Here is a 224,371-nt window from a genome sequence, read left to right as displayed (position 1 = left end):
TTTCAGGACCAGATCGCCGCTTGCATGCCCGAAGCGGTCGTTCACCGCCTTGAAGTGGTCAATATCCATGATGATCACCGCAAGGGCCTGGGCCTTGTTGGGGCCAAGCATGTGGTTGAGACTATCCATGGCGTAACGGCGGTTGCCGAGACCGGTCAACTCGTCGCTCAGTGCCGATTTCAGCGCCTTGTCGCGTTCCTGGCGAAGATCGCGCAATTCTATGCCGAGTTCGGAAACATCGGTGATCACGCACAGCATCCAGCCGCCGGGCAGCGTCGTTTCCGTGGTCAGCATCCAGCGACCGTCATTCAGGCTGGTCTCGATGGTGCGGAATGGCAATTTGCCGCGCCTCGTCTTGGCGGAGCGCAGCCAAAGTTCGAAATCGGAGGTTTCGATGGCGGTGCCGGTGGCGCTACGATAGCCGACGCGCATCAGCTCCACCCATGTCGGGAAGTCCTCGGGCCCGATGCCGAGCGCCATGCGAAACGCACTGTTGGCGAAGCGCAACTGGTCGCCGCCGTCGAAAAGGGCATAACCCTGCTGCGAAGCCTCCATCAGATCCATGAGATGGTGATTAAAGCTTTCAACGTCGCCGCGAACAAGCGCGGTCCTCTCTGGCGGCACTTCTTCAGGCAAGGAACGAGCCGGCTTGCGGGACATTGTGGCTCCGTTTACAAACGCACAAATACAAAAATAAACCTGCTCTTTAATATTATATCCCAGCCTTATACTCTGTTTGTGCAAAAAAATATTTAATGTACGCGACAAGGGCGCATCCTGACTGCGACGATTACTTCATCAAAATGTCACAATAAACGTGGATGCGGCGCTTGCCATTCCGCCGGGCTTATGCAATCAACCGCCCTCCTCTGACATCGGGATGCTGCGGGCATCCCTCATTTTCACGCCGGGCCACCTCAAGGGCCGGGCGGGCATTTCCATCGGCGACAAGGAATATGGCGATGACGCAAAAGCGGGCTCTCGGCCTCGATTTCGGCACGACCAACACGGTCATGGCTCTTTCCGACGGCAGCGGCGACAGCCGTTCCATGCGCTTCACCAGCAGCGCGGGCACGGATGACAGCATGCGCACCGCACTCTCCTTCATGAAGGATTCAGGGCTGGGTGCTGCCGCCCTGCATGTGGAGGCGGGCCACGCCGCCATCCGGCAATTCATCGACAATGCGGGCGATTGTCGCTTCCTGCAGTCCATCAAGACATTCGCGGCCTCGCCGCTCTTCCAGGGCACGCTGATCTTCGCCAAGCGCCAGAGCTTCGAGGACCTGATGGACGTGTTCCTGCGCAAGCTGAAGACCTATGCGGGCGCGGAATGGCCGGGCGACGTCTCCACCGTCATCGCCGGTCGGCCGGTGCGTTTCGCCGGCAGCAATCCGGACGAGTCTCTCGCGCTTGCCCGTTACAACGAGGCGCTGGGCCGGGCCGGTTTTCCAGAGATCCACTATGTCTACGAGCCGGTGGCGGCCGCCTATTATTTCGCCCAGAGCCTGAAAAAGGACGCCAACGTGCTGGTGGCGGATTTCGGCGGCGGCACCACGGACTATTCGCTGATCCGTTTCGAGACCCATGCCGGCAAGCTTTCCGCCACCCCCATCGGCCATTCGGGCGTCGGCGTGGCGGGCGACCATTTCGACTTCCGGATGATTGACAATCTGGTCTCGCCTGAGATCGGCAAGGGCAGCAAGTTCAAGAGCTTCGACAAGGTGCTGGATGTGCCCTCGGGTTATTACGTGAATTTCGGCCGCTGGAACCAGCTGTCGATCTTCAAGACCTCGAAGGAATTCACCGATCTGAAATCGCTGGTGCGTTCGGCGATCGAGCCGGACAAGCTCGAACTTTTCATCGATCTGGTGGAGCATGACGAGGGTTATCCGCTCTATCAGTCGATTTCCGCCACCAAGATGGCGCTCTCCTCGGCCGAGGAGGCGGAGTTCAACTTCGCACCGCTCGGCAAGGCCGGCCGTAAGATGGTCAAGCGCAGCGACTTCAACACCTGGATCGCCGACGACCTTGCCAAGATCGAGGGCGCGCTGGACGAGGTTCTGGAAAAGACGCAAGTCGCACCCGAAGCAATCGACAAGGTGTTCCTGACCGGCGGCACCTCCTTCGTGCCGGCGGTGCGGGAGCTTTTCACCCGTCGTTTCGACGCGGACCGGATCGAAACCGGCGGCGAGCTGCTCTCGATTGCCCATGGTCTTGCGATGATCGGCGAAAGCGGTGACATTCAGCGCTGGACAGCGTGATTTACGGGTTCCCCGGATGGGGAACATGGGATAATTTCCAGCCATGATCGCCGCTCACGACCTTTCCCCGGCCGAACTCGCCGCCCTCCTGCATTTCCATGCGGATGCGGGTGTGGATTGGCTGGTTGAGGACAGTCCGCTCGACCGTTTCGCCGAATTTGCCGCTGCCCGCCCTGCCCGTCCGGCAGCGCGACAGGAAAATTCCGCCCCCACGCGCCAGATGGAGGGTGGACCAGAGCGTCGCACCGATGCTCCCCAGCGGCAGGCGGCGGATCGTGCCGCCCCGACCAGAGCTGCGCCGCCCGCTCCCGCCGTTCAGCAAAATGTCGCCGTGCCGGACGAACAGGCCGTGGCAGCCGCGCGTTTTGCAGCGGAAAGCGCGCGGTCGCTTCCTGAACTCAAGACCGCTCTTGAGGGGTTCAGCGGCTGCAACCTCAAGAACAGCGCCCGCAACACGGTGTTCACGCAGGGCGATCCCGCTTCCGCCATCATGGTCATCGGCCCCATGCCGGATGCGGATGACGACCGGGAGGGCCTGCCCTTTGCCGGCAAGAGCGGGCTTTTGCTCGACCGCATGCTAGCGGCGATCGGCCTTGAACGCTCAGGCATCATGCTCGGCAATGTCGTGCCCTGGCGTCCGCCCGGCAACCGCCCGCCGACGCAGGCCGAAATGGATATTTGCCGCCCCTTCATCGAGCGCCAGATCGCGCTTGCGGAGCCGAAACACCTGTTGCTTCTTGGCAACTTGACCGCCCGTTTCTTTTTCGGCGGCACGGGAACGATCCATACGCTGCGCGGACAGTGGCGTGATGTCGCAGCCGGACACCTGGTTTTACCGGCCCTGGCGAGCCTGCATCCGCAGGAACTTTTGAACGCTCCGGCCTCCAAGTCATTGGCATGGCAGGATTTATTAGCGTTTCAAGCAAAAGTCTCCGAAGGCTGATTGCCTTCTTCTTGCTCAGTGTAAACGAATTATGAAAAAAGCCATGCACAATGTGCATAACAGCGGCGCATTTGGCCGCCTTGCCGAATCCATGCTGCGCTGCGATATAGGCGGCGTGTCTTGGGAGGAATTCGGTTTAAGGAACCAAGGCAATGACCACTCGCTTCCGTCCGGTGCATTCCGGCTTTGAAACACTCCGTCTGGCAGGCCTCGGCCCTCGTTCCAGTCAGGGTTACCATCGTTTCGGCGCTGCCGCTAACGAGCAGATGACCGCACGCGCTGCCATGCAGCAGGTTCGTGTCACACGTCCCGCAGCTGTCTTCGCGGATTTCCGCGAGCGCTGAGAGCATTCAGGCAGGCGTAAAATCCTGTCCATGTAGATGATTGCGCGCTGGCGTCTTTCTTCGGGAAGGCGCCTTTTGCTTTTTCAGGGGTTTTGCGGCACCTGACGACGGCCGCCGGCGGCGTCATATGATGCGACGCAAGGGTTGGCGCCGGTGCGTCAGTGACGAAGCCTGCTTTTACAGGGCGCGATCCTTTCCTCGTCTCTGTGCTTGTCACAGAGATCCAGCCAGCCCAAGTCCTTGGGCTGAAAAGACTCTCTCGCCGCGCAGACGCGCGTCAGCTGGATTCCTGTGACGAGCACAGGAATGAGGTTGAGATTTGCCCGGCGTGGGAAACATCTGCGTCGTATAGGACGCAACGACAGATGCCGCAGGATCTGCGTCATCCGCCGCATCCGGCGCATCACCCCTGCGGGGTCGAAGCCTTGCGCGCCGCCCGTCTCGCCAGCCCCAGCTGGTGCTCCCGGAAGATGATGAAGATGCCCGCCATGATAACGATTGCCGTGCCGATCAACATGGTGACGGTGGGCACGTCTCCGAACAGGATATAGGAGACGACGATGCCGAACACGATGGAGCTGTATTCGAAGGGTGCGATGGTGGAGACCTCCGCGTGGCGATAGCTTTCCGTCAGGAAGATCTGCGCAACACCGCCACAGATGCCGCTGGTAATCAGGAGGACGGACTGTCTTGTGTCCAGGTCGCTCCAGCCGAAAGGCACGCTGATCAATGACAGCAATGTGGCGGTGAGCGAGAAATAAAGCACGATTGTCGGCGTCTTTTCCGTTTCCACCAATTGCCGCACCTGGATCATGGCAAGACCACCCAGTGCTGCACCGCAAAGCACGGCAATCGCGCCCAGCCCCTCGCCCGCGGCAAAGCCGCCTTCCCTCAGAAGCGTCATCTTCGGCCACAGGATCACCAGCACGCCCATCATGCCGACGAAAACCGCGCTCCAGCGATAGACACGCACCTTCTCATGCAGGACGAATGCCGCAAAAACCACCGCGAGCAGCGGCGACGCGTAGCCGATGGCGATGAATTCCGGCAGCGGCAGCAGCGTGAGGCCATAAAAACCGCAGGCCATGGAGAGGATGCCGAGAAAACCACGCTTGAAATGGCCGAAAAGATTGTTGGTCTGCAGCGCGCTTGTCAGCGCATGCAGCCAGGCCAGATAAACAACGATGGGGATAATGGCGAAAGCGGAGCGGAAGAAGGTGATCTGGCCCGCCGGCACATCGGGGCCGGAGGCCTTGATACAGGTCTGCATCACCAGAAAAAAGCCGACCGAAATCAGCTTCATGCTTATCCCGCGAAAGGGATTTGTCGGCTCGGCGTTCATTGGCAGTTACTCATATCGGCTGCGCAAACACGCCATCGGGAAATTTTCATGCGGGGAAGGACGACGCAGGGGAGTTGGATTTATGCAAGGCTAGAGCATTACTCCGGCCCTTTACATCAAAAAATGTTATTCACCCATGAATTCGGTTGATCTGGTGGAGGCAAGGGATCGCTTTCACGTTTTTGCGGCCTCTCATTCAGGTCCTGAGCCGGAATGACGGAGGGAGAAGTGTCGGGGTATTGCAAAGTATAGCCGGCAAAAACAGACGCCCGCTAAAATTTGAAGAAAATAAAATACAATTTCAGCAATCGTTCAACATTTGCTGGCATGGTCCGCAGGTCCGGCAGCGGGAGGATCGTCTGCGGGGCTGGAAAAGCCTTCCATGGCGGGACAGAACGTCCCCCGACTCGCACATGAACGTGACGAATACTGCACCTATTTTACATCCGGGCCTGATGACGACATGATGCCCGGAGGACAACGACAAAGTTATTCAGGAACAGTCATGCGAACAGACACGGGCCAGATCGTTCACCTGGCAGATTACCGCCCCACCGATTTCGTTCTGGAGCGGGTGGATCTCACCTTCGAACTCGACCCCAAGAATACCAAGGTCGAAGCCCGTCTGATCTTTCATCGCCGAGAGGGCGTAGACGTGGCAGCGCCGCTCGTTCTCGATGGCGACGAGTTGACGCTTTCGGGCTTGCTGCTCGATCAGGTGGATGTTCCTGCCAGCCAATATGACGCGACGCCTGACAGCCTGACGATCCGCGATCTGCCGGCGGCGTCTCCCTTCGAGATATGTGTCACCAACTACATCAATCCGCAGGTCAATACGCAGCTGATGGGGCTTTACCGCACCAATGGCGTCTATTGCACCCAATGCGAGGCGGAAGGTTTCCGCCGCATCACCTATTTCCCGGACCGGCCTGATGTTCTCGCACCCTACACGGTGACGATCATTGCCGCGAAGGAAGGCAATCCGCTGCTGCTGTCGAACGGCAATTTCCTCGGCGGCGGCAATTACGATGAAGGCCGCCACTTTGCGGCATGGTTCGATCCGCATCCGAAACCCAGCTATCTCTTCGCGCTCGTCGCCGGAGATCTCGGCGTGGTGGAAGACACGTTCACCACCGTCTCCGGCCGTGAAGTGGCGCTCAAGATCTATGTCGAGCACGGCAAGGAGCCGCGCGCGGCCTATGCCATGGATGCGTTGAAGCGTTCGATGACATGGGACGAGGAACGCTTCGGCCGTGAATACGACCTTGATATCTTCATGATCGTCGCCGTGTCCGATTTCAACATGGGCGCGATGGAGAACAAGGGTCTCAACGTCTTCAACGACAAATTCGTGCTGGCCGACCCGGAAACCGCCTCCGACGCGGATTACGCCAATATCGAGCGCATCATCGCCCATGAATATTTCCACAACTGGACCGGCAACCGCATCACCTGCCGCGACTGGTTCCAGCTCTGCCTGAAGGAAGGCCTGACAGTCTATCGCGACCAGGAATTTTCCGCCGACATGCGTTCGCGCCCGGTCAAGCGCATCGCCGATGTGCGTCACCTGAAATCGGAGCAGTTCCCGGAGGATTCCGGCCCGCTGGCACACCCGCCGCGCCCCGATACTTACCGTGAAATCAACAACTTCTATACCACGACCGTCTACGAGAAGGGCGCCGAAGTCACCCGCATGATCGCCACGATCCTTGGAGAAGGCGACTTCAAAAAGGGCATGGACCTCTATTTCGAGCGCCATGACGGTGATGCCGCGACAGTGGAAGACTTCGTCAAGAGTTTTGCCGATGCCAGCGGTCGCGACCTCTCGCAGTTTTCGCTGTGGTACACAGAGGCGGGAACGCCGCTCGTCTCCGTTTCGTGCCGCTACGATGCCGCCGCCGCCACCTTCAGCCTGACGCTGGAACAGACGACAGCGCCTACCCCCGGCCAGCCGGTGAAACAGCCGCGTCACATTCCGCTGTCGCTGGCGCTGATCCTCGACAACGGCCAGATCGCCGAGCCGCAGGCCGTCGAGGGTGGTGAATACCGCAACGGCGTGCTGCATCTGACCGAACGTAACCAGACATTCTCCTTCTCCGGCATTTCCTCGCGGCCGGTACTGTCGATCAACCGCAGCTTCTCCGCGCCGGTCAATCTGCATTTCGAACAGAGTGCTGCCGATCTGGTGCAGATCGCCCGGCACGAGACGGATATGTTCGCCCGTTTCCAGGCGCTCACCGATCTCGCTTTGCCGGCGCTGATTGCGGCCACCAGGGCCGTGCAGAATGGTGGCGAGGTGCGCACGGATGCCGAACTCATCTCCACCCTCATCGAAATCGTCGGCGATCCGGCGCTCGAGCCCGCGTTCCGGGCGCAGGCGCTGGCGCTGCCGAGCGAGACGGACATTGCGCGTGAACTGGGCGGTGACAACGATCCCGAAGCCATCCACAAGGCGCGCAACGCCACGATAAAGGCGATTGCAACGGCCGGGCTTGAAACCTTCAGGCAGCTTGGCGAAGGCACCGTCAACGGCGAGGCCTACAGCCCGGATGCGGAAAGTGCGGGACGCCGTTCGCTTCGCAACGGCGCGCTCACCTATCTCGCCTTTGCCGAGGAGACACCGGCCCGCGCGGCGAAGGCCTATGCCGACGCCACCAACATGACCGATCTTGCCCACGCATTGAGTGTGCTGACCCAGCGTTTCCCTGACAGCACCGAGACGAAAGCGGCGCTTGCCGCCTTCGAAACGCGCTTTGCCGATAATGCGCTCGTTCTCGACAAGTGGTTCTCGCTGCAGGCCGCGATTCCCGGCGACGGGGCGCTGGAGCGCATCAAGGCGCTGATGAAATCGAAACATTTCATCGCCACCAATCCGAACCGGGTCCGGTCGCTGGTGGGTACGCTCGCCTTCTCCAACCCCACCGGTTTCCACCGTGCCGACGGGGCCGCCTACCGGTTCCTCGCGGAGCAGATCGTCGCCATCGACAAGCGCAATCCACAGCTTGCCGCCCGCATCCTCACCTCCATGCGCTCATGGCGGTCACTGGAGGCAAGCCGTGCCGAACATGCCCGGGCCGCCCTTTCGACGATCGCCGACGCAAAGGGGCTTTCGACGGATGTGAGCGACATTGTCGGGCGTATCCTGAAGGGCTGATTTCCCTCATTTTTCCGGCAGTTAGCAACGGACTGCCGGAGTGCTCTACAACCCTCATTCCTGTGCTTGTCACAGGAATCTAGCCAGCCCAAGTCCTTGGGCTGAAAGGACTCTTTTCGCCAAACAGACGCGTGCCGGCTGGATTCCTGTGACAAGCACAGGAATGAGGAAATTTGGGTGTAACGACATCAGAAGTCCTTGCATCCTGCACTGTCCCGAAAAAATACGGAGTCGGTTCAAGGGGTTAAAATTCTTTTAACTTTTGCCTCTGGACAGGGCGAATCGCATTTGATTCATTAGAGATATTCGAGCGGCGGCGCTTCGAATCACTGGGGACATCTAAAAGGCGGGACAATGACGAACGTGCGGCGGGCGACTGCGGGCGATGAGCGGCCGTATGCCAAATTTTCTGATCTTGCGGCCTGGAGCGAAAAGCTCTCCAGCGACCTGATGGGTTTGATGAATAGCTCCGACCGCCCGGTCTTGCAGGTCGAGACCCTGCTGAAGCGCCTGATCCCCATTCTCATCCTCGCCTTCCTCGTCGTCGTCGCTGCGTCACGCATGCTGGGCATCGCTGCCGAATACGGCCGCATGGAAGAGGCCGCCCGCCACTCCACGGCGCTGACGGCGCTGACTGCCAAGGCGGCTCTTCTCAATAACGGTTCGGTCTTCGCCTCGCAGGAGCGCGCCCAGGCAGAAGCTGCTCTCGTTGCGGCGCTACCGTCGGGCAGCCTTGCCGATGGCACCATGGTGCTTCTCTCCGGCAGCAATGGCCGCATTTTCGCCGGTGCCGGCAAGGAAGCGATGCTTTATATCGGCACGTCGCTGCCGGCTTTGCTTCCGGAAATTGCCATCGTGCAGCGCTTTCCAGGCGCGCCGGGCACCATCGAGACCAATATAGATGGCCAGCAGCATTATGCGACGATGATCCCCTTCGGCGACGATGGCGCGATGGTGATCGCGGCCCGCTCGCTGCAGCCGATCCGCTCGTTCTGGCGCAGCGAAATCGCCATGAACGTGACGCTGTTCGCCGGCATCTCCTCGATCCTGCTGGTCGTGCTTTATGCCTATTACATGCAGGTGAAGCGCGCCCGTGACGCCGACGATATCTTTGCCGAATCCAACCTGCGGGTCGAGACGGCGCTCTCACGCGGCCGCTGCGGGTTGTGGGATTTCGATCTTTCCACGCGGCGCATGTTCTGGTCCGGTTCGCTTTACGAAATTCTTGGGTTGCCGCCGAAGGCCGCACCGCTTTCCTTTTCCGATGCCGCCCGCATGATGCATTCCGAAGACGGCAATCTCTATGAGCTTGCCCGCGCCGTCGGCTGCGGTAACCTGCGCCAGATCGATCAGATCTTCCGCATGCGCCATGCCAAGGGCCATTATGTCTGGCTGCGTGCCCGCGCCCAGGTCATCCGCACCAATAACGGCCCGCGCGTCATCGGCATCGCCATGGATGTCACCGAGCAGCATCGTCTTGCACAGCGTTATGCCGAGGCCGACCAGCGCCTTGCAGACGCCATCGAATCCACCTCGGAAGCCTTCGTGCTGTGGGACAAGAACGACCGTCTGGTGATGTGCAACACCCATTATCAGAAGGCATACGGCCTGCCGGACAGCGTGCTGGTGGCGGGCACGGAAAAAAGCACTGTGCATGCGGCCGCTGCCCGCCCGGTGGTGGAGCGGCGCGTTGCCGACCCCGATCAATCAGGCCTTTCGCGCATGACGGAAGTGCAGCTTGCCGACGATCGCTGGCTGCAGATCAACGAGCGGCGCACCCGCGACGGCGGCCTCGTCTCCGTCGGCACCGACATCACGCTGCTCAAGCGCCATCAGGAGCGCCTGCGCGATTCCGAACGCCGGCTGATGGCGACCATCGGCGATCTCTCCGCCTCGCAGCACAAGCTGGAGCGGCAGAAGACCGAGCTTTCCGCCGCCAATGCCAATTATCTCGCGGAAAAAGAGCGTGCCCAGGCCGCCAACCGCGCGAAATCCGAATTCCTCGCCAATATGAGCCATGAGCTGCGCACGCCGCTCAACGCCATTCTCGGCTTTTCCGAAATCCTGCAGAACGAGATGTTCGGGCCAGTCGGTTCGCCGAAATATTCCGAATATGCCCGCGATATCCACGATAGCGGCAAGCACCTCTTGAACGTCATCAACGACATTCTCGACATGTCGAAGATCGAAGCCGGCCATATGCGCATCAATCGCGAGACGATAGACCTTGCGCCGCTCATCGAAGAAACCCTGCGCCTCACCGCCATTCAGGCGGAACAGAAGAACATTTCCGTGCAGCAGAAGGTCTGCGCCGGGCTGACGATGCAGGGCGACCGCCGCGCCATGAAGCAGATCATGCTCAACCTCCTGTCCAATGCCGTGAAATTCACCGGCGACGGTGGCCGGATCGCATTGCGCACCCATGTGCACGAGGCCGCCATGATCCTCACCATCGCCGATACCGGCATCGGCATTCCCGCCCGGGCGCTCGACAAGATCGGCCAGCCTTTCGAGCAGGTGCAGAGCCAATATGCCAAAAGCCAAGGCGGCTCAGGCCTCGGTCTCGCCATCTCCCGCTCACTCGTCAGGCTGCATGGCGGCACGATGAAAATTCGCTCCTGCGAAGGCAGGGGAACTGTGGTGACGATCATCATTCCGCATGCGGCGGGGCATTGCGGGACGGTGCATTGAGTGGACGTCGGGCCGTGCTCGCTGGCTTGCAATAAGTAAAGGTCGAGTGCGCAGTACCCCCCTCTGCCCTGCCGGGCATCTCCCCCTCAAGGGGGGAGATCGATATGCGGCAGCCTTTAGCCCATCTCTGACTTTGCGAATGAGCGAATGTTAGCTCCTTGCCGATCTCCCCCCTTGAGGGGGAGATGCCCGGCAGGGCAGAGGGGGGTGAAGCCCACCCACCCCCATCAATCATCAATCACCATTCTTCACTGTCACCACAAACGCCTTCCGCACCGCCTTCGCCAGCCGTTTCACCTCGCCCTCCAAAGTCGAGATATCAGGGCAATCCCCAGCCCGGCAAACCAGATCAATAAGACCGGCCGGCGCTTCCTTCGGATTGAAGGCGCCGTCGATGCAGAGCCGCACGATCTGCGATATCTCGGTATAAAGCCCCATTGCCGCCATGCAGTCGTCGAAGGATTGCGGTTCCATCACCGGCGCGGCGAGCGCCTGCAGCGCTTCGGCCGTGTTGCGGCCGGGTTCGTGCGCGGCGAGGCCCTTTACCGGGCCGACCAGCGCCAGATATTGGGCGATGAATTCCAGATCGACCAGCCCGCCATTGATGAGTTTGAAGTCCCAGATGTTTTCCGGCGGCTTTTCCTGCTCGATGAGAGTTCTCATTTCCAGCACGTCCGCGGAGACCTTTGCCACATCGCGCTTGCGGGACAGTATCGAGGCAATGATGCGGCGCGCATCTTCCATCAGCGAGGCATCGCCGCAGACGAGGCGGGCGCGGGAAAGCGCCATATGTTCCCAGGTCCAGGCTTCCTCGCGCTGGTATTTTTCGAAGGCGGAAATGCGCGTCGCCACCGGGCCCTTGTTGCCGGAGGGGCGAAGCCGCATGTCCACCTCGTAAAGCACGCCCTCCGCTGTTGGCGCGGAAAGCGCCGCAATCAGCCTTTGCGTGACGCGGGTGAAATAACGCACCACATCGAGCGGCTTTGCGCCGGTGGATTCATGAGCGGCATCGTCGTAGTCATAAAGCAGGATAAGATCGACATCCGAGCCCGCCGTCAGCTCGAAGGAGCCGAGCTTGCCCATGCCCATGACAGCCACCCGCCCGCCGGGATAGAGCCCATGCGCCGCTTCCATTTCCGAAAGAACCGCATTCAGTGCCGCCTCTATCACCAGATCGGCAAGATGGGTGAAGGCGCGGGCGGCCACTTCGCCACGGATCGCGCCGGTCAGCAGCCGGACGCCGATCAGGAACCGCTGTTCGGCGGCAAAGATGCGCAGCCGGTCGAGAATATCCTCGTAGTGGCGGGCATTGGAGAGGAAATTGCCCATGCGGTGGGCGAGATAATCGCGCGTCGGCACGTCGCTCATCAATGCCGGGTCCAGCATGCCGTCGAAGACATGCGGGCGGGCGGCGATGATTTCGGCAAGGCGCGGGGCCGAAGACATGATCATCACCAGAAGCGACAGCAGCGCCTGATTGTTGCCGAGCAACGAGAAGAGCTGGATGCCGGCCGGCAGGCCGGAGAGGAAATTATCGAAACGCAGCAGCGCCTCGTCCGCCCGCTTGCTTTCGCCGAAGGCCCTCAGCAGATCCGGCGTCAGCTCCGTCAGCCGTTCGCGCGCCTCGACCGATTGCGTCGCCCGGTAACGGCCATTGTGCCAGGTGCGGATGACGCGGGAAATATCCTCCGGTCGTCCGAAACCGAGCGCTGACAGCGTCTTTAACGTATCGGGGTCATCTTTCTGGCCGGTGAAGACCAGATTGCCGGCCTCACCGGAGAGCTTCGTTTCCTGTTCGAACAGGGCCGAATAACGGCGCTCCACCAGCCGCAGCACCTCTTCCAGCTTTTCCGAAAAGGCCTTGGTGTCCTCGAAACCAAGCATGAAGGCGATGCGCTTCAATTCGGCTTCGGTGTCCGGCAGCACATGGGTCTGTTCGTCGCGCACCATCTGGATGCGGTGCTCCACCTCGCGCAGGAACCAATAGGCGTCCGTCAGGCTGTCACGCGTTTCGGCATCGATCCATTTCGCCTCGGTCAGCGCTGCAAGCGCCTCCTGCGTTGCGCGCACCCGAAGCGCCGGCATACGCCCGCCGGCAATCAGCTGCTGGGTCTGCGCGAAGAACTCGATCTCGCGAATGCCACCGCGCCCGAGCTTGACGTTGTGGCCCTTCACCGCAATGGCGCCATGGCCTTTATGGGCGTGGATCTGCCGCTTGATGGAGTGAATATCCGCAATTGCCGCATAGTCGAGATATTTGCGGAAGATGAAGGGTGTCAGCTCACGCAGGAAGTTTTCGCCCGCCTTGATGTCGCCCGCCACCGGCCGCGCCTTGATATAGGCGGCGCGTTCCCAGTTCTGGCCCCTGCCCTCGTAATAAAGCAGCGCCGCTTCCACGGGAATGGCGAGCGGCGTCGAGCCGGGGTCGGGCCGGAGCCGCAAATCGGTGCGGAAAACGTAACCATCGGCCGTGCGCTCCTGCATGATGCGTACGAGGCGGCGCATCATGCGCCCGAAGTTCTCCGTCGCATCATAGGGGTCGTCCATGATGCCCGCTGAAGGCTCGAAAAACACCACCGCGTCGATATCGGAGGAATAGTTCAGTTCGCGCGCGCCGAGCTTGCCCATGCCGAGCACGATCAGGCCGGACCCTTCGCTTGGTGCGGCGGCGTTCTTCAGTTTGAGCTTGCCGCTCTCATGGGCTGAGAGCAGCAGGTGATCGATGGCGGCGGAGAGCGATGCATCCGCCATGTCGCTCAGCCAGCGCGTCGTATCGCGGGCGGTGAAGATGCGGGCCAGATCGGCAAGCGCTGCGACGAAGGAAAGCCGACGCTTGGCGATCCTCAGCCGCGACATCACTTCGTTTTCGACGGGCACGCCGCCCTCTTCCCCGGGTTTCCAGCAATCGCGCGCTTCACGGACAAGATCGGCGAGCAACGGCTCCAGCGGCTTTGAAATCGCAAGCGTCAGCAGCCCCTCATCCGCCGCCGCCATGTCGCGCAGATAGGGCGAGAGCGTGAAAGCCGCGGCGATGAAATCCTTCAGCGGGCTTTCGGCGGCGAGCAGCGCCGCCACCGCCGGTTCGGCCTTGGCGATATCCTTGAGCGTCGAGAGAACGGATTTCAGTTCCGTCTGCGTATAGGGGCGGATAACGCCCGGCAGAACCTCGCTCAGCCGCCTTTCAGCGGTTTCCCGTTTCGTCACTGTCTCTCTCCCTCTCCCGGGCGTCCTGCGCTTCGACGCTGCCTGACTTTCGGGAAGGATCACTCCCCGCAAAATCGTCCTGCCGCCGCGATTGTCGAAGCTTTCGGGCGCATACACCTCGCGTTGTAACAAATGCGGGGCGCTTTGCGATCAGGAAAACCGTTTTTACCGATCTTTTCCAGGTCCCGGCATGCGGAAGCGCCATTTCAGTCGTGGCCGGCAATCTCGCGTAATGTCTCCGCAATTGTGCCCGCGTAGCGTCCTCCTCAACGAAACCCGACTCCCAGGTTTTGCAAGGCTTGATGCTGCAACGGATATGATCATGAAACAGATTTTTACAGTGAAATGGCAAAAGAACCTGCGTGCAATGGCCTTGTGCCTGGGCACGCTGCCCCTGGCGCAGGCCGTCTGCACGCCCGTCTTCGCCGCCGATATCGGCAAATCGGACAGGTTTGCCGAACCGCAGGGCAATTTCGACAATGCCCGCTACAGCAGTTCCAGCGAGTGGAAGATCACGCTCGGCGTGGGTGCTGCCTATGCTCCCAAATATGAGGGCTCGGACAAGCTGGAAGCGGGTGCGGTTCCGCTGGTTTCCGTTGAGTATGGCGATACGCTGAGCATCGATTTCAGCGGCGTCACCGTCAACCTGCTGAACAGCAACGGCTTCAGACTGGGCGTCAAGGGCGGCTGGGAAGCCGGGCGCAAGGAAAAGGACGACAAGAAAAATCTTCGCGGAATGGGCGACATCAAGGCGGGCGGCGTGGTCGGCGGCGTTATCGCCTATGGCTTCGACCCCTTCGAGGTCTATGCCAAGGTGGACAAGACCATCAGCGGCAGCGAAGGGTTGACCGCAACCGTCGGCGCCAGCGTTTCGCACAAAGTCGACCAATTCATCCTCGGAGCGGACGTTTCCGCCACCTGGGCGGACGACAAGCACATGAAGTCCTATTTCGGCGTCACCTCGGCCCAATCCGCCCGTTCCGGCCTGCGCCGCTATGACGCCAAGGCAGGCTTCAAGCGCATCGATGCCAGCGCCTCCCTCACTTACCTTATGACCGAGAACTGGTCGATCACCGGCACCGGCGGTGTTGGCTTCCTGTTGGGCGACGCCAAGGACAGCCCATTGTCGAAAAAGGATATTCAGCCATTCGCGATGGTGGGTGTGGCCTACACGTTCTGAGCCGGGGCACCCCGCCCAGAGAGAGGGTGCGCGGCCACTGCCAAGCCGGCCGCGCATCTTTCCCGGCACGAAAATTACCGCACGCCTTAGGCGGATGCCCCTCACCGGGTTAAAGGAACCTGTCCCTGTATTCCGGCGGCGCGACCCAGCATTGCTCGCGTTTTCCGAACCAACGGTAGCGATTACGCGCGGCAAAACGATAAACGGGATCGCGCAAAAATGCGGGAATGATGCGCAGGACGGCGAGCAGCCGCCACGGCATGCCCAGCGCCTCGTAAATGCTCAAAACCGCGTCGCTGTCCTGCCGCACCCTTTCGCCTTCCACGACAAGCAGGCTGACCGGATCTTTCGGGTCCATGCCATGACGCCGGTAGATTTCCGCACCGACGTCTCCCTGCATGGATGCCAGCCGGAAATATCCGGCCGCATCATGCCGCAGCACGAATTGCGCATTCACGGAACACAGCACGCATTCGGCATCGAACAGAATGATCGGGTGGTGTCGGTCACCGGTCGAGGGAGATATGTTTGCCATCCGCCGCAGTTCCTTTTGTCGGCCACGATGCGATCTCGCCTGCGATACCCTCGCCAGACGGCACAGTCTACGGCTTGGGAAGGGGAAACACCATCGAAACGGTCAATCCCGGGCAGGCCGCATTCGAGGCGTCCGTGTCTGAAAGCACGAGCGATCCGCCATGCAGTTCCATCACGGCCTCCACCAGAGACAGGCCAAGCCCCGTGCCGGGTTTGGAGCGGCTTTCGTCCAGCCGCACGAAGCGTTTCAGCACCTCGCCGCGTTTGTCGGCGGGGATGCCGGGGCCATGGTCGGCAACGGAAAGCACGATGGCTTCCGGTTCCGTCACAAGGCGGACGACGAGTTTCTTGTCACCTTCGCCCTCACAGGCATATTTCATGGCATTGTCGATGAGGTTTGACAGCGCCTGTCCAATCAGCTCGCGATTGCCCTTCACGGACAGGCCAGGCTCGATCTCAGCCGCAAGCACAAGCCCGGCATCCTCGGCCACCGGCTCGTAAAGCTCGGCGCTGTCGGCGGCGATTGCCGACATGTCCACATCGGTCATTTCGGCGGCTATCGAGCCAGCCTCGACGCGGGAAATCATCAACAGCGCGTTGAAGGTACGAATGAGCTGGTCGGATTCGGCAATGATGCCCTCAAGTGCGGCACGCCGTCTGGTTTCGTCATCGTCGTCAAGTGCTGCGGCCGCCTTGTTGCGCAGCCGTGTCAGTGGTGTCTTGAGGTCGTGGGCGATATTGTCGGAGACCTGCCGCAAACCCTCGTTCAGCTTTTCGATGCGGCCGAGCATGGCGTTGAGCGAGCCGGAAAGCCGGTCGAATTCGTCGCCGGAACGGCCCTGCGGAAGGCGCTGCGAAAGGTCGCCGGCCATGATCTTCTTGGTCGCCGCCGACATGCGGTCGATACGTTTCAGCGCATTGCGGCCGATGCCGAACCAGATGAGCAGCGCGCCGCCGCCCATGATGGCCAGCGCCACCATCAGCGCGTTGCGCACCAGCGCCCTAAACTTGGTCGGTTCGCCAAGGTCGCGGCCGATCAGGATGCGCAGGCCGTTATCCAGCATGAAGACATTGGCGGTGGCGAGATGCTGCACGCTGTCGCCGCTTTCGGAATAACGTTCATAACGGAACGGGAAGCCCGTCCAGCCCTCCTTGTCGAAGACGCCGGGCTGCACGGAGGCGACGTTGCCGGCAAGGATTTCGCCGTTCGGCCCGGCAATCACGTAGAGGCTCGCTCCCGGCTGACGGGCGCGGCGCTCCATCATCCGCAGAAGTGGGTTGATGCCGCCGCGATTATAGATGCGCTGCACATCCGAGACTTCCTGCAGCACCGCGTCGCGCGTCTGCTGGTTCAGCAGCCGTTCGGAAAGGGCGGTGACATAAAAGACGAGGAAGGCGGCGCAGAGCGCAAACAGCAGGATATAGAGCGCCGAAAGGCGCACCGCTGTCGACCGGAACACTATTCTGAGGCGGGCCATTTTCGCCAATCAGCCCTCGTCCTTCATCATGTAACCGGCGCCGCGAATGGTCTTCAGCAGCGGCTTCTCGAAGTCCTTCTCGATCTTGGAACGCAGGCGGGAGACATGCACGTCGATGACGTTGGTCTGCGGGTCGAAATGATAGTCCCAGACATTTTCGAGAAGCATGGTGCGGGTCACCACCTGGCCGGCATTCTTCATCAGATATTCCAGCAGGCGGAATTCACGCGGCTGCAGCAGGATTTCCTTGCCGCCCCGGCGGACATCATGCGACAGCCGGTCAAGCTCAAGATCGCCGACGCGGTAGACCATGTCCTGCTCGGGCTTGCCCTTGCGGCGGCCAAGCACCTCGATGCGGGCGAGCAGTTCGGAAAAGGCATAGGGCTTCGGCAGATAATCGTCACCGCCGGCGCGCAGGCCGGTGACGCGGTCATCCACCTGCCCCAGCGCGGAAAGGATCAGAACCGGCGTCTCGATGCCGCGGCGACGCAGCTCGCTGATGACGGAAAGCCCGTCGCGGCGCGGCAACATGCGGTCGATCACCATCACGTCGTAAGCATTCTCGCAGCCCATGAACAGGCCGCTCTCACCGTCGCTGGCGTGATCGGCGACAATCCCGGCTTCGCGGAACGCCTTGGTCATATAGGCCGCAGCCTCGAGGTCGTCTTCAATGACAAGAATCTTCATGTGCGGGACAATAGCGCCCTCGCCCTTTTCCGCACAACCGGAAAGAGATGCGACAGACATTTCCTGAACCTTGTTTTCCATGAGATTTCCTCCGAAGACATGGCCTTGAGCACTATCGCGCTTCAAGGCGGAACAATCGCCTATGGATCAGGCGGGTGCCGCTTGTTTCTTCTCCCCGCCGGGGAAAAGTCCGCGGCAGCGGGATGAGGGGGCGACGTTAGCGATAGATCGAGAGGTTGCCCCCTCATCTGCCCCTTCGGGGCATCTTCTCCCCGGCGGGGAGAAGAAACGGGCCGCAACGCCCTGCCATACTCAACCGCCCCATCTCAAGAGCGGGATACGATGCCGGCCTCTCGAGGAAACCGGCATCGTCATTCGAATTATCAACCCTGGTCGATATCCAGAGCGATGAAACGGCTGCCGTCGTCCGTCTGGATTTGGAACAGTGCCTTGGAGCGCCCGTCCTTCTTGGCCTGTTCGAGGATCTTCTCGATATCGGCGGCGGAGGCAACCTGCTGGTTGTTGACGGAGGTGATCTTCTCACCTGTCTTCAGGCCACGGGCAGCGGCGTCGCTGTCGGGATCGACATCGGTGATGGCAAGGCCGTTGCCGTCATCGGCGGGCGAAACCGTCAGGCCGAGGCTGGACAGGACCTTCTCGCTGGAAGACTGGCTGCCCTTGTCGTCGTTCTGGGTCGGCGTCGCCTTGGAAGCGTCGTCGCTTGCGAGATCGCCAAGCGTCACCGTGACCGACTGCGACTTGCCGCCGCGCCAGAGCGAGATTTCAACCTTGGCATTGGGGGCCATGCCACCGATGCGGCGCGACAGGTCGCGGGCATCCTTGACCGGATCGCCATTGACCGCGGTGATGATGTCACCCTGCTTGATGCCGGCCTTGTCGCCCGGCGAGCCGGACTGCGGCGAAACGACGAGCGCGCCGCTTGCTTCAGCGAGACCGAGCGATTCGGCGATATCCTTGCTGACAGGCTGGATCTGCACGCCGAGCCAGCCGCGTTCAACCTTGCCGTCCTTCTGCAGGTCGGCAATCACGTCCTTGGCGACGGATGCCGGAATAGCGAAGGCGATGCCGACATTGCCGCCGGAGGGCGAGAAGATGGCGGTGTTGATGCCGACCACTTCGCCGTTGAGATTGAAAGCGGGACCACCGGAGTTGCCACGGTTCACGGCGGCGTCGATCTGCAGGTAATCGTCATAGGGGCCGGAGCCGATATCGCGGCCACGGGCGGAAATGATGCCCGAGGTGACCGTGCCGCCGAGGCCGAAGGGGTTGCCGACGGCAACGACCCAGTCACCGACGCGGATCTTGCTGTCATCGGCAAACTGCACATAGGTGAACTTGCGGTTCACATCGACCTTCAGGAGCGCCAGATCGGTGCGCGGGTCGCGACCGACGAGCTTGGCTTCGAGTTCGGTGCCGTCGTTCATGACGATCGTATAGGCGGAACCGTCATCGACCACATGGTTGTTGGTGACGATATAACCGTCTTCGGAGATGAAGAAGCCGGAGCCCTGAGCAACCGGGCGCAGTGGACCCTTGCCGTCACGGTGGCGGTTCGGGCCACGGTCGGAGCGATCCTGGTTCTGGCCGCCGCCGAACTCCTTGAAGAAACGCTTCAGCGGATGGTCGTCGGGCAGCTGGTCGAGACCACGGCCGCCGAAATTGAAGGAGAAGTTGCTGGCATCATCGGAAGCGGGCTGCACATTCGACTGTACGCGAACGGAGACGACCGCGGGCGAAACGGCATCAACCACATTGGCGAAGCTCGGAACCTGCGGCGCAGTCACCTCGACCGGAGCGGCAAGGGAATGGACGATCGGTGCTGCAATGCCGGTTGAGAGCATCAGCGCGGCAAGGCCGCCAACGGTCGTGGCCTTCAGAGCCGTCTTCAGCGAGGCCGTCTTCAGTGAGGAACGTCCGTTTTGCGATTGAGACATAGTGTACCTTCTTTCTTCATTCAGACTGGGGCCCGTTTGACCGGGATGGAAGCGGTGGATGATGAAGATATAGGAGGCAACACCTTACGGCGAAGTGTCTGACGAATGAAAAATCCGTAATGTTGAAAAAGAACCGGGGACCGACATGGAAATCGGTTATTTTTCAATGAGATTGCGAATTCGCTCTTCTTCGTCCGCGCTCAGTTTTTCCGGCCGTTCCTGCGTTGCCCGGCGGCGCGAAAAGATGAAGACGGCAAAAACCCCGGCAAGGGTGAGGCCGATGGGCGCGCCCCACAACAGCACGGTACGAAGGCTGAGGCGCGGTTTCAGGAGCACGAACTCGCCATAGCGCGACACGACGTAATCGATGACCGCCTTGTCGCTGTCGCCCTCAACCAGCCGTTCGCGCACCAGAACGCGCAGATCGCGCGCCAGTTCGGCATTGCTGTCGTCGATCGACTGATTCTGGCAGACCATGCAGCGCAGCTGCGAGGTCAGGTTTCTGGCGCGCTGTTCCAGCACGGGGTCTTTCAGCACCTCGTCCGGATTGAAGGCGAAGGCTGGAGAGACAAACAAGAATACGAGAAGGAGCGTAAGTCCCGCCACAACCTCCCTCATTCCTGTGCTTGTCACAGGAATCCAGCCAGCCCAAGTCCTTGGGCTGGAGGGACTCTTTCGCCGCGCGGACGCGCGTCGGCTGGATTCCTGTGACAAGCACAGGAATGAGGGTAGCAAGGCCCCACTCATTCCGCCGCCTCCGGCATAGAGGCCCGCACCGGCTTTGCCTTGCGGTTCGGCGCACCCACCCGCAACCGCCTGTCGGAGAGCGAGATGAAACCGCCCGCCATCATGAATAGCGTGCCGCCCCAGATGCACAGGATGAAGGGTTTCCACCAGATGCGCACCACCATGCCGCCATCGTCCATGGGGTCACCCAGCGAGACGTAGAGCTGGCTGAGGCCGAAGGTCAGGATGCCGGCTTCCGTCGTCGGCATGCGGCGTGCGGTATAGAGCCGTTTGGACGACCAGACATCGGCCACCTCCACACCGGCCTTGCGGATGGTGAAATGGCCGCGATCCTCGGTGAAGTTCGGGCCGACGGCATGGCGGATCCCATCGAAGGTGAGGCTGTAGCCGCCCGCCTCCGCCACCATGCCCTGTTTCATTTCCAGCACCGTCTCGGTCTCGAAGGTGGTGACGATGACGATGCCGAGCACGGTGATGCCAAGCCCCATATGCGCCAGCGCGGTGCCGAAGGCCGAGCGCGGCAGGCCCTTCAGGCGACGGAACGCGATACCGAAGGCCAGTTTGCCGAAATTGGCGCGATACCAGAGATCGGCCAACGCGCCGAGGATCAGCCAGAAACCGGCTGCGATGCCGAGCGCCGCCAGCACCGGACCGCCATTTTCCACGTACCAGAGCGTCAGCCCGGCAAGGGCAGCAATCGCCGCCGCCACATAAAGCCGCTGGAAGGCGCCCAGAAGATCGCCGCGTTTCCAGGCCAGCATCGGGCCAAAGGGCGTGACGATCAGGATCGGGATCATCAGCAGGCCGAAGGTGAGATTGAAGAACGGCGCGCCGACCGAAATCTTCTCTCCCGTCAGGGTCTCGAGAATGAGCGGGTAAAGCGTGCCGATCAGAACGGTCGCGGTCGAGACGGTCAGGATCAGATTGTTGAGGACGAGCGCACCCTCGCGCGAGATCGGCGCGAACAGGCCGCCGGCTTTCAGCGAAGGCGCACGCCATGCAAAGAGCGCAAAGGCTCCGCCGATGAAGATCGTGAGAATGCCGAGAATGAAGATGCCGCGGCTCGGATCGGTGGCGAAGGCATGGACCGAAGTCAAAACGCCGGAGCGGACGAGGAAGGTGCCGAGCAGCGACAGGGAAAAGGTCATGATCGCCAGAAGCACGGTCCAGATTTTCAGCGCCTCGCGCTTTTCCATGACGAGCGCCGAATGCAGGAGCGCGGTTCCCGCGAGCCATGGCATGAAGGAAGCATTTTCGACCGGATCCCAGAACCACCAGCCGCCCCAGCCGAGTTCGTAATAGGCCCAATAGGAACCCATGGAGATGCCGGCGGTCAAGAAGGTCCAGGCGGCAAGCGTCCATGGCCTGACCCAGCGCGCCCAGGCCGCATCGATGCGGCCTTCCAGAAGGGCTGCGACAGCGAAGGAGAAGCAGACGGAAAAGCCGACATAACCGAGATAAAGCAGCGGCGGATGGATCGCGAGACCGAAATCCTGAAGGATCGGGTTCAGGTCCTGCCCTTCTGCCGGCACCGGCTCAAGACGCAGGAACGGATTGGACGTCAGGAGGATGAACAGCAGGAAGGCGACGGAGATCCAGGCCTGTACGGAAAGCACATTGGCTTTCAGCGTTTCCGGAAGATTGCGACCGAAGACGGCAACAAGCGCGCTGAAAAACACCAGAATGAGCAACCATAGCAGCATCGAGCCTTCGTGGTTACCCCACACGCCCGTCAGCTTGTAGAGCGTCGGCATCAGCGAATGGGAATTTTCCCAGACGTTGCGAACGGAAAAATCCGAGACGGCATAGGCCCTGGTCAGTGCCGCGAAGGACAAGGCCACCAGCAGGAACATCACGATGGAGCCGAGCGAGGCGACATCCATCAGCGCACGGTCGTTGCGCCGCGCGCCGATCACCGGCAGCGTCGAGACGATCAGCCCCACGGCGAGCGCCAGAACCAGAACATAGTGGCCGATCTCGTTGATCATTTCGTCGCTCCGGTCTTGTCGGCCGAAGCCCCCTCAGTCGCAGTGCCCGAAGGCTGTCCGCCCTCTTCCGTGTGCTGCCAGAGGCCCTTGTCCTTCAGCCGGTCGGCCACTTCCTTCGGCATGTAGTTCTCGTCATGCTTGGCCAGCACGCTGTCGGCCACGAAACCGTGGGTGGCGGCATCAAAAACGCCTTCCGTCACCACGCCCTGCCCTTCGCGGAAGAGATCGGGCAGGATGCCGGTATAGCTGACCGGCACGTTCGCTTCTCCGTCGGTCACCGTGAAGCTCACCGTGCGGCCCTCGCCACGCTTGACGGAACCTTCCGCCACCAGCCCACCAAGGCGAATGCGGGTGCCGGGATCGACCGGCGTCTTCTCCAGATCGGCCGGCATGTAGAAATAGGCAATGGACTGGCCGAAGGCGAACATGACGAGCAGTACGGCTGCAACGATGAAGCTCATGCCGCCGCCGATGATCGCCAGTCGTTTCTGTTTGCGGGTCATTGCGTCACTCCCTGCGGCATCGCATTCTGCGGCGCGTTCCCCCGAAGCGGCCCGGCGGAAACGCCCAGTTCCTTCGCCAGCGCCAGAAGCTGCCTACCCTGCTCACCCTCCGGCGGGAAAGCCTTCAGTCCCGCCCGCAGGGCCTCTCCGGCCTTGGCTTCGTTCTTCAGCACGGAATAGGCGCGCACCAGCCGCATCCAGCCCTCAAAATCAGCCGGGTTTTCCTTCAGCTTGGCGTCAAGGCTCGCCACCATGCCCTCGATCATCGCCTGCCGGTCGGCAGGCGTCATGTCGTTTGCCGCTGCCACGTCACCTGCGGTCGGGCCAGGTGCGGCAGGGGCCGCCGCGCCACCGGTCCGGGCAAGGTGTTCGCGCACCAGCGGCAGCCATGGCGCGCCGGCCGGCGCATCGGCGGCCAGTGCGGCAAAGGCTGCGCGCGCCTCTTCCGCCTTGCCGGCCTGCTCCAGCGCAAGCGCCAGGTAAAAGCGGGCGCGCGGATTGCCGGACTTCAGCCGTTCGGCCGCAGCAAAAGCGTCGCGTGCGGCCTCGATGACGATGCCGTCATTGCCAGCCACCAGCGTTTCGCCAAGGCCCGTCAGCCGTTCCGGGCTCGATCCGAGAATACGAATAGCGTTGCGATAGGCAAGCTCGGCATCCCCGAGCCGCATCGTCTTGAAATAGATCGGCGCGAGAACATCCCAGCCGGCGCCGTCATTCGGGTTCTCCGCCAGATGCCTTTCGGCCCGGGCGATCAGCAGGTTCATGTCGTTGCCGGGTTTTTCAAGACGTGCCTCCAGCGGCATGTCCGGCGCATCCGGACTGCCGTTCCAGATGTAAAGACAGAGCCCGAGTGCCGGCAGCAGAACGGTGATGAGGGTCGCGGCGAGATTGTGCCTCAGCGGTCGGCTGCTGCTCTCAGCATTTTGTCCGGCATCGGCAGCGGCAAGCAGCCGGCGGCCGATTTCGGCGCGGGCATATTCGGCCTCCGTCTCGCCGATCAGGCCTGCGGCGCGTTCACGGTCCAGTTCGGCAAGCTGGTCGCGATAGACGGCAACTTCGCCGTCGCGGCGCGTCTCAGCCACCTCGGTCTTCCGCATCAGCGGGTACATCAGGACGATGGCGACAGCCGCCGTCAGTATCGCAACGACAATCCAGAACATAAGGCTCAATTACTCGAATGCGCGGCACATGGAAACATGAAGCGCGGCAATGACGTGAATTTGAGACATCACGCCGCACCGCCGGCACATTCTGGCTGTGCGGCCATGCCTCTTCCTGTCATTGCGCGGGGTTCGCCACCTTGATTTACGTCAAAGTGATTTAGGTCAGGGGAGACCAGCTTCCATCGGCATTACGGCAGGCCGCGCCGCGCACCCTGGTTTCGCGCCCGTCAACCGTCAGGCTGTGGGAATATTGCCGGCAATTCTGGTTGCCGACCTGATAGGGCGCATTGGCGACCACCTGGCCCTTGGCGTCATCGCCGGTCCAGGATACCGGCGTGCCGACCGGGGCCGTTTCCAGCGCCTTGTATTCGGCTTCCAGCGCCTTGGTCTGGTCGCCCCTGTCGAGTTGCACGCCGCTTCGCCCGACAATGCCACCCTCAAGATTGGCAAGGAAAGGCGTCGAAGGCTGCGACGATCGGCCGAACAGGCCGCCGCCCGACGGGCGGGTGCCCGTGGTGGTGCAGGCGCTCAGCATCGAAACGCACAGGATAGAGAGAAGTGCCGGGCGCGACACCAGCGAACGCATCGTCACGGAGCGACAGCCATCATACACGTCAACCAAACCCTGTCCTCTTCCTACCGCATCGCACCTAATATGCTACCATTGAATTTCTTGCTTTTTTTCTTGCCTCACGCAAGCTCTTTCGAGAGGCCCGGCAAAATCAGATCGGCTTTCAGCCCACCGATGCCGCTGCGCGACAGCGAAAAGCGACCATGGTACTCTGACACCACCTCAGAAACGATGGAAAGTCCCAGTCCGGTGCCCGGCCGGCTTTCGTCAAGCCGTCTGCCGCGCTTCATCGCTTCGCTGATCTGTTCCGGCTCAAGCCCCGGCCCGTCATCCTCCACCGTCAGTTCCACCCAGGAACGACGGGCGATTTCCGCATCGGAGGACGGGTGGGTGCCGGTCGCAAGCGTGACGACCACGCGCGTCTGGGCAAAACGGGCGGCATTTTCGAGAAGATTGCCGACGACCTCTTCCAGATCCTGCTGCTCCATGCCGAGGACGGCGCCGGGCTGCTCGAAATTCAGCACGAACTGCTTGTCGGGGTTCAGGCGGCGCATCACGCGCACCAACCGTTCCAGCGCCGGTTCCGCTTCCACGCGGGCAAGGATCGAGCCGCGCTGGGCGGCGATGCGGGCGCGGGAGAGATAGGATTGCACCTGCGCCTGCATGGCATCCGCCTGCGCGCGCACCAGATCGCCATGCTGCGGTTCCAGCGTGCGGGCCTCGTTCAGAAGGACGGCGATCGGCGTTTTCAGCGAATGCGCGAGATTGCCGACCTGCATACGCGCGCGCTCCACAAGCCGGCGGTTGCTGTCGATCAGCGCGTTCACCTCATTGGCGAGCGGCTGAATTTCGCGCGGGAATTCGCCTTCGAGGCTTTCCGCCTCACCACCCCTGATCTTGCCGAGCGCGAGGCGAGCCTGATCGAGCGGTCGCAGACTATAGAGAATGGCCAAACCGTTGACCACGAGACTGCCGACACCGAAGACGGCAAGCGCCAGATAAAGGCTGTTGGAGAAATCGCGCACATCGTCTTCCACGACATTCAGATTGCCGGAGACGCGAAACCGCGCCGCGCGGCCCTCGCCATCCAGCACGACTTCCGTTTCGGCGACACGCACCTTGTTGCCCGCCTCATCGGTGACGGCGTAAAAGCGCTCATATCTGTTATCGAAGGGAGCGTCGAGAATGCTCGGCACCGGCAAGGAGGACACGCCGAGCGAGGAGGACACCAGCGGTGCGGTCTGGAAATTGCCGAGCGGCTCCACCACCCAGTACCAGCCGGTATCGGGCTGCGAAAACCTGAGATCGCCCAGCTGCGGGCTGCCGGCAAGCGTATTCTCGTTGGAAATCGTCACGGAATTGATGACGTTGTAAAGCTGGGCGCGCAGCAGATCGGTGAAGCTGCGCTCCACGCCCTGCCGGTAGAGCGTCGAAATCACGACGGCGATTACCACCAGCGCCAGCGCCGACCAGGCGGAGGCGAGCAGCAGAACGCGGGCGGTAAGAGAGTTACTTCGCATCTGCCGGCGCTTGCATCCGGTAACCGAGACCACGGATCGTCTCGATCAGATCAACCCCGAGCTTCTTGCGCAGACGTCCGACAAACACCTCGATCGTGTTGGAATCCCGGTCGAAATCCTGGTCGTACATATGCTCGACCAGTTCCGTGCGCGAGACGACCTCGCCCATGTGATGCATGAGATAGGACAGGAGCCGGAACTCGTGCGAGGTGAGCTTCAGCGTCGTGCCGTTGACGGTCGCCTTGGAGGATTTCGTATCGAGCCTGACCGGACCGCAGACGAGTTCGGAAGACGCATGGCCGGCGGCGCGGCGGATGAGCGCGCGCACGCGGGCGAGAACCTCTTCGACATGGAAGGGCTTGGTCACGTAATCGTCGGCACCGGCATCGATGCCCGCCACCTTGTCGCTCCAGCGGTCGCGGGCGGTCAGGATGAGGACCGGCATGGCCTTGCCCGCCGCGCGCCATTTCTCGACGACGGTGATACCGTCCATCTGCGGCAGGCCGATATCGAGAACGATCGCGTCATAGGGCTCGGTATCGCCGAGATAATGCCCTTCCTCGCCGTCGAATGCCTGATCGACAACATAACCGGCCTCTTTCAGAGCATCGGTCAGCTGACGATTGAGATTGGCATCGTCCTCAACCACGAGAATACGCATTGTCCGCCCTTTCCTTCGTCCCGGCCCGCGCGCGTCGCCGGTCATGCTAATTATCTCGGATTGTTTTCCGATATTTCGGCGATGCGGGCAAGGCTACATCGGCACGCGCATCGTCACCTTGCGCGGGCGCTCGCCATTGCCCTGGACGAGAACGGTCACGACACAGGACTGACCATCGCCGGAGGGATAGACAGAAAGAAGCTGGCCACCGGTTTCGCGCACGACACGTGCTACGGCTGCGCCGCAATCGCTGGCAGCCAGGATGTAATGGCCCTGCAAATCAGCCTCGGGCGCCGTGAAACCGGAGAGCCCGGCTGCAAGCGTCGCGATGATGAGAGGTGATGCCATTGAACAAACTTCCACAGAAAACCGGGTGCGTCTCGAACCCTATTGTGACCGAATATGTAGCGCAAAGCGTCTGAATGGCAAATGAATGCCGCCCCCGACGCCACGACGCACGGCGGGAACGGCATGGGCACGGGCGCTGTCAGTGGATGGCGCGGGTTGCTGAAAGGCGGCCGTAAAGCGCGATCAGGCCGCCAATTCCGCCCGCAACCGTCACCAGCCCTTCCGCGAGCTCACCCTGCAGGCCGGCAGGCAGGTTAAGGCCGGCGATGCTGAAAAGCGGTGCGAAAACCGCAATCAGCGCGCCCCAGATCGTGCGCGATTGATACCATGGCTTGGTACTCTCCATAATCTCGTCCTTTGCGTTGTTTTTCAGGTGGTTGTCAGAGCGGGAGAAGGGCTTGCGCCGCCACTCCCGAGGGCACCGCGCGGCCAAGCTGGCGGACACGCACGGAAATGTGATCCCGCAAGGTCGGGAAATCTGTGAGTTCGGCTGCCGCAGAGTATAGCCAGAAGGGTTCGGAGACCTCCGCTGCGCGTCTAACGGCCCCGCTATCGAGTACTTCCACGCGGTAGCGCTCGAACGGTTCGTCCAGCGGTATGTCGGTGGCATCCCAGGCATCGGCCTCCATTCTGCCCCGGCGGATCCAGCGCAGCAGAATGCCATCCCTGCGCCGCTCGCCGAAAAGATGCACCGGCGCAAGCGGCGTTTCAGCCCGCAGACCACCCTCGAAGGCAAAAGGCCCGGCAGGCGCGCCCGCCCTCCCCGCTGCCTCGGCAATCCAGTTCAGCCGCTTGCCGCGTTCGCTTGCGGCAAGGCCGAGCGGCTGCACGGCCGCATCCAGCACCACGACCGGGCTTCCCGCGGGCGTACCCGCTGCCAGCGTATCGTCCGTGCCGCCAAGCCCACGCAGCAAAGTTGAAAGCCGCCAGCGCGAAGGTGCGATTTCCTCCGCCCGTGCAAAAGCGGCGATCTCCCACACGCCGTTTGCAGCCTTGAGCGCGATCCGGTTCTCACCGTTCAGCACCGAAAGTTCCGGAGCCGAGGAAAGCTCGCCGAAGGGCAGATCGATCAGGATGGTGTTTTTGCGGTCGAAACGGCCGATGGGACCGGGCATCAGCGGCATCGCCAGCGCCCCGATCATCGCGGGCCGATCCAGCACCGCGCGCTGCCGGTAACCTTCCGTGCCGGGCGATGCGGAAACGATGATTGGACGCCAGGGTCTTGCAAGGACGGCGATCCGCGCCGAATCCTCCGGCGCGATGCCGTCATGGCGCGGCAGATCGAGAAACAGCACTTCCGGGGCGAAACCTTCCGCACCGCTCGCGCCGTTTGTTCGCCGCTCATCCGCAGCGCCCGCGAAAACAGAGAGGGCGGCGGAAAACGCGCGTGCCTCGACCTGCCGCACAGCGCCATCCTCGATCCGGCTGACCAGAAACCGCCCCGCCAAAGCTTCCGGAAAAGCGTCCTGCGGCAGGCGGATACAATCGCCGGGTTCGAGAACGACATCTCCTGGCGGCAGCGCAAAACGCAAAGTGCGCCGGGCCTGCCGATTGTCGCGCAACACGGCATCAACCGCTGCTTCCGCCGTTTCCGCCGGCAGGGCCGCGTTGAGGTCCAGCCGCACGACGCGGCTACCGGCATTGTCAACGCGGCGCGAACGTACGCTTGCCTGCTCGTAATCGAGCGCTGGATTGAACGAGGTCAGCACGGCTTCAGCGGCAAAATCGCTGTCATGGCCGCGATTTTCAGACCATAGCGGCTCGTCGTCCAGATCGGCAAGCACGGGAACGTCGTGGACAGGCAGGACCGCCGTATTGCGGGAGCGGAAACGCAGGGTTCCGCCATCTTCCGCCACATCCACCTGAAACGCCGCCATCAGCGGCTCCAGGAGGTTGCGGGCGGAGGTGACATCGCCCTGCACATAGCCGGTCAGATCGCCGCTGACGGCCGAGACATCGAAGCCGGAAAAGCCATGGTCCGTCAAAATCGCAGCCATGGCATCGGCAAGTGTGGCCGTGCCCAGCCGGCCGTTCAGCCAGTGGCCGGTGCGCCAGTTGACGCCATCGCTCCAGGCCGCGCCATTCTGCGGAAAGGCGGGAAAGGGCCGCGCATCCCAGGTCCACAGGTAGACCCGGTTCTGGTCCACCATCGCCACATCGCCCTCGCCCGTCCAATGGTCGAGATGCGCCTCCAGAAACCGCCGCTGCTGGCTGTCGGCGCGGCGTCTGCGGGAAAAATAGGGAAAGGCGTTTTCCGCCGATTTCGGATCGGGAAACACATTCGGGCGCGTCGCACTCTTGTCCACCGCCGGGCAGCCGAGTTCGGTGAACCAGACCGGCTTCGAGCCGGGCACCCATGCGGTCGGCGTCAATTTCTCCGCACCCCGCACCCGGTCAAAATGGGCATTCTGCCACCAGCTCCTGATGTCCTTGTAGCGGAACACCCATGGCTTTCCCTTCAACCCATCGGTGATGGGCGTGCGCCGCCGCGCCGCGCGGTCCGCGTCACCGGCGTAAAACCAGTCGAAGCCCTCGCCCGCCGTTATCGCACGGCGGAAGGCGGCGGCATCGTCCGGGCCGGTCATGCCATCAGGATTGCCGTTTGCAGCATCCTCGTCGCGCCAGTCGGAGAGCGGCATGTAATTGTCAATGCCGATGGCATCGATATCCGGGCTTGCCCAGAGCGGATCGAGGTTGAAGAACACGTCACCCGAACCATCGGCGGGCTGATAACCGAAATATTCGCTCCAGTCGGCACCATAGGTCAGTTTCGTGACTGGCCCGACGAGGGCGCGCACATCCGCCGCCAGCCCCACCAGTTCCTCCACGAAAGGAAAGGCGTCGTTGCGGTCGCGCAGGCTTGTCAGCCCGCGAAGCTCCGAGCCGATCAGGAAGACATCTACCCCGCCTGCCTGCGCCACCAGCGCCGCATAATGCAGCACCATGCGGCGATACCCTTCAGTACGGTTGCAGAAGGCGGAAATCTCCGCACGCACGCCGTCGCCACGGTCGGGAGAACCGGCTCTGCCGGGTGCGGGAAAACAGGTGATGCGTCCGCGCCAGCCATAAGCGTCCTGCTCGCCTTTGCCATAGGGGTCCGGCAGGCCGTTGCCAGCGGGTACATCCATCATCACGAAGGGATAAAGGCAGACCTTCAGACCACGCGCCTTGAGGTCGGCTATCGCCTGCACAACACTTTGATCATCCGGCGTGCCGCCATAGGCGGGACCACCCCCGTGGTGGCTGACGAGATGCACTTGCCCGCGTGAAACACCGGCGACGGACCATGGCGCACTTTCCCTGTCGCGACCTGTCACTTCCACGCCCGGCAGAATGCGGCATTCACCCGCCCGCATGTCGGTGCCGAACCAGCTTACCACCAGCGCCACGCTTTGCAGATTGGGGCACAGCGCCTGCAATTCGTCGATCGCGGCCTGCCAGTCGGTCAAGGCGGTCGGGCCGTTGCGGTTCATGATGCGGCTCTCGCCCATGCCGGTACGTTCCGAAACCTGCGCCGTCGCGTAACCGTGTTCCGTGGCACCGGGAATGACGGTGATGGCGCGGATGGCTTCTTCCAGTCGTCCGACCGGCCGCACCACTTCGAACTGCATGAGCGGAATGCGGTTGCCATAGCTGTCAAGCGGCAGGCGTTCGAACACCACATAGGCCAGCCCGCGAAAGGCGGGTGCATTGCCAGCACCCTGTTTTGCCTCGATCAGCGGATCGGGCAATTGCGTCTCGCTGCCGGGATAAAAGCGCATCTCGATGGCGCTCAGGTCCAGCTCCCGCCCATCGGCCCAGACGCGTCGCACCATGGCCGCCTCGCCCTCGCACAGCCCGACGGCAAGATTGGCGAAATAACGATAGGTCTCGACCTTCGGGCCGCGATTGCCCTTGCCGCCGCGACGCTCCACCGCGATGCTTTCCTCGAAACGCGTCGCCCAGATCAGCGTGCCGCCGATCCTCGCCGTGCCGTAAAGCCGGTTGATCGCGGCACCTTCGTCCGCACCCGGAATACGTGCCGTCGAAAGCCGGGCGCCGGACACCGTCCGCCCGTTCGAAAGCAGCGCGCGGTCGACGGCATTGCCCGCCAGCGCGCCGGCCGCGCGGCCGATGATGGCACCCACAGGGCCGAAAACGCCACCGAGTGCTGCACCCGCCGCCTGAAAGAGAATAGTCGCCATGCTCGCCTCGGAAAAATATCAGGGATCGGGAAAACGGAAGACGCCGGCAATGCGCCGCTTCCAGCCGGGCACCAGCGCAGACCGCAGCACCGATGCCTGTTCATAGGCATGGATGAAATGCTGAGGCCCTGCGAAAATGCCGAGATGTTTGGCCGCGGCATCGGCTCGCCATCGAAACAGCAGCAGATCGCCGGGCCTCGCCTCTCCCATATCCGGCACCGCTGAAAAGTAACGTTCCGCCGCCGCCATCAGCCGGTCCTCTCCGCCGCGTTCGGCCCAATCCGGCGCATAGGGCGGCGGCAGTTCCGGTTCCTCGCCGTAAAGCGCACGCCAGATGCCCCTGACGAGACCCAGGCAATCGCAGCCGACGCCCTGCAACGATGCTTGATGCCGATAGGGCGTACCGATCCATCCTTCAGCCAGCGCCAGCACTCTTTCTCCGGTGCTTTTCATGGAAACAGCGCCTTGCCGTCATGGCTCTGGCCGCCGCTGGCGTAGGAATAGGCGAAATCCGCCCCCGGCAGATGTGGAAAGCCGCGAAAATTCAAAGAATTGGCGAATTTCGCCTTGCAGGTCGGAAAACTCTTGTCGCAGCCGGCGATGACTGAAAAAGCGTCACCCGGCAACGGCGACTGTTCCGGAGCCAGCCAGAAGGACAGACGCGTGCCGCCATCGCGCTTCTCATGCCCGTCGAGATCGAAACTCTTACCGGTGAGCCCACCGGTCAGAAACCGCAACTTTCCCCGGCTGAAGAAGCCTTCGGCAAAAGCATCAAGCCCGGTGGCTGAAAGGTTGCCCGCCGCATCCACTCCCGTCACGCTGCCGCTGCCGGTGAACCGCGCCAGATCGGCACCGCAGCGCCGGTCGCCAAGGGCGGCATCACAGCGCCGGCCATAGACCCTGCCCTGCGGCTGCGAAAGACGGTGCGCGATGCTGCGCAGTTCAGCGCGAAACGCACCGCCCGCCCGCGTCACCTCGCCGATCTCGCGCATGTTCAGCAACACATGCTGTTCCGGCGCCTGCCAGTTGACGAGGAAAAGCTCCACCTTCGCACCATCGAAACGCCCGGCTGCCAGCTCGCTTTCGGAAATGACCTCGCTCGAAAAGCCCCCCGTCACCTCGCCCGCACTCGCGCCCAGCCCCGTTTCGCTGTCGCTGTCGCTGGCCCCGAAACCGCTTGTGGCGAGGTAGGTCACACCGGCGAAGGAAAGGGCCTCGTCATGGTCGGTAAAACCGATCGCCGCGCCGTCCTTCAACGTCACCTTCCAGCAATGGCAGGTGGTTGTGGCGTCGCCACGCAAATGCTCGGCAAGGGCGGGAGGAACAATCTTCATGGCAGGATTTCCATCAGCGGAATGGAGGGAATGCGGCCCGCCTCGAAGGCGGTCAGGTTCACGTCGATGCGGTCGATCGCAAACCGCACCGGCACGTCGAATTCGAAACCGGCGCGGATCGCCGAACCGGCTGTCGGCGCCCGACCGGCGCGAAACGTCACCATGCCGGTCGCATGATCGACAGAAAAATCCGCCGGCAGTGCTTTCACCCCATCAACGGAGAGGATGACCGAAGCCTCGACCGGTTTCTGCACCCGCCGGCTGAAGGATCCACCCGCATCGGCATAGGTCTTCACCAGCTGAAAGTCCGCCGTCACCCCGTCGCCGGTGCCAATCCTCTGATCGGTCGCGGCGGGCGCCGCGCCCGGCGGGCAGGATTTGAAATCCACCGGATCGCGAAACCGGAAGCCGTAAAGCTCCCCGCGCCGCGCCTCGAAAAAGGAAAGCACCTCGTAAAGATCGGCAACGGAGCGGATGCCCGATCCCGCATCATAGGCGCGCCTGGCATTCTTCCAGCGCTGGTTGCGGTTCTCCCGCCCGTTGGAAAGGTTGACGATATCGGTTCGCCTCACCGGCCCGCCGCTCACGCCGAGCGCCAGCCGCAGCGGAAACCGCACTTCATGAAATGCCGCCATGTCGTTGTTCCTGGATTCTTTTTGATGATCTGGGAAAGATGGAAGGATGACGCTCGACACAAAGGTCGGGCAGGTGCGTCATTCGCTCTCCCTCATCCCTGTGCCTGTCACAGGGGATCCAGCCAGCCCACGTCTTTGGGCTGAGAAGAGTCTTTTCGCCGCGCAGACGCGCGTCGGCTGGATTCCTGTGACAGGCACAGGAATGAGGGTGGAGGGGAGATGCAGCATGTCACAATCCCCGCTGGCCCCGCCCGACGCTGCGGGCGAGCATCGCGGCGATCTGGCCTTCGCTTTTCCTGAAGCTCGCCGCATCCGTCGCCGTCACGTTGAAAACGATCTGCGCGCCACCGCCACCGGCCGGTGCGGCGACACCGAGAGCCCCATCCGAACCGCGCTTCAGCGGCAGGATCGCCTCCGCGCCCGCCTCCCCCATCAGGCCAAGCCCTGCCCCCATCGGAAAGAAGGCCGGGCTGGAAACCACGCCGCCATCGGCAAAAGGCGTGATGCTTCGTCCCGGCACGCCGCCGTCGGCAAAGGCGAAGAGCGAGCCGCCACCGTTCAAAAGCCCGCCGACAGCATTGCCGATCATGTTCTCCAGCGGCTTCAGACCGGCGGAAAGCGCCATGCCGGACAGCCGTTCCCCGAGCCCGCGCAACACATCATCCAGCCCTTTGCCGCCCGTCACCGCCGCCTGCATTGCGGAGGTCAGCGCCGTCCCGAACCGCTCGGAGCGCCGCTCGAGATCACCCATCACATCCACCAGCGCTTCCGCCTGCTCACGGTTTTCCGCAATCGATCCTTCGCCTGCCATCGCGCTTGCCTTTCTGATTCAACTGAGGAATGCATGATGCTGAAACGGCTTCGAAAAACGGGCCACTTCATCGCACACTCTTTCAAAACCTAACTTCTTGGGTTATAGTCCTCATGGTCACGGTTCTACGTCAGCACGGGATGCGCTTCGTCATCTACACGGCCGATCACGAGCCGCCGCATGCCCATGTTTATGGCGAGGGTGAAGCGCGCATTGATCTCGTAAACCTCACCGTCATCACGCAGGGCGGCATGTCTGACAGGGATGTCCGGCGCGCTGTCGATATCATCGAGGAAAAGAGGACGCTCTTTCTTGAAACCTGGAGGCACTATCATGGTTGAGGTCAGCGACGCCGAACTGGCCGCCGCCCGCGAGCGCTGGCAACAGGAACGCGCAGAACGCCCCGTTCCGGTTTCGGTGCGTTTCGAAGCGGCATCGGCCCGTGTCATCGTCGATTTCACCAATGGCGCCTGTTTCATGTTTCCGGCGCGGGCGCTGGAAGGACTGCAAAGTGCCACGGCAGAACAGCTTGCCGAGGTCGAGCTTCTCGGCGAGACAGGACTGCACTGGGAAAGCCTCGATATCGACTACGCGATTAGCGGGTTGATGAACGGCATCTTCGGCAGCCGGTCTTTCATGGAGGCGCAGCGTAAAGGCGGGCAATCCCGTTCGGTGGCCAAGGCTGCCGCCAGCCGTGTCAATGGCGCAAAAGGCGGGCGCCCGCGAAAGGTGCCCTGACCTGCTTACCCATCCGGAAACCGCCGCATCATCGTCTCCATCGCCAGACGGTCGATGGTGCGGGAAATGGCGCGCGCACCGCCCGTCATTGCAAAAAACTCCCTTGGCGTCAGGCGCCAGAAGGTTTCGGAGGAAAGCCGCAGCAGGCATAAGCCGGTGTGTATCACCGCCTCCCAGGGAAACGGGCGTGGTGCGCCATCGTCCGCCTCACCTGCCGCGGCGCTCAAGGGTCCGGCGGGGTCTCTCCTCTTCGGCCGGCGAAGGTTGCGGTCAGAAGATCGGCGACGATGGCGGCGTGGCCGGCGATGCCGCCCTCCACGGTGGCTGAGGCCACATCCTCATCGGAAAACAGGTTGCCCGCACCGCGCAGCCCCGCGCCGATGACACGGATCATGTCGGCGGCCTTCATGCGCCCGCCTGCAAAACGTTCGGCAAGAGCGGTGAGATCATCAGCCTGAAAGGCGGTTTCGAGTTCGGCGAGGGCGCCGAGCGTCAGGCAGAGGATGCGCCTTTCGCCGTCGATCAGCGCCTCGATCTCGCCGCGATGGCGGTTCGCGCGCCCGTAACGCAGTCCTTGCGGCATCACAGCGCTCCGAAGTTCAGGAGACCGGCCGATTCCAGCGCAGTCTCGAATTGCACCTCGCCATCGTGGCGGCCGGAATATTCGAGCGCGACGATCTGGAACGGTCCGGTGATGGTGCCGAAATCGGGAATGACGATCTGCCACCCCGGAATGCTGCCGGCAAAAAACGCGCCACGCACCAGCGCATCGCTCGCCAGGTCCTTGAAAATGCCCGACGCTGTCAGCGACGCCCGCTGCACGCCGGCGCCGGCCAGAAGCTCGCGCCAGCGCCCGGCACTTTCCCCGTCGGTTATATCCACGGCCTGCGCGTTGAAGGCCAGCCGCTTGGTCCTCAGCCCCGCCACGGTCACGTAGGAACCGGCATTGTTGATCTTCAGCAGCAGGTCCTTGCCCTTCTGCGCCACCATGGTGTTCTCCCTCTCGTGTCGATGAATGCCGTTTCGATGGATGTCGTCTCGATTGATGTTGCCGGGCCGCAAAGGGCCTGCTACCAAAACTATTCCCGCATCTCGCACCCGCGATTTTCATCATGTCCGACGCTGCCCCCTTCACGTCCCGCGCGCGCCTTATCGGCGTGCTTGCGGTTGGGCAGATCGTCAGCTGGGGCAGCGGTTTCGATATGCTTGCCGTGCTCGGGCCACGGATCGGGCAGGAACTGGCCATCGCAAACGAGGTCGTTTTTGCAGGCCTCACCGTCATGATGACAATCAGCGCGCTGTGCGGCCCGTATCTTGGAAGAACGCTCGTGCGCCATGGCGCAGCGCCCGTCCTTGTGGCGGGTTCGTTGCTGTTCACCGCCGGTTTCGTCGTGCTCGCCTTCGCGGGCGGCGTCGTAAGTTACGCCATCGGCTGGGCGGTGATCGGTTTTGCGGCAGCCTGCGGCCTGACGACAGCGGCGCACGCCGCGGTGGTGGAACGGGTCGGTGCGGAAAGCGGCCAGTTGCTGACGCTTCTGATGCTGTTTACCGGGCTTTCTGCGGCGGTTTTCCTACCGCTCACCGCGCTTGTGGCTGAGCACTTCGGCTGGCGCGGCACTCTCATCGCTTACGCCTGTCTGCAACTCTTCGTTCTTCTGCCTCTTTATGTCTTCGTCCTTCCGGGACGCCCGGCCCGTAAAACCGCAAAGTCAGGGGAAGCGACCGCGATTGCGCCATCGCCTGTCGACACAAAACGCGCCTTTTTGCTGCTGGCCGCAATGACGACGATCAGCGCCTTCACGACCTTCGGCCTGTCACCGCTGCTGCCCCTTTTGCTGGTGCAGGCGGGCGCATCGCAATCGCTTGCCGTGCAGCTGGCAGCGGCGCGCAGCGTGCTTGCGATTACGGCGCGCGGGCTCGATTTCCTGCTTGGAAAACACGGCAACCCTTTTGTAACGGCCATGATCGGTTTCTGTCTGCTGCTGCTATCGCTTTTGCTGCTGCTCGCTTTTGCGCCCGCCATGCCCGCTTTCATCGCCTTCATCGTGTTTTTCGGTTTTGGCGCGGGCGTGCTCACCGTCAGCCGGGCCGTGTTGCCGCTGGCGGTGTTTTCACCCGAGCAATATGGCCTCCAGGCAGCGCGCATCTCGCTGCCGCAGAACCTTGCCATTGCCGTGGCTCCCGTCATCTTCACGCTGGCGCTGGATCGTGGCGGGGTATCGGCCATGCTGATTATCGCCTCGGTACTGATCGGCATTTCATTTCTGCTGCTGATCGTCCTGTGGAGAGCCGTGCGCAAGCAGGGTTCGTGAAACAGAATTACTCCGTCACCGCCCTGAAACGCATTTCCGCAAGGAAATTCCGCGTCTTCGGCTCCCGCCGCGAGCGGCTGGAGAGGAATTGCAGAGCGACGAGCGAGACACCGCTTAGCGGAAGGGTCGCATCATCGAGCACGATTTTCACCCGCGCTGCGATCTCAGCCGCGCGCTTGCGGCCATTGGCATCGCTCCAGATTTCCAGAGTGAGAAAATGCTCTTCGGACTTTTCCGTCGCGGTCGAATAATCGCGGCTTTCAAGGTCGGCGATGACGACCAACGGCAAGAGCCCGCGCGGTAAAAGCCGGTCGACAATGCCGCCGGGAATGAGCGCCATCAGCGCCGCGTCGCTGCCAAGCCTTGCGAAAATCGCCTGCAGAAGCGGGTTTGCGGCGCTCACGGGTTTTCCTCCTCGCAGCGGCAGACGATGAAGCGGCCGGTCTCGTCCGGGTCCATCACCGTGCGGATCGCCAGAATGCGCCGGCCCTTGCGAAAGCGCATGCCAGCGGCAATGTCGCTGCGATGGGCCAGCCAGACGCGGTGGGTGATCGTCACGCCCTCGGCCGAGGCGCGTTCATGGGATGCATCCGATACGGGTTCGATTGCGGCCCAGAGCGAACGCAGGACATTCCAGCTTTCCGCAGCACCGCCCTGCCCGTCCGACGTTTGCGCGCGCACTTCCAGCTCCAGCCGTGCCGTCAGCTTGCCGGGGTCGAGAAAAACGATGTTCATGGCTTAAAGACCCACACGGCAGAAAGGCGACACCAGCCGCTCGTAACCGGCAGGAACGCCCGCCGGCTGGTTTTCCAGGGCGACGGCGCCACGAAAGGCGAACATCTGGGCCACATGCGTCAGCATGGCGCGTTTCAGCGTGTCGGGCACATCCGTTCCTGCCTCGCCGTAGCCGGCAATGAAGTCGATCTCGATGCCATTCATCGCCCGTCCGGGAGCCGGCGGATCGCGCAGCCACAGCCTTGCAGGCCGCGCCTCGCCATCGAGCAATCTGTCGGCGGCGGTGATGTCGGTCGAGCGCCCTTGACCATCAAAAACCAGAATCGTTTCGATGGCTTGCACCGGTCCCTTGCCAATCGGAATCACGTCGCCTGGCGGCCATCCGTCGAGATAAAGCCGCCATGTCTGACGCAGCAGGCAAAGGCCGGTCACGCGCTCCAGATGCTCGCGGGCGGTGCGGATCAGTGCGGCGAGAAGTGCATCTTCGTCGCCTGCGTCGAGACGCAGATGCGCCTTGACCTCGGCAAGCGTCAGCGGCTCCGCCTGCGGCGGATGAATGAGGGCATAGGTCATGGGGTCTCCGGAAAGGAATGCAGGTAATCACATATTGCGCGAGCGGGTGCGGCTTGTTTTTTCTCCCCGAGGGGGAGAAGGTCGCGGCAGTAGGATGAGGGGGTGACGTTAGCGATAGACCGAGAGCTTGCTCCCTCATCCGACCCTTCGGGCCACCTTCTCCCCGGCGGGGAGAAGAACAAGGCCGCAAGGTCTGCGGTCAATTCGCCACGAACTTCCCAGGCTTGATCACCTCAAAATTGTGCACACCGCCGCCCACGCGCTTGATGATGGTGCGAGCGGTCGCCGCTTGTTTCTTCTCCCCGCCGGGGAGAAGTCCGCGGCAGCGGGATGAGGGGGTGAGGGTCGAGATATGCGGAGAGCTTGCCCCCTCATCTGACCCTTCGGGCCATCTTCTCCCCGGCGGGGAGAAGAAAAGGGGAGCAAAGTTTGCGGTCAGTTGACCCCGAACTTCACCAGCTTGATCGCCTCGAAGTTCTGCACGCCGCCGCCAACACGTTTGGTGGTGTAGAACAGCACGTAGGGTTTTGCCGAATAGGGATCGCGCAGGATGCGTACGCCCGTGCGGTCGACGACGAGATAGCCGGCGCGGAAATCCCCGAAGGCGATGGCGAAGCTGTTTGCCGCGACGTTCGGCATGTCTTCGGCTTCCATCACCGGAAAGCCCATCAGCGAGGCGGGCTGGCCGGCGGCGGCGGGCGGATGCCAGAGATAGGCGCCGGTCGTGTCCTTGAAACGGCGCAGCGCCCCTTGCGTCTTGCGGTTCATCAGGAAGTTGCCGTTCTGGCGATGGCCGGCCTTCAGCCCATAGACGGCATCCAGCAGCACATCCATCGGCCCGGCAGATGCAAAGCCCGCCGACACGCCGGTCGCGACATAACCGATATTGCCCCAGCTCCAGCTGTCATTGGCGACGGTCGTATAGGCGAGGAAACCCTTCGGCTTGTTGACGCCATCCCCGGCGATGAAGGCGGCGGCCTCCTGTTCGGCGAAGGCGATGTCCACTTCCGAAGCGATCCAGGCTTCGATATCGACCGCCGCATCGTCCAGCAGGCCCTGGGTCGCGGCCGGCATGGCGTAGAGTTCCATGGTCGGGAAGGAAAGTTCGGAAAGCTTCGGCGTCGTGGTTTCGGGGCGAGCCGCCGTTTCGGAGACCCAGCCGGTGGCAAGCCCGCCGGGCGAAAACGGTTTTTTCAGCACGGCGGTGGAAACCTGCCGCACGGTCGCCAGCGCCCGGATCGGCGAAATCGCCGTCATGCGGCGGCCGATCTCGCCATCCGTCTCGCTCGGCAGCAGAAAACCGCCATCGGCACCTGTCGATCCGGCAAAGGCCTTGGCCTCCAGATCGCGCAGCGCCCCCTCCTCACCCCGGCGGATATAGGCCTCGAAGGCGGCCTTGTGTTCATCCGCGTCATGGGAGAGCGCTTCCTTGCGGCCGAGAGCGGGCCGCGCCTTCTTCAGTGCCAGATCGTCCATGATCCTGCGGTTGTCGTCCAGCGCCTTGTCGATGCGGTCGAGCTTGTCGCGGGTCACGACGTCAGCGCCCATCTTGCGCTCGATATCGGAAAGCCGCTGGTCGTTGGTGTCGCGGAAGGCTTCGAAGGCCTCCATGAATTCGTCGAAGGCGGCCGTCATCGTGTCGGGCACGGCCTTCACCTGCGGCGCGACCGTCGTTGCGGCCGGTTTGGTAGTCTGGTCAGTCATGTCGCCATCCTTGTGTCGGAGGTGGTTTGTCGGAAGTTTTTGTCGGAAGTCAGCGTTTGAAGGCAGTGTCGAAAAGCGAGCGCGCGGCGCGGCGCATGGTGCGCACCAGTTCAGTCTCGCGGTCGCGGAAGAAGCGGGCATGCTTGACGTCAGAGACCCGTGCAGACGGCAGCATCGGAAAGGTCACGACCGAGATTTCCCAGAGATCAGCCTCCAGAATGCGCCTGACGCCCGTGCGTGCCGCCTTGCCGGATCGCGCCTCCTTGCTGGAACGTACGGTGCGAAAACCGATCGACAACCCGTCCAGCGCGCCCGTCTTCATCAGCGAATGCACCTCGCGGGAGCGGGCGACCCCGGGGGCGAGAACACCCTCGACGTAGAGCCCGCGCTCGTCCTCGCGAATGGTGCGCCATGCGCCGATCGGCTCGGCCGGATCGTGCTGGTAGAGCATGCGGATGCCGGCTGCGCCACGTTCCTCGATGGAGCGATGGAAAGCGCCGCGTTCGATCACGTCGCGGCCGAGATCGACCTCGCCGAAGACGCTGGCGTAACCGGAAAACGTGCCGTCACTTGTAATGCCGCGCAGTTCCAGATTGGCGAATTTGCGCGTGGCGGGACGCGGCCCGCGATAGGCGTGCATGGGTAACTCCTGCGATGGAGAAAGGGAGGCGTGTGGAGGCTAGGCGCGGGGACGGGCGTTGTAACGGTCGGCCACGCGCACCAGGAGGCCAAGCCCCCACCAGGCCACCATGCTGGCGGCGGCCGAGCCCGCCACCATGATCTCGCGGCCCGAAAGCGCGCCGGCAATGTCAAGCTGCTGCACGATCCACAGCCCCACGGGGCCGCCGAAAATCATGCCGCAGGAGACCCCGGTGATGAAACGGCTCGCGGCTTCGCGTTTGCTTTTCGGCAGCAGATAGACGAGCGATACACCCGCGCCCGCCACGGCGCCGGTGATGCGGGCGGCCCAGATTCCGGCCTCATTGGCGAATTCAGACATGGGTAATCATTCCGGTTTAGGATGTTGCAATCGGGCAGACGCACCGCGTCGCCCGCAGGCGTTCTTTGCGCGTCTGCGACGGGTGATTTCACGAATCTTCAGAATCGCTTGGGCGGAAGTTCTCAGAAAGAGAGTCCGCGTCTTCAGAAAATGCTTGAGCAGGAAACCCGGGGGCGATCCCGCTGCGGCGCGATCAATAACCGACAGCTTCGCGCTTTTCCTCGTCGGAGAGAAACGACGCAGCGCCGATGCGCGTCCACAGCGCGTCCCGCTCGCCGGCAAGCCCGGCGATCCTGTCGAGATCCGGTTCCAGCCGCAGCCCGGCGCCGAAAATCGGCGACAGCCAGCCGCAGAGCCTTGCCGCCGTGCGGTAAACGAGCGGCAGCACGGTGAGACGATAAAAGGCGCGGTTGGCCTCCTGGTAGTTGGCATAGGTGTTGTCGCCGGGAATGCCGATCAGCATCGGCGGCACGCCGAGAGCGAGCGCTATATCCCGCGCCGCACCGTTGCGCGCCTCCAGAAAATCCATGTCGCGCGGCGAAAGCCCCATGGCCTTCCAGTCGAGCCCGCCTTCCAGAAGAAGCGGCCGGCCGGCATTCATCGCACCCTGATAACCTTCCTCCAGTTCGCGCTTCAGCCGTTCATATTGCTCGGTGGAAAGATTGCCGCCCTCCTTCGGCTGGTAGACCAGCGCGCCGGAAGGCCGGGCGGAATTGTCGAGCAGGCGTTTGTTCCAATGGCTTGCGGCATTGTGCAGATCAAGTGCTGCGCCCGCCGAAGCAAGTGGCGCAAAACCCGCCCGGTCGTCGAGCGGATGGAACAGCTTCAGGTGCAGCAGGCCCAGCCCGTCCCGTTCGGCTGAGATGCGCCTGATGGCGCGGCCCTCGGCACGGTAGTCGTAACCCACCGGCCAGCCGTCTGACCCCTCGATGATGCTGACCCGGTCGGGCCTGAGAAGATGCAGTTCACGCAGGCGTTCGCCGATCAGCAGCGGCTCGATATAGGCGTTTCCGGAAAGCATCAGGTGGCCATAAAGCGCCTCGAAGAAATCCGGCCCGGCCATGTGGGCGCTCGGCTTGGCCAGAAGCGCCAGCACCGGATGATCGGTTATCTCCTCATCGCCATCGTAAAGCAGCCAGCTGACCGACGCGGACGCTTCCGCCACCATGCGGGCGGCGCGGTGCGCCACCGGGTTTTTCATGAAGCCTTCGCGGGCAAGTGCGGCATAGGAACGGCCCGACCAGAAGGCCTGTCCGCCCTGTGCCGCCACCGCCATGAAACCGCCCGTCGCCGTCTTGCGTTCAGGCACGGCTCTGCCATCCGCCGGGCGTCGCCACGGCAGGGAAAACGGAAATCGCATGGAATTGTCCTTGTTGTGCCGCTGTGCGGCGTCCATATGCCGTCACCCCGGACTAGATCCGGGGTCCAGCCAGCCCAAGTCCTTGGGCTGAAAAGGCTCTTCTCGCCGCGCAGACGCGCGTCGGCTGGTTTCCTGTGACAGGCACAGGAATGAGGGTGGAGGGCTTGGATCTTGACGAGACTTAACGGATCGGCGCTTTCACCGCGGTATCGCTGTTGAAATCGGCAGCAACACGGGTCTCGCGCAGCGGCTTTACCGTACGGGTGGAAAGATCATAAGCGGGATCGGCCTTGTAGGCCGCCAGCGCCGCCTCGTTTTCAAACTCGCCATAGACGATGAAGTCGACCGAGTTGCCCCACTGGTCCTTCTTCACGTTCTCGCCGATTTCCAGCTTCAGCGAATGCGGTATGGCGGTGAGCCCGGAAAGCCCCCTGCGCACGGCGTCGCGGTTTTCCTCGGGAACGGTGAAAAAAACGATATGGCGGATCACGGTGTCACCTGTCATGCAAAATTCGAATTCGGCCTTTGGGGCGCCGAGTAACGGGTTATCATCTGGCCCGCCCCGGTTCAATCCGCGCTGCGACAAGGGCGCCATGAAATGCCCGCCCGTAATTCCCGACAAGCCGCGCCCGGTCGCTGCCATTGATGACGGCGCGCGCGCCCTCCCAATCCTCGCGTTCTGCGCTGAAGAAATCGGAGAGACTGCGGCCGGTAAAACTGCCGGATGCCATGCCGCAGATCAGGATCGTCGTCGCCACATCCGGCTCCATGGCCCGCTCGGGGCGGGCCAGAAGATCCACACCGGTCAGGCGCGACATCGCCTCGTAATTGCGGCGATGTGTCAACTGCACGAAACCACGCCCAAGCCAGCTTTTGCCCTCAGCGTCCGGCCGCCAATAGGGTTTGCGCACCATGGGCAGCCTGCCCGCCGCAAAAGCCCGGTCGAGCCTTGCGATCGCCTCCGTATCGCCTGCCGCCAATGTCTCGCGCACCGGCTGCATGGTCGCTGCCGTCTCGTGGAAGGTGGTGGCCAGCATATAGGCCAGCCAGCGCGTGTCGCCGTCCGGCATGGCCTTCTCGAAACCGGCAAGTATGGTTTTCGTGCCGGCAAGCTGCGCGGCGCGCAGGCGGCCACCGAAGATCGAAATCCGCACCGACGCGAAGAATCGCGCCTCGTCATAGGCCATAGCCGGCTCCTGAAAACAGAGGGCGATGTAACGCCCGGTTTTTCCACATGACGGCCGTCAGGACTAAATCGATTTGAAAAAAACCTAATCGATTTTAATCCGCAGGCCGGGGTTTTGGGGTAAAAAATTCCTTGAGTTCGGGAACCCTGGAGCGCTAACTCCATTCACCGCGCACTTCCGCAGCGTTGACCATTCAAGGAGGAATGCCACCATGACAGCGACAATCCCCCAGACCGTTTATGACCGTCTCGAAAACGAGTGGCGCCAGATGCGCGAAACCGGCACCCAGCCGAAGCCGGCGCAATCTCCGAAGAAATAAATAAAGATCGGGTTTGACGACAGCGTCTCTCCAATCTCTACGTCATCCTCGGGCTTGACCCGAGGATCCACGGCTTCAATGCCGAATGGATCCTCGCCTCAAGAGCGAGGATGACGGTGGATGTGTTTCGACACGGCCTTTAGAGCGTCCGCCTTGTTTCACATCCCCCGCACCCTCGGCTCATTCACCACCATCGTCGTCAATGCCGTTATCGCCCACACCAGCGCATCCAGCCGGTCCGGAGAACGACCTGACGACAAGCCGCCGGGTCCGAAATCCGTCATCTGGTCGGTGAGCTTTTCAAACCGTGCGGCGTGGCGCACCCTGCCCTGTTCGTAAAGTGCGGCCACCGGCTCGGCGCGGGTGAATTTGCCCCGGCTTGCCCGCACCAGCGTCAGCGGCAGGTTGGCGTCGATGCTCTGCAGCATCGCCCGCACCATCTCGCCGCCCTGGTTGACCTCGGCCACAACCCGGTCGGCCTCGTGGTGACGGGCGGCAGCGACCACGGCGCGCGCCCAGCCGGCCGGCGTTTCGCCTTCCACCGAACAATCCGCAAGCACCATCAGTCTGCCGGACATGCCGAGCCCCGCAACGACAATGCCGCAGCAGGAATTCTCCCCGACCCCGGCGGGCGGATCGACCGCCACCACGATCCGTGCCAGCGGCTCATGCGCCGCCTCCACAATCGCTTCCAGGTCGGAACGTTTCCACAGCGCGCCCTCGCGCTCGTCGATCAGCTCGCCGCCGATTTCCTGACGTCCCAGCCGGGTGCCGCCGTAGCGGTCATGCATGGCTTTCAGGAAACCGGGCGAGAGGTTTTGTGCATTCATAGCCGTCGGCATCCGCGCCACCCGGCTTGAGGGGTCGGCGAGAAGCGCTTTCAGGAGCGGAATGGGCCGTGGCGTCGTCGTTACCAGTTGCCGTGGGGCCTCCCCCAGACGCAGGCCGAATTGCAGCATGTCCCAGGTCTCCTGCGGATATTTCCATTTTCCGAGTTCATCGGCCCAGGCCATGTGAAATTGCGGTCCGCGCAGGCTTTCGGGGTCTTCAGACGAAAACACCTGCGCCATCGCGCCGTTCGGCCAGACGAGGCGGCGGCGCGACACTTCGAAAGCAGGACGGCGGCGGCGGGCAATGCGGCAGATGCCGGAAATGCCGTCGATCATCACCTCACGGGCATCCCCCAGCGTTTCCGCCACCAGCGCGATGCGCAGATCCGAATGTTGCGCGGCGGACGCAATCCTGTGCACCCATTCCGCGCCGGCGCGGGTCTTGCCGGAGCCACGCCCGCCGATCAGAAGCCACGTCCGCCAGTCGCCCTCAGGCGGCTGCTGCGGCAGGTTGCCGATGAAGCGCCAGTCGCGCAGAAGGGTATGGACCCGTTCCTGCAGACGGGGGTCGGGCGAGAAGTTCGTCATCTGGTCCCGCCTCCTCGGCCTTCGGCTTCATGTTCATTGGGCAGCCTTCAACAGTCCCGACGTCACCCCCGCCTCAAGGGCAGGCATGACGGAGTTGCGGGGCTCGTCCGTAACCGCACTTTCCGCCTCCATCCGCGCGCGGCATTTCTGCTCGGCCAGTTCGTCGATACGTTGGAGGAAATGCGCCACCGCAGCTTCGTAATCTTCGGTATCGGTGTCATCCTCTCCGGAAAGCGCGGCGCGCTCTTCCGCCAGAAGCCTTTGCAGGACATCGATCCTCTCCAGCGTGCGGACGACCACCGAAAGCTGGTCCGTCGCGGCCTTCACATCGGCGCGCGCCTGTTTACCCGAAGCGTCTTCCGCCGTCGCCAGCAATGCCGCCTCGCTCGCCTGACGCAGGTTGCGATACATGTGAAACTGATCGCGCATCTCCACCGTCAGCTCGTTCAGCATCTGCCGCAGCTCGCCGTTACGCGCCGCATCCTCGGCGGCCAGCTTGTCGGACCGCGACTTTGTCTCGGGCGCGGTGTCCATCACGCACTCGTTTCCATAGGTTGGCCTCTCCGGCCACGCGCTGTAAAGCGTTGGATCGCAATTGTGAGTCATGGGATTGGCCTACGAGAAAACTGAGACGAACAGGGTCGCGGGCATAGGGGCAAAACGGCTCAACCAAGCGGCCCTCATTCCTGTTCTTGTCACAGGAATCCAGTCGATGCGCGTCTGCGCGTCGGAACGAGTCTTTCCACCCCAAGGACTTGGGCTGGCTGGATTCCTGTGACAAGCACAGGAATGAGGTCGGCGGGCAAGGGCAGTCGCAAAAACTCAGCGCCCTGGTCTTTTCGAACCAACCGCCGCTCAGCCGCAAATCTCCGACTGTATCCAAACACTATCAAACCACCGTCACGCTGTAAAGGATTATTTTCCTATGTTCATGATTTTTATCCTTGTCGCAGGGTTTGCACCCTCGCCCGCCGCATATTACACTCGGCGGCAAGCGGTGAGCAGAAGGGGCAGGTCAAGTTGGTGAAACAATGGGTTGAGCGGTTGTTTACGGGTCTTTCGGCAACCGGCATCGTCTTCGGCACTATTCTGTTCTGCGCTTCGCTCACACCGTCTCTTCTGCCGCGCACCTGGCTGATGCAGGGTGTGCTGTGCGGATTTTCCTTTGCCATCGGTTATCTGATCGGTGTGGCGATACACGCGGTCTGGGCCTATCTCGAACTGCCCGAACCCTCGCGCCATAATGCGCGTGGCATTCGTTTCCTCATCGCGCTTGCCAGCGCCATCACGGCCATCGCGTTTTTATGGCAGGCGAAAGACTGGCAGAATTCCATCCGCATCCTGATGGAACTTGATCCGCTGCCCAGCGCCCACCCGACCAAGACCGGCGGCGTTGCGGTGCTGGTCGCCGCGCTCCTCATCGGCGCGGGCCGGCTTTTCCAGCTCATCCGGCGGTTCTTTTCCGCGCGCAGCCGTCATTTCCTGCCGCGCCGGCTTGCCAATGTGCTTGGCATCGCCGCCGCCATCGTGCTGTCCTGGATGCTGCTGAACGGTCTGATCTTCGACATCGGCCTCAGATTTGCCGATTCATCGCTGAAACAGGTGGATGCGCTGATCGAGCCGGATGTGCCGCGCCCGTCCGACGCACTCAAGACCGGCAGCAGCGCTTCCCTGATGAGCTGGGAATCGCTTGGCCGTAGAGGCCGTGAATTCGTGGCCGGCGGGCCGGAGGCACAGGAGATTTCCGCCTTCACCCACCGCCCCGCCATGGAGCCGCTGCGGGTCTATGCCGGGCTCAACTCGGCCTCGACGCCCGAGGAAAGAGCGGCCCTTGCGCTGGAAGAACTGAAGCGGGTCGGCGGTTTCGAGCGCAAGGTGCTGCTGGTCGTCATTCCCACGGGCACCGGCTGGATTGACCCGGAAGCGCTCGACACCATCGAATATCTGCACGGCGGCAATGTCTCGAGCGTCGCCGTGCAATATTCCTATCTTTCGAGCTGGATCGCACTTCTGACCGAACCGGATTACGGTGTGGAAACGGCGCGCGCGCTGTTTCAGGCTGTTTATGGCTACTGGACGACCCTGCCGAAGGAGACGCGGCCGAAGCTCTATCTGCATGGCCTCAGCCTCGGCTCGCTCAATTCGCAGAAATCCTCCGACCTTTACGACGTGCTCGCCTATCCGTTCCAGGGCGCGCTGTGGAGCGGCCCGCCCTTTTCCAGCCCCACATGGCGCATGGCGACCAATGGGCGGGTGAAGGGCACGCCGGAATGGCTGCCGCGTTTCCGCGATTCCTCCGTCATCCGCTTCGCCAACCAATATACCACCGCCCATATGCCCGGCGTAGCGTGGGGGCCGATGCGCATCGTCTATCTGCAATATGCGAGCGACCCGATCACCTTCTTCGAGGCCGCTTCGCTCTACCGGCGGCCGGAGTGGATGAGCCATCACGGGCCTGACGTTTCCACATCCTTCCGCTGGTTCCCGGTGGTCACCCTGCTGCAACTCGGGCTCGATGTTGCCGCCGCCACCACGGCGCCGATCGGTTACGGCCATGTCTATGCGCCGGAACACTATATCGATGCCTGGACGGAGGTGACCGAGCCTGAAGGCTGGAGCGCCGAGGATATCCAGCGGCTGAAGATGTTCTTCAAGGCCCGCCGCGGCTCCACCGATCCGGCGTAAGCGCGGCGGGCGTGTCGTTTCCGGGCGTCAGCCCTTCAGCACATCCGCGTGGTCAGCTACATAGGCCTCCAGCGAGCGCGGTGCGTGGCCGGTCAATGTCTCGACATCGCCTGTTATCGCCGAGGTCCAGCCTTCGCGCACGGGATGGAAGATCGAGGCGAGGAAGGAGGCATAGTCCTTGGGAACGCCAGCACCGGTGAGGATGCCGATGAAAACCTCATCCGAAACGGGGCCATAGGAGACCGGCTTGCCGATCGCCTGCGAGATGATCGCGGCCGCCTCGCCGTAACCGATCGCCCGCGGGCCGGTCAGGTTGAACGCCTTGCCGTCGAAAGCATTCGACGTCAGGGCGGTGGCGGCGCTGTCGGCGATGTCGCGTACATCGATGAAGCTCGACTTGCCCTCGCCCGCCGGAACGGCGATCTCGCCGTGTTCGATGCCGGCCTTCCAGTAGGTGTGGAAATTATCCGCAAACCAGTTGGGGCGCAGAATGACGTAAGGCACGCCGGACGCGATGATCTTCAGCTCGATCTGGCGATAGGGAATGGAATCATCGGCATCGACGCCGAAGACGCTGAGGAACACGATCTTCACCTCGCGGCGTGCGGCTTCCTCGACCACCGGCGTCAGTGCGTCGATGGCATCCAGACGCCCGCCCGCCAGGATCAGAAACAGCCGGTCCACGCCGTCGAAGGCATCAGCGTAAGTCGAGGCATCGGTATAATCAAACCTCACACCTTCCGCGCCGTCCGCCGCCTTGCCGCTACGCGAGGCCGCCTTCACGCTTTCGCCCTTGGCCAGAAGCGCCTTGACCAGCGGCGTGCCGATGGTGCCTGTCGAACCGATTACAAGTATCTTGCCTGTCATCTCAAATATCCTTAGTATCTAGTGGAAACCATGTTTCGAGAACACACATACTGCGTGTTGGAAATCATGAAAAGAGAGCACTTTTCGGTTATCTGGTATCCTCAGGGAAACCTGCCGGCCTTGAGACAAGGGGAATGACATCGATGGAACGCGTTTATGACGTTTACGAGGACCGCTGCCCCACACGCATGGTTCTGGACAGGATCGCCGACAAATGGGCGCTCTTGATCCTCGACAAGCTGCGGCTGGACCCCGTGCGCTTCAACCTGCTGCGGCGCGAGATCAAGGGCATTTCGCAAAAGGTCCTGTCGCAGACGCTGAAGAAGCTGGAGCGCGACGGGCTGATTTCCCGGCAGGTCTTTCCGACCGTGCCGGTGACGGTCGAATATTCGCTGACGCCGCTCGGGCGGACGCTGACCGACACGGTGGCGGCGCTTGCCCATTGGGCGGAGGGTAATATCGACGCGGTGATGGCGGCACAGAGGGCTTATGACGAGCGGGCGGTGGTTTAGATGGTCTTCACCCTCGCGTAGCGGCAGAGGCATGGGAGCGACAAGCTCCTTTGCTGCTTCTTTTTGTAGACCATCGCTTCCGTCATGCCGGCCTTGAGCCGGTATCCAGCCAGCCCAAGTCCTTGGGTTGAAAAGACTCTATCCGCCACGCGGACGCGCTGCGGCTGGATGCCGGATCAAGTCCGGCATGACGGAAGTGGGTTTCGCATACCTTCCACTCCCAAGCGGTTCTACCGCGAAATCCGCGTCGAAAGAATGATCGACGATAACGTCCGCTCCACGCCATCCAGCGCGCCGATCCGGTCGATCAGCCGGTCAAGGTCGAGGATGGAAGGCGCTGCCAGAATGGCGATCAGGTCGAAAGTGCCGCTGACCGAATGCAGCGTCGTCACCTCCTTGATGGCGGAAAGCGCCGCCGTCACCCCCGGCAGCGCCTTCGGCCCGATGGTGATCAGCACATGGGCGCGCACCAGCCCCGACAGATAGCTTTCCGCAAGCCTCAGGCCATAACCGGCGATCACGCCGTCGGCTTCCAGCCGCTCGATGCGGGCCTGCACCGTGGTGCGCGAAAGGCCGAGTTTGCGCGCCAGTTCCGCCACCGGCATGCGGGCATTTTCGGAAAGCAGGGCCAGCAGCGCCCGGTCCTTTTCGGCAATCGTCATAGTGACCAATCCTGTCGTCTAACTGCGCAATATTAACCCGCTATCTGCACATAGTGAAGCTGCGAATCGTCAATAAAAGCTGGCATTCTGTCTTTGAAGCGCATCCGGTGCGCGCACATATGCGAATTTACTGCGGGGAACAAAAACATGAAAAACATTGTCGTCATCGGCGCGGGCAATATCGGTTCGGCCATCGCCTGGATGCTGGCTGCTACCGGCGATTATCGCATCACGGTTGCCGATCGCTCGGCCGACCAGCTGGCGAATGTGCCGGCGCATGAGCGCGTCGACACGGAAATCGTCGACATCACCGATCGTCCCGCTCTGGAAGCACTGCTGAAGGGCAAGTTCGCCGTGCTTTCCGCCGCCCCCTTCCACCTGACGGCGGGCATTGCGGAGGCGGCCGTCGCCGTCGGCACGCATTATCTTGATCTCACCGAAGACGTCGAATCCACCCGCAAGGTCAAGGCGCTGGCGGAAACGGCGCAGACCGCACTCATTCCGCAATGCGGCCTTGCCCCCGGCTTCATCTCCATCGTGGCCGCCGATCTCGCGGCCCGGTTCGACAAGCTGGACAGCGTGCGCATGCGCGTCGGCGCGCTGCCGCAATATCCGTCCAACGCGCTCAACTACAATCTCACCTGGAGCACGGACGGGCTGATCAACGAATATATCGAGCCCTGCGAAGCAATCGTCGAAGGCCGCCTTACCGCCGTTCCTGCCCTTGAGGAACGCGAGGAATTCTCGCTCGACGGCGTGACCTATGAGGCCTTCAACACGTCAGGCGGCCTCGGCACGCTTTGCGCCACGCTGGAAGGCAAGGTGCGGACGATGAATTACCGCACCATCCGTTATCCCGGCCATGTGGCGATCATGAAGGCGCTTCTGAACGATCTCAACCTGCGCAACCGCCGCGATGTGCTGAAGGACCTGTTCGAAAACGCCCTGCCCGGTACCATGCAGGATGTGGTCATCGTCTTCGTCACCGTCTGCGGCACCCGCAACGGCCGTTTCCTGCAGGAAACCTATGCCAACAAGGTCTATGCGGGTCCGGTTTCCGGCCGGATGATGAGCGCCATCCAGATCACCACCGCCGCCGGCATCTGCACGGTTCTCGACCTTCTCGCGGAAGGCTCTTTGCCGCAGAAGGGCTTCGTCCGGCAGGAAGAAGTGGCGTTGCCGAAATTCCTCGAAAACCGGTTCGGCCGGTATTACGGCACGCATGAGCCGCTCGCCCGGGTTGGGTAAAGAAAACGGCTGCAGTTTCTCCCGTCATGCCGGACTTGATCCGGCATCCAGCCAGCCCAAGTCTTTGGGTTGAAATGACTCTCTCCGCCGCGCAGACGCGCGTCGACTGGATGCCGGATCAAGTCCGGCATGACGGAGAAGGCCACGACCTTATCCCAACTACGTCCCGCAAAACGTCCGAAATACCCTCTCATGGCTCATCGGTGGCTGCATGTAGACGAAATTGTCCGGCCGTTCCTCGAAGGGCGTTGCAATTGCGGCCAGCATGGCGTGGAAGGGTTCAAAATCATCGTCCTCCACCGCCGCTGCGATCAGTTCCTCGATGCGGTGGTTGCGCGGAATGATGGCCGGATTGGTCGAGAGCATCGCCTGTGACCTTGCAGCGGCGGAAACACCTTCCCGCGCTGCCCTCTCCCGCCAGCGCCCCAGCCATTCATCCGCCCCGGCAATATCGATGAACATGCCGCGAAACGGCTCGGCATCGCCGACGACCGCATGGGAAAGACGCCGGAAGGTCAGCGTATAATCCGCCTCCGACGCCTGCATCAGCGCCAGCAACGCCTGCACCAGATCGATGTCGCCCTCTTCCTCCACCGTCAGGCCCAGTTTCTCCCGCATGCCGGCAAGCCAGCGCTTGGGAAAGGCAGCGGCGAAATCAGCCAATACTGCATTGGCGAGTTCGGCGGCTTTCTCGACCTCCGGGTCGAGCAGCGGCAGGAGGCATTCCGCCAGCCTTGCGATGTTCCATTGCGCGATGCCGGGCTGGTTGTTGAAGGCGTAGCGCCCCTGCGCATCGATGGAGGAGAATACCTTGTTCGGATGATATTCATCAAGGAAGGCGCAGGGCCCGAAATCGATGGTCTCGCCGGAGACCGCCATATTGTCGGTATTCATCACGCCATGGATAAAGCCCACCATCATCCAGCGGGCGATGAGTTCACACTGCCGCTGCGCAATCCCCTGCAAAAGGGCGAGGTAAGGATTGCCGGCATTTTTCGCTTCGGGATAATGGCGCTCGATCACATAGTCCGCGAGGTTCCTGATCGCCTCGTCATCCTCGCGCGCCGCGAAGAACTGGAAGGTGCCGACGCGGATGTGGCTGGCCGCAACGCGGGTGAAAACGCCGCCCGGCAGACCGACCTCGCGCTGCACCCTTTCACCGCTGAGGACGGCGGCCAGCGCCCTTGTTGCGGGAATGCCAAGCGCGAACATCGCCTCCGACACGATATATTCACGCAGCACCGGGCCGAGCGCCGCGCGCCCGTCTCCCCTTCGCGAAAACGGTGTCGGGCCGGAGCCTTTGAGCTGGATATCGCGGCGTTTGCCGTTTTTGTCGATCACCTCGCCGAGGAGAATGGCGCGGCCGTCGCCGAGCTGCGGCACGAAACCGCCGAACTGGTGGCCCGCATAGGCCATGGCGAGCGGCTCGGCTCCTTGCGGCACCACATTGCCGGAAAAGATCGCCGCCAGCCTTTCATCATCGAGGCCTGATACGTCGAGAAGAAGCTCGTCGGCAAGCGCACGGTTGAAAGCGATGAGACGCGGCGCCTTCACCGGCGTTGGCAGCACGGCGGCGCTGAAACGCTCCGGCAGGCGGGCATAGGAATTGTCGAATCTGATCACGGGTAAACTCCCTGCTTTTGCCTGATATGGCCATTTTCACGCCCGTTTTCGAGTGCGAAATTTGCAATTGTCAAAAGCTGCGCCGGACTTCGGAAAAATCAGTTTGAACTGTACGTATATTTGAACATACAAACAGCCAATAGATGAGTGACAGTTCAAGCAGGATATCCTGGTGCCAGACTTCCCCCATGACGACAGCGAGATGGGCAAGGCCATCCGCCACTTCGACTGGTCCTCGACAAGCGTGGGCCCGATCAGCACATGGCCGGTATCACTCAAAACCACCGTGCAGATGATCCTCAAGCAAGGGCATGCAATCTGTCTGTTCTGGGGGCCTGACCTCAACATCATCTACAACGACGCCTACCGCCCGTTTCTTGGGCTGAAGGAAGAGGGTGCGCTCGGCAAGCCGTTTCACATCATCTGGTCCGATGTCTGGAACGATGTGAAACCCTTCGTTGATCAGGCACTCTCCGGCACGGGCACGTTCGCCGAGGACATGCATCTCGTCATGGACCGCAACGGTTATCCCGAAGACACCTACTGGACCTTTTCCTACAGCCCGCTTTACGACGATCAGGGCAAGATCGCGGGGCTGATAGACATAGCCGTCGACACGACTGGGGCGGTGCAGAGCCGCAGCCGGGAGGAGCTTCTGCGGCGCGAACTCGTCCACCGGGTCAAGAACACGATGGCGATCACGACTGCCGTCGTCAGCGCCACCCTGCGCCATTCGCAATCGCTTGACGAGGCGCGCGACACCATCAAGAAGCGCATCGCGGCGCTCGGCAATGCCCAGAACCTCATGCACGCCTCCGGCCAGGGCACCAGCATAGCCGAGCTTATCTACAGCAGCGTGCATCCGCATCTGGACGACAGGACCCGCGTCACAATATCCGGGCCGGACTTGGAAATCGCGCCGCAACAGGCGCTTGGCCTATCGCTCGCCGTCTATGAACTGGCGACCAACGCTTTGAAATACGGCGCTCTTTCCAATGAAAACGGAAAGGTCGACATTGTCTGGACGCTGGATGAGGATGATCGTTTCGCGTTGCGCTGGCGGGAGGCCGGCGGGCCCGCGGTCAGGACGCCGACGCGCAAGGGTTTCGGTTCGCGGCTTACCAACCAGATCGTCGCGGCCTATTTCTCAGGCGAAGGCCGCACCTTCTACTATCCCGACGGGCTGGTATTCGAACTGGAAGGCAAATACGAAACAACAACGCCGGACTGAAGCCGGCAGTTGAACTTTCTTTCGTCCCATTCGTTGCGTTTCCTGAACCAGAAACGCCGCAACGAAAGGAACGGGAATGACCGTCGTTGAAGCCGTAGCCGCCGAGCCGGAAAGCGCCATCCGCACCCTTCACACCGACCTGCCGGTCAATGCCACCTTCCATGTCTGGCTGAAGGCGAAGAAACCGGCCGAACCCGGTGCCGTCTCCTTCTCCAATGCGAACGGAAAATTCGCTGAGGTTTCAAGCCTCAACACGGAAGAGTTCGGTTTTCGAATCTACCAGGTCTTCGGCGGCGGCCATGTGGAGTTGAGTTACGACACGGTCACGACAGCCGTTTCCGTCATCTACTGGTTCACCGCTTCGGACGTGCTCGAAACCGGCATCACCGTCGTTCACACCAAGCCTGACAATGCGGCACCCGAATTGCCTGACAGCTATCACTTCCGCCCGCCCTTCGGCTGGATGAACGATCCCAACGGTTTCGGACGGTTCGAAGGCAGGCCGCATCTGTTCTATCAGCATTATTCACACGGGCTGCGCTGGAACACCATGCATTGGGGCCATGCCGTCTCGTCGGATTATCTTCGCTGGCGGCACCTGCCGATCTTTCTTTTCCCCTCCGAGGATCTGACGACCCGACCCGACAAGCGCGGCGGCGCCTATTCTGGCTCCACCATTCCGCTGGTGGAAGGCACGGGCATCCGCGTGTTCTTCACCGAGCAGGTGCAGGACCGCATTCCCGAACAGCAGATACAGCTCACTGCCACATCTTCCGATCTCATCATGGCCGGACAGGCCGAGGTCATCCTCGGCCACCGACCGGACGGACAGGGGCTAACACCGGATTTCCGCGATCCCTACGTCTTTCGCGGTCCCGATGGGCTTTGGAAAATGGTGCTCGGCAGCCAGAGCGACGGTGGCGGCGTCATTCTTCTTTATGAAACACTCGATCCGACTGCGGCCTCCGGCTGGACCTATGTGGGCAAGCTGTGGGTGGAAACGCGCTACAAGACCACGGCCATCGAATGCCCCTGCCTGCTGCCGCTCGATGGACCCGCCAATGCCCGCTCCACCCGCTGGGTGCTGGTCTATGGGCTGATGCATTCGGAAGACCCGGAGACCGGCCGCAAGAACCTGACCATGGCCGATGTCGGCTGGTTCGATGGCAAGGTCTTCACCAGGGAATTCGGCCAGGAGCTGGATTTCGGCACCGACAATTACGCCTTTCAGGCGTTTCTTGACGGCGACAGCATCATCGGTATCGGCTGGCTTGCCAATTGGGCGGATGCCAACCCGGAAATCGATTTCCCCACCTCAATGACCCTGCCGCGCCGCATTCACTATTCAAACGGCGAGCTTCTGACCCCGCCGATCGGTGCTGCGGAAAGCCTGCGCAGCCATATTCTCGACCGCACGCGTCTGGCGGCCGGCGAGCGCGTTACCTTCATCAACGGGGCGGTGGAAATGCTGATCGAGCTTGCCTCGCCCGGCGCGCCTTTCGAGCTGACCCTCGATCATCCGGCGGTGACGCTTGGTCTCGTCTCCGATGAAACCGGCCTGTGGATCCGCCATGAGGACGGGCGTGACGGCCCCTCCCCGCATTATATCGCCAAGGGCGCGAGGGCATCGCGCATCCGCATCTTTCTGGATTACGGCTCCATCGAGGTCTTTGCCAATCGGGGCCGCTATGTCGGCACGAAACGGATCGAGGGTTTCGAGCCCGTGCGCTCCGCCGTGCTCAGGGCAGCACCCGGCACCGTGGTGCACGCCACCACCTGGGCGCTGCGACCCTGAGGAACCTTTTGGCGGATCTGGCTGTTGATCATTGAGAAAACCGCCTGAAGGAGAAACGGCATGACCAAAATCAGCGATTCAAGCGATCCCATTCTGTTTCCGACCGAAGCCCACGAAAACAAGGGTGAGAAGAAACGCGCCGGCAAGGGCATCATCATCATTATCGGCGCAATCGCGATCATGTCCTTCGTCGTCTATCTGGCGGCGATCACCATCGCCGCCACCCAGTCGTAAACACGCACGCCACATGGCGGAGATTTAACGCTCTGCGCTCCGCAGCCCGCGCGTGGTGAGGATCGCAAGCAGCGACACGAGAACACCCAACCCATAAAGATAGACCATCGGCATCGTCACATCTGCGCGTTCGATCTGCGTGACAAGATCGGTTGCCGCGGCGACGGTGCCGCTTGCACCGGCTCCGGCCGCCGCACCCAGTGTCGCGACCGTGGGCAGCAGCGCGCCCGTCATCTTGCGCTCCTCTTCAGGTGCGGCCTCCATGGCCGCCTGGCTGATGCCCGCCCAGGACATGCCGAAAGCCGAACCGATCAGGATTTGCCCGATGAGCATTTCCATCCAGTTCCCCGTCGAAAGCCCCAGCCCCAGCAGAGCGCAGCCCGGCACCATCTGGTAAGGCCCGTAATGCAGGCAAATCTCCCGCAGGCGGCCGGAACGAAGGCTGCCGATGAGCATGGCGACGAAGCTCCAGGCAAGCGGCATCGTCACGACGATGAAACCTGCAAAGGTCGGCTCGTATTGCCAGAGATTGATGGCGACGTAAGCCAGATAGACGCTGCCCAGCGCATGGGCATAGGACATCAGGAACAACACCCAGAAACCGCTGCCAAGCACCGTTTTCAGCCGGAAGGAATCCTTCGGGAAAAGGCCGGTCGAAGGGCGGATGCCCGCCTTCAGCGAGGCCCATAACAGCGCTGCGCCGGCAAGCAGGGCAATGACGCGCAGGCTCGCATCCTCGAAGGCGGAAGGCGCGGAAAAGGCCAGCGCGCCGACAAGGCAAAGAGCCAGGGGAACCAGCGGCTTGCGCGTCGCTGCGACCGGCCTCTCAGCGGATACGGCAGAGTTGGTATAGGCCAGCAACAGCGCAATCAGCGGGGCGGACAAAAGAAAGGTCGCGCGCCAGGAGAGGTGCTCGGTGGCAAAACCGCCGGTCAAAGGCCCGATGAAAGATGCGACCGCCCATATGGCCGCCTCGATGGCGAAGACCTTCGGCAGCAGGGCGGAACGGAAACCGGCAGGTATGAGGCTGTAGCACACCGCCACGATCAGGCCATCGGCAAGCCCCTGCAAGGCCCGGCCGATGACGACCCAGAGGAAGCTGTCGGCGAGCGCCGACATGACGGAGCCGATGGAAAAGATCAGGCAGCACAGGAGGAGAACGGCGCGCGCACCAAATCGCTCGCGAAACAGGACGGCGGTGACGCCACCCGCCACGGAACCGACGAAATAGAGGCTGTAGGCCCAGCTATAAAATGCAGCGCCGCCAATCTCGCGCACGGCCACCGGAAGGGCAGTTACCACCGCGAACTGATTGAAGGCATGCAGGCCGATACCGGAGGAAATGACGGTCAGAAGCGAGAGGTTCGCCCCGCTCAACAATTCCATCCAGCCATTTTTCTCCGTCATTTCCACACTCGTCAAAGCCGTATCCTTTCCATTTTTGCGATACGGCGGGCAAACTAGAACCTCAAGCACTATTGAGGTCAAGACGCCTTTTTCACGCGATGCCGTTTGAGCGAATCGACCGGTCTCAGGAACCCTCTGCGCCCCCGGCCGTTTGCGCAATGACCCGATAGAAAGGATATCGTCATGGACCGCAAGAAAGCTGTACCCCTCAAAGAAGACGCCATGAATGAGGACCTGCTCGATCTCGACATCGACACCCTTCCGGCAAAGGGAGAAATTCCACAATCCATCGAACAGGAAATCGAGGAAGAAGAAGCCGAGAGCGAGGATGACCCCTATCAGGAAAGCGACGAGGCCCTTCCCGACGACGCGGAAGAACGGGTGATCAACCGCAATCCCTCACGGGAAGGCGGGGCGTTCGACGAGGTCTGAAAACGACTATGGGCGGGGCGCAAGGCGCTTCAACATGTGGCGCAGATTGTCCTGCCCGCCAAAAAACACCGCGAGAATACGCACGGTCTTTTCGCCCTCATCAACATCGAAATAAAATACCGCCTGATTTTTTGTGACCCGGCGCAGGCCCGGCAATATTTCGGATGACAACGTCCCCTGAAAAGGCGCCTTGTGCAGAGCCTCCATATCCACCTCAATAGACGCAATACGCCTCGCAGCCCGTGCGAAAGCCGCAGGCAGAGCATCGCCAAGGTCCAGATAGGACTGGACGAGATGGTCCAGAATGAGACCAAGGTCCTGATCCGTTTGCGTCGAACGCAGGACCTTAAAGGCCATAACCGGCCTTTTTGGCTGCGATCATGGCCGTCGTCCTGTCCTTGCCGTCTTCGACAGAGACGAAGTCTCCCTTCCCGCGCTCAACCAGTAAAACTCGAAGCGCGGCGAGTTCGGCCTCCTTCAGTTCCGTTTCCTGTCGGAGCAGCTCCAGTCCGCGCTGCACCACGGCGCTGAGGCTCGCGTAACGCCCCTCCTCAACCAGCCTGCGGGCAAAGATATCCTGCTGATCGGAAATGGATACGGATGCCTTGACCGACATTGCGGCGCTCCCTTTATCGTGGAAGATGGTGCTACTCAGTAGCACATCTTCCATCTTCGTTCCAGCCGCATTGCAGCTCAGTGGGTTCTGGCGGCCTTGCCGGCGCTCTTTTCAGCGCCCGCGAGATCGTCAAGGATGGGGCAATCGGGCCGGTGGTCGCCGCCGCAGCAATGGGCAAGGTGGGACAGCGTCTTCACCATGCCCTTCATCTCGGCGATCTTCTGCTCGAGATCGGCGATGTGGACGAGCGCGATTTCCTTGACCGCCGAACTCTCGCGGGTCTTGTCCTGCCAGAGTTTCAGCAGCGTCTCGGTTTCTTCGAGCGAGAAACCGAGCGTGCGCGCCCGCTTGATGAAGCGCAGATTGTGCACGTCCTGCTCACCATAGACCCGGTAATTATTGCCGGTGCGGGCGGCGGGGGTGATGAGGCCGATCTGCTCGTAATAACGGATCATCTTGGCGGAAACGCCCGATGCTTCCGATGCCTGGCCGATATTCATAACGTCACCTCCCGATGGGCGACCTTCGCCCGTTTCAACCGCAGCGCATTGGCAAGAACGAAGACGCTGGACAGCGCCATGGCGCCCGCGCCGATCATCGGCGACAGCGTGATGCCGAAGGCGGGATAAAGCACACCCGCCGCGACCGGTATCAGCGCCGCATTATAACCAAAGGCCCAGAACAGGTTTTCCTTGATGTTGCGAATGGTCGCCCGGCTCATCTCGATGGCGTTGACTGCGCCCAGAAGATCGCCGCCGACCAGCACCACATCGGCGCTTTCGATGGCGACATCCGTGCCGGTGCCGACGGCGATGCCGATATCCGCCTCGGCCAGCGCCGGCGCGTCATTGATGCCGTCACCCACGAAGGCCAGCACCTTGCCGCCTGCGCGCATCTCGTGGATGGCCTTCACCTTGCCCTCGGGCAACACTTCGGCCACAACGCGGGAAATGCCGACCTGCCGGGCGATTGCATTCGCCGTGCGTTCATTGTCGCCCGTCACCATCGCCACTTCGATACCCATGGCCTGCAAGGCCCTGATGGCAGTCACACTCAAGGGTTTCAGCGGATCGGCGACGGCAATCGCGGCGGCCAGCCTGCCGTCGATGGCGGCATAAAGCGGCGTCTTGCCCTCGTCACCCAGCCTTGCGGCGGCTTCGGCAAAGATATCCACGGAATGGCCGAGTTTCGCCATGTAGCGATCCGCGCCGACTTCGACCCTGCGGCCATTGACGGTGGCGGCGATGCCATAACCCGTCACGCTTTCGAAGTTTTCGACGGTCGCAGGTTCGAGTCCTGCAGGGGTCGCAACCTTCTTTTCTTCCGCAGCCCGGACGATGGCTTCGGCAATCGGATGTTCCGAGCGGCCCTCGACGGCGGCGACCAGCGTCAGCACCTCGTTATCGGCGAAGCCTTCCGCAACCACCAGATCGGTCAGTTCCGGGCGACCCTTGGTGACAGTGCCGGTCTTGTCGACCACGACGATCTGCGCCGAACGCAATTCCTGCAGCGCCTGTCCCTTGCGGAACAGCACGCCAAGTTCCGCCGCCCGGCCGGTGCCGACCATGATGGATGTCGGCGTGGCGAGACCCATGGCGCAGGGGCACGCAATGATGAGCACCGCCACGGCATTGACCAGCGCAAAAGTATAGGCAGGCTCGGGGCCGAAAATCGCCCAGACGATGAAGGTCAGAACCGCAATGGCGATGACGACAGGCACGAACAGCGCGGTGACGCGGTCCACCAGCAGCTGGATCGGCAGCTTGGACCCTTGCGCCTCCTCCACCATGCGGATGATCTGCGACAGCATGGTGTCGGCACCCACCTTGGTTGCCCTGAACTTGAAGGCGCCTGTCTTGTTGATGGTGCCACCGACAACCGTTGCGCCAATGGTCTTTTCCACCGGCACCGGCTCGCCTGAAATCATCGATTCATCGACATAGGAGGAGCCTTCGACAACCTCGCCATCCACCGCCAGCCTTTCGCCGGGACGGATGACGACAATATCGCCGGCCATCAGGTCCTCAGGGGAAATATCGATGGTAGCGCCGTCGCGCTCCACCCGGGCGGTCTTTGCCTGCAGGCTCATCAGTTTACGGATGGCGTCCCCGGTGCGGCCGCTGGCGCGGGCTTCGAGAAGACGCCCGGTCAGGATCAGCGTCACGATGACGGTGGCCGCTTCATAATAGACGAACCGGGCCTCTTCCGGCAGCAGATCCGGCGCGAAGGTCACCACCACCGAATAGAGGTAGGCCGCCGTGACGCCCAGCGCCACCAGCGAATTCATTTCCGGTGCGCCGCGCAGCAAAGCGGGAAAACCGGTCTTGAGGAAGCGCAGGCCCGGTCCGAAGATCACTGCCGTCGCCAGCACGAAGTACACATAATAGAGGTTCTGCGTCTCGACGATGCTCATCAGCCAGTGATGCATCGGCTCATAGAGATGGCCGCCCATTTCCAGCACGAAAAGCGGCGCGGTCAGGATTGCGGCAATCGTCAGGTCGCGCTTCAGCGCCCCCTCTTCGCCCGCATGCTGCATATGGTCGTGGCCACCGGTTGCGCCGGCTGCCTCATGAGCCTGACCCTGATGATGTCCATGGTGCCCGTGATGGGCCGAATGATCGTGCGCCCTCGGCGTTTTCAGCGTAAAACCGGCAAGCCTTGCCGTTTCAACAAGCGAATCGCGTTCGCGCCGGCCGCCGATCATGTCCACGGCAACTTTGGCCGAGGCAACATCGACCTTGACGGCAACGATGGTGGCGACCGCGTCCAGAACGGCGTTGAGCCGTTCCGCATTCGCCTCGCCGTGCAAACCTTCCACCAGAAATTCCTGCCGTTCCGGGGCGATGTCGTAACCGACCTTCTTGATGGCGGCGCCAAGCACCCTGGCCGAAAATCCGTCCGCAGGTTCGATGGTGAGTTTCTTCGTGGCGAAGTTGACGGAACTGGATAGGACACCGGGCACCTTGGCAGCTGCCGTTTCTACGCGGCGAACGCAGGAGGCGCATGTCATGCCTTCCACTGGAATGGAAACCGGGTCTTGTGAATGGGCTTGTCTGACTGTCTCGTTCATGGGAAATCCCCTTTCGAGACCTTATGTAGAGATTCCCATGATGGGAAGGTCAAGGTATGAGCAAGCTTTTTGTTGAACACACAATCGTGAGCACAGCCGCAGACCATAAAACCAGTAATATCAAGGGGGTCACGCGGCTTGCGGGCTGAGATGGGCGGGCTGCGAAACCGACGGTCAGGCCACGGCGCGTCTGGCGAGGTAAACCGTCGCTCCGCCGCAATCCGGATCCTCGACGATATGATCGAGAAGCCGGAACCCGTGCGCTGCAAGCAGGCTTTCATATTCTTCCCGGGAAAGGCTTGCGTGATAAAGCGGCTTTCCCTGAAAGGTCCCGATCGCTTCGCCCTGCCCCGGTCCGGCCGTGAACATCAAAGCCGCACCGTCATTGGCGTGCTGCCGGAAAATTGCGAACATGCGGCGCTGATCCTCCGCGTTCAGATGGAAAAAACTGTGCCAGGCAATCAAACCGTCAAAGCGGCGGCCAAGCGCGAGTTTTCGCATATCGGCAACCACCCAGAGCTTTTCCGGAAATCTGGCGCGACAAAGTTCGATCAGCGGCAATGACGCATCGATGCCCGTCACGTCATAACCGTTGCCGATGAAATAGCCGGCAATCGGCTCGCCGGAACCGCAACCAATATCGAGAATGGAAGCGCCCTGCGGCAAGAGCGACGCGAACCTGTCCAGCCATGGTTTCTCGGCAAGCGAACAACCGCGCAGACTGTCGAAATCGGCGCCGTGGTCATTATAGAGCCTGATGACATCATTGGAGAGATCCGACATGCGCGTATCCTTTTCGGACAAAGGTCAAGCCGGGGTCAACCCGACAGCGCAATCACCTGTGCACCGCCAGCCGCGGAATATCGCGCAGGAAGGCGTCGCGCACGGCGGGGCCTAGCGGCTCGTTCGACGGTTTGTCGGAAACGCGCAACCTGGCGAAGACGATGTGCTGGCCTTCGCGTTCCGCCCAGCCGACAAACCAGCCGAAGGGGCGATTGCGATCGGGGTTGCCTTTTTCGTCGCGCATATAGCCGGTGCCGGTCTTGCCGTGCACCGCCCAGCTTTCCGGCGCGTCGAAAACCGGTACGATCGCCCTTGTCTTCGCCTGCGCGTCACGGGAGAAAGGCAGATTGCCGGCCAGCAGACGGCGGATGAAGCCCACCTGTTCAACCGGCGAGATCGTCAGCGACGATCCGAGCCAGGAATGGGTCAGCCCGTTATTCTTGCCCGGCTCGCCGGAAACATCGGTATTGCCGTAACCGAGACGCTTCACATAGGCGGCGAATTTTTCCGGACCGAGGCGGCGGGTGATTTCCCGGGAATACCACAGCACCGAATCCTGCTCCCATATGGTGGGATCGACCGTTTTACGGTCCGAAGCGCGGGCTTCCGTGCCGGGTTTCCAGTCCCAGGCGGGGCTTTTCTCATCCTGAAGAATACCGGCATCATAACCGATCAGCGCGAGCGGCACTTTAAAGGTGGAGGCCGGCGCCACGCGCTGGTCGCAGGCGCCCTGCTGATTGATGACCGCGCCGGTTTCGATGGAGGTGACGAGCGTGCACTCGAATGCCTGCGGTTGTTGCTGGGCGAAAGCGGAAAGCGGCAGGAGGCCCGGAAGGGCAAGGCACGAAAGAACGATGGCGGGCAGCCGGTAGCGCATGCGTTTTGATGTCCCTCGTCCACATTTTGCGGATCATTTGCCTGAATGGTAAGAGCGGTTTAGGTGACTGATGGGGCAGGAATAGGACCAAAACGAGAATTGGCGCTTTCCGTCAAGTCCGCTCCTTTTCGCCTGCCCTCTCACCCACTGTCAGCGGCCAGTCGACCACATAATCCTCGAAGTCGTCAACATCCACATCCGCCTCGCTCACCGTGCGGCCGCGCGCGGAAATGCCGGCCTGATGCACCGTCTCGGTGTCGCCTGAGACGAGATAGTGCCACCAGTACAGATCCTTGCCGTCGCGCACCAGCGCATAGGCGCAGGTGGGCGGCAGCCAGCCAATCTCATACACCTTCTTCAGATCGAGCTGGATGCAATCCGGCACCGTGGCGCGGCGGTTTTCGTAGTCGGAGCACCGACAGCTTTCGCCGTCGAGAAGCACGCAGCGGACCGAGGTGAACACCACTTCGCCGGTGTCCCAGTCCTCCAGCTTGTTCAGACAGCACAGGCCGCAGCCGTCGCACAGGCTTTCCCATTCCTCACCCGTCATCTCGGTGAGCGATTTGGTTTTCCAGAACGGCGCGTCATTCATCGTTAACATTTCCGTTTCATTTTGATCACTTGGACGGGAGTGTTTAACCGGTCCCTAATCCTTTATATCGTATCGCCAAGGGCTGGTTTGTACGATATTTTAGCATATTGGCAGGCGGCTGAGGGTCATTGGCCCGCAAGAGGCCACCGCGTCAAGCAATTCCGACACAACCATGCCACGGTTTTGCGTCGGGAATGGGTTGGAGCAGACATATCGATGGGCCGCGTTGCGCTGAACAGGAAAATATCGCCAGGTGCAGGAAGAAAAAGACGATAAAAAAGGCCGTAAAAAACGGCATATCCTGCTGAGGATCGATAGCTTCATCGACTCCGGCCTGTGGACGGCTGCGGCAAGGCTGGTCGATTTCTGGGAAGACGTTACCATAGCCTCACGCAAATTGCATGTGCGCGGCTGGAAGAAACTTCTCGTCAACCTGACGGGTGACGCGCTGACCTTCGGAACGGCGGGCTCCGTCGTGGTTCTGGCGCTGGCCATGCCCGCCTTCGAGGAAACCAAGAAGGACTGGCGTTATCGCGGCGATTTCGCCGTCACCTTCCTGGATCGCTACGGCAACACCATCGGTCATCGCGGCATCATCCATGAGGATTCCGTGCCGATCGACCAGATGCCTGACCATTTCATCAAGGCGGTTCTGGCGACCGAAGACCGGCGTTTCTTCGACCATTTCGGCATTGATTTCATCGGCCTTGCCCGCGCCATGAGCGAGAACGCCCGCGCCGGCGGCGTCGTGCAGGGTGGTTCGACGCTGACGCAGCAGCTTGCCAAGAACCTGTTCCTCACCAATGAGCGCTCGCTGGAGCGCAAGATCAAGGAAGCCTTCCTCGCGCTCTGGCTTGAGAGCAACATGTCGAAGAAGGAAATCCTCAGCCTTTATCTCGACCGCGCCTATATGGGCGGCGGCACCTTCGGGGCGGCGGCGGCGGCGCAGTTTTATTTCGGCAAGAACCTGACCGATGTGACGCTTGCCGAATCCGCCATTCTGGCCGGCCTGTTCAAGGCGCCAGCCAAATATGCGCCACACGTCAACCTGCCCGCCGCGCGTGCGCGCGCCAACACCGTCCTGTCAAATCTGGTGCAGAGCGGACTGATGACCGAGGGCCAGGTGATCGGCGCAAGGCGCAACCCGGCCACCGTCATCGACCGCGCCGACGTGAAAGCGCCGGATTATTTCCTCGACTGGGCTTTCGACGAGGTGCAGCGGCTGGCCGCCGAAGGCAAGTTCAAGGACCACACCGTGGTCGTGCGCACCACCATCGACACCGGCCTGCAACAGGCCGCCGAGCAGGCGATGGAAATGGAGCTGCGTGAGTATGGCGAGGGCTACCGCGTCAAGCAGGGCGCGATGGTGATGATCGAAAATGGCGGCGGCGTGCGCGCCATGGTCGGCGGGCGCGATTACGGCGAAAGCCAGTTCAACCGCGCAACCGCAGCACTTCGCCAGCCGGGCTCCTCGTTCAAGGTCTATACCTACTCGGCCGCCATGGAAAAGGGCATGAAACCCGATACCGTGATTTCCGATGCGCCGGTGACCTGGCGCGGCTGGTCGCCACAGAATTACGGCCGTTCCTATGCCGGCAGGGTGACGCTGCAGGTGGCGCTTGCCAAATCCTACAATACGGTGCCGGTGCGGCTGGCCAAGGATGTGCTCGGCACGCAGGTGATCGTCGACACGGCAAAGGCGATGGGGGTCACCACGCCGCTGCGCAGCGACAAGACCATCCCGCTCGGCACATCGGAAGTGACGGTGCTCGATCAGGCGACTGCCTATGCCGTGTTCCCGGCCGATGGCATGCAGTCGCGCCGCCACGGCATCGAGCAGGTGCTGGATTACGAGGGTAACGTTCTCTACGACTTCAGCCATAACGAGCCGCCCGCCAAACGGGTGCTTTCCGAAGACGCCAATGCGAAGATGAACCAGATGCTGGTGACCATTCCCGTCATGGGCACGGCCCGGCGCGGCGCACTGGAAAACGGCATCGTTTCCGGCGGCAAGACCGGCACCTCTCAGGCTTACCGCGATGCCTGGTACATTGGTTTCACCGGTAATTACACGACTGCGGTCTGGTTCGGGAACGACGATTTCACGCCGATGAACAACATGACCGGCGGCGCGTTGCCGGCGATGACCTACAAGCGGCTGATGGATTATGCCCATCAGGGCATGGAGCTGCGCCCCATTCCCGGCATCCAGAACCCGCTGCCGACGGGCGCCCGTCCGCAGCCTTCGGCACAGGTCGCCGGCGCATCCGCCAACACGCCCACCATGCCGGCGCTCACCCGCCCGCGCTCGCTCTCGGCCGAAGCCACCCGCGTCATCCGCTCCATCGCCAAGAAGATGAAAGAAGCATCACCCTTGACCGTGACGACGCAGAAAGTAGCCGAAGCCGCCATTCGCGACGGCAGGGATGAGGCGGAAAGGCGCTGAGGGCGTGGCCGCCTCGGCTCATCCGCGCTAAAGGCGTTCCTCCCTCACGACCGCAGACTGCACGCTGATTTGAAAAATCAGCATTCGGTGCTTGACCTCAATTATGGTTGAGGTTGCACAGTCCTGTTGCAAGAGAGCGAATGCCCGGAAGGGGCAGGCGCCAGGCAATTGAGGACAGGAAATGGTGAAAGTAAAAGCATTGTTCGAGACGCATTTGACCGTTTCGAATCTGGAACGATCGGTTGATTTTTATCGCAATGTCGTCGGCCTGGAGTTGGCGCAAAGGTTCCCGGAAAGGAATGTAGCGTTCTTCTGGACCGGCGAACGTGGGCATTCGATGCTCGGCCTGTGGTCCATCCATTCCGCACCCATTAACATGAAACTCCACATCGCCTTCAGCGTCGAGTTTGATCAGCTTCTCGCCGCACCGGACTATCTACGCCGAAACGGCGTAGTACCTCTCGGCTTTGACGGTGAAAAGGAGATAGACGAGCCCGTCGTCTTTCCATGGATGCCGGCAGCCAGCGTCTATTTCAGGGATCCCGATGGCCACTCGCTGGAATATATCGCGTTTCTTGGCGGCGAAGCAAAACCGCAGATTCCGCGCGTGTTAAGTTGGAGTGAATGGCAGACTATTTGATGCGCCTCAAGAAAGGAGCGCCGCCCTCGCCGTTTCCACCACATGCGAGGTCAGCGCGCCGAGACGATCGGCGGCAAGCCGGTTGACCTGCCAGTAGAGCGGGATATCGAGCGGCGTGCCGGGCATGAGTTCCACAAGCCGGCCAGCCGTAAGGTGTTCCCCCACCAGCTGCACCGGGTTGAGGCCCCAGCCCATGCCGGCAAGGCTTGCTTTCACGAAACCATCGGTCGAGGGCAGCCAGTGGGTGGGATAGGAGACATCCTCGCCCAGCGCCTTTTTGATCCAGCTGGCCTGCAGCCTGTCCTTCTGGTTGAAGGTCAGCCCCGGGGCGTGCGAAAGTGTGGCGGGCGAGACGCCATCGGCAAAATGGCGCGCCATGAAGTCCGGGCTGGCGGTGGCGTGATATCTGAGCACACCAAGCGGCGTCACGCGGCAACCCTGTACGGGCTTGTCATGGGCGGTGACGGCGGCAAGCACCCTGCCCCCGCGCAGCCATTCCACCGTATGGTCCTGATCGTCCACCGCGATGTTGACGAGGTAATCGGAATGACCGGTGAATTTCGAAACGGCGTCCAGAAACCATGTGCCGAGGCTGTCGGCATTGGTGGCGATGTTGAGCGTGACGCGCTCCGGCACCTCCCCCGCTTCCGCGAGCGCCGGAAGCTGCCGGAACAATTCGCTTTCCAGCATGCCGACATGGTCCATGTGCCGGCAGAGCCACTCACCCTTTTCAGTCGCCACACAAGGGTTGCCGCGCACGATCAGCACGACGCCCAACCGCTCCTCCAGCTGTTTGATGCGCTGGGAGACGGCCGACGGCGTAACGCACAGCACCTGCGCCGCCTTTTCGAAACTGCCGGTCTGCGCGACGAGCGCCACGGCCCGCATGGAGGGATAGTCGAGCATCAGAGGCGTCCCTGTAGGGGTTGATACGGGTGTGGTGGGTGCAGCAAAGCATCCGGGCAGCAGCACTCTCCTCTTCCCTCATTCCTGTGCTTGTCACAGGAATCCAGTCGACGCGGCTCTCGCGCGGCGGGAGAGCCCTTTCAGCCCAAGGACTTGGGCTGGCTGGATTCCTGTGACAAGCACAGGAATGAGGTTGGAGGGGAGGCAATGACGCGGAAAATCTCCTCCTTGCATAGTTCGGCGGATCATTAGTTTTTCTTACTTGAACTGAATTTGTTTAATTTGATTAAACCACGCAAGCGAAATATCCAGGCACTCTGTCTGGAAGCGGCGGCATCGGCCATCCGCACAGGCAGAGACAAAAAGGCAGCAGCCAGCATGGACATACAAATCTTCTTCACCGGCCTGACGATGGGTCTCAGCCTCATCGTCGCCATTGGCGCGCAGAACGCTTTTGTTCTGAAGCAGGGGCTGGCGCGCTCGCATGTCTTTGCCGTCTGCGCCACCTGCGCCATTTCCGATGCGCTGCTGATCACCGTCGGTGTCTTCGGCTTTCAGCGGATAAGCGCTGTCATGCCGGCGCTCGATCCCATCATGCGTTATGCGGGTGCCGCCTTTCTCATCTGGTATGGCGCCAAAAGCCTGCTTTCGGCGCTGCGCTCATCGGAGGCGCTTTCCGTCGCGGAAAGGCAGGAGGCCAGCCTGTGGCAGACGCTTGCCATTTGTCTCGCGCTGACCTTTCTCAACCCGCATGTCTATCTCGACACCGTCGTGCTGCTCGGCACCATCTCCACGCAGTTTCCCGGCTTTGAGAAGACATTTGCCGCGGGTGCGGCCACCGGCTCGCTGCTATTCTTCTTTTCGCTCGGTTACGGCGCGCGCTGGCTGCGGCCGATTTTCGAAAGACCCTCCGCCTGGCGCATCCTCGAAGGCATCATCGCCTTCACCATGTGGGCGATTGCCTTCAAGCTGGTCATGGGGGCCTGAAAGCGGCAATCCCGGTTCCGAGCATTTTCACAAAGACTAAACTTGGCGTACCATTTTCCAAACAGGGAATCAGTGATAGTCCTCGACCTGTTCAAAAACGGGAAAACAGCGTGTTTCGAGTTCCATTCCTTGTCGGCATCGCCCTATTGATCGCCTTTGGCGGCGGTATTGCCGCGACGCTCGCAGCACTTGAGGCGACATCCGGCTTCGGCTCGATCCGCATCGGCTCATGGGACGCCTTCCCCGAAGCGCAGACGATCGAGGCCGATCCTTACGCCAAGTCGCATCGCGCGGATGCCGGCAAGCTGCTCTATGGGACGGCCGAAGGACTGGCCTTTACCGCCTCCGTCGACAGCGATGGCCAGCGTCTGACCGGCGAATGCCGTTACCGGCTGGCAGGGGCCGTGCCGCCCTCGCGTTTCTGGACGCTTTATACCGCCGACCAGCAGGGCAATGTGCTGGCGGAAGATGCGGGACGGCCTTTCGCGCTCAATTCCCGCACGCTTCTGCGCAGCGCCGATGGCGGCATCGACGTTACCATTGCGCCCGACGCCCAGACCTACAACTGGCTGGCGGTGCCGCAGGGTCAGACCTTCAAGCTGGTGATGACACTGCTCGATACGCCGGTTGCCGGCAGCTCCGGCCTGATCGACATCGCCATGCCGCAAATCCGCAAGCTGGGGTGTGGCAATGCTTAGGGTCCTTCTCGCCATCGTCACCGGCCTTGTCGCCGCCGCCGTGCTGCATGTCATCATTCTTCTGGCGATACCGCATTTCAGCAATCGCGACGCCTATACCCGGGCGGTGGCGGAAGGAAAGCCGCATCTGTTTCATCTTCTCGAAGAGACGACGGAGAAAAAGACGCTTGACAGCGGCGATCCCTTCATGCGGGTCGCGGTCTGCACCTTCAACATCGAGGAAAACCCGATCCGGCTGACTGCACTCGGCGCCGTGCCCTTCTGGTCCGTCGCGGTTTACGACAAGGCGTCGAACGAGGTCTTCAGCATGAACGACCGCACCTCCGCTGCCGGGGTGATGGATATTCTGGTGGCGGATTCGGTGCAGATCGCGGCGATCCGCAAGGCGCAGCCGCCAGCGCTCTCACAGGCCATTCTGGCGGAATCGGATCAGTCGGAAGGGTATGTGGTGTTGCGGACAATGGTGCCGCAGCCAAGTTTCGGGGAAGAAGCGGAACGGTTCTTGAACGAGGCGAAATGCCAGCCGACGCCGTGGAAATAACGCCGATTTATCACGCGTAATCAGGACTTTGCAGCGGTTTCCGGGGCGGGCTTGCGCTTGCGCGCCGCCTTGTCGGAGGGCTCGGCATCGCGTTTTTCATAACGCACGCCGGTAAACAGCACGACCTTTGCCGGGCCGATCACCTTGCCGACCAGGCCGGCCGGGCGCAGGCTTCGTCGTGCGTCGCCGATTGGAATAATGTCTGCCATGCTCGTCTCCTCTTCGGGAGTCAATGTTGCCCATGGGAACCGCGCAAGCCTCGTCTTGCGTCGGGAATTTCATCACCATCACATTGCGCATAATCCAGCCCACAGACTGGTTTTCGCATGCCCCTTAAAACCGAAAGCGTCTTAACGAAGGACCATGCGGACATTCAGGCATCTCGATGCCATTCAGGCTCTTATTCCAGGTTTCAGAATAACATGGAATCCTAATACTGCCCATGAAATTACAAACAGACAGAGGTTAATGATCCGTTAACCTTAATCTCCAGACGGCAACTTATCCGCCCAAACCCTGCATCCGTTGAAAACAAAGGCGATGCGGCAAAGTTCCATGCCATTTTTTCCGTCATTAAGGTTTTAAAATTTCCTTGTTGATAGAGGCAGATTATCTCTTGCCACCCCCCATAGTTAACAGGACGTCAACGCATTTGCTCTAATTTGACGCGATATTGTGTTTGCGTTTGTTGGGTAGTGCGTTGACCGACCGGTTTCGAGAACTTGAGAGGCCAAGAGCCGTGAGGAAGAAAGATGTGGTGCTTATGGCCACGGTGACGAATTTCGAGAATGTTTCCCATCCGTCAAAAACGGACCTTCGGCAGTTCGCCGAACTTTTCATGCCGCTTTTTATTGCCTCCACCGAAGAAGCCAAGCGGGAGGCGATTGCAGCGCTGTCCCAGCATCCGAGCGTGCCGTCGGCGGTCGCCTTCTTCATCGCCTGCCAGCCGATTTCCCTTGCCGCCCCTTTCCTCATTTCGTCGAAGTGCCTCGATGACGAAACCCTGATCACCATTGCCCGCACGCAGGGTGCCGCCCATGCGCGCGCCATCGTGCGCCGGGACGATCTTTCCCCCACCGTCATCGACGCGCTTGTCGGTCTGCGCCACGCCGAGGATTTGAAGCGGCCGGACGAGGAGACGAGTGCCGTCGCGCCGTCGCCGGTGGTCAGCGCCGAAGAGCCGAAGGTGGAAGAAGAAGCGGCAGGCATTGCGGCCGCATCCGCACTCGAAGAGGAAATGCGCCAGCGGATCAAGCAGATGGCGCATCATCTCAACCGTCCGGAAAGCGACGTTCTTGGCCTGCGCCGTCTGAGCAACGTGCAGGAGGCCCTGCTGGTGCGGTTTGCCCGTGAGCGCAATGCCCGGCAGTTCGCGGTGGCGCTGGCGGATTCGCTGTCGTCCAGCTACTGGCTGTCGGAGCGCATCATGCTCGATATATCAGGCGCGCAGCTCGCCACCACGCTCATCGGGCTCGGCATGGAATTTTCCGAGGCCGCTTTCATCCTGCAATGCTTCTATCCGCATCTCGCCGCCGCCGAAGGCGATATGAGCCGCGCCGAAGCCCTGCTCGACCGTCTCGATACAGTGGAATGCGAAGAGCGCGTGGAAAGCTGGCGGCGCGCCGACAGCTACACCCACGGCCGCGAGCGGCCGAGCCGCAGCGCACCGGCTACTCAAAGAACCGGAACGCTGGGTTAAGCCCGCCTAGACCTGATCGACCAGCGTCAGGAGAGCGCCGATCTCATCGGTTTCGATTTCGACGATCCACAGATCGCTGTCGAACCGGCGCTCCCTCTCCAAAAGGGCGGCGGCCTCCTCCCCCTCAACACCTGCAAGCCGCGTTTCAAAACGGCGCTCAGTGCGGATTTCCTCATCATCGGCGAAACTTTGCGGGGCCGGTCCATAGAGGTTTTCACGGCCATCACGGAAGCGCTGGCGGATGAAGATCGCGCCCGCATCTTCCGCCCCCTTTTTTTCGACAGCGGCAAATCCGCCGGCGGCAAAAACCCGGCGGATGAGGGCTGAGACGAAGATTTCGGATTTGAGGCGCATGGATGTGCTTTCGATGAAAACGGTGGGACGTGCTCTCAATGATTTTCAGAGGTTTTGCGTTGGTAGCGGGCCGAAGGTGCGCGGGGCTTACCCCCCTCTGCCCTGCCGGGCATCTCCCCCTCAAGGGGGGAGATCGATCCGCGGCAAGGTCTCGCCCATCTCGAAGCTTGAGAATGAAGCGACAAAAGCGCCCCTTGCCGATCTCCCCCCTTGAGGGGGAGATGCCCGGCAGGGCAGAGGCGGGTAAGCCCCACGCACCTCCGGCCCGCTGTAACCGGACAACCTCCTGAAGCTTAACCCTCTAAATCGCCCCGATCGACTTCAGCTTCTTCAACACGGCCTCGCTCGGCTCGCCGGTTTCCGGTAGGCGATAGTGTTTTTCAAAGGCGCGAATGGCGTTGCGGGTCTGCTGGCCGGCCACACCGTCCACCTTCACGTCGGCATAGGCGATATTGATCAGGCCCTGCTGGATCTTGGCGATCAGTGCGCTGTTTACGGGTTTGGCGCCGGCAGCCGCGCTGTTGAGGGAGGCTGGTTCGGCCTTTACCTGCGGCTTTTCCGCCTTACGGATGGCGGCGGCGACCGGGTCGATTTCCACTCCGCCGCCAGTGTTGGTGTCGGACGGCCGGTCCTTTGGAATCGCTGCAACCGTGGCGCCGTCGATCCTGAGGGCTGCCAGCACGCGTGTCGTCGGCTCGCCGGTCTGTTCCATGCCGAGCGTTTCCTCGAAAAACATGATGGCGGCGGCGGTCTTCGGCCCCATGCGACCATCCGCGTCGCCTTCGTAAAGTCCGCGTTTTTTCAGTTCGCCCTGAATATCGGCAATGATCTGCTGCGGCTTCTGGCTTTCGGCTGGCGGCAGCGCCGCAGTCTCGGCGGCCGGTTGCTGCGTCGCTTCCGTCTCAGCCGGCCGCTCTATGCGAAAGGTGGTGACGTTGCCGTGGGTGCCGAGCGGCTCTGCCGGGCGATAACCGGCAATACCATTCGGGTTTTCCGCATCCCGCGTCCGCAGGAAAGGCGACGGATGCACGCCCGGCTGATACCAGAGCGCATTGGCGGCGACAAAACCGAAGACGACGGCGAAGGCGCCTGAGCCGCCGACCAGCTTCGGATGGCGCAGGATTTCGCGCCCGATGGCCGAAACCACCAAGGAAACAATCCCGGCGCCGATCTGGGCCGTTGTTTTCTTAGGCGATTTTCGCTTTCGCGGGGCCATCGTCACCATCCTTCTTCATAATCGCGGCCATTTCGCCGAGTTGCCTGATGCGCGGCGGAAATTCCACCATGCTTTCGGTTTCAGCGTTTTCGCCCCCTGCCATGCCGGAACCGTCGGCAGGCAACATGATCGTTACGACTGTTCCCTCGCCCGGCTTGCTGGCGATGACGAAAGTGCCGCCATGCAGTGCCACCAGACCCTTGACCAGGGACAGTCCCAGACCCGTGCCCTCATAGCGGCGGGTATATTCGTTCTGAACCTGCATGAAGGGCTGGCCCAGAAGGTCAATCTTGTCGGACGCGATGCCGATGCCGGTATCGCTGACGGTCAGCTTCAGCATCTTGCCTTCACGCGCGGCGTCGATCGACACAACACCACCCGCATCGGTGAATTTTATGGCGTTGCCGGCCAGATTGATGAGAACCTGGCGGATGGCGCGCTGGTCGGCTGCGATTTCGCCGATGCCGCGCTGGATGCGGCTGGTCAAAGTCAGGCCTTTTTCCTTCGCCTGCAGGCCGAGCATGGCCTCGCAGGACGATATGGTCTCGGCAATCGGGAAGCTTTCCATCATCAGCTCGTAACGGCCGGCTTCCAGCTTGCTCATATCCAGCATGGTGTTGACCACCGACAGGAGATGCGCGCCGGACTGGCGGATCAAGCCCACATATTCCCGCTGGCGGTCGTTTTCCAGCCTGCCGAAATATTCGCCAGCCAGAATGTCGGAAAAGCCGAGGACGGCATTGAGCGGCGTGCGCAGCTCGTGGCTGACGGCGGCGAGGAAGCGCGACTTGGCGTCATTGGCCGATTCCGCCTCCGCCGCCTTGCGGGCGACATCGCGGCGCAGAAGCTCCATCTCGGTGACATCGGAAAGCTGGGCGACCACGCGACGCAGGCGGCCGGCAACGCTGCGGATCGCCGTCATTTCGATGCGCACATGCATGAACTGTGTCTGGCGCGCCTTGGCACCGGTTTCGAACCTGAGTTCCGCGCTTGCCTTGTCCTCGCCCTGGCGCAGAAGATCGAAGGCCTGCATCAGTTCGAGACGGTCCGAGACATAGACATATTCGGCAAAGACATGGCCCTTGCAGGCCTGAAGATCGACCGGAAACGTGTCGAGGTCGCGGCCGGAGACACGTTCGACGAGGCCGTTTTCATTGATGGTGAGCACAAGGCCCGGCATTTGCGATGCCGCAACAAGATCGTCGCCAGCGAGAGGGGCGGAAAAGGACGCCGCGCCACGCACGGGGCGGGAAAAGGCGATCGACAGGGCGGCGGCGGACAGAAACAGCGCCAGCACCAGCGCAGCCCCGATGGGCAGCGCAATGGCGGGGCTGAAGACAAGGCTGAAGAGGGCGGGCACAACAACAAGGCCGACAGCACCGAAGGCAATCAGCCGGCGCAGGCGCGCAACGGTTCCGGCGCGCCTTTCGGCGTCCTCTTCCATACGCGCAAGCCATCTGCCCGCGGCATGGTCGACCAGTGCGACCGCTTTTTCTCTCATATTACGCAATACCAATACCGAATCCCATAGGCGGATCTAACGGCTCCGACAATAGAAGGCGGCGGCTTAAGGAATGGATAAAAAGAATGACGCCAAACGCCTGCGAAATGCGTCGCAGTCCCATTACGGGGCATTTCATCCAGCCTTTGCCAATCATGGTTAATGACGGGTAAGCGACGGATTTCGCTTCATTTTTGCCATCGCGTTAACCTTTGTGGCAACGCGGGCCCCAGCTTTCGCCCGGAACAGGCGGCCTCTGTCGCAATTATGCTTAACATGGACTGTTAAAATGCGAAGGAATTGCAGGCCGAAGTCCCGATACGAGGAGAATAGATACAATTTGAATTAAATTGCGCCGCTTTTTGCAATCGGCTGTTCGCCGGTCACCTGTAGCTTCTGCACAAGCCCGAAAAACGGGACAAAGGCCGATGACCCAAAACGGGCGGGGCTTCAAAACAAAGATCATCTGGCAGGGTAGTCTGACAATGTGGTTTCTGATCAAAGGAACATTCTGGTTTTCGCTGGTTCTCGTGGCGCTGTCCTATTTTGGCAGCAGCAACGATCCCGCCAAGGAACCTTCGGCATTCGATATTCCCAGCGCCGTTTCGGCAGCCGGTGAGGCCTATCGTTATGTCAGCGCCATCTGCATCGAAAAACCCGATGTCTGCGTCAAGGGCGCAGAAACCTTCCACGCGCTCGGTGAACGGGCAAAGGAAGGCGCCAAGGTCGCTTATGAATTGCTCGACGCACAGCTTGCCGGCGGTGAAAAGACCGCCCCCGCAGCCGAACTTGTGAGCGAGAGCGAAAAACTGGCCGCAGTGCCCGCCATCAGCGTCGAATTCCCCGGGAATGCCGACACGCTGAAGACCGGCACCATCATTCCCCTGCCGCAGAAGCGCCCCGCACCCTGATATTTTGCGCCGCCGCTGAACGCCGCGTCGCCCCTTCTTTGCAGGCGGATATGTCCGTCTGCGTGACTGCCTGTCAAACTTGCCCACGGAAACCTGTTTTCCGTGGGCTTTTTCGTGGCCGCACGGTTCAAAACCGCCCGCACTTCGCCTATATCGTAGCAAAGACATGCAATAACGGACGATACGGCGCGCAAATGGCCTCTCTTGATACGATCCTTGACGATTTCGCCTTCCTCGACGACTGGGAGGATCGCTATCGTTATGTCATCGAACTCGGCAAGGCGCTGCCCGATCTGCCGGAAGACAAGCGCACTGCCGAAAACAAGGTGCAGGGCTGCGCAAGCCAGGTCTGGCTCGTCAGCCATAGCGATGGCGCGGAAGACCCTCTGATGACCTTCGAAGGCGATTCCGACGCGCATATCGTGCGCGGCCTCGTCGCCATCGTTCTTGCCGTCTATTCCGGCAGGAAGGCTTCCGAAATCGCAGGCCTCGACGCCATCGAGGTGTTCGACAAGATCGGGCTGGTGGAGCATCTTTCCTCGCAGCGGGCAAATGGCCTGCGCTCCATGGTCAAGCGCATCCGCGAGGAAGCCCGGCTTCTGGCCGCCTGATCCCCCTCACCTCGCCGCCATCGTTCTTGCCATTTGTGGGCGATAATCGCCGTCGCCCCAATGGTGGCTTGTCCTTTTGCAGCCCTGCGCCTGCGGCGCATAGTGCCGGGCAAGCGAGAGCAGCGCAGCGCGCAGCAGCAGTTTTGCCGAGCGTGCCGGCCATTGCCGCTCCCGCTCCACCGTCTCCAGCCCCTTTTCGAAACAGCAGACATCGATGGCGACGCCTGAGAGTTCAGGCCCCATCGCGTCCGCCGCACGGGAAAACCGCGCCCGTGCAGCCATAGCCGCCTCGGTGAGATCGAGCGCGCCACCTGCCTCCCCTTTGGTGCGGGTGGCAATTCTCGGCTCCCATGTCGCCGTTACCCTGGGATTGAGGTGGGCGCGGTGAAAATCGGCGGCGAGACGCTCGCCCGCCTGCAGGGCATCGATGGTAAAAAACGCCGTGCCGTCCCGCTCCTTCAGGCGTGAAAGGCTGGTCAGAGGCGAGGTGTTGAGGTTGCGTCGGGCCGGCTGCCTGCCCTCGCCGACATCCACCACCACATTTTGCACCTCCCGGTGCTGTTCCTGAAAAATCTCGTCGCGGTCTTTCACTATGGCGCGCTTCAGATAGGCGGCGAGCGGCGCTGCAGCGGAAAGCGTGTTTTCCAGCCGCATGATCAGCCCCGAAGAGATGGCGGACTGCACCGTCACGACCGGGAACCGCGATGCATCGCGCCCTGCCCCGCTTTTTCCTGCGCCGGGCCGCCGCAAGACCATATCGCCACCATCGTCCGAAATGTCGGCGGCGCCCGCCGCGACAAAACGCAGTAGTCGCAGGAGGACAGGATCGGGACGAGCATCGGAGGTGCCTTTCGCCTCACTCATCGCGGACACCCCTCATCACGTTGCAAATGCTGCCGGCAAGCCGCTCTAGCGTTGCGACAAATTCATCGAAGGCCGGTTCGTCGCGGCGGTCCTCCACCACCTGGCAGGCATGGCCAACCGTCGTTCGGTCCCTGCCGAAACAGGGGCCGATATCCGACATGGGAATGCCGAGCTGCACGTGGCACACATACATGGCGATCTGGCGGATATGGCATTCGCTGCGCCGCCGGTCGCGACGCGCCGCCAGCCGGTCGCCGGTCAATTTCACCATTTCGCCCGTCAGCTGACGAACCAGCCGGCAGATGCGCGAAATCTCATCGCGCTCGGCAGCAGGCGACCAGCTGCGAAGACGACGATCGGCGACCTCTAGGCAGGGCCGCGCGGGGGGAGGCAAAGACGATATATCCGACGGCATATGCAACTCCTTTACGAATAGGAATTAATTCATACACCTGAGGATGGATGCGGGGAAGTGCAAATTTGATGGCGAAAAATATGAGATTGATTTCGCTTTATTTTTGAGGTCTAGCCCTTCACGATCAAGGATTTTTTTCCTCCACCCATATTGCTGGCGGCAATAAAAAAGCCGGTCGAAAGACCGGCTGGACATTTCCGTGAAGGGCGAGAGAACTTCCCGCAAGTCATGGCCTTTGAGACAAGGCATGGTTTTCAGCGCTGAATATGGAACGGGCTAGTTCCGCTGGCGTCTTCTCCCCGACGGAGAGAAAGGCGTGGCAGTGGGATGAGGGTGGCGAGAGTGCGATCTATCGCTGACGTTGCCCCCTCATCCGACCCTTCAAGCCATCTTCTCCCCGGCGGGGAGAAGAATAGGCAAATCCGACTAGCGGCTGGCCTTGCGGCGCTGGCCGAGACCCATTTCCTTGGCGAGCCGCGAACGGGCTTCGGCATAGGCGGGAGCAACCATCGGATAGTCGACCGGCAGGTCCCACTTCTCACGGTATTCTTCCGGCGTCATGCTGTGATGCGTCGTCAGGTGACGCTTCAGCGACTTGAACGAGCCGCCGCATTCCAAACAGACGATATGATCGTCCTGAACCGACTTGCGAACGGAGACGGCAGGCTTCTGCTTTTCGACATTAACGGCCACGGAAGCCGGTGCCGATGTTCCGCTGAGTGCCGTGTGAACATCCGAAATAAGGCCGGGAAGGTCTGTTACCGGAACGACGTGGTTGCTAACATAGGCAGCCACAATATCCGCCGTCAGTTCGACCAGCAGATCCTGGGCGTTACCGTATGCAGTTTCCGTCATTTAAGTATCTCCTGTTTATTGACCCCCTGACGCGGGCGAACGCCGCATCAGGCGATGTGAAGTTACCCGGTGCCCCACCTTCGCCCTGTTGAAACCAACGTGAAATCTACCCCTAGATTTCAAGCGAAAACCGGAAACGAATTGATCCGAGATTCAACTTACGGCCCGCGACATGGGCAGCAATGGCCTGATGGACCATAGATTAGACATTAATAAAATGTCTATGCCGACTATGAAGAGGCTAGATGCAAATTGCGATTAGCAACTTTACACTTAATTTGGATAACAGCAAAACAGCAAAAGTCAAATTCCTATTGTGAATTTTTCAGTTCAAAACAGTCTAATCCCAATACAAAAAATCACGGGTAATAAAATACTATGCCAAGTAGTAATGGAAAATGCATACCCCCTATTATTAGGGGGAAATTCAACTTCAAATTTTCTTCAAGTCATCAACTACCGATTTAACATCCAGTGGATAACCTGCCTTGTGCGCGGCCATTGCAAGAAGATGTGCGGAGACCGGCGCAGTCAGAATAAAGAAGAAGAAACCGGCGAGCGCCCGCGCCAGCGTCGATAATTCCACCGCGTGAATACCGACGGCGAGAAGAAGCAGGCCGGACCCGACTGTGCCCGCCTTGGAAGCCGCATGCATGCGGGTATAGACATCCGGCAGGCGATTAATCCCTATCGCCGCGATCAGCGAGAACGCCGCCCCCGAGACAGTCAGCGCCGCAACAAGAATAGCCACGATCCAGCCCATCATCGTCCACCCTTTCTTTTTCCGCCACTCGGCCCCGGTTTTGCTGGCTTTTCAGTGGTTTCCGGCGTCCGCTCGCCATCCAGCACCGTCTGTCGTTCACGTTTGCCATCCGGGCCGCGCGACAGCACGAAACGGGCAAAGGCGACCGTCGCCAGGAAGCCCACGAGACCGAGCGCAATGGCGATATCGACATAAAGATTGACGCCGGTACGGATGGCGATGACTGCGATGAAGCCGATCGCAATACCGACCAGCATATCGAGTGCCACGATCCGATCCGGCAAGGTCGGACCTGCCACAACCCGATATACTGTCAGCAAAAAGGCGACCGACAGTACAACCGAGGCAAGTATAGTTGCAAATGAAACTATTAGTTCCGGCGTCATCCCTGAAACGCCTCCATGATCTTTTTTTCAAAGCCATTTCTGATGTCGTTCTTCGTGGCTTCGATATCGCTGCAATCGATTGCGTGGACGTAAAGCGTTTTTCGGTCCGCCGAAACATCGACCGACAGCGTGCCGGGGGTCAAAGTGATGAGGTTGGCGAGCAGCGTGATCTGGAAATCCGTCGTCACCGTCAGCGGATAGGCGAATATGCCGGGCTTCACGTCGAGTCTCGGCCGCGTCACCAGCACCGCCACCTTCCAGGCGGACAGCGCCAGCTCCTTGAAGAACAGCAGCACGAGCGACAGCACCCGGGTGAGTCGCAGCCAGTGATTATCGCCGCCCGGAAGCTGGTGGCGGATGAGGCCGAGCGCCAGCGCCGAAACGATGAGGCCGAAGACGATATTCGCCAGTGAGATGCTGCCGCTTACCGCAAGCCACACGGCGACGAAGAGCAGCTGGATAATATAGAGGCTCATGGTTTGCCCCCCTCGGAAAAGACCGACTGGATATAGGCCTGCGGATCAGCCAGCCCGGCGGCCGCCTGCTGGCTGAGATTGAGCAGGCTTTCGGGAAACAGGCCGAAGCCCACCACCAGCGCTGTCAGGCCCACCAGCGGCACGAGAGAGGGTGCCGCGAGTGGTGATGCGGGCGGCGTGGGAGTTTGGCCGGCCGTCGCCACTGCCGGACGCCAGAAGCACAGAAGGAAGAGCCGACCAAAGGCGATGGTGGCGATGAAGCCGGAGGCAAGGATGGCGGCTGCAAGCCACCAGGCGCCGATATCGATCGCCGATTTGACGAGGACCGCCTTCGGCCAGAAGCCGGAAAAGGGCGGCAGGCCGGAGCCGGCGAAAAACAGCGCGAGCGCGAGCGCCGAGAACCAAGGCGCCTGCCGGTAAAGGCCACTGAGCGCGCGCATGCTGAAGCTGCCGCCGAGGCGGGCGGCATGGCCGGCGGCTAGATAAAGCGCCGTCATCAGCACCATGGAATGCAGCGCGTAGAATATCGCACCTGATACGCCGGAGGGCGTGCCGATGGCGATGCCCGCCATCATGTAACCGATGCCCGATATGACGACATAACCGAGCATCCGGCGAATATCGTTCTGGGCCAGCGCGCCCATGGCGCCCAGCACCATGGTCAGCGCCGCGGAGATGGCGATGACGATGCTGAGTTCCTCACGCTCGACCGGAAACAGCATGACCATGACGCGCAGCAGCGAATAGATGCCGACCTTGGTGAGCAGGCCGCCGAACAGGGCGGAAACGACGATTCGCGGTGTGTGATAGGAAGCGGGCAGCCAGAAATTCACCGGAAATGCCGCCGCCTTCATGGCGAAGGCGAGCGCAAAGAGGCTGGCAAGCGTCATCAGCGGTGCAGTACCACGCAGCTCAGTCGCCTTCTGCGCGATATCGGCCATGTTGAGCGTGCCGAAGATGGCGTAGAGATAACCGACCGTGATCAAAAACAGCGTTGTGCCGATGAGGTTCAGAATGGCGTATTTCAGCGCGCCGTCGATCTGCTCGCGTGTCGAGCCGAGCACGATCAGCCCGAAGGACGAAATCAGCAGCACCTCGAACCAAACATAGAGGTTGAAGAGGTCGCCGGTCAGGAACGCGCCGGTAACACCGGCCATCAGAAGCATCAGGAAGGGATAAAAACCGTATCGCCTGCCGCTATTGTCGATATCGGCGCTGGCGTGGATGGCGCCAGCGAGCGCGACAATCGCAGCCGCGAGCGATAGCAGGGCACCGGTGAGGTCGGCAGTGAAGGCAATGCCGAAGGGCGGCAGCCAGCGGCCCATGACCATGGTGAACGGCCCTTGCGTCACGACCTTCCACAGCAATGCGGCATCGAGAAGCACCAGCAGGGAAAGCGCCGTGATGGCAATGGCCGCATGCCGGCGGATCGCGTGGCGCATCATCATGAGAATGGCGCCTGCGCCGATACAGAGCGCGACGGGCAGGATGATCAGCCAGTCGGACAAGGGCACCGGAGCGACGACGAGCGCTGCGGAAAGATCGGAAACTGCGGAGGTGGTGGATGAAGCCATGTGTGTCTACGCCTCGCCCGCTCAATAACCGAGCGGCGGCAAAGGCTCGCCTGCCGGTTCTGCGGTGCGCATTTCGTCCGTGTCATCGGTCTGCAATTCCTGGAACGCACGCCAGGTCAGCACCAGAAGGAAACAGAAGAAGGAAAAGGAAATGACGATCGCCGTCAGGATCAGCGCCTGCGGCAGCGGATTGGCGGCACCTGCCGGCAGCGTATCCATGCCAGCCGGAATGATCGGCGGCACTTCGCGCGTCAGCCTTCCCGCTGTGAACAGCAGCAGATTGACCGCATTGCCGAGAATGGCGATGCCCAGCAGCATGCGGATGCTGTGGCGCGACAGCATGAGATAGATCGCAACCGAAAAGAAGATGCCGACGAGAATGGAGAAAACCGCTTCCATCAGTCGCTTTCCCTTTCTTCCAGTGCCAAGGCAATGGAGGTGATGGCGCCGACCACGACGAGGTAGACGCCGATATCGAAGGACATGACGGTGGAGAGCGGCACTTCGATGCCGAACAGGCTTGGATAGATCCAGAGCCCGGTCATGAACGGCACGCCCGCGGCAATCGAGGCGAGGCCGGAGAGCATCGCCATGAGAAGCCCGGCGCCGGCGATGGACAGCGGATGAAACACGATGGCGCGGCGGACCGCCGCCACGCCATAGGCGATGCCGTAGATCGCCAGCGCCGAAACCGCGATCAACCCGCCGATGAAACCGCCGCCCGGCTCGTTATGGCCACGCAGCAGCACAAAGATGGAAAACAGCACCATGAGGCTGGTGACGACAGGGGCGACGGTGCGCAGAATGAGCGTGTTCATGCCCGCGCTCCCTTCTTTTTCGCGGTCTTGGCCGGCCCCTTGACGGCGGCGGCCGGGCGGATGCGGATGAGCGCGAGGATGGCGAGACCCGTGATCATCACCACCGCGATTTCGCCGAGCGTATCCGTGCCACGGAAATCGACGATGATGACGTTCACCACATTGGCGCCGTGGGCGATGACCTTGGAATAGGTATTGTAGAAGTCCGTCAGGCGATTGTCGAACGAGGCTTCCGTCGCCCGCATCAGGAACAGGGCAAAGCCGGTGCCGCAGGCAATGGCGATGGTGCTGTCCAGCAGCTTCTGGCCAAGGCCGCGATGGTCCGACGGTGACAGGCGAAGCCGCGTCATCACCAGCGTCAGAATGACCACCGACAGCGTCTCGACCATGAACTGCGTGAATGAAAGATCGGGCGCGCCGAACAGCAGGAAGATGACGGCCACGGCAAAGCCCTGAATGCCGAGCGCGATGATGGCGGTGAGCCGGCTGGAAGCCGTGAGCACCGCAAGGAGACCCGCCACCGCAATGACGATGAAGGTCAGCTCATGGATCTGCATATCGTGCGGCCATGCCGGCATGGCGGGAAGTTCGCCATAAAGGAACAGCGGCACAAGCAGCACCGCGGCGATGACGGCGAATGTGGCGGTGACGTAGAATTCCAACCTGCCCGGCTGGATGATCCGGGTGATGTGGAATGACACTTTCACCAGCATTTCGATGAAGACGTCAAAGCCTCTGTCCGGCCCTGCCCCCAGCGCCTTGAAGGTGCGGTCGATCAGTCCACGGACAGCGGAAAGCTGCGTGTAGAGGACGATGCCGAGCGCGATCGTCAGCAACGACAGGCCGAGCGGCACGCCGATATGGGGAATGAGCGATATTTCAATCGGGCGTGCCTCGCCCGCGACCGCGCTTGCCATCGGCGTCGAAATGTAGAAATGCGCGATACCGGAAAAGAGCGCGATGGTCAGCCCCTTCACCGCCAGCAACGCCGGGCCGAGCCACAGCAGCAGCGGTCCCTCATGCGCGTGTTTCGGGGTTTTCACCGGCTTGCCGAGGAAGGGTTTCAGCGCCACCGCGAAGGCGATGGCGAACATCAGCGCATTGCCGAGAATGGCGACGCCGGTGAACAGCACGGCGCGCGGATTGCCGTGCGCCAGCGCATAATAAATCTCTTCCTTGGCAAGAAAGCCGAAGAAGGGCGGCAGGCCCGCCATGGAGATGGCCGCCGCGAGCGCCGCCCAGAAGGTGATCGGCATGGCTTTTCGCAGGCCGCCGAGCTTCGTCACGTCGCGGGTGCCGGCCTCGTGGTCGATGATGCCGGCAACCATGAACAGCGCGCCCTTGAAAAGCGAATGCGCCACCAGATAAAGCACCGCCGCCTCGATGGCATGGTCCGAACCGAAGCCGGTCAGCATGACCAGCAGGCCGAGCGACGACACCGTGGTATAAGCGAGCATCAGCTTCAGATCGGTCTGGCGCACGGCAAGCAGCGCGCCGGTGAGCATGGTCAGCCCGCCGAAGAACGGCAGCAATATCTGCCAGGCGGCGGTATCGCCGAGCACGGGATTGAAGCGCATCAGAAGATAGACGCCGGCCTTCACCATTGTTGCCGAATGCAGATAGGCCGAAACCGGGGTCGGCGCTTCCATGGCGTTGGGCAGCCAGAAATGGAAGGGAAACTGCGCCGATTTGGTAAAGGCGCCGCCGAGCACCAGAAGCAGCGCGGCGAGATAAAACGGGCTGTCGCGCAATATGTCGCCGCCACGCACCAGCATGGACAATTGCGTCATGCCGCTCATGTCCCAGATGAAGATCAGCCCGGCGAGCAGCAGCAAACCGCCCCCACCCGTGACCACCAGCGCCTGCAAGGCGGCACGGCGGGCGGCGGGACGCGTATGGTCAAAGCCGATCAGCAGGAAGGAGGTTATCGAGGTCAGTTCCCAATAAACGAACAGCATAAGCAGGCTGTCGGAAACGACGACGCCCAGCATCGCCCCCATGAACAGAAGCAGGAATGACAGGAAACGCCCCTGCTGCGGGTGCCCCTTCATGTACCCGCCCGCGTAAAGCACGATCAGCAGGCCGATGCCCGTGATGAGAAGCGCGAAGGTCAGCGACAGGCCATCGATGAACCAGGAGAAGCTGAGGTTGAAACTCGGAACCCAGGCATAACCACCCGTTACCACGCCGCCCGCCGCCACCTGCGGCAGCATCAGCGCGAAATGGGCAAATGCCAGCCCGGGCGCAATCGCCAGGATCCATGCGGCGTTGTGACCGAACCTCTTCACCAGCGCCGGTGCGGCAAGTGCTGCCAGAAACGGCAAAAACAGCGACAGGAATGTCAGCGCCGTGACATCTGATGTCATTCACATCTCCCGGGGTTCCCCCACCCCTTTGAACGCCAACTCGGTGACGTTCCTTTTCAAACTCTACAAATCGATTTTTCCAGTTAAGGCATAGGAACCGCCATCTCAACCCAAATCGACTCTTCACATGGCTCATAACGTACTCGTTATGACGGCTGCCCTCTTTCAATCGGCAACGGTGATGACTATTTCTGGCAGGAACAGAAAGGATCATTCCATGAGCGATCTGACATCCCCCAAAGTGAACAAGAGCGATGCCGACTGGCGCGAGCAGCTGACGCCGGAGCAATATCACATCCTGCGTGAACACGGCACGGAGCGCGCCTTTACCGGCCCCTACTGGGACACGTTCCAGAAGGGTCTTTACCGCTGCGCCGCCTGCGACGAGCCGCTGTTCCTCTCCGACACGAAATTCGATGCGGGCTGCGGATGGCCGAGCTACTTCGAGCCGGTAAAGCCGGGCGCCGTGACGGAACATCGTGACGCGAGCTACGGCATGGTCCGCACGGAAATCCGCTGCGCCAATTGCGGCGGCCATCTCGGCCACGTCTTCCCGGACGGCCCGAAGCCCACCGGCCTGCGCTACTGCATCAACGGCCATTCGATGGTGTTCGAACCTATCTGATCAGAGACGGGTAACGGCCGGCTGCCTGCCGGCCTTTGTTGCGAAGAAAATGACCGTCTCGACAGCCGGACCGGAGAGTGAGATTATCGCGATCTCACTCCTTCCGGATCACCATCATGGCGCTCGAAACCATCCTCATATTCATTCCCGCCTGCTTTGCCCTGAACATGGCGTTCGGGCCCAACAATCTCCTGTCGATGACTGTCGGTGCGCGATACGGCATGGCGACGGCGGTGATGGCGGCAAGCGGCAGGCTTGTTGCTTTCGCGGGCATGATTGCGATTGCTGCGCTGGGCCTCGGCGCACTTTTGATGGCGTCCGAAATGATGTTTTCGCTGATCAAATGGATCGGCGTTCTCTACCTGCTGTGGATCGGCTTCAAGCTCATCCGCTCAAGGGCGGACGTCACCGCTCCCGATGTATCCTCGGGCAACGGAAATGTTCTCAAGACCTATCTGCGGCAGGAGTTTTTCGTCGCCTCCGGCAATCCGAAGGCCATCCTGATCTTCACGGCGTTTTTCCCGCAATTCATCCAGCAGGACGCCTATTGGCAGAGTTTCGCCACGCTCGGCGCAATTTTCCTGCTGCTCGAGGTGGTGGCTATCACCGTTTACGCCTTCATTGGTTCTCGGTTGTCCGGTCTCATGCGCAATGCGCGCGCCCTGAAGCGGGTGAACCGAATCAGCGGCTCCATGATGATGGCCTTCGGCGTCATGCTCGCCTTTGCCCGGCGTCCGGCCTGAGAGAAATCCCGGCCAGGCTGCTAATTCAGCTTCAGCTCCATGCAGGTCAGGTCCAGCCAGCGGCCGAATTTGGTGCCAACTTCCGAAAACCGGCCCGCAACCGTAAAACCGAGGTTCTCGTGCAGGCGGATGGAGGCGTGATTTTCCGATTCGATTGCGGCGATCAGTACATGCACGTCATTGCCGGATGCATGGTCGATCAGCGCCTGCATCAGCTTTTTGCCGATGCCGTGGCCACGTGCGTCCTTCTGGACATAGACGGAATGTTCGCGGGTGTGGCGATAACCGTCGAAGGCGCGCCAGTCGCCATAGGAAGCGTATCCGGCGACCTGGCCATCAAGAATCGCGACGATGACCGGAAAGCCGCGTGACTTGCGGGCGGAAAACCACTCCTTGCGGTTATCCAGATCGACCAGCACCTCGTTCCAGATCGCCGTCGTGTTCAGGACCGCGTCATTGTAAATCTCCATGATGCCGGAAAGATCATCCACGGTCGCATCGCGCAGTTCCACGCTCATTATCGTTCGCCCTCGTTCTTGCCTGCACCGCGCCCTGCCGGACACGATCTTCACGCGAGCATTAGGCGATGACGCGGATGGCTGTCCAGTGCTCGCGATATCAGGACGTTACTCGTCAGGACGTCAGGGGAGCGAGGCTGAAGGAGGTGACGACCGCAAAATAGTGGACCACGGCGGCGGCGACGACGAAACCGTGCCAGATGGCGTTCTGGAACCGCAGCTTTTCCCAGACGTGGAAGACCACGCCAAGCGAATAGATGACGCCGCCGGCAACGATCAGCCAGAGCGTGACAGGCGCCAGATGGGACGAAAGCGGCTGCACCACCATGATGCCGCTCCAGCCCATGGCGAGATAAAGGCCGATGGCAACGCGGTCGTATCGGCCGGGAAACAGGCATTTGAGCAATATGCCGCAGATGGCGGCAAGCCAGATCAGCCCCAGCATCGTGGCAATCAGCGGATCGTGAATACCGCGCATGAGGAAGGGCGTATAGGTGGCTGCAATCAGGATGAAGATCGCCGAATGGTCCAGCCGGCGCAGGAACCATTTTACGTTGGAATGCGGCCAGATATTATAGGTGAAAGACACGGAAAGACAGGCGACGAGGCCGAGACCATAAATCCAGGCGGCCGCAATGGCGCTGAGGCTGCCCCAGACGGTCGCGTAAAAAATCAGCGCCGTGGCGCCCACCAGCGCAAAAACGATACCCACGCCGTGGACGATGCCATCGGCGACAATCTCGTGAAAATCATACTGGCGACCAAACCGCCACACGTTACTCATAGTCCATTCCCGTTTGCCTGCTTGTCGCCAAGCATGACGGCAATATTAGACAGGAACAAGACAGCAGCCGGTTAACGGCGATCAAATTTCGTTCGAGGCTGTTTCGAAAGGAGAGGTTGAGTAGCGGTCCTCGCCGGCGCCCTCATTCCTGTGCTTGTCACAGGAATCCAGTCGATGCGCGTCTGCGCGACGGAAAGAGTTCTTTCAGCCCAAAGACTTGGGTTGGCTAGATTCCTGTGACAAGCACAGGAATGAGGGTAGATAAGGAACGCCCCTCACAGCGCCGCAGCGCATTCCTGGCAGAACGGCGTATAGGGAACGGCGTTCAGGCGGTCTTCCGAAATTTTCTTGCCGCATTTGACGCAGGTGCCGAAAGTGCCGTTCGCGATGCGGTCGAGGGCGGCGTCGATGGCGCGCAGCTCGTCCTGACCCACCTGCCCCAGCTCGTCCAGCACCTCGTCATTGCTGCGCTCGATGGCGCGGTCGTCGTCATCAGGGTTGCGCGGCTCCTCGAAATCAGCCTCTATTTTATGCAAGCGGCGATAAAGCTCACGCTGACGGTCGCGCAGGATCTTCTCGTAACTTTGGGCATTCATGGTCTTCTCCTCCAGCCGGTGCGGGCGAAAATCGCCCGCAACCCCAAGATTTCAACTCACTTTAGCGGTCGATCAGCACCGAGCACTTGGCGTGGCGCACCACGCGGTCGGCGGTGGCGCCGATGAAATAATTGGTAAAGTCCGGCGTATGCGACGCGATGATGATGAGATCCGCCTTGTGCTCTTCGGCAGCGGCGATGATCTCACGCGCGGGCGCGCCGCTGCGGATTTCCTGGCTGCCGTTGAAACCGACCCTCGTCTTCAAGTCAGCAAGTTTCGCCTTGGCATCCTTGATCGCGTTTTCGATGAGGTCGACCGGCAGGTCGATCGCCATGTAGCCGGGCAGTTCCTCAACCACATTGATGAGGACGATCTCGCCATCGGCATCCAGCAGCGCCTTGGCCTTGGCGAGGATTTTTTCACCCTTGTCGGTGGCGCTGAGGTCTACCGGTACGATGATCTTTTTGTACATGGCTGTCTCCTTTGGCGTAATCTGCCGTTTCTCGTGGCTCAAGCTCATATTCCCCGCCGGCACATCCTTCGCGTTGATCGAAGTCAAAGCCGGGAGACATGCTTGGGCGGTCATTGTCAACGAATTGTGGACGGTCAATCGCCGGATGGCGATCTTTGCTGAACGATGAAATCCGCCCATATTCGCTTTCGACAAACGCCGCAAAGCGGCGTCGGACGATGCCGGCGGCCGCCGATCCGCCCTCGGCGCGTCAGATTCAATATGGAGATTATGATGAGTGAAATCAAACAATTCGCCCTGACGCGCCCGGCTTATGTCGGTCAGGCTCATCTCGTCGTTCACGATCTGCCGCGCGTTTCGGATTTTTACCGGAAGATCATCGGTCTTTCGGTCATCGAAAAAAGCCCGAGCGGCGAGGTTCTCGGCGTCAATGGCCAGCCGCTGCTGACGCTTTCCACCTCAACTGCCGCGGAGCGCGCGCCGCGCAATGCCGCAGGCCTGTTCCACACCGCCTTCCTGATGCCAAGCAGGCAGGATCTGGCGCACTGGCTGGCGCATGCCGCCCATAACAATATCCAGCTTCAGGGCGCGTCCGACCATCTGGTCAGCGAAGCGATCTATCTTGCCGACCCGGAAGGCAACGGCATCGAGGTGTATCGCGACCGTTCGCCGGAGGAATGGACCTATCAGCAGGACGGCACGGTGGAGATGGCAACGCTCGGCCTCAATCTGCAGGCGCTTTACGACAGCGCGCCGAAGACGGCATTCGAAGGCGCAGCAGAGGGAACCGCGATCGGTCATATCCATCTGCAGGTCGGCAATATTCCGCAGGCGGATGAATTTTATCAGGACGTGCTGGGGCTGAAGATCATGGCGCGGTATCCGGGTGCGAGCTTCTTCGGCTCCGGGGCCTATCACCACCACGTGGCGGCCAATATCTGGAACAGCCGCGGCGCCACGGCCCGCAACGACAACATGACCGGCCTTTCCGGCTACTCGCTGAAATTCAACGAGCGTGATGCCCTTGACCGCGCTGCGGCTGCTCTCGACCGGCTGGAAATCGCCACGGAACGGCAGGGCGATGGTATTGTCCTGAAGGATCCGTGGGGCATCGGGCTGAAGCTTTCCGCGTAAAGGAAGACGGGGCGGCGAAATTTTCACAGCCCCGGAACCGCCTCATTTTTCGGACGTTTGTCATCTTATTGGGGGACAGTTCGATGAATGAGAATGCCAGACCGGAAAAAACCGGCAGTTTGGGCAATATCGGGGGGCGCTCGGCAGCAGGCCCCGGCAATGCTTCGGCCACGAGAGCCGACCCGCTTGAGGGACTTGCGTCCGGATCGCACCGTGATGATGCGCGCAGCCAGCAACCGCTTGGCCGCGAAGCCCTTGATGTCGTCGTCGCATGGTCGGTGATCGGCATTTTTCTCATTGTGATGATGGCGGTCATTCACGAATTGTCGCTGATCCTCATCCCGGTGGTCATGGCCATCGTGGTGGGAATGATCCTCGGCATCGCCGCTGAAAAACTTGGCTCCTACGGCATTCCCGGCTTCGGCGTCGCGCTCATTCTCTCCTCGCTTGTGGCTGCGGTGATGTTCTTCGTGGTCAATTCGCTGATCGACCCGCTGTCGCAGCTCGCCTCCGAAGGGCCGGCGCTGGTAGAACGAAGTATCGACCGCTTCCTGCCCTACCTTCAAAGTCTGAGATGGCTGAATATCTCGGCGGCGACCTTCAGCATGGGGTCGATGTCGATGGAATCGCTGATTTCGCGCAGCGGCGAGATCATTTCCGTGCTCGGCTCCAACATCACCCCCGCCGTCATCCAGGGCATGATCTTCCTCGCCGCGCTGCTGATGTTCCTTTACAGTCGCCTGCGGCTGCGCAAGGCGATCATCATGGCCTTTCCGGCCCGCCACCAGCGGCTGCGGACCATCCGCATCATCGCCTCGGTGGAAGAGGTGCTCGGCACCTATTTCGCGACGGCGGCGCTGATCTATGCCGGGCTCGGGGTGACGATGGTGGTCATCGCCTATCTGGGTGGGCTGGCCATGCCGCTGCTCTGGGGGCTGTTCGCCTTCCTTTCCAGCTTCGTGCCGTTTCTCGGCATTACCGCCATGACGATTGCGCTGACGGTGGCCGGCATCATCACCCACGACAATATCGTTCTGGCGCTTCTGCCCGCGGCGATCTTCTTCACCATTCACCTGTTGATGGAAAACCTCGCCTTTCCGGCGGTGGTGGGCCGCAACATGGAGATAAACCCCTTCCTCGTCTTCGTGATGATCATCTTCTGGACGTGGATGTGGGGAGCGGCCGGCGCCATGCTGGCGCTGCCGCTGTCGCTGATCGCCATGACGGTGACGCGGGAACTCTTCCCCTCACGCCGGGTGGTGCCCAAACTGCCGGATTGACCGGCGGCTTTCCGGCGGGAAGTGCGAAGCGCCCCGGGTTTGAGCTCTCAGGAGGTTGTCGATTGACGGGGGCGCGTGGGGTTTACCCCCCTCTGCCCTGCCGGGCATCTCCCCCTCAAGGGGGGAGATCGGCAGGAGGCGCTACCGCCATTTCATTCTCAACGTTGAGATGGGCGAAACCTCGCCGCAGATCGATCTCCCCCCTTGAGGGGGAGATGCCCGGCAGGGCAGAGGGGGGTAAACCCCACGCGCCCCGCTCCACTATCAATGAACAACCTCCTGAAAACCAGCAGCCAGGCCGCTCAGGAAGCGAGCGGCATTCCCTGCGCCTGCCTCTCCGCCAGCACGCCCGCCATGCGGCGCTCGTGCTCAATCAGCCATTTCTTCCGCCACAGCCCGCCACCATAGCCGGTCAGGCTGCCATCCGCGCCCAGCACACGGTGGCACGGCACGACGATGGCGATCTGGTTGGCGCCATTGGCACGCGCGACCGCACGCACGGCGGATGACCTGTCCATGGCGGTTGCGAGCGAAGAATAGCTGACGATCTCGCCCGCCGGGATTTCCCGCAGGCTGCGCCAGACGTCGCGCTCGAAGGGCGTGCCGTGGCCGGCAAGCCTAGTTTCGAAGGCGGCTGAATGCCCGGCGAAATAGGCCTTTAGTTCCGCTTCGATCTGGCCGGTCACGGCCGTCCGGCCGAGCACCATATCCGCGCCGGTGCGCGTCTTCAGCCGCTTCAGCTCGGTGGGAAGCGCCGGCCGGTCGGCGAATTCTAGGAGATGCAAAGCGTGATCGTCGGCCACGGCGAGCATCGGGCCGATCGGCGTGTCGATCCAGTCGCCCTTCAGGAAGCCCTTGCCCTTCATGGCGGCCGGAGAGGTGCCGAAGAGCTGGTTGATGGCCGAGCGGAAACCGCTGCCCGATTCATAGCCCGCATCGATCTGCGCACCGATCACGGCTTCGCCCGAGGCAAGGCTCGTTGCCGCATCCCCAACCCGGCGCAGCCTGGCGATTTCCAGAAAGCTCATGCCGAAACGGCGCTTGAAGGTGCGGCGCACGGTAGACGGGTCGTGGCCCATCGCCACCACGTCCTCCTCGCGCCAGCGGCGGGCGGGCTCGTTTTCCAGCGCGGTCAGCAGCTCAGTCACGGTCTCGTCGGCGGTGCCATAGGCGAGCATCGGTTTGCAGCGCTTGCAGGGACGGAAGCCCGCTTCCAGGCATTCGGCAATGGTCTCGCGGAACCGGCAATTTTCAATCTTCGGCTTTCGCGCCGTGCAGGTGAAACGGCAGAAAATCTTCGTCGAGGTCACACAGACATAGGCCACGCCTTCATAGGCGGGGTCCTTGTTTACAAGGGCGGAATAGAGGGTTTCGGTGTCGGGGCGTTTGAACAGCATCATGGGAGGATGCTAGCGCAATTTTTTGGCCCGCGCCGCCGAAAAACGGGCATGGATGTAGGGGATGTTGTCGGCTCGTGTCCGCGCCGTTTCGCGGCCAAGCCGGTGCGGCATATTTCTTCTCCCCGCCGGGGAGAAGGTGGCGCGCAGCGCCGGATGAGGGGGCGACGGTGAAGAGATGCGGGGAGCTTGCCCCCTCATCTGCCCTTCGGGCATCTTCTCCCCGGCGGGGAGAAGAAACGGGCGGCGACCTTGCGGATCAATTCCCCGGCGGTGCGAAGGACGGATCGTCCAGCCTTGTGAAAATCACGCCGCGCGCCTTCAGCGCCAGAAGGCCCTTCACCACGCCCTCGCCCGCTTCATGGGTGGGCTGGTTGATGTGGGAGATAATGACATCGCCATCCCGGGCGGAAGCGATGTGTTTCGCCGTCGCGGCCGCACCCAGCAGCGAGCCTCCATCGCCATTGACGGAATAACCGGCGACCCGCATGCCGAGCCGGTTGATGGTGGTCATGGAGGACCTGGTATATTTGGCCGTGGCACCTCGGAACCATTGCGGCTGGAGGCCGGTGGCGGCGACGATGGCCTGCCGGCCGCCCTCCACTTCCTGCTCGACCGCCGCTTCCGAACCGGCGGCGGCGATGCCGTAAATGGAAACCGGCTTATCCACCGCCGGCACATGGTTTTCGCCATGGTTTTCGATCTCGAACAGGTCCGGATGCGCCATGAGCGTGGCCAGCGCCTCGCCATTATGTTTCAGCCAGCGGGCGGTAACGAAGATCGTCGCCGGAATGCGCTCCTTCACCAGCCTATCGAGAATGCGGTGGTCGGTCTTGCCCATGCAGGCATCGAGCGTCATCGCCACCCGCACCTTGCCGTCATGCTGCGGCGACATTTTCAGCGTCGGTTCGACAAGGCCGGTCCCCGCTAAGGCGGCGGACGCGGCTGAAGCGAACAGGGCAGCAAGGAGGAAGCGACGTATCATTTTCATTTTCCGCAGTGAATGCAGTATCATTCCGTGGCAATCCGCCCGCAAAGCGCCCGAATTATGGCGCGGTTTCCAGCGCGGACAGGGCTTCAAGCGCCTCTTCCACCCGCTGGCGTTCGGCGCTGGTGAGCGGCAGGATCGGCCGGGGCGGTTCGCCAACCGCCAATGACAGGATGCTGGCGGCGGCATAGACCACGCGGATACTGCCGAATTCTTTAAACAGCGCCCAGAGCGGCTGGAAGGCCGCGTCGATCCGGCGTGTCTCCTCTGCGTCGCCGGCTTGCGCCGCCCGCATCAGCCGCAGTGCCGGAACGGGCAGCAGACCCGCGATGACGCTGTACCAGGTGTCGCCGCCGGCAAGCGTCGCCTCGGCGCATCCCCAGTCGCCGCTGTAACCGATGGAGAAACCATCCGTCAGCTTCGGCCGCAGGCGCGCAAGCTCGCCCGCATAATCCGAATCGGCCGGCAGCGGCATCTTGATGGCGCGAATATTGGGGATATAGGCGAGCCGCACCAGAAGGTCGTCGCTGAAGGAAAACCGCGTCGTCGTCGGGTTGTTGTAGATGGCGAGCGGCAGGCCCGTTGCGCCGGCCACGGCGGCGAAGTGATGATAGGCCTCTTCCTGCGTCAGCGGCGTGTAGGAAACGGGCGCCAGCAGCAGGGCATCCGCACCGGCAGCTTCGGCGTCCTTTGCCAGTGCCACGGCGTCATCGGTGCGCAGGGCGCCGACACCGGCCATCAATATGCGCCTGCCCTTCAAAACCGCAGCGGCAGCCTCGATGGCCCGGCGTCTCTCCGCGCGCGACAGATACATATAGATGCCGGTGCTGCCGAGAATGCCGACGGAATCCACCCCGGCCGCATCAAGCCGCTCGATGAGAGCGGAAAAGGCCTGCGTATCGACCTGCCCGGCCTCATCGGCCGGCGTCATCGGAAAAGCTGAAAGTCCCTTGAATCGTGTCGCCATGCCCGTCTCCCTCACTTCGATCGAGGAACAGGGTTACAGAGCCACCGGCGGGGCGGCAAGAAAGGCGGGGGCTAAACCTTGCATGGACGCCGAAGATTTCGGCGGTCAGTCATAAAGATACAACTTCTTCCACTGCTCCTCCGGAATCCTGTCGCCGACGCGGTAGTCGAAGGACTGAATGCTGAGGCTGTCGCTCTTCAGCTGGCATTTGTATTTGAGCTTGTACCATTCGCCGGCGCTTCTGAAGACCGCGCCCGGCGCCTTGATGGAATTCTTGCCCACCTCCGGATCACCGAAGGTGTAAGCGATGACCTTGTCCGGCCGCATGCCCTTCTGCTCGGTCGCTATTCTTTCCATCGCCTCGATATCGCAGCGCTGTTCCAGGCGCTCCTCCGGCGCCAGCGCGTTCAACTGCCGCATCACGCTGGCATCGATTGCAAAAGCGGGCGTGAAGGCCTGCAAGCCAAGGAAAAAGGCAGAAAGGGCAGCGGGAAGAAGCTTTCGCATGGGATCCTGTCAGTTTTTTCGTTTGTTCTTGTCTTTTTTCGTTTTCCTGGCGAGGGACGGCGGACCGATGGCCGGCGCGCATCATCGCCGATTTGCCAGATATTGCCAAAATGTGATCGAAAGCTGACGAAATTGTGCCCAAGCCACATTGCGGCTGTGGAGATTTGAAACTTGATCGGCCGGAAGGGGCACTCTACATCTTGGTACCGCCCACGGATTTTACAGGAAAGCGAGTTTCCCTTGCCGATTTTCAAGAACCTGCCCGTTGCTCCAACCGCCGAAAAAAGGCCCGTTCAGGACACGCATCACGGCATTACCCGCACCGACGATTATGCATGGTTCCGGGCCGATAACTGGCAGGCCATGTTCAAGGACCCTACCCTTCTCGACCCTGCCATTCGCGCCCATCTGGAGGCGGAGAACGCCTATATGGAAGCGGCGATGGGCGACACCAAGGCGCTTCAGGAAAAACTTTTCGAGGAAATGAAGGGCCGCATCAAGCAGGATGATTCCTCCGTGCCGGTCAATGACGGGCCCTATGCTTACGGGACATTGTTCGTGACCGGCGGCGAGCAGCCGCATTATTTCCGCACTCCACGCGATGGCGGCGAGAAACATGTGCTGCTTGATGGTGACAAGGAAGCGGAAGGCAAGGATTATTTCCGTCTTGCCGGCCTCGACCAGTCTTCCGATCACAGTCACGGCATCTGGGGTTATGACGACAAGGGGTCGGAATATTTCACGCTGCGCATCCGCAACCTCGAAAGCGGCGAGGACCTTGCCGATATCGTCGAAAATACCGGCGGCGGCGGCGCATGGGCGCCCGATGGCAAGAGCTTCTTCTACACGCTGCAGGACGAGAACCACCGCCCCTCCAAGGTCTTCCACCATATCATCGGCGAGCCGCAATCGGCCGACCGGCTGGTTTATGAGGAAAAGGACCCCGGCTTCTTCATGGGCGTCGGCGCGTCGGTTCTCGACGATTTCATCTTCATCGACATTCACGACCATGAGACCAGCGAATATCGCATTCTCTCCACGAAGGACCTGACGGCCGAGCCGATGGTGGTGGCCGAGCGCGAAGAGGGTATCGAATATTCGATGTGCGAAGGCGGCGATGTCTTCTACATCCTCACCAATGACGGCGATGCCAAGGATTTCCGCATCATGGAAGCGCCGGTGACAGCGCCTGGCAAGGAAAACTGGAAAGAAGTCGTGCCGCATGAGCCGGGCCGCCTCATCCTCTCGGTCGATGCCTATGCCCGCCACCTGATCTGGCTGGAGCGCCGCGACGGCCTGCCGCGCATCGTCATCCGTGACCGCAGGTCCGGTGAGGAACATTCCATCGCCTTTGCCGAGGAGGCCTATTCGCTCGGCCTGCACGGTGCTGCCGAATACGATACCGATGTCATCCGCTTTTCCTATTCTTCGATGACGACGCCGAGCCAGCTGTTCGACTACGATATGGTGACGCGTGAGCGCACGCTCCTGAAAACCCAGGAAGTGCCCTCGGGCCACAATCCGGACGACTACATCACCCGCCGCATCATGGCGCCTGCCCATGATGGCGAACTGGTGCCGGTCTCGCTGCTCTATCGCAAGGGCGTGGCGCTGGACGGTTCCGCGCCCTGCCTGCTTTACGGTTATGGCGCTTACGGCATCTCCATTCCCGCCTCCTTCTCCACCACCACGTTGTCTTTGGCCGACCGTGGCTTCATCTATGCCATCGCCCACATCCGCGGCGGCAAGGACAAGGGTTTCGAATGGTACGAAACCGGCAAGATGGAAGACAAACAGAATACTTTCAAAGACTTCATCGCCGCTGCCGATCATCTGGTGGAGGAAGGGTTCACCTCCTATGGGGGCATCATCGCAGAAGGCGGCTCGGCGGGCGGCATGCTGATGGGGGCCGTTGCCAACATGGCACCGGAAAAATTCGCCGGCATCATCGCCGCCGTTCCCTTCGTGGATGTGCTGACCACCATGCTTGATGACACTTTGCCGCTCACCCCGCCGGAATGGCCGGAATGGGGCAATCCGCTGGAATCGGCAGAGGAATATCAGTGGATCGCCGCCTACAGCCCCTATGACAATGTCGGGAACAAGCCCTACCCGCCGATCCTTGCGCTTTCCGGCCTCACCGATCCGCGCGTGACCTATTGGGAACCGACCAAATGGGTGGCGAAGCTGCGTGAAAAAACGACGGGGGAAGCCCCGATCCTGCTCAAGACCAACATGGCGGCGGGCCATGGCGGCAAGTCGGGCCGTTTCCAGCGGCTGGAGGAAATTGCCTTCGAATATGCCTTCGCGCTGAAGGTGGCGGGCAAGGACGCCGTATGACACGCTGATTGCAAAAACGGGCGGCGATTCAATCGTCGCCCGCTCTCATTTGAGACGAAAATACCCATTAAAAACCTCTTTATGAATATTTTTTCCACAAAAACTGGACTTCATCTTTTCTACAAATGCCACTTTCGGCGTCGATGAATTTTTATTTCCCGTTACTGCAACTCTAACTATATTGTTGCGAAACCCAAATAAGTGTCATGTATTACGCGACACGAGAAAATGTTCTGAAAATCGAACGCATGGCTGCGATGCGCCATTTCGCGTTGCAATATCACTTTTTGGCCGTATTATGCCGGTCGTTGACATATTCATGCGCCTTTTCGCCGCTCTTCCTGCGGCAATCCTGCAGCACGTCTTGCGGATATTCTTAGTGCCGTAATTTTTCGGCTTTTTCACGCGCCATGTCAGTTCGCCCTTGGCAATTCGGGCTTTGCAGTGCTCCCGCTTTGCCAATTGAAAACACTGCATCAGACTTGGGGGTCTTACACCATGAAGAAACTCCTGGCCTCGACCATTCTCGTAACGGGCTTTATCATCGCTGCCGGTGCAGCAAATTCCGCCAACGCCGCTGAAGACTGCGGCAGCATCACCATCGCCGAAATGAACTGGGCTTCCGCCGGTGTTGCGGCTTACGTCGACAAGTTCATCATGGAAAACGGCTATGACTGCACGGTCAACGTCGTCAGCGGCGATACCATGCCGACGTTTGCTTCCATGAACGAAAAGGGCCAGCCGGATATGGCGCCCGAATTGTGGGTCAATGCCGTGCGTGAGCCGCTCAGCGCCGCCGTCAAGGAAGGCCGCATGATCGAGGCGTCGAAAATCCTCAGCGATGGCGGCGTCGAAGGCTGGTGGATCCCGAAATTCATCGCGGATGAACACCCCGACATCAAGACCGTCGAGGATGCCCTGAAACATCCCGAACTCTTCCCAGCCCCGGAAGATGCCAGCAAGGGCGCCGTGCACAATTGCCCGTCCGGCTGGAACTGCCAGGTGACGACCACCAATCTCTACAAGGCGCGCGAAGGCGACAAAAAGGGCTTCACGCTGGTCGACACGGGTTCGGCCGCCGGCCTTGACGGCTCGATCGCCAACGCGTTCGAAAAGAAGCAGGGCTGGCTCGGCTATTACTGGTCACCCACCGCCATTCTCGGCAAATACGAGATGGTGAAGCTGGATGACGGCGTCGAGCTGGACCGCGCCCATTACGACGAGTGCACGGCCAAGGTCGATTGCGCCGATCCCAAGGTGAACGCCTATCCGGTGGCCGACGTCTTCACCGTCATCACCAAGGATTTCGCCGACAAGGCGGGCGTGACGATGGACTACATCAAGGCCCGCAACTGGGACAACAAGACCGTTGCCGAGATCCTTGCCTGGATGGATGAAAACCAGGGCACCAACGAGGACGGCGCGGAATATTTCCTCGAGAACCATGAGGATATCTGGACGAAGTGGGTTCCGGCCGAGGTGGCGGAGAAGATCAAGGCTTCGATGTAACCCATCCGCAGGAGGGAAAAGTCTGGGTTTGCATCTGTGGCTTACCCCCCTCTGCCCTGCCGGGCATCTCCCCCTCAAGGGGGGAGATCAAATCGCGGCGGGGCATCGCCCATCACGGACGGTGCGGATTGTGGAGGCAGTGCGTCCTGCCAATCTCCCCCCTTGAGGGGGAGATGTCCGGCAGGACAGAGGGGGGTGGCCGCACACTCCAGCGGTTCCACCGTCCCTCCCATCCCATCTCCTAAACCCCAAAGGGAAAACAACAATAATGGCCCTCTGCAATTACCTGCCGGAGATGCTCTGCAAGTTTCCGGCCATCGACAACAGCACGATGCGTGTGGCACGCAAGACCATCGATGACGGTTTTCGCGACATTGTGCGCAATTATGGCGATGCGATCGACGTCGTCGTGCATCCGCTACAGCTTTTTCTCAATTCCTCGGAGCGGCTGTTCATCCAGACCCCGTGGATCATCACCATGCTGGTCATTCTGGCCATCGTTCATCTGGCCGGGCGCAGCTTCAAGATCACCGGTGGCACTGCCATCTCCCTGCTTATGATCGGCGCCGTCGGCCTCTGGCGCGACGCCATGACGACGCTCTCCATCGTCGCCATCGCCACGCTGATCGCCATCGTCATCGGCCTGCCGCTCGGCATCCTGATGGGACGTTCGGAACGCCTGCAACGCCTCATCAATCCCGTGCTCGACGTGATGCAGACCCTGCCAAGCTTCGTTTATCTCATCCCCGTGGTGGTGATCTTCGGCATCGGCAAGGTTCCGGGCCTGATCGCAGTGGTGATCTACGCCATTCCGCCCGTCATCCGCCTCACCAGCCTCGGCATTCGCCTGGTGGACCGGGAAGTGCTGGAAGCCGCCGATGCCTTCGGCTCCTCCAACGGTCAGAAGCTGTTCAACGTGCAGCTGCCGCTGGCGTTGCCCACCATCATGACCGGCATCAACCAGACCATCATGATGGCGCTCGCCATGGTCGTCGTCGCCTCCATGGTCGGTGTCGGCGGGCTGGGCAAGAACGTGCTGCAGGCCATCAACAACCAGTTTTTCACGGTGGGCTTCCTGAACGGTTTCGCTCTGGTCGCCATCGCCATCATGTTCGACCGGGCGAGCCAGGCTTTCGGCAAGCGTCTGCAGAAATACCGCGAGGTCTCCCATGGCTAAAAGCATCGAAATCAAGAATCTTTACAAGATCTTCGGCAAGCATCCCGAGAAATACCTCGAAGCGGTGCGATCAGGCATGGACAAGGTCGAGCTGAACGACAAACACAACCATGTGCTCGGTCTCAACAACATCAACATCACCATGCCGGGCGGCAAGATCACTGTCGTGATGGGCCTTTCCGGTTCCGGCAAGTCGACGCTGATCCGCCACATCAACCGGCTGATCGACCCGACGGCGGGTGAGGTTCTCTATGACGGCGAGGATATCTGCGGCATGAGCGCTTCGGCGCTGAGGCAATTCCGCCGCCACAAAACGGCGATGGTGTTCCAGAAATTCGGCCTTCTGCCGCATCGCACCGTGCTGGAAAACAGCGTCTACGGTCTCGATATCCAGGGCGTGCCGCGCAAGGAGAGCGAAGAAAAGGGCCGTTACTGGCTGGAGCGTGTCGGCCTTGCCGGATACGAGGATTATTATCCGAACCAGCTTTCCGGTGGCATGCAGCAGCGCGTCGGCCTTGCCCGGGCGCTTGCCAATGACGCCGACATTCTGCTGATGGACGAGGCCTATTCGGCGCTCGATCCGCTGATCCGCGTCGACATGCAGACCATGCTGCTCGATCTTCAGCAGGAGCTGAAAAAGACCGTGGTGTTCATTACCCACGATCTGGACGAGGCTTTGCGGCTCGGCGACCATATCGCCATTTTGAAGGACGGCGAAGTGGTGCAGCAGGGCGACGGCCAGAGCATCATCCTCTCGCCGGCCGATGGCTACGTCACCGACTTCGTGCGCGACGTCAATCGCGGCCGCGTGCTGCAGGCCACCACGGTCATGGAGCCGCTCGAGAGCCGCCCGGAGGGCATGTCCGTGCCTGAGAACGCGACGCTGGAAACCATCGCCCGCGACATGTCGGAGGCGAACGAAACCACCGCCCATGTGGTGGACGAGGACGGCAAGCCGGTCGGCAGCATCGGCCTCGACACGCTGGTGGCGGCCATGGTCACGCCTGCGCCTCAGGAGGCGGAGGTTACGGTGGAAGTGGCGGAGGAGCCGGAGAAGCCCCGGGAAACGGTTGTTCCGGTGGAAAAAGAAACGGCGTAATCCGGCACCGGACGGATTGGCCGCGTCCGCGAGATTTCCTCTTTCCGTCATACCGGCCTTGAGCCGGTATCCAGCCAGCCCAAGTCCTTGGGCTGAAAGGACTCTCTCGCCGCGCAGACGCGCGTCGGCTGGATTCCGGCTCAAGGCCGGAATGACGGGAGTGAGGTGTTCACCGGCGCCAGAAATTTAAACCGGACTGCAATGCCGCGAGGGACAAAGCTGGCAATCTCCTCCTGCCCCGTCTTCATTAGGCAAAAACGAAGCACTCCTTTGCCGGCTGTCAAGTCGGGAATGACGCTGCAACGCAGCAAACGCAAGCTTCAGGCAAGCCGCCGCCGTTAACCATTTGTTAACTTTTGAACGCGGAATCACCGACATGCAGATCGAAAGCAATATTGGCGGGTACAATTATCAGGGACGTATCCGCGACATCGAAAAAGCCGGCAGCGCACAGAGCGCGCCAGAAGAGCAGGCTGTAAAACGCGGCCCCGGAAACCCGACTGTTTCCAGCACCATTCTTTCCCAGTCGCTCGCCAATGTGCTGTGGGCCGTCGGCAATGGCAGCGCGCCGGCTGCGGCATCCGCCGAGGTCGAGGTGGAAGCAAAGGCCGAATGGGTGCGCAGCGCCTATTCGGAATATACGGAATAGGCTTTCAGAACAAAGCCTCAACCGCACCCTCCGTCATCCTTAACCGCACCCTCCGTCATCCTCGGGCTTGACGCGAGGATCCACGTTGTCGGCGGAGCATGGATCCTCGGGTCAAGCCCGAGGATGACGGATGCGGGTTGGCGGTCGCTCGCCAGCCACCAGAGAAAACGTGATTCTCATCAGGCCCTTGCCGGGCTGACCTCCACCGTTACATGCGAAAGTTCATGTATGGCCGCAAGCTTCTGCTTGTAGAAAGCCGGCGCCTTCGGCGCCTGCGAGCGGATGGCGACGATGGCGGCGTGATGGCCCGGGCCGACCTGCCAGACGTGCAGGTCGGTAATGCGATCCTCTTCCGTTTCCACGCTTTGACGGATTTCCTGCGGCAGGTCATCGGCCTGCGGCAGTGCGTCTAGCAGCGTCGTCGCCGTGGAGCGAACCAGACCCCATGACCAGCGGGCGATGACCAGGCCGCCGACGATGCCCATCGCCGGATCAAGGAAAGACCAGCCGTTCCATTTGCCGAGCAGCAGCGCGACGATGGCCAGAACCGAGGTCAGCGCATCCGCCAGCACATGCAGATAGGCAGCGCGCAGATTATTGTCCCTGCCACCCTTTGCGCCGTGTTCACCATGATGCGCGTGAGAACCGTGACCGTGATGGGCATGTGAGCCCTGCGCGTGACCATGGCCGTGGGCGTGATCATGGTGGTGATCATCCTTCAGCAGCACGGCGCTGACGAGATTGACGGCAAGGCCGATGACGGCGACGAGGATCGCCTGGTTGAAGTCGATTTCGACCGGATTGACGAGACGCATCGCACTTTCGACAGCGATGAGCAATGCCACCACCGCCAGCACGATGGCGCTGGCAAAGCCCGCGAGATCGCCGAACTTGCCGGTGCCGAAGGTGAAGCGCGGATTGCGCGCCTCGCGGCGGGCATAGAGATAGGCCAGCGCCGAGATGAGCATCGCGCCCGCATGGGTGGACATGTGCCAGCCATCCGCCGTCAGCGCCATGGAGCCGAACCAGTGGCCGGCGACGATCTCTGCCACCATCATCACCGTGGTCAGCGCAATCACCATCCACACGCGCTTTTCGTTACGCTCATGGTTCTGGCCAAGGAAAACATGGTCGTGGCCGGCCGCTGTGGAAAATTCGGATGTCGTCGTCATGTCGCTAATCCTGCTCGATCCTGGAATATTTCGTTTCACGCTCGCATCCCCCAAAACACGGAGACTTTCAGGAGATATGTCAGCGGATGTAGGTCTTCAGCACCTGGGCCAGCTCTTCCGCCGCCCGCGCCCGCTCGTCTTCGTTTTCGGCATGCACCACGTGCTCGTGCAGATGCTCCTGCATCACCTCGCCCGTCAGGCCGGACAGCGCGCCGCGCACCGAGGCCAGCAATTGCAGCACCTCGCCGCAGGGCTTGGAATCGTCCAATGCGCGCTCCACCGCCTCCATCTGCCCTTTCAGGCGGCGGATGCGGGCAAGCAACTTCTCCTTGTTGCGGATCGTGTGGGACATCGGTACCTCATATACTATAGGGGGGTATACTATATCGCGATGTTTTTCCGTTCAAGGCCTGCGTGACGCAATCCTCGCGAATGTTTCGGCCCCTAAAAATGCTCCATCAGAACTTGGGGACTCAGTCATGACGACTATCGCAGCAACCACTAGCAGCTATTACGCAACGCCGGTCCGGACCCTTGAACCGGCAAAGAACAGGGAAGCCCACTCCACCACCGACGCTCTGCTGGAGCTGACCCGCGCAGCGCACCGCGCCATATCGAGCGCCGAAAGCGTCGCTGCGGCAGTCTCACCGGCCGCCAGCGCTTCCGCCAGCCTCGCCGCTGCATTGTGGAGCCTTGATAGCGGTGCTTCCGCTGCCACCACGCCCGCGCTTGAGATGACCTCCGCTGCGCAGCCTGAAGCAGCCGTAAGCCTCGAGACCGAAGTCTTGAAGGCGCTGGCTCAGGCGCTCGGCGTGGACGCGGCCGCCTGACACCCATTGAATGGCGGGCTGAAAAGCCATATCTCTAGAGACTAGAGCATCGGATCATGAGTGGCGAGGCCGCCTCGCCCTCTTACGGCCGTGTCAGGGATATGGAGAAAGCCATGCTGTCCATCGGTGAACTGTCGAAGCGTACCGGCGTTAAGGTGCCGACGATCCGCTATTATGAGCAGATGGGCCTCATCCGCGAGGCGGGACGCTCGGAGGGTAACCAGCGCCGTTACGAAAAAACCGATCTCGAAAGGCTGGCCTTCATCCGCCACGCCCGCGATATCGGGCTCAATATCGACGCCATTCGTGAGTTGATCGCGCTCAGCCAGCACCGGCAAATGCCTTGCGAGGGGGCGGACCGTATCGCTGCCGAACACCTTGCCCATGTGCGTGAAAAAATCGCCAGCCTGAAGAAGCTGGAGCATGAGCTGGAGCGCATCGTCTCGCATTGCCATGGCCATTCGATCGAGGATTGCTACGTTATCCGCGCGCTTTCCGACCACGGCATGTGCGAAGGCGAGCACTGAGACGCCGGCAAGACTGAGGCGATGACATTCAGCTGTCATCCCGGCGATATATGCGCCTGCCATCGCTTCAAAAGAGATGCCGGATGCCAGAAACCTTTCCCGAAATTGCCCCCTTCGATACTATTTTCATCGATGTTTCCGAAGGCCACAGGCTGCATGTGACGATTGCGGGCAATCCGGCCGGGCAGGCCGCCATCCTCCTTCACGGCGGCCCGGGCTCCGGACTATCGGCAACGGCGCGACGTTTTTTCGATCCCGAGCTATACCGCATCATCCAGTTCGACCAGCGTGGATGCGGGCAAAGCACGCCGAATGCCGCGGTCAGCCTCGAGCACAACACCACGCACCATCTGATCGGCGACATGGAGACCATTCGTACCGCGCTTGGTGTGGATGACTGGCTGGTTTTCGGCACATCTTGGGGTTCCACCCTTGGCCTGGCCTATGCCCAGCGCCATCCCCGCCACGTGCGCGCCATGGTGCTGGCGGGCGTCACGACGACGCGGCAGAAGGAAATCGACTGGCTGTATCAGGGACTGGGAATGTTTTTGCCCGGGCAATGGCAGCGTTTCATCGCAACGATCCCGGACCACATCTCGAAGTTCGACCCGGTTGCCGCCTATTACCAGCTCTTGAACGATGCCGACCCCGCCATCCGCGCAAGGGCAGCCTATGAATGGCATCTGTGGGAGGCTGGTTCGATTACCGCAGAGAGCACCTCGGCCTTTCCCGAAAAATGGCGGGATGAGTGCTACAGGCTCACACGGGCGCGTCTTTGCGCGCATTATTTCCACCATGCGGCCTGGCTGGACGACGGGGTGCTTCTTCGCAACGCCGGCAGGCTGGCGGGTATTCCCGGCCTGCTCATCCAGGGCATGCGCGATCTTCAGGGGCCGCCGGTCACCGCCTACGAGCTTGCCGCCGCATGGCCGGGAAGCGAGCTGATCATGGTCGACGGCGCCGGACACTCCACGGCAGACGCGGGGATGGAGGAAGCCATTGTTTCAGCAATCGCGCGATTTGCGAATTGACCCGCTTGACAGATTTTAGATTCGGGCGCATTTGATTGGCATGATCAACGAACGCGCACCCATCTCCTGCTCGTACTTTTGGGCCTACCTTTAAGGGCGGCTCGACAGATCATATTGTCAACAAGCCGCCGTCAGGCGGCTTTGTTGTTTTTCAAGCGTCCTGACGGCACCGATAAAACCGAAGGACCAGCGAAATGACCGAAGATAGCTCCCTTACACTGGAAAGACCGCCCGTCGTCATTATTCGTGGCGCGCGCAAGACGGATTTGCCCGAACTCAACGAGATGATCACCCTGCTTGCCGCCTACCATGGCGATGCGGCAGCGATCACGCCGGCGAAGCTGGAACGCGACCTGTTCGGCCCGCTTCCCTGGGTGCATGGGCTGGTGGCGGAAGCCGATGGTGAATTGATCGGCTACGCCCTGCTTCTGCCGCTCTACAGGGCGCAGGAAGGTCGGCGCGGGCTTGAGCTGCATCATCTCTACGTGCGTGACGGCCATCGTGGCCATGGCACCGGCCAGCACCTGGTTTCCCGCGCGCGCGACATCGCCAAGCGGCTCGGCTGCGACTATCTTTCCGTCAGCGCCACGACCGGCAATGTGGCGGCGCATCGTTTCTACGAAAACATGGATTTCGCGCCCCGGCCGGTCACCGGCATGCGCTACATGCAGTCGATTGCCTGATTGCACCGAACGGAGACGGCCATGACACGGATTGCGATTGCGCTCGCGCAGGATTTTGCGGACTGGGAACCGGCGCTGCTTGCTGCTGCGGCGCGCAGCTATCTCGGCGTCGAGATCGTTTACGCCACGCCGGATGGTGGGCCGGTGACGTCGATGGGTGGGCTGAAGGTTACGCCCGACACAACCTATGACGCGCTCGACCCTGACAATATCGATGCGCTCGTCATTCCCGGCGGTCTCAGCTGGGAAAAGGGAACGGCTGCCGATCTTGGCGGGTTGGTGCAGCGGTTTCGCAAGAAGGACCGGCTGGTTGCCGGCATCTGCGCGGCGGCAAGCGCGCTCGGCGGCACGGGCGTCCTTGATGACGTCGCCCATACCGGCAATTCGCTGACCTCACATAAGGCCTATCCGGCCTATCGCGGCGAGAGCCTTTATCGCGACCAGCCGAAAGCGGTCAGCGATGGCGGCATCATCACGGCAGCCGGCAGTGCGCCGGTGAGTTTCGCGGTGGAAATTCTGAAACACCTCGGCCTCTTTGGTCCGGAAGCCGAGGCGGAACTTGGAATTTTTGCGGCGGAGCACCGGTGAGGCGCATTCTGGTATCGACAGTTTTTGCGGGCCCTCCTAGCCTCATTACTGTGCTTGTCACGGGAATCCAGCCAGCCCAAGTCCTTGGGCTGAAAAGACTCATCCCGCTGCGCGAGAGCCGCATCGACTGGATTCCTGTGACAAGCACAGGAATGAGGGTGGTGGGGAGGTTAAGTCGTGAGACTATCGCGCATTACCCGCGATCAAGCACCCGGCAGACACGGGGCGCGACATCCCCGCCCTCGCCCGCAATAGCCCGGCGGATATCGCGACTGTTCAAATGCAGGCTACGACCGGCGGGCAAGGCCGAGCGTTTTATCTTGGCGAGTGCCGCAGCCGTAAAAGCAGCTTCGTGCTCGTGGAAGAAAGCGAGCGCCGCCCCCCTTTCGGGGCTGGCGCCAAGAACTGCCTTGAAGGCAAGGCGGTGCACGGCGCAGAAAGCGCCGTGACCGGGAACGGCAAAACGCAGCGCATCGAGTTCGTCACTCCATCCCGCTGCGTCCTGCATGGTCTCAAGCCGACTGGAAGCGCTTCAGGAAAAACGCGCTCAATGTTCCAAGCAGAGCCCAGAAAACAAAGCTGGTAATGGTCGCGGCAACAATGAACTGGCGCTCCAGCGGCAGCGGCGCCAGCGCATGTTCGCCTTCCGGCGGAAGCGGCGCGCCCACAACATGCGGGGCAACGATCAGCACCAGCGCCAGAACGATTGCCCAGGGTTCGCGCCGGAACGCGATCAGCGCGATGCCGCCCGCGGTTGCGGCAACGGTTGCGAGCCACCAGATCTGCCGCGCCTCAAGTGCTGCAGCCGGGCTTCCCGGCAGTTCCGGCGGCAGGCCGATCATCGGTGCGAGCATGACGGCGGCGAAACCGGCAACGCCCCACAGAAGACCTTCGCGCCAGCCGGCATTGGTGCCACGCAGAGAGATGAGGCCGGTCAGCACCAGTGCGTAACCGATGGCGGTCAGAACATTGGCGGCCACCGTATAGGCGGTGCGCTCGAAGCCATCGGCCGGAGCCCAGGCCTCCTCATCATGTTCATGGGCGGGAACGGCGGCCGCGGAACCGGCAGCGGGCGCATCATGGCTGTGGGCTGCTTCGCCACCGGCGCTTTCATAGGTTTCCGCCTGAAGGATCAGCGGCGTGGTGCCGACAGCCTGCATGGCCGAGACGGCGAAACCGCCGACGATGCCGACGAGAACTGCGGTAAAAACGATATTGCGAAAGAACGACATGCTTTACCCCTCAATGGCAGGGGAAAGCATTGGCATGACGTGTGTCATGCGCGGCATTGTGAACGGCTTCGACATGCGAAAAGCCGACAAAACCGACGACGAACAGGCCAAGCACGATCGCCGTCAGCGATTGCGCGAAGCTGCCCGTTTTTGCTGAAACGGCGGCATTTGCCGTATTCTGGTTGATGGACATGGTGACCCCTCTTACGGCGCGACCCCGCGCCTTTAGACGCGGCGGAACGGCAAGAAGCCGCGCAGCCGCATGCGATACACTTCACCACGGGGATAACGAGACTGACACAGGGAGCCACCTTGCCTGGCCGCCCTGAAATTCCGCTCTTCCGGACACCCCGCCGGCATGGACATTTCCGTAATGGCAGGTCTCCTGGCTTACGGGTCAAAACCTGAAACGCCTTCCCGACATCACCCTCGCCTTGATCGGGAACCTCGGTTCCCCGCGAGATGGCTTACCAGTGGCATTTCGTTTCAGGCTCTCCGCTCACAGTTGCGGGGGCAGCCACGAATGAGGATGTCTCCCTATCGTGTTCCCTTTTCACCTTCCGGAACGCCCGGAAGGAACCATCACAGGATTGTTATCCGACGGGTGGGTGCGGGAGTCAATGGCGGGCCTGCTTTCCAACCGCACGCCGTCGCCTCCACCTTCGTCACCCCGGACTAGATCCGGGGTCCAGCACGATCAAGTCCTTGATCGCAATAGATCCGTCTCACGGCGCAGACGCGCCGTGGCTGGATGCCGGATCAAGTCCGGCATGACGGCCGAGGGTTACCGCGACGGTATCGCCTTAAGATAGGCGGCAATCGCATCGCGATCATCGGCCGTCAGACGCGCCATGTTCTGCTGCACCTTGACCATGGAACCGCCGACGCTGTCGAATTCCGGGGTGAAGCCGGTTTCCAGATAGCTGGCAATATCGGCCGCCGCCCAGGCTCCCATGCTTTGCGAACCGGGGGTGATGTCGGGGATGCGGCCTTCGCCCTCCGGATTGGGACCGCCGGCCAGCCATTTATCCTTGAGGAACCCGCCAAGCGCGTTGCGCGGCGTATGGCATTCGCCGCAATGGCCGGGCCCTTCCACCAGATATTGGCCACGCAGCAATTCGGCGTTGGCATTGGCAAGCTCGACGCGGGGCCGCGTCGATGTGTCGAAATAGAGGAATTTCCAGCCGCCCAGCGCCATGCGCAGGTTGAAGGGGAAAGGCAGATCGTGATCCGGCGCGTCGTTCTGGCTGGCGGGCAGGACTTTCAGATAACCGTAGAGGTCGTTGATGTCCTTCTGCGTCATGCGTGCATAGGAGGCATAGGGGAAGGAGGGGTAAAGATGTTCGCCGTTCTTGCCGACGCCGCGCGTCATGGCATCGCCGAATTCCGCCAGCGTCCAGCTGCCGATGCCATGCTGCGGATCGGAGGAAATATTGGGCACATGGAAGGTGCCGAAGGGGCTTTTCAGCGCCTGCCCGCCCGAAAGCGTCAAAAGCGCATCACCCGTCGCATCGGGTGCCGCATGGCAGCTTGCGCAGCCGCCGGCCCAGAACAGCGTTTCGCCATTGGCCAGATCCGGCTCGCCGAGGCTCACCCAATGGCTGGGCGCCTGCCGCTGAGGCGCGGTGACCCAGGCGAAAATTCCGTAACCCGCAATGGCCGCAACCGCGATCCCGCCCGCAAGCTTCGTCCAAATGGAGGACATGACCCCTCTCCCCTTTTGCCCGACCGAGCATATTTGGCCGCCCGAAGGCGGTCGAGATTATCGATAGCCCTCCCGCTTGCTGGACGTCTTCCCCGGGCCTGAACCGAGGGTCCACAATTCGACGGCTTATGGATCCTCGCCTCAGGGGCGAGGATGACGCGGGAGCGGTTCACGGCTTAGCCGCGACCGGGAAAAGACCGCTCGAAAGCAGTCTTCCGACACATTATTTCTTCAGACGATAGGTCTGGTGGCAGGTGCCGCAGTCTGCACCGAGCGTCTTCATGGCGGTGGTGACGCCCGCTTCATCGGTGGGGAGATTGGCGAGAACCGTGTCCGCATCCGCACCGAGCTTCGCCGCCTTGGCCTTGAAGTCATCGAAATTTTCCCAGATGGCGGGGGCCGCAGCACTGCCGGTCTCGCTGCCGGGCGGGAACTGGTCGGGGAAAGCCTTGGCGTTGGCGCTGATGGCCGTGACGGCTGCCTTGACAACGTCGGCGTCGAAGGGCTTCTGGCCCTTGGAGATAGCGGCGAGCGCACCCATGGAGCCACCGATCTGCTTCATCATGCCTTCACGCTTTTCGACTTCGCCGGCAGCGTAGACCGCTCCGGCGCAAAGACAGCCGAAAAGCATGGCCGCCGCGATGGTTTTCAGTTTCATACACTCTCTCCTTGATTCCGGCGGACGCCGGACGCTAGATGGAACGGCGCGAGGATGCCCTTTCCGGATGGCGAAAAGAAGTCACATTGCGGTGAATTCCCTCGTGAAAACAGAAGTCTAGGACAAGGCCTCCCAAAGCGTCAGCAGGGCCGCGGCAATCAGCATGAAACCGGCGGCGCGGCCGATGAAGATCGTGGCGCCCGGCGAGGAAACGAGCCATGCCCGGCTTTTATCTGCCGTCAGCGCCAGAGCGCCATAGACCGTAAATTGCGTGACCGCCACCATTGCGCCCATCACCAGCCCCTGCATCCAGATCGGACCATAGACGGGTTTGAGAAATTGCGGGTAGATCGCCATCATGAACAGATAGGCTTTCGGATTGGAAAGGCATGTCAGCACCGCCCGCCAGAACGCCTTTCTGACCGAGGCGCTCGCCTGCGCCTCATCACCGTTCACGACGATCGCGCTGCGCATCAGGCCGATGCCGATCCAGATCATATAGGCCGCACCGAAGACCAGCAGCGGCAGGAAAAGCGACGGCATCCAGGCGGCAAGCATGCCGACGCCCAGGGCGCCGTAAAGCGAATGTACGATGCCGCCCGCGCTCATGCCGCTTGCGGCGGAAAGGCCGGTTCTCTTGCCGCCCGTCAGCGCGCTTGCCAGCACGAACAGCATGTCCATGCCCGGCAGGATGATGATGCCGAACAGGACCAGAAAGAAAAGCCAGAGATTTTCAGCATAACTCATGTCAGTATCTCCCAAGACAGTTTGCGACACATTCGGGAAAGCATATGTTTCTCAATGTGTTTTCCTGTTTATAGGAAAAGCCAACTGACAGCGTTGTGTCAGTTGCGTGGTGAAGCAACCGGGAAAAACGGCAATGCGCAAGGCGTCGAGACTGTTCGAGATCATCCAGATCCTGCGGGTGGCGCGCAGGCCGGTGACCGCGCAGACCATTGCCGAGACGCTGGAAGTGACGGCGCGCTCGGTCTATCGCGATATAGCCGCCCTTCAGACCATGCGTGTGCCGATCGAGGGGGAACGCGGTGTCGGTTACATCCTGCGTCCCGGCTTCAACCTGCCGCCGCTGATGTTTTCCATCGAGGAGACCGAGGCAATCGTGCTTGCGCTCGCCATGGTTGCCCGCACGGGGGATGCCGAATTGCGGCAGGCGGCAAAAAAGGTCAGCGACAAGATCGCCGCATCCCTGCCCGAACCGCTGTCGAAGACGCTCTCCGCCAATGCCCTGCATGCCTGGGGCAGCATCGCCCCCTCACCCGCCGGCATCGATCTCTCCATGGTCAGGCGGGCAGTACGCGACGAGGAGCGGCTAGACCTCACCTATCGCGATGAAACCGGCGCAGAGACCCGGCGGCAAATCCGGCCCATTGCCGTGATCTATTATTCGGAAACGGTGAATATCGTCGCCTGGTGCGAATTGCGCCAGGCGATCCGCAACTTCCGCTCGGACCGGGTGATGGCCTGCAAAACCACGGGCAGCTTTTTCAAGATGGAAGGCGAAAGGTTGCGGCAATTGTGGATGAGCGGCTGGCAGAGCAATCAGCTGGGCAGAGATATGGAACGTGCCGGTGACTAAGGCGAGCCCTCATTCCTGTGCTCGTCACAGGAATCCAGTCGACGCGCGTCTGCGCGGCGGGAGGAGTCCTTTCAGCCCAAAAACTTGGGCTGGCTGGATTCCTGTGACAAGCACAGGAATGAGGGCCGAGATTTGCCGATCTCAACCCGCCATTTCTTGACCATGACCGACATTGTTGAGCCGCTCTAAAGACTTCTGCCGCAGATGCTCCAGCACCCGATCCTCCTCGCGCCCGAAACCGCGAATGACGATCCGGTCGGTAAAAACATCGGCGATGGCGAAGGTGTTCTGGTCGGGTGTATCCACCATGCCCTTGAAGTTGACGAAGTGGGTGTTGCCCAGCACGCCGTAATTGCCATCGTGGTTATGGCCGCTGAACCATGCGGTGACCGAAGGGTGCGCGCCTAAAAGATCGAGGATGCGCGGCGCATCCCACATATTGTGGGCGTTTTCCGGATAGACCGGGTAGTGACAGAGAACGACCACTTTTTCGCCTGCCGCGTCCGCCTTCTGCAGAACGGTGCGCAGCCATTCGAACTGCTCGTCGCTGAGCGATGCGTTCCAGTCCTGCGCATTGATGGCTTCAGCATCTTGCAGGCGCTTCAGCCTGTTTTCAGCAAGCGCGCGGCGCGGATCACCGGGCGGCGGGGCAAAGAGGCTGACTTCGTTGCCGTCAAGCACGACGAAGCGTATCTCGCCGATGGCGAAATCATGCCAGGGAGCCTTCATGCCGAGGCGGGCATGGATGGCGGGCAGATGCTCGGGGGAAACGGAAAAATCGTGATTGCCCGGCAGCATGACCGAGGGATGGCGAAGGGTGTCATAAACGCCGAGGATCGCCTCGAAATTTTCAAAGCCGCGGTCGATGATGTCGCCAAGCGTCACCACGAAGGCCAGGTCCTCGCGGTTGAAGGCATCGATCGCCTGCGCCAGTTTTTTCGGGCTCTCTGCATAATACCGGCCCATTTCCGGGCGGGGATCAGCATCGGCATATTGGGGATCAGCAACGATGCCGAAGGAGAAGAGCGGTCTGGTTTTTTCAGTCATGATGCGCCGCGATAAACCCGGCTGATGACAGGCTTGTGACAAGCCGGGGCGACAGTTGGATTGTACGGCCTCAAAAGCAGAACACCCGGCCTGAGGGGCCGGGTGTTCGAAAAGTTCCAGTCAGCAAGCCTTACTTGGCAGCAGCCTCGTAACGCTCCAGGACGTAGTCCCAGTTGATGAGGTTGTCGACGAAGGCTTCGAGGTACTTCGGACGCAGGTTGCGGTAGTCGATGTAGTAGGAGTGTTCCCATACGTCGACGCCGAGGATCGGCTCTGCACCGTGAACCAGCGGGTTTTCGCCGTTCGGGGTCTTGGAGATTTCGAGCTTGCCGTTCTTGACGGAGAGCCACGCCCAGCCGGAGCCGAACTGCGTGGTGCCGGCGGCGATGAAATCAGCCTTGAACTTGTCATAACCGCCGAGATCGGAGGCGATTGCCTGTTCCAGCTTGCCCGGCAGCTTGTTTCCGCCGCCGTCCTTCTTCATCCACTTCCAGAAATGGACGTGGTTGTAGTGCTGGGCAGCGTTGTTGAAGAGACCGGCATTGGTGCCAAAGGACTTCTTCACGACTTCCTCAAGCGACAGGTCGGAAAGACCTGCTTCAGCAGCCAGCTTGTTGCCGTTGTCGACATATGCCTTGTGGTGCTTGTCGTGATGGAACTCGAGCGTCTCGCGCGACATGTAGGGTGCAAGCGCGTCGTAGTCGTAGGGGAGTTCGGGAAGTTCGAAGGCCATGGTTTTTACTCCTTTTTGCAGCGGGTTACCGCTCCTAGAAACCGTGTGAGCGGACCATAGGAGCGAACCTCTGTTTGGGCAACCTGCGAAATATCAAAATGTTCCGACAAAAGAGAAAATTCCTCTCCGTGAAGCCGCCACCACATTTGTTTCACAACCTTGGCGTACCGTTTTCCACCCTATCGGTTCGCTTTTGCCGAGATTGCAGGAAGGAAATTCCATGACGCGCTCCATCACCCGAAACATTCTCGCTGTCGCCGCCTTCTCGTCGCTGGCTCTGCCCGCCTCCGCCTCGTCGGACGATGCGTGGAAGGAATTCGTGGCGGATGTGCAGACGGCATGCCTTGCCGCAAGCGAAGACATGATCGAAGACGCCAAGGCCGTGGTCGATCCGGTCGGCAGCGAGAATTACGGCCTCGCCATCATCACCGGCAAGGCCAAGGGAGCAGACGCGACGATCAGCCATATCTGCGTCTATGACAAGAAGACCAAGGCCGTCGAACTCGGCAGCGAGCTTGCCGGCGATACGCTGAAGGTTGAAATTCCCGGCTCCACCAAGCCTTGATGCCTTAGAAACGGGGCGTGGTGTCGCCCACGCCCAGCGCGCGCTGCATCAGCACGGTGTCCAGCCATTGGCCGTGTTTCCAGCCGATAGACCTGAAGGTGCCGACGTGCTCGAAACCGGCGGCGCGGTGCACGCCGATAGAGGCGGCGTTTGCGCTATCGCCGATAACCGCAATCATCTGCCGGAAGCCGCGTGAGGTCGCCTCCTCAATCAGCGCGTCGAGCAGTTTCCGGCCAATTCCCATGCCCTTTGCGGCGGGATCGACATAGACGGAATCCTCTACCGCAGCGCCATAGGCCGGGCGCGCGCGGTAAGCCCCGGCATAGGCATATCCGGCCACTTTTCCATCCATTTCGGCCACCAGATAGGGGTAATTTCCCTCCACCAGCAGACGGCGGCGCTCGCGCATCGCGTCCATGCCCGGCGGATCGATCTCGAAGCTGGCGCGGCCGTGCAGCACGGCATCCCGGTAAATTTCGGTAATGGCTGAAATATCCGCCTCTTCACAAGGGCGGATCAAAAGGCTGGAAACGGTGGAAAGGGTCATTCTCTTGTCCTGCGGGTCATTCACGGCATCATTGTGCATTGCGATGCAATCAAAATAAAGATTATCTATCTTATACAAACGATAAGGTTTTCTTTGATGATGGACCTCGATCTGCGGCAGGTTCGCAGCTTCATGGATGTGGCCGATCTCGGCAGCTTTTCCGCCGCCGCCGACAAGGCGGGGCTGACGCAGCCGGCCATCAGCCTGCACATCCGGCTGCTCGAAAAGCAGCTGGGCGTGCGGCTGATCGAAAGGGTCGGCAGGCGCGCGCAGCCAACGGCGGCAGGTCGGGATTTCCTGATCCATGCAAGGCGGATCGCCGAGGAAGTGGCCCATGCCATTGACACCGTCGCACCGCATCGCAACGGGGTGACGGGACGCCTGCGCATTGGCACGGGGGCAACGGCCTGCATCTATCTGCTACCGCCGGTGCTGGGCAGGATCCGGCAGACGATGCCGGGTATCGACATCGTCGTGCAGACGGGAAATACCCACGATATCCTGAGGCTTCTGGAGGCCAATACCATCGACGCGGCGGTGGTGGCCCTGCCCGCGAGCGGCCGCAGCCTCGATATCAGCGATATCCATCTCGACGAACTGGTCGCCGTTTTCCCGCGCGGCTCCGTTCCCGCCGCAACGATCCTGAACGCGGAGACCCTTTCGACACAGCCGTTGCTGCTTTACGAGGGCGGCAATACACGCAAGCTCGTGGATCAATGGTTTTCGACTGGCGGTCGCACCGTGCAACCCGCCATGGAGCTAGGCAGCGTCGAGGCCATCAAGAAACTGGCGGGCGCGGGTCTCGGTCTTGCCATCGTGCCGCGCATGGCGATGGAGCACGAAGGCGCAGCGTCGGGGCTGGAGTGGCGCTCGCTCGAACCGCCGCTTGAGCGCAGGATCGCGCTGGCGTTGAGACGTGACAAACACATGACCGCGCCGCTCAGGGCACTTGCGGCTGCCTTGCCAGGCTTGCGGAAACGATGAGGCCCGCGCCGGGTGAGGGCGCGAGCCTCGGCCTGTTGATGGGACACTTCTCTTCCGTCATGCCGGACTAGATCCGGCATCCAGCCACGGCGCGTCTGCGCCGTGAGACGACTCTTTCGCGATCAAGGACTTGATCGCACTGGACCCCGGATCAAGTCCGGGGTGACGGAGTGCGGATACTAGTTCCTTGCCATATCCAACGCTGGATCGCCTTCAGAACTCTGTCCACTCATCGCCCTTCACGGCCAGCGCCGCATTGCCGCGCGAGACGGCAACCGGGCGGGCCCTTGGGGCCGGAGCGGCAGGGGCGCGGGCCGGGCTTGCGGCGCGCTGCATCTGCCTTGCCGTCTCATGCAGGGCGGAGGCTTGCTGGCCGAGCTGGAATTGCGCCAGCAGGGCATGGAGATTGGCGCATTCCTGCGCCAGCCCCGCGCCCGCCGCGTTCATTTCCTCGACCATCGCGGCGTTCTGCTGCGTGGCCTGGTCCATGTGGTTAACGGCGGTATTGACCTCGGCCAGACCGGCGGACTGTTCCTGCGCCGCGGTCGCGATGGCGTCCATATGGGCGTTGACGGAGAGCACCAGCTGCTCGATCTCGGAGAGGCCGACGCCGGTATCGGCAACCAGCTTCACGCCTTCGCTGACGGCAATGGCGGAGGTGTTGATGAGCTGCTTGATCTCCTTTGCCGCATTGGCCGAGCGCTGCGCCAGTTCACGCACTTCCTGCGCCACGACCGCGAAGCCCTTGCCGGCATCGCCTGCCCGCGCCGCCTCGACGCCGGCATTCAGCGCCAGAAGGTTGGTCTGGAAGGCGATTTCATCGATGACGCCGATGATCTGGCCGATCTGGCGCGAGGAATGCTCGATGCGCTCCATGGCGGAGACGGCATCACGCACCACCTTGCCGGAATGATCCGCCTTGGTGCGCGCCTCGCGTACCGTGTCGCGCGCGTCACCCGTCCGCTTCGAGGTGGCCGAGACGTTGGCAGTAATCTGTTCCAGCGCGGCGGCCGTTTCTTCAAGAGAGGCTGCCTGCTGCTCCGTGCGGCGGGAAAGATCGTCGGAAGCGGAGGATACTTCATGCGCGCCGCCATTCACGGTCTGCACGGAGTTGCCCACACTTGCCAGCGCCTCGCGCAGCTGAACGACGGAGCTGTTGAAATCATGCCGCAATGCTTCGAATTGCGGCGCGAAGGGCGTGGCGATCTCGCAGACCATGTCGCCGGAGGCAAGCCGGCGCAGGCCGCCCGCCAGCGAGCCCGTTGCCTGATTGAGACGTTCCTCGGCCTCGGCCTCGGCGCGTTGCTGCAGTTCGAAACGGTCACGCTCGGCCTTTTCGCGATTGGCGTCAGCCTGCATCTCCAGCTCACGGTTGCGAATGGCGGCCTCGCGGAAAATCTCCACCGCACGGGCCATTTCGCCGATTTCGTCGCTGCGTCCGGCGCCGGGCACGTCGATGGAGAGGTTGCCGTTGGCGAGTTCCATCATCGCGTTGGTCAGGCGGCTGATCGGCCGGGTGACGCGGCCAACGATGACGCCGAGGCAGAGAATGCAGACGCCCAGCGTGAAGATGAAGGCCGCAAGATAGACCATGGAGCCGATGAAGGCGTCCTGTTTGGCTTTTTCAGCGTTGGCGTTCAGAATATTCATCGCTTCGGAGGCGATCTTCGCGACGGTATCGAGGTTCGCCATGTGTCGATGGTGAAAGCCGGGGTACGGACGTTGTTCAGATCATCGACAAGTTTGGCGCGCTGGGTGATGAAATCGCCCTTGAAATAGGTCCGGTCGGCAACCGCATAGATATCCTTCAGCGATTGCGGCGTCGATTCATGCGCGACGAGTTCGCCGGTGGCTTTCCAGGCAAAGGCGGCACCGGCGTCGAAATTGTTGAGCTGCTGGGCTTCCTGCGCCGTCAGCGGGCGCTGCTGGGCCACGACCGCATTAATAACCACAGTGGCGCTGCCGCCGAGCGCACGCGCCGACCAGCCATAGGACCTGAGCTGTATGAGACCGGTCAGGCTCTGGTCCAGCGAGCGGACCTCGCCCTCCACCGCGATCGAGCCCGTTTCAAGCGCGGCCAGCAGGTCGGCGCCGAGCGCGAGCACGGTCTTGTCCAGCCCGCTTTCGCGGCGGTCGAGCGGCAGGGTGACGTTAGCATCGACCTTTTTGCGCAGTTCGAGGAACTGCGCGTAGATATCCTTCACGCGTTTAAGCGGCGCTTGAAGCCCGGCCTGATCGAGCACTGCGGACTGCTCGAGAAACGCGCCCATGGCCGCATCCACCTTCTGGCGCGAGGCCTGAACGCTGGCGATGGTGCTCGCTGTCTTTGCCGGATCGACGGTCAGCGCCGAGGCGCTGTTGCCGCGTTCGCTGCGGAAATTCAGCAATGCATTGAAAAGAAGCTTGTCGATCGAGACGAGCTGCGCCACCTCGGAAAACGTGCGGGCGCGATTGACGGACTGCCACATGCCGTTGCCCACGAAACCCGCGAGTGCGATGCCGACAAGCAGGAAAAAGCCCACAAGTATATTACGAATGCTGAAAGACATTGGTGGCCCCCATAGCCCAAATCGATAATGCCGCAAGTTACAGGGTGCTTTTCTAAAATTAGATTAAATTTACCCCTTAATTTTCAAGGGATAGATATCGACAGCTCAAAATAAAAGCCGTAGCGGGTACAAACCTGCCACGGCGTTTGAAATCGACGTTATTAACGGGTCTCAGACGTCGGCGCCGAGACGTGCCCAGTCCATGTAAAGATCGAGCGCCTTGCGCGCGACGGGGCCCGCCTGCAACTCGCGATCATCAAGCTTCACCACCGGCGAAACCTTGGAATAATTGCCCGAGCAGAAGATTTCATCCGCCTCGCGGAAATCCTCGACCGACAGCGTTGCCTCACGCACCTCGAAACCGGCCTGACGCAGGAGGCCGATGACCCGCGAGCGGGTGATGCCGGCAAGGAAGGTGCGGTTCGGAACGGGGGTGAGGACGACGCCGTCCTTGACCATGAAGATGTTGGAAGAGGCCGATTCGGCGACATTGCCGTTCATGTCGCGCATGAGTGCATTGTCGAAACCCCGGGCGCGGGCTTCCAGAATGGCGCGGCCGCTATTGGGATAGAGGCTGCCAGCCTTGGCATCCGTCATCGCAGTTTCGGGCGAAGGACGGCGCAGCGGCGAAACGGTGAGCGTCAAGGGCTTGCCGGCATCCATCGGCGCTTCGAAAAGGCAGAGCGCAAAACGGGTGGAATTGGCGTCCGGAGCAACAACGCTGCCAACCGAACCATGTTCGGCCCAATACATCGGCTTGATGTAGATCGCGATCTTGCCATCGAATTTCTTGACGCCTTCCAGCGCGAGAGCCTCGATCTCCTCCGCCGTCATCGTCGGCTTCATGCCCATATTGGTGGCCGAGCGGTTGACGCGCTGGCAGTGCAGATCGAGATCGGGAGCGACGCCTTCAAACCAGCGTGCGCCGTCGAACACCGTGGAGGCCAGCCACATGGCATGCGAGGTCGGGCCGATAAGCGGCGGATTGCCGGGCAGCCATTGACCGTCAACATAGGTCCAGGTGGTTGATCGGGGTGCGGTATCGACGCTCATGATGGTCTCCTGTCCTAAGCATTTCCGCCTGGCGAAAACGCTCCGTCTTCTTGTTCTGGTGCATTTCCGGATGCAGAGCGCTTCGCGCTTTTGCCCATTGGGGTCTGGAAATCGGCGGGAGTGAATGCTTCTGACCGGGCGAGGTCAAGTTTTAATTGCCGCGACCTTCGATTTTGATGGAAAATAACAACGAGACGCCGTGACAAAGATGTTTTATGAGGCGAAACAAAAGGTTGATGAATAGGTTCATCACAATAATTCATGTGTCGGATGATGGCGGGGCAATTTCGCCCATGCGATGCTGGTGGTCTCACGGCGCCTGCGGCGTCCTTTACGCATCCTCGCTCGCCCGTCCGGATGCGGCATTCAGCAGGAGGAAATCATGGCATGGTCCGCCCAGCAATATCTGAAATTCGAAGACGAGCGGACACGTCCCGCAAGGGATCTGCTGGCGCAGGTGCCGCTGGAGCGGGTGCTGAACGGCTTTGATCTGGGCTGCGGCCCCGGCAATTCCACCGAGCTTCTGACCGATCGTTACGGTGTCAACGTCATTACCGGCATCGACAGCGATGACGACATGCTGGAAAAGGCGGCTGATCGGCTGCCCAACACGCGTTTCGGCAAGGCCGATCTCGGCCAGTGGAAGCCGGCGCAGAAGGCGGACCTGCTTTATGCCAATGCGGTGTTCCAATGGGTGCCGGACCATCTCGCCGTTCTTTCGCAGCTGATGGACCAGCTGGAAAGCGGCGGGGTTCTCGCCGTGCAGATGCCGGACAATCTGCAGGAGCCGACGCATCGCGCCATGGAGGAAACGGGCGCGAGCGGCCCCTGGAAGGACACGTTCACGGACGGCAAGCTGCGCCGTAAACCCCTGCCCGCACCGGCCGCCTATTTCGATGCGCTGGCGCCGAAATCCGCGCGGGTGGATGTGTGGCACACCATCTACAACCACCCGATGAAGGATGCGGAAAGCATCGTGGAATGGGTGAAAGGCACGGGCCTGCGCCCCTATCTTGCCGCCGCCGGCGAGGAAAACCGCGAGGCTTTCCTCGCCGACTATACAAGCCGCATCGCAGCTGCCTATCCACCGATGGCGGATGGCCGGCTGCTTCTACGCTTTCCCCGGCTTTTCGTCGTGGCGGTGAAGAAGTAGCGCGCGGTACGGGATGCGGCGTTTTTCGCATGCCGACGCACCCCTCCACCCTCATTCCTGTGCCTGTCACAGGAATCCAGCCAGCCCAAGCCCTTGGGCTGAAAGGCCCCCTCTCGCCGCGCAGACGCGCGGCGGCTGGCAACTGTATTGTCAGGTTTTAGCAAAGACGGTTTTATCCCTGAGGATTGCGTTTGCGGCGACGAGGATTTTGCGGGCGATGGCAATGATCATGACCTTGAACGGTTTGCCCTTGGTCTGCATGGTTTGCGCCGTGCGGGCGAAGGCGGTCTTCAGCCTGTAAGCCACCAACGCCGCCATGTAGAGGGCATCGCGCACGCGCTTTCGTCCGCCGCGAATATGGCGCTGGCCGCGTTTGATGCCGCTGTCGGCATTGAAGGGAGCAAGTCCCGCCAATGCGGCCATGGCTTTGGAAGAGCTGCCGCCCAGTTCGGGCATATGCGCCATCAGCGTGAATGCGGTGACTGGCCCGACGCCCGGAATGGAACGGAGCCTGGTGCTTTGTTCGTTCAGTTCCGCGTTTTCCCGGACATGGGCGTGACAGGCTTTTTCGATCGCCTCGATCTCGCCGTCCAGCCAGATGAGATGGCGCTCCAGACTATCGTGCTCCATGGGCTCTGCGCTGGAAAGGCGAAGCCGCTCCTGCTGGCGCATGGCAACGAGCTGATCGCGCCTTGTATGGAAGCTGGCAAGCGCCTGCCGGGCCGGATCGGGTGGTGTGCTGGTTGCGGGGCCAAGCGTTTCGCCCATGTGTGCCAGCAGGCGGGCATCGATGGCGTCGGTCTTGGCCAGGCGGCCGGTGGCTCTTGCGAAGTCGCGCGCCCGGGCGGGGTTGACCCGGCAATACGGACGCTGTTGCCGATCGAGAGCCGCGCACAGCTGCCTGTCATAACGCCCGGTCGCCTCCAGAATGACCGTCGCCTCCTGCCCCTCCAGGCCTTGCAGCCATGCATGAATGGCGGCAGCGGTGTTGTCGATGCGGATATGCCGGGATGTCCGGCCGTCGAAAAGATCAAGATGCGCCTTGGCGACGTCGCATCCAATGAAAACAGGGTGTATCATGGCAAGCCTCATCCTGTGCTTCGAGGTCCGCGCTCACGGCCTCAATCAACTGTTCAGGTTGGGATATCAAAGGCGGACGGAGGACCAGAGCCAGCAAGCGGTCTCAAACGACCAGGATCCCGACGGCCTTCCGTCCGCTACCATTCTAGCACAGACGCAATACACAGGATCCCTGTGACAAGCACAGGGATGAGGAGAGAGCAGAGGCCAACTTAGATTTGGCCAAGACCTCAACGCCTCATCTCTAACCCGCGAAAGCATAGACCCTCAGACGATGACCGTCGGGGTCGGCGGCGGTGAATGTGTGGCCAAACTCCATCGTGCCGGGCGGCTGGAGAATGGCGATGCCCTTCGCTTTCCAACTGGCGAAGGTTTCGTCCACCTGCGCATCGGTTTCAACGCGGAAGGCAAGCTCGCCGCCGCCGCCCGTGACGGATGCCTTCGGCTCCACCGTGTGCCGCGACCAGAGGCCAAGCTTCATACCGTTCTGGAGGACGAACAGAGAAAATGTCGGAGACGCTTCGACCGGCTCGGCACCCAGCAGGTCCTTGTAAAACTCCGTGCTGGCCGGCGGGTTGTCGACGTAGAGAATGGTGAAATCAGGGTGGGTCGTCATGGCTGTTCTCCTTGGTTGCGGATGAACAGGTTCTAGACCCGCCTGCTGTCAGTTCCTGTCAGCATGGTATTGCCGACGCCGTTGTTTTTCCCGCTCGCGCCATTCCTTCAGCAGGGTCTGGCGGCGGCGTGGGTAACGCTTGTCCGTCACGTGGAAACTCTCGATGCGGTCCGCCCGGAAACTGCGGAAATCCTGCCGCGTCTCGCACCATGCCAGCACCACCCGCACAAGATCGAAAAAAGCAAGCGCGAAGGGCCAGACCACCCGTTCCGTCGCCTCTCCCTTTTCATCGCGATAGGTCAGTACGACCTTCATTTCCTTGCGGATCGTATCGCGAATGCCGGCGAGATCGACGCGGATGGCGGCCAGGGCCTGTCCGGGGCCGACGAGCAGCGTGGAATTGTCGAGTTCCTCGCGCAGGGTGTCGGGCAAGACGGCACCGATCTTCACGAGCGCATCACGGGCGGCCTGCGCCAACCCCGCATCGGCGCGGCCCGCCACCCAGCGCGACCCGAGCACCAGCGCCTCGATCTCCTGCTGCGAGAACATCAGCGGCGGCAACAGGAAACCGGGGCGCAGCACGTAACCCACGCCCGCCTCGCCCTCGATGTCCGCACCCTGCGCCTGAAGCGTTGCTATATCACGGTAAAGTGTGCGCAGGCTGACGCCGGTCTGCGCGGCCAGCGCCGTGCCGCTGACCGGCATGCGGTGGGAGCGCAGGATCTGCAACAGATCAAGAAGCCGTTGTGAGCGCGACACGCGACCTTCCTCCACATTCCAATCTGCCGTTGGCGATCTTTCGTGCCCGACAGGTAGCGCCGCCTGCCGCCGGGCGCAATCGCGTAAAAAAGGGTGGACAATAGAGGCATGCCATTATGTAGATATGCCCCGGGTTTTTGCTCCCATCGCCACCCAGCTCACAGGCATTTTCGAGTCTCCGCCATGATCGTTCGTCCAAAACCGAACCTGCTGCAACTTTTCATCATCGTGCGCGGCTCCATCATCGTCCGCATCTTTCCGCAGGTGCTTGCCGTTTTCCTGTTGTCGACGCTGGTCGTCTGGGCACACAAGGACCGGCCCGATCTGGTGCAGGCGCTGAACGGCGCGCCGTTTTCGCTGCTGGGTATCGCGCTTTCGGTCTTCCTCGGCTTTCGCGCCAATGCCTGTTACGACCGCTGGTGGGAAGCCCGCAAGCAATGGGGCATGCTGATGACCGTGGCGCGCACGCTGGCGCGGCAGAGCGCCATGCTGGAAAGCCGGCAGGATGTGGCCGATCCCGTCTCGCGCCGCCGGATCATCGATCTCGCCATCGTCTTCTGCCACGAGCTGGTTTCGCATCTGCGCCCGGGCGGGGAGAAATCCAATATTGCCGGTCTCATTCCGGATGATCTGACGGAGCACTATGCCCGCAGCCGAAACAGGCCGGAAATGCTCCTGCGCGGAATTTCCAGCGATCTCGTTGCCGCAAACGCAAAAGGGCAGATCAGCGATATCCAGTTGCAGATGCTGGATGCCACCGTGCAGCAGATGGGAGCGGCACTTGCCTCCTGCGAGCGCATCCGCCACACGCCGGTTCCCTTCGGTTATTCGCTGCTGCTGCACCGCACCGCGCATTTGTTCTGTCTTCTGCTGCCGTTCGGCTTCACCGATCTGCTCGGCTGGGCCACGCCGTTTACCAGCACGCTGATCGCCTATACATTTTTCGGCCTCGATGCCCTGTCCGACGAACTGGAGGAACCCTTCGGCACCGGCTTCAACGCCGTGCCGATCAATTCGCTCGCCACCACCATCGAGATCAATCTGCGCGAGGCGATGGGCGAGACGGACCTTCCGGCCGATCCGCGCCCGGTGGATTACGTATTGATGTGATATCGCCCACCCGGTTGAAACCGATGGCGCGGACACCAGTTAATAAAAGACCGCTTCCCCGTCCGGCAGTCCTTGCCGGTCATGTTTTCAGCAAACAGGAGAGACATCCATGTATCACGTCAACGCCAATGGCGCGAATATTCCCGCCCTCGGTTTCGGCACCTTCCGCATTCCGGAAGACGATGTGCGGCGCATTCTGCCGGAGGCGCTGAAACTCGGTTTCCGCCATGTCGACACCGCGCAGATCTACAAGAACGAAGGTGCGGTCGGCGAGGTCATCGCGCAATCAGGCATTTCCCGGCACGATATTTTCCTGACCACCAAGGTCTGGGTGGACCGCTACCGGCACGATGATTTTCTAGCCTCGGTCGATGAAAGCCTGCAGAAATTGAAGACGGATTATGTCGATCTCCTGCTCCTGCACTGGCCGAAAAGCGATGTGCCGCTGGCGGAACGGATCGGTGCGCTGAACGAGGTGCGCAAAGCCGGAAAGGTCCGCAATATCGGCATTTCCAACTTCAACGTGGCGCTGACCGAAGAGGCGGTTAAACTGTCCGACACGCCGCTTGCCACCAACCAGATCGAATACCATCCCTATCTCGACCAGACGAAGGTGATCTCGGCAGCGCGCAAAAACGGGCTTTCGGTCACCGCCTATTATCTGATGGCCGATGGCCGGGTGCCGAACGATCCGGTGCTGAAGGATATCGGCGCAAGGCACGGCAAGACGGCGGCACAGGTGACCCTGCGCTGGGCCGTGCAGCAGCCGGATGTCGTGGCGCTTTCCAAGACCGCGACGGAAAGCCGCCTGAAGGAGAATTTCGACATTTTCGACTTTGCCCTGACCGAAGAAGAGATGCAGGCGATCCACGCGCTTGCCAAACCGAACGGTCGCATCGTCAGCCCCGGCCACCTCGCACCCGATTGGGACGATTGAACGAGCCCGTTCCGTCTCACCGCTGCGTCAAAGCCAGTTTCGCCCCGAGCGCCACGAAAGCGGCGGCGAAACTGCGTCTCAGCCAGGTGAGCACGGCCGGGCGCGCCACCACTTGGCGCCTGACCGAGGCGGCAAAGCAGCCGTAGAGCGCAAACACCAGAAACGTCATGGCCATGAAGATCAGCCCCAGATCGACCATGCGCCATGTCGGAGACACCTCCTCCGGCGCAATGAATTGCGGCAGGAACGCGAAAAAGAAGATCGACAGTTTCGGGTTCAGGAGATTGATCAGGATCGCCTCGCCGATGACCCGTGCCACCCCGCGGTGTTCCTGGCCATCATCGATTTTCAGCGCGCCATCTTCGCGAAGCGTGTTCCATGCCATGTAAAGCAGGTAAGCGACGCCCAGATATTTGATCACGCCGAAAGCCAGCGCGCTGGCATGCAGAATGGCGGCAAGGCCGGTGATGGCGGCCAGCAGATGCGGCACGATGCCAAGCGTACAGCCAAAGGCCGCAATGATGCTCGCTTTCGCCCCCTGGGAGAGACCGGCGGCGAGCGTGTAAACCACGCCGGTTCCGGGAGAGGCCGCGACGACGAGGGATGTGATGAGGAATTCAAGGGTCATGAAAGCTGCAAGTCCTGTGGGATGGAGGACAGGAGCATGACTGTGCCCGGCGCGGGCGTCTTGGATGAAATTGCAGCTGGATACCGCCTAGGCTCCGCATCCAATGGCTGCGATGCCGGCTCCGCCCACTCCCCCTCATTCCTGTGCTTGTCACAGGAATCCAGTCGACGCGCGTCTGCGCTGCGGGCAGGTATCCTTTCAGCCCAAAGACTTGGGCTGAAAGGATACCTGTGACAAGCACAGGAATGAGGGCGATAGCTTCTACGAAACTGCCGCCCTATAGGCCGCCGGCGTGACCCCGAACTGCCGCACGAAAAATCGGTTCAAATGGCTCTGGTCGGAGAAACCGGCGGAAAAGGCGACATCGGCGGGTGGCGCGCCCTTGGCCAACGCATCCCGTGCCAGATGCAGGCGTCGCTGCAAAAGGTAGCTGTGCGGCGTCAGCCCCGTGGCCTTGCTGAAGGATCGCAGGAAGCGGAACTGGCTCATGCCGGCCTCCTGCGCCAGATCGATTAGGCGCAATGGCCGGGCGGGATCGTCATCGATCCTGCTTTTCGCCCGTCTTATGCTATTGGGTGCCGCCGTCTCGCGTGGTGTTGCCACCGTTTCCATTGTACCCACGAGCAGCATCAGCAGGGTCTCGTCGCTGCGAAGGGTGTCACCCCGGCGATCCGTTGCCGTCACGGCTGAAAAAAGCGCGTGGAACCGATCTGCCAGAGGCCTGATGTCAACGGGATAGGAAAATTCGAAAGAGCCGTGATCTTTTTCGCTGATATCGGCAATGGCGTCCCGCACTATATCGATGTCGAGATAGAGCATCCGCCAGGCGCGGCCGCCCTCTCCCAGCGGAATGCCGTCATGGACCTCACCCGGGTTGACGGTGATGACATGGCCCGCTTTCGCCTCCACCATGCCGCGCCCGGAGAGCGACTTCTGCGTGCCGCGCTCCACAAGGCCAATGCCGAACTGATCGTGCATGTGGCGCGGGAAAGCGCGGTCGCTATCCGCCACGACGGCGGCGATGCCGGGCATGGCGGTTTTCGGCATGAGGAATTGGCTGTTGCCCATAAAAGCGTGGCGCTCCCTTTAAAGAGCGCCACATTATCACAGGCCATGCATCACAGGCCATGTGCCCCTGACAGGAACACTTACGGATGCAGATGGTTGATCATGGCGAAGACCTGATCGAAATTGCCGTTCTGGGCAGCAAATCGCAGCGGCTTGCAGCGCTCCACCACAACTTCCTTGTCATCCGGGCGGTTTGTCAGAATATCCATCACTTCGGAAATGAAGGCCTCGAGCGGCATGGCTCTTTCGTCCTTTGCCTGCCCCTCGCCCATCAGCGTCGTCTGCACATAGGGCGGCACGATTTCGATGACATCCACCGGGGTCTCTTTCAACTGCTCACGCAGCGCGACCGAATAAGCATGGATGGCCGATTTGGTGGCGCTGTAGGTGGGGGTCAGCACCATGGGTACGAAGGCGAGGCCGGAGGATACCGTCAGCACCGTGGCCTCAGGCTGTTTTAGGAAATGCGGCAGGAGCGCCGCCGTCAGCCGGATGGGTGCAAGAAGGTTGGTGGCGATGGTTTCCTCTGCCGTCTCCAGATAATCCGGGGCCGCGCCGATATCCTCCGGCCGCATGATGCCGGCATTGTTGATGACGGCATTGAGGGTGGGATGCGCCTTCACGAGATCATCCGCAAAAGCGCGGATGCCATCGGCATCGGTCGCGTCCATGACCACCGAGGCCATGCCGGGATTGGCCGCCGTCACCTCATCCAGCACGGTCTGGCGGCGGCCGGAAATGACCACCTTGTTGCCGCGCTGGTGAAACGCTTCCGCCAGCGCCCGCCCGATGCCGGAGCCGCCACCGGTGATGAGAATGGTGTTGCCTGTCGTTTTCATCGGAAAATCCTTGTCGTGTTGTCGTGCTTGTTGGATGACAGGAAATTAGCTATTCTACTCTCTATTCGTAAGTAGGCACCCGAAAGAATTATACTTACCCAAAGGAGAGTGTAAGATGAAACGGCACGCCGCCGATCCCGTGATCGAGAACAGGCGCAAGGTCCCGCCGCCGACTGAGACTGATCCGGTCATCGAGGCGCTGGTGCAGGACATCATCGCGAAAGTCGCGGACAAATGGACGATGCTGATCCTTGAGGTGCTCGAAGAGAACGGCACCCTGCGCTTCACGCAGATCGGCAGGCTGGTCGGCACCATCAGCCAGAAGATGCTGACGAAAACGCTGAGGCAGATGGAATGCGACGGGCTGGTGCGCCGCACCGTGCACCCCGTCATTCCCCCGCATGTGGATTATGATCTCACGCCACTCGGCAGAACGCTTGGCAGCGCCTTTTGCGGCGTATGGATCTGGGCGGAAACGCACCATGCGGAAATAGAAGAGGCGCGGCGCCTGTTCAACGAACAGCCGCCGCGCCTCGCTATTGAGTAGACGCCGTATGAGCGAATGCATCCCAACTCCTCATTCCTGTGCCTGTCACAGGGGTGAGGAAAGGTTTTTACCTCACGCGAACTGGCTGAGGCCCGGAACCGAAGCGATCACCTGATCGACAACCTCATCGCCCGCATGCTGGCGGGCAACCGCGATGGTTTCCTTGGCAAGGGTGGAAATCTCGCCCATGCCGAGGCCCTGGCTCATCAGCTGCTGGCCGAGACCCATGATGCCGCCGCCGCCAATCGCGCTCATCAGGCCGCCGAGCAGGCCGCCGCCGTTGCCGGCGCCCTCGCCGTTATACTGCGCCACCAGATCGCTGGCACCCGGAATGGCTTCGATCATGCGGGCGATCGGACCGTCTGCCGCCTCGCGCTGGAGAAAACCCAGAATCATGCCAACGGCCTTTTCGGCCAATGCAGGGTCGATACCCGCCTTTGCGGCGATCTGATCCACGACTTCGTTCATTCTTGCCTCCTGTTGAAAAACGACGCCAACATCGAATAACTGACGTTAACGTCAACGTAAAACAATCCCATGCCGCATTCAAGCGGGCGGCGGGCGGGTGCGGCAACTTTCATGAAGCGGTTTTTCTTCATCGCCATCAAGCAGTTGTTGCGCCTTGAAACTGTCCTTATAAGATCATCACAACCAAACTATGAAAAGGCCGCTTTTACAGGCAGCGGCCAAAGCATGCTTGTAACGCTTTAATTCGCGTCAGCCGCAGGAGAAAATGGTCGATGTTGCAGGACGGACAGCTCTATATCGGGACCAGCCGCAATCCGGACGACAGCCTGAACAAGGGCGAATATCTGGAGCTGAAATTCGGCAACCGTCACGGCCTCATCACCGGCGCGACGGGAACGGGCAAGACCGTGACCTTGCAGGTTCTGGCCGAAAGCTTCTCCAAGGCCGGCGTTCCCGTTTTCTGCGCCGATATCAAGGGCGATCTTTCCGGTATCGCCGCTGAAGGCGAGGCGAAAGACTGGGTGCAGAAACGCGCCGAGCAGATCGGCTTTACGGATTTTTCCTATGGCAAGTCGCCGGTGATCTTCTGGGATCTCTACGGTGAAAAAGGCCATCGCGTGCGCGCCACCATCGCCGAAATGGGGCCGCTGCTGCTCGCCCGGCTGATGGATGCATCGGAAGCGCAGGAAGGCGTGCTCAATATCGCCTTCAAGATCGCCGATCAGGGCGGGCTGCCGCTGCTGGACCTCAAGGATCTGCAATCGCTGCTGAACTACATGGGCGAAAACGCAACGGCGCTTTCCAACCAGTTCGGCCTCATCTCCAAGGCCTCGGTCGGCTCGCTGCAACGCGGGCTGCTTGTCCTCGAACAGCAGGGTGCGGCGAATTTCTTCGGCGAACCCGCACTCAAGATAGCCGACATCATGCGCATCGGCACCGATGGGCGTGGCACGGTTTCGGTTCTCGCCGCCGACAAGCTGATGATGAACCCACGTCTTTACGCCACCTTCCTGCTGTGGATGCTCTCGGAACTCTTCGAGGAACTGCCGGAAGTGGGCGACCCGGAAAAGCCGCGTCTGGTGTTCTTTTTCGACGAGGCGCATCTGTTGTTCAACGATGCGCCAAGGGTGCTGGTGGAGCGCGTGGAACAGGTGGTGCGGTTGATCCGCTCCAAGGGCGTCGGCGTTTATTTCGTCACGCAGAACCCGCTTGATGTGCCGGAAACCGTTCTCGCACAGCTGGGCAACCGCGTGCAGCACGCGCTTCGCGCCTATACGCCGCGCGAACAGAAGGCGGTGAGAACGGCGGCAGATACGTTCCGCCAGAACCCGGCTTTCAACACGGCCGACATCATCACCACGCTCGGCACGGGTGAAGCGCTGATTTCCACGCTGCATGACAAGGGCGCGCCTTCCATCGTGGAGCGTACCCTCGTGCGGCCGCCATCGGGCCGTGTCGGGCCGCTCACCGATGCCGAGCGCAAATCGCTGATGGACGTCAGCCCCGTCGCCGGTCAATACGACAAGGATATCGACCGGGAATCAGCCTTCGAAATCCTCAATGCCCGCGCCCAGAAGGCGGCGGAAGCCGAAGCCGCCAAACGCGCGGAAGAGGAAAACACCGCAAACCAGTCCGACAATGCCTCGGGACGCTGGCGCCTGCCGGGCTTCGGCGATGACGAACCCACGCAGGCCTCCACCACCGGCGCCCGCAATGGCGGGGCACGCAAGACGAGCGGCTACCAGCGCGAGACGGTGATCGAGGCGGCGATGAAAAGCGCGGCCCGCTCGGTTGCAACCTCTGTCGGTCGGGCGATCGTGCGGGGGATTTTGGGGAGCTTGAAGCGGTAAAGCGATACGTTTCAGCCGGTCTACCGCAAAGGTCGCACCTGTTGGGGCAGGCTCCATGCTTACAGCGTTTCCGTAAGCTCCTTCCGTCATACCGGCCTTGAGCCGGTATCCAGCCGACACGCGTCTGCGTGGCGGAGAGAGTCTTTTCAGCCAAATGACTTGGGCTGACTGGATTCCGGCTCAAGGCCGGAATGACGGAAGTGGAGGCGTCTGGCGATCAATCGTCGCTGCGCGCCCATACAGCATTCCCTAACCTCCCCCTTTTACAAAACCCATTGCCTCCCAACGCCGCCGCTGTTAAGCATCGATCAGTTCAACCCGTATCAAGAAAGGAGGCTTCGCATGGATATTTCCTGCTTCTGGCGCAACCGCCAGCTCTGCCACCTTTTTGCCCTGCAGACGCGTTTGCAGGGCTGACCGGAACACCAAACACTCTGGTTTGCCCAAAAGGCCGCGCAGGAAGCAGCTTGTCTGCGGTTGCGCATGTTTTCACGACGGATCACCCCGAGCCGAAACCCCGTGCAGCATTTCGCAGCGCACGGTTCGTCGCCGGTCCGTTTTGCCAGAGACGACTTCATGACCCTTATTACGCTTCGAAATCTCGGAATCATTCTGGGCAAGCCGCTTTTTTCCAATCTCAGCCTCACCGTGAATGCGGGAGACCGCATTGGCATCGTGGCCGCGAATGGTTGCGGCAAATCCACACTGCTCAATTGCCTTGCCGGTGAACTGGACGCCACCAATGGCGATATTACCCGGCTGCGCGGGCTGACGCAGTCCATCGTCCATCAGCACCTGCCTTCGGCGCTTCTGGAACAGACGATGCGGGACGCCGTGCTTTCCGCCCTGCCGGCGGAGGCGATCGACAATGAGAGCTGGCGCGCCGATATTATTTTCGACGCCATGATGGTGCCGGAGCCTTATCGTCAGCGCCTTTTGAAAGAGCTGAGCGGCGGCTGGCAGAGGCTTGCCATGCTGGAGCGGGCCTGGATCACCGAGCCGGATGTCCTTTTGCTCGACGAGCCGACCAACCATCTCGATCTCGAAAAAATCAACGTACTGGAAAACTGGCTGGGGCAGCTGCCGCGCGATACGGCGGTCGTCATCGTCAGCCATGACCGCGCCTTCCTCGACAATGTCACGAGAACCACGCTGTTTCTGCGGCCGGAAAATTCGGCGCTCTTCCGCCTGCCCTATAGCCACGCGCGTGCGGCACTCGCCGAGGAGGATGCGGCCGATGAGCGACGCTTCCAGCGCGACATGAAAACTGTGCAGCAATTGCGCCGGCAGGCGGCGAAGCTCAACAATATCGGCATCAATTCCGGCAGCGATCTTCTGACCATCAAGACCAAGCAGTTGCGCCAGCGCGCCGAAAAGCTGGAGGAGAAAGCGCGGCCGGCGCATAGTGAGCGATCGGCCGGCAAAATCCAGCTTTCCAATCGCGGCACCCACGCCAAAGTCCTGATTACGCTGGAAGATATCCCCGTTTCGACACCGGATGGAACAGTGCTGTTTCGCACCGGCCGGCAATTTATCCGCCAGGGCGACCGCATCGTCATTCTCGGCCGCAACGGCGTCGGCAAGACGCGGCTGATCTCGCTTCTGAAAGAAGCGGTGACCGATGCCGAGCAGATACGCGAAGGCATAAAGGCGACGCCATCGCTGGTGGCCGGATATGTCGATCAGTCGCTTGCGGAAATCGACGACGACAGCACAGCCTTTGCACTCATGACGCGCCTTTTCGACATTGGCGACCAGCGGGTGCGCGGCCTGCTTGCGGGTGTCGGCATCGACATGGAAATGCAGAAACGCCGCATCGCAACGCTTTCCGGCGGGCAGAAGGCCCGGCTTGCCATGCTGGCGCTGCGGCTGACGGAACCGAATTTCTACCTGCTGGACGAGCCCACCAACCATCTGGACATTGAAGGGCAGGAAGCGCTGGAGGCGGAGATTACCGGCCATGAAGCCAGCTGCGTCCTCATCTCGCACGACAGAAGTTTCGTGCGGGCGGTCGGGACCCGTTTCTGGCTGATAGACAAGCGGAAGCTGGTGGAAGTCGACGATCCGGAAGCGTTTTTCGCCTCGGCGTAATGGCCCTCGAATGGGCCACCCCCTCCCGCCGGTTTCGCGGCGGGAGGGGTACTAACCGTCATTTCTTCTGCGAAACCAGCGAGAAGAACGCGCCCTGCGGGTCCTGGCAATTGACGATCCAGCTCTCGCCGGGCACTTCCATCGGGCCGTTGACGACCTTGCCGCCGCCGGTGCTGATGCGGGTGACGGCGTCATCGATACCGTCGACATTGAAGTAATAACCCCAATAACAGACGGGTGCCTGCGGCATGCGTTTCATCATGCCGCCAATGGCTTTGCCGTTATGGGCGAAGATGCGATACGGGCCCATTTCGCCCATGTCGAAATCATGGTCCTTGGTCCAGCCGAAGACGTCGCCGTAAAAGGCGGTCGCTCCATCCACATCGCCCGTCATCAGTTCGTACCAGCCGACATGCCCCTGCTTGCTCTGCATGTCCTCGGGAAAACCGCCGCTCTCCATCGGCAGCGGCGTCATGATGCAGATAACCGCACCATAGGGATCGGCCACCACCGCAAACCGGCCGATTTCCGGGATGTCCTGCGGCTGGCGCATGATGGAGCCGCCCTTTTCCTCAAACTGCCTGGCCGAGGCATCGACGTCGTCCACGGAGACATAACCGGTCCAGTTCGGCGGAATGCCCTGCCCTTTATGTTCCTCGGTCAGCTCCATGATGCCGCCCATGCCTTTGCCGTCGGCTTCCAGCACGAGATAGGGCATTTCCGGCGAACCGAAATCCTTGGTCTGCCAGCCGATGGCATGGCCATAGAAGCGGGCGGCCGCTTCCATGTCAGGCGTCATCAATTCGACCCATATGAATTTTCCGTGTGTATCGGACATTTTGTCTCCTCCGGAGATCTTGGTGCGAATTTTTAGCGATCATCCGCCGCGGAATGCGGCGGCGCTTCGGGTTCGGATGAATTCCGGCGGCGCTTTATGCCTTGCGCCGGAATTCCGACGTCATGAAGGTTTTGAAGGTGCCATCCGGCTGCTTGACGCTGCCGGAAAAGCTGCGGTGGTTGTCGTCATGCAGCACCAGTACATCGTGATAGGTGTCGATGCGGCCGGAACCGTCAAAGGCAGGCCCTTCCGCTTCCAGCGTCAGGGTCTTGCCGTCATCTTCCAGCCAGCCTTTGTAGACCCAGAGATTGGTCATCATCGACCCCACCCAGGTGCCGACGAAATTGCCCTTGGCCGGGTCGAAACCCACCGTAATGACGGCCGTCATCTCCGTTCCGTCAGGCATCTTGCCGGTGCCGTCGCCAATGATCCACAGCCCGCCAATGGAGCGGACGGTCTCGTTGAATTGCTGGTTCGGATCATCAGGATCATATCCCTCATGGCCGGAACTGGAGGTCATGACCCAGTCTCCGACAATCCTCTTCAGGAATTCATGTTCCTTCTGCGGTTTGGCGATTTCCATTTCCATCTTGTGTCCTCCTCGTCTGTCTGTTTTCAGTGGCAGCAGGATGCGGCTTTCGGCTCGTCCTCATATTGATCGTGCCGACGCACCCAATCCATTACCCCGTCTTCGTTACGGCCTTTTGGCACCAGATCGAGCAGCATCAGCGTGCCGAGCGCCTGTTCCATGCCTCGGGCATAGGCGGAATAGGTATGGTAGATTTTGCCGTCCTCGCCCTTGGCGAAAACACTGACACCGTGCAGGTCCTTCAGGTCGCCCATAGGCTCAATTTCACGGTAATTATAGGTGATAGCCCCGCTCTCGATATCCTCATCGCGGAAGGAGGCCTGATAATCATAGTTGAAGTCGCTGCCGTCAGCCGAAACCCACGGAAACTTCCAGCCCATGCGATGTCTGTAGCCTTCAATCTTCTCGAGCGGCGCGCGGGAGACCGCGACGAAGGCCGCATCGCCGTGCTTCAGGTGAACCATCGCACCGTCGACATGGTCGGCGAAAAAGGAACAGCCGGTGCATCCCTCCTCCCAGTCGGGCGCCAGCATGAAGTGATAGACGATGAGCTGGCTGCAGGTGCCAAAGAGTTCCTTCAGCGATTTCGGGCCGGAAGGTGCATCGAAGATATACTCCTTCGTCACCTCTTCCCAGGGCAATGCGCGCCGCGCTTCGTTCAGCCTGTCACGGGCGCGGGTCAGTTCCTTTTCCTTCACCAGCAGGTCGCGGCGGGCCGCAATCCACTCCTCATTCGAAACAACGGGATGAGACATGATCTTTCCTCCTTGGATCCGTCTTTCACCACGGCACCACTCCGCTCCCACGCAGCGCGCCGCCTATTTCTGCATTGAAAGTCAATAAAACCATCAGCGGGGCATCAAGTTCCGCTTGACTAATTAGGTTGATATCAACATATTTATCCCATGTCAAACGCCAGCGTAATTCCTTTTTCAGCAACTCTTTTCGTGCGGGACGCCTGTCTCTGCCTGCATGCGCAGCGTGCGGCACGGGCGCTTGCGCGGCTGTTCGACAACGCGCTGAAGCCTGTCGGCATCAACAATGGCCAGTTTTCGCTGCTGATGTCGCTCAACCGGCCGGAACCGCCGCCGATGGGGCCGGTCGCCAACCTTCTGGCTATGGACCGCACGACGCTGACGGCGGCGCTGAAGCCGCTGGAGCGGCGCGGGCTGGTCAGCATCGAGCAGGACCCCAGGGACAGGCGCGGCAAGCGCCTGCGGCTGACGGCCGATGGCATGGCCGTGCTCGCCGCCGCCTTCCCCATCTGGGAACAGACCCATGCCGAAATCGAAGCCCGCATCGGCAGCGGCGACCCCGACCGGCTGCGCCGCGATCTCATCGACCTCGGCTGACACGAAGGCGGCATATCGCCACTTTTGTCGCCGAAAATGTCATCGGGCCGTCGCGACGAACGGCGAAACTATCGGGAAGACGCAACCAAGGAGGAAAGACAATGCGTGTCATCGTTTTTGTAAAGGCAACCAAAAGCAGCGAAGATGGCGTCATGCCGACGACCGAGCTGATGGAGGAAATGGGAAAATTCAACGAGGAACTGGTCAATGCCGGCATCATGCTTTCCGGCGACGGCCTGCACCCCTCCTCGAAGGGCAAAAGGATCGTTTTTGATGGCGACAGCCGGAGCGTGATCGACGGCCCCTTCCCGCACACCAACGAACTGGTTGCCGGCTTCTGGCTCTGGCAGGTGAAGGACATGGACGAGGCGGTGGAATGGGTGAAACGCTGCCCGAACCCGATGCTGGAAAAGAGCGAGATCGAAATCCGCCCGATGTTCGAAATGGAAGATTTCGGCGATGCGGTGACACCGGAAATCGCTGCGCATGTGGAGGAGTTGCGTGCGCGTGTGGCGAAGCAGTAAGGCCGCCAAGGCTTCCAAATAAAACGAGCGGACGCGGCTTTTCGCCTTCTCCCCGAGGGGGAGAAGGTCGCGGCAGCGGGATGAGGGGGCAAGCTCTCGGCATATCGCTGCCGTTGCCCCCTCATCCGACCCTTCGGGCCACCTTCTCCCCGGCGGGGAGAAGAAACAGGCGGAGACGTCCTGCCTAACAGACGAGAATCAACCCAACAGACCCGCCAGACGCGGATCACCGGCAAAATCCGAAACTGAAAAACCCGTTCTGCGCATCGGAAATTCGCAGAGCGCCTGCACCCCTGTTTTGGACAGGTGAATGCGCCAGCTCATCCGTTCCACCGGCGCTTTTGCGGCGAAGGCCCTGAGCGACAGGATCGCGATGTTGAGGCCGCCTGCGGGATCGCGCACCGAGCGGTAAAGTATGGCCTCGATCTTTGCCAGCCGCGCCTGCTCGGCAAGCGCCTGGCAGGGTTCGTAATTCTGCAGGTCGGTCCAGTGCGCTTCGTCCCGGCTCAGTTTCGGCTTCGTCAGATCAAGCGCCGCATCAGTCGCGACACGGGCGGCAAAGGCGGAATAGTCGGCGGGATTGGCGGGTAACGGCGTGCCGGGGGATTCCGCATAGAACAGCAGCCGGTAGAAGGCCATTTCCGCCAGTGCCGTTTCCACCCTGGCGGCGGCGTAATAAACGCCTTCGGTAAACCCTGCCCGGCGGAAACGCGAGCCGTGCGGATAGGCAGCGCCATAACGGAAGGGGGTGGCGAGAAGATAGTCGAAACCGGCACATTCCGGTGGAAACGGCCTCTTGCTCGCCTCCAGAATATCTTCCAGCAGCGACTGCTCCTCCACCGTGTCCACCAGCTTCATGGTGGAAACCTGATGCTGCGCCTCCACCAGCCGCCAGTATTTTCCCGATGCGGTGCGTTTTTCAGACAGGAGCGCGTCGGGCGTCCAGATAGGAGAGGACATCGATCAATCCGGTAATGGTGGTGAGTCTGTCGGCAGGCACGGCATCAAGCGCCGTATTGTGATTGCGCAGCCAGTTTTTCGCGACCGCCTCATCGCCGCCGGCGATGGCGTCCAGCGAACGAAACACCCGGATCAGCAGCACCGCAAGCTCGAAGGACTTTGCGCCCGGCTCCAGCAGGAAATCGAGCCGTTTCATGCGCGACACCGTGGGCGCGGAAACGCCGAGAATATCCGCCGTGCGGGCGGCGTTCAGGCCCAGCCGCTCGGCAGCGGCGATGACGGCCTTGGTAACGACCCTGCCCTGCGATGCAGGATCACTGGCGGTCTTGGCGTGAATATTCATGGCACAAATCCTTTCCTCAGAAAGAATATAGCATGCTTCTTTCTGAAAACAAGAAGGCCGGGATGAACCCGGCCCACGCGTTGCCGACGGAGGCGCGAAATCTCGCCTCTGTCATCCTCGGGCTTGACCCGAGGATCCATACCCACCGAGACCGATGGATCCTCGGGTCAAGCCCGAGGATGACGTCGCGGGTGCTGCGAGTTTCGCTCCTCATCCGCAGCCGGAATCACCCGGCCCCGGATTTCAAGCCTGACAAATCAGGCTACCGAAACGGGCACTTCCGTGGAGGTGCGCATGGCGTGGCTGTAGGGGCAGACGATATGGGCGGCGGCAACCAGTTCCTCTGCCTTTTCGCGCTCCAGACCGGGAATGTTGACCTTCAGCGACACTTCGATGCCGAAGCCGGTGCCGTCTTCGCGCGGGCCGATGCCGACAGTTGCCGTCACAGTCGTGTCTTCAGGAATCTTTACCTTCTGCTTGCCAGCGACAGCCTTCAAGGCGCCGAGGAAGCAGGCCGAATAACCGGCAGCAAAAAGCTGCTCCGGATTGGTGCCACGGGCGCCATCGCCGCCCAGTTCCTTCGGAACAGTCAGCGTGACGTCGAGAACGCCGTCTTCCGACTTGGCGTTGCCGGCGCGGCCACCGGTGGCGGATGCTTTGGTCGTGTAGAGAATAGGCATGGCATTTACTCCCTTCGGGTTGGTGTTGAAGCTCTTATAGCGAACAATTAAATTGTGCGCAATATAATTTTGCACATTGAATGCGAAATTGTTTTTTGCGATAATTTTCACGAAATTTCGTCGCGCATCCATGCGGCAGGAACCGAAAGCCGGGGCCGATTGTTCCCTTCCCGGTTGATTTTTGGAGCAAAACAATGGGCGTAGAGGGCGATAACACCAAGATGGAAAGCCTGTTGAGGCTGGACCAGCAGATATGCTTTGCCCTTTATGGCGCGGCACATGCCTTCACGCGGGCCTATAAACCGCTGCTAGACCCGATCGGGCTGACCTATCCGCAATATCTGGTCATGATGGCGCTTTGGGAAAAAGAGACCTCCACCGTCAAGGCGCTCGGCGAAATGCTGGGGCTTGATTCGGGCACGCTTTCGCCGCTGCTGAAGAGGCTGGAACATGCAGGGCTGATTACCCGCAAACGCGGCACGGTGGATGAGCGGCAGGTGCTGGTGGCCCTGACGACGAAGGGCGCCGACCTCAAAAAAGAGGGCGTGAAGATCATGGCGGCCATTGGCGGCGCCACCGGTTGCGGGCTGGAGGAGCTGGCGCAGCTGCGGGATCGGGTGAATGCGCTGAAGGATAGCCTGGCGCGACCATAATCCCCAAAAAACAAAGGCGGCACATGGCCGCCTTTTTATGCGATTGAGTATCGGCTTACTGCCAGACCACCACACGCGCCTTCTGCGGCACGCGGTCGTAAAGGTCGATGACATCCTGGTTCATCAGGCGCACGCAACCCGAAGAGACGGCCTTGCCGATGGAGTTCCATTCCGGCGAACCGTGCAGACGGTAAAGCGTGTCCTTGCCGTTCTGGAAGATATAGAGGGCGCGCGCGCCGAGCGGGTTCTTCAGGCCCGGCGGCATGCCGCCATTCTTGGACGAATATTTGACCAGTTCCGGCTGGCGGGCGACCATTTCATCCGGCGGGGTCCATTTCGGCCATTTCTGACGCCACTGGATGACGCCTTCACCCGACCAGGCGAAACCGTCGCGGCCGATGCCGACGCCGTAGCGCATGGCGCTGCCGCCCTGCTCCACGACATAGAGGAAGCGCGAGCGCGTATCCACAACGACGGTGCCGGGGCGCTCGCCGGTCGGGTCGACGACCCGCTGGCGATAATAACGCCGGTCGATTTTCTGATAGGGTACGGCTGGAATGACGTAACCGCCATCCTCGACGGAGCCGTACATGACGGCCAGTTCCGCATCGCTGACGCCCGGCGAGAACATCTGGCGGAAATCGCTGCCGATGGCGCTTGCCTGCTGGCGGATGGCGTCTCCCGTGCCCGACGAGGCGCAGCCTGCCAGAAGCGAAGCGGAGGAAATGCCGAGAAGGGAGAGAAAGGTACGTCTGGAAAGATCTGTGTCGGTGCTCGTCATAAGTCCGGTTTGTCCCACATTGCGAACGGCTATATCGCCGTTGTACGTCGTTTGTTCCACGTCTCAGGCGTATTGCGAAAATAGTTAACCGACCGCTAAAAGCCAGTCACAAGGCGTTTGAGCGACGGCGCGGCACAGCGCTTTCTTTCAGAACGTGGTCAGATAACCACAATCTGCGCGCCCTGCGGCACGCGCTCATAGAGGTCGATCACGTCCTGATTGAGCATGCGCACGCAGCCGGACGAGGTCGCCTTGCCGACGGACTGCCAGTCAGGCGTGCCGTGTACGCGGTAAAGCGTGTCCTTGCCGTCCTTGAAAATATAAAGCGCACGGGCGCCAAGCGGATTGTTGAGACCCGGCGTCATGCCGCCATTGGCGGCGGAAATGGAAGTGAGTTCCGGCTGGCGCTTCACCATTTCGTCGGGCGGTGTCCAGCGCGGCCACTTCGCCTTCCACTGGATTTTGCCGCGGCCCGACCAGGCGTAACCGTCACGTCCAAGGCCGACACCGTAACGGATGGCCTTGCCGCCGGATTGCACCAGGTAAAGAAAATGCTGTTTCGTATCGACGATGATGGTGCCCGGCGCTTCCGCCGTCTGGTAACTCACCTCTTGCCTCAAATAGCGCGGATCGATGCGGCCATAGGGAATGGCCGGCAAGGAACGGTCATCATCGCGGATCGGCCCATACATCACGCGGTGCAGCGGGTTGGAGACCGGCAGGCCATAGGTCGCCATCCGGTCGGGTGCGAGCGGCGCGCCCTGGCTCCCGGCCCGCGGCGCGTTCATACCTTGCACCTGCGGTGCGTTAAGGCCCTGCCCGCGCACCGGCGGGCCATATTCCTGATGGAAGCGGGTTCTGAACAGGTCCGGCGGGCGCGTGGAAAGCTGGCCCGGCTGCGGCGGCAGTTCCGGCTGGCGATTGGAGCTTACGGAATTGAAATTGAAGACGGGCGCCGTTTCCTGCACGAAGACGTCCGGGTTCATCCGGCTCGTATCCGTCACGAAAAGGCAGCCGCTCAACAGGGGCAGAGCCGCAAGGCCCGCCAGAGAGGCCGCCCGGCGGCAGTTTTTCAATAGGAGTGCTGTCATCTGAACCGCTTCATGGAACCAACTGTGGCGGCATGATGCACCGCGCGGCTGGCGCGAGGCTGGTGTGAGCCTTTCAAAAAAAATCGAGAAAATGCATTTTTGCTCTTGAACCTCTAGTTGCTAGAGGTGCCAGATTGGCTGTCGGATAGAATTCAGGAGCGGAAATCATGAATATTTCGACACGCGGCAATCTGAACGGGCAATCGGAGGATCTGACCTTTACGGTCGGTGGCATGGACTGCGGCAGCTGCGCGGCAAAGATCGAGACCGCGCTTTCCCGCCTGCCCGGCGTTGCCGACGTGAAGGTGTCCGTTGCCCGCGAAAGGCTGAACCTGTCGCTGGCCGACAACAAGACCTCGGTCGAAAAAATCGAGGACACGCTCCGCAAGCTCGGTTTCAAACCCGCTCTGCTGCCGCAGGACAAGGCTCCCCGCGAAAAGGCCGCGGCGGAACATCATGAGCACGCCCACGATCATGGGAATGATCACGACCATTCATCGTGCGGCGGTCACCACCCTGCCGAGGCAGCACCCAGCGTCGAGCAGAACAATGCCCTGATCTTTTCGGTTGGCGGCATGGATTGCGGCAGCTGTGCAGCCAAGATCGAAACCGCGCTTTCGCGCCTGCCCGGCGTTGCCGATGTCAAAGTGTCCGTTGCACGCGAAAGGCTGAATCTCTCTCTCGCCGAGAGCAAAACACCGGTCGAAAAAATCGAGGACACGCTGCGCAAGCTCGGTTTCAAGCCCGCCCTGCTGCCGCAGGAAAAGTCCGCGCGCGAAAAAGTCGACGATCACGGGCATGACCACGGGTCCTGCAGCGGCCATGATCACAATCATGATCACTCGGGCCATGATCACTCGGGCCATGATCATTCAGCACACGATCATTCGGACCACGACCACGCCAATTGCGGCGGCCACGACCATGATCACGCCGGTCATTCGCATGACAAGGCGCAGACGGCGACGGCAACCCAGAGCGCTGAAGTCGGCCACGCCCACGGCGCGGATGAAAAAGGCGTCTGGTGGCGCACCGCAAAGGCCCGCAACACCTTCACCGGCACCCTGCTTGTGGCGGTCGCCTATGCGGCGGAACTCAGCTTCCCGTCATGGGGCAGCTACGCCTTCATCATCGCAACGCTGGTCACGCTGTTCCCCATTGCACGCAACGCCTTCAACGCTGCGCGTTTCGGCGCGATCTTCACCATCGAGATGCTGATGACCATCGCCGCCATAGGCGCGATCTTCATCGGCGAGGCGGAAGAGGCGGCCATCGTCGTGCTCCTGTTCTCCGTCGGTGAATTGCTGGAAGGCTTTGCGGCCGCTCGCGCCCGTTCGGGCATCAAGGCCCTCGGTTCGCTGCTGCCGAAAACGGCACTGGTGGAGGAAAACGGCGCGTTGCGTCAGGTCGCCGCCGATCAGGTGCGCATCGGCCAGGTGGTCGTCGCGCGCCCGGGCGACCGTATCGCCGCCGATGGCGTGGTGATGGAAGGTGAATCGAGCGTCGATGAATCGCCGATGACCGGCGAGAGCATTCCGGTCGCCAAGGAAAAGGGCGCGCGCGTCTTTGCCGGTTCGATCAACCATGACGGTTCGCTGCGCATTCGCGTCGACCGCGCACCGGAAGACAACACCATTGCCCGCATCATCACGCTTGTCGAGGAAGCGCAGGATGCGCGCGCGCCCACCGAGCGCTTCATCCAGAACTTCTCACGTTATTACATGCCGCTGATCGTCGCGATCTCCGTGCTCACCATCATCGTGCCGCCGCTTGCCGGCCTTGGTGACTGGGACACCTGGATCTATCGCGGTCTCGCCTTGCTTCTGATCGGCTGCCCCTGCGCGCTCGTCATCTCCGTTCCCGCGGCCATCGCCTCCAGCCTTTCGGCTGCGGCACGCCACGGCATGCTGGTGAAGGGCGGCGCAGTTATCGAGATGCTGGCACGCACCGAAACCGTCGCCTTCGACAAGACGGGCACGTTGACGCTCGGCGAACCTGTGGTGACGGATGTTGTGGCGCTTGACGGCGACGAGAACACGCTGATTGCGCAAGCCGCAACCATCGAGCATGAATCGAGCCATCCGCTGGCGCGGGCCATCGTCAACCATGCCGAAAAGGCCGGCGTGAAGCCTCTGCCCGGCTCCAACATCAAGGCGATTTCCGGTCGCGGCATGCAGGGCACTGTCGGCGGAAAGGACCTGTTCATCGGCGCGCCGCGCTTTGCAACCGAAGTCGGCACCCTCTCGAAGGAACTGGCCGATCGCATTTCCGCACTGGAAAGCGAAGGCAAGACCGTGGCTGTCGTGATGGCTGGCGGAACCGCAAGCGGCCTCTTCGCCATGCGCGACGAACCGCGCAAGGATGCGGCTGAAGGTGTCAAGGCGCTGAAGGACATGGGCATTTCCTCGCTGATGCTGTCGGGTGACAATGCCCGCACGGCGCGTGCCATCGGCAACAAGCTCGGCCTTGAAGCGCGCGGCGAACTCCTGCCGCAGAACAAGGTCGAGGAAATCCGCAAGCTGGCGGCCCAAAAGACCGTGGTGATGGTGGGTGACGGCATCAACGATGCGCCGGCGCTTGCCGCCGCCAGCGTCGGTGTCGCCATCGGCTCGGGCACGGATGTGGCGATGGAAGCGGCGGATGCGGCGCTGATGCGCAACAATGTCGGCGACGCCGCCCGCCTCATCGGCCTTTCGCGCGCCACGATGGCGAATATCCGCCAGAACGTGACGATTGCGCTTGGTCTGAAGGCAGTGTTTCTGGTGACGACCGTTACCGGCCTCTCCGGCCTGTGGCTTGCGGTCTTTGCCGATACCGGCGCGACGGTTCTCGTCACCGCCAATGCCATGCGGCTGCTGGGCTACTTCAAGAAGAGCGCCTGACAAGCTAGCGTTTGGAGTGCGGGGGCGTTTTGCGACGTCCCCTGCTTCCGTCATACCCTTCCAGCCAGATTTCTTTTCAAGCGAATTCGTTGAAGAACCTGATGCTTTCCGCCACTGCGCCCGGGACTACGCCATTGTGGGTTCCGGGCAGCAGTTTTTTATCGACCTTGAAACCCGATGACAAAGCGCGATCGACGAAAAGCTGGTGGTCGGCATCGAATGGCCGCTCTTCGTCACCACGCAGCAGCAGTGCCGGACATTTGAGGCTGGGGCCGAAGCACACCGAGGAGCGCATGATGAATTCGCGCTCGTCGGTTTCGTCAAAACAGATCTCGTCCGAATAGCGGTTGAAATAGCGCCATGAATTGACGCCCGCAGACATGGGCGCGGCCGCGCGAAACTTTCGGCTCATGGCGGCGAGCAGTGTCAACGTGCCGCCATTGGAATGGCCGGCGATGAAGAACCGCTTTTTGTCGATGCCCGGCAGGTTTTCCAGATAGGTCGCCGCCGCCAGCGCATCCGCCGTTTCGTCATAGAAACCGGAATAATTGCCGTTCTGGCCGTTCTCACCCCGGAAAGAAGGCAGAAGCACCACGAAACCGGCCTCCCAATAGGGCTTCATCAGCGCCCAGTGACCGTCACCCGTGGCGTTGCCGCCGTGCAGGAATAGCACGGCCGGCCTTTCCACCTTCGACGGCTGATAGTGGGAGAGCCAGGCAACCAGCTCGATCGAGCCATCCGGCCCGCCACGATAGGTCACCCGTTCGGCACCCGGCGGCGTTCCAAGGGCAGCGGATTTTTCCGGTGCGGGCATCTTGCGCAGCAGATGGGTGTGGAACCGTCGGCGGGCATCCGCATAGTCCTGTCTTTCGAGCGGCAGGATTTCGGGGGCGGAAAAGCCCGCCGCCCTTGCGCCTGGCGGCAAAACCGCTGCGACTGAGGCGCCCATCGCGCCGACAAGCAGGCCGCGCCGCGTCAGGCTCGGGCAGATCACGCCGCTTTCTTCCTGTCCGAAGGGTGAGGAAAGAAAGCGTTTTTCTGCCATATGTGCACCTGAGGGCGGGAATGAGAATATTAGCAGTTCAGCACTGCGGCGACAGACTGTCCAATCACGGATTCGCGAATGACAACAATGTATTCGCAGGCATCGTGGCAATTTATGGACAAAACATCCCCTCATTCCAGTGCCTGTCACAGGAATCCAGTCGGCGCGGCGGAAAGTGCCCTGTCAGCCCAGGGACTTGGGCTGGCAGGATGCCTGTGACGAGCACGGGGACGAGGGAGGTAGCGGAGGCACCCTACCCTTCCACGCCATCGATCATCGCGATCAGTGTCGACAGGCGATCCGCCTCCGCCGGCAGCTTGTCGGCCCTGAGCCGCGCAATGCGCGGAAACCGCATGGCGACGCCGGATTTGTGGCGGGTGGAGCGGTTGATGCCCTCGAAGGCCACCTCCAGCACGAAACCGAAATCCGGCGTGGCGCGCACCGCGCGCACCGGGCCGAAACGTTCGACGGTATTATCGCGCACGAACTTGTCCAGCACTTCAAGTTCCGCATCGGTGAAACCGAAATAGGCCTTTCCGACAGGCACAAGCTGTTCGCCATCCTCGCCTTCCGCCCAGACGCCGAAGGTGAAATCGGAATAATAGCTCGAGCGTTTGCCGTGGCCGCGCTGCGCATACATCATCACGGCGTCGATATTATAGGGATCGCGCTTCCACTTGAACCACGGCCCCTTGGCGCGGCCGGCCTGATAGACGCTGTCGCGGCGCTTTATCATCACCCCCTCGATGACAGGATCGGGCGGGGCGGCACGCAGCGTGTCGAGTTCCGTCCAACTTGAAAAGCCGATGAGTGGCGAGAGGTCGAAACGGTCATGTGGCGCGTTTTCGATGATATCCGAAAGGCGGCCCCGGCGTTGCAGATAAGTCTGCGCGCGAATGTCGCTCTCGCCATCGAACAACAGGTCATAGGCGCGGATGAAGGCCGGATAATCATCCTGCATCTTGGCCGTTACCGTCTTGCGGTTCAGACGCTGCTGCAGGTCTGAAAAGGTGCGGGTGAGATTGTTGGACCGGGCCGTGCCGCCAATCAGCAATTCGCCATCCATCACGCCTTCGAAATCAATCGCCTCCAGCACATCGGGAAAGGCGCCGGAAATATCGTCGCCGGAACGGGAATAGAGTTTTCGCGTGGCGCCGGCGCGGGACAATTGCACGCGAATGCCGTCCCATTTCCATTCGGCGGCGTAGTCGGCCGGGTCCAGCGCATCGAGATCGCCGTCCGCAACCGGTGTCGCCAACATCACCGAATGGAAGATGGCAGGCGTCGCCAGCACCGGCCGCTCTGACTTGCCCTCCAGCCAGGCGAAAAGCGGCGTATAGGGCGGTGTCAGCCCGTGCCAGAGGGTTTCGATTTCGGTTATGTCTTTCCCGGCGAAATCCGCCAGCGCCTGTCGGGCCAGCCGCGCCGAAACGCCGATGCGCAGGCTGCCGGTGGCGAGTTTTAGGAAGGCGAAACGCGAGGATGTATCGAGCCGGTCGAGCAGATCGCGCACGGCGCCGCGCACCTCGGTACGGCCGAGCGAATTCATCAGCGTCACGACGTCGCCGAGACGCGGATCCTGCGCCTCGGAATCATTAGCACCGCCGATATTGCCCCAGACCAGCGATATGGTCTCGGCGAGATCGCCGACATAATCATAGGAATAGCGGAACAGCACCTCGTCCATCCGCTCCAGCACCAGCTCGCGCAGCATGGCGGGTTTGACGCTTTTAAGGTCGAGCGTGCCGGCAATCGCCGCCAGTCCGTACCCCCGGTCGGGATCGGGCGTATCGCGGAAATAATCGGTCAACAGCTTCAGCTTGCCGTTGCGCGACGGGGTGAGGACAAGGCGGTCGAGAAGGGTGGCGAAGGCTTTCATCTCAATCCCCCTCGTCTTCGTAACCGACAAGATGAAGGGGCTTGGCGGCAATGCCCTGCAACTCGCACCAGCGCACCAGCGCCTCTTCGCGCCCGTGGGTGACCCAAACGGCCTGCGGGCCAATTTCCCTGATGGTTTCCAGCAATTCCGGCCAGTCGCAATGGTCCGATATGACCAGCGGCAGTTCCACGCCGCCCTGTTTTGCCCGTTGCCGCACCATCATCCAGCCGGAAGCGAAGGCGATCAGCGGCTCGTTGAAGCGCCGCGCCCAGCGTTCCTGGAAGGCCGATGGCGGGCCGACGACGATGGCGCCCTTGAAGGCTGCGGGATCGCTTTTTTCGAGCGTGGCGGGCCTAAGGTCGCCGAGATCGATGCCTTGCGAAACGTAATAATCGCAAAGCCGCGCCAGCACGCCGTGGATATAAATGGGGTCGGCGTAACCATTATCGCGCAAGAGCCTGATGACGCGCTGCGCCTTGCCGAGCGAATAGGCCCCGACCAGGTGGGTGCGCTCGGGAAACTGCCTGATGGAGGTCAGCAGCTTGCCGATTTCCACCCGCGGCAGCGGATGGTGAAACACCGGCAACCCGAAGGTAGCCTCGGTGATGAACACGTCGCACGGCACCGTTTCGAAGGGCGTACAGGTGGGGTCGATACCGCGCTTGTAATCGCCGGAGGCGACGATGCGCATGCCGTTCATTTCCACCGAGATTTGCGCCGAACCCAGCACATGGCCGGCGGGATGGAAACCGACGGTGACGCCGTTCACCTCCACCGTCTCGCCGAATGCGACCGCCTGTTCGCTGCCGCAGAAATCCTCGCCATAACGGATGCGCATGATATCAAGCGTTTGGCGGGTGGCCAGCACGGACCCGTGGCCGGCGCGGGCATGATCGGAATGGCCGTGGGTTATCAACGCGCGCGCCACCGGGCGCACAGGGTCGATATAAAAATCGCCCGGCGGGCAATAAAGGCCCTTGGGCGTGGAGTTCAGGAGCTGTTCCGGCTTCATATTCATTGAGATAGGGCCGCCCGCGCGAATGTAAAGTGCTGCGAGCATAACGCGGAACGGGCGTTAAATTTCCAGCGTGGGTGTTTTTGTTTTGCCGTCACCCCACTGTCATTTTGGCTTTGAGCCGGGGCTGTATCGAGTTGCGGTGCGAAGTTCGCAGGCGCGATACCAGCGCACGGCCGGTTGGAGGACAGTCATGGGATTTGCGCTTGCTAAATTGTATCCACTCGGATACTTTTTATGATGAACAGTTTCGAGAGATCGGCGGAGTTCGACGAATGGCTGAAGGCTTTAAAGGATCGCACTGGAAAGGTGCGGATTCTTCACCGTCTTACCGCTGCCAAGCATGGAAATTTCGGCGATTGCGAGCCGGTAGGTGGCGGCGTTTCCGAAATGCGCATCCATTACGGTCCGGGGTATCGGGTCTATTTCACCCGCATTGGCAAAAAAGTTTATTTCCTTCTGATCGGCGGGGACAAGTCGTCCCAGAAGCGGGACATAAAGCTTGCGATCGACATGGCGCAAACAATTGGAAAGAAATGACCATGACGGAATTCAGCAAATTTGATGTGTCAGACTACCTCGACAGCGATGAAACCATGATCGAATATCTGGCCGTAGCGATGGAAGATGAAAACCCGGATGTCTTCATTGCCGCCCTTGGCGCAGTCGCCAGGGCTCGCGGAATGTCTCACATTGCGGATGTTTCGGGTCTCGGCCGGGAAAGCCTCTACAAGGCTCTAAAGCCAGGCTCGAAGCTTCGCTACGAAACAGTGCAGAAAGTCATGCATGCGCTGGGCTTCCGTCTGGCCGTCGAAAAATCGTTGAATGCCGCGTAAAGCCCGCATTCAACGATTTTCTTGTCCAGGCAAAAGTCCCGCCCCTACTCCCCCACACTCTCCGCCGGCTTCGCCGCCGGTGTCGCCGAGGGTAGCCGCACCGGCTTCAGCATCAGTGCAGCAGCAAGGCCGATGGCGGCGGTTGCGGCGGCTGCGAAGAACAGCGGGGTAAAGGCATCCGAATAAAGGGCTGCAACCGCTGTCTGGGATGCCGCGGGCAGTTCGGACAGCATCTTCGGCGTCAACTCCTCGATCCTGCCGACACCCGGAATGGTGACGGCAACGCCCTTGAGGCTGGAGGTGACAATTGCGCCATAGACCGAGATGGCGATGGCAGCACCACCCATGCGGGTCAGGGTCACCGCGCCGCTTGCGGCACCGATATCCGCCTTTGGCGCGGAATTCTGTACGCCGATGATGGGCGCCTGCTGGCCAAGACCGACGGCGAAACCTTGCACCAGCATCAGCGCGCCGATCAGCACCAGCGGCGTGCCGGCATGCACCTGCGTAAAGCAGAGCATGGCGAGAAGGTTGATCGTCAGACCTGCCACCGAAAACGGCTTGTAGACGCCGGTGATCGAGATCAGCCGCCCGGCCGATAGCGAGCCCATGACGATGCCGCCGGTGACCGCGATGAAGAACAGCCCGGCATGGGAGGGGGAAAGCCCGGTGGTGGTCTGCAGGAACAGGGCATAATAATTCACCATGCCGATGCCGATGCCGCCGCTGGTCAGTGAAACGATCATCAACAGCGGGAAGGTGCTGTCCTTGAAGAGCCTGAGCGGCACCACGGGTTCCGGCGCGCGGCGCTCCACCTGCACCCAGAGGAAGGCGGCGATGACGGCGAAGGCGATGATGCCGAGGCTTGGACCGGCAATGAGCGAGCCGAACAATTCGCTGCTGTCGGCCCAGAAGACGACGCTGGCAATTGTCGCTGCCAGCAGCACGGCGCCGAGATAATCGATCTTCGGCTGGCGCGCGGGGCGGCGGTAAGGCAGCAGGAAAATCAGGCCGGTGATGACGATCAGCCCGAGCGGCAGGTTGATGAGGAAGATCGACCGCCAGCCGAACAGATCACTCATCGTGCCGCCGAGGATAGGCCCGACGCTGCCGGAGGCCATGATGGTGAGGCTGGAATAACTCTGGTAGCGGGCTCTTTCGCGCGGTTCGAACAGATCCGCATTGACGGAGAAGATCGACACCATGATGCCGCCGCCGCCGAGGCCCTGAAGCACGCGGGCCGCGATCAGGCTATCCATCGACCAGGCCAGCCCGCAGGCGAGCGAACCGAGCGTGAAGATGATGACCGCCGCAATCATCACGTATTTTCGTCCGAACAGATCGCCCAGCTTGCCATAAACAGGCATGACCGCGCTGGTGGCCAGAAGATAGGCCGAGCCGATCCAGCCGAAACGCTCCAGCGCGCCGAATTCGCCGACGATGGTGGGGAGTGCTGTCGATACGATCTGGTTGTCGAGTGTCGCCATGAACATGGCCAGCATCAGAAACAGAAAGACGATGAGCCTGCGCCGGTGATCCGACACAAGCGGCGCCACGGGGGCGGTAGACATATCCATGAAAAATCTCGTTGGCTTCCGGCGGTTTTGCTGCGACAATTTGTGTGCTATTAGCATATATATGTCAATGGCAAGTTTTTGACATCTATGCTAATGCCACTAAATGTGATCGGAAACAGCATCGAAAGGGACGATGAAGCGTGGCGACTGAGGAAGACTGGAACGAGGATCTGCCTGATGACATCAGGCGTATCGGTAATACGATGACGCGCATGCGCATCATGATCGGACGCCGCATCATCGGCCGCATGGCGCTGGCCAAGCTCGCTCCCGGTCTCGAACTCTCCCATATCGACGTCCTCGACATCCTGCGCCGCGCGGACGGCGATGTTACCGTTGGCGCCATTGCCGAGGGCATGCGCATCGACCCCTCGCGCGGCAGCCGCGTGGTGGCGGATATGGTCGGGCGCGGCCTGTTGAAACGCGGCGTCTCGCAGGAGGATGCCCGTCGCAGTATCGTCGAGATCACACCGCTCGGCACCAGCCTGCTGCAGGAAATGCGCAGGACCAAGATGAGCGTTATCAAGGATGTGATGGATGGATGGGCGGACGAGGATGTCGAGACATTCGCACGTCTGTTCGAACGCTTCATCGACCGTTTCGAGTATCGTCTGTCGCCGGATACGGACTTCCTGACGGATCAGAAAAAATCATAGTTGACCCAGCGATCTGCAACTTCACTTTAAAACAGTGAAACCGTAACGTGCCGTCACCGAACTGGTTCAAGGGGTAAATTTCGATGTTGACGATTTACGGTGTCTACCGTTCCCGCGCCACGCGCACGCTCTGGCTTGCGGGGGAACTGGGCATAGAATTCAAGCATGTGCCGGTGATACAGGCCCGCCGCCTTGCCGATCCGCTGGCGACCGACGCACCGCTCAACACGCTGTCTCCCGCCTTTCTCGCCGTCAACCCGATGGGCACCATTCCCTGCATCGAGGATGACGGCATGGTGCTTTACGAATCCATGGCCATCAATCTTTATCTCGCCCGCAAATATGGCGGGCCGCTCGCCCCCATCGATCTGAAGGAAGATGCGGCGATGCTGCAATGGTCCTTTTTCGCCGCGACCGAAGTCGAAGCCAATTCGCTGAAGATTTCTTCGGCCGTGGCCGAAGGGCTCTCGGAAGGCGATGCCGGCAGGGCGGTCATCGATGTCGCCGCGCGCCTCTTGAAGCGCCCTTTCCGGGTGCTGGAACAGCATCTTTCCAATCATGATTATCTGGTGGGTGACCGTTTCACCGTCGCCGATCTCAATGCGGCGGAAATAGTCCGTTATGCGCAGGGTCACCAGCCGCTGTTCGACGCCCATCCGGCGGTAAAAAGCTGGCTGGGCCGCTGCCAGGCCCGCACGGCCTTCAAGACGATGTGGGACAGCCGGGCCGCCGAGGCGGCTTGAGCAGAAGGCGTTCTTCCTCCTCCCGCACCTCCCTCGTTCCGGCCTTGAGCCGACGCGCATCTCTTTCGCCCCTCATTCCTGTACTTGTCACAGGAATCCAGCCGACGTGCGTCTGCGCGGCGGGAAGAGTCTTTCAGCCCAAGGACTTGGGCTGGCTGGATCCCTGTGACAAGCACAGGGATGAGGGCACCAGCCGGGGTCCCTTGGGCGCATTGAGGCTTCACCCCTTCTCACTCGCCAGCGCCTTCTGAACCGCAGGCCGCTCGTTCATGCGGCGGAAGTGATCATGCACCTTCGGGAAGCGGGCAATATCCACGCCGTCGCTTTCCAGCCAGCCGGACATGACGAAGAGATAGGGGTCGGCGACCGAATAGGCCGTGCCCAGAACCCATGGGCCATGCAGCATGCCGTGCTCGATCAGCTCGAAGCAGTCGGTCATGGTTTGCGGCACCTTCGCCTTCATATCCGCCAGAGAACTGTCCTCACTCGCCCAGCGGCTGCCGCGCCGGCCATGCGCATGGGCGACATGCACCGTGGACGAAATGAAGGCGTTGAAGGATTGCATCAGGGCAAACTCGAAGGGATCGTCGAGTGGTGCGAGTTTCTTTTCCGGGGCCATCTGGGCGATGAAGGCGAGAATGGCGGGCGTTTCGGTCAACACCCCGCTTGCCGTGGCGAGCGCCGGCACGCGGCCTTTCGGATTGATTTTCAGGAATGCCTCGGAGCGTTGCTCGCCATCTGCGAAATTGACGCGGTGGGCCGTGTAAGGCAGGCCGGATTCCTCAAGCACGATATGGCTGGCGCGCGAGCAGGAGCCGGGGGAGAAAAACAGTGTGAACATGGATATGCGACCTCCAAAGCAATGAGGGCGCCCACCTCCTCGTGTGCGGACGCCGGCCCCTGCCGGCAGCCACGGGATGGCTGCCACGCGCAAGGGCCAGCCATCATCGTGCCGGCAACCGGTCGCGTCAAAGGTTATTTCTAAAGGCCGACAACGCGGATATCGCCGACATGAATGCCGTTCCAGTTGCGCATCTGCCGGTTCGCCATACCCAGCAAGGCCTGCTGCTCGGCGCTGCCTTCCTCAAAATGGCGGGCGAGCAATGCCGAGATCATCGCTTCGGCCGCGCGTGTCGTGCCGTCCTCGCATTTTACCGCGATCGCGACGCCCTGCTCCGGCAGCGCCGCGACGAAGACGCCTTCGGCGCCGGTCTTGGCGAAAATCTTTCCCGGTGCGATCTGCATCAGCTTCGTGCAGGCGCGGCCGGTGCCCGCCACATAAAACGGTTCCGCCATGCAGGCCTCGACGAGGCGGCGGGAGGCCTTGGCACGTCCCTCGTCCAGCCCCCTGCCCGTTACCATTTTGGCAAAACCATGCGCCAGCCCCTTCAGCGGTACGGCATAGGTGGGGATCGAACAGCCATCCACGCCGCAATTGTCATGGTCGATCGCCGCCCCCGTCAGGCTTTCCATCGTCGCGCGGATTTCCCGCTGCAGGGGGTGATCGTAGCCGACATAGCCCTTGGGATCGGTGCCCGTGTGGCAGCAGGCGCAGATGAAGCCGGAATGCTTGCCGGAACAATTATTGTGAAGCGCCGTCGGCTTTTCCAGCGTGCGGGCCTGATGAATGATGGTTTTCTGATCGGAAGACCAGTGCGCGCCGCATTCCAGCGTATCGACATCCCTCCCTGCCCTGGCAAGCATGGAGGCGGCAAGCTCCGCATGGTCGTCTTCGCCGGAATGGGAGGAGCAGGCAAGCGCCAGTTCACGGCTGCCGAAACCATAGGCGTCCGCAGCACCGCTTTCCACCAGCGGCAGGGCCTGCATGGCCTTGCAGGCGGAACGCGGGAAGATGCCGCGCTCGATATCGCCAGCCGAAAACAGCACGCCGCCATCGCCATCCACCACCACGGCAAGGCCCTGATGGCGGCTTTCGACAAGGTTTCCACGGGTGACTTCGACGGTAACGGAATTGTTCATGTTCGCAGCCTCAAAAAATTCTGATTTCATGCCGTTGATAGCGCGATCGATTTTCCGATGCACGGGGCTATCAGTGAAATTTGCAAAACGTCTGCTGCTGGCGATTGCCGTTATCTATCTGCTTCCCGCACTGGCCTCAGCCGGTTTGTGGGCCATGCGGGAGCATCCGCAGGGCTGGCGTGATGCCCGCTGGTCATCCTCCGGCGCCCTTCCGCAAGCCGACGCCGACGGTGAGGCCGCGGTCTATGTGTTCTCCGCCATGACCGGCGGCTTCAAGGGCTCCGTTGCCAGCCACGCCTGGATCGTGCTGAAAAAGCCGGGCGCGACGGCTTATGACCGCTACGACAAGGTGGGCTGGGGCACGCCGATCCGCCGCAACGGCTATGCGGCGGATGCCTTCTGGTATTCCAACACCCCGCGTCAGGTCGTCGCCATCCATGGCGCAGAGGCGGAAAAGCTGATCCCGAAGATCGAAAAGGCGATTGCCGATTACCCCTATGGCAAACCGGGCGGATACCGCATCTATCCTGGCCCCAACTCCAACACCTTCGTTGCCCATGTGCTGCGCAGCGTGCCGGAACTGGGAGTGGTATTGCCGCCCGACGCGGTTGGCCGTGACTATCTGCCGAACGGCGCTTTTTATCATGTCGCCGATGACTGGAAGGATGCGAGCCTTTCGCTTGGCGGGTTGTTCGGCATTTCCGCAGGCGCGCGCAGCGGCTTCGAGGTCAATTTCCTCGGTCTGGTTGCGGGTGTGGATTTCAGCCGGCCCGGCGTGAAGATACCGGGGCTGGGTTATTTCGGGGTGGCGGATACCCGCATCTGACGCCATCAGGCATCGGAGGTATGACCTGCCCTTCTTGCGCGGATGACCTGCGCGATGAAAACGCGCGACAGGCCGTGATAGAGCGGCTCGCGGGAAAACAGGCGGGACGTCAGATATCCCAGCATCGAAGCGGCCATGATGGGAATGACCCCCTCATGATTACCGGTCATTTCGAGGATGATGACGAAAGCCGTCATCGGCGCCTGCACGACGCCCGCAAAATATCCCGCCATGCCGACAATGGCGCCGAGGCCGATGCTGGTGCCAAGTAAATTGGCCATGGTGCTGCCAAAGCCCGCGCCCACCGACAGTGACGGCGCGAAAATACCGCCGGGAATACCCGACATCATCGCGAGGAAAGTCGCAGCCAGCTTTTCGATAAAGAAGAAGGTTGGCGCAGCCTGACCCTCGATCGCCGCACGCGCCTGTTCGTAGCCCGTTCCGAAGGTCGCGCCACCCGTTGCAATGCCGATAATAGCGGAGGCAAGACCGCAGGCGGCGGCAACCGCAAGCATCCGCTTCAATGGCATGGTCTGCGCAAAGCGGCGGATGCGGGCGGAAAGGCGCAGTGCCCCGGCGCTGAAAAGCGCGCCGAACGCACCGCCGCCAATGCCGCAGATCACCACCAGAAGCCAGTCCTTCACCGTTTCAGCGAGTACCGAACTCGCACCGAAATAGGTATAGCTTCCAACCAGCGCCAGCGAGGCAAGACCCGACAGGATGACGGCGGTGAGGACAAGACCGTTGGCACGGGATTCGTAGGTCTTGCTCATTTCCTCAATGGCGAAGACGATGCCCGCGAGCGGCGTGTTGAAGGCGGCCGCAATGCCCGCCGCCGATCCCGCAAGGATGAGGCCTTTCGCCTGCGCCATGCCGCCCCAGCGCGCGGCCTGCAGCATGATCGAGGCACCCACCTGAACGGTCGGGCCCTCACGGCCGATGGAGGCACCGGACAAAAGACCAGCAACCGTCAGCACCACCTTGCCGAAGGCGAGTTTCAGCGACAGAAGCCGCGAGCGATCCGCATCGTCTCGCAGGTGCCGCGCAGCGATGGCCTGCGGGATGCCGCTGCCGCCTGCATTGGGAAAAACCGTCAATGCCAGCCAGGCGCAAAGCGTGAAGCCGAGCGGCGTTATGACGAGCGGCAACAGGAACGACCATTCGCCGGAAGAGGTGGCGGTGAAGAAAAGATGCTGGGCGCGATCCGCCGCCCATGCGAACCCGACGCTGATGATGCCTACCGTAAGCGCGCCAAACCAGAATACGGCTCTTGGCTTCCACACCCGCCACGATCCCCAGACAACACGGGAACGGCGAAGCATCTTCAGCTTTTTGTAGTCGGCGGGCATGGCGGTCCAGATCAGTCTTTGGTAGGCGGGATGCCCGTTTATCGGCCTCCCGGGCACTGATTGCAAGTTTTGCGTTTGACTTTGCGCGGTTCGTGATCGAAGCTTCGCATCGCAATTGCAACGCAAGGAGACGATCCATGAAAACGGCAACACTTCCTTCGCTGCGGGTGACAGCGGATTTTCGCGAGGCGGCGGAAAGCGTGCTGAAAGACGGCGAGACGCTTTCATCCTTCGTTGAGGATTCCGTGCGCCGGCAGGTGGAGATCCGCAAGTCGCAGGCGGAATTTATTGCGCGTGGGTTGGCGTCGCTTGAGGAATCCAAACGTACGGGGATTTTTTATTCCGCGGAAGAGGTCCACGCCGAACTGCGGGCGATGCTCGCGGCTAAAAAAGCCGAGCGTAGCAAGTGACATTCAAGCTCCGCTACACAATCGCAGCTCGAGCAGACATAACAAGGCTATACAATTTTCTTCTTGAAAAGGATTTTTCGACGGCGGAAAAAGCCGTCGATCGGATCATTGCCACCGTAGAGGGACTGAGCGAGTTTCCCTTCGCCTCACGCAAAACGCCGGGTGAGAATGCGCTCCTACGGGAACTGCTCATTCCGTTCGGATCATCCGGTTACATTGCCCTCATTCAAATCGAAGATGCGGAAACAGTTTCCATCCTTGCCATCCGCCACCAGCGCGAAGACGATTACCATTAATCGTCAGAAAAATTCACTACGGAGAAGTAAATCTCATTATATATTAAATACATTCATTCAATATCCGTTTATAAATTCGATTTATTTTTCGAGTAAACTATAAATGGAATTTCAAATGACACTAAATTACGATACACAAGTGGAACTACTTTTCCCGGCTGTTCTTTTTCAAAATTCAACCACCGCGCCGATTTTAAAGAATGCCGGTATCCACATTGATTCGCGTGGCAACAAGATATTGCTGTTCACGGATCCGCGCACTGTCGCAGCACTGAATGCAGCGGCAGAAAACGCGAAAGCGGCACTACGCAATAGCGGAATCGGTTTCGTTCCATTCGGATCGAATATTCAGGGCAGGGCAGATTTTCTGTTCGAGGCATTGCGTGACTTGTCGGCAAAATATGCCGGTGAAGCTCTTAATCTTGCGATACTAGATATTATGCGCTTTGTGCACGATGGAATGATGGGAAAGCTAAATCCGAATCCCTTTGCACCCCAACTCCCCACTCCATCAGAAAAATTCGATTTGTACGCCGCTCTAATGACGATGGCTTCACCGGAACAGATCAATAAACCCAAGGCCCCTGAACAACTACGCCCTTTCCAGATATTCGGGCGGCGAAAATCGTAATCTCAGCTCAATATCAAACAAAAGGCTCGCCAGTTTTTACCCAAGTGGCTGAAACTGATGAAACCGCCTTTCACCGGTCGCTGACGGCCGCGCGCGGGTTTACCCACGGCTCCTGATTGGAGCGCGGCAAAGGGGCTTTCCCGAGAATATGATCCGCGGCCTTTTCGCCGGTCATGATCGACGGGCCGTTCAGGTTGCCATAGGTCACATGCGGGAAGATCGAGCTGTCGGCGACCCTCAAGCCCTCCACGCCGATCACACGGCATTCGGGATCGACCACCGCCATCGTGTCGCTGCGATCACCCATCCGGCAGGTGCCGCAGGGATGATAGGCGCTTTCCAGATGCTCTCGCAGGAAGGCGTCGATCTGCTCGTCCGTCTCCACCTTTTCGCCCGGCTGGATTTCCGGTCCGCGAAAATCGTCGAAAGCTTTCTGGCTGAAGATTTCTCGCGTCAGGCGCACGCAATGACGGAATTTTTCCCAGTCTTCCGGATGGCTCATATAGTTGAAGCGGATGACCGGGTCGTCATGCGGATCTGCGGAACGCAGGGTGACATTGCCGCGCGATTTCGACAGGTTGTAGCCCACATGCACCTGAAAACCATGGCTTTTCGCGGCGGCTTTGCCGTCATAGGAAATGGCGACGGGCAGGAAATGATACTGGATGTCAGGCTGTTTCAGACCGGGTGCCGAGCGCAGAAAGGCGCAGGCCTCGAACTGGTTGGAGGCCCCTAACCCGCCCTTCGACAGCAGCCATTGCGCACCCGCCACGCCCTGCCAGAACCACGGCAACCAGGAATAAAGCGAGACCGGCTTGGTGGAGACCTGCTGGAAATAAAACTCCATATGGTCCTGAAGGTTTGCGCCCACGCCCGGACGATCCGCCTTCACCTCGATGCCCATTTCCGCCAGATGGGCAGCAGGCCCGATGCCCGAAAGCATCAGCAGTTTCGGGGAATTGAAGGAAGATGCGGAGACGATCACCTCGCGATTGGCCGTGATGGTTTCCACGACACCCTTTCGCTCGATCTCCACCCCCACGGCGCGGCCATTCTCGATGACGACCTTGCGGGCAAAACCACTCACCAGCGTGACATTGCCGCGCTTCAGCGCCGGCCGGAGATAGGCATTGGCGGCGGACCAGCGGCGGCCGTGATGGATGGTCTGCTCCATCAGGCCGAAACCCTCCTGCTTGGAGCCGTTATAGTCGTCGGTGAGTTCAAAGCCTGCCTGTGCGCCGGCCTGAATGAAGGCATGGAACAGCGGATTGTTGACCGGTCCGCGCTGAACGTGCAGCGGCCCATCCGTGCCACGCCAACCCTCTTCGCCGCCATGGCTATGTTCCATGCGCTTGAAGTAAGGCAGCACATCCGCATAGGCCCAGCCCTGCGCGCCAAGCTCCTCCCAGCGATTGAAATCCTCCGCATGGCCGCGCACGTAAACGAGGCCATTGATGGACGACGAGCCGCCGATGACTTTTCCGCGCGGTGCTGTAATCCTGCGGTTGTCGAGGTTCGGTTCTGGTTCGGAAAGATAACCCCAATTGTAGCGCTTCATGCTCATCGGCCAGGCGAGTGCTGCCGGCATCTGGATGAACGGACCGAAGTCCGAACCACCCGCCTCGATGACGATCACCGAATAACGGCCGTCTTCCGACAGGCGATAGGCGATGGCGGAGCCTGCGGAACCGGAACCGACGATGACGTAATCTGCGTGCATGATTTGCTCTCTCCGATGAGCGTTGGTTCCGATTGGTTGTGGCGGGCGGGGCTTCACCCCCCTCTGTCCTGCCGGGCATCTCCCCCTCAAGGGGGGAGATCAGCAAGACGCTGTTTCGTCATTTCATTCTCGAACGTTGAGATTGGCGAGACCGTGCCTCAGGTCGATCTCCCCCCTTGAGGGGGAGATGTCCGGCAGGACAGAGGGGGGTGAGCCCCATGCGCCGCCTCTCAATACGGCGCGTCCACTTTCCCCGTGCTCACATACACCGTCTTCAACTCGCTATAATGCTCCAGCGCGGCGGCCGAATTCTCGCGGCCGAAGCCGGATTGCTTCGACCCGCCAAAGGGGATTTCCACCGGGCAGAGATTGTAGGTGTTGATCCACAGCGTGCCCGCCTCGAGTTGGTCAACCACGCGATGGGCGCGGGCGAGATCGGCGGTGAAGACGCCGCCAGCGAGGCCGAATTCCGTGGCGTTGGCGCGAGCGAGAACCTCGTCCTCATCGTCGAAATCCAGCACGCACATGACCGGGCCGAAGATTTCTTCGCGGGCGATGGTCATGCCGTCCGTCACATCGGCAAAGACGGTCGGCTGCACATAGGCCCCCTCACCCGAGACATTGTTGGGAATGCCGCCGCCGGTGACGAGCGTTGCTCCCTGCGCCTTGCCCTTCTCGATATAGGAAAGGACCTTTTCCTGCTGCGCTTTCGAGACCAGCGGGCCGAGATGGGTGGCGTAATCCAAGGGATCGCCGAGGATCATCGCCTCGGTGCGGCGTTTCAGGTTTTCGAGGAAGCGGTCTTTCGCCTTTTTCTGCACGAAGACACGCGTGCCGTTGGAGCAGACCTGGCCGGAGGAATAAAAGTTGCCGAGCATGGCCCCGCCCACAGCGCTTTCGATATCGGCATCATCGAACACGATCAGCGGCGACTTGCCGCCGAGTTCCATCGTCACGTGTTTGAGATGCCCGGCAGCGGCAGCGGCCACCTTGCGGCCGGTCGGGACCGAGCCGGTAAGCGAAACCTTGGCCACATCCGGGTGATTGACCAGCAGCGGGCCGGTGTCGCGATCGCCCTGAATGACGTTGAACAGGCCCTTCGGCAGACCGGCTTCGATCAGGATTTCGGCAATCTTCAAAGCGCCGAGCGGCGTGTTTTCCGAAGGCTTGAAGACCATGGCGTTGCCTGCGACCAGCGCGGGTGCCGCCTTCCAGCAGGCGATCTGCTGAGGATAGTTCCACGCGCCAATGCCAACGCAGACGCCGAGCGGCACACGCTTGGTATAGGCGAAATCGCCGCCGAGCGGGATATAATCGCCGTTCAGCGCGGAAGGTGCAATGCCGCCGAAAAACTCAAAGGCATCTGCGCCGGAGGTCGGATCGGCGACGATGGTTTCCTGAATGGGCTTGCCGGTATCCAGCGTCTCAAGTGTGGAAAGCGCGTCGTTGCGTTCGCGCATGATATCGGCGGCGCGTTTGAGGATGCGGCCGCGCGCCATGGGGCTCATCGCCGCCCATTCCTTCTGCGCACGTTTGGCCGAGGCGATGGCGCGCTCGACAATGGCCGGCGTTGCCGCATGCAGTCGTGCAATCACCTCGCCGGTTGCCGGAAAGATGCTTTCGATCACCGTGCCGGTATTGTCTTCGACATAGTCCCCGTCGATGAAATGCGAGGCTTTGGGCTGCGCCTTAAGCGGCGTCGCGATGGTCATGTCGAATACTCCTTAGAGAACACGGATGGACGGCTTCGGGCGCTGTCCATCGGGGAAAGATTTGAGCTGCATGTCGAAATAATCCTCGACAAGCGCCGGCGCTGAAGCGAGACCGAGGGGCGCCGAACGCAGGCTGTGCCTGATATAAAGCCCGTCGATAAGGGCCGCCGCCCCTTCCGCAATGCGCGCGGCATCATCGGGCGGGCAAAGCCGGTTGAGGCTTGCCATGAGATTGGACCGCAGACGGCGCGAATAGAGCACGAGCAGGCGGCGCGTTTCCTCGGAACGCTGCGCCTCGACATAAAAGGCAAGCCATGCCGACACTGTCTCGGGCGTGAACTGGTCGCTCTGAAAGGACACGTGGACGATGGCGCTCAGCCTTTCACGCGGGCCATTGGCGCGGGTCAGCGCCGCCACCGCATCACGCCTCAAGTCGCGCAGCAGGCTGCGGATGGTTTCCAGAAGGAGCTGCTGCTTGCTGCCGAAATAGTGATGCGCAAGGGCCGCCGACACACCGGCTTCCCTCGCGATATCCGACATCGTCACATTCAGCGAACCGTGGTGGCCTATGGTGCGCAGTGCCGCATCCACAAGCGCCTTCCGGCGCAAAGGCTCCATTCCGATCTTGGGCATAAGGGTCTCCTTGATGGCGGGCAAAATATTCTTGATTGATCAATCAATCAATAAAAAATGCGCCATTTCATGTCGCTGATGTGCTGCCGGGCGGAAAGACTGAAGCGCAGACGGTTTTGCCGCTGCATGCGCCTCATGATCTGGATCAAATCTTCGGCATTCTCGTTGCGCTATGCTGCAATCGTGATAGCTTTACCCCGACCATTCATGGAGACAGCGAGATGACACACAGTCTCAATGCGCCTGGATTTTCACCCCTCAGAGCAAAGTGGGGTTGGTTTCTAGCCCTTGGCCTCGTTCTTCTGGCCTTTGGGGTCATTGCGCTCGGCAATCTTCTCGTCGCCACCGTTGCCTCCGTATTTTACGTCGGCGTCATGATGCTGATGGGCGGCATTTTGCAGCTTTTCCATGCCTTTCAGGTGAAGGGCTGGGAAAGCGTGCTGTTCTGGACGCTGAGCGGCCTGCTTTATGCCATTGCGGGCGTCATCGCCTTCCAGAACCCTGATCTGACGGCGGCGGTGCTGACATTATTGATGGCGGTTTCGCTGGTTATCGCCGGCATCTTCCGCCTTGTCGTCGGCTTCAGGCTGAAACCGGCAACCGGCTGGGGCTGGGTTGCCGTGGCGGGTGCAGTGACCGCACTGGCGGGTCTGGTGATTGCCGCCGGCTGGCCGGTGAACAGCCTCTGGGTGCTTGGCCTGTTTCTGGCGATTGACCTTATCATGCAGGGCTTTGCGATGATCGCGCTCGCCATGGCGATGCGTACATAAGGGTGTTTGTGACGCGCCTGCCGCCTCATATCGGTTAGACGCGGAACAGGGAAAAACTAAACCCCTATATACTGCAAATTGGGTATGGAACGCGTTTCGTGGTAAGATAGACAATGATACCAATTTCGCTGGAAGCGGCGTCCAGACGAAAACCTCAAAAAACGACCGCCCGCAAAAGATTGCCATCGCCCCGTCCGCACGGCGGACATCTATCGGGTTGCCTATGGCGGTCATTGAAAAAGGGAGTGATATCATGCCAATGGTGACAGTATCGATTTCCCCGGAACAGGCAGCAAGAATGCGCGAGGCCGTTAATTGCGGCGCTTATGCATCCGGCAGCGAGGTCGTCAGGGCCGCGCTGAGACTATGGGCGGCCTCCGCCGAACACGGTGTCGGCTCCACCCCCGCAGAACCTGTCGAGTCGGACCGCGAACGCATGAATGTTGCGGAACTTTACGCTGCTCACACCGGCCACGTCCGCCGGGCATAGGGCCCGGCGCAACGCCCTCTTTAGATATAGAGGGCCCGTTATAAAACGTTCACAAAAGCTTCACAGTCGTGAAAGCTTTTGTTGACCTGTCATCTGCAATTGTTGCCGCAAAAGAGACGCGTCCCGTATGGGCATTCCATGCGCATACCACGATTGGGACGGGCAATAGCGGAGAACAGAAATGCAGGCCGTCACAGTGGAAAACGATGTCATAAGACGGTTTGCCTCCGGGCAGATGTTTCCGATGGCGAAGCTTGTTCTTGAGACCGCGTTTCAGCCCATTGTCGAGGCAACGACAGGCACGATCTTCGGTTATGAATCGCTGATGCGCGGCCATGATCGGCTTGGCTTTTCCAATCCGCTGGCGCTTCTTGACCAGGCGGCAGCAGACGGCGAGTTGAAGGCCTTCGAGCAGATGCTGGCAAGCCGGGCGCTGGCAAAATTTTCCACCCTGCCCGACTTTTCCTCCACCACCCTGTTTCTCAATCTGGATGTGCGGCTGATCCCGCATGGAGACGCCATTCTCGACAAGCTCGTCGGCCATCTGGCGCGGGCGGGCATTCCGGCCTCTTCCATCTGCTTTGAACTTTCCGAACGTTTCGACAATACCAGCGTGCCGGAATTCACGTCGCTGATTGCGCGGATGCGCAAGGAAGGCTTCAAGCTAGCAATCGACGATTTCGGCGCCGGCCACGGCGAGATGAAGCTGCTCTGCGACTTCCCGCTGGATTACCTGAAGATCGACCGGCATTTCATCAGCGGTGTCGACCACCTTCCCCGCAAGCAGCATCTCGTGCGCAACATCGTCAACATCGCCCATGTTCTCGGCGTTCGCGTCATTGCGGAAGGCATCGAAACGGAAGCGGAATTTCTGACCTGCCGCGAATATGGCGTCGATCTCGTGCAGGGCTGGCTGATCGCCAAGCCGACGGTGTTCATCAGCGAGTTGCCTGAGAGCTTTCCCCATCTCAACCGTCTCGGCGTGGCGCGGCGCAGCAGCCAGTCGCTGGACGAAATTCTGATCCGCCGCGAAATAGAGCGTCTTCCCACCGTGTTTGAGCATGACAGCGTCGACAGCGTCTTCGAACTGTTCCGCAGAAACCCGCAGCAGGCTTTTTTCCCGGTCCTCAACGCCAATGGCGAACCGCGCGGCGTCATCAACGAATATCACCTCAAGGAATATATCTACCGGCCTTTCGGACGCGATCTGCTCAAGAACAAGATCTACGAGCGCACCATTTCCCACTTCGTCGACCCCGCGCCGATTGTGGGTCTGGATGCGGATGCCGACCAGTTGATGAACATGTTCGCCAGCATGGGTGGCAGCGCCTGCATCATCCTGACCGAGAACATGCGTTATGCCGGCATCGTCTCGGCAGCGTCACTCATCAAGGTCATCAATGAAAAACAGCTGAAGATGGCGCAGGACCAGAACCCGCTGACCGCGCTGCCCGGCAACCGCGCAATCGGTGGCTTCATCGTCGACAGCTGCAGCGATGGCGACGAGACCCGTTTCTTCTGTTACTGCGACTTCGACAATTTCAAACCTTTCAACGACAAATATGGCTTCAACGCCGGCGACCACGCCATCACCCTGTTCTCGGCCCTGATGCGCCGGTATTTCTTCGCCGGTGACTGCTTTCTCGGCCATATCGGCGGCGATGACTTCTTCATCGGCGTGCGCGACTGGTCGATGGAGGAACTTACGGAAATCCTCGAACGGTTGCTCAGCGATTTTCATGACGACGTCGCCGAACTCTATTCCGACGAAGACCGTGCAGCCGGCTGCATGAAGGGCCAGGACCGCCACGGCAACGAGCGCGACTTCGCCCTGCTGCGCTGCTCGATCGGCGTCCTCACGCTGCCGAAAGGGCTGATCATCGCCAATCCCGAGCGTATCGGCGGCGAGATCGCCTGCATCAAGGCGGCCGCAAAGGAAAATGACGGCGGCCTCGTCATCCGGGTATTCGGCGAGACAAAATGACACTCGTGACAAAGCGACTTCTTCCCTAAGCGGCGCATCTGACCTACATCTTCAGGCGACGTCGACAAGTGAGGAGTTGCCCCTGGCCATGCCCGACACCATGACCCTGCCCGAAAAAATGCGCTTCATCGACCTTCCCTCCCATGGCGGACCGGAGGTGATGCAGCTTTCGCAAGCGCCTTTGCCGAAACCCGCCAAAGGCGAGATACTGGTGAAGGTCGAGGCAGCGGGGGTCAACCGCCCCGATGTCGCGCAGAGGCAGGGAACCTATCCGCCGCCGAAGGATGCGAGCCCGATTCTCGGCCTCGAAATTGCCGGAGAGGTGGTGGCGCTCGGTGAAGGCGTCAGTGAATTCAAGCCGGGTGATAAGGTCTGTGCGCTCGCCAATGGCGGCGGCTACGCCGAATATTGCACCGTGCCGGCCGGACAGGCCCTGCCCTTCCCCAGGGGCTACGACGCCGTCAAGGCTGCCGCATTGCCGGAGACCTTCTTCACCGTCTGGGCCAACCTGTTCCAGATGGCAGGCCTCACCGAAGGGGAAAATGTGCTCATTCACGGCGGCACCAGCGGCATCGGCACAACGGCCATACAGCTTGCCAAAGCCTTCGGCGCGGATGTCTACGCCACCGCAGGCTCAGCGGAGAAATGCGAAGCCTGCGTCAAGCTCGGCGCCAGACGCGCCATCAACTACCGCGAGGAAGACTTCGCCGCCGTCATCAAGGCCGAGACCGATGGCAAGGGCGTCGATGTCGTTCTCGACATGATCGGCGCTGCCTATTTCGAAAAGAACCTTTCCACACTCGCAAAGGATGGCTGCCTGTCCATCATCGCCTTTCTGGGCGGCGCCACCGCCGAGAAGGTCAACCTCACGCCGATCATGGTCAAGCGCCTCACCGTCACCGGCTCCACCATGCGCCCCCGCACCGCCGACGAGAAACGCGCCATCCGTGACGACCTCGTCGAGCAGGTCTGGCCGCTCATCGAAAGCGGCAAGGTTGCACCTGTCATCAACCGGGTTTTCACGCTGGACGAAGTGGCAGAAGCCCACCGGCTGATGGAAAGCAGCAATCATATCGGCAAGATCGTGATGCGGGTGTCCTGACGGCAAGAAGCGAACAGCGTTGTTTTCGTTGACAACATCCATGGGCGTTGTCATGAATAACAATATGAAGGCCGTACTGCTCGAAAAGACCCGCAGAGTGATCAATGAAACGGCCTTCTTCGAGGTTGTCCTGTGGCATCTGCCGGAGCCAGTTCCTGGAAGCGTCCACTCTTTAAAATACCGGCTGGCGCTTGTGATCGAGGGGGAATGCGTTCTGCGTTATGACAATGAGCGCGGGAAAGGTGATCATCGCCATATGGCGGGGCATGAGGACGCAATTGAGTTCACGACGCTTGAAGCCCTCTTCGATGCTTTTCAGGCTGATATGAAAAGGATTTTGACATGACCGCTCTCACCGTACGTCTCAGCTCAATCGACGACATTAAAGACCGGTTTGTCACCGCCGGAAATCTGGCGATGTCCGGAAAGCCGGTGGCGGCAAAACCGTCAGTCGCATTTTCAAGCTATGAGGATTTGCACCGCATTCTCGCACCGCTGCGTCTTGCCATCGTCAGGGCTCTCGCGGGACAGGGGGCGCTTTCGATCCGCGAGGTAGCGCGCCGTGTGGGACGGGATGTGCAGGCCGTTCATCGCGATGTGACGACGCTCCTCCACGCGGGCATCATCGACAGGAATGAGGGCGGCATCGAGTTTCCCTACGACAGCATCCATTTCGAATTCGACGTGAGTGCCGGAGAAGCGGCGTAATCCGCCTGGCAATACCTCGAACGAACCCCTCTTGCATTAAGCGCGAATCGTACTACCTTCTAGTTATGTTCAACGTATCGGAAGGAGGTGATCCAATGTCTAATGAGATTTCGGTCTCTGGTGCAGGCAATGGAAAGGGTGGGTTTTCGACGGGGCAGCCCTCGGCGTAAAAACCTCTTGCCTTCGGAACGTTGAGAAACAGTCCCGGGTCTGTAAACAGGACCAAGCTCATGGAAGGGTCGCCTCTGGCGGCCCTTTTCCGTTTCCGGGCATATCAGCGCATTCACCAGCTTCCCTCATCTCTGTGCTTGTGACAGAGATTCAGCCAGACCAAGTCCTTGGGCTGACTGAATACCGGCACGGCCGGTGTGTGACGAGGACATTGCGGACGCCGCTCCCATCAACGGCATAGCAACCCGCCTCCCGTTATTTGCGGAAAATCTTCCACCGCGTCGGGCGGAAGCGCAGTTCGGCGCCCACTGCGACGGCGGCGTTGAGCGGCACCTCGATTTCAAGGTGATAGGGCTCATGGCCATTATTGGCGATGTCGATTTCCGCAATGCGCGTGCCGGCAAGGCGACGACAGGTGGTGACCTTGCCGTAAAGCGCGTCCTTCTCCGCCGTCAGTGCCACATCTTCTGGACGGAAGAAAAGCTCGCCCTCGCCATCGCCGCTCTCATCGATACCGATGCTTTCCCCCTGAAACAGCACATGGCCTTCACGGATTGTTACCGGCAGGCTTGAGGATTCGCCGATGAAAGAGAAGACGAAGGGGGAATTGGGCGTGTCGTAGACGTCATCCGCCGTGCCGACCTGCTCGATCTTGCCCTGGCTCATGACGACGACACGGTCGGCCAGCTCCAACGCTTCTTCCTGATCGTGCGTGACGAAGACGGTGGTGTGGCCCGTGCGGTCGTGGAATTCGCGCAGCCAGCGGCGCAGCTCCTTGCGCACCTTGGCGTCGAGCGCGCCGAAAGGCTCATCGAGAAGCAGGACCTTTGGCTCGATAGCGACCGCGCGGGCCAGCGCCACGCGCTGGCGCTGGCCGCCGGAAAGCTGCGTGGGATAGCGCTTTTCGAGACCGGAGAGATGCACCATGTCGAGAAGCTCGGATACCCGTCTGCGGATTTCGGCCTTTGGCGGACGCTTGGCGGAGGGACGCACCTTGAGGCCGAAGGCAATGTTCTCCGCCACCGTCATGTGGCGGAACAGCGCGTAATGCTGAAAGACAAAACCGACATTGCGCTCCTGCACCGTGCGGTGCGAGGCATCCTCATCGCCAAAGAAAATGTGGCCTTCGGTCGGCTGCTCCAGGCCGGCGATGAGGCGCAGCAGCGTCGTCTTGCCGGAGCCGGAGGGACCGAGCAGCGCGATCAGCTCCCCGGAACGAATGTCGAGCGACACGTCGTTCAGCGCCGGAAAGCGATCGAACTGCTTGGTGATGCCGGAAACTTTCACTTCCATGAATATGCCTTTCAATGCTTGCCGGCTGCGTTGCCCGCGCCAAAGCGTATTTCGAGAATGGTTTTGAGAACGAGCGTCACGAGTGCCAGACCGGCCAGCAGCGTCGCCACCGCAAAGGCAGCACCGATATTGTACTCATTATAGAGGATCTCGACATGCAGCGGCATGGTGTTGGTCTCACCGCGAATATGGCCAGACACCACCGAGACCGCGCCGAACTCACCCATGGCGCGGGCGTTGCAGAGCAGCACCCCATAGAGCAGGCCCCATTTGATGTTCGGCAGCGTGACATACCAGAAGGTCTGCCAGCCCGAAGCACCAAGCGAAATCGCCGCCTCCTCGTCGCCATTGCCCTGATCCTGCATCAGCGGGATCAATTCTCGCGCCACGAAAGGAAAGGTCACGAAGATGGTGGCAAGCACGATGCCGGGAACGGCGAAGAGGATTTCGATGCCGTACCCCTTCAGCCATGGCCCGAGCACGCTGTGCGAGGAGAACAGGATGACATAAACCAGACCGGATATGACCGGCGAGATCGAGAACGGCAGGTCGATCAGCGTTATCAGAAACGCCTTCCCCTTGAATTCGAACTTCGCGATTGCCCAGGCGGCGGCAACCCCGAAAATGAGGTTGAGCGGCACCGAAATGGCGGCGACAAGCAGCGTCAGGCGGATGGCGGAGAGCGCATCCGGCTCGACGATCGCCTCCCAGAAGGCGTCGGCGCCTTTCCGGAAGGCTTCGAAAAATACCGATACCAGCGGCAGCACCAGGAAGGCCGCAAGAAAAAGGAAGGCGATGGCGATCAGCGCCAGCCGGGCTGGCAGGCTCTCGCTGGCGGGATCGCGGAAGGGCCGGGCAGAGGTGCGGGAAGCGTCAGACATAACCGTACCTCTTGCGGCTCCAGGCCTGAATGAGATTGATGAGGAACAGCATGGCGAAGGAGATGATCAGCATGATGGTGGCAATGCCGGTCGCGGCCGCATAGTTGAACTCCTCCAACCGGATGACAATGAGGAGCGGCGCGATTTCCGAGACGTAAGGAATATTGCCGGCGATGAAGATGACCGAGCCATATTCCCCGACACCGCGTGCGAAGGCGAGCGCGAAACCCGTGAGGATCGCGGGTGTCAGGCTCGGCAGCAGAACGCGGGTGATGGTCTGGAAACGATTGGCGCCAAGCGTCGCCGCCACCTCCTCCACCTGCCGGTCGATCTCTTCCATGACCGGCTGCACGGTGCGGACCACGAATGGCAGGCCGATGAAGATGAGCGCGATGACGATGCCGGTCGGCGTGAACGCGATCTTGATGCCGAAAGGTTCGAACAGCGAGCCGACCCAGCCGCGATTGGCATAAAGCGTGGTGAGCGCGATGCCGGCGACCGCCGTTGGCAGGGCGAAGGGCAAATCCACGATGGCATCAACGAAGCGGCGGCCGGGAAAACGATATCGCGTCAGAACCCAGGCGACGATGACGCCGAAAACCGCATTGACCAGCGCGGCGAGAAATGCCGTGCCAAAACTGACACGCAGCGCATTCAGCGTGCGGCTGTCGGTGGCGATCGCAATGAAATCTGAAAAACCCAGTTTCGCCGTGGACCAGATGAGGCCGCCCAGCGGAATAAGAATGATGAGAAACAGATAGGTTACCGTGTAACCAAGCGTCAGGCCGAAGCCGGGTATTACGCTCGACTGACGCCACTTCCACCTGTTTCCGGATGTATTATTGCTCATCAAGGCTCCGGATAATCTTTAGTTTGACGCATTTCCAGACAGAAAACCGGGGTCCAGTTTTCCTGGAAATGCTCTCTGGGAGCCGGTGTTCCCCGGCCTTGTTATAAAGGATCGACCGGCATGGTGTCCGGTCGATCGAGCTGCTGTTATTCTGTTTCCCTTTCGGGCGGGCAATCTCTTTCAGCCCATCATCCGCTTACTTGGCGGGCTTGTAAATCTGGTCGAAGATGCCGCCATCACCGAAATGTTCAGGCTGCGCCTTGGCCCAACCGCCAAACTGCGGATCGTCGATGGTGACAAGCTTGATATCGGGCAGCTGCTTGAGCAGATCCTTGTTGACCACAGCCGGGTTCGACGGACGATAGAAGTGTTTCGCCGCGATATTCTGGCCTTCGTCGGAATAGAGATATTGCAGATAGGCTTCCGCCACCTTGCGGGTGCCCTTGGCGTCGACATTGGCGTCAACCACGGCGACCGGCGGTTCGGCAAGGATCGAGATCGGCGGAACGACGATATCGAAGGCGTCAGCGCCGAATTCCTGGCCGGCGAGATAGGCCTCGTTTTCCCAGGCCAGCAGCACGTCGCCGATCTGGCGCTGTGCGAAGGTGACCGTGGAGCCGCGGGCGCCAGTATCGAGAACCGGGGCGCGCTTGTAGAGCTCGCCGACATAGGCCTTGATCTTGTCCTTGTCGCCCTTGAACTCTTCATTGGCCCAGGCCCAGGCGGCAAGGTAGTTCCAGCGTGCGCCGCCCGAGGTCTTCGGGTTCGGCGTGACGATCTGGATGTCACCCTTCACCAGATCGCCCCAATTATGGATGCCCTTGGGGTTGCCCTTACGGACCAAGAACACGATGGTGGAGGTGTAAGGCGAGGAATTATGCGGCAGGCGGGAGCGCCAGTCCTTGTTGATCTTGCCGGAATTTTCGACGATGGCGTCGATATCGCTCTGCAGCGCCAGCGTCACCACATCCGCCTCCAGACCGTCGATGACAGAACGCGCCTGCTTGCCGGAGCCGCCATGCGACTGCTGGATGGTCACATCCTCACCCGTGTCAGCCTTCCACTTCTTGGCGAAGGCCTCGTTGAAATCCTTGTAGAGTTCGCGGGTCGGATCGTAGGACACATTGAGAAGCTTGGTCTGTGCAACCGCCGAACCAACGCCCCCCAATGTCAGGGACAGGCCGAGAGCGACAGCGCTCAAACCGGACAGAAACTTGGACATCGGTATTCCCTCCTGATTGCGATGGCTTAACTCTACCGGTTGAGTAGAGTTGGTCAATGAGGCTGAATACGATCGAAAAAGTGTTTCCCGAGAGCGTTTCCCCGGGCAACAAATACAGCGCAGCATAAGCGAAAGGCGCAACAAGCGTCGTGTAAAACTTTGCTGAATGCAAAAGCATTTCACATTTTCGACGATTTTTTACGCTGACGGCGAAAAATATTATGGGGTTTTAGACGATTTTTTCGTCGGGAGGTGCGAGGGGATGGGAGAGACGTATCAGCACAGGGCTGTCCGTTCAGCGGGCTCAAGCTCAGGGTAGACACGGCGCACCCTGTCCCTCCCCTCATTCCTGTGCTTGTCACAGGAATCCAGCCGACGCGCGTCTGCGCGGCGAAAAGACTCTTCTCAGCCCAAGGACTTGGGCTGGCTAGATTCCTGTGACAGGCACAGGAATGAGAGTGGGGAACAGCGGGCGCAGGCCAAATGCCGCCGAGCGGTCAGGCCGTCAAAAGCTCGGGCACATCGACACCGGCCACGGCATCCGCAATCGTGGTATTGAAAAGGATGTTGCGGGTGGCGTCGGCCACACGGGCAAAGACGTGGCGGATTTCACATTGCTTTTCGCCATCGCAATCCTCGCAGCGGCGATAGGCCGTCTGCGAGAGGCAGGGCAAGGGGGCGAGCGGCCCGTCGATGAGGCGCAGCACCTCGCCGAAGGTGATATCCGAGGCCGGACGCGCCAGGAGATAACCGCCCTGCTTGCCGCGTCGGCTTTCGACGATACGTTCCTTCTTCATTTCGAGAAGGATCTGCTCCAGAAACTTTTTCGGAATGGCCTGCTCACGGGCAATGTCGGAAATCTGCACAGGACAGGCGCCGTCGGCCTTGGCCAGCGAAAGGAGCGCCCTCAGCGCATATTTTGCCTTCTGCGAAATCATCGTAAAACCAGTAGACCACAAGCCCGGAAACCCGGCAATTCCGGCTTAGCGCAGAAGTTGTCACAATTCAAATCCAAGCTGCAAAGAAGGTGAACGGGCATCTTTTGCTCATACCACGTGCGCGTGAGGCATTTTTGCTCTCAAGTGCAGCGCACAAAGACTGTCATTTCTGTTCCAGAGGCCGGATTTCAACAATAATCGGCCATGGAAATCCCGGACGTGACAATGACGATCAATTCAGCAAATGCCTCTGCCGATACCGCTTCCCTCGATGCCACGCTTGCCGGGCTCGATTTGGCGGGTCGGCTTTCGTTTATCGCAGGCCTCGGCGGACGCGCGGTTTTCACCACCAGCCTCGGCATCGAGGATCAGGTCATTACGGCAGCCATCGGCACTCACCGCCTGCCGATCGATGTGGTGACACTAGAAACCGGCCGCCTGTTCAAGGAAACCGTCGATCTCATCGATGAAACCGAGGAGCGTTTTGGCATTGAAATCCGCCGCTTCCGGCCCGAGCAGGACGATATCGACGCCTATGCCGGAAAATACGGGCTCAACGGCTTTTACGAGAGTGTCGAAGCTCGTCACGCCTGCTGTCATGTCAGAAAGCTGATCCCGCTTGGCAAGGCGCTGGACGGCGCCGCCTTCTGGATCACCGGCCTTCGTCGCGGCCAGTCGGGCAATCGCGCCACGACGCCTTTCGCCGAATTCGACGCCGAGCGAAATCTCATCAAGATCAATCCCCTGGCTGACTGGGATATAGACCTCATCCGGGCGCATGTCGCCCAGGAAAACATCCCCGTCAATCCGTTGCATGCGCGTGGATATCCCTCCATCGGCTGCGAGCCGTGTACGCGCGCCATCAAGCCCGGCGAGCCTGAGCGCGCCGGACGATGGTGGTGGGAAAACGACGAGAAGCGCGAATGCGGTCTTCACGTCGCCGGTGCGGAGCAGACATCCGCCGTTTCCGCCATCCCGCAACGATAATCATTCAGACCATCTCCCGGAGTTCACAATGTCCAACGCAGTCCACGAGACGGACAGCAAGAATACTGTCGCATCCAAGCCGCCGCTCGATCCCCATCTGAAGGCGCTTGAAAACGAAGCTATTCACATCTTCCGCGAAGTCGCCGCCGAATTCGACAATCCCGTGATGCTTTATTCCATCGGCAAGGATAGTTCCGTGCTGCTGCACCTGGCGCGCAAGGCCTTCTTCCCCGGCCGCATCCCCTTCCCGCTGCTGCACGTCAATACGGGCTGGAAATTCAAGGAAATGATCGAATTCCGCGACAATATCGTCAAGGAATATGATCTCGACCTGATTTCCCATACCAATCCGCGCGGTGCGAGCGAAAACGTCACGCCTTTCTCCCATGGTTCGGCGCTTTACACCGACATCATGAAGACAGAAGCGCTGCGCCAGGCGCTGGATGCCGGCCAGTTCGACGCGGCCTTTGGCGGCGCGCGGCGCGACGAGGAAGCGAGCCGCGCCAAGGAGCGCATCTATTCCTTCCGCACGCCCGACCACAAATGGGACCCGCGCAACCAGCGTCCGGAACTGTGGAACATCTACAACGGCATGGTCCGCAAGGGCGAAAGCGTGCGCGCCTTCCCGCTGTCCAACTGGACCGAAGTCGATATCTGGCGTTACATCGAGGCGGAAAACATTCCGCTGGTGCCGCTCTATTATGCTGCCGAGCGTCCCTACATCGAGCGCGACGGCATGATGATCCTTGCTGAAGACGAGCGTCTGGAACTGCTGCCCGGCGAAGAGATCAAGCATGGCTCGATCCGCTTCCGCACGCTCGGCTGCTTCCCGCTGACCGGCGCGATCCGCTCCGAGGCGGCGACGCTTCAGGACGTGATCGCCGAGCTCGAAATCGCCACCGTTTCCGAACGGCAGGGTCGCGCGATTGACCGCGACCAGTCCGGCTCGATGGAGAAGAAGAAGCGCGAGGGGTATTTCTGATGAGTGCTGCTGCGACCCCCAACGCCTCTTCCGCCACCATTCTGCCCTTTGCCGAGCATTCGAAGGCGGCGCGCGACACGCGCCCCCTGCGCCTCATCACCTGCGGCAGCGTGGATGACGGCAAGTCGACCCTGATCGGCCGTCTCCTGTGGGACACCAAGGCCGTCAAGGAAGACCAGGCCGCAACCCTGCACCGCGACAGCGGCAAACAGAACGATCTCGGCCTGCCCGATTTCGCGCTGCTGCTGGACGGCCTGCAGGCGGAGCGCGAACAGGGCATCACCATCGATGTCGCCTATCGTTATTTCGCCACCGATCGGCGCGCCTTCATCGTTGCCGATACGCCCGGCCATGAGCAATATACCCGCAACATGGCAACCGGCGCTTCCACGGCCGATCTTGCCGTGCTCTTGGTCGATGCGCGCACCGGCATTCTGGAGCAGACACGCCGCCACGCCACCATCGCCGCGCTGATGGGCATCAGGCAATTCGTGCTGGCCGTCAACAAGATCGACCTGACCAATTACGACAAGGCCGGTTTTGAGCTGATCGCCCACGAGTTCCGCGATTTCGCCTCCGATCTCGGTATCAAGCAGATTACCGCCATTCCGATGTCGGCGCTGAAGGGCGAAAATGTCGTGCTGTCAGGCAAGGCCTCCATGCCCTGGTATGAAGGTCCGACGCTCGTCGAAACGCTGGAGCTTGCCACCGTTCGCTCCGCACAGTCCGGCGGCTTCCGCCTGCCGGTGCAGCGCGTATCGCGACCCGGTGAGAGCTTCCGCGGTTATCAGGGCACGGTTGCCGGTGGCTCGGTCAAGCCGGGCGACAGCGTCGTCATCCTGCCATCGGGCATGGTCGCCAATGTCAAGCAGATCGTCACTTTCGATCTGGTGCGTAACGCGGCCGTGGCGGGTGATGCCGTCACGCTCGTTCTCGACCGTCAGGTGGACGTCTCGCGCGGCGACATGATTGTTTCCATCGAGGCGCAGCCGCAGACGGGGCTTGCCTTCGATGCACAGATCGTGGCGTTGCAACCGGGCGGCATCGAAGCGGGCAAGCGCTACTGGCTGAAAAGCGGCAGCCGCCGCCAGCGCGTCAGCGTGCAGCCGGTGAGCCAGCTCAACCTCAAGGAAGGCGAATGGCAGGCGCACGAGACGTCGCTCTCCATGAACGCCATCGGCAAGGTGCGGCTCTCCTTTGACGAGACGGCGATCTTCGATGCCTATGAGCAGAACCGGGCAACCGGCTCCTTCATCCTGATCGACCCTGATACCAACAACACGGTTGCGGGCGGCATGATCACCGGCAAGCGCAGCGTTGGCGCGACCAAGGAACAGGGCGACCGGGTCATCCTGTCCCTGCCCGCGCATCTGGCTGAGAAGCTTCTGGCAGGCGAACTGCTGGCCAAACACCGCGACGAAATCGACATCCGCCGCACGGATGGCGCAACAGCCTCGCGACTGATCAGCAATCTGGACTGAGGACGTTCCGATACCAACAGAAAAGGCGACCGCGATGCGGTCGCCTTTTTTCGTTTGCGGGCCGTTGTGTGAGGCGCCGCTTAAAACACGAACATATAAAGCAGAATGATCACCACAACCGGAACGCCCATAGCCCACAGCGCAATACCCTTTAGCATGTTATCCTCCATTGTCGTTGTGAATGGATAACGGGCGAGGCGCGGTTGCGTTCCCTATGGCTGCGCTGAGAATGGCTTCTTTGCAGTCGATACCGGCAAACGCATCAGATTTCCGAACGCAAGCTGAGCCGGGAAGATGGCGAGCGCGGTGGCACCACTTCGCACTGGCGTTGCAGCCTGCGTGGTGCCCGGATAGTCCAGCCACGACCATCGACAGGGGAAACCCGTGGAGCCGCGTTCAGGCCCGGTTAATGGTCGACAGCTCACTCTCACAGCAATGGACCAGCAATGGAACTGCGTACTCAAGCGCACGTTAGAGTCCGTCATTGGGAGATGAAGATCATGAAAATTCTGACCGCAGCGATCTGCCTGGTTTCGGTGGGCATCCTGAGCGGCTGTGTCGACGATCGAGGATACCGGAGCGGCGGATATTATACGACCGGCGTTTATTACCGCAGCTATGACCGCGACCGCCACTATCGTGACTATGACCGTCGCGACTGGCGCGACCGAAGGGATTGGCGCGACCGTCGGGACTGGCGTGGTGATTACCGCTATCGCTAATGGCGATAGACCGCACTTACGTTGAGGCTATTACTTTTGTCCGAAGCTGTTGTCCGCGTTTTACTCGTTCTCGCACTGGCGGGAATGAGTAGCTGACTGCCCGTGAAGTCGTTAAGCTCTGATTTGCAGGCGCGGGTGCGCGAATGCATTCTAAACGGTCCGGTTTCGGTACAAGACTTCGAGGGATTTTCAGGAACTATCGGGATTGGTTTCAAGCCCTCGGGAACTATTGGGCTTAAGCTGGTCGGAGTGAGAGGATTCGAACCTCCGACCCCCACGTCCCGAACGTGGTGCGCTACCAGACTGCGCTACACTCCGTGACCAGCGGCGCTTCTATAGACCAGCCTCCGGCATTCGACAAGCGGCATATTGCATTTTTTATGACAAGTTCTCCCGACGTGGCGAAGGGTGGCCGACTGGTGTCCGTGGCGCGGGCCGGGATGGCCGAAAACGTTACAAAAAAGCAATTGTGGCAGGAAATTTTCGTCAGGCAGCACGCCTCCCCTGCCCGTCGCCGTCAAATCTGCTAGGGGAACGGAATGACCGGCGGAAAGCCGGACACGGCACAAAGGACATTTCACCATGCTATTTCGCAGCGTAACGCTTGCAGCGTTTGCCATTGCGCTCTCGGCCTGCACCACCTCCACGGGCGGCTCCACCCCTTCCTTCACCCAGAAGAGCCCCGTGGAAACGCGGTGGGTCGGTCAGTCGGCAGGTATTTTCTTCGCAAAATTCGGCCCGCCGCTGAGCGACACGGAGACAGGCAGCTCGACCGTCTATAATTGGCGCGGCGGCTACAAGAAGGCCACCATTCCGGCCAAGTTCGAAGAGGGCAAGGACGGCAAGAAGGGTCGACAGATCTCGCCTGCCCGCACCGCCTCGCTCTCCTGCACGGTGCAGCTCGTCGTTTCCAGCGACTACAAGATCACCTCGGTGCGCACGGTCTCCGACCGTCCCGGCGTCAACGGTCCGAGCTACTGCGTGGAATTCCTCGCCGCAAACTGAGTTTTCAGCCCGAAGACAGAAAACAAGGCCCGCCCGAACCGGCGGGCCTTTCACTTTTTGGGGACTATTGTCATTTTTCTGAAAAAAATTTCGCCTATCGCGGCACGACTCGGTCGTCGCCGTCTGGCAAAGGGTGGATCACCCGGCTTTTCGCGACATCCGGCGTGCAGGCCCTTTTCAACCGTTTGAAAGCCGCGCCTAATCTTCGCAACCCTAAAAAATGACGATCGGCAAAGCCGTGAAATTCGCCGTTGCGACCTTATGTCCCGGCAAAACCCCTGCAAAAACGCTTGAACTGGAGTGAATGAGTCCGGGTTGTGCGGGTCTGCGCTTTGCTATAACGGGGCGTTCGGGAGGAATGTTTTTAACACAAAACAAGAATCAGGTATGGCCGTGACTCCCATCGATCAAGACAAATCCCAGCTCACTGATCTTTCCCAGGAAACCACCCTTTCCCACGCACTTCCCATGAACCGCCGACAGGTTCTGGGCGGTGCGCTCGCCGGGATTGCCGCAGCGGCGCTGCCCTCTTCTCCGCTTCTCGCCAACACGGCCGCCAAGAAGGTCGACGTGCTTCTGATCGGCGGCGGCATCATGAGCGCGACACTCGGCGTGTGGCTGCGTGAACTCGAACCCACCTGGTCGATGCAGATGCTGGAGCGGCTGGATGGCGTGGCGCTTGAAAGCTCGAACGGCTGGAACAATGCCGGCACCGGCCACTCGGCGCTCGCCGAACTCAACTACACGCCGGAAGACGACAACGGCAACATCAAGATCAGCCAGGCCGTCAACATCAATGAATCCTTCCAGATTTCCCGGCAGTTCTGGGCATGGCAGGTGCGCAACGGCGTTTTGAAGAACCCGCGCTCCTTCATCAACCACACGCCGCATATGAGCTTCGTCTGGGGTGATGAAAACGTCGCCTATCTGGAAAAGCGCTATCAGGCGCTCAAAGCCAGCCCGCTGTTCGCCGGCATGGAATATTCCACCGATCCCGAGCAGATCAAGAAGTGGGTGCCGCTGATGATGGAAGGCCGCGATCCTTCCCAGAAGATCGGCGCGACATGGTCGCCGCTCGGCACCGACATGGAATTCGGCGAAATCACCCGGCAATTCGTCTCGCATCTGCAGGGCGACCAGAATTTCGACCTGCAGGTCAATAGCGAGGTTTCCGACATCCAGCGCAATGCCGATGGCAGCTGGCGCGTGACCTACACCAACACCAAGACCGATGCCGAACAGGTGGTGGATGCGAAATTCGTGTTCATCGGCGCCGGCGGCGGCGCGCTGCATCTGTTGCAGATGTCCGGCATTCCGGAAGCGGATGACTATGCTGGCTTCCCCGTGGGCGGCTCGTTCCTTATCAACGAGAACCCCGACGTGACGATGCAGCATCTGGCCAAGGCCTATGGCAAGGCCTCGGTCGGCTCGCCGCCCATGTCGGTACCGCATCTCGATACCCGCGTGCTGGGCGGCAAGCGCGTCATCCTGTTCGGGCCTTTCGCCACCTTCTCCACCAAGTTCCTGAAGGAAGGCTCCTATTTCGACCTCGTCTCCTCCGTCACCACCAGCAATGCCTGGCCGATGGTGCGGGTGGGCATCGATGAATATCCGCTGGTGGAATATCTCGCCGGCCAGCTGATGATGTCGGATGACGACCGTTTTGCCGCGCTGAAGGAATATTTCCCCAATGCCAAGCAGGGCGAATGGCGCCTGTGGCAGGCCGGCCAGCGCGTGCAGATCATCAAGCGCGACGAAGAAAAGGGCGGCGTGCTGCGGCTCGGCACCGAAGTCGTCGCCGCCAAGGACGGCAGCATCGCCGGCCTGCTCGGCGCTTCGCCGGGCGCTTCCACCGCAGCACCGATCATGCTCAGCGTTCTGGAAAAGGTCTTCAAGGACAAGGTGGCGACGCCTGAATGGCAGGCCAAGATTCGCCAGATCGTGCCGAGCTACGGCACCAAGCTCAATGACGACCCGGAAAAGGTGCAGCAGGAATGGGCCTATACCGCCGAACACCTGCAGCTGCCCACCCCGCCGCAGATCGACCTTGAGGCGCTGAAGGGCGCCGCAACGGCGCCTGCGGGTGCGCCGGTGAAGAAGGTTCCGGATATCGCGCTTTAAGGCTTAGCTGCGATTTAGGATTGAACGCCGCGTGTCTCTGGATGCGCGGCGTTTTTGTTGATGCACGCCTTCCTCCGCACTCGACGTCCTCCTCGGGCTTGACCCGAGGATCCATTCACTTCAACGGATCGTGGATTCTCGGGTCAAGCCCGAGGATGACGGAGGACAGGTTTTCGCGCTTAACGGTATCCTGGGTTATAGCGTAGCGTGGTAGGCTGACCATGATCGGATATATCGCCACCGAAATATCTGGCCCCGAAACCTACTTGGTGGTAATAATTCCCACCGGATGATGGAGATAACCATGGCCAACGTTGAAAAGATCAGCGTTTCGATGACGCCCCAGCACGCCGAAATCTTGCGTGATGCCGTGGAAAGCGGTGCTTATGCCAGCGGCAGCGAAGTCATTCGTGAAGCGATGCGAGACTGGTCTGCAAAATGGCTCCAGCGACGGGACGACATCGCCAAGCTGCGCGCGTTGTGGGCTGAGGGCAAAGCCAGTGGCGGTTCAACCGAGGTGGATTTTGACGAGGCGCTCAATGAAGCGCGTGCAGAACTGGCCTCGTTGAAAAATCGTGACCACTAAGCTTGTCTGGACGCCCCGCGCGCGCAGCGATGTGAAGAAAATCTACATCGATATTGGCAAATCACAGCCTCTTGCCGCAGAGCGATATTTCGCTCGGTTCCGCGCCAAAGCGGAGCGCCTGGTTGACCATCCTCATATGGGCGAGCGCCACCCGGAAATTTTTCCGTCCGCCCGTATGCTCGTCGAAGCACCTTATATCATTCTCTACGAAACCGTGCCGGATACCGATGGCGGCGAAATATATTCCGTGGAAATCGTTCGCGTGATCGATGGTCGCCGGGACCTGCGAACGTTGTTCTGACTTTGGAATAGATGGCTGGGGCGCCAGGATTCCCAGCTAAGGAAATTGCCCTTTTTCAAGTCTTTGAGAAGGTTAACAAATCCTGATCACCTAATATGCTTGTACGACACTCTTGTACGACATTCCGGAGCGGCAGTCCGGGCGAATATGGAAGGGTGCGGAAATTATTTCCGCGTAGACTCGATTGTCGCCCTTCGCATTCCTTCTGAGACACACTCAATCTACGTCGCCCGGCTAGCCGTGTAAAATAGCGCATACAGATGATGTGGCAACCACTTCCCTCGCGTGAGGCGTTTGCGAACGTGGGCGATATGATCGGAGGATGACAAGGGTTCCCTTCTTCGATGTCGAGCTCGATTGCAAAACTGGCAGGCGGCGACAATGTTTGCCTGACCATTATTTCCCCCTTGGTGGCGCGCAACAAGGTGCTCCGCTGTGCAGCGAAAGCGTTGCGCCTCCTTTCGCGACACTCCGTACCGCCGGACGAACAATTGGGGATCGCGTTCCCACATCGGCAGCCCGCAATAGTAACAAAGCCACCCTTGGCGGGAAGCGGCCCTGGTTCTTGCATTCGTCAGTGCTATTGCCGTCAACAGGTGTCCCTCACCTCTATTCTAAATCCGAAGCGCTATTGCCGAAAAGATCGTCTTGAGAATCGTCGAACTGGCCGCGAGGATCGCTGCGCGCGTGAGGAAGTAGGTCGTAGCTCGCAAGGTTGGCCATATCCAAAAAATACCGGCTCTTGCGTTTCGGCGCTCCACGAAGCCAACCTGCGAGTTCAGACTGGGACTGCCGCAGCCAAGGGGGGAAGGCTTCAGGGCTATCGTATTCGCCGTTGATCAAGCCAAGCAAAGCACTTAGGTAGATGGAACGTCCAACGCCGGGAAACTCGTAGACCTCGACGCCGCGGTTCCCGCGTAGTCTTTGCTCCAAGAGTTTGTGTCCTAGACCCAAGATCAGGTTATCTTCGGGATAACGCTCATCGGGGAGAAACCAGTTCACAATCTCTCGTCTACGCTCAATGTCAGCTGAGCCATGGAACGCACCGAGCCCCATATTGCAAATGGTGCAACAAGGAACCAGCTTACACTGGCCAAATTGGTTCCGTATCTCTCGTTTGGTGACGAGCCCACCTTTGGCGAAGCGGTGAAGAACATAGACAGGCGGCTGGTGGTCAACTCTGCCGTCGCTTGGCATGCCGCAATAAATGCACTGGTCCCCGGTAACGGGCACATAAACACTTGAAAACCGCTTCTCAGCAACACGCCGACTGTACTTTAGCACGCCCCTGGCCCAATCTCTTCAGGAAATGCAATACACCAACCTGAATAGGTTCCCTTCAGTTCGGGATAAATTACAGCACATCAATCAGAATCGGCGAATATTTGTTTGGAATGATTAACAATCATCTATCAGTATATTCGCAGCATCCAGGCCCCATAAGAGGAATGATGAGCCAAGAATGGGATGCAGCGACCGGCGGCGCTCGTGCAGCTGTCATCGGCATAGACGCTGCGTGGACTTTGACACAACCGAGTGGCGTCGCGCTCGCCGTCCTAATTGGCGATGAATGGCAGCTTCGAGCAGTAGCTCCGTCGTATCAACGCTTTCAGGCTTTGGCTGATGAAAGTCTTGTTTGCGAACCCAAGCCTCTCGGAAGAACACCGGATGTCAGGGCACTTCTCCAAGCTGGGAGGAAATTGGCTGCAGCGCCGATCGACATCGTCGCCATAGACATGCCCCTGTCAAATTCTCCGATTGTCGGCCGGCGCCGGTCGGATGATGCGGTATCACGAGCCTATGGTGGTCGGAAATGTAGCACGCACTCACCGAGTGACATTCGCCCGGGCATCATCAGCGACACATTGCGCGCGCAGGCCGAAGGTGAGGGCTACGCCTTGGCCACAGAGGCAATTTTTCCACGAGCTCTGATTGAGGTTTATCCTCACCCCGCCTTGGTTGAGCTCGCTTGTGCCGTAGAGCGGTTGCCCTACAAGGCGCAGAAGGTTCGGAAATATTGGCCGAGCATCAATGCCCAACAACGGCGAGAAAATCTTCTCTTTCAATGGTACGAAATTGTTAGTCTGCTCGAAGCCAACATCTCCGGTGTTGGGCGAATGTTGCCGCCGATCGAGCCGAAGGCGAGTGCGGTGGAGCTAAAGGCCTTTGAAGACATGCTGGATGCAATCGTCTGCTGTTGGGTTGCCATCTGCGCGCTTCAGGGACGCGCGATCCCATTTGGAGACGACACGTCCGCGATCTGGATACCGACACCACTTGCCTCGACGACAAACGCAACCCCGGCCTTGGGGAAATAATTTCCGCATGCCGCGTCCTATCTGGACACGCTGCTACCTGTGCGCCATCTTTGGTTACATTGCAAATCTATCATCTAACGGAAGGTGGAAAGACGAGCGTGACGGGCCACAATCACTATAGCGATTGCACCTGCGGCTGGTGTGTGAATTTCGGTCGGTCAAGAGCGGCGCTCGCGGACTACACGCAGAGCTTTCGCGAGCGCGATGCGCGCCTTCTTCTGAAGCAGCGGGGAGCTAATTCGGTTTCCGGATGCTACGTAAACCCCAACGCGCGTTGCCCTTGCTGCAATGCACCAGTTTTCTTCTACGCGAACGCCGCGGGGAGCCGCGTCTATTTCGATGATCTCGGCCCCCCTTGGCCAAAACACCCATGCACAGATAACCCCCGCGCATCGGTCTCGTTGGCCACCGGACCAGTAAACCGGCCAACGCGCCGCAACAAAGGGGAAGTAAAGGAATTACTCAGCGCGTCCAGTGCCGCGGGCCTCTCCAAGTTCCGGACGTTCGGCCGGCGGTACGAAGGCGAGTGGACACTTGTTGTCGTTCTAGCGGTCGACCGACGGGGCCACGAAAATAAAGTTGAGGGCGAGTTCCTGGACTCCGAGACGAATGAAACATTCAGGTTCACCTGCCACTCGGAAATGCCGCTGTTCGAGGTCGGCGAGTTTATCAGTGTCAATGGCGATCGAATCTCGTTTGTCGAGCGCGCGACTTTGCTGCCTGTGGTGTTCACCGCTGGCACATGGGTTACTCCTGCGCCGGCACGGTCAGTGGTAGAGCGGCCCGCGACCATACCGCGCCCAGTCTCCCAGCCAGCTAATAGGTCGAACCAACCGCAACTGATCCGGAAGAAACAAAAGCCGAACAGCGCTAACGGTTCGAAGTATGACATGACCAAGGCGGAGATGGTGCATTTCAATAACAAGAAGGTCGAACTTGCTGATTTATTCGGCAAGCTGGAGCCAGTCGTAAGGACGTACGCCAAAGAAGGGACGAGAAAGCCGAGAGATGTGGCCGTTCGCCTCAACGCACAAGGCTACAAGACAGCGTCAGGCTCAAAATGGACGCCCCGTCTCGTCTATTTCTTGTTGGGCCTAATGTTCAATGACAAGCCGGCAGCACCCACAGACAACGAACCGCATGGCAAGACCCGGCAACCTGGGAAACCGAGGCCAGATGCCACTCCAATGGCAGCGTCAGGAGAGATGTCTGTTGATGAAATCGCGAGCCGTCTTTCCCGCATTGGAAGGGTTGTGAGAAGCGAATCTGCCGAGTGAACGCCGAGACCATTACCACAATCAAACACAGCCTTCGGCTGATTCACCTTCGGATGCGAACCCTGTACTGATAGGGCGCGCCTTCTTCGACCAGTACATGATCCCCGGGCCTAGCAGCGTTATGGCGGAAGAACGATCCTATCCAGCCCCTCGCTCGGAAAAACTTCTTCGATCCATCCAGATCGGTGACAACCAACGGACCGCCATCCCACACGATCGATATCTCACGAGAGGCCCTCTCTGATTTGTTCGAACCACCCACGGCCCCCTTTGGAAATCGATCAAAAAATTCACGTAGATAAATGTGATTGTGATCGATGTTGCCTTGGGTAAGAACGCTTTCGCCGATTTGACGCCACACAGGGTCCGGGGGCGTGCCATTTGCTTCCAGGTTCATCACCGGCGCCGGCTCCGGGAGCGGGTCAGCTAGCGCTGCAATCTGATCCCTAATGGCCAAGCTTACGCTTTCGCTTAACGCGACCCAGGTCACGGCACCGTTCGGATGCTTGTAACTCACTGGCGAGGGAAGCCTCACAACATCAGCCAGAAACCAGGGCCTCTTCCATTTGGCAACCGCACCCGAACGGATCATCTCTTCTGGAATACGGTGGTGTTCAAAAGCCTCGATCATTTCCTGCGGGCTCATAGGACCGCCGGCGCCGGCCAATCGTGCGACGCCATAGACGCTCCCCATCCCTTTCCAGATCAAGCCAAACCATCCGCGGTGGCTTGTACCGGTGGAGCGCATCTCCCAATCTTTCTGGCCACTCAAGATCAAACTGATCCAAGGCGCGTCGATGACCAGCCCTTTGCTCACCCAAATGTCATTCATGAAAATCTGCCATTCTGTATCAATGGATGGGGTAGGAACCGTCAGCTTCTCGCGGCGGCAACTCCAGCTCGTCGCGAGCAAACATGGCCGCCATGGTCTTGCCAAGAGGGTCAGCCTCCATGCCTAACCGCTCGGACGCCATGCCCTTCTGAAGGCCAGCAACGTCGTCATCGACGTCCCCCATGGGCCAAAGCGCCGAACTGGCGAGGCGACGCTTGCGCATCATCAAGCTCTGGAGGAGGCAGTCAAAAGACTGCTCCCGATAGCCTTCGTGAATGGCCATGGGCAAATGCACTGTAACAGGCCGCGTCTGGCCAATCCGGTGTACGCGATCGTTGCACTGTTCCTCAACTGCCGGATTCCACCATCGAGATAAGTGGATGACGTGGGTCGCCGCCGTTAGCGTCAGCCCGGTGCCCGCTGCCTTTGGACCGAGAACCAGCAGGTCAAACCCCTGGTCGTCATCCAGATGGCGCTGGAACCGGTTCACAATTGCCTGACGTTGAGGAATGGGAGTGTCACCGTTGATGAGATCGACGCGCGGCAGACCTAGTTCACTGCGAACCAACTCGATGAAGCGATACTGCATCTGCCGGTGCTCGATGAAGACAAGGGCACGTTCGCCATTCGCTTTGATGCGATTCAGGATATCCATGGCAGCCTGTAGCCGCGCAGACGATACGACGAACTCATCATTACTTGCTTTGATTTCCAGCGCCGGGTGGACGGAAACGCTGCGAATGTGATGAAGCATTTTGAGCTGCGCGCCCATGCCGCCTCGCGCAAGCTTCAGTCGGGCATCGTCATATGCCAAGGCCTGAACATCCGGCATCAGGCGGGGGTGAATACGACGGGATTTGGCGGGCAGACCGGTTGCGACCGTTTCCTTCAGGCGGCGGACAGCAAGCGGCGGCGTGCCGCCACGGGGCAGAAAAACCCTGCCGTGCAGCTCGGCCATGTTGTCTTCCTCTGGCTTCGCATAGCGTTGACGGAAATCTTTGAGGCTGTCGAGCGATCCCGGTGCCAGCTGGTCCATGATTGCCCAGAGGTCAACAGTCGCATTCTCGATGGGTGTACCGGTGAGGCCAATTCGAAAATCAGCATTGATCGAACGGGCAGCAACTGCACGGAGGCTGACAGGGTTTTTCAAGGCCTGGATTTCGTCAAAGACAACGGCGGAAAAGGGTATGCGAGCCAGCGAATGCTGATAGTTCGTCAGCGTCGTATAAGTGGTGAGAAGCCAGTAGCGATGCGCCCGCCCCTCTGCCACGGCTTCATGCAGCGCGCCCAAGTCAAGCTTGGCCTCCCCATCGTCCGTGTCCTTTCCCTTCGCTCCCGTCAGCTTGCGTCCACCGATACTCGACCCATAGAGGCGGATCAGATGACCCAGCCCAGGCTCGTGCATGTGTCGGGCGACTTCCTGCTCCCAATTTTCGAGAAGGGATGTTGGCGCAACAACGAGAACAGGCCCCCGGCTCTGGGCTTGAGGACGAGCGATCACTTCCTTGAGCCAGGCCAGGAAAGAGATGGTTTGGAGAGTTTTGCCGAGGCCCTGCTCGTCGGCATTGAGGACGCCCGGCAATCCGGCCCGCCACGCGCCAACCTGCCAGATGAAACTCTCCTTCTGATGCCCTTTCAACGGCGTTCGAATGCCCTCGGGTAGGGTGTCCGGCAACTCGGACATGCGCGGCCTGAGCTTAGCGAGCCATTTGAGATCGTCGTAGTTCACTTCGGTATCGAGAACGAATGGGCCCACCTTTTCTGGTTTTGCCTCATCCTCGCCACCGTCGTCAGCGTCTCCCGACACCATCCGCTCGTCGATGAGCTGCAGCATTTCCGGTCGAGCGGGGACCTCCAAATCCTCGAAATCGACGGTCGGCCTTCCAGCCTCAATTGCTTCCTGGACGCGCTCGCGCAGGGTCTGCAGCTCGGCAGTATCCTGCCTGTCGAGGATATCGATCAGGCGCGCGCTGAAGTCCTCCGGCAGCCAGCTTGTCCCGCTATCCTCGAACTCGCCGAGACCCGGCTTTTCATACTTGACGACGCCAGTAACCCGTTCGGAAAATTCTCGGGTTTCAACAAGTACGGGACCAACCGCTGCCTCTATGGCTTCCTGCTCGGCCTGGGGCGACAAACCATCCAATTGCCCGGAAGAACGGAGCTGCGCCTCCATTGCTTCCGTTACTCGTGGCAAGGGATTACGGATGAAGGCGCGCCGCTCCTCGGGTGCTGCCTTCTGCATTTCAGCCATCACGGCAAGGGCCGGTGACGCTGACTGTTCTACCACCACATAACGACCAGGAGATAATCGATAGGCGGGCAGCGCCCCTCTTCCTCTTACCAATGTCTGAAATCGCTGCAGGTCTAGTCCCTGTACCTCGCTCATGGACTCGGAAACCTCGGCGGCTTCAGAAGCGCTACCATGCACCTCCAAGGTATCACCAGAGAACGGCACCACGTCGAAGTCCGTCTCCCCCTTTGGCGAGAGTGAGAAGCGGTCGACGAGACGCACCTCCAGACCGCTCAGAAAATCTGTCATCGAGATACGCGACGCCTCGTCCGAGGCTCCGCTGACAGCACCAGGATCAAGTGCCTTGCGGAAACGTCCTAGCGCCTCCCAATCGGCGGCGTCGTTTCCATCCGGCCGGTAGGCGTCGGCGATGGCGATGGCGTCCATCATCCACATAGGAATTCGTCGCAAACCGTTTGCGGTTTCCAGAATGGCTCCAGTTCGACGTGGCATTTGCCGTTGGCCATTGCGCGACCATTCGTACCTAAGACGGAAACCTGACGAACCGACAATTCCCTCCGCATCGGTCTTCAGCGTCATCTCTACCAAAGGCGGCAGACCGAGTACTGCGCCCGTTTCACCGGTGACGGACGCAGCGATGCGATGGGACAGGACGATGCGATCAGAATCGATCGAAAGCTGTTCGCCGAGCGTGTCCGCTGCCGCCCGTAGATCGGCAATAGCAAAGGCCAGTGAACGTTCGTCGGGACTCAGGTTCTGAAGATCAGATTTGACACTACGGCGCACCAACCGGTGCAGTAGACCCGCGCGCTCGTTCTTTGCGGACAGAGTGATTGTATCTGGAGAGAAAGAAGCTTCCAAGTTCATTTTTTCACCTAGATGTGTTCCAAGACCCAACTCTGCCAATCGCCGTTGTGCGATTTCGCATTGGAGCCGGGTATGAACCTGATGGCTTCACAGTCATATCGCCACTGGTAGAGCGCAGGCGCACGCTGGTTGGACTCGTCGAAAATGTGGACCTTATAGCTGTGAGAGCCCTCAACGACGATCTTCCTGCCGATCTTCAGTATAAGCAGTGATGTATTCGCGCGACCGTAGCCTGCCGTTTGAACGCCAAATCTCAACGTCCCCTTACCTCCCGCCCCGCGTCGCCTTGCCTCTTTCGCGGCGGAATCGCTGAAAGCAACCCAGGCTGCATCGATACGGCCACGATCATGCAGGCCGAGCCAAAATCTCCTGCGAGGCTCCCACATGTGGCTGTCTTCCACCTCAGAGACGACATCAAGGAAGAACCGGATATTCTCGCCCGTCAGCCAGCGCAGGATAACCGCCATCCTGTCTTCCGGTACTGCTGACCAAACGCCGCCACGCTGGACACGAGGATCACCGTAAATGCCGATGATGTTCTCTGTCAGGTAGCGTAGGTCATCGGGCTTCGGAGAATGCTTGACCCAGTGTCCAAGCAGAGCCGAGATCGCTTCGCCGGCGCCGGTCGTCTTCGCCTCCCTGCCCTCCGGCTTCAGCCACTCGATCAGCCGCTCCATCTCCACACGCTGATCGAGATGCGGCTCGATCTGCTTCACATAGGCCAGGTGGACGGCATTCATCAGACCAGGTGCGTGAGGGCTGCGAATACCAAGCTTCTGCAGGCCGATCCACAGATGGTCCATCAGCACCATCTGTCGCGCGACGGCATCGGCCACTGCATCGGGCGAGAGCATCTCGGGGATGGCATCGAGCATCATACGCCAGCGAGCTCCGAGACGCCTTGTCGCTGCCGACAATGCACCGGCCAATTGCCACGTATGTTCCGCGTTGGCATCAAAGCTGTCCATGTAGATGGAGAACATTCCGCCGAGAAACCCCGCCCGTGTCGAGGCGCGGGTCTCGCCGTAATAAAAATCTCGCATCTCCGCCAAATCAGGTCTAGTGCGACGATCCTCGTCGAACAACGCCCTGCCAGCGCTTGTAATCAGCGAGAGCTTCGTGTCCTCCCAGCTATTATTCTCCAGTTTGTCCCGAACAATGGCCACGAGTTTTTCACGGTCTTTCTCGGGGGGATTGGCGACGACGTCCGGCCAACGGGATAGAATTCGCTCTGTTCTGGATGTAAGTGAGTTCAAAGCCGGCAAGGCGGGCCTGACGAACTGACGGGTCTGGGAGAGGCTCTTGCTGAGGGTCAATTCGCGATACCCCCGGAGCTGTCTTGACTCAACGCCTGACGAATGCGGTCGATTTCCGCCGACTGGCTAGGCGTGTACATGATGATTCGCAGGTCGACGCGGCGGTTCGTATCTCGTCCCTCCTTCGTCGAGTTGTCCTTAACCGGACGCATTTGGCCGTATCCGGCGACGGACAACACGGGTTGATGTCGGAAGTTCAGAAAATCGACTAGCTCACCGGATTTGCCGAGAATTGTAGAAAAAGTGCTGTTTGCGCGATTAGTGGACAGGGCCAGGTTGGCCGTAAAATCCCCGGTTGAGTCGGTATGTCCTTCAATCTGCAAAGCTTCAATAATCGCATTGCCTGGATTACATTCGGCCGTCCACTTCGAACGCGGGCCAATCGTATAGCAGGGCAAAATCTGCGATAGCCTCGTTGCGACAGTTTCCACGATTGCCCTCCGGTCGGGGCGCAACGTGGATGATCCGGTTGCAAATAGGCCGTCGCCCTGAAAGCGCAAAGCGTCGGTTTCTTCACTGATAACCACCTCGAGATCAGGAAAATCAATCTTCAGCTGATCGCGTAGAGTTTCGAGAATTCGTCGTCTCTCGATCGCCGACGTGGCCAGGTAGGCTTCCAGTGGGTCAACTTTCCGAAGCTTTTCAAGCGCCTCTCTTAGCTCTTTGATCTCGGCCTGCAGCTTCGCGATCTCAGCCTGTAACCGCTCGATCTCCACCTGCTTCCTGTTAATCTCCTCCTTGAGGTTAGCGATCGTCTTCTCATGAACAGCGACGATTGCCTGCAGTCGGACTATCTCCTGTTGCGCGACATTCCTTTCTTTAATGACCTCCTCATGTATGGGCCTGGGTACGGTGTCCTTTTCGCTATATTGCTGGGCGAAGTAAGCTAGCAAAAGGATGATGATGAAGAGGAAGCTGACAGTCATGTCCGTCATGGACACAAATGCGCTCTCCTCCTCTTCCTCTTTGTAACGCGTCCGGAAACCGCCGCGCATCAGGCTCTCCGCGACTGCGGAGCGAATTGCTCGGCCTGTTCAACGATTTCACGCATGGTGTCGAGCGCAGGATTTAGCCTTTCCTGCAGATCCCGCACGTGACCGAACATGCCCTGGACGGACTTCTCCACATTTTCCGTGTAGAGATCGAAAGCCTGGCCGAGCTTTCCATCCATTTCATCGAGGCGGTCGCCCTGCCCCTTCAGACGTTCCAGCATCACAGAGACACCGCCCAGCGCGTTCTCGATGGATTTCGCTTCCGCCTGGAGGATTTCCTTCGCAGCGGCAAGAGCAGAGGCTGCGGACTCGGCGGTAGCCTCCGAAGACCTCGATACGGTGCTCGCCGCGTGTTGCGTGCTGTCAGTAAGTTGCCGGATCGAACCTTCCATGCGATCCACGACGGCTTTCACGGGAGTGACAGCAGCCACGAGTGAGCTTGCCGCCCCGTTAAAGGTACCCGCAGCCTTTTCCGAAGCATCGGCACCAGCCTTCACTCCATCGGCCATGCGCCGCATGTCTGACGTGCCGTCATTGAGCTGCTTGACCAGACCTTCGAACCTGTTGCCTATTTCAGCCAGCGGAGCGAGCAAGCCGGCGCCGGCTTTCTCGGAAACCTCTTCCGCGACCCGAGCAATCTCCGCGCTGGTGCGGCTGAACACCTCTGCAACGTCCTTGCCGGCAACGCCGATAGCCGAGCTCACCTGCTGACCTGCAAGTTTCATGCGTTCCTGCGCAGCTTCTGTTCCTGTTCGCGCTGCGGACTCGATCTCCTGCTTGAAGGATTCGGCCGCCTGGCGCATGTCCTCAGCCGCTGCCGACATGGCGCGCGCACCTTCGCCCGTATTATCGCGAATGCCCTCAAGCGTACGGTTCATGACCGCAAGGAGCTTCTCGGCACCTTCGTTAAACGTCCCCCCGGTTACCTCGGCCGTGTTCGTGATAGCCGCACGGAGGTCTTCCACAGCTTGGGCGACACGCTCCGTAACGCCTTCCATCTCCGAGCCTATCCGCCCCGAGCTTTGATCGAGACGGTCAGCAAGCAACCCAAGCCTTTCACCTGCATCCGAGATTTTCTGGCTAGCCTCAGTTAGCGCAATACCGATTGAATCGGTAAGCTTGTCCGAAATTCCGGACACCATATCTCCCACGCCCTCTGCGCCGAGTTTGCCCACTCGCTCTACGATCGGTGCCATTGCACCGGCGATCGAACTCTGGATTGCCGCCGGGAGCTCCTCTCTCAATGGACGGCCAATCTCCGCGACCAACTCCATCCCAATCAATCGGAAATGCTCCCGCTGTTCCCGGGTTGCCTTCAGCTGTTCTGTGGCAAGGGCCTCCAGACTGATATAGGTGAGACGCTGCTCAATGGCGGCACATAGTTCATGGATCGACTGCTCCAGTCGCCCGTAGATGCTTCTAAGAAGGATCGTGAAGACGATTGAGCAGAAAAGCCCCGTCAACGACATAATAAACTTCGCCGAGGCCACAGAAAGCAGCTGTCGCATGACACCGCTATCGATCTCTGCTCCTTGCGCCATCGTAGAGAGAGCGGCGATCAACCCCAGGAACGTCAGAAAAAGGCCAACCGAAACAAAGAGCCCGGGTACGATGCGCCAAAAGCCAACCCCAAAACCCAAGTCCTCTGGATTGAGAAACATGGACGGTCGGACGGCATTGCGAAGCACGACCTTGCCGTCTTCTTCGTGAGGTACAAGCGTCTCCTTGTACTTGTCCCACGCCGCCGCCAGTTGCCGGCGGTACTTGTTTGTGCTGCTTTCCTTGATTGAGGCGGACACAACGTCAATGTCACGGCTGAAGTCAGCCCCCGTAGGACTGTTCTGAATTTCGCGCTTGAGCCATTGAACTGCTTTCCGGCGCTGAAAGACTTCCCGAAAGAAAGCGGCAGTAAAAATCACCAGAAGAACGACAATTCCCAGAGCGACGATACCCGGAGCAGCCGCGTCCTTTACAAGATAATTCGCCGCGTCAAGAATCGAGGCAACGACGAAACTTCCAATTTCCTGAACCACTTAATCCCATCCCCAACCACTACCCATGAGCGGTAACGGATTGGAAACTATTAGAGGCACGGCCGTGCAATCAAGTACACCCAGGCGGTTTGCCCGAAACTCCACAAAATTGAACTGCGATGTGATTTATTTTCCACAACTTGCGAAAGAGCGGCGAATCCCCGTTCGGAAGTGTGTGAGACCGGAGATGCCCATCCGGGACGCTCGCGCAGCAAATCTTTGGCGTCCTGGATTCTGTTGCAATACGGAAATGATTTCCGTGTGCAGTTCTTCGCGAAACACAGCAATGAGCATCACAGGAGTTGCATTGCCCTCGTTGGGCCGATTGTATCGGCGATACCGATTCTGGGACCAATTGCATGACCAAGCTATTTACGCCGATGAACTGCATAGATGATGCCAAGGCGTCATACCTAGCTAGCGAGGGTGTTCGTTTGCTACAAAACCATTCACATATCGACGTCATTCCCGACATTCACGCTGATCTGGATCGCCTAACTAAAACTCTCACTTACCTCGGCTATCGGGAATCAGCTTCATGCTGGGCACATCCTGAGGGCCGAATTGTCGCCTTTCTCGGGGACTTCATTGATGGAGGGGACCAAAACTCCGTGGTGATCTCTCTCGTGCGCGCAATGCAACGGCACGGTCACGCGATAGCGATCATGGGCAATCACGAACTCAACGCGCTACTCTATCATGAGCACGGCGAAAATTCGGAGCGCACTAGCGACGGGTTCATGCGGGCTCACACCCTAAAGAATACCGCACAGCACGAAACGTTTCTGAAAGAATTTCCAATAGGCGCACCTCAGACGCAAGAAGTGCTCGATTGGTTCATGACGCTACCACTGTTTATGGACCTGCCCGGGATCAGACTTGTCCACGCATACTGGGACGATCGTCACATCGACACTATTCGACGCCGAACCGGCGATGCGCGTTTGAAGCGAGATGATTTGCAGGAGTTGGCGTTCGAGACGGATGCCAGTCCATTCGCGGACGCGGTCCTATCCAGTCTAAAGGGGCCAGAGGCCGAGCTGCCGCACGGCCATTCTTTCACGGACATAAAAGGACATACCCGCACCGCGGTCCGGCTGAAATGGTGGCAGGCAGGCGATCGCACGTGGCGAAGCTCTGCGCTGTCCGTGCCTCGTTCAGACGACCTTCCGGATACGCCTGTGATCGAAAGTGGCGGGATCAACTTTTATGGCGCGCAGGAAAAACCTGTGTTCTTCGGGCACTACAAAATGCTCAGTCAGCCTGAACTTGCTGCACACAATGCCCTCTGCCTCGACTACATAGAAAGGCCCTGCGCGTATCGGTGGAATGGAGAGCAGTTGTTAAGTACGGACAATCTTATCCTGGTGCCAAAATAACAAGGACAAAGACGCATCCAACAGACGGTTATCGGGCTACAATGCGGAAATAATTTCCGTGTGCAATTCTTTGCCAAACACAGTAATCCGCATCGTAGGAGTTGCATCACCCTCGCGGAGGCGATTGAATGGCGATGCCGATTCTGGGACAGATTGCATGACCAAGCCATTTTACGCCGAGCCAATTCTTAATTCGCCATACGAAGTTCCCAAGCGCCATCATGCGCTGTCCGAAAGTGGCGAGCCGCTCAATCAACCGCCCATCGAAGGCCGGCGCCGGTCGAAATACGTGGCCCCCGTTCCGAAGAGCCGCAAGATCAAAGCAGATGCAAAAAAGCAGGCTACGCTTGATCTCGACCAGACCAAGGACGGCAGCAGCCACTACAACCCTACGCCGATCATCAACGAAATTCGCGGCCACATCGCGTCATGGCGCTCAATTCCCAATCCCAACGACTGGGGCGTCACGCCCGTTACCCAGCGATTGCTCCAATATTGGCGAAGCGACAACTTCTCCGGCCCCCGCCCCTTCTATTGCCAGGTGGAGGCCGTTGAAACTGCGATCTGGCTTGCCGAGGTGGCGCGCAAGAACAAGCAGTACGCTCACATCTTCCGCCATCTCGAAGAAGCAAACCGAGATGCCAACCCAGAAATCTTTCGTCTTGCGCTGAAATTGGCCACCGGCGCCGGCAAGACAACCGTCATGGCCATGCTCATTGCCTGGCAAGCAATCAATGCCGCTCGGCAGCCGAACTCCAGTTTGTTCTCGAGAGGTTTCCTCATCGTTGCGCCCGGCATCACCATCAAGGACCGACTGCGCGTACTGAAACCTTCTGACGGCAATAGCTACTATCGCTCTCGGGAACTTGTCCCACAGGACATGATGCCCGACCTGAACAAGGCGAAGATCGAAATCGTCAACTATCACGTCTTTCAGCGGCGCAAGGCTCACGAGCTGAACGCAGTAGGTCTCCGCCTGATGAAGGGCTGGAAAGGAGAAGCAATCGAGGAACTCGAGACCGAGGGACAGATGCTTCAGCGGGCCTGCGGCGATCTCCTGCAGATGAAGAACGTCGTCGTCATCAACGACGAGGCGCACCATTGCTATCGCGAACGTCCGGGAAGCCACGAAGAAGATGAACTGAAGGGCGAGGAAAAGGACGAAGCCAAGGAAAACAATGAAGCTGCACGGCTTTGGATTTCCGGCATCGAGGCTTTGAAGCGGAAAGTCGGCGTTCGCGCGGTCTATGATCTCTCGGCGACACCGTTCTTCTTGCGTGGATCGGGATACGAGGAAGGTACACTCTTCCCCTGGGTGGTTTCCGACTTTTCGCTCGTCGATGCTATCGAGTGCGGCATCGTCAAGCTGCCCCGCGTGCCGGTGTCGGACAATGCCGTCAATGCCGTCACCCCCGTGTTCCGCAATCTTTGGGATCACATCGGAAAGAAGATGCCGAAGAAGGGGGCGGGCAAATCCGGCGATCTTGATCCGTTGAGCATACCTGCCGAACTGCAGACCGCGCTCTACTCGCTCTACTCCCACTACGAGAAGGAGTTCGAGGCCTGGCAAAAGGTCGGCATCGGCGTCCCGCCGGTGTTCATCGTCGTCTGCAACAACACTGCCAGTTCGAAGCTCATATTCGAATGGATTTCCGGCTGGGAACGGGAAGTTGAAGGTGAGCGCCAGACAAAGCATTACGGGCATCTGGAACTCTTCCGGAACTACGATGACCGCAACGGCAATCGGCTGCCGCGCATGAACACACTGCTGATCGATTCCCAGCAGCTCGAATCCGGCGAGGCGCTGGATTCCAAATTCCGCGATATGGCCGAGGCGGAAATCGAACAGTTCCGCAGGGAGATCAAGGAGCGCGAGGGTGCCGCGGCGGCGGACAAGCTATCGGATTCCGAACTACTGCGCGAAGTGATGAACACCGTCGGGCAGAAGGGCAAGCTCGGGGAGCAGGTGCGTTGCGTCGTCTCCGTCTCGATGCTGACCGAGGGCTGGGATGCCAACACGGTCACCCACATCCTTGGCGTTCGCGCATTCGGAACGCAGCTCCTCTGCGAGCAGGTGATTGGTCGAGGCCTGCGCCGCCAGTCCTATGAGCTGAACGACAGGGGGCTGTTCAACACGGAATACGCCGACATCCTCGGCATTCCCTTCGACTTCGCCACCGAACCCCAGGAGGTCACACGAACACCACCGAAGCCGACCACACGTGTCCATGCGCTGAAAGAGCGCAACGACCTTTCCATCCGCTTTCCGTGCGTTGCCGGTTATCGCGCCGAGCTCCCCTCCGAGAGCTTTTCCGCCAATTTCTCGGCGGACTCAGTCCTCGACCTGACGCCAGAATTGGTCGGCCCCTGTACGGTCCGTCTCGAAGGGCTGGTCGGCGAAGGCCATGACATTTCTCCGGATGCGCTCGATGACATGCGGCCGAACACCGTCGCGACGCATCTCACCAAGAAGCTCATCGAGATGTATTTCCGTGAGCCGGATCAGGACGTTCCCTATTACCTCTATAATCAGCTCCAGCCCATTACCCGGCGCTGGATTGCCACTTGCCTGAAGCTCACTGGCGGCACCAGGGCGGGCATGCTGACCTATGCCGAGCTGGCGGAGAAAGCATCCGAGCTCATCTACCAAGCCATCGTCCGCAGCGCCGGCGAAGATGGGGAGAGTGTCGCGAAGGCGATGCTCGATCCCTACAATCCGCATGGCTACACCGACCAAGTATCCTTCATCACGACCAAGCAGACGCTTTGGGAGACCCGCCTCAGTCACGTAAATTATGTCGTTTGCGACAGCGATTGGGAGGCGGAGTTTGCCCGAGTCGTGGAAGCGCATCCGGCCACGATCTCCTACGTCAAGAATCAGGCGCTCGGTTTCGAAGTGCCCTATCGCTCCGGCAGCGTGCCGCGCCGCTACCTGCCGGACTTCATCATACAGGTTGATGATGGCCGAGGGCCGGATGATCCGCTGAACCTGATCGTGGAGGTCAAAGGCTTCCGCGGTCTCGACGAGCAAATCAAGGCCGAGACCATGACGAACCTCTGGGTCCCCGGCGTCAACAATCTCAAAGCCTATGGTCGTTGGGCGTTTGCTGAATTCCGAAACGCTTTTGCGATGGAGGAAGACTACGGGAAATTGATCGACAACTTCCTCAATGAGCGATCGGCAACTATGCGCGAAGTTTCTTGAAGCACGAAACGCAAAAATACTAGGGACTAGGGTCGGAAGAGCGCAGGGGAATTATGGCTTACACATCGGCGAAAGTTAAAGACATTGTAAAACGGTCTGTTGGTCATGAGTGGAGCATTCCTGAGTTCCAGCGCGGATTTGTCTGGAAGCCTACCCAAGTAAGGGACTTGGCTGAGTCTCTGTGGCTCAACTATCCAGTCGGAACGTTGCTCATTTGGGACAGCGGCGCGGGAGTAGAAACCCAGGGGGCCGTGGACTCGCAGGGCCCAAAGCAGTGGGTGGTCGACGGGCAGCAGCGTACCACGGCATTGTGTATCCTGAGTGGCCGCAAGCCATACTGGTGGCATTCAGGAAAGCCGTGGGACGATCTGGTTCGCAAGTATGACATCAGGTTTGACGTCCATGCAAAGACGCCACCGTTCTTCGTTGTTGCCAATGCAGCAACCCGAAAAGTCACGACCAAGCGCTACATACCCATCCGAGATATTCTGAACCTCGATGTCGAGAACGAGGCCGATCAAAAGAAACTTCTGGACCTCGCCAAGCAAGTAAAACTGGACGGATTGTGTGATGGCATGGACGTCACCGAGGTCTATACAAGGCTGGATCGGCTGCGAAAAACTCGTGACAAGGAAGTCGTTCTGATCACGGTAGACAACGAACTCGAAGACGTTGTCGAAATATTTGCTCGCCTCAACAGCCGCGGTACCCGAGTCACCGAGGCCGACATCTATCTCGGTGTTGTAGCAGCGCGAACGCCCGGCTGGGTTCGTCAACATTACCTTCCCTATATCGAAAGCCTAGCCGAGTCCGGCTTTGACGTGACTCCCAACCTGGTGTTCCGCACCCTCACCGGCATTGGGCGGAAACGCATCCGATACAAGGATATCGACACGGACTTCTGGAACGAGGCGCACATACTGCCTACGTGGGACCGAACGAAGAAGGCGTGGGCGTTGACAGTCAAGCATCTGCGCGAACGTGGCATCTCGGGCAATGCTCTCCTTCCTTCGGATAACGCTTTGGTCCCGCTGACTGCGTTGCTGGATCGCTATCCCGAAGCCCCTTTCAATCAGGTCTTCTACTGGTTCCTGCAAGCGTCGCGTTTCGGACGTTACTCGACGTCATCTACGAGCTCGATGGAAGAAGACCTGAAGGAGATCGCGGACTCGTCGAACGTCAAGGATGCACTCGAGCGCCTGCTGGCGAGAATTCGCTACCTACCGATGCTGACGTCGGAGGATTTCATGCGCGACTACTCCGACAGCCGATTTGGTCGCCTCCTGCTTTATCTGCTGATCCACAAGTCAGGAGCCGTCGATTGGGACAAACCGTACATGAGAATCGGTTTCGATTCGGACGAGCTTGTGGCTGGTTTTACGCCGCAGTTTCATCACATTTTTCCTCGCGGGTTTGTCGGCAACAGCCATCCTGAATCCCTGGTCAACGCCTTGGCAAACATTGCGTTGATAGGCCCCAAGACGAACATCCGAATTTCCAAGAATAATCCGATGAACTACGTCGCGAAATACAGCATCGACGATGAAAAGCTCGCGCAGCAATACATCGAGCCCTCGCTTGCGACAACCGATATAGGTGAGCTGCCAGCGTGGATAGTTTCCCGGGCTGAGCGCCTGGCAAAGGCAGGAAATGAACTGCTGTCTGCGCTACGTGGCGATCTCGAAATTCCCGAACCTATTGCATCCGAGGCAACGACCGAGCACGCATACGTCGGGGATTAAACCCCGTCGAACTTGGCCTTCGCGCCGATTGAAAGACACATGATAGGAAGCCGCTGATGGCCAAGACCCCGCGCGAAAAAGACGTCTCCACCCTCACACACGACAAGGCGGTGAGGCTGAACAATCCGACGGCCGAGATGGCGTCGCTCTATGAGCAGCAGGTGGAGATACTGGGCGAGAGTTCCCGTGAGATGCGCATTCCGCGCGACCGGCCGCTGGCTGAGGGCGAAGTGCGGGATCGGGACATGGACCGCGATCCGCAGATCATCTGGAACGGCGCGAAGATCAGGATCACTGAGGCGCAGATGAAGAAGCTCGACGAGACCGGCGAGATCGAGATCGGCGACGCCCAGCTCGTCTGGCGCGGCAAGGACCGGCAGGACTGGTCCGATCTCGTGGTCAACGCGCCGCCGCTCTACATCCAGGAAAAGGTGCATCCCAAGGCGATCATCGACGATCTCAAGCGCCGGACGAACAGGGCGCGCGAGGAGAAGTCGGACGCGCCCGATCTGTTCGCCGATTTCAATGGCATTGCCGATCCGGAGGCGCGGGCGGAATTCTACCAGCACACCAAGCATTGGCAGAACCGCATGATCCTCGGCGACTCGCTGCAGGTGATGGCGAGCCTCGCCGAGCGCGAGGAGATGCGCGGCAAAGTGCAGTGCATCTATTTCGACCCGCCCTATGGCATCAAGTTCAATTCGAACTGGCAGGTCTCGACCATGAGCCGGGACGTGAAGGACGGCAAGAAGGAGGACGTTTCCCGTGAGCCGGAACAGGTGAAGGCCTTCCGCGACACCTGGAAGGACGGCATCCACTCCTATCTAACCTATCTGCGCGACCGGCTGATGGTGGCGCGGGAATTGCTGACAGAAAGCGGTTCGATCTTCGTGCAGATAAGTGATGAGAATGTTCACCGGGTAAGAGCGCTGCTGGACGAGGTTTTCGGTGACAAGAATTTCATCTCGGAGATATCAGTTCAAAAAACGGCAGGACAGGGTGCTGCTCATCTAGGAAGAACAAATGATTACATCATCTGGTATGCAAAGGACGTAAAGCTCTCAAAATACCGTCAGCTTTACACAAAGAAGCAGCCGGGAGAGGAAGGCGCGGCCGAATACAAACGGGTTGAGACGGCGTCTGGAGCATTCCGGCCCGCGATTGCGTCTGAGATCGAGGACTACCGCACACTTCCCGATGGCGACCGGCTGTTCGCCACCTACAGCCTTTTTTCAGCCGGGGAATCACCAAACGCCCCCAAGTTCTTCTCATACGTTTCTGAGGCGGGGCCACTGACTATTCCATGTGCTCCACGATATCATTTCAAGTTCACACAAAGCGGTTTGAACCGTATTGCTCGTGCCCGTCGGTTGCTCCCCCAGGTCGGCCAAAGAATTCTCAAACGCTACCTGTTGGATTTCGCATACTCGCCAGTCGTAAACTTGTGGACCGACACCCGCGGCGAGGTAGACATGTCTTATGTTGTGCAAACCTCAGAAAAGGTCGTGCAACGCTGCATACTAATGAGCACGGACCCGGGCGATCTTGTGCTAGACCCCACGTGTGGTTCGGGAACGACAGCAGCAGTCGCTGAGCAATGGGGACGGCGCTGGATCACAATCGATACCTCCCGGGTGGCACTAGCACTCGCCCGCACAAGGCTGATGTGCGCCCAGTATCCGTACTATTTTCTTTCAGACACTCCTGAGGGGCACGCAAAAGAACGGGAAGTTTCGGGTAAGATTCTCCCCGACGCCAGGGCGACTGGCGACATTCGTCAGGGTTTCGTCTATGAGCGGGCTCCGCGCATTACTCTCAAATCCATCGCTGACAACTCACAAATCGACGTGATCTGGGATAAGTGGCAGGACGTACTCGAGCCGCTGCGTCGCCAGCTCAACGAGGCGCTGTCCACCACCTTCGAGGAATGGGAAATTCCCCGCGATCTCGACGCTTGGCTCGACAGCAAGGACGGGGGGGCCAAGGTGCATCTCGTGACCGACGCGGTGCGCAAACTCCATGCCGGCTGGTGGGAGGGGCGCATTGCCCGCCAGAAGGAAATCGACGCCTCGATCGCCCGCGCCGCCGATGTCGAACCGCTCTATGACCGTCCCTATGAGGACAAGACCAAGGTGCGCGTTGCCGGGCCTTTCACCGTCGAGAGCCTGTCACCGCATCGTGTCGTCGCCGCCCGCGAGGATACACTGGGCGCGGAGCTTGGCGCAGCCGGCGCAATCACCTCGCGCGCATCCACCCCCGCCAACATGCCGGAGGCCGATTTCGGGGAGATGGTGCTGGCGCATCTGAGAAGTGCCGGCGTCCATCAGCAGGAGAAGCGTGATACGATCCACTTCAACTCCATCGAGCCCTGGCCGGGTAACTATATCGCCGCCGAGGGCCGCTATGCCGATGGCGGCTCTATCGAGAAACGCGCGGCGATCCTGATCGGCCCGGAATTCGGCACGCTGACCCGCAGCCAGATTACCGCCGCCGCCCGCGAGGCTTCCGACGCCCGCTTCGACGTGCTGATCGCCTGCGCCTTCAATTTCGACGCCCAGGCGACCGACCTCAACCGCCTCGGCCCACTCGCCATCCTGAAGGCACGCATGAACCCCGACCTGCACATGGCCGAGGACCTGAAGAACACCGGCAAGGGCAACCTCTTCGTCGTCTTCGGCGAGCCGGATGTCGAAATCCTCGATGCGCCCGGTGGTGAGATCAAGGTGAAGGTCCACGGCGTCGATGTCTTCGACCCCTCGACCGGCGAAATCCGCTCTGATGACATTAAGGGCATCGCCGCCTGGTTCATCGACACCGAATACGACGAGGAGAGCTTCTTCGTCCGCCACGCCTACTTCCTCGGCGCGAACGATCCCTACAAGTCGCTGAAGACGGCGCTGAGGACAGAGATCGACCCGGAAGCCTGGGAGTCGCTCTACGCCGATACCTCGCGGCCGTTCGCGCGGCCGAGCACGGGGCGGATCGCGGTGAAAGTGATCAACCACTTCGGGGACGAGGTGTTGAAGGTGTTTGGGGTGTGAGGAACAGTGAAGCGAAATGACGCTTAGCTCCGGGGGGATGCAATGCTGGATGTCTATCAGAAACAGTTCTGTGAGTCTTGGGCAGAGGACATAAGGCTGCTCGCCCCAGCCGGAAGCGGGAAGACTCATTCATTGCTGTGGCGATGCAAATCGATTTACGATCGCAAGAAGGGCAGCGCCCGCTTTCTGATCGTGACATTCACGCGTGCGGCCAGGGACGAGTTGCGCAAGCGTCTCGGCGAAAATTCGGAGTTTGCCGGAATTCGCTCCTCTGTTGAAGTCGCCACCCTCAATGCCTGGGGATATCGCCGGGTCCGTCAAAACCATCATAGCGCAAAACTCCACACGTCCGAAGCCGATCGCTCCTTCTGCGTACAGAACGCATTGCAGCCGGTTTGGCAGAACAATAAGCTGATCAAAGGTATGATTGATCATCAGAAGTTCGCCGCTGGCAAGGTCGTGATGAATCTCATGGACCTGCTGAAGTCGCTGGGTTTCAACCATAGAGAAAAAGCCGAAATTCAATGGCAGCACGTCGATCGGCTGAAGGACCAAGGGCTGTTCATAATTCTCGAAACGGCGCTTCGCGATCTGAAGAGCCTGGGGGTGGACATCGATGGGAATGAAGAGAAGACCCTCAAGGAGTTGCTCAAATTCTGGTCCAAGGCCTGCGACCACCTGTTCAGCCAATCACTTTTCACGCTGGAGGACCAGAAGTATGTTGCCTGGCTCGATCTTCTAAAGCAGATCGAGGCGGGCAAAAAACCTCTGGGCGGAGCAAGATATACAAATATTCTCGTTGATGAATTTCAGGACGTAAACCCGCTAGACCTGAATATGATCAAAGCGATTACAGCCATTAATGACGCCAGCCTCGTTATTGTGGGAGATGACGATCAGGCAATATTCGAATGGAGAGGCGCTACATTCAAATATATTGTCAACCCGGAGAAATACCTCTCAAAGAAGTTTGAGACCTTCATTCTGGAGAAAAACTATCGTTGCCCCGCAAACATCGTCGATCACTCACAAAGGCTGATAAAAATAAACAAGAATCGCGTTCCAAAGAACGTACAGGCTGTTCAGACAGCCACGGCTACCATTGAAGTCCGTCCCAAACCCACGTTCCATGAAGCGATTGACGAGGTCGTGAGCACGATCGAAGAGTTTCGCAAAGACCTTTCGTCGGGCAAAAAGCCACCACAAGGGCGTCTTGCCCTAATTTCCAGAAAACGGGCACAGTTAATTCCGTATCAGATACTCTTAGCTTCTCAGAATATTCCCTTTTGTGCAGCTGAGGACCTTCAAGTGTTCCTAAGCAAGGCCTTTGATAGTCTTATCGACGTACTCAGCATTTGCGCCGACGCGCGCGGTCGCCCGCGACCCAGAAAAATTGTTGAGGATGTGCTGACGCTTTGTGACGTCGTAAAACGTTATCCGCTCAGCAAGAACGATAAGGGCCAGCTTGAGGCACATCTGAATAGATCGGCTCCGAGGACATATGACGAAGCACTAGATTTACTTGGCTCCTATGCAGGCGAACTCAAAAAGCAAAAAGACGGTCGTGCAATGGCGCAGTCCTTTGCGTCCGCCATTCGCCCTATACTACGAGGCGAAACCGTTTCCGAAATCTTGGATGCCGTAAGTCAACTCAGCGGCATGGAGAAGGATTACGGAAAGAGCAACGAGGACATTTTCTTTGCCGATCCACCATTCTTTTACCTGAGCCGTTTTGCCTCCCGATACGGAGACGATTTGGAGCGATTCATCGAGGACCTGGAAGAGGCCAAGCGGCAGACTGCCCAGGTGCCGATCGACGATGACGAAGCGCAACAGAATGCTCGATCTGTCGGTGACATGTGGTCCCGACCAATTCACCTCATGACGGCGCTGCGGGCAAAAGGAAAGGAATTCGACACGGTTATCATGCTGGATGTCAACGACGGCATTTGGCCGTCGGTGCATGCCGAGACGGAAAACCAGAAGGAACAGGAAAGACGGCTGTTCTACGTGGCGATGACACGAGCTAAGTCCAAGCTGGTAATGACGCTCAGTGGCCGCATAGACGACAAGGTCATGGCGAGGTCGCCGTTTATCGCTGAAGCGGGGATTGTGTAATGCCCACGATTCTCGCCGACAGCTTTACGACCTCGCTCACTAAGCTCACCAATGACGAACAGAAGCAGGTGAAGCTGACGGCGTTCGATCTGCAGACCGATCCGAACCGGCCAGGCCTGCAGTTCCACAGGATCGATGCGTCCAAGGACCCGAACTTCTGGTCGGTGCGGGTCAATCGCGATCTCCGGATTATCATCCACAAGACCGGCGACAGCGTCATGCTCGCCTACGTCGACCACCACGACGACGCCTACAAGTGGGCAGAACGACGGAGAATCGAGACCCATCCGCGCACAGGTGCACTTCAGATCGTCGAAGTGCGTGAACGGGTTGAAGAGATCGTGATCCAGCCGGCGCCGGCGCGACAGCCAGAGTTGCCGTTCCTCGTTCAGTCAACGCCATCGGCTTCTGCTTTGCCGCTGTTTTCAAAACTGTCAACCGACGACGCATTGTCGATCGGGGTCCCCGAGGACTGGATCAAAGATGTCCTCGGTGCAAGCGAAGACAAATTCTTCACGCTTGCCAATCATCTACCCCAGGAAGCAGCCGAGGCTTTGCTGGAATATGCGGCAACGGGTGTCCTGAGTAAGCCGACTCCGCCGGCTACCTCCGATCCTTATAGCCATCCCGACGCTCAACGGCGGTTTCGTATTCTGGAAGGGCATGAGGAGCTGGCGGCGGCGCTCGACCAGCCATTCGAGAAATGGGCAGTCTTCCTTCATCCATCGCAGAAGGCGTTGGTGGATCGAGACTTCTCCGGACCGGTGCGCGTGGTCGGCTCGGCCGGCACCGGAAAGACGGTGGTCGCCTTGCACCGCGTCGCTCGCATTCTCCGCAACGAGCCTCAGGCGAAGGTGCTCTTGACGACCTTCTCGGAGCCGCTTGCCGCCGCGCTGAAGCGCAAGCTTGGCGTGCTCCTTGCCGACACCCCCTCTCTCGCCGACAGGGTGACCATATCGTCCTTCGAACAAGCGGCTGCTGACCTGTTCGCGCTCATGACGGGTCGAAAGGCCTATCTGATCGGTCGGGAGAAACTGAGGGCACTTATCACCGACGCGGCGAATGCGGGCAGCACAACGAAATACACGCCGCAGTTCCTGAATTCCGAATGGGAGCACGTCATCGACGCCTGGCAAATCGATAGCGCCGAAACTTATGCAACTGTGCCGCGGATGGGGCGTAAGAATCGACTTGGCGCGAAACAGCGCGATGAACTCTGGACAGTGTTTGCGGAGGTACGCAGGCAATTGCGTGCAAAGGCGCTGTTGACCGCTGCCGACCTGTTCACTGTGGTTACCGACCACTTCCGGGACCGCGCAGACAGGCCCTATACGCATGTAGTCGTCGATGAAGCCCAGGACCTCGGCGTCGCCGAACTGCGGTTCTTGAACGCCATAGTGCCCAACCGACCGGACTCGTTTTTCTTCGCCGGGGATATCGGCCAGCGCATCTTCCAGCAGCCGTTTTCCTGGAAGGGGCTGGGTATTGAAGTGCGTGGGCGGTCGTTCACGCTCAAGGTCAACTATCGCACCTCGCATCAGATTAGAAGGATGGCGGACAGGCTGCTTCCCGAAAGTGTCCGCGACGTCGACGGCGAGGAAGATCAACGCAAGGGAACTGTATCTGTCTTCGATGGCGTCGAGCCGGTTATCGTCGTTGCACCTACAATGGATGAGGAGGCTACGGCGGCGGCGCAATTCCTTCGCAACCTCCTGGAACAGGGAATACGAGCCAACGAGATCGGCATCTTCTGTCGATCAAACGATCAGATCGCTCGTGCATCGAAGGTGGCCGAACTGGCAGCCGTCGAGACAGTTTCATCGCTTGTCAGGCGGGGCACGGAAGAGGCAGTGCTCATCGGTACGATGCATCTCGCAAAAGGATTGGAATTCCGTGCAGTCCTGATCGTCGCATGCGATGAGGGGGTCCTGCCGCTGGCGACGCGGATCGATGAGGTCGCCGACGAGTTCGAGCTGGACGAGGTCGTGGCGACAGAGCGACAATTGCTCTACGTCGCCGCAACCCGCGCGCGGGACCATCTCTTCGTCTCGGCGGTCACGCCAGGTTCAGAGTTCCTGGAGGACCTGCTTCACGTTTGATCGGCCTCCTCCCGCGATTCTTATGCAAACGCCGTGATCAGGAGTAATGGGGGGAAGACGTTGGGAAATAGTGGAACGCCGTTTGCGGAATGATACTGCAAGCCTTCAGAGGAAGTGTGAGCTAACACCGCCGCACCCCCGCCATCAACATCATGGTTGAGAGACCATAGGTCGAGGCTTGAGATGCCATTTAGGCCGGAACGGAAAAAGGCCATCCGAGTACCGATCGGCCAGGTCTTCAAAGACATCCTCGCTTTCGCGGACATCGAAGCCCTGGCGTTCCAGCTCGCCAACGATGGCTTCGGACAGCTTGTCCAGAGCAAGTTGCGCATCTTTCCGTCTCTGAGCGGCGGTGATCATTTTCCAGAGCAGCACCCTCGCCAGATCGTCACGAGACGGCCGACGTCGGGCCTTGGCCGCATCCCTCACCCGCTGCTGCCGGGCGACCTGTTCTGCACTGCGTTGTTTCTTCGATTTCCGGGGCATTGCCTGTCTCCTTGTTGTGGAGCCTCAGCCTCGGTGCCGGCCACGCAAGGAACAAGCGGGGCTACCTGTGTTGACATTTCGGACTGGGAGGGCAGGTGCGTCTCCAATCGCCAGCGGGACGGCCTTCAGCCTGCAAATGCGGCTTGTCGGAATCGCCGATAGGGAGTTTGGCAACGAGAAAATTGGATCAGGAATCGCGGAAGGGTAAATTGAGATGATGTGTTACGAGTTGCCCGGAACGTAGACCAAGGCATGGTGCTTTGATCTGATGCGAATCGATTTGCAGAAGACTTGATCCGGCGTGAAGTGCATTGCCGCCACGTTGAGATGCCGCCTTCCGGAGGCGGACAGCATCACAACTCTCGACAACGTACCCTGAGGCCTGTCCAACCAGCTCTGCGGCTGGATTGTGGTGAGGCATCGAGGGTCACTCCGACACACCTCGTCATCGTCCTCTTGCAGCCTACGCCACCTCCGACGGCAGCCGATGGCAGGTCACCCGAACTCGTCCCAACGGTGCCTGTACCGGAGCGGGAATCGAACTTCCGTAGATCGGAATCGATTTCCGCGACTTCGGAATCGGCAATCGGGAACTCGGAATCGGGGTGGCGCCGGCAGGAATCGCGGTTTCAGAGCTCCCCGCCGGGTTTCGTCAGGTAGGTGGACCGGGGGACGCGATGAGCAGACGCGTGATCTCCTCGCCCGTCATGACCCCGACGTCCTTCAACCGCGTTGCGATGGCGACCAGCGCGTCCCGCCTGTTTTCCAGCAGACTGCGGGCCATCGCTTCGGCTTCCATAAGGCGACTGTTGACCCGGTCGGCCAGATGCCGGTCGAGACTGAGGTCATTGATGCTTCCCGCCGCAGACCGATAGAGCAACGGCTGATGATTGGAGAACCCGAGCCGGGTCTCGGCGGCGACCGCATGTTCGGTGGCCCTGGCGAGATCGCTATCATCGTATCCACCTGCCCCGGCCACCGTGTCACCAAAGATCAGCACCTCTGCCGTCCGCCCGGCCAGCATGCAGGCCACGCTGCGCATCAGCCAGTCCTGCGTCTGCGGGAGATGTTGACCTTGACGGCTGACCACCTGCCCCATTCCTCCCATCCCGATGCTTGCGGTAATGACCTCTGCGATCCCCATGTCACAGAAGGCGATGGCATGACCGGCTTCATGAATGGCGGTGCGCCACCGCACATCGTCCGAGAGTTTCAGCTGGCCGGCGAGCAGGGCATGCTCGAGATCGCCCCAAGTCAGGGACCGCTGCTGCCTTCTGGTCTTTCGTCTGATGTCACGAACAAGTCGCTCAATGTCGGCTCCGGTGCTGCCGGACGCCAGCAAGGCGAGCCGTCGAAGATCGGCATGCTGGTTTGATGTGACTGACTGATTTGCTTCACGCTGCGGGTTTCGGTAATTCGCGGACAGGGATTCCATTAAATCCCGGACAGCGATTTCACTAAATCCGGGACAGCATTTCCGCTAATTCCCGGACAGCGATTCCGGTAAATCCCGGACAGTCTTTCGGCATAAAGATCGACTTTCGCACGCGCCGTTTTGCCATTCTGGACCTCGATTTGAACGAGGGGCTGATGAATGGCGAGACGGAAGCAGGTGAGACTTACTGACGTGAAGGACATTCGATCGATATTGCGACTGACGCACGAACAGGGGCTTTCGGTTCGTGCGATATCGGAACGGCTGAAGATCAGCAAAACGACCATTTCGACCTACCTGCTGCGGGCGCGTGAGGCCGGGCTGACGGGCTGGCCGTTACCGCCTGGGCTGGACGATGATGGCATTCTGCAGCGCCGCCTGTTCCATCGTCGCGGCCGTCCGCCCCAGGACATGCACGAACCCGACTGGGGCAAGATCGCCAGTGAATTGAAGCGGAAGGGCGTGACACTGACGCTGTTGTGGCAGGAATATCGCGAACGGCACCCCAACGGTTACGGATACACGTGGTTCTGCGAGCGGTTTGCCGCTTTCGAGCAGCGCGCCAGCGCCACCTTCCGCAATCGCCACACTGCCGGCGCGGCGATGCAGACCGACTACGCCGGCCAAACCGTCCCGGTGATCGATCCGGCGACAGGCGAAATCCGGCTGGCGCAGATCTTCGTCGCGGTTCTGCCAGCCTCCTTGTACACCTTCGCCTATGCAAGCTTCACTCAACGGTTGCCGGACTGGATCGAGGGTCAGCAGCGGGCGCTGGGTTTCTTCGGTGGCGTGACGAAAGCCATCGTCTGCGACAACCTCAAGGCCGGCGTTGCCAAGCCCTTGTGGTTCGAGCCGACCATCAACGCCACTTTTGCGGCATTCGCCGAGCATTACGACACGACGATCCTGCCGACCCGTCCGAAACGGCCGAAGGACAAGGCCAAGGTCGAAGGCAGCGTTCTCATCGTCGAGCGCTGGATCCTGGCGCGGCTGAGAAACGACCGTTTCTTCAGCCTTGTCGATCTCAACGTGCGGATCAGCCAGCTTCTCGACGATCTCAATAGCCGGCCGATGCGCCGGGTTGGCAAATCCCGCCGGCAGCTCTTCGAGGAGATCGAGCAAGACGCGCTTGCGCCCTTGCCGGCAACGCCATTCGAATATTCCGAATGGAAGTCGGCAAAGGTTCATCCCGACTACCATGTCGAGGTCGACAAGGCCTTCTATTCCGTGCCGCACCGCCTGATCGGCCGCCAGGTCGATGTCCGGCTTACAAGCCGGATCGTCGAGATCCTCCATGATCACCAACGTGTCGCCAGCCACCGCCGGACGTCGCAGCGGGGCGGTCATGTCACCGTCAACGAGCATATGCCGAAGACACATCAGCATTATGCCAACACGACGCCTGCGAGCCTCATCAAGCAAGCTGCAAAGATTGGCCGCAACGCTGCAATCCTGATCGAGCGGCTGATGCGCGATAGACCTCATCCTCAGCAGGGATACCGCGCCGCTCAAGGCGTTCTATCGCTCGCGCGCCGGTACGGCCCCGAGCGTCTGGAAGCGGCGTGCGATCGGGCACTGACGATCAATGCGCTCAGCTATTCCTCCGTCAGCACCATCCTCAAATCCGGTCTCGATCAGGCCCCGCCTGGTGCTGAGCCAGTCAAGCCCACCCCGGTGCATGGCAACATCCGCGGCAGCTCCTATTACCAGTGAAGAAAGGAAGATACTCACATGCTCACACATCCAACCCTCGACCAGATGCATGCGCTCGGCCTATCCGGCATGGCGGCAGCATATCGCGACCTGGCCAATCAACCTGAGGGCAGCGATCTCAACCGCGATGAATGGCTCGGCCTGATGCTTGATCGGGAGATGGCCGTGCGCGGCGACAAGCGACTGACCAACCGGCTTGCAATCGCCAAACTGCGTTTCCCCGATGCTTGCATCGAGAACATCGACTTCGCCGCCCCTCGCGGCCTCGACCGCCGACAGCTCCTCTCGCTTGCCCAAGGCGAATGGCTCAAGGCCCATGAGCACTTGATCCTGACCGGACAAACGGGAACGGGCAAAACATGGCTCGCCTGCGCCATCGGACGGCAAGCGGCCCGCCTCGATTATTCCGTTCTCTATGTCCGCATGCCCCGTCTCTTCGAGGATTTGGCGCTAGCGCGCCTCGACGGGCGGTTTCCCCGATTGGTCGACAAGCTCGCGCGTGTTCAATTACTCATCCTTGATGACTGGGGAACCCACGCGCTCAGCGATCAGCAGCGGCTCGATCTCCTGGAAATCTTCGAAGAGCGCTACCGCCGGAAATCCACTCTGATCACCGCCCAGCTTCCCGTCGCGCAGTGGCACGAGATGATCGGCGAACCAACGATCGCTGACGCCATCCTCGATCGTATCGTCCATAACGCCCATCGAATTGCGCTCGAAGGAGACAGCATGAGGAAGCAAAAACCAAGACCGCTCTTGACCGAAGCGTAAAACGCCGAAATCAATAACCAATGACATCAACCAGGCGAACGAAAGTCGATCCCGCGAGACTGTCCGCGATTTAGTGAAACGACTGTCCGGGATTTACCGGAATCGATGTCCCGTTAATCCGAAATCCGCACTTCACGCATCGCGGGAAACTCCTGGATTGGATTCGTTGATGACATCCGCATCGCGTTCGATAAGCACTTGCCGTTGCCGTTCGGCCTTGATCGTTCTGGAGCTGCCCGACGGCGCAGACGCCAACACACCCGCCAGATCGTCACCGAGATGATGAGCGAGGATGCCGGCCAGCACCTCCGTATCCGGTAGGGGGATGGCGACATGCTTTTCCAATCGCCCCGACCGCAGCAGGGCCGGATCGATCTTTCCGGGGAGGTTCGTCGCCGCAACGACGATCACGCCGTCGGTCTTCGAAGCCCCATCGAGAAGCTCAAGCAGCCGGTTGATCAGCGAGCGCCAGTAGTCATCATGCTGCTCCCGTCGACCTGAAGACCGGCTGCCGATATTGTCGATCTCATCCACGAACAGGATCACGGGCGCATTTTCCCGCGCCAGCTCAAAGGCCCTGGACATGCGCTTCAGGACATCACCGAGATAGCCGGGTTCAAGCCAGGACGCCACGGATGTCACAAGCAGTGGAACCTGCAATGTATTGCAGAGCGCGCGGGCATAGGTCGTCTTGCCGGTGCCGGGCGGCCCGGACAGCATCAGCTTGGTGCTCATTTCATTCCAGGCCAACCCACCGTCGCGCCAGAGCTGCAGGTCTGTCTTGAGGTCGAGCGCCCAATCCCGAGCCTCGCCATAACCCGAGAGCGTCTCGACCCGAAGCTGACGCAGCCGGCTGTGTTCCGGATTGGCCGGATCAACGGATGCGCTGCCACTGCTCTCCTTCCCGGACGACTCCGCTGGCTTCTCCGGTTGAACGACATCGATGCCATCCATGGATTTTGGTGGGTCTTCACCGTCGTTGATCAGGAAGCGGCTCTTGACCTTTGGCCGCCCCGACCGATCACTGCCGCGCCCGGAGACGCGGCCGTCGTCGTCGTCATCGCCCGACTTGTCGGCGGATCGCGCCCGTTCGCCGAGGACTTCGAGGATCGACAGGATGTGTTCGAGACCGCGCCCGGGACGAATTGCCAACGCCAGCGCATCGATCGAAAGCCCTTCAAGATCAAGCGCCATCTTCTCCATCTGCCGCAGCGAGTGCTTCGGCGCGATGCCGCAACACGTCTGCAGGAGTTCCGCGATCAGTTCATGATCGAGACCACCGCTCTCAAGAACGAGATCGGCCGTCATCGACGCAAAGGGCGGAAGCGCGGTCTTTGTCTCATCGGCAAGAACCACGGGCGCTGACCGCTCGAGCAGGACATCGACAAGGAATCGGCTCAACGACCGCTCGACCGCCTTCGGCACATCTGTCCCGGCAAGTGTCTTGATCGTCTTGCGGGGCTTTCCGCGGCGGCGATCACCGTATCCGTCCGAGAGCGGGCTGCTGCGATGGACGTCTTCGAGCTTCGTCCAGTACGGCAGGATCAAGCCATCTTCGAGCATGAGACCGAAGCGGCGTTCGAAACGGCCAACCGGCGCTTTGATCAGCACAAAGGCTCCTGGATGCCTGATGACGGCCGACAATGCTGACAGGTCGGGAACGCTTGAACCAACGGCACGGGCAACCAGCAGGGCGACAGCGACGTGGGCGACAACAGGTGGAGCAATATGTTCCCGAAGCAGTGCCAGGAATTCGCGGCACGTCGATGGCGTCTTCTCCTGAGCCGCGCCCGAAGTCGACTTCAGTGGGCCGGCGGCCGCACGGGTTTCATGGTTGCTCTTGGTCTTCCCGACAGAGCGAGCCTTGTCACGCGGCGGCTCTCCGGGAAGGTCCTGCATCAGCACGTCGAGGGTTGTCGTCTTGTATGGCGCTTTCCCGAGAAGCCGCTCGAGTTCGGCACGCGCCTTGACCGGCTCAGCATCGAGTAGGCGCAAGGACTGTTCCGGGACACGCCAGACCGTGCCGGACGTCTCATCGCCTTCGACGATGAAGTCCGCCTCCAGCAAGCCAACGACAGCGGCGCGCTCGTAGAGATCGAGGATGGCCAGTCGGCGGATGCGGGCAAGGAGGTAACGCGTGATGCGATCGGTCAGGGTTTCCATCACGCGCCCTCCCTCGTTCCATGCGCCCCACAAGGTCCGGGCATCCCATCGATGGTGAGCATCTTGCGATTGCCCTCGAGCCAGTCGCGCAACATCAGCGTCGTCGGATCGCCGGCCGCACACAGCGCAAGAAGTTGCTCGCGGAAGATTTTCGGAATGCTGTCCATCGCGATGCCCTTGCGTCGGGCGAAGCCGATCACGACCTGCGCGACGATCGCCGGATCGGGCAAGGCATCAGGCGTTGCCGCGCACTTGGCCATGGCCTGAGGAATTGCTTGTGACCTGGAAGTCGAACTCTGGCTTGTGGTTTCTTGCAACTTCGCCAGTCGCTTCAGCCGGCTGGATGGCTTCGGCGTCGAAGGCACCTGAAGCGCAGGGTTGTTGGGGAAAGGGATCACGTTGGAAGGGTGTCGGCTCATGACAGACGTCTCCTGTCGCCGAACAGCATGGTTCGGCGCGAACGAATGGAACAGAAAGCGGAAAGGAAGGTCGGCGGGCCGGTCAGCCCGTGCCGGCCCGTGGGATGCGGGCGAAGCCGACACGGATTTGGCCACGACCGGCTGGCTGATGGACCTCGGTGATCGAGCCCGCGTCGCAAGTCTCGTGTCCGTTCGCATCTGCAATGTCCGCCGAGGCACCTCGGCGACCCGGCTCCTCAGGCCCGGCAATGGAATTTCGAGCCAGCTTCCAGTTCTCGTCGATCCGACCATGGAAGCGTTCGCGTAACATGCCGATCGCCTTCCCCGCCCCGCCGACCTCGACGAGATGATCGAGATCGCTCAGTGGCCAGACGCCGCCGGCGATGTCGGAGCGCTGGTTTTCCGCATTCAGGATGACGACGCGAACTTCTTCGGCCACCAGCCGATGATGATCGCGGTAGAGGAGATCGGGAACGACGAGCGCCGCCGCCAGCATGCGGCTCTTCAGCTCGTTGATGCGTGAGACTTCGTATGAGCCGAGGCTGCGCTTGACGTCGATGACGTGCGCAAGCTTCGTCTTCCGGTTCACGACGATCAGGTCTGGCGTATACGTTTTGCGTCCGCCGGTATCCGCATCGAGGGTCAGGGATCGAAAGTGCTTCGGATCGTTTTTCTCGACCAGTTCGAGCGCCGTCTTGGTGACCGGAAGCCGCAGATTTTGCGTCAGCACCACAAGGTGCGGGTTCAAGTCGGCAATGATCCCAATGCCACGCTCGAGCAGCCTCCCCTCCTGGATAGGAATGGCGCGCAGGATCGCGGCGGCGTCAGAGACACCGCCGGCAAGCGCCGTGGAAAGGGCGGCGGCGGAGAAGGGCTGCGACGAAAGCTCGTCGATGAGGACTTCGAAGCGGGGTTCGAGGGCGTCGAGATCGACGGCATGCGGATAGGCTGGCGTGCCCGGCGCACCGGAAAGAATGGTCTTCATGGTATTGCTCCTGCTGACGGTGGCGACCGGCTGGCCAACTTCAGGCGCACGGCGTCCGACGCGGAAATGATTTCCGCATGCGGTGGCCGGCTGGCTTCAAACGAAACCGTGTCCGAAGTCAGGGACGATCAGTTAAGCGAGATCAGACGAGCGCCAGCCCAGAGGCGTGGGCGATCGCACAGCAAGTCAACCGGCGCCGCGGCGAAGCGCGGTCGTCAACAGGATCAGGAGACGGAGAAGCTTCCCGTTCGGAAGCGAAGCAGATATGGGTCGACATAGCCCAAGGCCTTTCGAGAGAAGGTTGCGGGTCAGGCCCTCGTTCGATGTTGGCGCATCGGCGGGGGCCGCTAAGTGTCTGCAGATATTCAATTTCTGCTGACCCCGTCGACATAGCCCGGAGAATCGCGTCCGGCAAGCCGGTCAGAACGCATCCGGAACAAAGAGCCCCGGTATGGTTAACGGGACACGCGGCAGCCAGCGGACAAAAAAATAGCCCCGCACGGCGGCGGGGCTCCTGGACGTCATCTTCAAGCTGCCAGCTTCCTGTATTGGCGTTTCAGGGGCTTGGGATCGAAGACGATCTGGCTCCTGATCTCGTCCCGGCGCTCGGGTGCCACGATCTCCAGGGCATTTTCGACGGTTTCCTGTACCTTGGAGGGCATGTCTTCGAATGCGAGCAGCCCGTCGTCAGCCTCCTCGTCGAGCGGAGCGGCGGCATCCGCACGATCCTCCCCGTCAGCGTCGTCGTGCAAGGCTTCACCGTGGACGACGAAGCGCAGCAGGGGAATGACCTCGGCCTGAAGCCAGGGGACGAAGTCTTCCTTGCCCGGCCAGCCGTTGGCTCCACCCATGGCGGACAGAAGCTCCTGCACCTTGCGCCAGGTCGTGCCTTCCGTCAGCTTGGCCGGCCGCCAGTTGACGCTCGCAACCATCGCCGGCTGCAAGGGGGCCGCGATGCTGTTGATCAGATCATGCGCGTGCTTGCAGTCGTCCATGACCAATTCCTGCAACGGACCCTTGAACACTGCACGGTTTTGCGCCAGCGGTTCCATGGCCTTCTCGACCCGTTTCAGGATGCCGGTTGTCAGCTGGAGGAACTTCACCGAGTCCTCCTCGACTTTCAGCTCGGCTATCTTGCGCAGACCGGCCATTCCGCCAACGTCGAGGACCGCTTCATTCTTCGCCTTCTTCGTAGGCACCGCACCGACCATCGCCTTGACCTGGGCGACGGTGAGCTCCTCGCCGGCCTCGATTGCCGAGATGACCCGTTCGACGTTCGGCTGCTCGGCGTAGGCCAGCACGAACAGGACTGTCGGAGCGACCGCCGCGGCCTCGAGGCGCTCCTTGTAGTCCATCAGGTTGGTATGGACCGCGATGTAGTTGCGACCGGTCTTCGGCGTGAACTTGCACACCGCCTTTATCCACGCGCCGAGCGCTTTCTCCGGGAGGATGGACTTTGCGCGCACGAGGTAGCCGCCGACCTCGTAGGCCTGCGCTGTCGTCCGACGTCCGAGCGAGTGAAAGGCATCGCCCAGCCGCTTCAGCTCGTCCTTCTGGGCCCGGCTGAGGGTCTGCCCCGGCTTGGTCTCGGCGATCGCCTGCCTCTTCCTATGGGTGTATTTCGCCATTCGTTTCTTGTCTCCGTTTTCATCCGGTCTTCATCGATGACCGTGAGATAATGGTGACATGGATTTCGGAAAGGTGTTACAACCGCGATTGTCAACACTCTGTATTTTAACGTTTTTTCTCCATATACAAGAGATTTCCGCCAATCGCTGCGCTGGATTCCTCAATGAATTCAACGCGGCGAAATTTTTTAGTTTGTATTTTAATTGCACAATCACTAATTCAATTAATGATTGATTCAAAATCTCTCACGTAGCAGATTTCCTGGCTCGAGCCGGACGGGACGCATGCGTCAGAACCGACTCGGTCAGATGGATGGGACGAGCCTTCAGGTGCGCGGTCGGCAAAGGCAATGTTGACAGAGCATCGGCCATGACACGCAGGCGTGCTGGGTTCGTATAGCGACCCTCGTTCACCCCTTCGTTGCTGTGTCCCAGGATGTCCTTCCTGATTTCCGCTTGAGTACCGGCCTGCTTCATTTCGTCGTTGCACCAGTGCCGGAGGGAGTGCAGCACCTTTCCCTCCTCCTTGGCCCGGGGTAGCGCTGCCGCCCGGATTTTTTGCCAGCTGTCGTCAAACACGTCGCCCATCGGTGTCGTTGCACATGCGGCCTTCAATTCAGGAAACAGCAATTCATGACCAAGGGTGCGAAGCTCTTCAACATATCGGAGAAAGCCCAGTCGGATCAGCTCCGGATGAACCGGTACACGTCGCTTCGATTGCTCGTTCTTGAGCTTGCGCATGGAATTTTTTTCGATGCGGATGCACGGAAGACCCTGGTCGGTTTCAACCTCCGACAGGAGCAGGCCGCACATTTCCTCCCGGCGCGCTCCGATATAGATCGCCAGCAGCGGAACCCAATAGGCGGCATCATGAAAAACCTCCTCTCCGCTCGCGAAGCGCTCGTCGAAACTGGCCGCGCCTTCCCACACAGGAAGCGAAAAAATCGTCCGGATTTCCTCAGTGGAAAAGCGTCCGCGTTCATTTCTGACGTCACCCCTCCTTTTGGCTCGCAGGCCAGAAACGCCTTCGAAATTGCCGAAGGGATACCCGGCGTGCTTGCAGATGTCGACGATGTTGCTGATCTGCGTCATGTAGCGGTTTATCGTCCCGGGCGACAAGCCAACCTCCTCGGGCGGCAGGCCCTTGGCGCGGGCCAAAAGCTCACTGAGCGGGATGATGTGATCTTTTGGTGACCTGCCGTGGTTTTTCGGCAGCTTGAACAGCATGCTGCGGAACTCCGAGATGTTTGTCTGTTGCATGCGCGCCGGCTGATCGTGCCCAACGAAGCGGACAAATAGCCTGGCGACGCTGACCTGTTGCTTGATCATATCCGATCGCCACTCCCCGATGGCAACCTTCTCCTCTGCTGCCTGCCGGACGATCTCGACGAGCCCCCTGTCCGACTCTTGCAGTTCCAGCTCTGCCTCGTCCTCGTCGTCGAGATCGATCTCATCCTCGGTTTCGGCCGGAGAGGCGGCAACCGCTATTGCACTAACCGGCGTAACCACTTTCGCTGGAGGTGCTACCGGTTGCGAAAACGACAGCGCTGTTCGGTTCGCCAATGGCGCTACCGACGTTTGCTGCGACATGGCCGGAGTCGGCGCAGCATGCGATGCAGCCGCCGCTGCCATATCTCCGATAAGCGCCGCATTCAGGAGGGCAATATCGTCAGGGCGGACACCGGACCATCGCCGCTCGGTATTGAGCAACGCCGCCGACATACCGCGCAAGCATAGCTGCTCGGCCTGGAGGATGTGCGCTTCCGCCGGTGCGATGTTGTGTTCCTTGAGGATCGCTTCCAGTTGGCGGCGACCAATCTGGCCGAAGCCGTTGGTGCTGAGGAATGCGATTGTCTCGCAAACGCCCTGGACCATTTCATCATCAAGGCCGGCAGCCCGCATTTCACGCTCTTCGTCGGGACCAACCCTTGCATTGATCCCCTGGGCTGCGAACAGGCGAAACGCCCAACCGGTACGAATTTCCGTTTGCCGCTTGTTTGCGGCGTCCACGCCTGCCCCCGAACCGATGGCCATCATCGCATCCAGATGGAAGCTGTGCTGCTTGGCGGCTTGGATGAGGATTTTCTTTGCGTCTTCCGGCGATATCATATTGTGTCTCAGGCTGGGCAGGAGACGATGGCTGGCAAGCGTCACCTCGGGAGCGACGACCCGCGCCCGTCCCAGTTCCTTGGTGTGCAGGCTGATTTCGAGCCGCACCCAAGCATGAACACCTGTTCCAAGTGGTAAACGACGCCGCCACCAGTAGACGGAACCGCGCTTGTAGACATGTTGAATCGTTGCCATGCTAAACCCTTTCCTAAGAGGGTGAGCAGGACTTGGGTACCCTTCCTGTAAGACAGCTGTGTACGACAGTCGTGTAAGACAATCCTGTACGACAGTGCCCCGAATTCGATTCCCAGCTAACTCGGAAGAGCTGGAAAACCGCGATTCTGGCTTGAAAAGGGAAGCTTGGCTGGGGCGCCAGGATTCGAACCTGGGAATGCCGGTACCAAAAACCGGTGCCTTACCGCTTGGCGACGCCCCAACAGGGCAGCGTGGGCGAAACGCCGCTGCCTGAACCGCGCCTGATTAGCAAAGCCTGCCCGGCCCGGCAATGACCCGGCGACTTATTTTTTCACAAAATCCAAGCTTTTTGGATGCCGTGCCTGACATGGCATGTTAGGGCTTGGCGATGGCGCGGCTGAGGCCGTGGCTCTGGGTGGCATGGCATTTTTCAGGAGGTCTCGATGGCGGACCCGGCATTCGATCTCGATTTCCAGCCGGCCTATGGCGAGGCGGTTCCCGTCGCCCCGCTCATTCAGCGCATCACCGTCAACAATCCCTCCGCCTTCACCTTCCATGGCACCAATTCCTATATTGTCGGCGACCGTTCCGTCGCCGTCATCGATCCCGGCCCGGAGGATGAGGCGCATTTTCAGGCGCTGATGGCGGCGCTTGATGGCCGCGAGGTCACCCATATCTTCGTCAGCCACACCCATCGCGATCACTCGCCGCTTGCCCGGCGGCTGAAGGAGGCGACCGGGGCGCTGACGGTGGCGGAAGGCCCGCACCGGGCCGCCCGTCCGCTGCATGTGGGGGAGACCAATCCCTTTGCCGAAAGCTCCGACACCGCTTTTGCGCCCGATATCGCGCTTGGCGACGGGCAGAGCCTTTCCGGCGACGGCTGGGCACTGACGGCCTTGCACACGCCGGGCCACACCGCCAACCATGCCGCCTTCGCACTCGAAGGCAGCGGCATCGTCTTTTCCGCCGATCACGTCATGGCCTGGGCCACCACCATCGTCGCGCCGCCGGATGGGGCGATGAGCGATTACATGGCCTCGCTGGAACGGCTGCTCACCCGCGACGACCGGCTGTTCCTGCCCGGCCATGGCGGCCCGGTCACCGATCCCGCCGCCTTCATGCGGGGCTTGCGCGCCCATCGGCGCATGCGGGAAAAAGCGGTTTTGAAGCGCATCAAAGATGGAGACCGGCGGATCGCCGACATGGTGAAGGTGATCTACGCCAGCACCGACAAGCGCCTGCATGGGGCAGCGGCGCTTTCCGTGCTCGCCCATATCGAAGACCTGATCGAGAAGGGTGAGGTGCGGACAGAGGGTGCGCCTTCGCTGCTGGGGGAATATTTTCCGGCATAGCCGGTATCATCCTTGCGCGCGACATTTCAAAACTTGTTAAGACCTCATCCCCGTTGCCCCATTGATGGGACGGGTGCGGCTTGTCTCCTTCTCCCCGCCGGGGAGAAGGTCGCGGCAGCGGGATGAGGGGGCGACGTTAGCGATAGACCGAAAGCTTGCCCCCTCATCTGCCCCTTCGGGGCATCTTCTCCCCGGCGGGGAGAAGAATCGAGCGGCAGCGACGCAGCGACACGCACTGCCGCAAACCTCACTTATCGGAAAAGGCTCAATTGTCGTTCAACCCCTGCATTTCCGCATCCAGCGCATCGAGATAGGCTTCGGCAATCGCAGCCCCCATGCCGAGATCGTGCGGGCCGTAGCGGGAAGCGACGCGCACGTCGACGATGGTGGTTTCCGCCTCTTCCTTGAGGCGAATGAGGATATCGAAGCGCAGGCCCCAGATGCGTGTGCGGGTTTCGCCCTGCATCAGCACCACCCCGCTGCCATTAAAGAAGGTGGGTTGCGGCGCTTCTGCCGGGCGCGCCATGGGCACCGGAACGATGGAGGGCAGATCCTCCACCGGCCCCTCCTCGGCGGGCGGCGTCTTGCCCTGTTCCGGAATGACGACCGGAGGAGCCTCCACCGCGCCGATGACGCCCTTGGTATGGGTGATGCGAATGTTCTGAGCGGCAGCCATTTTTTTGGCGGCGGCATAAATGCGGTCTATCGCGCCTTCGTAACGGCGTCCGGCGAGGCTCGCATAGGCTTCGGCCTGCGCATCGCGGTCCTCTTTCGCAGCGGTTGCGGGCCTGACCAGCCATTGCTGGTTGGCAGCCGGCATCACCAGCCATTCCGGCACATCGGCAAGATCGGTGGAGATGTCGTAAATCTTCGGCTGCTGCCAGTAGAGAAAGGCACCATAACCGACGACGCCGAGCGGAAGAGCCGACAGAAGCAGCGCCGCAACTGCCGAAAGGCCGCCCCGCGCACCTTTCGTCCATAACCGTTCGAGGCCGATCAACGCCAGAAGCACGGCGACCAGGGCAATTCCGGCGGCAATCGTCAGCAGCCCGACGAGATCAGGCGTCGTCAATGGCCCGAAGCGGTGAATGCCGGCGGCGATGAGAAAAAGCGAAAGCGCCGCCAGACCAAGATAGCGGGAAAGATAGGCTGCAACCGAAAAAGGCCGGACGAAACGCACAGTCATGGAAGCGGATATCCGTAAGATCGCATTGGCGTAAAAGCGTTGCACCCGAAATCTGGCAAGGGAATCACCTGCATATGATGTCATAGACCGGATTTGCGGTGAAAACAAAGGACGGGTCTGATCCGATGCTAAAGTGCGCAAACCTTTCCAACGTCATGCCGGACCTTATCCGGTATGACGCAACGGCGTGTGCGCATTGGAAGAAGACTCCCACGATCGGAGACGTGATCGCAATGGACCCGGATCCAGTCCGGTGTGGGGGAGCGTGCTGTCACGGCGTTGCCAAGCTAAAGGCTCCGAGCCTCCAACATCGGTTCGAGCGTGTGCGTGACCAGGGCGACGATGGCGAGAATATTTTTCCGCATTGTCTGCCCATAAGAGAATAATGCACCGGTAGTGCAACAAATACGCAAGCTCATCCCTTATTTGATGAGGAAATCGGCGTATTCTCGGCCCCTTCCTTCGAGAATGCGTGTAAAACGTGCATCATTCTCGCTTTCTTGCATAAAAAAGAGACACGCCATGTCACAGGCAACGACGCCCGTCCGCCCCTCCGGGGCCAAACCCTTTTATCGCAATTTCGGCTTTCAGGTTCTGATCGCCATGGTCATCGGCCTGCTGCTCGGGCTCGTTGCGCGCAATATCGGTCCCGATGCCGCCGGCAGCCCGAACTGGCTTTCCGTGACGCTGCAGACCATCGGCAGCATTTTCGTGCAGCTCCTGCGCGCGCTGGTTCCGCCGCTGATCTTCACGGCCATCGTCGCCTCCATCGCCAATCTCAAGAACCTCTCCAATGCGGCAAAGCTGGTATGGCAGACGCTTCTGTGGTTCGCCATCACGGCGCTGATCGCCGTGGTCATCGGCATCGTGCTCGGCCTCGTCATCCAGCCTGGCGTCAACACGGCGATTGCCAATACGGCTGCGGCTGCGCCGTCCTCCACCGGTTCGTGGCTGGACTTCCTCAAGGGCCTCGTTCCTGCCAACGTCTTCGGCCTCGAAGCGTCTACCAAAATCAACAACGGTTCCGGCAGCACCTCGCTAAACTTCAACGTGCTGCAGCTGCTCGTGGTATCGATTGCCTTTGGTGTTGCGGCACTGAAAGCCGGCAAGGCGGCGGAGCCGTTCCTCGCCTTCAACCAGTCGCTGCTCGCCATCGTGCGTAAAATCCTTTGGTGGGTCATCCGGCTCACCCCGATCGGCACGATCGGCCTGCTCGGCCGCGCAGTTGACCAATATGGCTGGACGACGCTGTCGCAGCTCGGCTGGTATGCGGCGGCTGTCTATATCGGTCTGGCGCTGGTGCTCTTTGTGGTTTATCCGGCGCTGCTGATCGCCCATGGCCTGAAACCCTCGCGTTTCTTTGCCGGCGCATGGCCGGCCATCCAGCTCGCTTTCGTGTCGCGTTCCTCCATCGGCACACTTCCCGTTACCGAAACCGTGACGGAAAAGAGCCTCGGCGTTCCGCGCGAATATGCCGCCTTCTCCGTGCCGCTCGGCGCCACCACCAAGATGGACGGCTGCGCCGCCATCTATCCGGCGATTTCGGCGATATTCATCGCGCAGTTCTTCCAGGTGCCGCTCGGCATCCAGGAATATGTGCTGATCGTCTTCGTCTCCGTACTCGGTTCCGCAGCAACCGCCGGCCTGACCGGCGCGGTGGTGATGCTGACGCTGACGCTCTCCACGCTCGGCCTGCCGCTCGAAGGTGTCGGCCTGCTGCTCGCCATCGACCCGATCCTCGACATGGGCCGCACGGCGGTCAACGTCGCCGGTCAGGCGCTGGTACCCACCATCGTCGCCAAGCGCGAGGGTATTCTGAACGAAGCCGTCTACAACAACGCCAAGGATATCGACGCGCTCGATGACCGGGAGGTCGCGACGGCCTAACGCCGACTGCGCACTTCGCTGATGATTTCGATCATTTTAGCGGTGTCACAATCAATACAGCCGCCAGCAATGCGAGGCGGCTGTGTTCATATTTGACGTCTGTGATCGCAAAACGGTCGTAAAATTTGCTTGGTGGCATTGAGAGAGGCGGCCATCGTCGACAATATCGGTAATACAGATTCCAGAAACGGATAAGCGTAGGCAATGCTTCATATGTCCGATAGTTTCAGCAAACACGACCCGGCTCTCACCGTTCGACGCATTCTCAAAGTTAATCATGCTGGCGAGTTTGGCGCTATCCGCATCTACGGAGCACAGATCTGGGTCGCCCGTCGGCTGTTTCCGGATATCGTACTGGCACTTCGCGAAATGCGTGACGACGAAATAGATCATTGCCACCAGTTTCTGGAAGCCATGCCTTCCAGAAACGCCAAACCCTGTCGCGTTATGGCTTTCTGGAGCCTCGGAGGCTTTTTACTCGGCTTTCTCACTGCGCTTGGCGGGCGTAACATGGTCTGGATTTGCACCGAGGCCGTGGAAAGCACTGTTCACCGCCATCTCAAAGATCAGCTGGCTTTTTTGCAGGCGAGAGATCCCGATCTCTATCAACTGATCGCCTCTATTCAAGAACAGGAATTGGCTCATCTGCAGGAGGCCGAGAAAAACCAGACGACACGCGGCTTGGGCCACAGGCTGCTTCTGCCAATTATCGGCTTTCTCACCGACCTGATGATCTGGCTCTCGACGTGGGGAGATTCGAGCTGGATGCGCGCTGAAATGGCCTTCTCCAAGCGGGCGTGACAGCGCGACCGCCAGATTGTTGAAAACCCGAAGCCCGTTCGCCTTCCGCAAGCCCAGATCCAATGCAACTTTCCGCCCCAACGCGGCTTTTCCCCACATGAAAACAGGCGTATCAATCGCGGCAATAAAAGTGCCGTACGGCTGTCATGTTCAAGGGAGAAAAAAATGCGCGTTTCCATCGTCTTCGGTGCGCTTGCCGCCATGCTGGCACTCACCGCCTGCCAGACGCTGACGCCGGAAGAGCGCCGGGCGCGGGACGAGGCGACATGCCGGGGTTATGGTTTCCGCCCCGGTACGGACCAGATGGCCGGATGCCTGCTGGACCTTGATCTAGACCGCCGCGCCGACAACCGCGCCTGGCAGGCGCAGATGAACCGCGACATGTTCTATAGGCCGGTGGTGGTCGAACGTCAGATCATCGTCCGACAGAACCCCTGACGGGAATGAAGGCGACATTGCTCGCCACCCTGCCCTCATCCCTCTTCGCGGCCAGCGTTGCCTGCGCCGCGGCCAGGCGGGCGATGGGCACGCGGAAGGGCGAGCAGGACACGTAGTCGAGATCGGCATCCTCGCAGAAATGGATTGAGGCCGGATCCCCGCCATGTTCACCGCAAATGCCGAGCTTCAGTTCCGGCCGCGTCTGGCGGCCGCGTTCGGCGGCGATGCGGATCAATTCCCCCACGCCGTCGAAATCGAGCGAGATGAACGGGTCGCGCTCGATGATGCCTTTGCGCTGATAGGTATTGATGAAGCGCGCCGCGTCATCGCGGGAAATACCGAAGGTCGTCTGCGTCAGGTCGTTGGTGCCGAAGGAAAAGAACTCCGCGGCTTCCGCGATGACATGGGCGCGCAGGGCCGCACGCGGCAGCTCGATCATCGTGCCGGTCAGATATTCGAGCGTCATGCCGGTCTCTTCCGCCACCTCGGCCGCCACCGTGTCGATGACGGCCTTGACGTAATCGAGCTCGGACCGGAGGCCGACCAGCGGCACCATGATTTCGGGCACGACCGGCGCACCGGTGATACGTGCTGCGGCAACCGCCGCTTCAAAAATGGCGCGTGCCTGCATTTCGGCAATTTCGGGATAGGAAATGGCAAGCCGGCAGCCGCGATGGCCGAGCATGGGGTTGAATTCGTGCAGCGCATCCAGCCGCTGGCGGAACACCGTCTGCGGCATGCCCATGGCGGCGGCCACCTCGACGATCTCACCATCGGTCTTCGGCAGGAATTCGTGCAACGGCGGGTCGAGCAGACGGATCGTTACCGGCAGGCCATGCATGATCTGGAAGAGTTCGGTGAAATCCGAGCGCTGCATCGGCAAAAGCTGGTCGAGCGCGGCCCGCCTGCCCTTTTCGCTTTCGGCGAGAATCATCTCGCGCATCACATGGATGCGGTCGCCCTCGAAGAACATATGTTCGGTGCGGCAGAGGCCGATGCCTTCGGCACCGAAGGCGCGGGCGGCGCGCGCATCGGCCGGTGTATCGGCATTGGTGCGCACTGTCATGCGGCGCAGCCCGTCGGCCCATTCCATCAGCTTGCCGAAATCGCCCGAGAGTTCCGGCTGCGTCATCGGCACTTCGCCCTTCAGCACCCGGCCGGAGGAACCGTCGATGGTGATGACATCGCCGCGTTTCAGCATGCAGCCGACGCCGATCAGAACCTTGTTGCGCATGTCGACCCGCATGGAGCCGGCGCCGGTGACGCAGGGAATGCCCATGCCGCGCGCCACCACGGCGGCGTGGCTGGTCATGCCGCCACGTGTGGTCAGAATGCCTTCGGCGGCATGCATGCCGTGAATATCTTCCGGGCTGGTTTCGATGCGCACCAGAATGACGCGACGCCCTTCGGCTTCGGCGGCGACCGCCTCTTCGGAGGTGAAGACGATCTCGCCCGTCGCAGCCCCCGGTGAGGCCGGCAGGCCGGAGCCGATCACCGGGCGGGAAATGCCGGGATCGATGGTCGGGTGCAGCAGCTGGTCGAGCGAGGACGGCTCGATACGGCAGACGGCTTCCTCCTGCGAGATCAGCCTTTCCTCGACCATATCGACGGCGATCTTCATGGCGGCGCGGGTGGTGCGTTTGCCGGAACGGGTCTGGAGCATCCAGAGCTTGCCGCGCTCGATGGTGAATTCCAGGTCCTGCATGTCGCGATAGTGGTTTTCCAGCCGCCTGCAGATCGCCAGGAATTCACCGAAAGCCTCCGGCATCAGCTTTTCCATGGAGGGCTTGTCGGAACCGGAGACCAGACGCGCAGCCTCGGTGATGGATTGCGGCGTGCGGATGCCCGCCACCACGTCTTCCCCTTGCGCATTGACGAGGAATTCGCCGTATAGCTCCGCCTCTCCCGTCGAAGGATTGCGGGTGAAGGCGACGCCGGTTGCCGAGGACGAGCCGAGATTGCCGAAGACCATGGCCTGGACGTTGACCGCCGTGCCCCAGTCTCCGGGAATATTGTGCAGATGCCGGTAGGTTACGGCGCGATGGTTCGTCCAGCTGGCAA

216 protein-coding genes, 2 tRNA genes, 1 pseudogene and 1 riboswitch (2 of these 220 running past the window's edge) are annotated in these 224,371 nt (G+C 60.5%); of the genes and pseudogenes, 88 read left to right on the top strand and 131 right to left on the bottom strand.

Annotated features, from left to right (window positions below; genetic code table 11):
- Positions 1 to 660: the 5' portion of a sensor domain-containing diguanylate cyclase gene (locus tag JZY08_RS03575; RefSeq protein WP_216331023.1), read on the bottom strand. Its footprint begins 318 nt before the window's first position; the window shows 660 of its 978 coding nt (coding positions 1–660); the start codon lies at positions 658 to 660; its stop codon lies off the left edge, out of view.
- Between the two features lie 302 nt (positions 661 to 962).
- Here JZY08_RS03575 and JZY08_RS03570 point away from each other — a divergent pair, with 302 nt between their 5' ends.
- The 3 genes from JZY08_RS03570 to JZY08_RS03560 all read left to right on the top strand — a co-directional run bounded on the left by JZY08_RS03570 (position 963) and on the right by JZY08_RS03560 (position 3,548).
- Positions 963 to 2,261: an Hsp70 family protein gene (locus tag JZY08_RS03570; protein WP_216331022.1), complete on the top strand. Its 1,299-nt coding sequence runs from the start codon at positions 963 to 965 to the stop codon at positions 2,259 to 2,261.
- A 43-nt stretch (positions 2,262 to 2,304) separates the two neighbouring features.
- Positions 2,305 to 3,204: a uracil-DNA glycosylase family protein gene (locus tag JZY08_RS03565; protein ID WP_216331021.1), complete on the top strand. Its 900-nt coding sequence runs from the start codon at positions 2,305 to 2,307 to the stop codon at positions 3,202 to 3,204.
- 152 nt (positions 3,205 to 3,356) lie between these two features.
- Positions 3,357 to 3,548 (top strand): hypothetical protein, encoded by a 192-nt coding sequence (locus JZY08_RS03560; RefSeq protein WP_003497027.1) that lies wholly within the window; start codon positions 3,357 to 3,359, stop codon positions 3,546 to 3,548.
- A 403-nt stretch (positions 3,549 to 3,951) separates the two neighbouring features.
- Here the strand turns inward: JZY08_RS03560 and JZY08_RS03555 are convergent, their stop codons facing one another.
- A complete protein-coding gene (locus JZY08_RS03555; protein ID WP_137037341.1) occupies positions 3,952 to 4,890 on the bottom strand; it encodes a DMT family transporter in 939 nt (312 codons plus the stop codon).
- Between the two features lie 505 nt (positions 4,891 to 5,395).
- Here JZY08_RS03555 and pepN point away from each other — a divergent pair.
- Together pepN and JZY08_RS03545 are read left to right on the top strand one after the other, a co-directional pair.
- On the top strand, positions 5,396 to 8,044 hold the full coding sequence (pepN, locus tag JZY08_RS03550) for an aminopeptidase N (RefSeq protein ID WP_216331020.1): 2,649 nt from the start codon (positions 5,396 to 5,398) through the stop codon (positions 8,042 to 8,044).
- Positions 8,045 to 8,398: 354 nt separating this feature from the next.
- Positions 8,399 to 10,735: a PAS domain-containing sensor histidine kinase gene (locus JZY08_RS03545; protein WP_216331019.1), complete on the top strand. Its 2,337-nt coding sequence runs from the start codon at positions 8,399 to 8,401 to the stop codon at positions 10,733 to 10,735.
- Positions 10,736 to 10,969: 234 nt separating this feature from the next.
- On the opposite strand, the gene JZY08_RS03540 is transcribed toward JZY08_RS03545, so the two are convergent.
- On the bottom strand, positions 10,970 to 13,939 hold the full coding sequence (locus tag JZY08_RS03540; protein WP_216331018.1) for a bifunctional [glutamine synthetase] adenylyltransferase/[glutamine synthetase]-adenylyl-L-tyrosine phosphorylase: 2,970 nt from the start codon (positions 13,937 to 13,939) through the stop codon (positions 10,970 to 10,972).
- 316 nt (positions 13,940 to 14,255) lie between these two features.
- Here JZY08_RS03540 and JZY08_RS03535 point away from each other — a divergent pair, with 316 nt between their 5' ends.
- Positions 14,256 to 15,119: a MipA/OmpV family protein gene (locus tag JZY08_RS03535; RefSeq protein WP_216331017.1), complete on the top strand. Its 864-nt coding sequence runs from the start codon at positions 14,256 to 14,258 to the stop codon at positions 15,117 to 15,119.
- A gap of 109 nt (positions 15,120 to 15,228) precedes the next feature.
- On the opposite strand, the gene JZY08_RS03530 is transcribed toward JZY08_RS03535, so the two are convergent.
- The 18 genes from JZY08_RS03530 to JZY08_RS03445 all read right to left on the bottom strand — a co-directional run bounded on the left by JZY08_RS03530 (position 15,229) and on the right by JZY08_RS03445 (position 34,238).
- Complete coding sequence (locus tag JZY08_RS03530; RefSeq protein ID WP_216331016.1) at positions 15,229 to 15,654, bottom strand: thiol-disulfide oxidoreductase DCC family protein; 426 nt, start codon at positions 15,652 to 15,654, stop codon at positions 15,229 to 15,231.
- Positions 15,655 to 15,721: 67 nt separating this feature from the next.
- Positions 15,722 to 17,131 carry a HAMP domain-containing sensor histidine kinase gene (locus JZY08_RS03525; protein WP_216331501.1) on the bottom strand — a complete coding sequence of 470 codons (1,410 nt, stop codon included), beginning with the start codon at positions 17,129 to 17,131 and terminating at the stop codon, positions 15,722 to 15,724.
- A gap of 9 nt (positions 17,132 to 17,140) precedes the next feature.
- Entirely contained in the window at positions 17,141 to 17,899 is a 759-nt protein-coding gene (locus tag JZY08_RS03520) for a response regulator transcription factor (RefSeq protein WP_035218197.1), read from the bottom strand.
- Between the two features lie 302 nt (positions 17,900 to 18,201).
- Entirely contained in the window at positions 18,202 to 19,773 is a 1,572-nt protein-coding gene (locus tag JZY08_RS03515; protein WP_216331015.1) for a Do family serine endopeptidase, read from the bottom strand.
- Positions 19,774 to 19,929: 156 nt separating this feature from the next.
- Positions 19,930 to 20,391 carry a cytochrome c-type biogenesis protein gene (locus JZY08_RS03510; protein ID WP_216331014.1) on the bottom strand — a complete coding sequence of 154 codons (462 nt, stop codon included), beginning with the start codon at positions 20,389 to 20,391 and terminating at the stop codon, positions 19,930 to 19,932.
- Positions 20,392 to 20,516: 125 nt separating this feature from the next.
- Positions 20,517 to 22,508 (bottom strand): heme lyase CcmF/NrfE family subunit, encoded by a 1,992-nt coding sequence (locus JZY08_RS03505; protein ID WP_216331013.1) that lies wholly within the window; start codon positions 22,506 to 22,508, stop codon positions 20,517 to 20,519.
- A complete protein-coding gene (gene ccmE / locus JZY08_RS03500) occupies positions 22,505 to 23,011 on the bottom strand; it encodes a cytochrome c maturation protein CcmE (protein ID WP_216331012.1) in 507 nt (168 codons plus the stop codon). Before ccmE ends, JZY08_RS03505 begins: the two co-directional genes overlap by 4 nt.
- Entirely contained in the window at positions 23,008 to 24,171 is a 1,164-nt protein-coding gene (gene ccmI, locus JZY08_RS03495) for a c-type cytochrome biogenesis protein CcmI (protein WP_216331011.1), read from the bottom strand. Before ccmI ends, ccmE begins: the two co-directional genes overlap by 4 nt.
- Positions 24,172 to 24,331: 160 nt before the next feature.
- On the bottom strand, positions 24,332 to 24,760 hold the full coding sequence (locus tag JZY08_RS03490; RefSeq protein ID WP_003497058.1) for a lipA protein: 429 nt from the start codon (positions 24,758 to 24,760) through the stop codon (positions 24,332 to 24,334).
- Between the two features lie 104 nt (positions 24,761 to 24,864).
- Complete coding sequence (locus JZY08_RS03485; RefSeq protein WP_137037329.1) at positions 24,865 to 26,265, bottom strand: HAMP domain-containing sensor histidine kinase; 1,401 nt, start codon at positions 26,263 to 26,265, stop codon at positions 24,865 to 24,867.
- Positions 26,255 to 26,926, bottom strand: coding sequence for a response regulator transcription factor (locus JZY08_RS03480; RefSeq protein WP_003497063.1), 672 nt, complete (start codon positions 26,924 to 26,926; stop codon positions 26,255 to 26,257). The genes JZY08_RS03485 and JZY08_RS03480 overlap by 11 nt, the downstream gene beginning before the upstream one ends.
- 93 nt (positions 26,927 to 27,019) lie before the next feature.
- A complete protein-coding gene (locus tag JZY08_RS03475) occupies positions 27,020 to 27,274 on the bottom strand; it encodes a hypothetical protein (RefSeq protein WP_003497070.1) in 255 nt (84 codons plus the stop codon).
- Positions 27,275 to 27,413: 139 nt separating this feature from the next.
- Positions 27,414 to 27,620: a hypothetical protein gene (locus JZY08_RS03470; protein ID WP_003497071.1), complete on the bottom strand. Its 207-nt coding sequence runs from the start codon at positions 27,618 to 27,620 to the stop codon at positions 27,414 to 27,416.
- A 34-nt stretch (positions 27,621 to 27,654) separates the two neighbouring features.
- Positions 27,655 to 31,458, bottom strand: coding sequence for a glycoside hydrolase/phage tail family protein (locus tag JZY08_RS03465; RefSeq protein ID WP_216331010.1), 3,804 nt, complete (start codon positions 31,456 to 31,458; stop codon positions 27,655 to 27,657).
- Between the two features lie 18 nt (positions 31,459 to 31,476).
- Positions 31,477 to 31,911: an NlpC/P60 family protein gene (locus tag JZY08_RS03460; protein WP_216331009.1), complete on the bottom strand. Its 435-nt coding sequence runs from the start codon at positions 31,909 to 31,911 to the stop codon at positions 31,477 to 31,479.
- Positions 31,908 to 32,792, bottom strand: coding sequence for a DUF2163 domain-containing protein (locus JZY08_RS03455; protein ID WP_216331008.1), 885 nt, complete (start codon positions 32,790 to 32,792; stop codon positions 31,908 to 31,910). Before JZY08_RS03455 ends, JZY08_RS03460 begins: the two co-directional genes overlap by 4 nt.
- A complete protein-coding gene (locus JZY08_RS03450; protein WP_216331007.1) occupies positions 32,789 to 33,427 on the bottom strand; it encodes a TIGR02217 family protein in 639 nt (212 codons plus the stop codon). Before JZY08_RS03450 ends, JZY08_RS03455 begins: the two co-directional genes overlap by 4 nt.
- 229 nt (positions 33,428 to 33,656) lie before the next feature.
- Positions 33,657 to 34,238, bottom strand: coding sequence for a phage tail tape measure protein (locus tag JZY08_RS03445; protein WP_216331006.1), 582 nt, complete (start codon positions 34,236 to 34,238; stop codon positions 33,657 to 33,659).
- A gap of 113 nt (positions 34,239 to 34,351) precedes the next feature.
- Here JZY08_RS03445 and JZY08_RS03440 point away from each other — a divergent pair, with 113 nt between their 5' ends.
- Together JZY08_RS03440 and JZY08_RS03435 are read left to right on the top strand one after the other, a co-directional pair.
- Positions 34,352 to 34,579, top strand: a complete 228-nt coding sequence (locus tag JZY08_RS03440; RefSeq protein ID WP_216331005.1) for a DUF4160 domain-containing protein — start codon at positions 34,352 to 34,354, stop codon at positions 34,577 to 34,579.
- Positions 34,572 to 34,976 (top strand): DUF2442 domain-containing protein, encoded by a 405-nt coding sequence (locus JZY08_RS03435; protein WP_216331004.1) that lies wholly within the window; start codon positions 34,572 to 34,574, stop codon positions 34,974 to 34,976. Before JZY08_RS03440 ends, JZY08_RS03435 begins: the two co-directional genes overlap by 8 nt.
- Before the next feature lie 5 nt (positions 34,977 to 34,981).
- Here JZY08_RS03435 and JZY08_RS03430 read toward each other — a convergent pair whose 3' ends face one another.
- Genes JZY08_RS03430 through JZY08_RS03420 form a run of 3 tightly spaced genes read right to left on the bottom strand, consistent with a single transcriptional unit; the run spans position 34,982 to position 35,966 of the window.
- Positions 34,982 to 35,203: a rcc01693 family protein gene (locus JZY08_RS03430; RefSeq protein ID WP_035242735.1), complete on the bottom strand. Its 222-nt coding sequence runs from the start codon at positions 35,201 to 35,203 to the stop codon at positions 34,982 to 34,984.
- The gene (locus JZY08_RS03425; protein ID WP_216331003.1) at positions 35,200 to 35,559 is read right to left on the bottom strand and encodes a gene transfer agent family protein; all 360 of its coding nucleotides are present in this window, start codon (positions 35,557 to 35,559) and stop codon (positions 35,200 to 35,202) included. Before JZY08_RS03425 ends, JZY08_RS03430 begins: the two co-directional genes overlap by 4 nt.
- On the bottom strand, positions 35,559 to 35,966 hold the full coding sequence (locus tag JZY08_RS03420; RefSeq protein WP_003497085.1) for a phage major tail protein, TP901-1 family: 408 nt from the start codon (positions 35,964 to 35,966) through the stop codon (positions 35,559 to 35,561). Before JZY08_RS03420 ends, JZY08_RS03425 begins: the two co-directional genes overlap by 1 nt.
- 122 nt (positions 35,967 to 36,088) lie before the next feature.
- On the opposite strand from JZY08_RS03420, the gene JZY08_RS03415 reads away from it, so the two are divergent.
- A complete protein-coding gene (locus JZY08_RS03415; RefSeq protein ID WP_216331002.1) occupies positions 36,089 to 37,288 on the top strand; it encodes an MFS transporter in 1,200 nt (399 codons plus the stop codon).
- A gap of 7 nt (positions 37,289 to 37,295) precedes the next feature.
- Here the strand turns inward: JZY08_RS03415 and JZY08_RS03410 are convergent, their stop codons facing one another.
- The 11 genes from JZY08_RS03410 to JZY08_RS03360 all read right to left on the bottom strand — a co-directional run bounded on the left by JZY08_RS03410 (position 37,296) and on the right by JZY08_RS03360 (position 46,190).
- Positions 37,296 to 37,691: a DUF3168 domain-containing protein gene (locus tag JZY08_RS03410; RefSeq protein WP_216331001.1), complete on the bottom strand. Its 396-nt coding sequence runs from the start codon at positions 37,689 to 37,691 to the stop codon at positions 37,296 to 37,298.
- Positions 37,688 to 38,023, bottom strand: a complete 336-nt coding sequence (locus JZY08_RS03405; RefSeq protein ID WP_216331000.1) for a phage head closure protein — start codon at positions 38,021 to 38,023, stop codon at positions 37,688 to 37,690. The genes JZY08_RS03410 and JZY08_RS03405 overlap by 4 nt, the downstream gene beginning before the upstream one ends.
- Positions 38,024 to 38,026: 3 nt before the next feature.
- Entirely contained in the window at positions 38,027 to 38,596 is a 570-nt protein-coding gene (locus tag JZY08_RS03400; RefSeq protein WP_216330999.1) for a head-tail connector protein, read from the bottom strand.
- Between the two features lie 435 nt (positions 38,597 to 39,031).
- A complete protein-coding gene (locus tag JZY08_RS03395; protein WP_216330998.1) occupies positions 39,032 to 40,300 on the bottom strand; it encodes a phage major capsid protein in 1,269 nt (422 codons plus the stop codon).
- Between the two features lie 49 nt (positions 40,301 to 40,349).
- On the bottom strand, positions 40,350 to 40,940 hold the full coding sequence (locus JZY08_RS03390) for an HK97 family phage prohead protease (protein ID WP_003497095.1): 591 nt from the start codon (positions 40,938 to 40,940) through the stop codon (positions 40,350 to 40,352).
- A 39-nt stretch (positions 40,941 to 40,979) separates the two neighbouring features.
- On the bottom strand, positions 40,980 to 41,300 hold the full coding sequence (locus tag JZY08_RS03385; protein WP_003497097.1) for a DUF6107 family protein: 321 nt from the start codon (positions 41,298 to 41,300) through the stop codon (positions 40,980 to 40,982).
- Positions 41,301 to 41,493: 193 nt separating this feature from the next.
- Positions 41,494 to 42,660 (bottom strand): phage portal protein, encoded by a 1,167-nt coding sequence (locus JZY08_RS03380; protein WP_216331500.1) that lies wholly within the window; start codon positions 42,658 to 42,660, stop codon positions 41,494 to 41,496.
- A gap of 181 nt (positions 42,661 to 42,841) precedes the next feature.
- Positions 42,842 to 43,165: a Dabb family protein gene (locus JZY08_RS03375; protein ID WP_253204046.1), complete on the bottom strand. Its 324-nt coding sequence runs from the start codon at positions 43,163 to 43,165 to the stop codon at positions 42,842 to 42,844.
- A gap of 43 nt (positions 43,166 to 43,208) precedes the next feature.
- Positions 43,209 to 43,847, bottom strand: coding sequence for a glycoside hydrolase family 19 protein (locus JZY08_RS03370; protein ID WP_216330997.1), 639 nt, complete (start codon positions 43,845 to 43,847; stop codon positions 43,209 to 43,211).
- 477 nt (positions 43,848 to 44,324) lie between these two features.
- Entirely contained in the window at positions 44,325 to 45,584 is a 1,260-nt protein-coding gene (locus tag JZY08_RS03365; RefSeq protein ID WP_003497102.1) for a DNA-packaging protein, read from the bottom strand.
- Between the two features lie 33 nt (positions 45,585 to 45,617).
- A complete protein-coding gene (locus tag JZY08_RS03360; RefSeq protein WP_253204045.1) occupies positions 45,618 to 46,190 on the bottom strand; it encodes a hypothetical protein in 573 nt (190 codons plus the stop codon).
- Between the two features lie 438 nt (positions 46,191 to 46,628).
- On the opposite strand from JZY08_RS03360, the gene JZY08_RS03355 reads away from it, so the two are divergent.
- Positions 46,629 to 48,269 (top strand): alpha/beta-hydrolase family protein, encoded by a 1,641-nt coding sequence (locus JZY08_RS03355; protein ID WP_216331499.1) that lies wholly within the window; start codon positions 46,629 to 46,631, stop codon positions 48,267 to 48,269.
- Between the two features lie 27 nt (positions 48,270 to 48,296).
- Here the strand turns inward: JZY08_RS03355 and JZY08_RS03350 are convergent, their stop codons facing one another.
- Complete coding sequence (locus tag JZY08_RS03350; RefSeq protein ID WP_216330995.1) at positions 48,297 to 49,136, bottom strand: SDR family oxidoreductase; 840 nt, start codon at positions 49,134 to 49,136, stop codon at positions 48,297 to 48,299.
- A gap of 143 nt (positions 49,137 to 49,279) precedes the next feature.
- Between JZY08_RS03350 and JZY08_RS03345 the strand changes: the two genes are divergently transcribed.
- Positions 49,280 to 49,648, top strand: coding sequence for a helix-turn-helix domain-containing protein (locus tag JZY08_RS03345; protein ID WP_035242843.1), 369 nt, complete (start codon positions 49,280 to 49,282; stop codon positions 49,646 to 49,648).
- Positions 49,649 to 49,878: 230 nt separating this feature from the next.
- Here the strand turns inward: JZY08_RS03345 and JZY08_RS03340 are convergent, their stop codons facing one another.
- Entirely contained in the window at positions 49,879 to 50,310 is a 432-nt protein-coding gene (locus JZY08_RS03340; protein WP_003497116.1) for an Lrp/AsnC family transcriptional regulator, read from the bottom strand.
- Positions 50,311 to 50,457: 147 nt separating this feature from the next.
- Between JZY08_RS03340 and JZY08_RS03335 the strand changes: the two genes are divergently transcribed.
- A complete protein-coding gene (locus JZY08_RS03335; RefSeq protein WP_003497118.1) occupies positions 50,458 to 51,558 on the top strand; it encodes a saccharopine dehydrogenase family protein in 1,101 nt (366 codons plus the stop codon).
- Between the two features lie 159 nt (positions 51,559 to 51,717).
- Here JZY08_RS03335 and JZY08_RS03330 read toward each other — a convergent pair whose 3' ends face one another.
- Positions 51,718 to 53,178, bottom strand: coding sequence for a YdiU family protein (locus JZY08_RS03330; protein ID WP_216331498.1), 1,461 nt, complete (start codon positions 53,176 to 53,178; stop codon positions 51,718 to 51,720).
- 175 nt (positions 53,179 to 53,353) lie between these two features.
- Between JZY08_RS03330 and JZY08_RS03325 the strand changes: the two genes are divergently transcribed.
- From JZY08_RS03325 to JZY08_RS03315, 3 genes are all read left to right on the top strand, one after another.
- Positions 53,354 to 54,412: a sensor histidine kinase gene (locus JZY08_RS03325; RefSeq protein WP_253204044.1), complete on the top strand. Its 1,059-nt coding sequence runs from the start codon at positions 53,354 to 53,356 to the stop codon at positions 54,410 to 54,412.
- A gap of 76 nt (positions 54,413 to 54,488) precedes the next feature.
- Positions 54,489 to 56,207, top strand: a complete 1,719-nt coding sequence (locus JZY08_RS03320) for a glycoside hydrolase family 32 protein (protein WP_216330994.1) — start codon at positions 54,489 to 54,491, stop codon at positions 56,205 to 56,207.
- A 60-nt stretch (positions 56,208 to 56,267) separates the two neighbouring features.
- Entirely contained in the window at positions 56,268 to 56,441 is a 174-nt protein-coding gene (locus JZY08_RS03315; RefSeq protein WP_082183963.1) for a hypothetical protein, read from the top strand.
- A gap of 24 nt (positions 56,442 to 56,465) precedes the next feature.
- Here JZY08_RS03315 and JZY08_RS03310 read toward each other — a convergent pair whose 3' ends face one another.
- Entirely contained in the window at positions 56,466 to 57,848 is a 1,383-nt protein-coding gene (locus tag JZY08_RS03310) for an MFS transporter (protein WP_216330993.1), read from the bottom strand.
- 183 nt (positions 57,849 to 58,031) lie between these two features.
- On the opposite strand from JZY08_RS03310, the gene JZY08_RS03305 reads away from it, so the two are divergent.
- Positions 58,032 to 58,280 carry a hypothetical protein gene (locus JZY08_RS03305; RefSeq protein WP_216330992.1) on the top strand — a complete coding sequence of 83 codons (249 nt, stop codon included), beginning with the start codon at positions 58,032 to 58,034 and terminating at the stop codon, positions 58,278 to 58,280.
- 6 nt (positions 58,281 to 58,286) lie between these two features.
- Here the strand turns inward: JZY08_RS03305 and JZY08_RS03300 are convergent, their stop codons facing one another.
- The 7 genes from JZY08_RS03300 to JZY08_RS03270 form a co-directional block, all read right to left on the bottom strand.
- Positions 58,287 to 58,637, bottom strand: a complete 351-nt coding sequence (locus tag JZY08_RS03300) for a KluB (protein ID WP_082183961.1) — start codon at positions 58,635 to 58,637, stop codon at positions 58,287 to 58,289.
- Entirely contained in the window at positions 58,627 to 58,896 is a 270-nt protein-coding gene (locus tag JZY08_RS03295; protein ID WP_082183960.1) for a type II toxin-antitoxin system ParD family antitoxin, read from the bottom strand. The genes JZY08_RS03300 and JZY08_RS03295 overlap by 11 nt, the downstream gene beginning before the upstream one ends.
- Before the next feature lie 77 nt (positions 58,897 to 58,973).
- Positions 58,974 to 59,396 (bottom strand): Cu(I)-responsive transcriptional regulator, encoded by a 423-nt coding sequence (gene cueR, locus JZY08_RS03290; RefSeq protein ID WP_082183959.1) that lies wholly within the window; start codon positions 59,394 to 59,396, stop codon positions 58,974 to 58,976.
- Positions 59,393 to 61,966, bottom strand: coding sequence for a heavy metal translocating P-type ATPase (locus JZY08_RS03285; RefSeq protein ID WP_216330991.1), 2,574 nt, complete (start codon positions 61,964 to 61,966; stop codon positions 59,393 to 59,395). The genes cueR and JZY08_RS03285 overlap by 4 nt, the downstream gene beginning before the upstream one ends.
- 174 nt (positions 61,967 to 62,140) lie before the next feature.
- Positions 62,141 to 62,749 carry a class I SAM-dependent methyltransferase gene (locus JZY08_RS03280; protein WP_216330990.1) on the bottom strand — a complete coding sequence of 203 codons (609 nt, stop codon included), beginning with the start codon at positions 62,747 to 62,749 and terminating at the stop codon, positions 62,141 to 62,143.
- 52 nt (positions 62,750 to 62,801) lie between these two features.
- Complete coding sequence (gene blaOXA, locus JZY08_RS03275; RefSeq protein WP_003497141.1) at positions 62,802 to 63,626, bottom strand: class D beta-lactamase; 825 nt, start codon at positions 63,624 to 63,626, stop codon at positions 62,802 to 62,804.
- 112 nt (positions 63,627 to 63,738) lie between these two features.
- Positions 63,739 to 64,218 carry a YcgN family cysteine cluster protein gene (locus JZY08_RS03270; RefSeq protein ID WP_216331497.1) on the bottom strand — a complete coding sequence of 160 codons (480 nt, stop codon included), beginning with the start codon at positions 64,216 to 64,218 and terminating at the stop codon, positions 63,739 to 63,741.
- A 253-nt stretch (positions 64,219 to 64,471) separates the two neighbouring features.
- Between JZY08_RS03270 and JZY08_RS03265 the strand changes: the two genes are divergently transcribed.
- Both JZY08_RS03265 and JZY08_RS03260 read left to right on the top strand, forming a co-directional pair.
- Positions 64,472 to 66,664, top strand: coding sequence for a transglycosylase domain-containing protein (locus JZY08_RS03265; RefSeq protein ID WP_216330989.1), 2,193 nt, complete (start codon positions 64,472 to 64,474; stop codon positions 66,662 to 66,664).
- A 181-nt stretch (positions 66,665 to 66,845) separates the two neighbouring features.
- On the top strand, positions 66,846 to 67,304 hold the full coding sequence (locus JZY08_RS03260; RefSeq protein ID WP_082183955.1) for a VOC family protein: 459 nt from the start codon (positions 66,846 to 66,848) through the stop codon (positions 67,302 to 67,304).
- A gap of 6 nt (positions 67,305 to 67,310) precedes the next feature.
- Here JZY08_RS03260 and JZY08_RS03255 read toward each other — a convergent pair whose 3' ends face one another.
- A complete protein-coding gene (locus JZY08_RS03255; protein ID WP_216330988.1) occupies positions 67,311 to 68,210 on the bottom strand; it encodes a LysR family transcriptional regulator ArgP in 900 nt (299 codons plus the stop codon).
- A gap of 378 nt (positions 68,211 to 68,588) precedes the next feature.
- Here JZY08_RS03255 and JZY08_RS03250 point away from each other — a divergent pair, with 378 nt between their 5' ends.
- The 3 genes from JZY08_RS03250 (at position 68,589) to JZY08_RS03240 (ending at position 70,436) form a co-directional block, all read left to right on the top strand.
- Complete coding sequence (locus JZY08_RS03250; RefSeq protein WP_216330987.1) at positions 68,589 to 69,197, top strand: LysE/ArgO family amino acid transporter; 609 nt, start codon at positions 68,589 to 68,591, stop codon at positions 69,195 to 69,197.
- Between the two features lie 110 nt (positions 69,198 to 69,307).
- Entirely contained in the window at positions 69,308 to 69,895 is a 588-nt protein-coding gene (locus JZY08_RS03245) for a DUF1214 domain-containing protein (protein WP_082183952.1), read from the top strand.
- The gene (locus JZY08_RS03240; protein ID WP_216330986.1) at positions 69,888 to 70,436 is read left to right on the top strand and encodes a DUF1254 domain-containing protein; all 549 of its coding nucleotides are present in this window, start codon (positions 69,888 to 69,890) and stop codon (positions 70,434 to 70,436) included. The genes JZY08_RS03245 and JZY08_RS03240 overlap by 8 nt, the downstream gene beginning before the upstream one ends.
- Before the next feature lie 20 nt (positions 70,437 to 70,456).
- On the opposite strand, the gene JZY08_RS03235 is transcribed toward JZY08_RS03240, so the two are convergent.
- Entirely contained in the window at positions 70,457 to 70,645 is a 189-nt protein-coding gene (locus JZY08_RS03235) for a hypothetical protein (protein ID WP_216330985.1), read from the bottom strand.
- 554 nt (positions 70,646 to 71,199) lie between these two features.
- Between JZY08_RS03235 and JZY08_RS03230 the strand changes: the two genes are divergently transcribed.
- Positions 71,200 to 72,135 (top strand): DUF2336 domain-containing protein, encoded by a 936-nt coding sequence (locus tag JZY08_RS03230; RefSeq protein ID WP_253204064.1) that lies wholly within the window; start codon positions 71,200 to 71,202, stop codon positions 72,133 to 72,135.
- A gap of 6 nt (positions 72,136 to 72,141) precedes the next feature.
- Here JZY08_RS03230 and JZY08_RS03225 read toward each other — a convergent pair whose 3' ends face one another.
- The 3 genes from JZY08_RS03225 to JZY08_RS03215 all read right to left on the bottom strand — a co-directional run bounded on the left by JZY08_RS03225 (position 72,142) and on the right by JZY08_RS03215 (position 75,206).
- Positions 72,142 to 72,489, bottom strand: a complete 348-nt coding sequence (locus tag JZY08_RS03225) for a DUF1491 family protein (protein ID WP_216330984.1) — start codon at positions 72,487 to 72,489, stop codon at positions 72,142 to 72,144.
- 301 nt (positions 72,490 to 72,790) lie between these two features.
- Entirely contained in the window at positions 72,791 to 73,705 is a 915-nt protein-coding gene (locus JZY08_RS03220; protein WP_164056214.1) for a peptidoglycan-binding protein, read from the bottom strand.
- Positions 73,677 to 75,206 (bottom strand): HAMP domain-containing sensor histidine kinase, encoded by a 1,530-nt coding sequence (locus JZY08_RS03215; RefSeq protein WP_216330983.1) that lies wholly within the window; start codon positions 75,204 to 75,206, stop codon positions 73,677 to 73,679. Before JZY08_RS03215 ends, JZY08_RS03220 begins: the two co-directional genes overlap by 29 nt.
- 485 nt (positions 75,207 to 75,691) lie before the next feature.
- Here JZY08_RS03215 and JZY08_RS03210 point away from each other — a divergent pair, with 485 nt between their 5' ends.
- Together JZY08_RS03210 and JZY08_RS03205 are read left to right on the top strand one after the other, a co-directional pair.
- Positions 75,692 to 76,117 carry a DUF5330 domain-containing protein gene (locus JZY08_RS03210; RefSeq protein ID WP_003497166.1) on the top strand — a complete coding sequence of 142 codons (426 nt, stop codon included), beginning with the start codon at positions 75,692 to 75,694 and terminating at the stop codon, positions 76,115 to 76,117.
- A 194-nt stretch (positions 76,118 to 76,311) separates the two neighbouring features.
- Positions 76,312 to 76,728, top strand: coding sequence for a SufE family protein (locus JZY08_RS03205; protein ID WP_216330982.1), 417 nt, complete (start codon positions 76,312 to 76,314; stop codon positions 76,726 to 76,728).
- A 6-nt stretch (positions 76,729 to 76,734) separates the two neighbouring features.
- On the opposite strand, the gene JZY08_RS03200 is transcribed toward JZY08_RS03205, so the two are convergent.
- From JZY08_RS03200 to JZY08_RS03155, 10 genes are all read right to left on the bottom strand, one after another.
- On the bottom strand, positions 76,735 to 77,592 hold the full coding sequence (locus JZY08_RS03200; RefSeq protein WP_216330981.1) for a DUF6456 domain-containing protein: 858 nt from the start codon (positions 77,590 to 77,592) through the stop codon (positions 76,735 to 76,737).
- Complete coding sequence (locus tag JZY08_RS03195; protein WP_216330980.1) at positions 77,585 to 78,007, bottom strand: helix-turn-helix domain-containing protein; 423 nt, start codon at positions 78,005 to 78,007, stop codon at positions 77,585 to 77,587. Before JZY08_RS03195 ends, JZY08_RS03200 begins: the two co-directional genes overlap by 8 nt.
- Positions 78,008 to 78,433: 426 nt before the next feature.
- The gene (gene ros / locus JZY08_RS03190; protein ID WP_003497181.1) at positions 78,434 to 78,862 is read right to left on the bottom strand and encodes a MucR family transcriptional regulator Ros; all 429 of its coding nucleotides are present in this window, start codon (positions 78,860 to 78,862) and stop codon (positions 78,434 to 78,436) included.
- 433 nt (positions 78,863 to 79,295) lie between these two features.
- Positions 79,296 to 79,628 carry a monovalent cation/H(+) antiporter subunit G gene (gene mnhG / locus JZY08_RS03185; protein WP_003497184.1) on the bottom strand — a complete coding sequence of 111 codons (333 nt, stop codon included), beginning with the start codon at positions 79,626 to 79,628 and terminating at the stop codon, positions 79,296 to 79,298.
- Positions 79,625 to 80,011, bottom strand: a complete 387-nt coding sequence (locus tag JZY08_RS03180; protein ID WP_216330979.1) for a cation:proton antiporter — start codon at positions 80,009 to 80,011, stop codon at positions 79,625 to 79,627. Before JZY08_RS03180 ends, mnhG begins: the two co-directional genes overlap by 4 nt.
- Positions 80,008 to 80,487 (bottom strand): Na+/H+ antiporter subunit E, encoded by a 480-nt coding sequence (locus JZY08_RS03175; RefSeq protein WP_003497188.1) that lies wholly within the window; start codon positions 80,485 to 80,487, stop codon positions 80,008 to 80,010. The genes JZY08_RS03180 and JZY08_RS03175 overlap by 4 nt, the downstream gene beginning before the upstream one ends.
- Positions 80,484 to 82,061 carry a Na+/H+ antiporter subunit D gene (locus JZY08_RS03170; protein ID WP_216330978.1) on the bottom strand — a complete coding sequence of 526 codons (1,578 nt, stop codon included), beginning with the start codon at positions 82,059 to 82,061 and terminating at the stop codon, positions 80,484 to 80,486. The genes JZY08_RS03175 and JZY08_RS03170 overlap by 4 nt, the downstream gene beginning before the upstream one ends.
- A 21-nt stretch (positions 82,062 to 82,082) precedes the next feature.
- Entirely contained in the window at positions 82,083 to 82,460 is a 378-nt protein-coding gene (locus tag JZY08_RS03165; protein ID WP_003497192.1) for a Na+/H+ antiporter subunit C, read from the bottom strand.
- Positions 82,460 to 82,879 (bottom strand): Na+/H+ antiporter subunit B, encoded by a 420-nt coding sequence (locus JZY08_RS03160; RefSeq protein ID WP_003497194.1) that lies wholly within the window; start codon positions 82,877 to 82,879, stop codon positions 82,460 to 82,462. Before JZY08_RS03160 ends, JZY08_RS03165 begins: the two co-directional genes overlap by 1 nt.
- Positions 82,876 to 85,245 carry a putative monovalent cation/H+ antiporter subunit A gene (locus JZY08_RS03155; RefSeq protein WP_216330977.1) on the bottom strand — a complete coding sequence of 790 codons (2,370 nt, stop codon included), beginning with the start codon at positions 85,243 to 85,245 and terminating at the stop codon, positions 82,876 to 82,878. Before JZY08_RS03155 ends, JZY08_RS03160 begins: the two co-directional genes overlap by 4 nt.
- 217 nt (positions 85,246 to 85,462) lie before the next feature.
- On the opposite strand from JZY08_RS03155, the gene msrB reads away from it, so the two are divergent.
- Complete coding sequence (msrB, locus tag JZY08_RS03150; protein ID WP_082183942.1) at positions 85,463 to 85,870, top strand: peptide-methionine (R)-S-oxide reductase MsrB; 408 nt, start codon at positions 85,463 to 85,465, stop codon at positions 85,868 to 85,870.
- A gap of 116 nt (positions 85,871 to 85,986) precedes the next feature.
- Positions 85,987 to 86,613 (top strand): LysE family translocator, encoded by a 627-nt coding sequence (locus tag JZY08_RS03145; protein WP_216330976.1) that lies wholly within the window; start codon positions 85,987 to 85,989, stop codon positions 86,611 to 86,613.
- Between the two features lie 20 nt (positions 86,614 to 86,633).
- Here the strand turns inward: JZY08_RS03145 and JZY08_RS03140 are convergent, their stop codons facing one another.
- The 4 genes from JZY08_RS03140 to JZY08_RS03125 all read right to left on the bottom strand — a co-directional run bounded on the left by JZY08_RS03140 (position 86,634) and on the right by JZY08_RS03125 (position 88,983).
- Entirely contained in the window at positions 86,634 to 87,131 is a 498-nt protein-coding gene (locus tag JZY08_RS03140; RefSeq protein ID WP_216330975.1) for a GNAT family N-acetyltransferase, read from the bottom strand.
- A gap of 115 nt (positions 87,132 to 87,246) precedes the next feature.
- Positions 87,247 to 87,915 (bottom strand): hemolysin III family protein, encoded by a 669-nt coding sequence (locus tag JZY08_RS03135; RefSeq protein ID WP_035242747.1) that lies wholly within the window; start codon positions 87,913 to 87,915, stop codon positions 87,247 to 87,249.
- Positions 87,916 to 88,190: 275 nt separating this feature from the next.
- Positions 88,191 to 88,511 carry a TraR/DksA C4-type zinc finger protein gene (locus tag JZY08_RS03130; protein WP_216330974.1) on the bottom strand — a complete coding sequence of 107 codons (321 nt, stop codon included), beginning with the start codon at positions 88,509 to 88,511 and terminating at the stop codon, positions 88,191 to 88,193.
- A 61-nt stretch (positions 88,512 to 88,572) separates the two neighbouring features.
- Entirely contained in the window at positions 88,573 to 88,983 is a 411-nt protein-coding gene (locus tag JZY08_RS03125; protein WP_003497216.1) for a universal stress protein, read from the bottom strand.
- Positions 88,984 to 89,256: 273 nt separating this feature from the next.
- Between JZY08_RS03125 and JZY08_RS03120 the strand changes: the two genes are divergently transcribed.
- Both JZY08_RS03120 and JZY08_RS03115 read left to right on the top strand, forming a co-directional pair.
- Positions 89,257 to 90,117, top strand: a complete 861-nt coding sequence (locus JZY08_RS03120; protein ID WP_216330973.1) for a VOC family protein — start codon at positions 89,257 to 89,259, stop codon at positions 90,115 to 90,117.
- 83 nt (positions 90,118 to 90,200) lie between these two features.
- The gene (locus tag JZY08_RS03115) at positions 90,201 to 91,397 is read left to right on the top strand and encodes an AI-2E family transporter (protein WP_216330972.1); all 1,197 of its coding nucleotides are present in this window, start codon (positions 90,201 to 90,203) and stop codon (positions 91,395 to 91,397) included.
- Between the two features lie 302 nt (positions 91,398 to 91,699).
- Here JZY08_RS03115 and JZY08_RS03110 read toward each other — a convergent pair whose 3' ends face one another.
- The 4 genes from JZY08_RS03110 to JZY08_RS03095 all read right to left on the bottom strand — a co-directional run bounded on the left by JZY08_RS03110 (position 91,700) and on the right by JZY08_RS03095 (position 95,256).
- Positions 91,700 to 92,797, bottom strand: coding sequence for a bifunctional transcriptional activator/DNA repair enzyme AdaA (locus JZY08_RS03110; RefSeq protein WP_216330971.1), 1,098 nt, complete (start codon positions 92,795 to 92,797; stop codon positions 91,700 to 91,702).
- A gap of 256 nt (positions 92,798 to 93,053) precedes the next feature.
- Entirely contained in the window at positions 93,054 to 93,779 is a 726-nt protein-coding gene (locus JZY08_RS03105; RefSeq protein ID WP_216330970.1) for a polysaccharide deacetylase family protein, read from the bottom strand.
- A 61-nt stretch (positions 93,780 to 93,840) separates the two neighbouring features.
- Complete coding sequence (locus JZY08_RS03100; protein ID WP_216330969.1) at positions 93,841 to 94,749, bottom strand: dihydrodipicolinate synthase family protein; 909 nt, start codon at positions 94,747 to 94,749, stop codon at positions 93,841 to 93,843.
- 105 nt (positions 94,750 to 94,854) lie between these two features.
- A complete protein-coding gene (locus JZY08_RS03095; protein WP_082183934.1) occupies positions 94,855 to 95,256 on the bottom strand; it encodes a DUF930 domain-containing protein in 402 nt (133 codons plus the stop codon).
- Positions 95,257 to 95,496: 240 nt separating this feature from the next.
- Here JZY08_RS03095 and JZY08_RS03090 point away from each other — a divergent pair, with 240 nt between their 5' ends.
- The 5 genes from JZY08_RS03090 to JZY08_RS03070 all read left to right on the top strand — a co-directional run bounded on the left by JZY08_RS03090 (position 95,497) and on the right by JZY08_RS03070 (position 102,030).
- The gene (locus tag JZY08_RS03090) at positions 95,497 to 97,596 is read left to right on the top strand and encodes a S9 family peptidase (RefSeq protein WP_216330968.1); all 2,100 of its coding nucleotides are present in this window, start codon (positions 95,497 to 95,499) and stop codon (positions 97,594 to 97,596) included.
- Between the two features lie 498 nt (positions 97,597 to 98,094).
- Positions 98,095 to 99,105 (top strand): ABC transporter substrate-binding protein, encoded by a 1,011-nt coding sequence (locus tag JZY08_RS03085; RefSeq protein WP_216330967.1) that lies wholly within the window; start codon positions 98,095 to 98,097, stop codon positions 99,103 to 99,105.
- Between the two features lie 268 nt (positions 99,106 to 99,373).
- Positions 99,374 to 100,282 (top strand): proline/glycine betaine ABC transporter permease, encoded by a 909-nt coding sequence (locus JZY08_RS03080; RefSeq protein ID WP_003494399.1) that lies wholly within the window; start codon positions 99,374 to 99,376, stop codon positions 100,280 to 100,282.
- Complete coding sequence (locus JZY08_RS03075; RefSeq protein WP_216330966.1) at positions 100,275 to 101,381, top strand: glycine betaine/L-proline ABC transporter ATP-binding protein; 1,107 nt, start codon at positions 100,275 to 100,277, stop codon at positions 101,379 to 101,381. Before JZY08_RS03080 ends, JZY08_RS03075 begins: the two co-directional genes overlap by 8 nt.
- A 376-nt stretch (positions 101,382 to 101,757) precedes the next feature.
- Positions 101,758 to 102,030 (top strand): hypothetical protein, encoded by a 273-nt coding sequence (locus JZY08_RS03070; RefSeq protein WP_003494397.1) that lies wholly within the window; start codon positions 101,758 to 101,760, stop codon positions 102,028 to 102,030.
- 179 nt (positions 102,031 to 102,209) lie between these two features.
- Here JZY08_RS03070 and dmeF read toward each other — a convergent pair whose 3' ends face one another.
- Together dmeF and dmeR are read right to left on the bottom strand one after the other, a co-directional pair.
- Positions 102,210 to 103,202, bottom strand: a complete 993-nt coding sequence (dmeF, locus tag JZY08_RS03065) for a CDF family Co(II)/Ni(II) efflux transporter DmeF (protein WP_216330965.1) — start codon at positions 103,200 to 103,202, stop codon at positions 102,210 to 102,212.
- A gap of 79 nt (positions 103,203 to 103,281) precedes the next feature.
- Positions 103,282 to 103,554: a Ni(II)/Co(II)-sensing transcriptional repressor DmeR gene (dmeR, locus tag JZY08_RS03060; protein WP_003494395.1), complete on the bottom strand. Its 273-nt coding sequence runs from the start codon at positions 103,552 to 103,554 to the stop codon at positions 103,282 to 103,284.
- A 127-nt stretch (positions 103,555 to 103,681) separates the two neighbouring features.
- Between dmeR and JZY08_RS03055 the strand changes: the two genes are divergently transcribed.
- The 5 genes from JZY08_RS03055 (at position 103,682) to JZY08_RS03035 (ending at position 106,861) form a co-directional block, all read left to right on the top strand.
- Entirely contained in the window at positions 103,682 to 104,032 is a 351-nt protein-coding gene (locus tag JZY08_RS03055) for a hypothetical protein (protein WP_003494394.1), read from the top strand.
- A gap of 113 nt (positions 104,033 to 104,145) precedes the next feature.
- Entirely contained in the window at positions 104,146 to 104,559 is a 414-nt protein-coding gene (locus tag JZY08_RS03050) for a helix-turn-helix domain-containing protein (protein WP_082183927.1), read from the top strand.
- 83 nt (positions 104,560 to 104,642) lie between these two features.
- A complete protein-coding gene (gene pip / locus JZY08_RS03045) occupies positions 104,643 to 105,590 on the top strand; it encodes a prolyl aminopeptidase (protein ID WP_216330964.1) in 948 nt (315 codons plus the stop codon).
- A 194-nt stretch (positions 105,591 to 105,784) separates the two neighbouring features.
- The gene (locus tag JZY08_RS03040) at positions 105,785 to 106,273 is read left to right on the top strand and encodes a GNAT family N-acetyltransferase (protein ID WP_003494390.1); all 489 of its coding nucleotides are present in this window, start codon (positions 105,785 to 105,787) and stop codon (positions 106,271 to 106,273) included.
- A 21-nt stretch (positions 106,274 to 106,294) separates the two neighbouring features.
- Entirely contained in the window at positions 106,295 to 106,861 is a 567-nt protein-coding gene (locus JZY08_RS03035; RefSeq protein ID WP_216330963.1) for a type 1 glutamine amidotransferase family protein, read from the top strand.
- 193 nt (positions 106,862 to 107,054) lie between these two features.
- Here the strand turns inward: JZY08_RS03035 and JZY08_RS03030 are convergent, their stop codons facing one another.
- From JZY08_RS03030 to JZY08_RS03005, 6 genes are all read right to left on the bottom strand, one after another.
- Positions 107,055 to 107,369: a hypothetical protein gene (locus JZY08_RS03030; RefSeq protein WP_216330962.1), complete on the bottom strand. Its 315-nt coding sequence runs from the start codon at positions 107,367 to 107,369 to the stop codon at positions 107,055 to 107,057.
- Between the two features lie 4 nt (positions 107,370 to 107,373).
- The gene (locus JZY08_RS03025; RefSeq protein ID WP_003494387.1) at positions 107,374 to 108,093 is read right to left on the bottom strand and encodes a CbtA family protein; all 720 of its coding nucleotides are present in this window, start codon (positions 108,091 to 108,093) and stop codon (positions 107,374 to 107,376) included.
- A gap of 10 nt (positions 108,094 to 108,103) precedes the next feature.
- Positions 108,104 to 108,286, bottom strand: coding sequence for a CbtB domain-containing protein (locus tag JZY08_RS03020; RefSeq protein ID WP_003494386.1), 183 nt, complete (start codon positions 108,284 to 108,286; stop codon positions 108,104 to 108,106).
- Positions 108,287 to 108,450: 164 nt separating this feature from the next.
- A riboswitch (cobalamin riboswitch) is annotated at positions 108,451 to 108,692 on the bottom strand.
- A gap of 185 nt (positions 108,693 to 108,877) precedes the next feature.
- Positions 108,878 to 109,798 (bottom strand): cytochrome c, encoded by a 921-nt coding sequence (locus JZY08_RS03015; protein ID WP_137037275.1) that lies wholly within the window; start codon positions 109,796 to 109,798, stop codon positions 108,878 to 108,880.
- A 223-nt stretch (positions 109,799 to 110,021) separates the two neighbouring features.
- Entirely contained in the window at positions 110,022 to 110,456 is a 435-nt protein-coding gene (locus JZY08_RS03010) for a cytochrome c (protein WP_216330961.1), read from the bottom strand.
- Between the two features lie 117 nt (positions 110,457 to 110,573).
- Positions 110,574 to 111,203, bottom strand: coding sequence for a LysE family translocator (locus JZY08_RS03005; RefSeq protein ID WP_216330960.1), 630 nt, complete (start codon positions 111,201 to 111,203; stop codon positions 110,574 to 110,576).
- Between the two features lie 133 nt (positions 111,204 to 111,336).
- Between JZY08_RS03005 and JZY08_RS03000 the strand changes: the two genes are divergently transcribed.
- Positions 111,337 to 112,053 carry a YafY family protein gene (locus JZY08_RS03000; protein WP_216330959.1) on the top strand — a complete coding sequence of 239 codons (717 nt, stop codon included), beginning with the start codon at positions 111,337 to 111,339 and terminating at the stop codon, positions 112,051 to 112,053.
- A 141-nt stretch (positions 112,054 to 112,194) separates the two neighbouring features.
- On the opposite strand, the gene JZY08_RS02995 is transcribed toward JZY08_RS03000, so the two are convergent.
- Positions 112,195 to 113,100: a metallophosphoesterase gene (locus tag JZY08_RS02995; protein ID WP_216330958.1), complete on the bottom strand. Its 906-nt coding sequence runs from the start codon at positions 113,098 to 113,100 to the stop codon at positions 112,195 to 112,197.
- Between the two features lie 130 nt (positions 113,101 to 113,230).
- A complete protein-coding gene (locus JZY08_RS02990) occupies positions 113,231 to 113,833 on the bottom strand; it encodes a superoxide dismutase (protein ID WP_003494380.1) in 603 nt (200 codons plus the stop codon).
- Between the two features lie 220 nt (positions 113,834 to 114,053).
- On the opposite strand from JZY08_RS02990, the gene JZY08_RS02985 reads away from it, so the two are divergent.
- Positions 114,054 to 114,398, top strand: a complete 345-nt coding sequence (locus tag JZY08_RS02985; RefSeq protein ID WP_216330957.1) for a hypothetical protein — start codon at positions 114,054 to 114,056, stop codon at positions 114,396 to 114,398.
- A gap of 4 nt (positions 114,399 to 114,402) precedes the next feature.
- On the opposite strand, the gene JZY08_RS02980 is transcribed toward JZY08_RS02985, so the two are convergent.
- Positions 114,403 to 114,945: a GNAT family N-acetyltransferase gene (locus JZY08_RS02980; protein ID WP_253204043.1), complete on the bottom strand. Its 543-nt coding sequence runs from the start codon at positions 114,943 to 114,945 to the stop codon at positions 114,403 to 114,405.
- Positions 114,946 to 115,041: 96 nt separating this feature from the next.
- Here JZY08_RS02980 and JZY08_RS02975 point away from each other — a divergent pair, with 96 nt between their 5' ends.
- Entirely contained in the window at positions 115,042 to 115,929 is an 888-nt protein-coding gene (locus JZY08_RS02975) for a LysR family transcriptional regulator (RefSeq protein ID WP_216330955.1), read from the top strand.
- A 213-nt stretch (positions 115,930 to 116,142) separates the two neighbouring features.
- On the opposite strand, the pseudogene JZY08_RS02970 reads toward JZY08_RS02975, so the two are convergent.
- Positions 116,143 to 118,478 (bottom strand): annotated as a pseudogene (locus tag JZY08_RS02970) (methyl-accepting chemotaxis protein).
- 171 nt (positions 118,479 to 118,649) lie between these two features.
- Complete coding sequence (locus JZY08_RS02965) at positions 118,650 to 119,531, bottom strand: branched-chain amino acid aminotransferase (protein ID WP_137037267.1); 882 nt, start codon at positions 119,529 to 119,531, stop codon at positions 118,650 to 118,652.
- A 382-nt stretch (positions 119,532 to 119,913) separates the two neighbouring features.
- Here JZY08_RS02965 and tam point away from each other — a divergent pair, with 382 nt between their 5' ends.
- Positions 119,914 to 120,684, top strand: a complete 771-nt coding sequence (tam, locus tag JZY08_RS02960; protein ID WP_137037266.1) for a trans-aconitate 2-methyltransferase — start codon at positions 119,914 to 119,916, stop codon at positions 120,682 to 120,684.
- Between the two features lie 150 nt (positions 120,685 to 120,834).
- Here tam and JZY08_RS02955 read toward each other — a convergent pair whose 3' ends face one another.
- From JZY08_RS02955 to JZY08_RS02945, 3 genes are all read right to left on the bottom strand, one after another.
- Positions 120,835 to 121,764: an IS110 family transposase gene (locus JZY08_RS02955; protein WP_216330675.1), complete on the bottom strand. Its 930-nt coding sequence runs from the start codon at positions 121,762 to 121,764 to the stop codon at positions 120,835 to 120,837.
- Positions 121,765 to 122,008: 244 nt separating this feature from the next.
- Positions 122,009 to 122,380 carry a VOC family protein gene (locus JZY08_RS02950; RefSeq protein ID WP_216330954.1) on the bottom strand — a complete coding sequence of 124 codons (372 nt, stop codon included), beginning with the start codon at positions 122,378 to 122,380 and terminating at the stop codon, positions 122,009 to 122,011.
- Between the two features lie 48 nt (positions 122,381 to 122,428).
- Entirely contained in the window at positions 122,429 to 123,139 is a 711-nt protein-coding gene (locus JZY08_RS02945) for a YafY family protein (protein ID WP_216330953.1), read from the bottom strand.
- A 183-nt stretch (positions 123,140 to 123,322) separates the two neighbouring features.
- Between JZY08_RS02945 and JZY08_RS02940 the strand changes: the two genes are divergently transcribed.
- Together JZY08_RS02940 and JZY08_RS02935 are read left to right on the top strand one after the other, a co-directional pair.
- Positions 123,323 to 124,249, top strand: a complete 927-nt coding sequence (locus JZY08_RS02940; protein WP_216330952.1) for a bestrophin family protein — start codon at positions 123,323 to 123,325, stop codon at positions 124,247 to 124,249.
- 109 nt (positions 124,250 to 124,358) lie between these two features.
- Positions 124,359 to 125,186 (top strand): aldo/keto reductase, encoded by an 828-nt coding sequence (locus JZY08_RS02935; protein ID WP_137037262.1) that lies wholly within the window; start codon positions 124,359 to 124,361, stop codon positions 125,184 to 125,186.
- Positions 125,187 to 125,202: 16 nt separating this feature from the next.
- On the opposite strand, the gene JZY08_RS02930 is transcribed toward JZY08_RS02935, so the two are convergent.
- The 3 genes from JZY08_RS02930 to JZY08_RS02920 form a co-directional block, all read right to left on the bottom strand.
- A complete protein-coding gene (locus tag JZY08_RS02930) occupies positions 125,203 to 125,814 on the bottom strand; it encodes a LysE family translocator (RefSeq protein WP_216330951.1) in 612 nt (203 codons plus the stop codon).
- Between the two features lie 261 nt (positions 125,815 to 126,075).
- Positions 126,076 to 126,882 carry an AraC family transcriptional regulator gene (locus JZY08_RS02925; protein WP_216330950.1) on the bottom strand — a complete coding sequence of 269 codons (807 nt, stop codon included), beginning with the start codon at positions 126,880 to 126,882 and terminating at the stop codon, positions 126,076 to 126,078.
- Positions 126,883 to 126,962: 80 nt separating this feature from the next.
- Positions 126,963 to 127,721 (bottom strand): SDR family oxidoreductase, encoded by a 759-nt coding sequence (locus JZY08_RS02920; protein WP_216330949.1) that lies wholly within the window; start codon positions 127,719 to 127,721, stop codon positions 126,963 to 126,965.
- A gap of 115 nt (positions 127,722 to 127,836) precedes the next feature.
- Here JZY08_RS02920 and JZY08_RS02915 point away from each other — a divergent pair, with 115 nt between their 5' ends.
- A complete protein-coding gene (locus JZY08_RS02915) occupies positions 127,837 to 128,268 on the top strand; it encodes a helix-turn-helix domain-containing protein (RefSeq protein WP_216330948.1) in 432 nt (143 codons plus the stop codon).
- Positions 128,269 to 128,340: 72 nt separating this feature from the next.
- On the opposite strand, the gene JZY08_RS02910 is transcribed toward JZY08_RS02915, so the two are convergent.
- Positions 128,341 to 128,736 carry a hypothetical protein gene (locus tag JZY08_RS02910; protein ID WP_003494362.1) on the bottom strand — a complete coding sequence of 132 codons (396 nt, stop codon included), beginning with the start codon at positions 128,734 to 128,736 and terminating at the stop codon, positions 128,341 to 128,343.
- Positions 128,737 to 129,008: 272 nt separating this feature from the next.
- On the opposite strand from JZY08_RS02910, the gene JZY08_RS02905 reads away from it, so the two are divergent.
- Complete coding sequence (locus tag JZY08_RS02905; RefSeq protein ID WP_216330947.1) at positions 129,009 to 130,586, top strand: helicase HerA-like C-terminal domain-containing protein; 1,578 nt, start codon at positions 129,009 to 129,011, stop codon at positions 130,584 to 130,586.
- 576 nt (positions 130,587 to 131,162) lie between these two features.
- Positions 131,163 to 132,677, top strand: a complete 1,515-nt coding sequence (locus JZY08_RS02900) for an ABC-F family ATP-binding cassette domain-containing protein (protein WP_216330946.1) — start codon at positions 131,163 to 131,165, stop codon at positions 132,675 to 132,677.
- Between the two features lie 58 nt (positions 132,678 to 132,735).
- Here the strand turns inward: JZY08_RS02900 and JZY08_RS02895 are convergent, their stop codons facing one another.
- From JZY08_RS02895 to JZY08_RS02880, 4 genes are all read right to left on the bottom strand, one after another.
- On the bottom strand, positions 132,736 to 133,515 hold the full coding sequence (locus JZY08_RS02895; protein ID WP_216330945.1) for a VOC family protein: 780 nt from the start codon (positions 133,513 to 133,515) through the stop codon (positions 132,736 to 132,738).
- 94 nt (positions 133,516 to 133,609) lie between these two features.
- Positions 133,610 to 134,104: a DUF1579 domain-containing protein gene (locus JZY08_RS02890; RefSeq protein ID WP_137037254.1), complete on the bottom strand. Its 495-nt coding sequence runs from the start codon at positions 134,102 to 134,104 to the stop codon at positions 133,610 to 133,612.
- A gap of 26 nt (positions 134,105 to 134,130) precedes the next feature.
- Positions 134,131 to 134,859, bottom strand: coding sequence for a thioredoxin family protein (locus JZY08_RS02885; protein ID WP_003494353.1), 729 nt, complete (start codon positions 134,857 to 134,859; stop codon positions 134,131 to 134,133).
- A gap of 25 nt (positions 134,860 to 134,884) precedes the next feature.
- Positions 134,885 to 135,043 carry a hypothetical protein gene (locus tag JZY08_RS02880; protein WP_164055981.1) on the bottom strand — a complete coding sequence of 53 codons (159 nt, stop codon included), beginning with the start codon at positions 135,041 to 135,043 and terminating at the stop codon, positions 134,885 to 134,887.
- Between JZY08_RS02880 and JZY08_RS02875 the strand changes: the two genes are divergently transcribed.
- Together JZY08_RS02875 and JZY08_RS02870 are read left to right on the top strand one after the other, a co-directional pair.
- A complete protein-coding gene (locus tag JZY08_RS02875; RefSeq protein ID WP_082183902.1) occupies positions 135,010 to 135,456 on the top strand; it encodes a MarR family winged helix-turn-helix transcriptional regulator in 447 nt (148 codons plus the stop codon). The two genes, JZY08_RS02880 and JZY08_RS02875, sit on opposite strands and share 34 nt — an antisense overlap.
- 101 nt (positions 135,457 to 135,557) lie before the next feature.
- Entirely contained in the window at positions 135,558 to 135,980 is a 423-nt protein-coding gene (locus JZY08_RS02870) for a YciI family protein (protein WP_216330944.1), read from the top strand.
- 198 nt (positions 135,981 to 136,178) lie between these two features.
- Here the strand turns inward: JZY08_RS02870 and JZY08_RS02865 are convergent, their stop codons facing one another.
- The 3 genes from JZY08_RS02865 to JZY08_RS02855 form a co-directional block, all read right to left on the bottom strand.
- Entirely contained in the window at positions 136,179 to 136,940 is a 762-nt protein-coding gene (locus tag JZY08_RS02865) for an RES family NAD+ phosphorylase (protein ID WP_216330943.1), read from the bottom strand.
- Positions 136,900 to 137,283, bottom strand: a complete 384-nt coding sequence (locus JZY08_RS02860) for an MbcA/ParS/Xre antitoxin family protein (protein ID WP_003494347.1) — start codon at positions 137,281 to 137,283, stop codon at positions 136,900 to 136,902. The genes JZY08_RS02865 and JZY08_RS02860 overlap by 41 nt, the downstream gene beginning before the upstream one ends.
- 257 nt (positions 137,284 to 137,540) lie before the next feature.
- Positions 137,541 to 137,963: an organic hydroperoxide resistance protein gene (locus tag JZY08_RS02855; RefSeq protein ID WP_003511906.1), complete on the bottom strand. Its 423-nt coding sequence runs from the start codon at positions 137,961 to 137,963 to the stop codon at positions 137,541 to 137,543.
- Between the two features lie 194 nt (positions 137,964 to 138,157).
- Here JZY08_RS02855 and JZY08_RS02850 point away from each other — a divergent pair, with 194 nt between their 5' ends.
- Positions 138,158 to 138,616 carry a MarR family winged helix-turn-helix transcriptional regulator gene (locus tag JZY08_RS02850; protein WP_003494345.1) on the top strand — a complete coding sequence of 153 codons (459 nt, stop codon included), beginning with the start codon at positions 138,158 to 138,160 and terminating at the stop codon, positions 138,614 to 138,616.
- A gap of 55 nt (positions 138,617 to 138,671) precedes the next feature.
- Here JZY08_RS02850 and JZY08_RS02845 read toward each other — a convergent pair whose 3' ends face one another.
- Positions 138,672 to 139,397 (bottom strand): L,D-transpeptidase, encoded by a 726-nt coding sequence (locus JZY08_RS02845; protein WP_003494344.1) that lies wholly within the window; start codon positions 139,395 to 139,397, stop codon positions 138,672 to 138,674.
- A gap of 158 nt (positions 139,398 to 139,555) precedes the next feature.
- The gene (locus JZY08_RS02840; RefSeq protein WP_216330942.1) at positions 139,556 to 140,488 is read right to left on the bottom strand and encodes a L,D-transpeptidase; all 933 of its coding nucleotides are present in this window, start codon (positions 140,486 to 140,488) and stop codon (positions 139,556 to 139,558) included.
- A 167-nt stretch (positions 140,489 to 140,655) separates the two neighbouring features.
- On the opposite strand from JZY08_RS02840, the gene JZY08_RS02835 reads away from it, so the two are divergent.
- A complete protein-coding gene (locus JZY08_RS02835) occupies positions 140,656 to 143,370 on the top strand; it encodes a heavy metal translocating P-type ATPase (RefSeq protein ID WP_216330941.1) in 2,715 nt (904 codons plus the stop codon).
- 76 nt (positions 143,371 to 143,446) lie between these two features.
- Here JZY08_RS02835 and JZY08_RS02830 read toward each other — a convergent pair whose 3' ends face one another.
- The 3 genes from JZY08_RS02830 to JZY08_RS02820 form a co-directional block, all read right to left on the bottom strand.
- The gene (locus JZY08_RS02830; RefSeq protein ID WP_216330940.1) at positions 143,447 to 144,415 is read right to left on the bottom strand and encodes a S9 family peptidase; all 969 of its coding nucleotides are present in this window, start codon (positions 144,413 to 144,415) and stop codon (positions 143,447 to 143,449) included.
- Between the two features lie 253 nt (positions 144,416 to 144,668).
- Positions 144,669 to 146,294, bottom strand: a complete 1,626-nt coding sequence (locus JZY08_RS02825; RefSeq protein WP_216330939.1) for a cisplatin damage response ATP-dependent DNA ligase — start codon at positions 146,292 to 146,294, stop codon at positions 144,669 to 144,671.
- Position 146,295: 1 nt separating this feature from the next.
- Positions 146,296 to 147,312 (bottom strand): ligase-associated DNA damage response exonuclease, encoded by a 1,017-nt coding sequence (locus JZY08_RS02820; RefSeq protein ID WP_216330938.1) that lies wholly within the window; start codon positions 147,310 to 147,312, stop codon positions 146,296 to 146,298.
- Positions 147,313 to 147,549: 237 nt separating this feature from the next.
- Here JZY08_RS02820 and JZY08_RS02815 point away from each other — a divergent pair, with 237 nt between their 5' ends.
- A complete protein-coding gene (locus JZY08_RS02815) occupies positions 147,550 to 147,849 on the top strand; it encodes a type II toxin-antitoxin system RelE/ParE family toxin (RefSeq protein ID WP_082184620.1) in 300 nt (99 codons plus the stop codon).
- A gap of 2 nt (positions 147,850 to 147,851) precedes the next feature.
- Positions 147,852 to 148,145 carry an addiction module antidote protein gene (locus tag JZY08_RS02810; RefSeq protein WP_035242036.1) on the top strand — a complete coding sequence of 98 codons (294 nt, stop codon included), beginning with the start codon at positions 147,852 to 147,854 and terminating at the stop codon, positions 148,143 to 148,145.
- Positions 148,146 to 148,189: 44 nt separating this feature from the next.
- On the opposite strand, the gene JZY08_RS02805 is transcribed toward JZY08_RS02810, so the two are convergent.
- Positions 148,190 to 149,722 carry an MDR family MFS transporter gene (locus JZY08_RS02805; RefSeq protein ID WP_216330937.1) on the bottom strand — a complete coding sequence of 511 codons (1,533 nt, stop codon included), beginning with the start codon at positions 149,720 to 149,722 and terminating at the stop codon, positions 148,190 to 148,192.
- 140 nt (positions 149,723 to 149,862) lie between these two features.
- Between JZY08_RS02805 and JZY08_RS02800 the strand changes: the two genes are divergently transcribed.
- Positions 149,863 to 150,378, top strand: a complete 516-nt coding sequence (locus tag JZY08_RS02800; RefSeq protein ID WP_003494334.1) for a MarR family transcriptional regulator — start codon at positions 149,863 to 149,865, stop codon at positions 150,376 to 150,378.
- Positions 150,379 to 150,461: 83 nt separating this feature from the next.
- On the top strand, positions 150,462 to 151,121 hold the full coding sequence (locus JZY08_RS02795; RefSeq protein ID WP_216330936.1) for a glutathione S-transferase family protein: 660 nt from the start codon (positions 150,462 to 150,464) through the stop codon (positions 151,119 to 151,121).
- 220 nt (positions 151,122 to 151,341) lie between these two features.
- On the opposite strand, the gene JZY08_RS02790 is transcribed toward JZY08_RS02795, so the two are convergent.
- Complete coding sequence (locus JZY08_RS02790; RefSeq protein ID WP_003494332.1) at positions 151,342 to 151,962, bottom strand: glutathione S-transferase family protein; 621 nt, start codon at positions 151,960 to 151,962, stop codon at positions 151,342 to 151,344.
- Positions 151,963 to 152,102: 140 nt separating this feature from the next.
- Positions 152,103 to 153,101, bottom strand: a complete 999-nt coding sequence (locus tag JZY08_RS02785; protein WP_216330935.1) for an asparaginase — start codon at positions 153,099 to 153,101, stop codon at positions 152,103 to 152,105.
- A gap of 73 nt (positions 153,102 to 153,174) precedes the next feature.
- On the opposite strand from JZY08_RS02785, the gene JZY08_RS02780 reads away from it, so the two are divergent.
- Positions 153,175 to 153,927 carry a DUF3750 domain-containing protein gene (locus JZY08_RS02780; RefSeq protein ID WP_216330934.1) on the top strand — a complete coding sequence of 251 codons (753 nt, stop codon included), beginning with the start codon at positions 153,175 to 153,177 and terminating at the stop codon, positions 153,925 to 153,927.
- 5 nt (positions 153,928 to 153,932) lie between these two features.
- Here JZY08_RS02780 and JZY08_RS02775 read toward each other — a convergent pair whose 3' ends face one another.
- Entirely contained in the window at positions 153,933 to 155,276 is a 1,344-nt protein-coding gene (locus JZY08_RS02775; protein ID WP_003494329.1) for a chloride channel protein, read from the bottom strand.
- A 137-nt stretch (positions 155,277 to 155,413) separates the two neighbouring features.
- Here JZY08_RS02775 and JZY08_RS02770 point away from each other — a divergent pair, with 137 nt between their 5' ends.
- The 3 genes from JZY08_RS02770 (at position 155,414) to JZY08_RS02760 (ending at position 156,613) form a co-directional block, all read left to right on the top strand.
- Positions 155,414 to 155,686: a YlcI/YnfO family protein gene (locus JZY08_RS02770; protein ID WP_003494328.1), complete on the top strand. Its 273-nt coding sequence runs from the start codon at positions 155,414 to 155,416 to the stop codon at positions 155,684 to 155,686.
- On the top strand, positions 155,683 to 155,982 hold the full coding sequence (locus JZY08_RS02765) for a type II toxin-antitoxin system RelE/ParE family toxin (RefSeq protein WP_003494327.1): 300 nt from the start codon (positions 155,683 to 155,685) through the stop codon (positions 155,980 to 155,982). Before JZY08_RS02770 ends, JZY08_RS02765 begins: the two co-directional genes overlap by 4 nt.
- A 115-nt stretch (positions 155,983 to 156,097) precedes the next feature.
- Entirely contained in the window at positions 156,098 to 156,613 is a 516-nt protein-coding gene (locus JZY08_RS02760; protein WP_216330933.1) for a hypothetical protein, read from the top strand.
- 70 nt (positions 156,614 to 156,683) lie between these two features.
- Here the strand turns inward: JZY08_RS02760 and betA are convergent, their stop codons facing one another.
- From betA to betI, 3 genes are all read right to left on the bottom strand, one after another.
- Entirely contained in the window at positions 156,684 to 158,333 is a 1,650-nt protein-coding gene (gene betA, locus JZY08_RS02755; protein WP_216330931.1) for a choline dehydrogenase, read from the bottom strand.
- Positions 158,334 to 158,563: 230 nt separating this feature from the next.
- Entirely contained in the window at positions 158,564 to 160,045 is a 1,482-nt protein-coding gene (gene betB / locus JZY08_RS02750) for a betaine-aldehyde dehydrogenase (RefSeq protein WP_137037243.1), read from the bottom strand.
- Positions 160,046 to 160,057: 12 nt separating this feature from the next.
- Positions 160,058 to 160,678 (bottom strand): transcriptional regulator BetI, encoded by a 621-nt coding sequence (betI, locus tag JZY08_RS02745; RefSeq protein ID WP_216330930.1) that lies wholly within the window; start codon positions 160,676 to 160,678, stop codon positions 160,058 to 160,060.
- 221 nt (positions 160,679 to 160,899) lie between these two features.
- On the opposite strand from betI, the gene JZY08_RS02740 reads away from it, so the two are divergent.
- The 6 genes from JZY08_RS02740 (at position 160,900) to JZY08_RS02715 (ending at position 165,732) form a co-directional block, all read left to right on the top strand.
- Positions 160,900 to 161,448, top strand: coding sequence for an HdeD family acid-resistance protein (locus JZY08_RS02740; protein ID WP_035242032.1), 549 nt, complete (start codon positions 160,900 to 160,902; stop codon positions 161,446 to 161,448).
- 253 nt (positions 161,449 to 161,701) lie between these two features.
- On the top strand, positions 161,702 to 161,938 hold the full coding sequence (locus tag JZY08_RS02735) for a type II toxin-antitoxin system ParD family antitoxin (RefSeq protein WP_082184616.1): 237 nt from the start codon (positions 161,702 to 161,704) through the stop codon (positions 161,936 to 161,938).
- Positions 161,939 to 162,119: 181 nt separating this feature from the next.
- Positions 162,120 to 163,922, top strand: a complete 1,803-nt coding sequence (locus JZY08_RS02730; RefSeq protein ID WP_082183888.1) for a GGDEF domain-containing protein — start codon at positions 162,120 to 162,122, stop codon at positions 163,920 to 163,922.
- 88 nt (positions 163,923 to 164,010) lie between these two features.
- Positions 164,011 to 165,024 carry an NAD(P)H-quinone oxidoreductase gene (locus tag JZY08_RS02725; protein ID WP_216330929.1) on the top strand — a complete coding sequence of 338 codons (1,014 nt, stop codon included), beginning with the start codon at positions 164,011 to 164,013 and terminating at the stop codon, positions 165,022 to 165,024.
- A 64-nt stretch (positions 165,025 to 165,088) separates the two neighbouring features.
- Positions 165,089 to 165,370 carry a DUF6516 family protein gene (locus JZY08_RS02720; protein ID WP_216331495.1) on the top strand — a complete coding sequence of 94 codons (282 nt, stop codon included), beginning with the start codon at positions 165,089 to 165,091 and terminating at the stop codon, positions 165,368 to 165,370.
- Entirely contained in the window at positions 165,367 to 165,732 is a 366-nt protein-coding gene (locus tag JZY08_RS02715) for a helix-turn-helix domain-containing protein (protein WP_035241759.1), read from the top strand. The genes JZY08_RS02720 and JZY08_RS02715 overlap by 4 nt, the downstream gene beginning before the upstream one ends.
- Positions 165,733 to 166,158: 426 nt before the next feature.
- Here the strand turns inward: JZY08_RS02715 and JZY08_RS02710 are convergent, their stop codons facing one another.
- The 5 genes from JZY08_RS02710 to JZY08_RS02690 all read right to left on the bottom strand — a co-directional run bounded on the left by JZY08_RS02710 (position 166,159) and on the right by JZY08_RS02690 (position 171,087).
- Positions 166,159 to 167,196 (bottom strand): sulfate/molybdate ABC transporter ATP-binding protein, encoded by a 1,038-nt coding sequence (locus JZY08_RS02710; RefSeq protein ID WP_216330928.1) that lies wholly within the window; start codon positions 167,194 to 167,196, stop codon positions 166,159 to 166,161.
- 11 nt (positions 167,197 to 167,207) lie between these two features.
- Complete coding sequence (cysW, locus tag JZY08_RS02705) at positions 167,208 to 168,077, bottom strand: sulfate ABC transporter permease subunit CysW (protein ID WP_003494312.1); 870 nt, start codon at positions 168,075 to 168,077, stop codon at positions 167,208 to 167,210.
- Positions 168,070 to 168,927 (bottom strand): sulfate ABC transporter permease subunit CysT, encoded by an 858-nt coding sequence (gene cysT / locus JZY08_RS02700; RefSeq protein ID WP_003509001.1) that lies wholly within the window; start codon positions 168,925 to 168,927, stop codon positions 168,070 to 168,072. Before cysT ends, cysW begins: the two co-directional genes overlap by 8 nt.
- A gap of 196 nt (positions 168,928 to 169,123) precedes the next feature.
- Positions 169,124 to 170,149 carry a sulfate ABC transporter substrate-binding protein gene (locus JZY08_RS02695; RefSeq protein WP_082183885.1) on the bottom strand — a complete coding sequence of 342 codons (1,026 nt, stop codon included), beginning with the start codon at positions 170,147 to 170,149 and terminating at the stop codon, positions 169,124 to 169,126.
- Between the two features lie 497 nt (positions 170,150 to 170,646).
- Positions 170,647 to 171,087, bottom strand: coding sequence for an Rrf2 family transcriptional regulator (locus JZY08_RS02690; protein ID WP_082183884.1), 441 nt, complete (start codon positions 171,085 to 171,087; stop codon positions 170,647 to 170,649).
- Positions 171,088 to 171,291: 204 nt separating this feature from the next.
- On the opposite strand from JZY08_RS02690, the gene JZY08_RS02685 reads away from it, so the two are divergent.
- The 4 genes from JZY08_RS02685 to JZY08_RS02670 all read left to right on the top strand — a co-directional run bounded on the left by JZY08_RS02685 (position 171,292) and on the right by JZY08_RS02670 (position 175,259).
- Complete coding sequence (locus tag JZY08_RS02685) at positions 171,292 to 172,074, top strand: phosphoadenylyl-sulfate reductase (protein ID WP_216330927.1); 783 nt, start codon at positions 171,292 to 171,294, stop codon at positions 172,072 to 172,074.
- A gap of 28 nt (positions 172,075 to 172,102) precedes the next feature.
- Positions 172,103 to 173,056, top strand: a complete 954-nt coding sequence (cysD, locus tag JZY08_RS02680; protein WP_216330926.1) for a sulfate adenylyltransferase subunit CysD — start codon at positions 172,103 to 172,105, stop codon at positions 173,054 to 173,056.
- A complete protein-coding gene (gene cysN, locus JZY08_RS02675; RefSeq protein WP_216330924.1) occupies positions 173,056 to 174,537 on the top strand; it encodes a sulfate adenylyltransferase subunit CysN in 1,482 nt (493 codons plus the stop codon). The genes cysD and cysN overlap by 1 nt, the downstream gene beginning before the upstream one ends.
- 500 nt (positions 174,538 to 175,037) lie before the next feature.
- Positions 175,038 to 175,259: a hypothetical protein gene (locus JZY08_RS02670; RefSeq protein ID WP_035241752.1), complete on the top strand. Its 222-nt coding sequence runs from the start codon at positions 175,038 to 175,040 to the stop codon at positions 175,257 to 175,259.
- A 241-nt stretch (positions 175,260 to 175,500) separates the two neighbouring features.
- Here JZY08_RS02670 and JZY08_RS02665 read toward each other — a convergent pair.
- Positions 175,501 to 175,577, bottom strand: a tRNA-Pro gene (locus JZY08_RS02665).
- 264 nt (positions 175,578 to 175,841) lie between these two features.
- Between JZY08_RS02665 and JZY08_RS02660 the strand changes: the two genes are divergently transcribed.
- The 4 genes from JZY08_RS02660 (at position 175,842) to JZY08_RS02645 (ending at position 179,272) form a co-directional block, all read left to right on the top strand.
- Entirely contained in the window at positions 175,842 to 176,264 is a 423-nt protein-coding gene (locus tag JZY08_RS02660) for a hypothetical protein (RefSeq protein ID WP_216330922.1), read from the top strand.
- Between the two features lie 387 nt (positions 176,265 to 176,651).
- Entirely contained in the window at positions 176,652 to 178,385 is a 1,734-nt protein-coding gene (mqo, locus tag JZY08_RS02655) for a malate dehydrogenase (quinone) (protein ID WP_216330920.1), read from the top strand.
- 304 nt (positions 178,386 to 178,689) lie between these two features.
- Complete coding sequence (locus JZY08_RS02650; RefSeq protein ID WP_216330918.1) at positions 178,690 to 178,971, top strand: type II toxin-antitoxin system ParD family antitoxin; 282 nt, start codon at positions 178,690 to 178,692, stop codon at positions 178,969 to 178,971.
- Entirely contained in the window at positions 178,961 to 179,272 is a 312-nt protein-coding gene (locus tag JZY08_RS02645; protein WP_216330916.1) for a type II toxin-antitoxin system RelE/ParE family toxin, read from the top strand. The genes JZY08_RS02650 and JZY08_RS02645 overlap by 11 nt, the downstream gene beginning before the upstream one ends.
- 221 nt (positions 179,273 to 179,493) lie before the next feature.
- Here the strand turns inward: JZY08_RS02645 and JZY08_RS27770 are convergent, their stop codons facing one another.
- A complete protein-coding gene (locus tag JZY08_RS27770) occupies positions 179,494 to 179,784 on the bottom strand; it encodes an HNH endonuclease (protein ID WP_080842220.1) in 291 nt (96 codons plus the stop codon).
- A 97-nt stretch (positions 179,785 to 179,881) separates the two neighbouring features.
- Positions 179,882 to 180,274: a hypothetical protein gene (locus JZY08_RS02635; protein WP_137002490.1), complete on the bottom strand. Its 393-nt coding sequence runs from the start codon at positions 180,272 to 180,274 to the stop codon at positions 179,882 to 179,884.
- 449 nt (positions 180,275 to 180,723) lie between these two features.
- Here JZY08_RS02635 and JZY08_RS02630 point away from each other — a divergent pair, with 449 nt between their 5' ends.
- Both JZY08_RS02630 and JZY08_RS02625 read left to right on the top strand, forming a co-directional pair.
- Positions 180,724 to 181,590: a DUF429 domain-containing protein gene (locus tag JZY08_RS02630; RefSeq protein ID WP_080842698.1), complete on the top strand. Its 867-nt coding sequence runs from the start codon at positions 180,724 to 180,726 to the stop codon at positions 181,588 to 181,590.
- 98 nt (positions 181,591 to 181,688) lie between these two features.
- A complete protein-coding gene (locus JZY08_RS02625; protein WP_137002489.1) occupies positions 181,689 to 182,867 on the top strand; it encodes a hypothetical protein in 1,179 nt (392 codons plus the stop codon).
- Between the two features lie 43 nt (positions 182,868 to 182,910).
- Here the strand turns inward: JZY08_RS02625 and JZY08_RS02620 are convergent, their stop codons facing one another.
- Genes JZY08_RS02620 through zorA form a run of 5 tightly spaced genes read right to left on the bottom strand, consistent with a single transcriptional unit; the run spans position 182,911 to position 191,158 of the window.
- On the bottom strand, positions 182,911 to 183,699 hold the full coding sequence (locus JZY08_RS02620; protein WP_080842224.1) for an ASCH domain-containing protein: 789 nt from the start codon (positions 183,697 to 183,699) through the stop codon (positions 182,911 to 182,913).
- Positions 183,700 to 183,718: 19 nt separating this feature from the next.
- A complete protein-coding gene (locus tag JZY08_RS02615; RefSeq protein ID WP_216330913.1) occupies positions 183,719 to 186,817 on the bottom strand; it encodes a DEAD/DEAH box helicase in 3,099 nt (1,032 codons plus the stop codon).
- Positions 186,818 to 186,825: 8 nt separating this feature from the next.
- Positions 186,826 to 188,133 carry an EH signature domain-containing protein gene (locus JZY08_RS02610; protein WP_216330912.1) on the bottom strand — a complete coding sequence of 436 codons (1,308 nt, stop codon included), beginning with the start codon at positions 188,131 to 188,133 and terminating at the stop codon, positions 186,826 to 186,828.
- Positions 188,130 to 189,128, bottom strand: a complete 999-nt coding sequence (locus tag JZY08_RS02605) for an OmpA family protein (RefSeq protein WP_080842228.1) — start codon at positions 189,126 to 189,128, stop codon at positions 188,130 to 188,132. Before JZY08_RS02605 ends, JZY08_RS02610 begins: the two co-directional genes overlap by 4 nt.
- On the bottom strand, positions 189,128 to 191,158 hold the full coding sequence (gene zorA, locus JZY08_RS02600; RefSeq protein WP_080842229.1) for an anti-phage ZorAB system protein ZorA: 2,031 nt from the start codon (positions 191,156 to 191,158) through the stop codon (positions 189,128 to 189,130). Before zorA ends, JZY08_RS02605 begins: the two co-directional genes overlap by 1 nt.
- A 359-nt stretch (positions 191,159 to 191,517) precedes the next feature.
- Here zorA and JZY08_RS02595 point away from each other — a divergent pair, with 359 nt between their 5' ends.
- The 6 genes from JZY08_RS02595 (at position 191,518) to JZY08_RS02570 (ending at position 204,742) form a co-directional block, all read left to right on the top strand.
- On the top strand, positions 191,518 to 192,537 hold the full coding sequence (locus tag JZY08_RS02595; RefSeq protein ID WP_080842231.1) for a metallophosphoesterase: 1,020 nt from the start codon (positions 191,518 to 191,520) through the stop codon (positions 192,535 to 192,537).
- Between the two features lie 157 nt (positions 192,538 to 192,694).
- The gene (locus tag JZY08_RS02590) at positions 192,695 to 195,742 is read left to right on the top strand and encodes a BPTD_3080 family restriction endonuclease (protein WP_080842232.1); all 3,048 of its coding nucleotides are present in this window, start codon (positions 192,695 to 192,697) and stop codon (positions 195,740 to 195,742) included.
- 53 nt (positions 195,743 to 195,795) lie between these two features.
- Entirely contained in the window at positions 195,796 to 197,484 is a 1,689-nt protein-coding gene (locus tag JZY08_RS02585; RefSeq protein ID WP_080842233.1) for a DUF262 domain-containing protein, read from the top strand.
- Positions 197,485 to 197,540: 56 nt separating this feature from the next.
- Positions 197,541 to 200,525 carry a site-specific DNA-methyltransferase gene (locus tag JZY08_RS02580; protein ID WP_216330911.1) on the top strand — a complete coding sequence of 995 codons (2,985 nt, stop codon included), beginning with the start codon at positions 197,541 to 197,543 and terminating at the stop codon, positions 200,523 to 200,525.
- A gap of 42 nt (positions 200,526 to 200,567) precedes the next feature.
- Positions 200,568 to 202,643: a UvrD-helicase domain-containing protein gene (locus tag JZY08_RS02575; protein WP_080842235.1), complete on the top strand. Its 2,076-nt coding sequence runs from the start codon at positions 200,568 to 200,570 to the stop codon at positions 202,641 to 202,643.
- Positions 202,643 to 204,742: a 3'-5' exonuclease gene (locus JZY08_RS02570; RefSeq protein WP_080842236.1), complete on the top strand. Its 2,100-nt coding sequence runs from the start codon at positions 202,643 to 202,645 to the stop codon at positions 204,740 to 204,742. The genes JZY08_RS02575 and JZY08_RS02570 overlap by 1 nt, the downstream gene beginning before the upstream one ends.
- A 150-nt stretch (positions 204,743 to 204,892) precedes the next feature.
- Here the strand turns inward: JZY08_RS02570 and JZY08_RS02565 are convergent, their stop codons facing one another.
- Positions 204,893 to 205,228 (bottom strand): hypothetical protein, encoded by a 336-nt coding sequence (locus tag JZY08_RS02565; RefSeq protein ID WP_080842238.1) that lies wholly within the window; start codon positions 205,226 to 205,228, stop codon positions 204,893 to 204,895.
- A gap of 652 nt (positions 205,229 to 205,880) precedes the next feature.
- Positions 205,881 to 206,387 (bottom strand): hypothetical protein, encoded by a 507-nt coding sequence (locus JZY08_RS27520; RefSeq protein ID WP_233282616.1) that lies wholly within the window; start codon positions 206,385 to 206,387, stop codon positions 205,881 to 205,883.
- On the opposite strand from JZY08_RS27520, the gene JZY08_RS27515 reads away from it, so the two are divergent.
- The 3 genes from JZY08_RS27515 to istB all read left to right on the top strand — a co-directional run bounded on the left by JZY08_RS27515 (position 206,304) and on the right by istB (position 209,147).
- Positions 206,304 to 206,603, top strand: coding sequence for a hypothetical protein (locus JZY08_RS27515; RefSeq protein ID WP_233282617.1), 300 nt, complete (start codon positions 206,304 to 206,306; stop codon positions 206,601 to 206,603). The two genes, JZY08_RS27520 and JZY08_RS27515, sit on opposite strands and share 84 nt — an antisense overlap.
- A gap of 219 nt (positions 206,604 to 206,822) precedes the next feature.
- Positions 206,823 to 208,376, top strand: coding sequence for an IS21 family transposase (gene istA, locus JZY08_RS02555; RefSeq protein WP_111794918.1), 1,554 nt, complete (start codon positions 206,823 to 206,825; stop codon positions 208,374 to 208,376).
- Positions 208,377 to 208,394: 18 nt separating this feature from the next.
- Positions 208,395 to 209,147: an IS21-like element helper ATPase IstB gene (istB, locus tag JZY08_RS02550; protein WP_027677343.1), complete on the top strand. Its 753-nt coding sequence runs from the start codon at positions 208,395 to 208,397 to the stop codon at positions 209,145 to 209,147.
- Positions 209,148 to 209,279: 132 nt separating this feature from the next.
- Here the strand turns inward: istB and JZY08_RS02545 are convergent, their stop codons facing one another.
- The 6 genes from JZY08_RS02545 to JZY08_RS02520 all read right to left on the bottom strand — a co-directional run bounded on the left by JZY08_RS02545 (position 209,280) and on the right by JZY08_RS02520 (position 216,887).
- Positions 209,280 to 211,310, bottom strand: a complete 2,031-nt coding sequence (locus JZY08_RS02545) for an ATP-binding protein (RefSeq protein WP_216330909.1) — start codon at positions 211,308 to 211,310, stop codon at positions 209,280 to 209,282.
- Positions 211,310 to 211,729 (bottom strand): hypothetical protein, encoded by a 420-nt coding sequence (locus JZY08_RS02540; RefSeq protein WP_080842242.1) that lies wholly within the window; start codon positions 211,727 to 211,729, stop codon positions 211,310 to 211,312. The genes JZY08_RS02545 and JZY08_RS02540 overlap by 1 nt, the downstream gene beginning before the upstream one ends.
- Positions 211,730 to 211,811: 82 nt before the next feature.
- Complete coding sequence (locus JZY08_RS02535; protein ID WP_080842243.1) at positions 211,812 to 212,714, bottom strand: hypothetical protein; 903 nt, start codon at positions 212,712 to 212,714, stop codon at positions 211,812 to 211,814.
- Positions 212,715 to 213,241: 527 nt separating this feature from the next.
- The gene (locus tag JZY08_RS02530) at positions 213,242 to 214,342 is read right to left on the bottom strand and encodes a hypothetical protein (RefSeq protein WP_080842246.1); all 1,101 of its coding nucleotides are present in this window, start codon (positions 214,340 to 214,342) and stop codon (positions 213,242 to 213,244) included.
- Positions 214,343 to 214,588: 246 nt separating this feature from the next.
- A complete protein-coding gene (locus tag JZY08_RS02525; protein ID WP_080842248.1) occupies positions 214,589 to 216,646 on the bottom strand; it encodes a site-specific integrase in 2,058 nt (685 codons plus the stop codon).
- A 166-nt stretch (positions 216,647 to 216,812) separates the two neighbouring features.
- Positions 216,813 to 216,887, bottom strand: a tRNA-Gln gene (locus JZY08_RS02520).
- A 202-nt stretch (positions 216,888 to 217,089) separates the two neighbouring features.
- Here JZY08_RS02520 and JZY08_RS02515 point away from each other — a divergent pair.
- The gene (locus JZY08_RS02515) at positions 217,090 to 217,998 is read left to right on the top strand and encodes an MBL fold metallo-hydrolase (protein WP_216330908.1); all 909 of its coding nucleotides are present in this window, start codon (positions 217,090 to 217,092) and stop codon (positions 217,996 to 217,998) included.
- Between the two features lie 265 nt (positions 217,999 to 218,263).
- On the opposite strand, the gene JZY08_RS02510 is transcribed toward JZY08_RS02515, so the two are convergent.
- Positions 218,264 to 219,184 carry a DUF1499 domain-containing protein gene (locus JZY08_RS02510; protein ID WP_216330906.1) on the bottom strand — a complete coding sequence of 307 codons (921 nt, stop codon included), beginning with the start codon at positions 219,182 to 219,184 and terminating at the stop codon, positions 218,264 to 218,266.
- Between the two features lie 522 nt (positions 219,185 to 219,706).
- Between JZY08_RS02510 and JZY08_RS02505 the strand changes: the two genes are divergently transcribed.
- From JZY08_RS02505 to JZY08_RS02495, 3 genes are all read left to right on the top strand, one after another.
- The gene (locus tag JZY08_RS02505) at positions 219,707 to 221,071 is read left to right on the top strand and encodes a dicarboxylate/amino acid:cation symporter (RefSeq protein ID WP_216330904.1); all 1,365 of its coding nucleotides are present in this window, start codon (positions 219,707 to 219,709) and stop codon (positions 221,069 to 221,071) included.
- Positions 221,072 to 221,275: 204 nt separating this feature from the next.
- The gene (locus JZY08_RS02500) at positions 221,276 to 221,872 is read left to right on the top strand and encodes a demethoxyubiquinone hydroxylase family protein (RefSeq protein ID WP_216330902.1); all 597 of its coding nucleotides are present in this window, start codon (positions 221,276 to 221,278) and stop codon (positions 221,870 to 221,872) included.
- A gap of 165 nt (positions 221,873 to 222,037) precedes the next feature.
- On the top strand, positions 222,038 to 222,310 hold the full coding sequence (locus tag JZY08_RS02495) for a hypothetical protein (RefSeq protein WP_082183877.1): 273 nt from the start codon (positions 222,038 to 222,040) through the stop codon (positions 222,308 to 222,310).
- On the opposite strand, the gene ppdK is transcribed toward JZY08_RS02495, so the two are convergent.
- Positions 222,288 to 224,371 carry the 3' portion of a pyruvate, phosphate dikinase gene (gene ppdK / locus JZY08_RS02490; protein WP_216330900.1) on the bottom strand. 643 nt of this gene lie beyond the right edge of the window, so the window shows 2,084 of its 2,727 coding nt (coding positions 644–2,727); the start codon falls outside the window, past its right edge — the gene reads right to left on this strand; it ends in the stop codon at positions 222,288 to 222,290. The genes JZY08_RS02495 and ppdK overlap by 23 nt on opposite strands.

The organism is Rhizobium sp. X9 (genome assembly GCF_018873185.1).
Taxonomy (GTDB): domain Bacteria; phylum Pseudomonadota; class Alphaproteobacteria; order Rhizobiales; family Rhizobiaceae; genus Agrobacterium; species Agrobacterium oryzihabitans.
This window is presented reverse-complemented; position numbering and strand designations above follow the sequence as displayed.

What these genes read in the sequence shown, in the direction of transcription:
- JZY08_RS03570 (WP_216331022.1), top strand. Translation starts at nt 963, where the DNA reads ATGACGCAAAAGCGGGCTCTCGGCCTCGATTTCGGCACGACCAACACG.
- JZY08_RS03565 (WP_216331021.1), top strand. Translation starts at nt 2,305, where the DNA reads ATGATCGCCGCTCACGACCTTTCCCCGGCCGAACTCGCCGCCCTCCTG.
- JZY08_RS03560 (WP_003497027.1), top strand. Translation starts at nt 3,357, where the DNA reads ATGACCACTCGCTTCCGTCCGGTGCATTCCGGCTTTGAAACACTCCGT.
- JZY08_RS03555 (WP_137037341.1), bottom strand. Translation starts at nt 4,890, where the DNA reads ATGAACGCCGAGCCGACAAATCCCTTTCGCGGGATAAGCATGAAGCTG.
- pepN (WP_216331020.1), top strand. Translation starts at nt 5,396, where the DNA reads ATGCGAACAGACACGGGCCAGATCGTTCACCTGGCAGATTACCGCCCC.
- JZY08_RS03545 (WP_216331019.1), top strand. Translation starts at nt 8,399, where the DNA reads ATGACGAACGTGCGGCGGGCGACTGCGGGCGATGAGCGGCCGTATGCC.
- JZY08_RS03535 (WP_216331017.1), top strand. Translation starts at nt 14,256, where the DNA reads ATGATCATGAAACAGATTTTTACAGTGAAATGGCAAAAGAACCTGCGT.
- JZY08_RS03530 (WP_216331016.1), bottom strand. Translation starts at nt 15,654, where the DNA reads ATGGCAAACATATCTCCCTCGACCGGTGACCGACACCACCCGATCATT.
- JZY08_RS03525 (WP_216331501.1), bottom strand. Translation starts at nt 17,131, where the DNA reads ATGGCCCGCCTCAGAATAGTGTTCCGGTCGACAGCGGTGCGCCTTTCG.
- JZY08_RS03520 (WP_035218197.1), bottom strand. Translation starts at nt 17,899, where the DNA reads ATGGAAAACAAGGTTCAGGAAATGTCTGTCGCATCTCTTTCCGGTTGT.
- JZY08_RS03515 (WP_216331015.1), bottom strand. Translation starts at nt 19,773, where the DNA reads ATGTCTCAATCGCAAAACGGACGTTCCTCACTGAAGACGGCCTCGCTG.
- JZY08_RS03510 (WP_216331014.1), bottom strand. Translation starts at nt 20,391, where the DNA reads ATGAGGGAGGTTGTGGCGGGACTTACGCTCCTTCTCGTATTCTTGTTT.
- JZY08_RS03505 (WP_216331013.1), bottom strand. Translation starts at nt 22,508, where the DNA reads ATGATCAACGAGATCGGCCACTATGTTCTGGTTCTGGCGCTCGCCGTG.
- ccmE (WP_216331012.1), bottom strand. Translation starts at nt 23,011, where the DNA reads ATGACCCGCAAACAGAAACGACTGGCGATCATCGGCGGCGGCATGAGC.
- ccmI (WP_216331011.1), bottom strand. Translation starts at nt 24,171, where the DNA reads ATGTTCTGGATTGTCGTTGCGATACTGACGGCGGCTGTCGCCATCGTC.
- JZY08_RS03490 (WP_003497058.1), bottom strand. Translation starts at nt 24,760, where the DNA reads ATGCGTTCGCTGGTGTCGCGCCCGGCACTTCTCTCTATCCTGTGCGTT.
- JZY08_RS03485 (WP_137037329.1), bottom strand. Translation starts at nt 26,265, where the DNA reads ATGCGAAGTAACTCTCTTACCGCCCGCGTTCTGCTGCTCGCCTCCGCC.
- JZY08_RS03480 (WP_003497063.1), bottom strand. Translation starts at nt 26,926, where the DNA reads ATGCGTATTCTCGTGGTTGAGGACGATGCCAATCTCAATCGTCAGCTG.
- JZY08_RS03475 (WP_003497070.1), bottom strand. Translation starts at nt 27,274, where the DNA reads ATGGCATCACCTCTCATCATCGCGACGCTTGCAGCCGGGCTCTCCGGT.
- JZY08_RS03470 (WP_003497071.1), bottom strand. Translation starts at nt 27,620, where the DNA reads ATGGAGAGTACCAAGCCATGGTATCAATCGCGCACGATCTGGGGCGCG.
- JZY08_RS03465 (WP_216331010.1), bottom strand. Translation starts at nt 31,458, where the DNA reads ATGGCGACTATTCTCTTTCAGGCGGCGGGTGCAGCACTCGGTGGCGTT.
- JZY08_RS03460 (WP_216331009.1), bottom strand. Translation starts at nt 31,911, where the DNA reads ATGAAAAGCACCGGAGAAAGAGTGCTGGCGCTGGCTGAAGGATGGATC.
- JZY08_RS03455 (WP_216331008.1), bottom strand. Translation starts at nt 32,792, where the DNA reads ATGAAGATTGTTCCTCCCGCCCTTGCCGAGCATTTGCGTGGCGACGCC.
- JZY08_RS03450 (WP_216331007.1), bottom strand. Translation starts at nt 33,427, where the DNA reads ATGGCGGCATTTCATGAAGTGCGGTTTCCGCTGCGGCTGGCGCTCGGC.
- JZY08_RS03445 (WP_216331006.1), bottom strand. Translation starts at nt 34,238, where the DNA reads ATGGCAGGCGAAGGATCGATTGCGGAAAACCGTGAGCAGGCGGAAGCG.
- JZY08_RS03440 (WP_216331005.1), top strand. Translation starts at nt 34,352, where the DNA reads ATGGTCACGGTTCTACGTCAGCACGGGATGCGCTTCGTCATCTACACG.
- JZY08_RS03435 (WP_216331004.1), top strand. Translation starts at nt 34,572, where the DNA reads ATGGTTGAGGTCAGCGACGCCGAACTGGCCGCCGCCCGCGAGCGCTGG.
- JZY08_RS03425 (WP_216331003.1), bottom strand. Translation starts at nt 35,559, where the DNA reads ATGCCGCAAGGACTGCGTTACGGGCGCGCGAACCGCCATCGCGGCGAG.
- JZY08_RS03420 (WP_003497085.1), bottom strand. Translation starts at nt 35,966, where the DNA reads ATGGTGGCGCAGAAGGGCAAGGACCTGCTGCTGAAGATCAACAATGCC.
- JZY08_RS03415 (WP_216331002.1), top strand. Translation starts at nt 36,089, where the DNA reads ATGTCCGACGCTGCCCCCTTCACGTCCCGCGCGCGCCTTATCGGCGTG.
- JZY08_RS03405 (WP_216331000.1), bottom strand. Translation starts at nt 38,023, where the DNA reads ATGAACATCGTTTTTCTCGACCCCGGCAAGCTGACGGCACGGCTGGAG.
- JZY08_RS03400 (WP_216330999.1), bottom strand. Translation starts at nt 38,596, where the DNA reads ATGACCTATGCCCTCATTCATCCGCCGCAGGCGGAGCCGCTGACGCTT.
- JZY08_RS03395 (WP_216330998.1), bottom strand. Translation starts at nt 40,300, where the DNA reads ATGACTGACCAGACTACCAAACCGGCCGCAACGACGGTCGCGCCGCAG.
- JZY08_RS03390 (WP_003497095.1), bottom strand. Translation starts at nt 40,940, where the DNA reads ATGCACGCCTATCGCGGGCCGCGTCCCGCCACGCGCAAATTCGCCAAT.
- JZY08_RS03385 (WP_003497097.1), bottom strand. Translation starts at nt 41,300, where the DNA reads ATGTCTGAATTCGCCAATGAGGCCGGAATCTGGGCCGCCCGCATCACC.
- JZY08_RS03380 (WP_216331500.1), bottom strand. Translation starts at nt 42,660, where the DNA reads ATGCGATTTCCGTTTTCCCTGCCGTGGCGACGCCCGGCGGATGGCAGA.
- JZY08_RS03375 (WP_253204046.1), bottom strand. Translation starts at nt 43,165, where the DNA reads ATGACAGGTGACACCGTGATCCGCCATATCGTTTTTTTCACCGTTCCC.
- JZY08_RS03370 (WP_216330997.1), bottom strand. Translation starts at nt 43,847, where the DNA reads ATGGCCTATGACGAGGCGCGATTCTTCGCGTCGGTGCGGATTTCGATC.
- JZY08_RS03365 (WP_003497102.1), bottom strand. Translation starts at nt 45,584, where the DNA reads ATGACGAACTTCTCGCCCGACCCCCGTCTGCAGGAACGGGTCCATACC.
- JZY08_RS03360 (WP_253204045.1), bottom strand. Translation starts at nt 46,190, where the DNA reads ATGACTCACAATTGCGATCCAACGCTTTACAGCGCGTGGCCGGAGAGG.
- JZY08_RS03350 (WP_216330995.1), bottom strand. Translation starts at nt 49,136, where the DNA reads ATGACAGGCAAGATACTTGTAATCGGTTCGACAGGCACCATCGGCACG.
- JZY08_RS03345 (WP_035242843.1), top strand. Translation starts at nt 49,280, where the DNA reads ATGGAACGCGTTTATGACGTTTACGAGGACCGCTGCCCCACACGCATG.
- JZY08_RS03340 (WP_003497116.1), bottom strand. Translation starts at nt 50,310, where the DNA reads ATGACGATTGCCGAAAAGGACCGGGCGCTGCTGGCCCTGCTTTCCGAA.
- JZY08_RS03335 (WP_003497118.1), top strand. Translation starts at nt 50,458, where the DNA reads ATGAAAAACATTGTCGTCATCGGCGCGGGCAATATCGGTTCGGCCATC.
- JZY08_RS03320 (WP_216330994.1), top strand. Translation starts at nt 54,489, where the DNA reads ATGACCGTCGTTGAAGCCGTAGCCGCCGAGCCGGAAAGCGCCATCCGC.
- JZY08_RS03315 (WP_082183963.1), top strand. Translation starts at nt 56,268, where the DNA reads ATGACCAAAATCAGCGATTCAAGCGATCCCATTCTGTTTCCGACCGAA.
- JZY08_RS03310 (WP_216330993.1), bottom strand. Translation starts at nt 57,848, where the DNA reads ATGACGGAGAAAAATGGCTGGATGGAATTGTTGAGCGGGGCGAACCTC.
- JZY08_RS03305 (WP_216330992.1), top strand. Translation starts at nt 58,032, where the DNA reads ATGGACCGCAAGAAAGCTGTACCCCTCAAAGAAGACGCCATGAATGAG.
- JZY08_RS03300 (WP_082183961.1), bottom strand. Translation starts at nt 58,637, where the DNA reads ATGGCCTTTAAGGTCCTGCGTTCGACGCAAACGGATCAGGACCTTGGT.
- JZY08_RS03295 (WP_082183960.1), bottom strand. Translation starts at nt 58,896, where the DNA reads ATGTCGGTCAAGGCATCCGTATCCATTTCCGATCAGCAGGATATCTTT.
- cueR (WP_082183959.1), bottom strand. Translation starts at nt 59,396, where the DNA reads ATGAATATCGGCCAGGCATCGGAAGCATCGGGCGTTTCCGCCAAGATG.
- JZY08_RS03285 (WP_216330991.1), bottom strand. Translation starts at nt 61,966, where the DNA reads ATGAACGAGACAGTCAGACAAGCCCATTCACAAGACCCGGTTTCCATT.
- JZY08_RS03280 (WP_216330990.1), bottom strand. Translation starts at nt 62,749, where the DNA reads ATGTCGGATCTCTCCAATGATGTCATCAGGCTCTATAATGACCACGGC.
- blaOXA (WP_003497141.1), bottom strand. Translation starts at nt 63,626, where the DNA reads ATGCGCTACCGGCTGCCCGCCATCGTTCTTTCGTGCCTTGCCCTTCCG.
- JZY08_RS03270 (WP_216331497.1), bottom strand. Translation starts at nt 64,218, where the DNA reads ATGAATGACGCGCCGTTCTGGAAAACCAAATCGCTCACCGAGATGACG.
- JZY08_RS03260 (WP_082183955.1), top strand. Translation starts at nt 66,846, where the DNA reads ATGGTGAAAGTAAAAGCATTGTTCGAGACGCATTTGACCGTTTCGAAT.
- JZY08_RS03255 (WP_216330988.1), bottom strand. Translation starts at nt 68,210, where the DNA reads ATGCTCGACTATCCCTCCATGCGGGCCGTGGCGCTCGTCGCGCAGACC.
- JZY08_RS03250 (WP_216330987.1), top strand. Translation starts at nt 68,589, where the DNA reads ATGGACATACAAATCTTCTTCACCGGCCTGACGATGGGTCTCAGCCTC.
- JZY08_RS03240 (WP_216330986.1), top strand. Translation starts at nt 69,888, where the DNA reads ATGCTTAGGGTCCTTCTCGCCATCGTCACCGGCCTTGTCGCCGCCGCC.
- JZY08_RS03235 (WP_216330985.1), bottom strand. Translation starts at nt 70,645, where the DNA reads ATGGCAGACATTATTCCAATCGGCGACGCACGACGAAGCCTGCGCCCG.
- JZY08_RS03230 (WP_253204064.1), top strand. Translation starts at nt 71,200, where the DNA reads ATGGCCACGGTGACGAATTTCGAGAATGTTTCCCATCCGTCAAAAACG.
- JZY08_RS03225 (WP_216330984.1), bottom strand. Translation starts at nt 72,489, where the DNA reads ATGCGCCTCAAATCCGAAATCTTCGTCTCAGCCCTCATCCGCCGGGTT.
- JZY08_RS03220 (WP_164056214.1), bottom strand. Translation starts at nt 73,705, where the DNA reads ATGGCCCCGCGAAAGCGAAAATCGCCTAAGAAAACAACGGCCCAGATC.
- JZY08_RS03215 (WP_216330983.1), bottom strand. Translation starts at nt 75,206, where the DNA reads ATGAGAGAAAAAGCGGTCGCACTGGTCGACCATGCCGCGGGCAGATGG.
- JZY08_RS03210 (WP_003497166.1), top strand. Translation starts at nt 75,692, where the DNA reads ATGTGGTTTCTGATCAAAGGAACATTCTGGTTTTCGCTGGTTCTCGTG.
- JZY08_RS03205 (WP_216330982.1), top strand. Translation starts at nt 76,312, where the DNA reads ATGGCCTCTCTTGATACGATCCTTGACGATTTCGCCTTCCTCGACGAC.
- JZY08_RS03200 (WP_216330981.1), bottom strand. Translation starts at nt 77,592, where the DNA reads ATGAGTGAGGCGAAAGGCACCTCCGATGCTCGTCCCGATCCTGTCCTC.
- JZY08_RS03195 (WP_216330980.1), bottom strand. Translation starts at nt 78,007, where the DNA reads ATGCCGTCGGATATATCGTCTTTGCCTCCCCCCGCGCGGCCCTGCCTA.
- ros (WP_003497181.1), bottom strand. Translation starts at nt 78,862, where the DNA reads ATGACGGAAACTGCATACGGTAACGCCCAGGATCTGCTGGTCGAACTG.
- mnhG (WP_003497184.1), bottom strand. Translation starts at nt 79,628, where the DNA reads ATGATGGGCTGGATCGTGGCTATTCTTGTTGCGGCGCTGACTGTCTCG.
- JZY08_RS03180 (WP_216330979.1), bottom strand. Translation starts at nt 80,011, where the DNA reads ATGACGCCGGAACTAATAGTTTCATTTGCAACTATACTTGCCTCGGTT.
- JZY08_RS03175 (WP_003497188.1), bottom strand. Translation starts at nt 80,487, where the DNA reads ATGAGCCTCTATATTATCCAGCTGCTCTTCGTCGCCGTGTGGCTTGCG.
- JZY08_RS03170 (WP_216330978.1), bottom strand. Translation starts at nt 82,061, where the DNA reads ATGGCTTCATCCACCACCTCCGCAGTTTCCGATCTTTCCGCAGCGCTC.
- JZY08_RS03165 (WP_003497192.1), bottom strand. Translation starts at nt 82,460, where the DNA reads ATGGAAGCGGTTTTCTCCATTCTCGTCGGCATCTTCTTTTCGGTTGCG.
- JZY08_RS03160 (WP_003497194.1), bottom strand. Translation starts at nt 82,879, where the DNA reads ATGAACACGCTCATTCTGCGCACCGTCGCCCCTGTCGTCACCAGCCTC.
- JZY08_RS03155 (WP_216330977.1), bottom strand. Translation starts at nt 85,245, where the DNA reads ATGACATCAGATGTCACGGCGCTGACATTCCTGTCGCTGTTTTTGCCG.
- msrB (WP_082183942.1), top strand. Translation starts at nt 85,463, where the DNA reads ATGAGCGATCTGACATCCCCCAAAGTGAACAAGAGCGATGCCGACTGG.
- JZY08_RS03145 (WP_216330976.1), top strand. Translation starts at nt 85,987, where the DNA reads ATGGCGCTCGAAACCATCCTCATATTCATTCCCGCCTGCTTTGCCCTG.
- JZY08_RS03140 (WP_216330975.1), bottom strand. Translation starts at nt 87,131, where the DNA reads ATGAGCGTGGAACTGCGCGATGCGACCGTGGATGATCTTTCCGGCATC.
- JZY08_RS03135 (WP_035242747.1), bottom strand. Translation starts at nt 87,915, where the DNA reads ATGAGTAACGTGTGGCGGTTTGGTCGCCAGTATGATTTTCACGAGATT.
- JZY08_RS03130 (WP_216330974.1), bottom strand. Translation starts at nt 88,511, where the DNA reads ATGAATGCCCAAAGTTACGAGAAGATCCTGCGCGACCGTCAGCGTGAG.
- JZY08_RS03125 (WP_003497216.1), bottom strand. Translation starts at nt 88,983, where the DNA reads ATGTACAAAAAGATCATCGTACCGGTAGACCTCAGCGCCACCGACAAG.
- JZY08_RS03120 (WP_216330973.1), top strand. Translation starts at nt 89,257, where the DNA reads ATGAGTGAAATCAAACAATTCGCCCTGACGCGCCCGGCTTATGTCGGT.
- JZY08_RS03115 (WP_216330972.1), top strand. Translation starts at nt 90,201, where the DNA reads ATGAATGAGAATGCCAGACCGGAAAAAACCGGCAGTTTGGGCAATATC.
- JZY08_RS03110 (WP_216330971.1), bottom strand. Translation starts at nt 92,797, where the DNA reads ATGATGCTGTTCAAACGCCCCGACACCGAAACCCTCTATTCCGCCCTT.
- JZY08_RS03105 (WP_216330970.1), bottom strand. Translation starts at nt 93,779, where the DNA reads ATGATACGTCGCTTCCTCCTTGCTGCCCTGTTCGCTTCAGCCGCGTCC.
- JZY08_RS03100 (WP_216330969.1), bottom strand. Translation starts at nt 94,749, where the DNA reads ATGGCGACACGATTCAAGGGACTTTCAGCTTTTCCGATGACGCCGGCC.
- JZY08_RS03095 (WP_082183934.1), bottom strand. Translation starts at nt 95,256, where the DNA reads ATGCGAAAGCTTCTTCCCGCTGCCCTTTCTGCCTTTTTCCTTGGCTTG.
- JZY08_RS03085 (WP_216330967.1), top strand. Translation starts at nt 98,095, where the DNA reads ATGAAGAAACTCCTGGCCTCGACCATTCTCGTAACGGGCTTTATCATC.
- JZY08_RS03080 (WP_003494399.1), top strand. Translation starts at nt 99,374, where the DNA reads ATGGCCCTCTGCAATTACCTGCCGGAGATGCTCTGCAAGTTTCCGGCC.
- JZY08_RS03075 (WP_216330966.1), top strand. Translation starts at nt 100,275, where the DNA reads ATGGCTAAAAGCATCGAAATCAAGAATCTTTACAAGATCTTCGGCAAG.
- JZY08_RS03070 (WP_003494397.1), top strand. Translation starts at nt 101,758, where the DNA reads ATGCAGATCGAAAGCAATATTGGCGGGTACAATTATCAGGGACGTATC.
- dmeF (WP_216330965.1), bottom strand. Translation starts at nt 103,202, where the DNA reads ATGACGACGACATCCGAATTTTCCACAGCGGCCGGCCACGACCATGTT.
- dmeR (WP_003494395.1), bottom strand. Translation starts at nt 103,554, where the DNA reads ATGTCCCACACGATCCGCAACAAGGAGAAGTTGCTTGCCCGCATCCGC.
- JZY08_RS03055 (WP_003494394.1), top strand. Translation starts at nt 103,682, where the DNA reads ATGACGACTATCGCAGCAACCACTAGCAGCTATTACGCAACGCCGGTC.
- JZY08_RS03050 (WP_082183927.1), top strand. Translation starts at nt 104,146, where the DNA reads ATGCTGTCCATCGGTGAACTGTCGAAGCGTACCGGCGTTAAGGTGCCG.
- pip (WP_216330964.1), top strand. Translation starts at nt 104,643, where the DNA reads ATGCCAGAAACCTTTCCCGAAATTGCCCCCTTCGATACTATTTTCATC.
- JZY08_RS03040 (WP_003494390.1), top strand. Translation starts at nt 105,785, where the DNA reads ATGACCGAAGATAGCTCCCTTACACTGGAAAGACCGCCCGTCGTCATT.
- JZY08_RS03035 (WP_216330963.1), top strand. Translation starts at nt 106,295, where the DNA reads ATGACACGGATTGCGATTGCGCTCGCGCAGGATTTTGCGGACTGGGAA.
- JZY08_RS03030 (WP_216330962.1), bottom strand. Translation starts at nt 107,369, where the DNA reads ATGCAGGACGCAGCGGGATGGAGTGACGAACTCGATGCGCTGCGTTTT.
- JZY08_RS03025 (WP_003494387.1), bottom strand. Translation starts at nt 108,093, where the DNA reads ATGTCGTTCTTTCGCAATATCGTTTTTACCGCAGTTCTCGTCGGCATC.
- JZY08_RS03020 (WP_003494386.1), bottom strand. Translation starts at nt 108,286, where the DNA reads ATGTCCATCAACCAGAATACGGCAAATGCCGCCGTTTCAGCAAAAACG.
- JZY08_RS03015 (WP_137037275.1), bottom strand. Translation starts at nt 109,798, where the DNA reads ATGTCCTCCATTTGGACGAAGCTTGCGGGCGGGATCGCGGTTGCGGCC.
- JZY08_RS03010 (WP_216330961.1), bottom strand. Translation starts at nt 110,456, where the DNA reads ATGAAACTGAAAACCATCGCGGCGGCCATGCTTTTCGGCTGTCTTTGC.
- JZY08_RS03005 (WP_216330960.1), bottom strand. Translation starts at nt 111,203, where the DNA reads ATGAGTTATGCTGAAAATCTCTGGCTTTTCTTTCTGGTCCTGTTCGGC.
- JZY08_RS03000 (WP_216330959.1), top strand. Translation starts at nt 111,337, where the DNA reads ATGCGCAAGGCGTCGAGACTGTTCGAGATCATCCAGATCCTGCGGGTG.
- JZY08_RS02995 (WP_216330958.1), bottom strand. Translation starts at nt 113,100, where the DNA reads ATGACTGAAAAAACCAGACCGCTCTTCTCCTTCGGCATCGTTGCTGAT.
- JZY08_RS02990 (WP_003494380.1), bottom strand. Translation starts at nt 113,833, where the DNA reads ATGGCCTTCGAACTTCCCGAACTCCCCTACGACTACGACGCGCTTGCA.
- JZY08_RS02985 (WP_216330957.1), top strand. Translation starts at nt 114,054, where the DNA reads ATGACGCGCTCCATCACCCGAAACATTCTCGCTGTCGCCGCCTTCTCG.
- JZY08_RS02980 (WP_253204043.1), bottom strand. Translation starts at nt 114,945, where the DNA reads ATGACCCTTTCCACCGTTTCCAGCCTTTTGATCCGCCCTTGTGAAGAG.
- JZY08_RS02975 (WP_216330955.1), top strand. Translation starts at nt 115,042, where the DNA reads ATGATGGACCTCGATCTGCGGCAGGTTCGCAGCTTCATGGATGTGGCC.
- JZY08_RS02965 (WP_137037267.1), bottom strand. Translation starts at nt 119,531, where the DNA reads ATGAGCGTCGATACCGCACCCCGATCAACCACCTGGACCTATGTTGAC.
- tam (WP_137037266.1), top strand. Translation starts at nt 119,914, where the DNA reads ATGGCATGGTCCGCCCAGCAATATCTGAAATTCGAAGACGAGCGGACA.
- JZY08_RS02955 (WP_216330675.1), bottom strand. Translation starts at nt 121,764, where the DNA reads ATGATACACCCTGTTTTCATTGGATGCGACGTCGCCAAGGCGCATCTT.
- JZY08_RS02950 (WP_216330954.1), bottom strand. Translation starts at nt 122,380, where the DNA reads ATGACGACCCACCCTGATTTCACCATTCTCTACGTCGACAACCCGCCG.
- JZY08_RS02940 (WP_216330952.1), top strand. Translation starts at nt 123,323, where the DNA reads ATGATCGTTCGTCCAAAACCGAACCTGCTGCAACTTTTCATCATCGTG.
- JZY08_RS02935 (WP_137037262.1), top strand. Translation starts at nt 124,359, where the DNA reads ATGTATCACGTCAACGCCAATGGCGCGAATATTCCCGCCCTCGGTTTC.
- JZY08_RS02930 (WP_216330951.1), bottom strand. Translation starts at nt 125,814, where the DNA reads ATGACCCTTGAATTCCTCATCACATCCCTCGTCGTCGCGGCCTCTCCC.
- JZY08_RS02925 (WP_216330950.1), bottom strand. Translation starts at nt 126,882, where the DNA reads ATGGGCAACAGCCAATTCCTCATGCCGAAAACCGCCATGCCCGGCATC.
- JZY08_RS02920 (WP_216330949.1), bottom strand. Translation starts at nt 127,721, where the DNA reads ATGAAAACGACAGGCAACACCATTCTCATCACCGGTGGCGGCTCCGGC.
- JZY08_RS02915 (WP_216330948.1), top strand. Translation starts at nt 127,837, where the DNA reads ATGAAACGGCACGCCGCCGATCCCGTGATCGAGAACAGGCGCAAGGTC.
- JZY08_RS02910 (WP_003494362.1), bottom strand. Translation starts at nt 128,736, where the DNA reads ATGAACGAAGTCGTGGATCAGATCGCCGCAAAGGCGGGTATCGACCCT.
- JZY08_RS02905 (WP_216330947.1), top strand. Translation starts at nt 129,009, where the DNA reads ATGTTGCAGGACGGACAGCTCTATATCGGGACCAGCCGCAATCCGGAC.
- JZY08_RS02900 (WP_216330946.1), top strand. Translation starts at nt 131,163, where the DNA reads ATGACCCTTATTACGCTTCGAAATCTCGGAATCATTCTGGGCAAGCCG.
- JZY08_RS02895 (WP_216330945.1), bottom strand. Translation starts at nt 133,515, where the DNA reads ATGTCCGATACACACGGAAAATTCATATGGGTCGAATTGATGACGCCT.
- JZY08_RS02890 (WP_137037254.1), bottom strand. Translation starts at nt 134,104, where the DNA reads ATGGAAATGGAAATCGCCAAACCGCAGAAGGAACATGAATTCCTGAAG.
- JZY08_RS02885 (WP_003494353.1), bottom strand. Translation starts at nt 134,859, where the DNA reads ATGTCTCATCCCGTTGTTTCGAATGAGGAGTGGATTGCGGCCCGCCGC.
- JZY08_RS02875 (WP_082183902.1), top strand. Translation starts at nt 135,010, where the DNA reads ATGTCAAACGCCAGCGTAATTCCTTTTTCAGCAACTCTTTTCGTGCGG.
- JZY08_RS02870 (WP_216330944.1), top strand. Translation starts at nt 135,558, where the DNA reads ATGCGTGTCATCGTTTTTGTAAAGGCAACCAAAAGCAGCGAAGATGGC.
- JZY08_RS02865 (WP_216330943.1), bottom strand. Translation starts at nt 136,940, where the DNA reads ATGTCCTCTCCTATCTGGACGCCCGACGCGCTCCTGTCTGAAAAACGC.
- JZY08_RS02860 (WP_003494347.1), bottom strand. Translation starts at nt 137,283, where the DNA reads ATGAATATTCACGCCAAGACCGCCAGTGATCCTGCATCGCAGGGCAGG.
- JZY08_RS02855 (WP_003511906.1), bottom strand. Translation starts at nt 137,963, where the DNA reads ATGCCTATTCTCTACACGACCAAAGCATCCGCCACCGGTGGCCGCGCC.
- JZY08_RS02850 (WP_003494345.1), top strand. Translation starts at nt 138,158, where the DNA reads ATGGGCGTAGAGGGCGATAACACCAAGATGGAAAGCCTGTTGAGGCTG.
- JZY08_RS02845 (WP_003494344.1), bottom strand. Translation starts at nt 139,397, where the DNA reads ATGACGAGCACCGACACAGATCTTTCCAGACGTACCTTTCTCTCCCTT.
- JZY08_RS02840 (WP_216330942.1), bottom strand. Translation starts at nt 140,488, where the DNA reads ATGACAGCACTCCTATTGAAAAACTGCCGCCGGGCGGCCTCTCTGGCG.
- JZY08_RS02835 (WP_216330941.1), top strand. Translation starts at nt 140,656, where the DNA reads ATGAATATTTCGACACGCGGCAATCTGAACGGGCAATCGGAGGATCTG.
- JZY08_RS02830 (WP_216330940.1), bottom strand. Translation starts at nt 144,415, where the DNA reads ATGGCAGAAAAACGCTTTCTTTCCTCACCCTTCGGACAGGAAGAAAGC.
- JZY08_RS02825 (WP_216330939.1), bottom strand. Translation starts at nt 146,294, where the DNA reads ATGAAAGCCTTCGCCACCCTTCTCGACCGCCTTGTCCTCACCCCGTCG.
- JZY08_RS02820 (WP_216330938.1), bottom strand. Translation starts at nt 147,312, where the DNA reads ATGAATATGAAGCCGGAACAGCTCCTGAACTCCACGCCCAAGGGCCTT.
- JZY08_RS02815 (WP_082184620.1), top strand. Translation starts at nt 147,550, where the DNA reads ATGAACAGTTTCGAGAGATCGGCGGAGTTCGACGAATGGCTGAAGGCT.
- JZY08_RS02810 (WP_035242036.1), top strand. Translation starts at nt 147,852, where the DNA reads ATGACGGAATTCAGCAAATTTGATGTGTCAGACTACCTCGACAGCGAT.
- JZY08_RS02805 (WP_216330937.1), bottom strand. Translation starts at nt 149,722, where the DNA reads ATGGATATGTCTACCGCCCCCGTGGCGCCGCTTGTGTCGGATCACCGG.
- JZY08_RS02795 (WP_216330936.1), top strand. Translation starts at nt 150,462, where the DNA reads ATGTTGACGATTTACGGTGTCTACCGTTCCCGCGCCACGCGCACGCTC.
- JZY08_RS02790 (WP_003494332.1), bottom strand. Translation starts at nt 151,962, where the DNA reads ATGTTCACACTGTTTTTCTCCCCCGGCTCCTGCTCGCGCGCCAGCCAT.
- JZY08_RS02785 (WP_216330935.1), bottom strand. Translation starts at nt 153,101, where the DNA reads ATGAACAATTCCGTTACCGTCGAAGTCACCCGTGGAAACCTTGTCGAA.
- JZY08_RS02775 (WP_003494329.1), bottom strand. Translation starts at nt 155,276, where the DNA reads ATGCCCGCCGACTACAAAAAGCTGAAGATGCTTCGCCGTTCCCGTGTT.
- JZY08_RS02770 (WP_003494328.1), top strand. Translation starts at nt 155,414, where the DNA reads ATGAAAACGGCAACACTTCCTTCGCTGCGGGTGACAGCGGATTTTCGC.
- JZY08_RS02760 (WP_216330933.1), top strand. Translation starts at nt 156,098, where the DNA reads ATGACACTAAATTACGATACACAAGTGGAACTACTTTTCCCGGCTGTT.
- betA (WP_216330931.1), bottom strand. Translation starts at nt 158,333, where the DNA reads ATGCACGCAGATTACGTCATCGTCGGTTCCGGTTCCGCAGGCTCCGCC.
- betB (WP_137037243.1), bottom strand. Translation starts at nt 160,045, where the DNA reads ATGACCATCGCGACGCCGCTTAAGGCGCAGCCCAAAGCCTCGCATTTC.
- betI (WP_216330930.1), bottom strand. Translation starts at nt 160,678, where the DNA reads ATGCCCAAGATCGGAATGGAGCCTTTGCGCCGGAAGGCGCTTGTGGAT.
- JZY08_RS02740 (WP_035242032.1), top strand. Translation starts at nt 160,900, where the DNA reads ATGACACACAGTCTCAATGCGCCTGGATTTTCACCCCTCAGAGCAAAG.
- JZY08_RS02735 (WP_082184616.1), top strand. Translation starts at nt 161,702, where the DNA reads ATGCCAATGGTGACAGTATCGATTTCCCCGGAACAGGCAGCAAGAATG.
- JZY08_RS02730 (WP_082183888.1), top strand. Translation starts at nt 162,120, where the DNA reads ATGCAGGCCGTCACAGTGGAAAACGATGTCATAAGACGGTTTGCCTCC.
- JZY08_RS02725 (WP_216330929.1), top strand. Translation starts at nt 164,011, where the DNA reads ATGCCCGACACCATGACCCTGCCCGAAAAAATGCGCTTCATCGACCTT.
- JZY08_RS02720 (WP_216331495.1), top strand. Translation starts at nt 165,089, where the DNA reads ATGAAGGCCGTACTGCTCGAAAAGACCCGCAGAGTGATCAATGAAACG.
- JZY08_RS02715 (WP_035241759.1), top strand. Translation starts at nt 165,367, where the DNA reads ATGACCGCTCTCACCGTACGTCTCAGCTCAATCGACGACATTAAAGAC.
- JZY08_RS02710 (WP_216330928.1), bottom strand. Translation starts at nt 167,196, where the DNA reads ATGGAAGTGAAAGTTTCCGGCATCACCAAGCAGTTCGATCGCTTTCCG.
- cysW (WP_003494312.1), bottom strand. Translation starts at nt 168,077, where the DNA reads ATGTCTGACGCTTCCCGCACCTCTGCCCGGCCCTTCCGCGATCCCGCC.
- cysT (WP_003509001.1), bottom strand. Translation starts at nt 168,927, where the DNA reads ATGAGCAATAATACATCCGGAAACAGGTGGAAGTGGCGTCAGTCGAGC.
- JZY08_RS02695 (WP_082183885.1), bottom strand. Translation starts at nt 170,149, where the DNA reads ATGTCCAAGTTTCTGTCCGGTTTGAGCGCTGTCGCTCTCGGCCTGTCC.
- JZY08_RS02690 (WP_082183884.1), bottom strand. Translation starts at nt 171,087, where the DNA reads ATGATTTCGCAGAAGGCAAAATATGCGCTGAGGGCGCTCCTTTCGCTG.
- JZY08_RS02685 (WP_216330927.1), top strand. Translation starts at nt 171,292, where the DNA reads ATGGAAATCCCGGACGTGACAATGACGATCAATTCAGCAAATGCCTCT.
- cysD (WP_216330926.1), top strand. Translation starts at nt 172,103, where the DNA reads ATGTCCAACGCAGTCCACGAGACGGACAGCAAGAATACTGTCGCATCC.
- cysN (WP_216330924.1), top strand. Translation starts at nt 173,056, where the DNA reads ATGAGTGCTGCTGCGACCCCCAACGCCTCTTCCGCCACCATTCTGCCC.
- JZY08_RS02670 (WP_035241752.1), top strand. Translation starts at nt 175,038, where the DNA reads ATGAAAATTCTGACCGCAGCGATCTGCCTGGTTTCGGTGGGCATCCTG.
- JZY08_RS02660 (WP_216330922.1), top strand. Translation starts at nt 175,842, where the DNA reads ATGCTATTTCGCAGCGTAACGCTTGCAGCGTTTGCCATTGCGCTCTCG.
- mqo (WP_216330920.1), top strand. Translation starts at nt 176,652, where the DNA reads ATGGCCGTGACTCCCATCGATCAAGACAAATCCCAGCTCACTGATCTT.
- JZY08_RS02650 (WP_216330918.1), top strand. Translation starts at nt 178,690, where the DNA reads ATGGCCAACGTTGAAAAGATCAGCGTTTCGATGACGCCCCAGCACGCC.
- JZY08_RS27770 (WP_080842220.1), bottom strand. Translation starts at nt 179,784, where the DNA reads ATGTGGGAACGCGATCCCCAATTGTTCGTCCGGCGGTACGGAGTGTCG.
- JZY08_RS02630 (WP_080842698.1), top strand. Translation starts at nt 180,724, where the DNA reads ATGAGCCAAGAATGGGATGCAGCGACCGGCGGCGCTCGTGCAGCTGTC.
- JZY08_RS02620 (WP_080842224.1), bottom strand. Translation starts at nt 183,699, where the DNA reads ATGAATGACATTTGGGTGAGCAAAGGGCTGGTCATCGACGCGCCTTGG.
- JZY08_RS02615 (WP_216330913.1), bottom strand. Translation starts at nt 186,817, where the DNA reads ATGAACTTGGAAGCTTCTTTCTCTCCAGATACAATCACTCTGTCCGCA.
- JZY08_RS02605 (WP_080842228.1), bottom strand. Translation starts at nt 189,128, where the DNA reads ATGCGCGGCGGTTTCCGGACGCGTTACAAAGAGGAAGAGGAGGAGAGC.
- JZY08_RS02595 (WP_080842231.1), top strand. Translation starts at nt 191,518, where the DNA reads ATGACCAAGCTATTTACGCCGATGAACTGCATAGATGATGCCAAGGCG.
- JZY08_RS02590 (WP_080842232.1), top strand. Translation starts at nt 192,695, where the DNA reads ATGACCAAGCCATTTTACGCCGAGCCAATTCTTAATTCGCCATACGAA.
- JZY08_RS02585 (WP_080842233.1), top strand. Translation starts at nt 195,796, where the DNA reads ATGGCTTACACATCGGCGAAAGTTAAAGACATTGTAAAACGGTCTGTT.
- JZY08_RS02580 (WP_216330911.1), top strand. Translation starts at nt 197,541, where the DNA reads ATGGCCAAGACCCCGCGCGAAAAAGACGTCTCCACCCTCACACACGAC.
- JZY08_RS02575 (WP_080842235.1), top strand. Translation starts at nt 200,568, where the DNA reads ATGCTGGATGTCTATCAGAAACAGTTCTGTGAGTCTTGGGCAGAGGAC.
- JZY08_RS02570 (WP_080842236.1), top strand. Translation starts at nt 202,643, where the DNA reads ATGCCCACGATTCTCGCCGACAGCTTTACGACCTCGCTCACTAAGCTC.
- JZY08_RS02565 (WP_080842238.1), bottom strand. Translation starts at nt 205,228, where the DNA reads ATGCCCCGGAAATCGAAGAAACAACGCAGTGCAGAACAGGTCGCCCGG.
- istA (WP_111794918.1), top strand. Translation starts at nt 206,823, where the DNA reads ATGGCGAGACGGAAGCAGGTGAGACTTACTGACGTGAAGGACATTCGA.
- istB (WP_027677343.1), top strand. Translation starts at nt 208,395, where the DNA reads ATGCTCACACATCCAACCCTCGACCAGATGCATGCGCTCGGCCTATCC.
- JZY08_RS02545 (WP_216330909.1), bottom strand. Translation starts at nt 211,310, where the DNA reads ATGGAAACCCTGACCGATCGCATCACGCGTTACCTCCTTGCCCGCATC.
- JZY08_RS02540 (WP_080842242.1), bottom strand. Translation starts at nt 211,729, where the DNA reads ATGAGCCGACACCCTTCCAACGTGATCCCTTTCCCCAACAACCCTGCG.
- JZY08_RS02535 (WP_080842243.1), bottom strand. Translation starts at nt 212,714, where the DNA reads ATGAAGACCATTCTTTCCGGTGCGCCGGGCACGCCAGCCTATCCGCAT.
- JZY08_RS02530 (WP_080842246.1), bottom strand. Translation starts at nt 214,342, where the DNA reads ATGGCGAAATACACCCATAGGAAGAGGCAGGCGATCGCCGAGACCAAG.
- JZY08_RS02525 (WP_080842248.1), bottom strand. Translation starts at nt 216,646, where the DNA reads ATGGCAACGATTCAACATGTCTACAAGCGCGGTTCCGTCTACTGGTGG.
- JZY08_RS02515 (WP_216330908.1), top strand. Translation starts at nt 217,090, where the DNA reads ATGGCGGACCCGGCATTCGATCTCGATTTCCAGCCGGCCTATGGCGAG.
- JZY08_RS02510 (WP_216330906.1), bottom strand. Translation starts at nt 219,184, where the DNA reads ATGACTGTGCGTTTCGTCCGGCCTTTTTCGGTTGCAGCCTATCTTTCC.
- JZY08_RS02505 (WP_216330904.1), top strand. Translation starts at nt 219,707, where the DNA reads ATGTCACAGGCAACGACGCCCGTCCGCCCCTCCGGGGCCAAACCCTTT.
- JZY08_RS02500 (WP_216330902.1), top strand. Translation starts at nt 221,276, where the DNA reads ATGCTTCATATGTCCGATAGTTTCAGCAAACACGACCCGGCTCTCACC.
- JZY08_RS02495 (WP_082183877.1), top strand. Translation starts at nt 222,038, where the DNA reads ATGCGCGTTTCCATCGTCTTCGGTGCGCTTGCCGCCATGCTGGCACTC.